The sequence below is a fragment of the Williamsia sp. 1135 genome (assembly GCF_002095395.1).
GTDB lineage: Bacteria > Actinomycetota > Actinomycetes > Mycobacteriales > Mycobacteriaceae > Williamsia.
Genome location: NZ_MJEI01000105.1, coordinates 1 through 230,686, shown reverse-complemented (window position 1 = coordinate 230,686; position 230,686 = coordinate 1). Strand labels below are relative to the sequence as shown.

General features: G+C 65.3%; 193 protein-coding genes, 3 pseudogenes and 3 riboswitches (1 of these 199 cut by a window edge). Of the genes and pseudogenes, 82 read left to right on the top strand and 114 right to left on the bottom strand.

Annotated features, from left to right (window positions below; translation table 11 throughout):
* On the bottom strand, positions 1 to 801 hold the 5' portion of the coding sequence (locus BFL43_RS24270; protein ID WP_084895738.1) for a glycosyltransferase family 2 protein. Its footprint begins 138 nt before the window's first position; the window shows 801 of its 939 coding nt (coding positions 1–801); it begins with the start codon at positions 799 to 801; its stop codon lies beyond the left edge, outside the window.
* Positions 802 to 880: 79 nt separating this feature from the next.
* Entirely contained in the window at positions 881 to 1,828 is a 948-nt protein-coding gene (gene rfbD, locus BFL43_RS24265; protein ID WP_084895736.1) for a dTDP-4-dehydrorhamnose reductase, read from the bottom strand.
* Positions 1,829 to 2,012: 184 nt separating this feature from the next.
* On the opposite strand from rfbD, the gene BFL43_RS28715 reads away from it, so the two are divergent.
* The 3 genes from BFL43_RS28715 to BFL43_RS24255 are packed head-to-tail and all read left to right on the top strand — an operon-like array spanning position 2,013 to position 4,608.
* Complete coding sequence (locus BFL43_RS28715; protein ID WP_143695521.1) at positions 2,013 to 2,483, top strand: hypothetical protein; 471 nt, start codon at positions 2,013 to 2,015, stop codon at positions 2,481 to 2,483.
* A 26-nt stretch (positions 2,484 to 2,509) separates the two neighbouring features.
* Positions 2,510 to 3,904 (top strand): LCP family protein, encoded by a 1,395-nt coding sequence (locus BFL43_RS24260; RefSeq protein ID WP_240498449.1) that lies wholly within the window; start codon positions 2,510 to 2,512, stop codon positions 3,902 to 3,904.
* Positions 3,901 to 4,608 (top strand): TIGR03089 family protein, encoded by a 708-nt coding sequence (locus BFL43_RS24255; RefSeq protein ID WP_084895553.1) that lies wholly within the window; start codon positions 3,901 to 3,903, stop codon positions 4,606 to 4,608. Before BFL43_RS24260 ends, BFL43_RS24255 begins: the two co-directional genes overlap by 4 nt.
* 65 nt (positions 4,609 to 4,673) lie before the next feature.
* On the opposite strand, the gene BFL43_RS24250 is transcribed toward BFL43_RS24255, so the two are convergent.
* From BFL43_RS24250 to BFL43_RS24225, 6 genes are all read right to left on the bottom strand, one after another.
* Positions 4,674 to 5,717, bottom strand: a complete 1,044-nt coding sequence (locus BFL43_RS24250) for an Rv2578c family radical SAM protein (RefSeq protein ID WP_084895551.1) — start codon at positions 5,715 to 5,717, stop codon at positions 4,674 to 4,676.
* A gap of 61 nt (positions 5,718 to 5,778) precedes the next feature.
* A complete protein-coding gene (locus BFL43_RS24245; protein ID WP_084895549.1) occupies positions 5,779 to 8,235 on the bottom strand; it encodes an ABC transporter permease in 2,457 nt (818 codons plus the stop codon).
* The gene (locus BFL43_RS24240; protein WP_084895547.1) at positions 8,232 to 9,062 is read right to left on the bottom strand and encodes an ABC transporter ATP-binding protein; all 831 of its coding nucleotides are present in this window, start codon (positions 9,060 to 9,062) and stop codon (positions 8,232 to 8,234) included. Before BFL43_RS24240 ends, BFL43_RS24245 begins: the two co-directional genes overlap by 4 nt.
* Positions 9,063 to 9,203: 141 nt before the next feature.
* The gene (locus BFL43_RS24235) at positions 9,204 to 9,896 is read right to left on the bottom strand and encodes a response regulator transcription factor (protein ID WP_084895734.1); all 693 of its coding nucleotides are present in this window, start codon (positions 9,894 to 9,896) and stop codon (positions 9,204 to 9,206) included.
* Between the two features lie 5 nt (positions 9,897 to 9,901).
* A complete protein-coding gene (locus BFL43_RS24230) occupies positions 9,902 to 11,113 on the bottom strand; it encodes a histidine kinase (RefSeq protein ID WP_084895545.1) in 1,212 nt (403 codons plus the stop codon).
* 166 nt (positions 11,114 to 11,279) lie between these two features.
* On the bottom strand, positions 11,280 to 12,440 hold the full coding sequence (locus BFL43_RS24225; protein WP_084895544.1) for an acyl-CoA dehydrogenase: 1,161 nt from the start codon (positions 12,438 to 12,440) through the stop codon (positions 11,280 to 11,282).
* A 208-nt stretch (positions 12,441 to 12,648) separates the two neighbouring features.
* Here BFL43_RS24225 and BFL43_RS24220 point away from each other — a divergent pair, with 208 nt between their 5' ends.
* A complete protein-coding gene (locus tag BFL43_RS24220; protein WP_084895542.1) occupies positions 12,649 to 13,476 on the top strand; it encodes a dienelactone hydrolase family protein in 828 nt (275 codons plus the stop codon).
* A 16-nt stretch (positions 13,477 to 13,492) separates the two neighbouring features.
* On the opposite strand, the gene purE is transcribed toward BFL43_RS24220, so the two are convergent.
* Both purE and BFL43_RS24210 read right to left on the bottom strand, forming a co-directional pair.
* The gene (gene purE, locus BFL43_RS24215; protein ID WP_084895539.1) at positions 13,493 to 14,017 is read right to left on the bottom strand and encodes a 5-(carboxyamino)imidazole ribonucleotide mutase; all 525 of its coding nucleotides are present in this window, start codon (positions 14,015 to 14,017) and stop codon (positions 13,493 to 13,495) included.
* The gene (locus BFL43_RS24210; RefSeq protein WP_276206120.1) at positions 14,001 to 15,263 is read right to left on the bottom strand and encodes a 5-(carboxyamino)imidazole ribonucleotide synthase; all 1,263 of its coding nucleotides are present in this window, start codon (positions 15,261 to 15,263) and stop codon (positions 14,001 to 14,003) included. The genes purE and BFL43_RS24210 overlap by 17 nt, the downstream gene beginning before the upstream one ends.
* A gap of 149 nt (positions 15,264 to 15,412) precedes the next feature.
* Between BFL43_RS24210 and BFL43_RS24205 the strand changes: the two genes are divergently transcribed.
* The gene (locus tag BFL43_RS24205; protein WP_143695517.1) at positions 15,413 to 15,973 is read left to right on the top strand and encodes a GtrA family protein; all 561 of its coding nucleotides are present in this window, start codon (positions 15,413 to 15,415) and stop codon (positions 15,971 to 15,973) included.
* A gap of 82 nt (positions 15,974 to 16,055) precedes the next feature.
* Here the strand turns inward: BFL43_RS24205 and BFL43_RS24200 are convergent, their stop codons facing one another.
* The 5 genes from BFL43_RS24200 to BFL43_RS24180 form a co-directional block, all read right to left on the bottom strand.
* Positions 16,056 to 17,348 carry a HAMP domain-containing sensor histidine kinase gene (locus BFL43_RS24200; protein WP_240498448.1) on the bottom strand — a complete coding sequence of 431 codons (1,293 nt, stop codon included), beginning with the start codon at positions 17,346 to 17,348 and terminating at the stop codon, positions 16,056 to 16,058.
* 26 nt (positions 17,349 to 17,374) lie between these two features.
* Positions 17,375 to 18,052, bottom strand: a complete 678-nt coding sequence (locus BFL43_RS24195; RefSeq protein WP_084838235.1) for a response regulator transcription factor — start codon at positions 18,050 to 18,052, stop codon at positions 17,375 to 17,377.
* A 78-nt stretch (positions 18,053 to 18,130) separates the two neighbouring features.
* On the bottom strand, positions 18,131 to 19,225 hold the full coding sequence (locus tag BFL43_RS29600) for a hypothetical protein (protein WP_240498447.1): 1,095 nt from the start codon (positions 19,223 to 19,225) through the stop codon (positions 18,131 to 18,133).
* A gap of 219 nt (positions 19,226 to 19,444) precedes the next feature.
* The gene (locus tag BFL43_RS24185) at positions 19,445 to 21,118 is read right to left on the bottom strand and encodes a nucleobase:cation symporter-2 family protein (protein ID WP_084895533.1); all 1,674 of its coding nucleotides are present in this window, start codon (positions 21,116 to 21,118) and stop codon (positions 19,445 to 19,447) included.
* A gap of 126 nt (positions 21,119 to 21,244) precedes the next feature.
* Positions 21,245 to 21,763: a PH domain-containing protein gene (locus BFL43_RS24180; protein WP_084895531.1), complete on the bottom strand. Its 519-nt coding sequence runs from the start codon at positions 21,761 to 21,763 to the stop codon at positions 21,245 to 21,247.
* Between the two features lie 161 nt (positions 21,764 to 21,924).
* Here BFL43_RS24180 and BFL43_RS24175 point away from each other — a divergent pair, with 161 nt between their 5' ends.
* Positions 21,925 to 22,515 (top strand): hypothetical protein, encoded by a 591-nt coding sequence (locus BFL43_RS24175; RefSeq protein WP_084895529.1) that lies wholly within the window; start codon positions 21,925 to 21,927, stop codon positions 22,513 to 22,515.
* Between the two features lie 9 nt (positions 22,516 to 22,524).
* Here the strand turns inward: BFL43_RS24175 and BFL43_RS24170 are convergent, their stop codons facing one another.
* A complete protein-coding gene (locus tag BFL43_RS24170; RefSeq protein ID WP_084895527.1) occupies positions 22,525 to 23,337 on the bottom strand; it encodes a biotin--[acetyl-CoA-carboxylase] ligase in 813 nt (270 codons plus the stop codon).
* 126 nt (positions 23,338 to 23,463) lie between these two features.
* On the opposite strand from BFL43_RS24170, the gene BFL43_RS24165 reads away from it, so the two are divergent.
* From BFL43_RS24165 to BFL43_RS24155, 3 genes are read left to right on the top strand one after another with little or no spacing between them, the layout of a single operon-like run.
* Positions 23,464 to 25,092: an acyl-CoA carboxylase subunit beta gene (locus BFL43_RS24165; protein WP_084895525.1), complete on the top strand. Its 1,629-nt coding sequence runs from the start codon at positions 23,464 to 23,466 to the stop codon at positions 25,090 to 25,092.
* Positions 25,089 to 25,334: an acyl-CoA carboxylase subunit epsilon gene (locus tag BFL43_RS24160; RefSeq protein WP_084895523.1), complete on the top strand. Its 246-nt coding sequence runs from the start codon at positions 25,089 to 25,091 to the stop codon at positions 25,332 to 25,334. Before BFL43_RS24165 ends, BFL43_RS24160 begins: the two co-directional genes overlap by 4 nt.
* 29 nt (positions 25,335 to 25,363) lie before the next feature.
* Positions 25,364 to 25,990, top strand: a complete 627-nt coding sequence (locus tag BFL43_RS24155; protein WP_084895521.1) for a nucleoside triphosphate pyrophosphatase — start codon at positions 25,364 to 25,366, stop codon at positions 25,988 to 25,990.
* A gap of 39 nt (positions 25,991 to 26,029) precedes the next feature.
* On the opposite strand, the gene BFL43_RS24150 is transcribed toward BFL43_RS24155, so the two are convergent.
* The 3 genes from BFL43_RS24150 to BFL43_RS24140 are packed head-to-tail and all read right to left on the bottom strand — an operon-like array spanning position 26,030 to position 30,022.
* The gene (locus BFL43_RS24150; RefSeq protein WP_084895519.1) at positions 26,030 to 27,385 is read right to left on the bottom strand and encodes a hypothetical protein; all 1,356 of its coding nucleotides are present in this window, start codon (positions 27,383 to 27,385) and stop codon (positions 26,030 to 26,032) included.
* A 25-nt stretch (positions 27,386 to 27,410) separates the two neighbouring features.
* Positions 27,411 to 28,727, bottom strand: a complete 1,317-nt coding sequence (locus BFL43_RS24145; protein WP_084895516.1) for a hypothetical protein — start codon at positions 28,725 to 28,727, stop codon at positions 27,411 to 27,413.
* Between the two features lie 2 nt (positions 28,728 to 28,729).
* Positions 28,730 to 30,022, bottom strand: a complete 1,293-nt coding sequence (locus BFL43_RS24140) for a glycosyltransferase (protein ID WP_084895514.1) — start codon at positions 30,020 to 30,022, stop codon at positions 28,730 to 28,732.
* A 128-nt stretch (positions 30,023 to 30,150) separates the two neighbouring features.
* On the opposite strand from BFL43_RS24140, the gene BFL43_RS24135 reads away from it, so the two are divergent.
* Positions 30,151 to 31,419: a glycosyltransferase gene (locus BFL43_RS24135; RefSeq protein ID WP_084895511.1), complete on the top strand. Its 1,269-nt coding sequence runs from the start codon at positions 30,151 to 30,153 to the stop codon at positions 31,417 to 31,419.
* Positions 31,420 to 31,466: 47 nt separating this feature from the next.
* Here BFL43_RS24135 and BFL43_RS24130 read toward each other — a convergent pair whose 3' ends face one another.
* Genes BFL43_RS24130 through BFL43_RS24120 form a run of 3 tightly spaced genes read right to left on the bottom strand, consistent with a single transcriptional unit; the run spans position 31,467 to position 34,230 of the window.
* A complete protein-coding gene (locus tag BFL43_RS24130) occupies positions 31,467 to 32,366 on the bottom strand; it encodes a glycosyltransferase family 2 protein (RefSeq protein WP_084895509.1) in 900 nt (299 codons plus the stop codon).
* Between the two features lie 56 nt (positions 32,367 to 32,422).
* Positions 32,423 to 33,259 carry an ABC transporter permease gene (locus BFL43_RS24125; protein WP_084895507.1) on the bottom strand — a complete coding sequence of 279 codons (837 nt, stop codon included), beginning with the start codon at positions 33,257 to 33,259 and terminating at the stop codon, positions 32,423 to 32,425.
* A complete protein-coding gene (locus BFL43_RS24120; protein WP_084895505.1) occupies positions 33,256 to 34,230 on the bottom strand; it encodes an ATP-binding cassette domain-containing protein in 975 nt (324 codons plus the stop codon). Before BFL43_RS24120 ends, BFL43_RS24125 begins: the two co-directional genes overlap by 4 nt.
* An 825-nt stretch (positions 34,231 to 35,055) precedes the next feature.
* Here BFL43_RS24120 and BFL43_RS24115 point away from each other — a divergent pair.
* The 8 genes from BFL43_RS24115 to BFL43_RS24080 all read left to right on the top strand — a co-directional run bounded on the left by BFL43_RS24115 (position 35,056) and on the right by BFL43_RS24080 (position 44,284).
* On the top strand, positions 35,056 to 36,255 hold the full coding sequence (locus BFL43_RS24115) for a condensation domain-containing protein (RefSeq protein ID WP_168176712.1): 1,200 nt from the start codon (positions 35,056 to 35,058) through the stop codon (positions 36,253 to 36,255).
* A 39-nt stretch (positions 36,256 to 36,294) separates the two neighbouring features.
* Positions 36,295 to 37,758, top strand: a complete 1,464-nt coding sequence (locus tag BFL43_RS24110) for a condensation domain-containing protein (protein ID WP_084895501.1) — start codon at positions 36,295 to 36,297, stop codon at positions 37,756 to 37,758.
* A 23-nt stretch (positions 37,759 to 37,781) separates the two neighbouring features.
* Entirely contained in the window at positions 37,782 to 39,125 is a 1,344-nt protein-coding gene (locus BFL43_RS24105) for a condensation domain-containing protein (protein WP_143695515.1), read from the top strand.
* 76 nt (positions 39,126 to 39,201) lie between these two features.
* Positions 39,202 to 40,098, top strand: a complete 897-nt coding sequence (locus BFL43_RS24100) for a sulfurtransferase (RefSeq protein ID WP_084895499.1) — start codon at positions 39,202 to 39,204, stop codon at positions 40,096 to 40,098.
* On the top strand, positions 40,095 to 40,511 hold the full coding sequence (locus BFL43_RS24095) for a SufE family protein (RefSeq protein ID WP_240498446.1): 417 nt from the start codon (positions 40,095 to 40,097) through the stop codon (positions 40,509 to 40,511). Before BFL43_RS24100 ends, BFL43_RS24095 begins: the two co-directional genes overlap by 4 nt.
* The gene (locus BFL43_RS24090; protein WP_084895496.1) at positions 40,508 to 41,962 is read left to right on the top strand and encodes a condensation domain-containing protein; all 1,455 of its coding nucleotides are present in this window, start codon (positions 40,508 to 40,510) and stop codon (positions 41,960 to 41,962) included. Before BFL43_RS24095 ends, BFL43_RS24090 begins: the two co-directional genes overlap by 4 nt.
* 177 nt (positions 41,963 to 42,139) lie before the next feature.
* On the top strand, positions 42,140 to 43,930 hold the full coding sequence (locus BFL43_RS24085; RefSeq protein WP_084895728.1) for an acetyl/propionyl/methylcrotonyl-CoA carboxylase subunit alpha: 1,791 nt from the start codon (positions 42,140 to 42,142) through the stop codon (positions 43,928 to 43,930).
* A 9-nt stretch (positions 43,931 to 43,939) separates the two neighbouring features.
* Positions 43,940 to 44,284: a hypothetical protein gene (locus BFL43_RS24080; protein WP_084895494.1), complete on the top strand. Its 345-nt coding sequence runs from the start codon at positions 43,940 to 43,942 to the stop codon at positions 44,282 to 44,284.
* On the opposite strand, the gene BFL43_RS24075 is transcribed toward BFL43_RS24080, so the two are convergent.
* The gene (locus BFL43_RS24075) at positions 44,281 to 44,877 is read right to left on the bottom strand and encodes an NTP transferase domain-containing protein (RefSeq protein WP_276206119.1); all 597 of its coding nucleotides are present in this window, start codon (positions 44,875 to 44,877) and stop codon (positions 44,281 to 44,283) included. The genes BFL43_RS24080 and BFL43_RS24075 overlap by 4 nt on opposite strands.
* A 203-nt stretch (positions 44,878 to 45,080) precedes the next feature.
* Here BFL43_RS24075 and BFL43_RS24070 point away from each other — a divergent pair, with 203 nt between their 5' ends.
* Genes BFL43_RS24070 through pucL form a run of 4 tightly spaced genes read left to right on the top strand, consistent with a single transcriptional unit; the run spans position 45,081 to position 48,899 of the window.
* Complete coding sequence (locus BFL43_RS24070; RefSeq protein ID WP_084895491.1) at positions 45,081 to 47,081, top strand: solute carrier family 23 protein; 2,001 nt, start codon at positions 45,081 to 45,083, stop codon at positions 47,079 to 47,081.
* Positions 47,082 to 47,101: 20 nt separating this feature from the next.
* A complete protein-coding gene (gene uraD, locus BFL43_RS24065) occupies positions 47,102 to 47,641 on the top strand; it encodes a 2-oxo-4-hydroxy-4-carboxy-5-ureidoimidazoline decarboxylase (protein ID WP_084895724.1) in 540 nt (179 codons plus the stop codon).
* The gene (gene uraH / locus BFL43_RS24060; protein ID WP_084895489.1) at positions 47,638 to 47,964 is read left to right on the top strand and encodes a hydroxyisourate hydrolase; all 327 of its coding nucleotides are present in this window, start codon (positions 47,638 to 47,640) and stop codon (positions 47,962 to 47,964) included. Before uraD ends, uraH begins: the two co-directional genes overlap by 4 nt.
* A gap of 26 nt (positions 47,965 to 47,990) precedes the next feature.
* Positions 47,991 to 48,899 carry a factor-independent urate hydroxylase gene (gene pucL, locus BFL43_RS24055; protein WP_084895487.1) on the top strand — a complete coding sequence of 303 codons (909 nt, stop codon included), beginning with the start codon at positions 47,991 to 47,993 and terminating at the stop codon, positions 48,897 to 48,899.
* A gap of 65 nt (positions 48,900 to 48,964) precedes the next feature.
* Here pucL and BFL43_RS24050 read toward each other — a convergent pair whose 3' ends face one another.
* The 5 genes from BFL43_RS24050 to BFL43_RS24030 all read right to left on the bottom strand — a co-directional run bounded on the left by BFL43_RS24050 (position 48,965) and on the right by BFL43_RS24030 (position 55,552).
* The gene (locus BFL43_RS24050; protein ID WP_084895486.1) at positions 48,965 to 49,588 is read right to left on the bottom strand and encodes an isochorismatase family protein; all 624 of its coding nucleotides are present in this window, start codon (positions 49,586 to 49,588) and stop codon (positions 48,965 to 48,967) included.
* Positions 49,585 to 51,474 (bottom strand): hydantoinase B/oxoprolinase family protein, encoded by a 1,890-nt coding sequence (locus BFL43_RS24045; RefSeq protein ID WP_084895484.1) that lies wholly within the window; start codon positions 51,472 to 51,474, stop codon positions 49,585 to 49,587. Before BFL43_RS24045 ends, BFL43_RS24050 begins: the two co-directional genes overlap by 4 nt.
* Before the next feature lie 63 nt (positions 51,475 to 51,537).
* Complete coding sequence (locus BFL43_RS24040) at positions 51,538 to 53,592, bottom strand: hydantoinase/oxoprolinase family protein (protein ID WP_084895482.1); 2,055 nt, start codon at positions 53,590 to 53,592, stop codon at positions 51,538 to 51,540.
* Between the two features lie 59 nt (positions 53,593 to 53,651).
* Complete coding sequence (locus BFL43_RS24035) at positions 53,652 to 54,863, bottom strand: CoA transferase (RefSeq protein ID WP_084895480.1); 1,212 nt, start codon at positions 54,861 to 54,863, stop codon at positions 53,652 to 53,654.
* Between the two features lie 59 nt (positions 54,864 to 54,922).
* A complete protein-coding gene (locus tag BFL43_RS24030; RefSeq protein ID WP_084895478.1) occupies positions 54,923 to 55,552 on the bottom strand; it encodes a GntR family transcriptional regulator in 630 nt (209 codons plus the stop codon).
* A 129-nt stretch (positions 55,553 to 55,681) separates the two neighbouring features.
* Between BFL43_RS24030 and BFL43_RS24025 the strand changes: the two genes are divergently transcribed.
* Together BFL43_RS24025 and metE are read left to right on the top strand one after the other, a co-directional pair.
* The gene (locus BFL43_RS24025) at positions 55,682 to 56,578 is read left to right on the top strand and encodes a hydroxymethylglutaryl-CoA lyase (protein WP_084895476.1); all 897 of its coding nucleotides are present in this window, start codon (positions 55,682 to 55,684) and stop codon (positions 56,576 to 56,578) included.
* 89 nt (positions 56,579 to 56,667) lie between these two features.
* Positions 56,668 to 56,872, top strand: a riboswitch (cobalamin riboswitch).
* A gap of 153 nt (positions 56,873 to 57,025) precedes the next feature.
* Positions 57,026 to 59,298: pseudogene (gene metE / locus BFL43_RS24020) on the top strand (5-methyltetrahydropteroyltriglutamate--homocysteine S-methyltransferase).
* Between the two features lie 80 nt (positions 59,299 to 59,378).
* On the opposite strand, the gene BFL43_RS24015 reads toward metE, so the two are convergent.
* From BFL43_RS24015 to BFL43_RS24005, 3 genes are read right to left on the bottom strand one after another with little or no spacing between them, the layout of a single operon-like run.
* Positions 59,379 to 59,981: a TetR/AcrR family transcriptional regulator gene (locus BFL43_RS24015; RefSeq protein WP_143695534.1), complete on the bottom strand. Its 603-nt coding sequence runs from the start codon at positions 59,979 to 59,981 to the stop codon at positions 59,379 to 59,381.
* Between the two features lie 44 nt (positions 59,982 to 60,025).
* Positions 60,026 to 61,609: an AMP-binding protein gene (locus BFL43_RS24010; protein WP_084895474.1), complete on the bottom strand. Its 1,584-nt coding sequence runs from the start codon at positions 61,607 to 61,609 to the stop codon at positions 60,026 to 60,028.
* Positions 61,610 to 61,665: 56 nt separating this feature from the next.
* Positions 61,666 to 62,304, bottom strand: coding sequence for a nitroreductase family protein (locus BFL43_RS24005; RefSeq protein WP_084895472.1), 639 nt, complete (start codon positions 62,302 to 62,304; stop codon positions 61,666 to 61,668).
* A gap of 232 nt (positions 62,305 to 62,536) precedes the next feature.
* Here BFL43_RS24005 and BFL43_RS24000 point away from each other — a divergent pair, with 232 nt between their 5' ends.
* Positions 62,537 to 64,444 (top strand): NAD(P)/FAD-dependent oxidoreductase, encoded by a 1,908-nt coding sequence (locus tag BFL43_RS24000; RefSeq protein WP_143695532.1) that lies wholly within the window; start codon positions 62,537 to 62,539, stop codon positions 64,442 to 64,444.
* A 15-nt stretch (positions 64,445 to 64,459) separates the two neighbouring features.
* On the opposite strand, the gene BFL43_RS23995 is transcribed toward BFL43_RS24000, so the two are convergent.
* From BFL43_RS23995 to BFL43_RS23980, 4 genes and pseudogenes are all read right to left on the bottom strand, one after another.
* The gene (locus tag BFL43_RS23995; protein WP_084895718.1) at positions 64,460 to 67,843 is read right to left on the bottom strand and encodes a pyruvate carboxylase; all 3,384 of its coding nucleotides are present in this window, start codon (positions 67,841 to 67,843) and stop codon (positions 64,460 to 64,462) included.
* Between the two features lie 167 nt (positions 67,844 to 68,010).
* The gene (locus tag BFL43_RS23990; RefSeq protein ID WP_084895470.1) at positions 68,011 to 69,135 is read right to left on the bottom strand and encodes a bifunctional 2-methylcitrate synthase/citrate synthase; all 1,125 of its coding nucleotides are present in this window, start codon (positions 69,133 to 69,135) and stop codon (positions 68,011 to 68,013) included.
* Positions 69,126 to 70,058, bottom strand: a complete 933-nt coding sequence (gene prpB, locus BFL43_RS23985; RefSeq protein WP_084895716.1) for a methylisocitrate lyase — start codon at positions 70,056 to 70,058, stop codon at positions 69,126 to 69,128. Before prpB ends, BFL43_RS23990 begins: the two co-directional genes overlap by 10 nt.
* An 11-nt stretch (positions 70,059 to 70,069) precedes the next feature.
* A pseudogene (locus BFL43_RS23980) lies at positions 70,070 to 71,576 on the bottom strand (MmgE/PrpD family protein).
* Between the two features lie 113 nt (positions 71,577 to 71,689).
* Here BFL43_RS23980 and BFL43_RS23975 point away from each other — a divergent pair.
* Positions 71,690 to 73,129 (top strand): short-chain fatty acyl-CoA regulator family protein, encoded by a 1,440-nt coding sequence (locus BFL43_RS23975; protein ID WP_206186742.1) that lies wholly within the window; start codon positions 71,690 to 71,692, stop codon positions 73,127 to 73,129.
* Positions 73,130 to 73,149: 20 nt separating this feature from the next.
* On the opposite strand, the gene BFL43_RS23970 is transcribed toward BFL43_RS23975, so the two are convergent.
* Positions 73,150 to 74,631, bottom strand: coding sequence for an APC family permease (locus BFL43_RS23970; RefSeq protein ID WP_084895712.1), 1,482 nt, complete (start codon positions 74,629 to 74,631; stop codon positions 73,150 to 73,152).
* 139 nt (positions 74,632 to 74,770) lie between these two features.
* Here BFL43_RS23970 and BFL43_RS23965 point away from each other — a divergent pair, with 139 nt between their 5' ends.
* From BFL43_RS23965 to BFL43_RS23955, 3 genes are read left to right on the top strand one after another with little or no spacing between them, the layout of a single operon-like run.
* A complete protein-coding gene (locus BFL43_RS23965) occupies positions 74,771 to 76,126 on the top strand; it encodes an 8-oxoguanine deaminase (RefSeq protein WP_084895468.1) in 1,356 nt (451 codons plus the stop codon).
* Positions 76,126 to 76,950 (top strand): FAD binding domain-containing protein, encoded by an 825-nt coding sequence (locus BFL43_RS23960; protein ID WP_084895466.1) that lies wholly within the window; start codon positions 76,126 to 76,128, stop codon positions 76,948 to 76,950. Before BFL43_RS23965 ends, BFL43_RS23960 begins: the two co-directional genes overlap by 1 nt.
* A gap of 13 nt (positions 76,951 to 76,963) precedes the next feature.
* Positions 76,964 to 79,696 (top strand): molybdopterin cofactor-binding domain-containing protein, encoded by a 2,733-nt coding sequence (locus BFL43_RS23955; RefSeq protein ID WP_084895464.1) that lies wholly within the window; start codon positions 76,964 to 76,966, stop codon positions 79,694 to 79,696.
* Between the two features lie 16 nt (positions 79,697 to 79,712).
* On the opposite strand, the gene BFL43_RS23950 is transcribed toward BFL43_RS23955, so the two are convergent.
* From BFL43_RS23950 to BFL43_RS23915, 8 genes are all read right to left on the bottom strand, one after another.
* Positions 79,713 to 80,381, bottom strand: coding sequence for a hypothetical protein (locus BFL43_RS23950; RefSeq protein ID WP_084895462.1), 669 nt, complete (start codon positions 80,379 to 80,381; stop codon positions 79,713 to 79,715).
* On the bottom strand, positions 80,381 to 82,093 hold the full coding sequence (locus BFL43_RS23945; protein WP_084895460.1) for a GMC family oxidoreductase: 1,713 nt from the start codon (positions 82,091 to 82,093) through the stop codon (positions 80,381 to 80,383). Before BFL43_RS23945 ends, BFL43_RS23950 begins: the two co-directional genes overlap by 1 nt.
* A complete protein-coding gene (locus tag BFL43_RS23940) occupies positions 82,090 to 83,649 on the bottom strand; it encodes an NAD(P)/FAD-dependent oxidoreductase (protein WP_084895710.1) in 1,560 nt (519 codons plus the stop codon). Before BFL43_RS23940 ends, BFL43_RS23945 begins: the two co-directional genes overlap by 4 nt.
* Positions 83,646 to 84,173 carry a TetR/AcrR family transcriptional regulator gene (locus BFL43_RS23935; protein WP_084895708.1) on the bottom strand — a complete coding sequence of 176 codons (528 nt, stop codon included), beginning with the start codon at positions 84,171 to 84,173 and terminating at the stop codon, positions 83,646 to 83,648. The genes BFL43_RS23940 and BFL43_RS23935 overlap by 4 nt, the downstream gene beginning before the upstream one ends.
* Positions 84,174 to 84,401: 228 nt before the next feature.
* A complete protein-coding gene (locus BFL43_RS23930) occupies positions 84,402 to 85,637 on the bottom strand; it encodes an acyl-CoA dehydrogenase family protein (RefSeq protein ID WP_084895458.1) in 1,236 nt (411 codons plus the stop codon).
* Positions 85,638 to 85,710: 73 nt separating this feature from the next.
* On the bottom strand, positions 85,711 to 86,202 hold the full coding sequence (locus BFL43_RS23925) for a histidine phosphatase family protein (RefSeq protein WP_168176711.1): 492 nt from the start codon (positions 86,200 to 86,202) through the stop codon (positions 85,711 to 85,713).
* A 38-nt stretch (positions 86,203 to 86,240) separates the two neighbouring features.
* Positions 86,241 to 87,059, bottom strand: coding sequence for a CbtA family protein (locus BFL43_RS23920; RefSeq protein ID WP_084895454.1), 819 nt, complete (start codon positions 87,057 to 87,059; stop codon positions 86,241 to 86,243).
* A gap of 29 nt (positions 87,060 to 87,088) precedes the next feature.
* On the bottom strand, positions 87,089 to 87,325 hold the full coding sequence (locus tag BFL43_RS23915) for a CbtB-domain containing protein (RefSeq protein WP_240498445.1): 237 nt from the start codon (positions 87,323 to 87,325) through the stop codon (positions 87,089 to 87,091).
* Positions 87,326 to 87,364: 39 nt separating this feature from the next.
* Positions 87,365 to 87,506, bottom strand: a riboswitch (cobalamin riboswitch).
* A gap of 65 nt (positions 87,507 to 87,571) precedes the next feature.
* Here BFL43_RS23915 and BFL43_RS23910 point away from each other — a divergent pair.
* The 4 genes from BFL43_RS23910 to BFL43_RS23895 all read left to right on the top strand — a co-directional run bounded on the left by BFL43_RS23910 (position 87,572) and on the right by BFL43_RS23895 (position 94,571).
* Positions 87,572 to 92,152 (top strand): ATP-dependent helicase, encoded by a 4,581-nt coding sequence (locus tag BFL43_RS23910; RefSeq protein ID WP_084895452.1) that lies wholly within the window; start codon positions 87,572 to 87,574, stop codon positions 92,150 to 92,152.
* A 104-nt stretch (positions 92,153 to 92,256) separates the two neighbouring features.
* Positions 92,257 to 92,871, top strand: coding sequence for a TetR/AcrR family transcriptional regulator (locus BFL43_RS23905; protein ID WP_084895450.1), 615 nt, complete (start codon positions 92,257 to 92,259; stop codon positions 92,869 to 92,871).
* Positions 92,872 to 92,934: 63 nt separating this feature from the next.
* A complete protein-coding gene (locus BFL43_RS23900) occupies positions 92,935 to 94,146 on the top strand; it encodes a thiolase family protein (protein WP_084895448.1) in 1,212 nt (403 codons plus the stop codon).
* A gap of 14 nt (positions 94,147 to 94,160) precedes the next feature.
* Positions 94,161 to 94,571 (top strand): OB-fold domain-containing protein, encoded by a 411-nt coding sequence (locus BFL43_RS23895; RefSeq protein WP_084895707.1) that lies wholly within the window; start codon positions 94,161 to 94,163, stop codon positions 94,569 to 94,571.
* A 9-nt stretch (positions 94,572 to 94,580) separates the two neighbouring features.
* Here the strand turns inward: BFL43_RS23895 and glpD are convergent, their stop codons facing one another.
* On the bottom strand, positions 94,581 to 96,326 hold the full coding sequence (glpD, locus tag BFL43_RS23890) for a glycerol-3-phosphate dehydrogenase (protein WP_084895446.1): 1,746 nt from the start codon (positions 96,324 to 96,326) through the stop codon (positions 94,581 to 94,583).
* Between the two features lie 158 nt (positions 96,327 to 96,484).
* Here glpD and glpK point away from each other — a divergent pair, with 158 nt between their 5' ends.
* The gene (glpK, locus tag BFL43_RS23885; protein ID WP_084895705.1) at positions 96,485 to 97,972 is read left to right on the top strand and encodes a glycerol kinase GlpK; all 1,488 of its coding nucleotides are present in this window, start codon (positions 96,485 to 96,487) and stop codon (positions 97,970 to 97,972) included.
* 13 nt (positions 97,973 to 97,985) lie between these two features.
* Here the strand turns inward: glpK and BFL43_RS23880 are convergent, their stop codons facing one another.
* From BFL43_RS23880 to BFL43_RS23860, 5 genes are all read right to left on the bottom strand, one after another.
* Positions 97,986 to 99,278, bottom strand: a complete 1,293-nt coding sequence (locus tag BFL43_RS23880) for a hypothetical protein (RefSeq protein ID WP_084895444.1) — start codon at positions 99,276 to 99,278, stop codon at positions 97,986 to 97,988.
* Between the two features lie 755 nt (positions 99,279 to 100,033).
* Entirely contained in the window at positions 100,034 to 100,357 is a 324-nt protein-coding gene (locus tag BFL43_RS29085) for a hypothetical protein (RefSeq protein WP_168176709.1), read from the bottom strand.
* Between the two features lie 160 nt (positions 100,358 to 100,517).
* Positions 100,518 to 102,074, bottom strand: a complete 1,557-nt coding sequence (locus BFL43_RS23870) for an HNH endonuclease signature motif containing protein (protein ID WP_084895440.1) — start codon at positions 102,072 to 102,074, stop codon at positions 100,518 to 100,520.
* A gap of 166 nt (positions 102,075 to 102,240) precedes the next feature.
* Positions 102,241 to 103,428 carry a PLP-dependent aminotransferase family protein gene (locus BFL43_RS23865; RefSeq protein WP_084895438.1) on the bottom strand — a complete coding sequence of 396 codons (1,188 nt, stop codon included), beginning with the start codon at positions 103,426 to 103,428 and terminating at the stop codon, positions 102,241 to 102,243.
* Between the two features lie 249 nt (positions 103,429 to 103,677).
* The gene (locus BFL43_RS23860; RefSeq protein ID WP_084895435.1) at positions 103,678 to 105,099 is read right to left on the bottom strand and encodes an NAD(P)H-quinone dehydrogenase; all 1,422 of its coding nucleotides are present in this window, start codon (positions 105,097 to 105,099) and stop codon (positions 103,678 to 103,680) included.
* Between the two features lie 128 nt (positions 105,100 to 105,227).
* On the opposite strand from BFL43_RS23860, the gene BFL43_RS23855 reads away from it, so the two are divergent.
* Positions 105,228 to 105,716 (top strand): gamma-glutamylcyclotransferase, encoded by a 489-nt coding sequence (locus tag BFL43_RS23855; RefSeq protein ID WP_084838296.1) that lies wholly within the window; start codon positions 105,228 to 105,230, stop codon positions 105,714 to 105,716.
* A 1-nt stretch (position 105,717) separates the two neighbouring features.
* Here BFL43_RS23855 and BFL43_RS23850 read toward each other — a convergent pair whose 3' ends face one another.
* Genes BFL43_RS23850 through BFL43_RS23840 form a run of 3 tightly spaced genes read right to left on the bottom strand, consistent with a single transcriptional unit; the run spans position 105,718 to position 108,877 of the window.
* Positions 105,718 to 106,914, bottom strand: a complete 1,197-nt coding sequence (locus BFL43_RS23850; protein WP_084895703.1) for a M20 family metallopeptidase — start codon at positions 106,912 to 106,914, stop codon at positions 105,718 to 105,720.
* A 13-nt stretch (positions 106,915 to 106,927) separates the two neighbouring features.
* Complete coding sequence (locus BFL43_RS23845) at positions 106,928 to 108,133, bottom strand: M20 family metallopeptidase (RefSeq protein ID WP_084895433.1); 1,206 nt, start codon at positions 108,131 to 108,133, stop codon at positions 106,928 to 106,930.
* A gap of 42 nt (positions 108,134 to 108,175) precedes the next feature.
* Positions 108,176 to 108,877 (bottom strand): enoyl-CoA hydratase/isomerase family protein, encoded by a 702-nt coding sequence (locus BFL43_RS23840; RefSeq protein ID WP_084895431.1) that lies wholly within the window; start codon positions 108,875 to 108,877, stop codon positions 108,176 to 108,178.
* A 31-nt stretch (positions 108,878 to 108,908) separates the two neighbouring features.
* On the opposite strand from BFL43_RS23840, the gene BFL43_RS23835 reads away from it, so the two are divergent.
* From BFL43_RS23835 to BFL43_RS23820, 4 genes are read left to right on the top strand one after another with little or no spacing between them, the layout of a single operon-like run.
* Complete coding sequence (locus BFL43_RS23835) at positions 108,909 to 109,733, top strand: purine-nucleoside phosphorylase (RefSeq protein WP_084895429.1); 825 nt, start codon at positions 108,909 to 108,911, stop codon at positions 109,731 to 109,733.
* 7 nt (positions 109,734 to 109,740) lie between these two features.
* On the top strand, positions 109,741 to 111,369 hold the full coding sequence (locus tag BFL43_RS23830; RefSeq protein ID WP_084895427.1) for a phospho-sugar mutase: 1,629 nt from the start codon (positions 109,741 to 109,743) through the stop codon (positions 111,367 to 111,369).
* A gap of 24 nt (positions 111,370 to 111,393) precedes the next feature.
* The gene (locus BFL43_RS23825; protein ID WP_084895424.1) at positions 111,394 to 111,987 is read left to right on the top strand and encodes a hypothetical protein; all 594 of its coding nucleotides are present in this window, start codon (positions 111,394 to 111,396) and stop codon (positions 111,985 to 111,987) included.
* A gap of 3 nt (positions 111,988 to 111,990) precedes the next feature.
* The gene (locus tag BFL43_RS23820) at positions 111,991 to 112,818 is read left to right on the top strand and encodes an ATP-binding cassette domain-containing protein (RefSeq protein ID WP_084895422.1); all 828 of its coding nucleotides are present in this window, start codon (positions 111,991 to 111,993) and stop codon (positions 112,816 to 112,818) included.
* On the opposite strand, the gene upp is transcribed toward BFL43_RS23820, so the two are convergent.
* Positions 112,811 to 113,434, bottom strand: a complete 624-nt coding sequence (gene upp, locus BFL43_RS23815) for a uracil phosphoribosyltransferase (RefSeq protein WP_084895421.1) — start codon at positions 113,432 to 113,434, stop codon at positions 112,811 to 112,813. The genes BFL43_RS23820 and upp overlap by 8 nt on opposite strands.
* Positions 113,435 to 113,485: 51 nt before the next feature.
* On the opposite strand from upp, the gene BFL43_RS23810 reads away from it, so the two are divergent.
* The 3 genes from BFL43_RS23810 to BFL43_RS23800 all read left to right on the top strand — a co-directional run bounded on the left by BFL43_RS23810 (position 113,486) and on the right by BFL43_RS23800 (position 116,299).
* Positions 113,486 to 113,794, top strand: a complete 309-nt coding sequence (locus BFL43_RS23810; RefSeq protein ID WP_168176708.1) for a type VII secretion target — start codon at positions 113,486 to 113,488, stop codon at positions 113,792 to 113,794.
* On the top strand, positions 113,791 to 114,867 hold the full coding sequence (locus tag BFL43_RS23805) for a C40 family peptidase (protein ID WP_084895419.1): 1,077 nt from the start codon (positions 113,791 to 113,793) through the stop codon (positions 114,865 to 114,867). The genes BFL43_RS23810 and BFL43_RS23805 overlap by 4 nt, the downstream gene beginning before the upstream one ends.
* Before the next feature lie 142 nt (positions 114,868 to 115,009).
* Positions 115,010 to 116,299, top strand: coding sequence for a primosomal protein (locus BFL43_RS23800; RefSeq protein ID WP_084895417.1), 1,290 nt, complete (start codon positions 115,010 to 115,012; stop codon positions 116,297 to 116,299).
* A 57-nt stretch (positions 116,300 to 116,356) separates the two neighbouring features.
* On the opposite strand, the gene BFL43_RS23795 is transcribed toward BFL43_RS23800, so the two are convergent.
* From BFL43_RS23795 to BFL43_RS23785, 3 genes are read right to left on the bottom strand one after another with little or no spacing between them, the layout of a single operon-like run.
* The gene (locus BFL43_RS23795; RefSeq protein ID WP_084895415.1) at positions 116,357 to 117,472 is read right to left on the bottom strand and encodes an adenosine deaminase; all 1,116 of its coding nucleotides are present in this window, start codon (positions 117,470 to 117,472) and stop codon (positions 116,357 to 116,359) included.
* Complete coding sequence (locus BFL43_RS23790) at positions 117,469 to 118,776, bottom strand: thymidine phosphorylase (protein ID WP_240498444.1); 1,308 nt, start codon at positions 118,774 to 118,776, stop codon at positions 117,469 to 117,471. Before BFL43_RS23790 ends, BFL43_RS23795 begins: the two co-directional genes overlap by 4 nt.
* Positions 118,769 to 119,212, bottom strand: coding sequence for a cytidine deaminase (locus tag BFL43_RS23785; protein ID WP_084895412.1), 444 nt, complete (start codon positions 119,210 to 119,212; stop codon positions 118,769 to 118,771). Before BFL43_RS23785 ends, BFL43_RS23790 begins: the two co-directional genes overlap by 8 nt.
* 224 nt (positions 119,213 to 119,436) lie before the next feature.
* Here BFL43_RS23785 and sdhC point away from each other — a divergent pair, with 224 nt between their 5' ends.
* The 5 genes from sdhC to BFL43_RS23760 all read left to right on the top strand — a co-directional run bounded on the left by sdhC (position 119,437) and on the right by BFL43_RS23760 (position 123,810).
* The gene (gene sdhC / locus BFL43_RS23780; protein ID WP_084838438.1) at positions 119,437 to 119,841 is read left to right on the top strand and encodes a succinate dehydrogenase, cytochrome b556 subunit; all 405 of its coding nucleotides are present in this window, start codon (positions 119,437 to 119,439) and stop codon (positions 119,839 to 119,841) included.
* 12 nt (positions 119,842 to 119,853) lie between these two features.
* A complete protein-coding gene (locus BFL43_RS23775; RefSeq protein ID WP_084838309.1) occupies positions 119,854 to 120,306 on the top strand; it encodes a succinate dehydrogenase hydrophobic membrane anchor subunit in 453 nt (150 codons plus the stop codon).
* A gap of 28 nt (positions 120,307 to 120,334) precedes the next feature.
* Positions 120,335 to 122,089 (top strand): succinate dehydrogenase flavoprotein subunit, encoded by a 1,755-nt coding sequence (gene sdhA, locus BFL43_RS23770; protein ID WP_084895410.1) that lies wholly within the window; start codon positions 120,335 to 120,337, stop codon positions 122,087 to 122,089.
* Positions 122,089 to 122,877 (top strand): succinate dehydrogenase iron-sulfur subunit, encoded by a 789-nt coding sequence (locus BFL43_RS23765; RefSeq protein ID WP_084895408.1) that lies wholly within the window; start codon positions 122,089 to 122,091, stop codon positions 122,875 to 122,877. The genes sdhA and BFL43_RS23765 overlap by 1 nt, the downstream gene beginning before the upstream one ends.
* 111 nt (positions 122,878 to 122,988) lie before the next feature.
* Positions 122,989 to 123,810: a hypothetical protein gene (locus tag BFL43_RS23760; protein WP_143695513.1), complete on the top strand. Its 822-nt coding sequence runs from the start codon at positions 122,989 to 122,991 to the stop codon at positions 123,808 to 123,810.
* 84 nt (positions 123,811 to 123,894) lie between these two features.
* Here the strand turns inward: BFL43_RS23760 and BFL43_RS23755 are convergent, their stop codons facing one another.
* A complete protein-coding gene (locus BFL43_RS23755) occupies positions 123,895 to 124,815 on the bottom strand; it encodes a CoA ester lyase (RefSeq protein ID WP_084895404.1) in 921 nt (306 codons plus the stop codon).
* A gap of 98 nt (positions 124,816 to 124,913) precedes the next feature.
* Here BFL43_RS23755 and BFL43_RS23750 point away from each other — a divergent pair, with 98 nt between their 5' ends.
* The 3 genes from BFL43_RS23750 to BFL43_RS23740 all read left to right on the top strand — a co-directional run bounded on the left by BFL43_RS23750 (position 124,914) and on the right by BFL43_RS23740 (position 128,234).
* Positions 124,914 to 125,453 carry a DoxX family protein gene (locus BFL43_RS23750; protein ID WP_084895700.1) on the top strand — a complete coding sequence of 180 codons (540 nt, stop codon included), beginning with the start codon at positions 124,914 to 124,916 and terminating at the stop codon, positions 125,451 to 125,453.
* Between the two features lie 351 nt (positions 125,454 to 125,804).
* A complete protein-coding gene (locus tag BFL43_RS23745; RefSeq protein ID WP_084895402.1) occupies positions 125,805 to 127,313 on the top strand; it encodes an APC family permease in 1,509 nt (502 codons plus the stop codon).
* Between the two features lie 54 nt (positions 127,314 to 127,367).
* Complete coding sequence (locus tag BFL43_RS23740) at positions 127,368 to 128,234, top strand: universal stress protein (RefSeq protein ID WP_084895400.1); 867 nt, start codon at positions 127,368 to 127,370, stop codon at positions 128,232 to 128,234.
* Between the two features lie 77 nt (positions 128,235 to 128,311).
* Here the strand turns inward: BFL43_RS23740 and BFL43_RS23735 are convergent, their stop codons facing one another.
* Positions 128,312 to 129,769, bottom strand: coding sequence for an FAD-dependent oxidoreductase (locus BFL43_RS23735; protein WP_084895398.1), 1,458 nt, complete (start codon positions 129,767 to 129,769; stop codon positions 128,312 to 128,314).
* Positions 129,736 to 131,226, bottom strand: coding sequence for a gamma-aminobutyraldehyde dehydrogenase (locus BFL43_RS23730; protein WP_084895396.1), 1,491 nt, complete (start codon positions 131,224 to 131,226; stop codon positions 129,736 to 129,738). The genes BFL43_RS23735 and BFL43_RS23730 overlap by 34 nt, the downstream gene beginning before the upstream one ends.
* Positions 131,227 to 131,427: 201 nt before the next feature.
* Between BFL43_RS23730 and BFL43_RS23725 the strand changes: the two genes are divergently transcribed.
* The 11 genes from BFL43_RS23725 to BFL43_RS23675 all read left to right on the top strand — a co-directional run bounded on the left by BFL43_RS23725 (position 131,428) and on the right by BFL43_RS23675 (position 145,087).
* Positions 131,428 to 131,892 carry an Lrp/AsnC family transcriptional regulator gene (locus BFL43_RS23725; protein WP_084895395.1) on the top strand — a complete coding sequence of 155 codons (465 nt, stop codon included), beginning with the start codon at positions 131,428 to 131,430 and terminating at the stop codon, positions 131,890 to 131,892.
* On the top strand, positions 131,889 to 133,262 hold the full coding sequence (locus tag BFL43_RS23720; protein ID WP_084895393.1) for an aspartate aminotransferase family protein: 1,374 nt from the start codon (positions 131,889 to 131,891) through the stop codon (positions 133,260 to 133,262). Before BFL43_RS23725 ends, BFL43_RS23720 begins: the two co-directional genes overlap by 4 nt.
* A 301-nt stretch (positions 133,263 to 133,563) precedes the next feature.
* Positions 133,564 to 134,211, top strand: a complete 648-nt coding sequence (locus BFL43_RS23715; RefSeq protein WP_084838439.1) for an ABC transporter permease — start codon at positions 133,564 to 133,566, stop codon at positions 134,209 to 134,211.
* A complete protein-coding gene (locus BFL43_RS23710) occupies positions 134,208 to 135,431 on the top strand; it encodes a betaine/proline/choline family ABC transporter ATP-binding protein (protein WP_240498443.1) in 1,224 nt (407 codons plus the stop codon). The genes BFL43_RS23715 and BFL43_RS23710 overlap by 4 nt, the downstream gene beginning before the upstream one ends.
* Entirely contained in the window at positions 135,428 to 136,198 is a 771-nt protein-coding gene (locus tag BFL43_RS23705) for an ABC transporter permease (RefSeq protein ID WP_084895391.1), read from the top strand. Before BFL43_RS23710 ends, BFL43_RS23705 begins: the two co-directional genes overlap by 4 nt.
* Positions 136,195 to 137,187, top strand: coding sequence for a glycine betaine ABC transporter substrate-binding protein (locus BFL43_RS23700; RefSeq protein WP_084895389.1), 993 nt, complete (start codon positions 136,195 to 136,197; stop codon positions 137,185 to 137,187). The genes BFL43_RS23705 and BFL43_RS23700 overlap by 4 nt, the downstream gene beginning before the upstream one ends.
* A gap of 79 nt (positions 137,188 to 137,266) precedes the next feature.
* Positions 137,267 to 138,274, top strand: a complete 1,008-nt coding sequence (locus BFL43_RS23695; RefSeq protein ID WP_084895387.1) for a TauD/TfdA family dioxygenase — start codon at positions 137,267 to 137,269, stop codon at positions 138,272 to 138,274.
* Positions 138,275 to 138,388: 114 nt separating this feature from the next.
* Positions 138,389 to 140,359 (top strand): hypothetical protein, encoded by a 1,971-nt coding sequence (locus tag BFL43_RS23690; protein ID WP_084895696.1) that lies wholly within the window; start codon positions 138,389 to 138,391, stop codon positions 140,357 to 140,359.
* Between the two features lie 6 nt (positions 140,360 to 140,365).
* Positions 140,366 to 141,853: a hypothetical protein gene (locus tag BFL43_RS23685; RefSeq protein WP_084895385.1), complete on the top strand. Its 1,488-nt coding sequence runs from the start codon at positions 140,366 to 140,368 to the stop codon at positions 141,851 to 141,853.
* Positions 141,854 to 141,906: 53 nt separating this feature from the next.
* A complete protein-coding gene (locus tag BFL43_RS23680) occupies positions 141,907 to 143,400 on the top strand; it encodes a glycosyltransferase (protein ID WP_084895694.1) in 1,494 nt (497 codons plus the stop codon).
* Positions 143,393 to 145,087 carry a glycosyltransferase family 39 protein gene (locus tag BFL43_RS23675; RefSeq protein WP_084895383.1) on the top strand — a complete coding sequence of 565 codons (1,695 nt, stop codon included), beginning with the start codon at positions 143,393 to 143,395 and terminating at the stop codon, positions 145,085 to 145,087. Before BFL43_RS23680 ends, BFL43_RS23675 begins: the two co-directional genes overlap by 8 nt.
* 27 nt (positions 145,088 to 145,114) lie before the next feature.
* Here BFL43_RS23675 and BFL43_RS29940 read toward each other — a convergent pair whose 3' ends face one another.
* Positions 145,115 to 145,756, bottom strand: a complete 642-nt coding sequence (locus tag BFL43_RS29940) for a hypothetical protein (protein WP_346425993.1) — start codon at positions 145,754 to 145,756, stop codon at positions 145,115 to 145,117.
* Positions 145,653 to 146,258 carry a hypothetical protein gene (locus tag BFL43_RS29935; protein ID WP_346425992.1) on the bottom strand — a complete coding sequence of 202 codons (606 nt, stop codon included), beginning with the start codon at positions 146,256 to 146,258 and terminating at the stop codon, positions 145,653 to 145,655. Before BFL43_RS29935 ends, BFL43_RS29940 begins: the two co-directional genes overlap by 104 nt.
* 126 nt (positions 146,259 to 146,384) lie before the next feature.
* Between BFL43_RS29935 and BFL43_RS23665 the strand changes: the two genes are divergently transcribed.
* Complete coding sequence (locus tag BFL43_RS23665; protein ID WP_084895381.1) at positions 146,385 to 147,716, top strand: D-alanyl-D-alanine carboxypeptidase family protein; 1,332 nt, start codon at positions 146,385 to 146,387, stop codon at positions 147,714 to 147,716.
* Positions 147,717 to 147,743: 27 nt separating this feature from the next.
* On the opposite strand, the gene yhjD is transcribed toward BFL43_RS23665, so the two are convergent.
* From yhjD to BFL43_RS23635, 6 genes are all read right to left on the bottom strand, one after another.
* Complete coding sequence (gene yhjD / locus BFL43_RS23660; RefSeq protein WP_084895379.1) at positions 147,744 to 148,859, bottom strand: inner membrane protein YhjD; 1,116 nt, start codon at positions 148,857 to 148,859, stop codon at positions 147,744 to 147,746.
* 30 nt (positions 148,860 to 148,889) lie between these two features.
* Positions 148,890 to 149,930 carry a tryptophan--tRNA ligase gene (trpS, locus tag BFL43_RS23655; RefSeq protein WP_084895377.1) on the bottom strand — a complete coding sequence of 347 codons (1,041 nt, stop codon included), beginning with the start codon at positions 149,928 to 149,930 and terminating at the stop codon, positions 148,890 to 148,892.
* Between the two features lie 32 nt (positions 149,931 to 149,962).
* Positions 149,963 to 150,769 (bottom strand): exodeoxyribonuclease III, encoded by an 807-nt coding sequence (locus BFL43_RS23650; protein ID WP_084895692.1) that lies wholly within the window; start codon positions 150,767 to 150,769, stop codon positions 149,963 to 149,965.
* Positions 150,770 to 150,871: 102 nt separating this feature from the next.
* Positions 150,872 to 152,122: an MFS transporter gene (locus tag BFL43_RS23645; protein ID WP_084895376.1), complete on the bottom strand. Its 1,251-nt coding sequence runs from the start codon at positions 152,120 to 152,122 to the stop codon at positions 150,872 to 150,874.
* A gap of 167 nt (positions 152,123 to 152,289) precedes the next feature.
* Positions 152,290 to 153,513: an NADP-dependent isocitrate dehydrogenase gene (locus tag BFL43_RS23640; RefSeq protein WP_084895375.1), complete on the bottom strand. Its 1,224-nt coding sequence runs from the start codon at positions 153,511 to 153,513 to the stop codon at positions 152,290 to 152,292.
* Between the two features lie 304 nt (positions 153,514 to 153,817).
* Positions 153,818 to 155,305 (bottom strand): PE-PPE domain-containing protein, encoded by a 1,488-nt coding sequence (locus BFL43_RS23635; protein ID WP_084895374.1) that lies wholly within the window; start codon positions 155,303 to 155,305, stop codon positions 153,818 to 153,820.
* 264 nt (positions 155,306 to 155,569) lie between these two features.
* Positions 155,570 to 155,679: riboswitch (SAM riboswitch) on the top strand.
* A 58-nt stretch (positions 155,680 to 155,737) separates the two neighbouring features.
* Between BFL43_RS23635 and BFL43_RS23630 the strand changes: the two genes are divergently transcribed.
* Positions 155,738 to 157,054, top strand: a complete 1,317-nt coding sequence (locus BFL43_RS23630) for a bifunctional o-acetylhomoserine/o-acetylserine sulfhydrylase (RefSeq protein WP_084895373.1) — start codon at positions 155,738 to 155,740, stop codon at positions 157,052 to 157,054.
* Position 157,055: 1 nt separating this feature from the next.
* Positions 157,056 to 158,198, top strand: a complete 1,143-nt coding sequence (locus tag BFL43_RS23625) for a homoserine O-acetyltransferase (protein WP_084895372.1) — start codon at positions 157,056 to 157,058, stop codon at positions 158,196 to 158,198.
* Between the two features lie 35 nt (positions 158,199 to 158,233).
* Here BFL43_RS23625 and BFL43_RS23620 read toward each other — a convergent pair whose 3' ends face one another.
* From BFL43_RS23620 to BFL43_RS23595, 6 genes are all read right to left on the bottom strand, one after another.
* Positions 158,234 to 159,721 (bottom strand): Hsp70 family protein, encoded by a 1,488-nt coding sequence (locus tag BFL43_RS23620; RefSeq protein ID WP_084895370.1) that lies wholly within the window; start codon positions 159,719 to 159,721, stop codon positions 158,234 to 158,236.
* Between the two features lie 181 nt (positions 159,722 to 159,902).
* Positions 159,903 to 160,256, bottom strand: a complete 354-nt coding sequence (locus tag BFL43_RS23615) for a DUF3017 domain-containing protein (RefSeq protein ID WP_084895368.1) — start codon at positions 160,254 to 160,256, stop codon at positions 159,903 to 159,905.
* Between the two features lie 5 nt (positions 160,257 to 160,261).
* A complete protein-coding gene (locus BFL43_RS23610) occupies positions 160,262 to 161,131 on the bottom strand; it encodes a bifunctional methylenetetrahydrofolate dehydrogenase/methenyltetrahydrofolate cyclohydrolase (RefSeq protein WP_084895366.1) in 870 nt (289 codons plus the stop codon).
* Positions 161,132 to 161,179: 48 nt separating this feature from the next.
* On the bottom strand, positions 161,180 to 162,214 hold the full coding sequence (locus BFL43_RS23605; RefSeq protein WP_084895364.1) for a hypothetical protein: 1,035 nt from the start codon (positions 162,212 to 162,214) through the stop codon (positions 161,180 to 161,182).
* The gene (locus tag BFL43_RS23600) at positions 162,211 to 162,816 is read right to left on the bottom strand and encodes a pentapeptide repeat-containing protein (RefSeq protein WP_084895362.1); all 606 of its coding nucleotides are present in this window, start codon (positions 162,814 to 162,816) and stop codon (positions 162,211 to 162,213) included. The genes BFL43_RS23605 and BFL43_RS23600 overlap by 4 nt, the downstream gene beginning before the upstream one ends.
* A 31-nt stretch (positions 162,817 to 162,847) precedes the next feature.
* Positions 162,848 to 163,255 (bottom strand): RidA family protein, encoded by a 408-nt coding sequence (locus BFL43_RS23595; RefSeq protein ID WP_084895360.1) that lies wholly within the window; start codon positions 163,253 to 163,255, stop codon positions 162,848 to 162,850.
* Positions 163,256 to 163,333: 78 nt separating this feature from the next.
* Between BFL43_RS23595 and BFL43_RS23590 the strand changes: the two genes are divergently transcribed.
* Positions 163,334 to 163,945, top strand: coding sequence for a TetR/AcrR family transcriptional regulator (locus tag BFL43_RS23590; protein ID WP_084895358.1), 612 nt, complete (start codon positions 163,334 to 163,336; stop codon positions 163,943 to 163,945).
* Positions 163,946 to 163,988: 43 nt separating this feature from the next.
* The gene (locus BFL43_RS23585) at positions 163,989 to 164,453 is read left to right on the top strand and encodes a tRNA (cytidine(34)-2'-O)-methyltransferase (RefSeq protein WP_084895356.1); all 465 of its coding nucleotides are present in this window, start codon (positions 163,989 to 163,991) and stop codon (positions 164,451 to 164,453) included.
* A 12-nt stretch (positions 164,454 to 164,465) separates the two neighbouring features.
* Here BFL43_RS23585 and BFL43_RS23580 read toward each other — a convergent pair whose 3' ends face one another.
* From BFL43_RS23580 to BFL43_RS23560, 5 genes are all read right to left on the bottom strand, one after another.
* Positions 164,466 to 164,885 carry a hypothetical protein gene (locus BFL43_RS23580; protein ID WP_084895354.1) on the bottom strand — a complete coding sequence of 140 codons (420 nt, stop codon included), beginning with the start codon at positions 164,883 to 164,885 and terminating at the stop codon, positions 164,466 to 164,468.
* Positions 164,886 to 164,943: 58 nt separating this feature from the next.
* On the bottom strand, positions 164,944 to 165,933 hold the full coding sequence (locus BFL43_RS23575; RefSeq protein ID WP_084895352.1) for a reverse transcriptase family protein: 990 nt from the start codon (positions 165,931 to 165,933) through the stop codon (positions 164,944 to 164,946).
* A gap of 47 nt (positions 165,934 to 165,980) precedes the next feature.
* Positions 165,981 to 166,220, bottom strand: coding sequence for a hypothetical protein (locus tag BFL43_RS23570; protein WP_143695510.1), 240 nt, complete (start codon positions 166,218 to 166,220; stop codon positions 165,981 to 165,983).
* A gap of 200 nt (positions 166,221 to 166,420) precedes the next feature.
* Positions 166,421 to 166,648 (bottom strand): DUF167 family protein, encoded by a 228-nt coding sequence (locus BFL43_RS23565; protein WP_084895690.1) that lies wholly within the window; start codon positions 166,646 to 166,648, stop codon positions 166,421 to 166,423.
* A 232-nt stretch (positions 166,649 to 166,880) separates the two neighbouring features.
* Complete coding sequence (locus BFL43_RS23560) at positions 166,881 to 170,168, bottom strand: error-prone DNA polymerase (RefSeq protein ID WP_084895348.1); 3,288 nt, start codon at positions 170,166 to 170,168, stop codon at positions 166,881 to 166,883.
* A gap of 124 nt (positions 170,169 to 170,292) precedes the next feature.
* Between BFL43_RS23560 and BFL43_RS23555 the strand changes: the two genes are divergently transcribed.
* The 3 genes from BFL43_RS23555 to BFL43_RS23545 are packed head-to-tail and all read left to right on the top strand — an operon-like array spanning position 170,293 to position 174,796.
* Positions 170,293 to 172,419, top strand: a complete 2,127-nt coding sequence (locus BFL43_RS23555) for an SDR family oxidoreductase (RefSeq protein WP_084895346.1) — start codon at positions 170,293 to 170,295, stop codon at positions 172,417 to 172,419.
* A gap of 53 nt (positions 172,420 to 172,472) precedes the next feature.
* Positions 172,473 to 173,540: an alanine racemase gene (locus BFL43_RS23550; protein ID WP_276206118.1), complete on the top strand. Its 1,068-nt coding sequence runs from the start codon at positions 172,473 to 172,475 to the stop codon at positions 173,538 to 173,540.
* Entirely contained in the window at positions 173,507 to 174,796 is a 1,290-nt protein-coding gene (locus tag BFL43_RS23545; protein WP_168176707.1) for a serpin family protein, read from the top strand. Before BFL43_RS23550 ends, BFL43_RS23545 begins: the two co-directional genes overlap by 34 nt.
* A gap of 59 nt (positions 174,797 to 174,855) precedes the next feature.
* Here BFL43_RS23545 and BFL43_RS23540 read toward each other — a convergent pair.
* The 3 genes and pseudogenes from BFL43_RS23540 to BFL43_RS23530 all read right to left on the bottom strand — a co-directional run bounded on the left by BFL43_RS23540 (position 174,856) and on the right by BFL43_RS23530 (position 178,768).
* Positions 174,856 to 176,224: pseudogene (locus BFL43_RS23540) on the bottom strand (LLM class flavin-dependent oxidoreductase).
* A 169-nt stretch (positions 176,225 to 176,393) separates the two neighbouring features.
* The gene (locus tag BFL43_RS23535; RefSeq protein WP_084895342.1) at positions 176,394 to 177,974 is read right to left on the bottom strand and encodes a DNA polymerase Y family protein; all 1,581 of its coding nucleotides are present in this window, start codon (positions 177,972 to 177,974) and stop codon (positions 176,394 to 176,396) included.
* Positions 177,971 to 178,768 (bottom strand): hypothetical protein, encoded by a 798-nt coding sequence (locus tag BFL43_RS23530; protein WP_240498456.1) that lies wholly within the window; start codon positions 178,766 to 178,768, stop codon positions 177,971 to 177,973. Before BFL43_RS23530 ends, BFL43_RS23535 begins: the two co-directional genes overlap by 4 nt.
* 217 nt (positions 178,769 to 178,985) lie before the next feature.
* On the opposite strand from BFL43_RS23530, the gene BFL43_RS23525 reads away from it, so the two are divergent.
* Positions 178,986 to 180,173 (top strand): serine/threonine-protein kinase, encoded by a 1,188-nt coding sequence (locus BFL43_RS23525; RefSeq protein ID WP_240498442.1) that lies wholly within the window; start codon positions 178,986 to 178,988, stop codon positions 180,171 to 180,173.
* 86 nt (positions 180,174 to 180,259) lie between these two features.
* Here BFL43_RS23525 and BFL43_RS23520 read toward each other — a convergent pair whose 3' ends face one another.
* Both BFL43_RS23520 and BFL43_RS23515 read right to left on the bottom strand, forming a co-directional pair.
* Complete coding sequence (locus BFL43_RS23520) at positions 180,260 to 180,931, bottom strand: response regulator transcription factor (protein WP_084895340.1); 672 nt, start codon at positions 180,929 to 180,931, stop codon at positions 180,260 to 180,262.
* Positions 180,928 to 182,181 (bottom strand): ATP-binding protein, encoded by a 1,254-nt coding sequence (locus tag BFL43_RS23515; RefSeq protein WP_084895684.1) that lies wholly within the window; start codon positions 182,179 to 182,181, stop codon positions 180,928 to 180,930. Before BFL43_RS23515 ends, BFL43_RS23520 begins: the two co-directional genes overlap by 4 nt.
* 176 nt (positions 182,182 to 182,357) lie before the next feature.
* On the opposite strand from BFL43_RS23515, the gene BFL43_RS23510 reads away from it, so the two are divergent.
* Positions 182,358 to 183,707 (top strand): PspC domain-containing protein, encoded by a 1,350-nt coding sequence (locus BFL43_RS23510; RefSeq protein ID WP_084895682.1) that lies wholly within the window; start codon positions 182,358 to 182,360, stop codon positions 183,705 to 183,707.
* Complete coding sequence (locus BFL43_RS23505) at positions 183,700 to 183,921, top strand: hypothetical protein (RefSeq protein WP_084895337.1); 222 nt, start codon at positions 183,700 to 183,702, stop codon at positions 183,919 to 183,921. The genes BFL43_RS23510 and BFL43_RS23505 overlap by 8 nt, the downstream gene beginning before the upstream one ends.
* A gap of 4 nt (positions 183,922 to 183,925) precedes the next feature.
* On the opposite strand, the gene guaA is transcribed toward BFL43_RS23505, so the two are convergent.
* The 4 genes from guaA to guaB all read right to left on the bottom strand — a co-directional run bounded on the left by guaA (position 183,926) and on the right by guaB (position 190,159).
* Positions 183,926 to 185,521 carry a glutamine-hydrolyzing GMP synthase gene (gene guaA, locus BFL43_RS23500; RefSeq protein ID WP_206186741.1) on the bottom strand — a complete coding sequence of 532 codons (1,596 nt, stop codon included), beginning with the start codon at positions 185,519 to 185,521 and terminating at the stop codon, positions 183,926 to 183,928.
* Between the two features lie 24 nt (positions 185,522 to 185,545).
* The gene (locus BFL43_RS23495) at positions 185,546 to 187,345 is read right to left on the bottom strand and encodes a GMC family oxidoreductase (RefSeq protein WP_143695506.1); all 1,800 of its coding nucleotides are present in this window, start codon (positions 187,343 to 187,345) and stop codon (positions 185,546 to 185,548) included.
* 77 nt (positions 187,346 to 187,422) lie between these two features.
* A complete protein-coding gene (locus BFL43_RS23490; RefSeq protein ID WP_084895335.1) occupies positions 187,423 to 188,565 on the bottom strand; it encodes a GuaB3 family IMP dehydrogenase-related protein in 1,143 nt (380 codons plus the stop codon).
* A gap of 49 nt (positions 188,566 to 188,614) precedes the next feature.
* A complete protein-coding gene (guaB, locus tag BFL43_RS23485; RefSeq protein WP_084838447.1) occupies positions 188,615 to 190,159 on the bottom strand; it encodes an IMP dehydrogenase in 1,545 nt (514 codons plus the stop codon).
* Positions 190,160 to 190,372: 213 nt separating this feature from the next.
* Between guaB and BFL43_RS23480 the strand changes: the two genes are divergently transcribed.
* Complete coding sequence (locus BFL43_RS23480; protein ID WP_084838448.1) at positions 190,373 to 190,765, top strand: DUF5319 domain-containing protein; 393 nt, start codon at positions 190,373 to 190,375, stop codon at positions 190,763 to 190,765.
* Positions 190,766 to 190,841: 76 nt separating this feature from the next.
* Here BFL43_RS23480 and BFL43_RS23475 read toward each other — a convergent pair whose 3' ends face one another.
* The 3 genes from BFL43_RS23475 to BFL43_RS23465 all read right to left on the bottom strand — a co-directional run bounded on the left by BFL43_RS23475 (position 190,842) and on the right by BFL43_RS23465 (position 193,288).
* A complete protein-coding gene (locus tag BFL43_RS23475; RefSeq protein WP_084895333.1) occupies positions 190,842 to 191,759 on the bottom strand; it encodes an anti-sigma-D factor RsdA in 918 nt (305 codons plus the stop codon).
* Positions 191,743 to 192,330 carry a sigma-70 family RNA polymerase sigma factor gene (locus tag BFL43_RS23470; RefSeq protein ID WP_084895330.1) on the bottom strand — a complete coding sequence of 196 codons (588 nt, stop codon included), beginning with the start codon at positions 192,328 to 192,330 and terminating at the stop codon, positions 191,743 to 191,745. The genes BFL43_RS23475 and BFL43_RS23470 overlap by 17 nt, the downstream gene beginning before the upstream one ends.
* Positions 192,331 to 192,457: 127 nt before the next feature.
* Entirely contained in the window at positions 192,458 to 193,288 is an 831-nt protein-coding gene (locus BFL43_RS23465) for a hypothetical protein (RefSeq protein ID WP_084895328.1), read from the bottom strand.
* A gap of 445 nt (positions 193,289 to 193,733) precedes the next feature.
* Between BFL43_RS23465 and BFL43_RS23460 the strand changes: the two genes are divergently transcribed.
* The gene (locus tag BFL43_RS23460) at positions 193,734 to 194,030 is read left to right on the top strand and encodes a WhiB family transcriptional regulator (RefSeq protein WP_084838361.1); all 297 of its coding nucleotides are present in this window, start codon (positions 193,734 to 193,736) and stop codon (positions 194,028 to 194,030) included.
* Between the two features lie 97 nt (positions 194,031 to 194,127).
* On the opposite strand, the gene groL is transcribed toward BFL43_RS23460, so the two are convergent.
* The 3 genes from groL to BFL43_RS23445 form a co-directional block, all read right to left on the bottom strand.
* Positions 194,128 to 195,756: a chaperonin GroEL gene (gene groL / locus BFL43_RS23455; RefSeq protein ID WP_084895326.1), complete on the bottom strand. Its 1,629-nt coding sequence runs from the start codon at positions 195,754 to 195,756 to the stop codon at positions 194,128 to 194,130.
* Positions 195,757 to 195,879: 123 nt separating this feature from the next.
* On the bottom strand, positions 195,880 to 196,179 hold the full coding sequence (groES, locus tag BFL43_RS23450; RefSeq protein WP_030171070.1) for a co-chaperone GroES: 300 nt from the start codon (positions 196,177 to 196,179) through the stop codon (positions 195,880 to 195,882).
* Positions 196,180 to 196,359: 180 nt separating this feature from the next.
* Positions 196,360 to 197,856, bottom strand: coding sequence for an MFS transporter (locus BFL43_RS23445; RefSeq protein ID WP_240498441.1), 1,497 nt, complete (start codon positions 197,854 to 197,856; stop codon positions 196,360 to 196,362).
* 85 nt (positions 197,857 to 197,941) lie between these two features.
* Between BFL43_RS23445 and BFL43_RS23440 the strand changes: the two genes are divergently transcribed.
* Positions 197,942 to 198,388: a MarR family transcriptional regulator gene (locus BFL43_RS23440; RefSeq protein ID WP_084895322.1), complete on the top strand. Its 447-nt coding sequence runs from the start codon at positions 197,942 to 197,944 to the stop codon at positions 198,386 to 198,388.
* Positions 198,389 to 198,404: 16 nt separating this feature from the next.
* On the opposite strand, the gene BFL43_RS23435 is transcribed toward BFL43_RS23440, so the two are convergent.
* The 9 genes from BFL43_RS23435 to glmS all read right to left on the bottom strand — a co-directional run bounded on the left by BFL43_RS23435 (position 198,405) and on the right by glmS (position 207,649).
* Positions 198,405 to 199,262: a methyltransferase domain-containing protein gene (locus tag BFL43_RS23435; protein ID WP_168176706.1), complete on the bottom strand. Its 858-nt coding sequence runs from the start codon at positions 199,260 to 199,262 to the stop codon at positions 198,405 to 198,407.
* Between the two features lie 81 nt (positions 199,263 to 199,343).
* Positions 199,344 to 200,375 carry a tRNA (adenosine(37)-N6)-threonylcarbamoyltransferase complex transferase subunit TsaD gene (gene tsaD / locus BFL43_RS23430; RefSeq protein WP_084895317.1) on the bottom strand — a complete coding sequence of 344 codons (1,032 nt, stop codon included), beginning with the start codon at positions 200,373 to 200,375 and terminating at the stop codon, positions 199,344 to 199,346.
* Entirely contained in the window at positions 200,372 to 200,851 is a 480-nt protein-coding gene (gene rimI, locus BFL43_RS23425; protein ID WP_084895315.1) for a ribosomal protein S18-alanine N-acetyltransferase, read from the bottom strand. Before rimI ends, tsaD begins: the two co-directional genes overlap by 4 nt.
* A complete protein-coding gene (gene tsaB / locus BFL43_RS23420) occupies positions 200,848 to 201,507 on the bottom strand; it encodes a tRNA (adenosine(37)-N6)-threonylcarbamoyltransferase complex dimerization subunit type 1 TsaB (protein WP_084895313.1) in 660 nt (219 codons plus the stop codon). The genes rimI and tsaB overlap by 4 nt, the downstream gene beginning before the upstream one ends.
* A gap of 91 nt (positions 201,508 to 201,598) precedes the next feature.
* Entirely contained in the window at positions 201,599 to 202,066 is a 468-nt protein-coding gene (gene tsaE / locus BFL43_RS23415; RefSeq protein ID WP_168176705.1) for a tRNA (adenosine(37)-N6)-threonylcarbamoyltransferase complex ATPase subunit type 1 TsaE, read from the bottom strand.
* Positions 202,063 to 202,845 (bottom strand): alpha/beta hydrolase, encoded by a 783-nt coding sequence (locus BFL43_RS23410; protein WP_240498455.1) that lies wholly within the window; start codon positions 202,843 to 202,845, stop codon positions 202,063 to 202,065. Before BFL43_RS23410 ends, tsaE begins: the two co-directional genes overlap by 4 nt.
* 267 nt (positions 202,846 to 203,112) lie before the next feature.
* Entirely contained in the window at positions 203,113 to 204,291 is a 1,179-nt protein-coding gene (gene alr / locus BFL43_RS23405; RefSeq protein ID WP_084895310.1) for an alanine racemase, read from the bottom strand.
* A complete protein-coding gene (locus tag BFL43_RS23400; RefSeq protein WP_084895308.1) occupies positions 204,288 to 205,769 on the bottom strand; it encodes an NAD(P)H-hydrate dehydratase in 1,482 nt (493 codons plus the stop codon). Before BFL43_RS23400 ends, alr begins: the two co-directional genes overlap by 4 nt.
* 17 nt (positions 205,770 to 205,786) lie before the next feature.
* The gene (gene glmS / locus BFL43_RS23395; RefSeq protein ID WP_084895306.1) at positions 205,787 to 207,649 is read right to left on the bottom strand and encodes a glutamine--fructose-6-phosphate transaminase (isomerizing); all 1,863 of its coding nucleotides are present in this window, start codon (positions 207,647 to 207,649) and stop codon (positions 205,787 to 205,789) included.
* A 397-nt stretch (positions 207,650 to 208,046) separates the two neighbouring features.
* Here glmS and BFL43_RS23390 point away from each other — a divergent pair, with 397 nt between their 5' ends.
* The 3 genes from BFL43_RS23390 to BFL43_RS23380 all read left to right on the top strand — a co-directional run bounded on the left by BFL43_RS23390 (position 208,047) and on the right by BFL43_RS23380 (position 212,957).
* Positions 208,047 to 209,333 carry an alpha/beta hydrolase-fold protein gene (locus BFL43_RS23390; RefSeq protein WP_084895304.1) on the top strand — a complete coding sequence of 429 codons (1,287 nt, stop codon included), beginning with the start codon at positions 208,047 to 208,049 and terminating at the stop codon, positions 209,331 to 209,333.
* Between the two features lie 106 nt (positions 209,334 to 209,439).
* Complete coding sequence (locus BFL43_RS23385; RefSeq protein ID WP_084895301.1) at positions 209,440 to 211,575, top strand: DUF2156 domain-containing protein; 2,136 nt, start codon at positions 209,440 to 209,442, stop codon at positions 211,573 to 211,575.
* 8 nt (positions 211,576 to 211,583) lie between these two features.
* The gene (locus tag BFL43_RS23380) at positions 211,584 to 212,957 is read left to right on the top strand and encodes a DUF2254 family protein (protein ID WP_084895299.1); all 1,374 of its coding nucleotides are present in this window, start codon (positions 211,584 to 211,586) and stop codon (positions 212,955 to 212,957) included.
* Here BFL43_RS23380 and BFL43_RS23375 read toward each other — a convergent pair.
* A complete protein-coding gene (locus BFL43_RS23375; protein WP_084895297.1) occupies positions 212,928 to 214,340 on the bottom strand; it encodes an alanine--tRNA ligase-related protein in 1,413 nt (470 codons plus the stop codon). The two genes, BFL43_RS23380 and BFL43_RS23375, sit on opposite strands and share 30 nt — an antisense overlap.
* A gap of 120 nt (positions 214,341 to 214,460) precedes the next feature.
* On the opposite strand from BFL43_RS23375, the gene BFL43_RS23370 reads away from it, so the two are divergent.
* Complete coding sequence (locus tag BFL43_RS23370; RefSeq protein WP_084895295.1) at positions 214,461 to 215,315, top strand: hypothetical protein; 855 nt, start codon at positions 214,461 to 214,463, stop codon at positions 215,313 to 215,315.
* Between the two features lie 13 nt (positions 215,316 to 215,328).
* Here BFL43_RS23370 and BFL43_RS23365 read toward each other — a convergent pair whose 3' ends face one another.
* The 9 genes from BFL43_RS23365 to eccCa form a co-directional block, all read right to left on the bottom strand.
* Entirely contained in the window at positions 215,329 to 215,709 is a 381-nt protein-coding gene (locus tag BFL43_RS23365) for a hypothetical protein (RefSeq protein ID WP_084895293.1), read from the bottom strand.
* Complete coding sequence (locus BFL43_RS23360) at positions 215,706 to 217,241, bottom strand: hypothetical protein (RefSeq protein ID WP_143695503.1); 1,536 nt, start codon at positions 217,239 to 217,241, stop codon at positions 215,706 to 215,708. Before BFL43_RS23360 ends, BFL43_RS23365 begins: the two co-directional genes overlap by 4 nt.
* Positions 217,234 to 217,560, bottom strand: coding sequence for a type VII secretion target (locus BFL43_RS23355; protein ID WP_084895289.1), 327 nt, complete (start codon positions 217,558 to 217,560; stop codon positions 217,234 to 217,236). The genes BFL43_RS23360 and BFL43_RS23355 overlap by 8 nt, the downstream gene beginning before the upstream one ends.
* An 84-nt stretch (positions 217,561 to 217,644) precedes the next feature.
* On the bottom strand, positions 217,645 to 218,310 hold the full coding sequence (locus BFL43_RS23350) for an HAD-IA family hydrolase (RefSeq protein ID WP_240498440.1): 666 nt from the start codon (positions 218,308 to 218,310) through the stop codon (positions 217,645 to 217,647).
* 31 nt (positions 218,311 to 218,341) lie between these two features.
* Positions 218,342 to 219,679, bottom strand: coding sequence for a phosphoglucosamine mutase (gene glmM, locus BFL43_RS23345; protein ID WP_084895285.1), 1,338 nt, complete (start codon positions 219,677 to 219,679; stop codon positions 218,342 to 218,344).
* Between the two features lie 151 nt (positions 219,680 to 219,830).
* Positions 219,831 to 220,376 (bottom strand): 30S ribosomal protein S9, encoded by a 546-nt coding sequence (rpsI, locus tag BFL43_RS23340; protein ID WP_084895283.1) that lies wholly within the window; start codon positions 220,374 to 220,376, stop codon positions 219,831 to 219,833.
* Positions 220,373 to 220,816 carry a 50S ribosomal protein L13 gene (gene rplM, locus BFL43_RS23335; RefSeq protein WP_084838382.1) on the bottom strand — a complete coding sequence of 148 codons (444 nt, stop codon included), beginning with the start codon at positions 220,814 to 220,816 and terminating at the stop codon, positions 220,373 to 220,375. The genes rpsI and rplM overlap by 4 nt, the downstream gene beginning before the upstream one ends.
* Positions 220,817 to 221,001: 185 nt before the next feature.
* Complete coding sequence (locus BFL43_RS23330; protein WP_143695500.1) at positions 221,002 to 222,213, bottom strand: type VII secretion-associated protein; 1,212 nt, start codon at positions 222,211 to 222,213, stop codon at positions 221,002 to 221,004.
* Positions 222,210 to 226,223, bottom strand: coding sequence for a type VII secretion protein EccCa (gene eccCa, locus BFL43_RS23325; protein WP_240498439.1), 4,014 nt, complete (start codon positions 226,221 to 226,223; stop codon positions 222,210 to 222,212). Before eccCa ends, BFL43_RS23330 begins: the two co-directional genes overlap by 4 nt.
* Positions 226,224 to 226,480: 257 nt before the next feature.
* On the opposite strand from eccCa, the gene eccD reads away from it, so the two are divergent.
* Together eccD and mycP are read left to right on the top strand one after the other, a co-directional pair.
* Entirely contained in the window at positions 226,481 to 227,965 is a 1,485-nt protein-coding gene (gene eccD / locus BFL43_RS23320; protein WP_084895280.1) for a type VII secretion integral membrane protein EccD, read from the top strand.
* Between the two features lie 35 nt (positions 227,966 to 228,000).
* Positions 228,001 to 229,407 carry a type VII secretion-associated serine protease mycosin gene (gene mycP / locus BFL43_RS23315; RefSeq protein ID WP_084895671.1) on the top strand — a complete coding sequence of 469 codons (1,407 nt, stop codon included), beginning with the start codon at positions 228,001 to 228,003 and terminating at the stop codon, positions 229,405 to 229,407.
* 24 nt (positions 229,408 to 229,431) lie between these two features.
* Here mycP and BFL43_RS23310 read toward each other — a convergent pair whose 3' ends face one another.
* A complete protein-coding gene (locus BFL43_RS23310) occupies positions 229,432 to 229,845 on the bottom strand; it encodes a TIGR03667 family PPOX class F420-dependent oxidoreductase (RefSeq protein WP_084895669.1) in 414 nt (137 codons plus the stop codon).
* Positions 229,846 to 229,983: 138 nt separating this feature from the next.
* Between BFL43_RS23310 and BFL43_RS23305 the strand changes: the two genes are divergently transcribed.
* Positions 229,984 to 230,460 carry a hypothetical protein gene (locus tag BFL43_RS23305; RefSeq protein ID WP_084889796.1) on the top strand — a complete coding sequence of 159 codons (477 nt, stop codon included), beginning with the start codon at positions 229,984 to 229,986 and terminating at the stop codon, positions 230,458 to 230,460.
* The last annotated feature ends 226 nt before the right edge of the window (positions 230,461 to 230,686 follow it).

Here is a 230,686-nt window from a genome sequence, read left to right as displayed (position 1 = left end):
ATGTGGGTGGCGATCGGCCTGGAACCGATAGGCGCTGCGATGATGAGCCGGCAGCATCGCGCCCGGATCACGGCCTGCCGCATGGCCTTTCGCGTGCAGGATCTGAGCTTGTGGCACGTAGACGTTCAGCCACCCGGCCTTGCCGAGCCGGTCACCGAGATCCACGTCCTCCATGTACATGAAGTAACGCGAGTCGAAGCCGTCGATCGAATCGAACGCGGCGCGGCGCAACAGCAGACACGAGCCCGACAACCAGCCAACCGGTCGCTCGGAGATGTCCTCGTCATGTTGCCGGTAGGCCGCCGTCCACGGATTCGACTTCCAGACCGTGCCCAACACCGCGTGACCCGTACCGGATACGAGGTCGGGAACACGTCGGGCAGACGGGTAGACGGTGCCGTCGGGTTCGTGGATGAGCGGACCCAGCGAGCCTGCCCGTGGCCAGCGGTCCGCTGCCTCGAAGAGCTCGTCGATCGAGCCGGGCCCCCACTCCACGTCGGGGTTGGCGACCACCACGAACTCCGCCGTCGGATCGACCTCGGCGACTGCCCGGTTGATTGCGCCGCCGTAGCCGATGTTGCCACCGGTGCGCAGCAAGGAGACGTTGTCGTACTTCTCGGCCGCCGCCTCGGGAGCCCCGTCGACCGATCCGTTGTCGGCCAGGATCACCGTCGCGCTCGCCGCGGTCGCGTGCTCCAGCGTCTGGATGAACCTCGTCAGGTACTCCCCCGGCGAGTACGTCACCGTCACCACCGCCACACGCTTCGGGACCGGACTTTTCGGGGTGGGCTCAGCAGTCACGGGCTCAGGGTAACCGGCCACCCCGGGTCGCCCGGACAGGACAGCATCCGCGGCCGCGCCGCTCACCCCGACGGATGAATCACCCACCGTTATGCACCGCTGCCGTCAAGGCCGCGCGCCAGTCCCGTAGCGGTGTGAGCGCGGCGTCCTGCCACGCCCGTCCGGAGAGAACGGAGTACGCCGGGCGCGGGGCCGGCCGAGGAAACTCCGCCGACGTCGTGGGCAGGACCCGCGACGGATCGGCACCGACTTCGACGAACACCGCTTGAGCCAGGTCGAACCAACTGCAACTGCCCGCGTTGGTCGCGTGCAGGATCTGCCCGGACGCCACCGATTCCGGACCGCTCACCTCCCCGGCCAGCTCGAGCAGTCCGTCGGCGAGATCACCCGAATAGGTCGGCGACCCGACCTGATCGGTGACCACCGACACCGTGTCGCGCTCCTTTTCGAGCCGCCGCATGGTGCCCACGAAGTCGGCCGAGTTCGCGGCGCCGGTGTAGACCCACGCCGTCCGGACGATGGTCGCCGCCGGATCGCCGGCGCGGACAGCCTGTTCGCCCGCGAGCTTCGTCGCGCCGTACACCGAGTCGGGCCCCGTCGGATCCCCCGGTTCCAGGGGACGCGATGACGAACCCGTGAACACGTAGTCGGTGGAGATGTGGATCAGATGTGCTCCGGTCCGCGCGGTGTGTTCAGCCAGATATCCCGGGCCATCCGCGTTCACGGCGGCAGCCGTGCTGCGATCCGATTCGGCGTTGTCGACCGCGGTATAGGCCGCGCAGTTGATCACCACATCACCGGGTCCCAGCTTCCCCAGCGCCTGGTAGACGGACACCGGATCGGTGATGTCGAGCTGCGCGGAGGTCAGCCCCCGCACCCGTGAACCCCCGCGGGTGCGAAGTTGCGTGCCCAGTTGCCCTGCGACCCCGGTCACGACAATCGACCCTGATCCCGCCGAACTCTGCCCCGCTCCGTCTCCGCTGATGGTCGAGCTCCGCTCCGCTCCGTCTCCGCCGATGGTCTGCATGGGCACAATCATGTCCGCTTTCGCTTCGACTTGGCCACTCGGACGCCTGCTCCCACATCACTCGACGATGTGAGGGACACGGGACATCCGGCTGCGTCAGGTGGCGAAGTTTCGCAAGTAGGATTGCGGTCAGTTCGACGACGGGCGCGCTCACCAGAGTGTGAACTCGACGAGCACAACACCGATGAGTACGGCCGGAGTCACCCGCACAGAGAAGGAGCGCACCCCGCAGTGGATCGTCCATCGTCGGATCGACCGCCGGGCGAGCGCCGTACGGGATCATCAGGGCAGCGCTCCGCAGGCGGCGGCCGCCACCAGCGATCTGGCAGTGACGAACCACAGCGCCCGCCGGCAGCTCGCCGGCGCGAGCGGGACCAGCCCACCGAGCCACCACCCCGCCGGACAACGTCCCCGAGACCGCGCAGGCCGCTGCCGGGCGAAGACTCCGGCGCGGAGCGTCCTCCCCGGGCATCGACCGAGCGTGCGGGTCGGCGTGATCGAGGCACTCGCCCGCAGGACGCGGAATCCTCGCGCCGGCGCGGTGGACGCGGTGAGCGATCTCGGTCGAGCCGGAACGCACCACCTCCCCCACCTCCTGCGACCCCACCGCCTACCGGTGAATCCTCCCCGGGAGGCCGGTCGGGACGCTCGCTGACGCGAGCCGCCGTCGCACTGGTGTCGGTGGCGGTACTGGTCGCGACCGGCTTCGCCTGGAATCAGATGACCCGCCTGGAGAACAGCATCACCAAGCTCGACGGGCTCTCGCTCGGTTCCGGCAAGGACGGCGCGGTCGACATACTCATGGTGGGGACCGACTCCCGCACCGACGCCCAGGGCAATCCCCTGTCCGAAAAGGAGCTGGCGCAACTTCATTCGGGTGACGACGTCGGCACCAACACCGACACGATCCTGTTGATCCGCATCCCGAACGACGGGTCTTCTGCCACCGCGATCTCGATCCCCCGCGATTCCTACGTCGACGTCCCGGGCATCGGGAAGACCAAGATCAACTCGGCGTACGGATCATCCAAAGAGGAACGCCGCGAACAACTCGTGAACGACGGTATGGATCTCGAACAGGCCGACAGAGAATCGGTACAGGCGGGACGCGACGCGCTGATCACCACGGTCGCGAATCTGACCGGAGTCGAGGTGGACCACTACGCAGAGGTCGGATTGCTCGGATTCGTGCTGTTGACCAATGCCGTGGGCGGTGTCGAGGTCTGCCTTAGAGAGCCCGTGTCAGAGCCGTTTTCGGGTGCCGACTTCCCGGCGGGACGGCAGACGCTCGACGGTGCGGAAGCCCTGAGCTTCGTGCGCCAGCGCCACGACCTCCCGCGAGGCGATCTCGATCGGATCGTCCGCCAGCAGGTCTTCATGGCCTCGCTTGCCCAGAAGGTGCTCTCCGCGGGAACCCTCTCGAGCCCGGGCAAGCTCGGTGACCTCGAGAACGCGGTGTCGCGGTCGGTGGTGATCGACAAGAGCTGGGACATCCTCAACTTCGTGGAGCAACTCAAGGACCTGTCCGGCGGTCGGGTGCAGTTCGCCACCATTCCCGTTGTGACCGAACAGGGGTGGAGCGACGACGGCACCCAGAGTGTGGTCGAGATCGATCCGGAGGCGGTCAAAGCGTTCACTGCAGGTCTGCTCGGAGAGAAGGACTCTTCGGGCCAGACCAAGTTCCGCGCCGGCGACTACACCGTCGACGTCGTCAACACCGGCACCGTCGACGGGCTGGCCACCAACGTGTCCAAGATCGTCTCCACCAAGGGTTATCTGACCGGCGAGACCGGCAACGAGACCAACTCCACCACGGACAGTCAGGTGCAGACCGCGAGCACCGACAACCCCGGAGCCAAGGCAGTCGCCGAGCAGCTCGGCGGTCTGCCCATCACAGAGGACAAGACTTTGGCCCCCAACACCATCAGAGTGGTACTCACCGACAGTTACCAGGGTCCGGGTTCGATCGACGACCAGGGTTCGCAGGACAGCCAGGACGCGCCGACCTCCGATCCGGCCGCCCCGCCGGCCAAGACCATCACCGCCGGTGGCACCGGACCGGAGTGTGTCAATTGACCACGGTGACCGATGCCGCGCTGAATCCCGCGCTGGGCACCGACGGATCGCAGCCGCTGCTGACCTACTACGACGACGCCACCGGTGAACGCACCGAGCTTTCCGGGATCACCACAGCCAACTGGGCCGCCAAGACAGCCAACATGATCCGCGACGAATTCGGCCTGATGGCCGGTGACGTGGTGTCGGTCGATCTTCCCACGCACTGGCAGAGTGCTGCGGTTCTGCTCGGCGCGTGGTGGGCGGGGGTTCATGTCCGCCTCGGATACTCCGACGATGCCGCACTGGCTTTCTGTTCCATGGCGACCCTGGAACGGGTCGACGCTGCGCCGGAGATCGCAGTCGTATCCCTCGACCCGTTCGGCATGCCCATGCGCGACCTGCCGATCGGACTCACCGATTACGCCGCATCGGTGCGCGTCCACGGCGACCAGTTCCACCCGACCGGGCCGGGCGGCCCGGCGCTCGACGACCGATCGGTCGACGAAGTCATCGCCGAGGCACGGGAATTCGCAGTCGGGGCGGGGATCGTCGCCGGTTCGCGAATCATGACCACCCGCCCATGGGACGACCCCGGAAATGTCATCGCCAATCTCCTTGCCACCCTCGTCAGCGGCGGCTCGCTGGTGCAGGTGGCCAACCCGGACATCGCCAAGCTGCCTGCGCGGGCCGAGTCCGAAAAGGTCACCGCGACCCTGACCTGAACAACCTGGGCCGCCGAGAAGTCGGGCTGTGGGCGATCCGCGAAAGGCGACCTGATGGCGGCGAGCTAGAAGAGCGTCGGCTGAACCGGGGGTTGCGCGGTCGCGACCTGGTTCCGCGGAACGTGGATCTCGTCGTAACCCATGCCGTTGAGGCCGTGCTTTTCCAGCAGCGGAGTGATGCGCTCGCGCAGCCACTGCCGATACTCCGGGGCGGGGTGCGAACCCCGTCCGTAGATCCGCCGATAGGTACGCAGCAACGCGGGGTGGTTGTCGCCGAGCCAGGTGAGATACCAGTTGCGGGTCGGTCCCCGGAGAAACAGTTCCGAGGCGGTGACCGAGGTGGCACCTGCCGCGGCCAGGGCGCCGAACAGTTCATCGAGTTCGGCCCGGGAATCCTTGAGTGCAGGCAGGATCGGCGATGCCATCACGTGGCAATCGAAACCTGCCTCACGCACAGCTGTGATCAGATCGAGGCGGGCCCTGGCCGAGGGAGCACCCGGCTCGACCTGCCGACGCAGCTCTTCGTCCAGCAACGCCAAAGAGATCCCGATGGTCACCGGGACCGATTGTGCTGCCACCGACAACAACGGCAGATCGCGCCGCAGCAGAGTTCCCTTGGTCAGGATCGACATCGGGGTCCCGTGGTCGGCGAGGGCGCCGATGATGCCCGGCATCAACCGATACCGGCCCTCCGCGCGATGGTAGGGGTCGGTGTTTGTGCCCAGAGCCACCGTTTCGCGCTTCCAGCTCCTGCGTCCCAGCTCTTTCCGCAACACCGCCGCGATGTTCACCTTCACCACGATCTGGGTGTCGAAGTCGCGGCCCGCATCGAGGTCCAGGTATTCGTGGCTTCCCCGGGCAAAACAGTAGACGCACTGGTGCAGGCAACCCCTGGTCGGATTGATGGTCCAGCGCATCGGCACCCGTGAGCCCTCGGGAACCTTGTTCAGAGCACTCTTGCAGAGCACTTCGTGAAAGGTCACCCCCGAGAACTCCGGGGTCTGCACAGACCGGACCAGGCCGGCTCGCTCCAATCCTGGAAGAGCCGGCCTGGCGAAGTCCTCTCCCGAATCCTTCTCGGACTCGAGCAACTGTGCGTCCCATCGCATGACGCCCAGTCGAACATCCGTTCTATTCCCTGTCAAGTCCGCGAAACGGTCTGCCCGAAACTCACAGCGCCGCAGCCGGATCTGCCTTCAGCGCCCGGCGGGCCGGAATGGCCGAGCTGAGCAATCCTGCCATCCCCCCGACCACGACGATCCCCACCAGTGCGACAAGTGGGAGATTCGGCAGCGACACCCGGTCGACGCCGACCACGGCGGCAGCTCCAGCTATCCCGTATCCGGTCCCGAGCAGTACACCGACGACGGATCCGACCACCGCGATCAGGGTCGCTTCTGCCAGCAGCATCCCCTGCACACCGCGCGAACTCAGACCGATCACCCGCAGCATCGCGTTCTCTCGGGATCGATCGATGACCGAGAGCGCCATCGTGTTGCCCACCCCGATCAGCGCGACGACCACCGCAACGGCCAGCAGTGCCAGCACGATTCGCAGGAGCAGCGTGAGGATCTGATCGAGTTGCTGGGCTATCTCGACACCGCCCCCGAAGGTGGCGTCGGGGGCCGAGTTCGCCACGAGCTCGCGGATTGCGGTCATCACCCCCGAACTCCCGGCACCGCCCGCCTCCAGCCGGACCACGAGACCGGTGGGTGTGGGCGCCGCGGCAACGAGGCCGCGATCGACAAACGCACCCGAGGCGCCGTCGACGACGGTCACGGTGCGAACCGCACCCCCGGAGACCAGTCGCACTCGCTCACCCGGTCCGACCCCCGCGAGGGTCTGATCTTCTGGCGCCAGGGCGATCTCATCAGCGGCGGGTGCGCGGCCTGATCGCATCACCTGCGGCAGACGAGCGGTGTCGAGGGCACCTACACTCAGCGGCTTCCCGTTCACCGACACCTCGGTACGCGTGATGGGTATCGAAGCCTCGACCCCCGCTGTACTCGCCACCGCGTCGACGAGCGACGGATCCAGCGGTGCACTCGACGAGATGACCACATCGACCGGGTGCATCTCACCGATGACCCCCGAAACGCTCGACCGCACGACCTGCGCCCCCACCACCATCATCGTCGTCAGGGTGATGCCGACGATGAGCGCCGAAGCCGTCGCGGCAGTGCGTCGTGGGTGGCGCGTCGCGTTCGCGGCGGCCAGTTCGGCGACGGGCCCGGCCGCGGTTCCCCGCAACAGGCGCGCGGCAACGACCCCGATCACCCTGACCAACGGGGGCACCAGCACTGTAGCGGCGAGCATGAAGCCGAGGAAGCTCAACGCGCCGCCGAACCCGGCTGCGGGCACGGACTTCCCGCCCATCCCCACGATCATCACGATGGTCCCACCGCCCGCAAGTGCCCCGGCGACGACCAACCTGGCGACCCCGCGACGCCCGGTGGACGCCGGAACAACCGCACGGAACGCCGCCAGCGGAGATACAGCGGTCGCGAGTCGGGCAGGAACGGTCGCCGCGATCAGCGTCATCACCACGCCGAGCACCAGGGCGACCACCGGTGCGACCAGCGGCACCGTCAGTTCGGTCAGCGGAAAGTTCGAACCCACCCCGCGCACCGCCGCCGATGCCGCAGCCACGCCGCCGATCCCGAACACCACCCCGACGACCGACGCCACCACACCCAAGAGCAGAGCCTCGAATCGCATCCCTGATCGCACCTGCCCCTTATCGGCCCCGATACACCGGAGCAGTGCGAGTTCCTGCGTTCGCGAGGCGATCAGGACCGCGAAGGTGTTCGCGATCACGAGGCACGACACCAACGCGGTGATGGCGGCGAAGACGAGCAGTACGGTCGCCAGCACGTCGGTTTCACCGACATACCGCTTCATCACCTCGTCGGTGGCCTGGCCACCGGTCATGGCCTGGCCACCGGGCACCGTGCTGACGAGTCCGCTGATCGCCGACATGACTGCGACCGGGTCCGCGCCCGGGCGCAGCGCCATCCGGATGACAACGCTCTCGGCCTGATCGACCGCCCGTCCCGGCCCGATGGCGGCAACACCCGCGTTGGTGCCGAACAACTGGGGCGCACTGGTGGTCATCGAGCCACGATCCAGCAGCCCCACCACGGTCATCTCCCGGGCCACCCTGTCGGTGGCGGTGTCGACGTCGGGACGGACGTAGAAGTGCTGGCCGACAGCAAAATTCGACCCAGCGAAGGCTACGACCTCGTTGTCTGCCCGGGGCAGCTGTCCCACCGAGAGGGTCTGCCAGCGCAACGACTCGTCGGGCGCGATGGCGGTCAGCTGGACCTGACCGTACGACTTCGTCCCGCTGGTCACACTCACCCACCGGGTGGTGTCGATCGCGGCCGCAGCAACCCCCGGCGTGTCGGCCAGTGCCGCACCCGTCCGCTCAGCGAACTCACCGGGCACGAAGGCTGCGGCGTCCGTGTTCGCGAACTGCCCGGCCACCGATGCGCGCATCGATGCGCTCGAGGTCGCCGACAGGGTGAGGGTGGCGGCGACGAAGGCGACGGCGATGGCAACGGCCAAGCCCGACGCGAGGTAGCGGCCCTTGTATGCCCGGAGCTGGGCGAGCGCAACACTTCTCATCGGACGACCCCCGCCGCGCCAACCACCGATCCGTGGCGCAACATCGCCGCGGCCACCGAATCTGTTGTTGGTGAATCGATCTGGTCCACCAGCAGACCATCGGCCATCACCAGTACCTGATCGCAATAACTGGCCGCCACCGGGTCATGAGTGACCATCACGATGGTCTGTCCGGCCCGGCGACTACTCGCCTGCAACAGCGAGAGCACCTGCGCTCCCGCGTGGCTGTCGAGATTGCCTGTCGGTTCATCGGCAAGGATCAGACGTGGCCGAGGGAGCAACGCACGCGCGATCGCGACACGCTGTTGTTGACCGCCCGACAGCTCGGATGGTTTGTGGTCGAGACGATCAGCGATACCCAGCACGTCTGCCAATTCATCGAACCATGCCCCGTCCGGGCGCCGGCGATCCAGCGTGAGCGGCAGCAAGATGTTCGCCCTCGCCGAGAGCACCGGCAGCAGATTGAACGACTGGAAGACGAATCCCAGTTCGCGTCGCCTGATCCGGGTCCGCTGCGTGTCATCGCACCGGGACAGATCGGTGTCCCCGATCATCACGGTGCCGGCCGTGGGGGTGTCCAGCCCGGCGAGGCAGTGCATGAGTGTCGATTTCCCAGAGCCGGACGGACCCATGATCGCGGTGAACCTCCCTGCAGGGATCGCCAGGCTCACATTGCTTAACGCGTGAACCTCGGCGTCCTTCTCGCCGTACGTCTTCTGCAACCCGATGGCCCGAGCCGCCACTGTGCCACTGGAAGCGTGGCCCGGCCGCACCCCACCAGCGCCGGCTGTGTCAGCAGCGTTCACCTGGGTCCTCGTAGTCGACATCGCTGTACTCCTTGTCCGTGTCAATGAATGTCATTGCCGCACAAGCGTATTTCTAGCGGGTGAAGGAAATCGTCGGAGTCAGGGCCGATCATTGCGTGCACCGGCGTCCACCCACGCGGTGATCGCGGTACGACCGCGGTACTACTCGTGGTGGCCGAGGATGTCCGCCACAGCCACCATTCCTGTCCTGAAGGCGAACAGCACGACCTGCACTCGGTCTCGCGAACCGGTCTTGGTCAACACCCGACCTACGTGGGTCTTGACTGTCGCTGTCGACAGATGAAAGCTTGCGGCGATCTCACCGTTGGTCATCCCGATCGCTATGGCCCGCAGCACTTCACTCTCGCGCGGGGTCAGCGGGTCGACGAGGTCGAACCTCTCTGGGGTGACCGACTCGGCACCCGCACCCACCCCCGCGGCCACGTGGGTCAGCAACCGTCGGGTAGACCGCGGCGCAATCACCGCATCCCCGGCGAAAACAGTGCGGATGGCCGCCAGCAGCTCTTCGGGACGCGCGTCCTTCAGGAGAAACCCGCTCGCGCCGGCCGCGATGGCCGCGAGCAGATACTCGTCGGTGTCGAAGGTCGTGAGCACCACGATCTTCGGCGCATCGTCCTGGCCGTCCAGCAACCGGCGAGTTGCCGCGATACCGTCAAGACCCGGCATCTGGACGTCCATCAGGACCACATCGACCTTCGTCGCGCGGATCTGTTCGATGGCCTCGTTGCCGTCGCCGCCTTCGAGGACCACCTCCATGTCGGCCTGGGAGTTGATGACCATCCCGAACCCGGCCCGCACCAGCGCCTGATCGTCGATGAGCCCTACCCGAATCACTTCGCTCACAACGCTTCCCCTGTCGGCAATATGGCCTCTACCTGATATCCGCGGCGACCCGGGCGCGCTCCGGCGGTCAGCGTCCCACCGTGCAATTCCGCCCGCTCGCGCATGCCCAACACCCCTTTACCGCCCACGGGAGCGGCCCAGTCGCCCTCCACCGCGTCGGCGCGGCCGTCGTCGACGATCGTGATGCGCAACTGCGCCGGCTCCCAACGCAATCGGACCTCGGCATCCACGCCGGGTCCGGCGTGCTTCAGAACGTTCGTCAGCGATTCCTGGATGATCCGGTACGTGGTGAGTCCACACCCCACCGAGACCACTCGCTCGGGACCGGAGGACGAGCAGGTCACCGGCAGGCCGCCGGCCCGCACCACGGCCAACAGGTCCGGCACATCGGCGATGCCCGGCACGGCTCGCACCTCGCGCGGCCCGTCCTCACGTAACACGCCGAGCAGGGATCGCATGTCGGCCAAGGCTTGTCGCCCGTTCTCCGCGATGGTCTCGAGCGCACGCGCAGCTGCCTGCGGATCCTGCTCAGCGGCGTACCGGCCACCGTCGGCCTGCGCGATCACCACCGTCAGGGTGTGGGCGATGATGTCGTGCATCTCGCGGGCGATACGGGTGCGTTCACCGACCGCGGCGAGCTCGGCCTCCTGCGCTCGTTCGAGTTCGAGCAGCCGAGCCCGCTCGCGTAGTGAGGAGACCTCGCGCATTCGCGATCGCCGCAACATTCCGGTGGCCCAGATCCCGACCGTCAGGGCCGCCAGAAAGGAGGCACCGATGGCGTTGTACTCGAACGAACGCGACTCGGGAGCCTCCGAATAAAACCGCCCCGACGAGCCGACACCACCGAGGACCCCGAGCACCAGGGCTACGCGAGTACCCCACATCGAGCCGTACGCCGCCATCGAGTAGAGCCCGATGACGGCGGTGATGGTGACTGCCGGACTGAGCTGCTCGTCGACGACGATGTGCACGAACGCGACCAGCGCGATCACAGATCCGGCCAGGTCCGGCCGGGTTCGACGAAATGCCAGTGCGACGCAGCACACGGCGCCGAGCAGCATCCGCCACCAGACGTTCGGACCCATCTGTTCCCACAGCTCCGGCAGCACCGTCACCGTGGCGATGGCGAGCGCGAGAAGCGCATCGAGCAGCAATGTCCGCGGCTCCGCGAACCGATTCCAGCGCTCGATGATCCGCTGGGTGTTCATTGCGCCCAATCTAGTGGCACCGAATGCGGTCGCACATCAGACCTGGGGTGGATCTGGATCCCCGGAATTGGTGGGTTTTGGCGACACCGACCTGCTGACCGGGAAACGTCGAACTCCGCTGCGCTTCGTCCGGGGCGAATGCTCGCCAGAACCCACCAAAATCGGGCTAGCGCAGGAGTGCTCGTGACATCACGACGCGCTGGATCTGGTTGGTGCCTTCGTAGATCTGGGTGATCTTGGCATCACGCATCATCCGCTCCACCGGGAAATCGCGGGTGTAGCCGGCGCCGCCGAACAACTGCACCGCATCGGTGGTCACCTCCATCGCCACATCCGAGGCAAAACATTTCGCCGCCGCCGAGATGAACCCGAGGTTCTTCTCACCCCGCTCGGCGCGCGCAGCCGAGGTGTAGACCATCAACCGAGCGGCCTCGATCTTCATCGCCATGTCGGCGATCATGAACTCCACACCCTGGAACGTGCTGATCGACTTCCCGAACTGCTTACGGTCCTTGACGTACGCGATCGTCTGATCCAGGGCGCCCTGGGCGATACCGATCGCCTGGGCACCGATCGTCGGACGCGTGTGATCGAGCGTCTCGAGCGCGGTCTTGAACCCCGTGCCCGGTGCGCCGATGATCCGATCACCCGGGATGGTGCAGTTCTCGAAGTACAGTTCCGCAGTCGGCGAACCCTTGATTCCCAGCTTCTTCTCCAGCGGCCCGACCGTGAACCCCGGATCATCCTTGTGGACCATGAACGACGAGATCCCGTTGGCACCCTTCTCCGGATCGGTCACCGCCATCACCGTGTACCAGGACGACTTGCCACCATTGGTGATCCAGCACTTACTGCCGTTGAGCACCCAGGTGTCACCGTCCTCCTTCGCGCGGGTCTTCATCGACGCCGCGTCCGAACCGGCCTCACGCTCGGACAACGCATACGAGGCCATCGCCTCACCCGAGGCAATCGAGGGCAGCACCTGCTGCTTCAGCTCCTGCGAACCCTTCAGGATCAAACCCATCGTGCCCAGCTTGTTCACCGCCGGGATCAGCGACGCCGACGCATCCACCCGCGCGACCTCCTCGATCACGATGCACGCCGCGACCGAGTCACCACCCTGCCCGTCGAACTCCTCGGGCACATGGATCGCGTTGAACCCCGACGCGGTCAGCGCAGCGAGGGCCTCGTCGGGGAACCGGGAATTCTCGTCGACATCAGCCGCGTGCGGCTCGATCTCCTTCTCCGAGAGCGCCCGAATCGCCGCACGCAACTCATCGTGCTCCTCACCGAGCTTGAACAGATCGAAATCGGGGTTGCCGGCCATCAGAACACTCCTCATATGCGCCAGTGAAAATCGGACTCTTCGCCCGAGTGGAAAGTCGGGCTCTACGCCCACAATCGTAATACCGCGTCCAAACTTAGTTACTGGCGGGTAACTGAAGTTCGTGTACCTCCCCACCGCCCCAAATGCGGAAGTCGGTGGCACTAGCCTTGGCCGCAGACATCCCATTCTGCCCGAAAGGTGACCGCCCATGAGCCCGAAGACGTCCCCGGCCGAAGCACTTGCCGACTTCGAGAAATCAGACTTCACCCACTACGGCCAGACGCGCACGATCTACCGGCTCGGCAGTGGCCCCGCGGTGATCATCATCGCCGAGATACCCGGGATCACCCCCAAGGTCCTCCGCTTCGCCCGCAAGGTCGCCGACATCGGCTGCACTGCGGTGCTGCCGAGCCTGTTCGGCGTCGACGGCCTCGATCCGTTGCACGCCGGTGCAGCAGACGCCCGCAGGATGGCGTCGTCGTTGGTGCCGCGGTGTATCAGTAGCGATTTCACGGTGCTCGCGACCGGGAAATCGTCACCGGTCGTCAACTGGTTGCGGGCGCTGGCTGCCGCCGAACACGAGCGGTGCGGCGGCCCGGGGGTCGGGGCGATCGGAATGTGCTTCACCGGAGGTTTCGCACTGGCCATGGCGACCGACGAGCGCCTCCTCGCACCGGTCGTAGCCCAACCGTCGCTGCCGTTCCGGCCGCTGAACGCGCTCGCGGGCAACATCGACATCTCCGCGGAGGAGCTCGAGACGGTGAAGGGCCGGTGCGCCAAGGGCCTGCAGGTGCTCGGGGTCCGGTTCAAGGGAGACAAACTGTCCCCGCCGAAGCGCTTCGAGTTCCTGCGCGAACAGCTCGGTGAGGCCTTCGTGGCCATCGAACTCGACGACAGCGACGCGGCGCCGTCTCCGCTGCCACCCCACTCCGCACTGACCGAACACCTCGTCGACGAACCCGGGACCCCCACCAGGCAGGCGCTCGACGACGTGCTCGATCTGTTCCGGCGCAGGCTGCTGACCGAACCGGCCTGACCTCACGCAGATCCGATCAGCCTCCGAGCAGCTTGTCTTGCAGCGCTTGATCTTTGGCGAGAACCATATCGGACAGATCGGCCTGGAACCGTTCCATCCGGGTGCGCAGCGCAGGGTCCGAGGCGGCCAGGATGCGGACGGCGAGCAGACCGGCGTTGCGGGCCCCGCCGATCGACACCGTTGCCACGGGAACCCCGGCGGGCATCTGGACGATCGACAGCAGCGAGTCCATTCCGTCGAGGTACTTCAGTGGCACCGGTACCCCGATCACCGGCAGCGGCGTCGCCGATGCCACCATCCCGGGCAGATGCGCGGCGCCACCAGCGCCGGCGATGATCACCGAGAGGCCGCGGCCGGCGGCATCTGCGGCGTAGTCGAGCATGCGTTGCGGAGTACGGTGCGCCGAGACGACCCCCACCTCGAAACGAACCCCGAACTCGGCCAGCGCCACTGCGGCGGCCTCCATCGTCGGCCAATCCGAATCGCTGCCCATGATCAGTCCGACGAGCGGACCGTTCGTGTTCTCACCCACCGTGCACATCCCATCCGTCGGTCCAGACCCCGTGCGACATCCAGTGTGCGGCCCGTTCCGCGACTTCCCGCAGCTGCGCGACGTAGTCCGGGTCGTCGACGTCGCCACCCGGCGCACCCACGATGTTGACGTGGCCGATCTTGCGGTCGGGCCGTTCGCCCTTCCCGTACAGGTGCACCTTCGCGCGCGGGATTCTCGCGAACAGGTGGTGCAGGCGTTCGTCCATGGACATCGACGGCGCCTGCTCGGCCCCGAGGATGTTGGCCATCACGGTGGCGGGTGCCAGCACCGAGGTGTCGCCGAGCGGATAGTCGAGCACGGCCCGCAGATGCTGCTCGAACTGGCCCGTGACCGAGCCGTCCATGCTCCAGTGCCCACTGTTGTGCGGACGCATTGCCAGCTCGTTGACGAGCAGACCACCGTCTGTCGTCTCGAACAGTTCGACAGCCATGACGCCCACCACGCCGAGTTCGCCGGCCAGGAACAACGCGAGTCGCTGGGCACTCTCGGCGAGTTCAGCGTCCAGCCCCGGGGCGGGCGCGATCACCACCGCGCACTGCCCTTTACGCTGAACCGTCTCGACCACCGGCCAGACAGCACCCTGCCCGAACGGCGAGCGGCCGACCATCGCCGACAACTCTCGTCGCAACGCGACCTTCTCCTCGGCCATCAGAGCTGCGCCGGCCGGCGCCTCGTCGAGCACCGCCAGCGCCTGCTCCCGGTCGTCGATCAGCCACACACCGCGCCCGTCGTAGCCGCCGGTGACCGTTTTCAGGACGATGTCCCAGTGATGTCGCTCACCGAACTCGATGAGCGCCTCGCGCGGTGAGGTGGACCCCAACTCCACGTATTCGGGGATCGGGGCGCCCAGCTCGGCGAGCTTGCGACGCATCCGGAGCTTGTCCTGTGCGTAGATCAGCGCGGTCGGCGGCGGGAGCACCTTCACGCCCTCGGCGACCAGTGCCTCGAGGTGCCCGACCGGAACGTGCTCGTGGTCGAAGGTCAAGGCGTGGGCGCCCCGGGCGGCCGCGCGGAGGTCCTCGAGGTCGGTGTGCGAACCGAACACCACGTCCGGAGTGACTTGAGCTGCAGGTTCGTCGGCCGACGCGGCGAGAACCCGAAGACGCTGGCCCATGGCGATGGCCGCCTGATGCGTCATCCGGGCGAGCTGACCCCCACCGATCATCGTCACCACGGGCATACCTGATGTTGCGGCATCGCGGCTGCCCTCCGGCGAATCGGGTGCCGGTGGCACCGTCGTCGCGGTCGGCGCGGGTACCGCGGTCGAATCACTCGTCACGGCTATCCATGTTGTCACGATCTGAGGTGTTCGAATGACACGGGACCGGCCGAGAACGCGCCGGATTAGTTGACCGGCGATATTTTTTCGTAGACTGCATCCTTGTGTCATTCATCGACGGGCTGATGGCCCGTACCCCGGCGCCCATCAGGGGCGTGGCGATGAAACACCACGAGCTCATCAAGTTCGCCATCATCGGTGGTTCGATGATGCTTTTCGACATGGCGATCTTCTATTCGCTGAGTCTGACGATCCTCGAGAACAAGCCCGTGGTCGCCAAGATCATCTCGGGTGTTCTCGCCACGATCGTCAGTTACATCCTCAACCGTGAGTGGGCGTTCAAGAATCGCGGTGGACGCGAGACGCACCACGAGGCCCTGCTGTTCTTCGCGATCAGCGGCGTCGGTGTGATCTTGCAGGCCGCGCCCCTGTTCGTGGCCAACAACATCTTCGACATCCGCAGTTCCGTCGACGTCACCAAACTCGTCGTCATCGACTTCGTCCTCGGTTACATCATCGGCAACCTACTGCAGATGGCCTTTCGGTTCTGGGCCCTGCGGCGCTTCGCGTTCCCGGAGTCCGACCTTCGCGGTGCCGCGGCCGGTTCCACGGATCCACACCCCGCCGGCGAAGAGCTCGCGGACGAGGAACTCGGCCACAGCTGAACCCCCGCCCTGGCGGTAATGGGTCGTTGTGGCGAACAAAAGCGCAGGTCGACCTCGCCAGAACAACCCATCATCGGTCTGACTAACGGGGTTCGGGCCCCCTGGGGAGTACCTGATCGGCATCGGTATCGACTTCGTGCCGCGGCACCACGATCGCAAAAGTCGGCGGACGACGCTGCAGCAGGTCGAGCCGTCCCCCGTCGGCCTCGATCAGCGCTCGCGCCAGCGGCAGACCCACACCGCTGGACCCGCCCTCGGAGTACCCCCGCTGGAAGACGTGCGGGGCGCTCTTGTCGCTGACCCCCGCGCCCTGGTCCGACACCGAGATCCGGATCATGCCGCTCCCGGGCAGCTCGCGGGTCTCGATCAGGCAGTCACCCTCGCCATGGCGCAATGCGTTGTCCACGAGCACGCTCAGGGCCTCGCGCAGGCGCGTCGGGGTGACGCGCGCGGCGCACTCTCCCGACGCGACGGCGGAGAGCGTGCGGTTCTGCACGGCGAACGCCTGCCTATAGTCGGCCACGACCTGATCCACCTGCCCGGGTATGGCCACCGGGTCGAGGCGCGCCACCTGCTCGCCGCGCGCGGCGGTGATCAGTTCATCGAGCTCGCTGGTGAGCCGCTCGACCTGGGCGAGCGCTGCGTCGGCCTCGTCCACCACGTCCTGATCGGGATGGATGGACAACTCGTCGAGTCGCAATCTGATGGCGGTCAGTCTGCTCCGCAGCTGATGGGAGACCTCGCCCACGATCCGGCCCTCACGCTCGAGACGGACGGTGATCTCGCGATTCGCCGTATCGAGCGCCGACGACACCCGGTCGAGTTCCTCGATGTCGTAGTGCCTGCCCTCGGTCCCGAAGTCCCCCTGGGCCATGCGTGCCGCTCGCGCGGCGACGTCCTCCAACGGGTCCGCCAGGCGGCCGGCGGTCACCGCGGCCACGACGAGGCCGGCGATGACCGAGGTCGTGACCACGAGCGAGACCACCCCGACCGCTCCCCACTGTCTGCTGCGGACCTGCGAGTAGGGCACCGACAGCGTCACCGAGCCGGCCTCACCGAGGGTCAGCGATTCCGTCACGGGTTCTTCGTCGAACGACGCCCCTATGTCGAGTCTTCCCTGATCTATGCCGTCTTCGGATACCACCGGAAAATAGATTTCCAGGCGTCCACCTTCGGGCACGAGCAGCCGGAACTTGTCGCGATCCAGATCGCCGCTCACAGAACCGTCCGGCCCCTCCTGGTCGAGGAGCTCGGCCGACACGCGTTTGAGTCGATCGTCGAGATCTTGGTGTGCGGTGTCGTCGACCCACCACCAGGCCGTGAACATGAGCGGCACACCCAGCAGCAGTCCGATGCCCATGACCATGGCCATCATCGACCGGAGAATTCGGCGGCGCATGTCTAGTCGGGATCGAAGCGGAAGCCGACCCCGCGCACGGTGACGATCCGCTTCTTGCGTCCTGGCCGGTCGTCACCGATCTTGCGGCGCAGCCAGGAGATGTGCATGTCAAGGGTTTTGGAGGAGAGCAGGTCGGGAGTGCCCCACACCTCGGTCAGTATCTCTTCGCGACTGACCACCTCGCCGCCGCGTTCCATCAGATACCGCAGCAGATCGAACTCGCGATTGGCCAGTGTCGCGTCTTCCCCCGCGACCAGGACACGACGCCCGCGGGCATCGAGATGGATGTCACCGGCCTCGATCACCACGTCGGCGCTTTGTTTGCGACGCAACAGCGCCCGCACCCGGGCGAGCAACTCGGCCAGCCGGAACGGCTTACCGACGTAGTCGTCAGCTCCGGCGTCCAGTCCGACCACGAAGTCCACCTCGTCGGTGCGCGCAGTGAGCATCAACACCGCGAGTTGGGGACGCACGGCCCGGATCCGGCGGCACACCTCCAGCCCGTCCATCTCGGGCAGCCCGAGGTCGAGGACGAGCAGTTCGAATCGGCCGCTACGGGCCATCTCGAGGGCTTCGGTGCCGGTGGTGACGACCTCGCAGCCGTATCCCTCCCGGCTCAGGGCACGGGCGAGCGGCGCGGCAATGGCTTCGTCATCTTCGGCCAGCAGAACTTCGGTCACTCTGCCAACTTAGGCGCATTCGGGCCGCAGGTTCGCAGCGAGCCGATTCCAGCGGGTTGTCCCGTCCCCGCATTCCGGCTATCCCGTCGGCATGTTCGCGAGTTCAACGGCCCGACTCAGCGTCTCCCGGTCGACCACGTCGGCAGCATTCATCGGTTGGGTCAGGACACCTGACTCGCTCGCGATGTCGATCATGAACGTCACGCTGGCGTCGGAGAGCCCGCCGTCATCGGTCCAGAACGGATACTTCTGGATGAGGCCGAACAGCTCTCTGAGGGATTCTTCCGAGGGCGGTTCTTCGACGCATTCGTCGACCGCGGCCCGAAAGAGGGCGAAGTCGCTTTTCAGAGTCTTCATCGCACGCAGCGTGGTGGCGCAGTACCTGGCGGCGAGTTCGCGGTTCTCGACGAGCCATTCCGCCGGGGCGGCCTGAGCCACCTTGATGAATCCGGGGGCGTTCTCGTAGAGGGTGGCGATGAGCACCGGTAGGTTCACCGTCTCCTGGGCACTGTCGTACTGGGTGTCGTGAATCACCGTTGCGTCCAGCTGCCCCGCGGCCCACGCTTCCGTTCGGGCGCTTGAGCTTTCGATGATCTGCTGATTCGGGATCTCGTCGATGTCACGGGGCTCGCCGATACCGCTCAAGAGCGCGTTGAGGACGATGGCTCCGGCGCCACCCGGGCTGTCGATGCCCACCCGGGTCGACGGTTCGAACAGCTGACCGGCGGTGTTCACGCCGTTGGCGCCGGCCAGGACGAAGTCGTCCATGCTCACGTACGGGCAGAACATCTTGACGTCCTCGCCCTGCTCACGCGCATCCAGGATCGCGGAGACCGACGTCGCCATGACCTCGGCTTCGCCATCGAGCAAGGTCTTCAGGGGGTCGATGTGGTCGTCGAAGATCGTGATGTTCTGCTCGACACTGATGTCGAGCCCGAAGTCATCCGCGTTGTGCCCCACGCCGTAGACCAGCGGGACCTGCGACGCCTGTGGTTTCGAACCCAACACGATCCGCAGCGACTCCCCCGTGTTCGGTTCGGCTGACTCCGTGCTGGATTCGGCCTGCCCGGTGCTCGGTTCGGCTGACTCGCCGCAGCCGGCGAGTACCAGAGCGCTGATGGTGCCGGCGGCGATCAAACACGTCACCCGGCTCCGACGACTTCTGCTGGACATCTGATCTCCTCATTCGCACTGTTCGATCGCCTGAGCAGATGAGCGGTTGCTGCGGACTCGCACGTGCGGAGACCGGAACCCTCGGCCTCGGGTCCAGCTGACCGTACGTCAGTTGAGCAGGCGATTTAGGGAAATCATGGGAAGGCGCCGAACGGCCGTCCGCCGCGTGCGCAATCGACCGCGCGGTAGGCCTGCCGAGACGGTGTCGGAGCGCTTCGATCAGGTGCGTCCGCGCTTGGAGAACTCCCCGTGGGTGTGTCCGTCCCACTTCTCGTACACCTGCTTGACCTTGGGGTTGTCCTGGTCCCGGATCCAATCGCACAGGTCGGCCTCGGCGTTCGGATTCGTGACGATGATGGTGTGGAGATCTTCGTGCTTCTCGGCCAGTGCTCGAAGTTTCTCGCTGCTGGTCGACGGGTCGGCGGCCTCCAGCGCATCCCGCGGGTCGAGAAACGGACCGCGCGGGGCGTCGAACCCGCCTCCTCCGACCTCGTCCTCATCGATCGTGTCCTTGCGCATGGCTGCGGAATTGAACAGCAGGTTCAAGACGATTGCCGTGAGCGCACCCGCCGAGATACCTGAATGGAAGATCGTCTGGAACCAGTCCGGGAACTGGTCGTAGAGGTCCAGAGCGACGTCCACCGGCGCGGCGCCCAGGTTGCGATCGCTGTAGTACAGCTTGGCTTCGGTCAGCATCGCGACGCCGACGGAGATCGCGACGACCAGGATGTTGGAGTTGTTGAACTTCACCTTCGACAGGGTTCGCACGCCACTGGCGGCAACCATGCCGAACAGCGCCACACCCGCGCCGCCGAGAACCGGCATCGGGATGCCCTCGACGATCGCGGCCATCTTGGGCAGCAGTCCGAGAATCACCAGGATGATGCCGGCACAGGTCGCGACGTGACGGGTCTTGACGCCGGTGATGGCAACCAGACCGACGTTCTGGGCGAATGCCGTGTACGGGAACGTGTTGAAGATGCCGCCCAGGACCGTCCCCAGCCCGTCTGCGCGCAGGCCATCCGCGAGTTTCTGTGGGGTGATCTTCTTGCCGACGATCTCGCCGACCGCCACGGTGTCGCCGGTGGTCTCGGTCATGATCACGATGGCGACGATCATGAGCGCGAGAATCGAACTGATCTGGAACGTCGGTGCGCCGAACTGGAACGGCTGCACGAAGCCCACCCAGTCGTAGTGACTCACGTTGTCCCAGGTGGGCATTCCGAACGGAATCGAGATCAATGTGCCGATGACCAGACCGAGCAGCACCGACACCCGGCGGAACGCGTCCGGAGCGAATCGCTCGATCAACAGGATGATCAACAGGGTCAAAAATCCCATACCGATGGCACTCGGGGCGCCGAAATCAGGTCCCTTCGCAGTGCCGCCGCCGAACCAGCCTGCTGCGACCCGCATCAGCGACACCCCGATGATCAAGATGATCGTTCCGGTGACCAGCGGAGGGAAGAATCGGATGAGCTTTCCGAACACCGGCGCCATGAGGATCATGAACAATCCGGAGGCGATGACCGCACCGTAGATCGCCGTGATGCCGTGTTCGACACCAATCGTGATCATCGGGGCGACCGCGGCGAAAGTGACGCCCTGCATCAAGGGCAGTCTCACGCCGAAACGCCAGAAGCCGACTGCCTGAAGGATTGTCGCGATACCCGCGACGAACAGATCAGCCATGATCAGGTGCACGATGTCCGACGATTCCAGTTCGCCGGCGCTCACCATGGCGCCACCGACGATCAGCGGGACAGCGACCGCTCCGGCGTACATGGCGAGCACGTGCTGGAGGCCGAGCGGGAGGAGTCGGACGAGCGGAGGGATCTCGTCCACGGGGTGTTCGGCGGTGCGACCGCGGGCGATCACGGAGAGGAACGACATGGGCGTCCTAACGGTGCGATGGAGCGTTGACGAGGTGATCGTCGGACTCGCACATTTCGGACTTTTACCCAGAAGGTTTCACCGATGTTTCGGCTGGAATATATCGGGCGCCGAGGTGGCGGCGGATCAACGGCGGAAGTCGTCACCGTCGCGGGTGTCGAACACCTCGTGGTAGAGCAGGGAGTGCACCCGCTCGACGTGCGGGATGTCGTTGAACTCCAATGGATCCTCGGACGCCGATTCGATGATCAGGGTGCCGGTGCGCAGCACTCGGTCGACCAGTCCGTGCCGGAACTCGACCGAGTTGATGCGCTGCACCGGGATGTCGATGCCCGAACGGGTGATGATCCCGTTCCGGTAGGTCACCCTTCGATCGGTCAGCACGAAATGAGTTGTGCGCCAGCTGATGAATGGACGGATGAAGAACCAGATGACGATCACCAGCCACACCACGGCGATGATTATCCCCGCCACGAGCTTCGCGGTGGAGTTGATATCGGAGGTGGACAGGTACCCACCGGCGACACCGGCGAGGGCCGTACCGACGATGAACACGAAGGTCGGGAGCAGCAGACACTTCCAATGCGGATGGTGATGCAGCACCACCCGCTCGCCCTGGGCCAGGATGCTCTCGGGATACCCCATCGACAAACCCCTCCGACTCGCGCCACGCCTCCCGCGACCGGTGCGCGCGGTTCCACTGCATCGCAATCAAACCAGATGCCGGTGTCCCGGTGGGCTTCGGCGAGGATTCGCGCGCAACGGCGCCGCTGGTCAGTAGACTCAGACGCATAGGGAGGTGCGAGATGTATCCGAACGACCCGAACAAACCGCGTACCGCGCGTTACGACCGGGGCTATGACCCGGAACCACAGGCGTACAGCCAGTCGTACCCACAGCAGGGCCAACAGCCCGCGGACCAGTACTACGAGGCGGCACCTGCGGGGCAGCCACCGCGCCGCCCCAAGTCGAACCGGCCGCAGGTCAACCCGACCATGTTCATCGGCGGCGTCCTGGCCACTGCGATCGTCACCGGTCTTGCGGCCTGGCTGGTCGCCTGGTTGATCCGATTGGTCATCGAGCGCGTGAACGAGACCGGCAAGCTGGGTGTGTGGAACCCGATGGCCAACGACGAGTACTGGTTCGCCGTCGTGGCCTTTCTGTGTGCGCTCTTCGCAGGAGCTCTCTGGTACGTCCTGCAGTTGGCGACACCCTCACCCAACCAGTTCTTCTCGTGGATCGTCGGCTTGCTGATCATTGCGGCAGTGCTGATCCCACTGCTGCTCTCGCGCGATTGGACCACGGGTATCTCGACCGCGATCATCCACGCGGTGATCGGCCTGCCGATCATGTTCCTCGTTCCCGCGATGGGCACGAAGAGCATGGAACGGCGCTAGCGCAGGCCCTCAGTCCACCAGTCGTAGGTGGGTGACGTCGCCGGCCGCGACGGCGACCTGCTCACCCCCGGCAACATCGACCACCACTCGCCCGGTGCTGTCGATCGCGGTGGCCACACCGACGAGCTCGTCCCCGACCGGCAGTTGCACCCTGACCCGATGCCCGAGGGTCGCGGACGCGGCGCGGTAGTCCTCGGCGACGACCCCGAGGTCGGCGGGCCACTGATCGAGCCTGCGCGAGAGTGCGATGAGCAGGGCCGCGGCCAGCTCGGCTCTGTCGACCTCGGCGCCGGCCAAGCTCAGTGACGTCGCGGTCGGCACGGGCAGTTCGTCCTCCGACAGGCTGACGTTGATGCCGATCCCGATCACGACGACCGGCCCCGCAGGTCCATGCGTCAATTCCGCCAGGATGCCGGCGACCTTGCGGCTGTCGCCGTCGCCCGGCAGCAGGACGTCGTTGGGCCACTTGAGTTCCGGTTTCAGGTCACTCACCGCCTCGATCGCTTCGACGACCGCCAGCCCGGTCAGCAGGGGAAGCCAACCCAGGGCACTCGGCTGATCCGAGGTGTCGGCCGCTGCGGCCACCGAAAGGGCGACTTGCGAGCGGGGCGGGCTCGTCCACGACCGCGAGTGTCTGCCGCGGCCTGCACTTTGGTATTCGGCGACGAGGACCGAACCCGTGCCGTCACCCGAACCCGACAGCGCAACGAGGTCGGCGTTGGTCGAACCGGTGTCCTCCACCACCCGGATCGACCGCCATCTGGTGCCCGCCACCTTGGCGATGAGGACGTCGGGATCCAGCGGTGCGCGCGTGTCGGTCATGAGGTCACAGCCTAGAGCTGTGAGGGCGATTTTATGTGTGTCGAAGAGTACCGGATCAAACATGAGAGAAACCTCAGGTTAGCCCGGTCTGCACCCCCACCGAGGGCAGTGGATAGCATCAAGGCCATGACGAGTGCCCCCCAGGACGCGGAACCGACCCCGGACATCCACACGACCGCAGGAAAGCTCGCTGACCTGCACAATCGCCTATCGGAGGCGAAGCACCCGGTCGGTGAGGCAGCGGTCGAGAAGACCCACGAAAAAGGCAAGCTCACCGCACGCGAGCGAATCACCCACCTGCTCGACGATGGCTCGTTCGTCGAACTCGATGCCCTTGCGCGTCATCGCAGCACCAACTTCGGGCTCGCCGAACGACGGCCACTCGGAGACGGTGTCGTCACCGGATACGGCACCATCGACGGCCGCGAGGTCTGCGTCTTCAGCCAGGACGTCACGGTCTTCGGTGGCAGCCTCGGTGAGGTCTACGGCGAGAAGATCGTCAAGGTGATGGATCTGGCCATCAAGACCGGCCGGCCCCTGGTCGGGATCAACGAGGGCGCAGGCGCCCGCATCCAGGAGGGCGTCGTCTCCCTGGGTCTCTACGGCGAGATCTTCCACCGCAACGTCCGCGCCTCCGGTGTCATCCCGCAGATCTCCCTGATCATGGGCGCTGCGGCCGGCGGGCACGTCTACTCCCCCGCACTCACCGACTTCGTCGTCATGGTCGACAAGACCAGCCAGATGTTCGTCACCGGCCCCGACGTGATCAAGACAGTCACCGGTGAGGACGTGACGATGGAAGACCTCGGTGGCGCCCAGACGCACATGGCGAAATCCGGTGTGGCGCACTACGTCGCCAGCGACGAGGAAGACGCCCTGGATTACGTCAAGGAGCTGCTGGGCTACCTGCCGAGCAACAACCGGGCTGATCCGCCGCGACTGCCCGTCGCCGAGCCGGCCGCAGGATCGATCGAGGACACCCTCACCGAGGAAGATCTCGAACTCGACACCCTCATCCCGGACTCGCCGAACCAGCCGTACGACATGCACGAGGTGATCCGCCGCATCCTCGACGACGACGAGTTCCTCGAGGTCCAGGCCGGGCGTGCGACGAACATCATCATCGGTTTCGGTCGCGTCGACGGTCGCAGTGTCGGTCTGGTGGCCAACCAGCCGACCCAGTTCGCCGGTTGCCTCGACATCAACGCCTCCGAAAAAGCGGCGCGATTCGTCCGCACCTGCGATGCGTTCAACATCCCGATCATCACGCTCGTCGACGTGCCCGGCTTCCTGCCCGGCACCGACCAGGAGTTCAACGGCATCATCCGACGCGGCGCAAAACTGCTCTACGCATACGGCGAGGCAACCGTCGGCAAGATCACCGTCATCACGCGCAAGGCGTACGGCGGTGCCTATGACGTCATGGGGTCCAAGCACATGGGCGCCGACGTCAACCTGGCATGGCCGACAGCGCAGATCGCGGTCATGGGCGCCTCGGGTGCCGTCGGGTTCGTCTACCGCGGCAAGCTCAAGGATGCCGCAGCAAACGGCGAGGACGTCGATGCCCTGCGCCTGCAGCTGCAGCAGGAGTACGAGGACACCCTCGTCAATCCATACGTCGCCGCGGAGCGCGGGTATGTCGACGCGGTCATCCCGCCCTCGCACACGCGCGGCCAGATCGCCACCGCACTCAAGCTGCTCGAGCGCAAGCTCGTCAACATGCCGCCGAAGAAGCACGGGAACATCCCCCTATGAGCGACGACACGGTGGCAGAGGCCACGGATACCGCACCGGCGAAGCCATTTCTCACGGTCGTGAGAGGCAACCCGTCTGACGCCGAGGTCGCAGCGCTCGTAGGCGTTTTCGCGTCCGCCGGCGTTTCGGGTGGACCGGTCGACAGCGGCCCGCGGAACCTGTGGGGCACTCCGTCCGATCGCCTGCGGGCGGCAACCGGCCTGGCTCCGAGCGTGTTCCCGAACCTCGCGTTCGGCTACTGACACCCGGTGGACGCGCCGGTGAGGTCTCGATGACCCGTTTCATACTGGCATCGGCCTCACCGGCGCGGCTTCGGATCCTGCAGGCAGCCGGACTCGATCCGGTGGTTCACGTGTCCGACGTCGACGAGGAAGCTCTCATCGCCGAGATCGGTTCGAGCGCACCACCCGCGGACGTCGTTGCCACTCTCGCCCGTGCGAAGGCGGAGAGCGTGGTGGCCTCGCTCGATCCCCGCCTCCGAGAAGACGTGGTACTCGTAGGGTGCGATTCAATGCTCCATCACGGCGGTGCACTCACGGGCAAACCGCATACCGCTGCCGCCGCCCGAGCCCAGTGGCACGCGATGCGCGGCACGCAGGCCGAGTTGTTGACGGGCCATTGCGTGGTGCGACTGATCGCGGGTGAGATCGTGGCCTCCGAGAGCCGAACCGTCGCGACCACAATACGTTTCAGTAGTCCGACGGACGCACAGATCGAAGCTTATGTGGCCACCGAAGAGCCGCTGGCCGTGGCCGGGGCATTCACGCTCGACGGCCGCGGCGGCTGGTTCGTCGACGGGATCGACGGCGATCCGTCATCGGTGATCGGCATCAGCCTCCCGCTGGTACGCAGTTTGCTCGACAATGTCGGAGTGAGCGTCACCGACCTCTGGGTGTGACAACCACCGCTCGTCAGGTTCCGCCGCCGCTCGGGCTCGTCACCACATCCGGTGATCGAGACCCCACGCCGTCAACTCCTCCCCGATCTGCTTGCGCATCAGATCGGCATCTCCGAAGTGGTCCGGGTGGATCCCGAAGAACGTGATCGTCACCTTGTCCCCGTACTCGACTGCCCAGGCCGCCACCGCAGGTCCCAGCGTCCTGCGATGCTCTGGAGGGCGGCCCTGCATGATCGCTCTGATCCCGAACGACGTCGCCGTCTCGCCGCCCAGCTCGAGCGCGGTCTGCGGCACGACTCCCAGATTCGACACCGTGGTGTCCGGGCCCGGTATCGACTGCATCATCTTCCCGATCAATCGTTTCGGTAGCAGACGCACAACCGGTTGCAGGTTGTCGGCCACCGCGGCCGCACCGTTGTTCGCGTAGTCGATGAAGGCCTGCTTGCTCAGCGCCCTGATCTCGCCGAGCCCACGGTCGGGTGTGATCTCCCCTGGCACTCGAATCCACACGCCACCAGATGCATTCGCACGTTCGTCGCCGTCGCTGCGCCTGCTGACGGCGATACACAACCGCATCGCCGGCGCCGGAACGGGATACCCCGAGCGTTGCACCAAGCCGCCGAGTAGCGCCGTGAACAAACTGTTCGACGTGCCACCGTGTTCGGCCGCCCGGGCAATCCACTGCTCCTTGTCCACATCCGCCGTGGCGAGCGTTGTCTCGGGACCACCACGATCCGGTGACACCGCCGCCTTCGGGGCGTTCGGGTCCTTCGGGACGCTGTCCACCTCACTGCGCTGCTTCCACAGCGCCGCGGCAAGGAGTGCACCCGACCGGACAGCCGCTGCGACCTGCCCCCTGGCATCGGTGAGATCGTCCCGTATCCCGGGCCAACCGCGCGTCTGATCGAATGTGGGCAACGTGTTGGTCGACGCTCCTGCGTGAGCGGCGGCGAGTGCCCCATAGACACCCTGTCCGTCGGAGACCATGTGCGAGACCAGGAGTGACAGTGCGTACCCACCCGAATCGGTCGGTGCACCGTCCAGCTGCCACCCCTGACCGTCCGCCGGTCGCAGGGCCGAACCCCGAACACGTTCGTCCATCCACGCCCCGATCTCGTCGTCGGCGATCGGTGAATGCGCAAGTCTGAGATCGGGGACCTCGTCGTGACGGATCCACCGATCGCGGGCGAGTGGTACCCGGGTCCGGCGTACCCTCCGGTTCAGCGACCCGGCTGCCAGCTCATCCCGCAGTCGGACCAGCGCCGCCTCACCGGGGTGTCGGTCGAAGACCCACAGGAACTGGATGGGCGCACCGAGGCCGAAAAGATCCTCGGCCAACAGATAGGATTCATCCGCACCGGTGACCCGATCTGCTTGCTTTCCTTGCTCAGACATATGTGTTCGTCCTCCGGTCAGCGCATCACCAGATGCGGTGCGGTAGTCCCCAGGCGTCGAGTTCTGCAGTGAGCAGGCGATGAAGCTCCGGCCGGTCGCCGAACCGGGATTCGTCGAATGCCGCCACCGAGAACGTGAGCTGATCGCCCACCTCGAGGAGCCAGGACTGGACACCCTCGCCGAACCGGTAGGGCTGCGACGGATTGACCCCCTGCGCGATTCCGCGGAAGGCGACACCAGAGGCGGGTACCCCGCCCAGCTCTGAGAGTTCCGAGGCGAAGGCGCCGAGATTGGACGCGACCGCGTCGGGCATCCCGCTGCCCGAGCTGACCGCCTTGACGATCAGAGATGTCGGGAGCAACCACATCAGCGGTAGCAGATGGATCATGGCAGGCCTGCGGCCTTCTGCGAGCACGGTGAAGGCGGCCTTGCACTTTCGCCGGATCGGGCCCAGGTCGCCGCCGGCGGCCGGCTCGTCGGTCAGGTGGACCGAGACCCCCGCGGTGGCGTTGCCTCCCTCGTCGTCGGCCGTTCTGTTGCTGACGGGGACCCCCACCTTGATCGGTTCTCCGAGTGGTGCGTAGCCGCTGCTTCGCAACAACCCTGAGATCACCGCAACAAAAAGGCTGTTCGCGGTGCCGCCGTGCTCCTCGGCGACCTTGCGCCACGCGTCGACGTCCACACTGACGATCGCCCACGGTCCGGCGGCAGCGGGCGCTCTCACATTCATCGGCGGACGGGGTGGCCGCGTCGGGGGTGGTGGCGTCGAGTCGCGGCGCAGCGTAGTGATCGCCGCGCGCACGACGCCGTACGCCGCGGCGACGATCTGACGGATCGAATCACCTGCATCCGCCGCGCCGGCATGAATCCGAGGACGCAGGGACAGGGCGTCCACCCCCTTACCTCCGAGCGCGTCTGCCGCGGCCGACACCGTCGCCTTACCGTCTGCGATCAGATGCAGCGTGGTCAGGGACAGCACGAAGCCGCCATCGACGGTGGCCGTGCCCCGCAGCCGCCACGGCGGTCCACTCTCGGGTTCCAAAGGCGCGGAATACATCTCCTGCGCCGCCCATACCTCGACCGCGCGGCTCTCGATCGCTGTCTCGTCCAGGAGGAGTTCCGGTTCGATCTCGGCGTGGACCCAGCGCGGGCGCGAGAAGGGAAACGTCGACGTAATCAGTTGTCGATTCAAGGGGCTGGCCGCCAGGTGCGCGTTGACGGCCATGAGCGCATCGCGCGAGGGCGGACGATCGAACGTCCACAAGACCTGCAACACCACCGACCACCCGAAGGCACGGTGTACGAACCAATAGGTGAAGTCTTCCGGCTCCAATCGCGTCACGATCAGGCCGACAATCGAATCGAGCGCCTCTGCCGGGCGGCGTTCTCGATCAGGTCGACCGCGCCTGCGGCGGCCTGCTCGGCGGGGATGAGGCAGGACGCCACCTCCGTTGCGCGCTCGGCGTACGCCATACCGAGAATCAACTCGAGATTCTTCGTCAGAACGTCGGCATTCAGGGTTTTGAGCGGTATCGATGCTCCCGCGCCCATTCGCTCGAGTTGCCGTCCCCAGAAGGGCTGGTCCGAACCGAGCCAGCACACCAGTGCCGGCTTGCCCGCCCGGACAGCGGCGGACGTGGTGCCCGCCCCGCCGTGATGGACCACCGCCCGGCATCGCGCGAACACGCGTCCGTGGTCGACCGCACCGACCACGCGCACGCGTTCGGTCGAGGTCTGGCCGAAGTCGTTCCATCCCGCGCACACCAGGGCGCGCTGCCCCAACGCTCGGCAGGCCTCGTCGATCGCGCTCAACAGAGCTTCCGGATCGGGTACGGGCATACTGCCGAACCCGAAATAGATGGGAGGATCCCCGCTCTCGATCCAGGCTTCGGTCTCTGGGTCCACAGGGTCGGAGCCGATCCGGCGTCGCAGGCCCGCCGGGAGATCGATGAAGCCGACGAGTGGGCGACGGGCACCCCACACCCGGGTGAGTTCGGGGCAGAAGACAGGGTCGTATGCCTGGACCTCGACAGCTCCGTAGGCCTGCATTCGCGGTGACAGGGGTTGCTTGGCCGGGCCGAGCCCGAGCAGGTGCCGGAGCCGGTTCTCCCGTCCCCTGGTCAGCATCCAGAACGCCGCGGTGACGGCAGCCCAACTGACTGCGTTCACGCGAGCAGGAAGCGTCAGGGGTGCCCCGGGGAACGGCGAGACGAAAGGATTCTCCGCCACGGGTGCATGATGCAGAACGAAGAACGGAACGTCGTCTCGTTGTGCGAATGCGAAAACTATTTGAGCCGTGGTGAATCCGGTCACGATCGCGTCGGCACCCACTGCGAGCCCAAACATCTCGTCGACCATCTGGCTCCAACCGTGATCGCGGATTTCGGCAAGCGCGCGGACGCGTTTGAGAGGCCCACCGGTACGCACGCCCTCCCGGATGACGGCCGAGTTGATGTGCGCCCTGGTGTCGTAGCCGAATGGGCGTGCATCGAGTCCGGCCCCGGCCGCGAACTCGACCAGGTTGGGCGGCGCCCCGAACACCACCTCGTGTCCACGTCGCAGCAGTTCTGCACCGAGCACAACCGCGGGCTGGATATCACCACGCGTTCCGTTGAACGCGAGGACAAAACGCATCATCGCCTCCCCGCACTGTCTCGGCCCCGACCGCCGTCATTCACATCATCCTAGGTGAGACGTTAGGGTCGTGCAGGGTCAGCGAAACCGCTACCGCAAGATCGAGCCCGCTTTGGCCGAAACGAGGGGCGATGAAATTTGTACTGGCGTTCAACGGAAGTCGCGGCGACGTGCAGCCCGCCATCGCACTCGGCAGTGAATTGGCCGTGCGCGGTCATGAAGTCGTGCTCGCGGTCCCACCGAACCTCACCGATTTCGCCGGGGGCTCCGGGCTGGCGGTACACAGCTACGGACTCGACACTCGAGAACTTCTTCGCTCCGAGGTCGTCTCACGGGACCTCAAGTCCAACAATCCGGTCACCAAACTGCGTGCGGTGTCAGAGATCACGCTCAGGGGCGGGCGGACGATGCAGCAAGAACTGCTCGACCTCACCGCCGGCGCGGACGCCATCATCGGCGGAAGCGCAGGCCAGGAACGTGCACTCAACGTCGCGCTGGTACGCGGGATCCCCTACATCCCCATCCATCTGTGTCCGATTCGCCGCAACGGTGAGGTCTCACTGCTCACGCAGTTCGGTATCAATCCTCCGCCACCGGTGGCACGCGCGAGCTGGACCGTACTCGAACAAATCCTCTGGCGGGCAACCCGATCGGCCGAGAACACGCTCGGATCCGAGTTGGGACTGCCCGCGGCCGACGCACCCGCGGCCACCCGTATCGGAAGGCAAGGAGTGCCGGAGATCCAGGCCTACGACGCCGCGTTGTTCTCCGGCCTGACGTCGGAGTGGGGTGCGCGCAGACCTTTGGTGGGATTCTTCAACCTCACGACTCAGACCCGAAAACGGATGGGCGACGGGCACTCCGACCACGAGCTGCAGAGGTGGCTCGATGACGGACCACCACCGCTCTACGTCGGATTCGGGAGCATGGCCGTGGCAGACCCCGACCGCCTGGCGAGGGTGATCGCGACCGCCACCGAGGCCGCGGGACTGCGGGTTCTACTCGCCACCGGATGGGGTGGCTTGACGTTCGATGCGCCCGGTGACCGGATTCACGCGGTTCCCGCCGTCGACCACGACGCGATCCTGCCCCAGTGCGTCGCGGCCGTCCATCACGGTGGCGCGGGTTCCATCGCCGCGTCGCTGCGGGCAGGACTGCCGACACTCGTCTACTGGCTGGGCGCTGACCAGCCTTTGTGGGGCAGGCAGATTCGGCGCAGCGGCGCCGGGTTGAGTGCTCCACTCGCCAAGATTGACGAGAGCGGATTCCGCAGCGCGCTCGCGGAGTTGCTGACGCCTGTTCACACCCGCGCGGCGCGGGGGCTGTCCGAGCAGTTGGTCACGCCTGCCGCAGCGGTCACCGCGGCAGCAGAGCTTGTCGAGCAGGCCGTGCGATCGTGATGTCCGCGCGGTCGCGGCTCAGCTGTCCCAGGGCAGCGGATGTGGTGTCACGGCATGATCCGATCGTGGGTCGGCCGCAGCATGTTCTTGGCCGCGAACTCCCCGGTTTCTTTGTCGTAGGCCCGGATCACGACCAGTCGAACGGCATGGAGTGCGGTGACCATCGGCAGGTACACCAGGGCAGCCAGTGCTGCCCATCCGAACCGTCTGTGTACCAACAGGGTTCGCGGCAGGCAGATCATGTAGGTCAGGAACGCCGGCACGCTCGTCTCCATCCGCCGGGGTGAGACACCCACCGTGATGTCCGGCAGAAACGCATTTCGTCCGCCCGATTCCTGTACGCAGAGTCCGGTGTCGACGTCTTCGAACAGGTCACGTCGCAGGCTGACCCGCTCGCGAATCTGTAACCACGTCTCGCGGCGTAGCACCATGTTGGAGCCGTACAGGACCGGAACGTCCTTGACTTCGATCGGCGTGGGGATGCCCGCGCGTGTTGTGTTGACTCGTCGCGCACGCAACGGACTGATCCGTTCCTTCACACCCTTCAAGGCCTCTCCATAGGGCAGTCCATACGCCTCGCCCCGGCCGCACAGCGCCGCCCATCGGTGTTCTGTGTCGCTCTGCAGGAACTCGACGATCGTCCGAGCCCAGTGTGGCGGCACAAGTGTGTCGGAATCGATCCTCGCCACTGCTGGGCCGCCGCTGGCGTCGAGACCGGCATTGCGGGCGAAGACGAGTCCCTGCCGGGTCTCGGAGATCATCCTGATCTCAGGATGCCGCTCGGTGAACGTGGCGACGATGTCTGCTGTCTTGTCGGTCGAGTTGTTGTCGACGACCACGATTTCGAGGATGTAGTCGAGCTGGCGGCTCAAGCGTTCAAGACATTCGCCGATCACCTCCTCTTCGTTGAAGGTGGGGACCACCACCGACAAACACTTCGAATCCATCACGCTCCTTCGATGTCAGAAGTTCGCACAGGTCGATCCGCCGGCTGACAGATCGGTCAGGTCTTGCGCATGTACACCCGCAGGGTCAGGGGTGCAAAAATGGCGAGCACCACGAGTGCTCCGATCAGCGACCACGCGATCTGCGGACCGAAATGTCCGTCGACGGCCAGTTCTCTCACCGCGGACACGAGATGCGAGACGGGATTGACCGACGCGAAAGACTGCATCCATCCGGGCAACGTGGTGACGGGCACCAACGCGTTGGACACAAAGGTCAGCGGCATCAGGATCAGCATCGAGACCCCCTGCACCGTGGATGCCTTGTTCATCAGGACACCCATCAGCGCGAATATCCAGCTCAACGCGAATGCCACGACGATGACGAGAAGACAGCCGGCAAAGAGCCCGGCGATGCTTCCGGGCCGGTACCCCATCGCGAATCCGACAAGAACTGTCACCCCGGTCGCCACGACATAGCGCACCACATCTGCCAGCAGCGAACCGGCGAGGGGTGAGATCCTGGCGATGGGAAGGGATTTGAAACGATCGAAGACGCCCTTGTCGAGATCCTCGCGCAGTTGCACACCGGTGGTCACCGACGCGGCGACGGCGACCTGGACGAGCACACCCGGGATCAGGAGCGGAAGATACGCGTTGACGTTGCCGGCGATGGCTCCGCCGAAGATGCTCGAGAACAACACCGTGAACACGATCGGCAGGATGACCACGTCGAACAGCTGTTGCGGATTGTGTTTGATCTTGAGCAACCCGCGCTCGGCCATGGTCAGTGCCTGCGAGACCGATCTGCCCATCGAGACGTGCTTCGGGATGTGCCGGTCGGCAAGCAGCGCAGCGACTTCGGGATCGAACGGGATCTCGGTTCCGGCGGTCATGCGGCGTCCTCCCGGATCTCGGGTACCTCGGTGGGCTGCCCGGTGATCGTGAAGAACACCTCGTCGAGGCTGGGCTTCTGCACATTGATCTCCCGAAGCTCGATGCCCGCCGCTCGCAAGGCGAACAACAGCTCCGGCATGAGCGAGAGATCGTCCAATGGTGCGGCGACCCCTCCGTTGCCGGACACGGTGACCTCCGTGCGCGTGTAGCCGGCGACAATGCCCGCCGCCTCCCCGGCTGCCGCGGGATCACCCAGGGCCAAGATGAGGGTCGAGGACCCGACGGCCGCCTTCAGGTCGTCCGCGGTTCCGTCCGCGACAAGCCGGCCGTTGTCGATCACCGCGATGCGATCGGCCAGCTGATCGGCTTCCTCGAGATACTGCGTGGTCAGCAAAACAGTCGAGCCTGCTGCGACCAGCGCTCGGATCGTGGTCCACATCTGCGCGCGCGTTCGCGGATCGAGTCCGGTGGTCGGTTCGTCGAGAAAGAGCAACGGCGGGCGCGAGATCAAGCTCGCCGCGAGGTCGAGGCGACGGCGCATACCGCCGGAGAAGTGCCGGAGAGACCTGCCGGCCGCGGCTTCGAGGCCGAACTCCTCGAGTAGTTCAGCCGCTTTGGATTTCGCCGCGGTCCGCGACAAGCCGAGGAGCTTGCCGAAGATCATCAGGTTCTCGGCCGCTGTCAGATCTTCGTCCACGGATGCATATTGACCCGTCACCCCGATCAGGGAACGCACGGCCGTGGCATCGCGGACGACGTCGTAACCGAACACCGCAGCATGTCCGGCATCGGGCCGAAGCAGCGTGGCGAGCATACGCACGGTGGTGGTCTTGCCTGCCCCGTTGGGTCCGAGCACGGCGTAGACGATGCCCGCAGGTACCGCGAGGTCTATGCCGTCAACGGCGCGAAAAGTACCGTAGGTCTTCACGAGTCCGGTCGCCTCGATCGCCAGCGGTGATCGGTTGCCCATCGCGTTTCTCCTCCTATTGGACACCGATTCTGGTCGCCCTGTTGGATCACATTTGGCTACGCGGCCACGGCGCCAACAGATAACGCACAAGAAATACCGAACGACGCCTGTATTCCGCCAAGCGTTTACCCCACAGCCGAAGGTTAGTCCCTGCCAACGAATCCCCGCAAGAGTGGCACATGGTCCGGCCGGATTTCACGTCCTGTCAAAGTGACTGTAAGCCAACTTATTTCACATCGATGTCACATGCCCGACACCAACTCGCAAAAACTGCGCGACAATGCCGCACAGACGCTTGCCCACCACACTCACCGCGTCCGGCAAAATGCCTGTTAGAAGATTGTTTTCAGCGTTTCGACAACCTTCTCGCACTCTTTCGAAGAACTGTGTTGTCCGACTGTTTGCAACGCTAAAAGTGATGAACAACACTTTATCCTCGTGACGAAATCGCGAGAGTCCGGCCATACGATTGGGAAGCGCAGTCAGAACCTCTCCGACGATTAGCGATCGCAATTACACGTCATCACCGGAACCGGATGCGGGACTATGGAATTCACTGAACTTGTATATTATCCGCTGCCCTCGGGCAGCCTCACCGAGTGGATACCCACCACCGGAGCCGACGGCGCGTGCTGGTCTGTGGACTCCCGTCCTCTCACCTACGACCACGAAGACCACTACACGCGCGGGATGTCGGGCGAACCATCGAACGGTCAATCTGCTTGGCTTGGAGCAGCTTTCGAGATTCACCTACCGTTTGATGCCGATGCCGTCAGGCGAACGCTCCGGGCCTGGATGCTCCGACACGAGGCCTTCCGAACCACGGTGACCAAGACTGTTGACGCCCAAGGCAGTACCTGCCTCACCCGGCTCACCAGTTCGGGCGAGGTGCTCGACATGGCTCCCCATCCCGTCGGTCGCCTCAGGAACGGGGCTCACGTACGCGCACACCTTGTCGACCTGTTCGACACCCAGATCTCACCGCTGACGTGGCCACACTGCCTGGTGGCAACCGTCTCGGACCCCGACGCACCGATTGCCGGCAACGGCTTCCTCGTGGTCTTCGGCGCCGACCACTCGGTGATGGACGCGTATTCGATGCTGCTGGGCATCAGCGAGATCCAGCGCTTGTACGCGTACGAGCTCAACGGAATCGATCCGGCTCTGTCCGAGATCGGCAGTCACGTCGACTTCAGCGCGAACGATCGCGTCATCGGCGGCGGACTCACCCCTGAGCATCACGCGGTCGAGAAGTGGCAGCGATTTCTCGACGCGGGCGGCGGGCAGTTCCCCCGTTTCGGACTTCCGGTCAAACCCGAAGGCATCAACCCGCATGCGGGCCGGCAGCAGAACGGGATGTCCACGTGGCTGCTGTCGTCCGAGCAGGTCGCCCAGGTCAACGCCAACTGCCACGAACTCGGGCACAACATGCAGTCGGCCGTACTCGCGTCGCTCGCACTGGTGCAACGCGAACTCGTGGGCGAATCCACGCTGCGATTCGTGATGCCGATGCACACCCGCCACGAGTCACAGTACGTCGAATCCGTCGGTTGGTACGTCGGCATCATCCCGGTCGAAGTGGACATCACGGCCGCCGAGACCTTCGGTGACTGCATGAGGGCGGGCGCAGAGGCGGTGGCCGCCACCAAGAGTTTCGCCCGCTTTCCCTACCCTCGCATCGCCCAATTGCTCGGAAGACACGCAGTCCCACAGTTCGTGGTCTCCTACCTCGACGTGAGATTCGTGCCCGGCGCAGCGGAATGGGAGCGGTGGCGCGGACGCACCCTGCGCAGCGGCACATTCTCGGACGACGAGGTGTATCTGTGGATCGCCCGGACCCCGGTCGGCATGACGGTGTCAGCTCGCTTCCCTGCAACCGAGGTCGCCGAGGCAGGAGTACGACGCTTCATCGATGCCCTCGGCGAACTACTGCTCGGGTTCGCCCGCGCCGGTGATCATCCCACCGCCGGCCGTTCACTGACCTCGCTCACGATCCCTTACTCGCAAGACAAGTTCCCGGCCTAGACCAGCGGGACGACTCCCCGGTACAGAGAGGCGCTCAACGTGATCATCACCGCGATGGATTGGTGGACCCCGGCCGGTGGCACCCTGCTCGAGTGGCATCCGACGCCGACGGCGCGGGAACGCGCGGCAGCGGCAGCCCAGGACGCGGGCCCCCTGTCATTCCTGCAGGAGAACCACATCAGGGCATGCCATGTCGCTCGGCAAGGCGGCGGTGACCACAAGGCCTATCTCGGCTCGGGCACCGACATCGACGGTGATCTCGATCGCAGTGCCCTGACCCGGGCATTGCGCAGCTTCGTACTACGCCATGAAGGTCTGCGGACCTGGTTCGACACTGACGGGGTCGCGATCACCCGACACCTCCTCGATCCCGAGGCCGTCGACTTCGAGGTCGGGGTGGCCGGAGAGTTCACCGAATCCGAACAATTCCGGGAGTACCTCCACAACCGCTTCGGGAATGAAGCGGTGGCAATGAGCTGGCCGGGTTTCGCATTCGGGGCGATCAGCCGCCCCGGCAGCTTCACCCTCTACTACGGGTGTGACCACGCGCTGAGCGACGGAGCCTCCCAGGCTCTGGCGCTCGCGGAGATCGCCGAGTTGTACGACGCCGAGATCACCGGAAGCGCACCGGCTCACTTCGCGAGCGCACCCACCGGCAGTTTCGTCGAGTACGCGCGGCTGGAAAATCAACTCGCCGCCGGTTTCGACGCCGACTCCGCCGAGATCGTCGAGTGGCGCGACATCTTCGATTCACATGGCGGATCCATGCCGGGATTCCCCCTGGACATGGGCCTGGCGCCAGGCGAGACGGCCCCGGTCCGCCCGGTCGAACTGAACCTGCTCGACGCCGACGGCATCGCCCGGTTCGAGCGCATCTGCGCAGAGGCCGGCGGCAGTTTTTTGTCGGGGATCTACGCCGCGGTTGCACTCACGGAGTACGAACTCGCCGCCCGCGCCGACTATTTCGGTATCTCGGTACTCGCGACGCGGTTGCTCGCCGACTTCGGGATGTCCCAGGGCTGGTTCTGCAACTTCGCCCCGGTCGCCTTCAAGGTCGAAGGCGCACGATCGTTCACCGATCTGGTGCCGGCCGCGTTTGCCGGCTACACCAGGGCGAAACGTCTCGCCGCCGTTCCCGCACAAAGCGTCATCGCCGCGCTGCTGGGTTCGGGCGCCTCGCCCGCCGACGTCGCGGCAAGTCCCAACCTCCTGTCTTACATCGATTTTCGCCGGTTCCCCGGATACGGAGGCCAGGCCTATGACCGCGGCGTGCTCTTCACCGGAGAAGGCCGGACCGCAAATGCCTCGATGTGGTTCAACCGCGACGACGATCGTCTCTACCTCGGCAGCCAGACCCCGGACACCACTCTGGCGCAGCTCCAGGTCAAGCGGTACCACGAACACCTGTGGTCGGTATTCGATCGAGTCGTCAGCAGCGGCGACTACGCTGTACCCAGTCCGGGACCCACGGTATTTGCGACGGAAGAGATGCGCCTGCCATGAACATCGGATCGAGGTAACCGCGCTTGCACGTCACCACCATTGACCACTACCTGCCCGATCCCGGCGACCTGATGCAGTGGACGGTCGATTCCGGAGCCGTTCGACCGGTGGCTTCGCCGGTACCGCCCTCGTTCAACCAGGGTTTCCACCTGAGCGGATCCGAAGGCGAAAGCGTCTGGCTCGCAGCAGCATTCGATATCGAGGGGCGGGTCGACGGCAAGGCACTCGAGCGCGCCTACCGCCTGTTGATCGCACGCCACGGCACGTTGCACAGTGCATTCGTGCGACGCGACGGCGAGATCGAAAGGGAACTCTACGACCCCGCCGAGCTGATCCTGAAACAGGAGCCGATGGCCCGAACGGACTCACCTGAGGGATTGCGGGATCTGCTGTGGAGCACGTTGAACACGGCGTGCCACCCGTTCGGTTTTCCCGCCTACCTGTTGGCAGCGATCGATCGGGCCGAGCGCTCTACCGTCTTCTGCGGCTTCGACCACGCGCACGTGGACGCGTACTCGATGTCGATCATCATCGACGACCTCTATCAGCTCTATCGCGGTTGCCTCGAAGAACCCGGCGGATTCTTCGCCGACACGATGCCGATGGCCGGCAGCTTCGTCGATTACTGCGCCGCTGAAGCAGAGGCCGCGATCGTCGGCCCCCGGGACCCGCGGATGCGCGCCTGGCTGAAGTTCTTCGACGAGCACGACAACACCCCTCCGGGTTTCCCACTCGATCTGGGACTCCCTCCCGGTCAGGCGGCACCTCAGGCCGTGGACCTGCGCGACCTGCTGGACGCGGACACCACCACCGCCTTCGAGGTGTTCTGCCGGCGCAATGGTGCATCCGTGTTCGCGGGCATGCTCGCCGCGATGGCACGGTGCGTCCGGGTTCTCGGGGGCGGCCCACAGATGTCACTACTGTTCCCACTGCACACACGCCGCTCGGAACAGTGGCGCGGTGCGGTCGGCTGGTTCACGACCAACGCACCGATCAAGGTGGCCGCGACCGAGGACTTCAGCGAATCCGTTCAGCGTGCCGGTCCGGCACTGCGCACGGCGGTATCCCTCGGCGAGGTGCCCGTCCCACACGTACTCGCCGCGATGGGAGGCCTCAACCATCAGCGAAGTGACATCTTCATGGTCTCGTTCGTCGACTACCGCGGACTCCCCGGCGCGGCCGCGCACGAGGACATCGGGGCGCACCACGTGTCCAACGTGACCACAGCCGACGACGCGCAATTCTGGATATCGCGGACCGAGCGCGGGCTCGCCCTGCGCACCCGGTATCCGGGCACCGAGGCCGCCGAGCCGGTCATCACATCCTTCCTCGATGAACTCTCCCGGTTCCTGCGGCAACCCTGGTAGCTCCACGAGCACCTCCCGCGCACTACGCTCGTGAGGTATTCGCCCCCGTAACGCCCAGCCGATTTGGAGCAAACCCGTGACCGTGGAGATCGACAACAACCCCGGCTTTGCCGAGTACGTTCACCCCGAGCGCCTGGTCAGTACCGAGTGGCTCAGCGCCCACCTCGGCACCGACGGTCTCAAGATCGTCGAATCCGACGAGGATGTGCTCCTGTTCGACATCGGGCACATCCCGACCGCGCAGAAGGTCGATTGGCATCTGCACCTCAACGACCCGGTGACCCGCGACTACATCTCCGGCGAACAGTTCGCAGAGCTGATGCGCAGCAAAGGAATCCGCCGCGATGACACCGTGGTCATCTATGGCGACAAGAGCAACTGGTGGGCCGCCTACGCCCTGTGGGTGTTCACCCTGTTCGGCCATGAAGACGTCCGCCTGCTCGACGGCGGCCGTGACGCCTGGTTCTCCGAGGACCGCGACATCACCTTCGATGTCCCCGATTACCCCGAATCCGACTATCCGGTCGTGCAGCGCGATGACTCGCAGATCAGAGCCTTCGCCGACGAGGTGAGGGCCGGCATCGGCACCGAACCACTCATCGATGTCCGATCCCCGCAGGAATACACCGGTGAGCGCACCCACATGCCGGAGTATCCACAGGAAGGTGCCCTGCGCGGCGGCCACATCCCCACCGCGGTGTCGATCCCGTGGGCAAAGGCCGCGGCCCCGGACGGGCGGTTCAAACCGGCCGCAGACCTGCGCGAGCTGTACTCGGACTTCGCCCCCGACCAGTCGACCATCGTCTACTGCCGCATCGGGGAGCGCTCGTCGCACACCTGGTTCGTGCTCACGCATCTGCTCGGTTTCGACAAGGTCCGCAACTACGACGGCTCCTGGACCGAATGGGGCAACGCGGTGCGGGCGCCGATCGTCACCGGCGACGAACCGGGCACCGCGAGTGGCACACGGTGACCGCGGCGCTCGACGAGATCATCGAGGACTTCGCCGCCCTCTCTGACTCGGAGAAGATCCAGCTGCTACTCGAGTTCTCCGACGAACTCCCCGAATTGCCGGATGACCTCGCCGAGGCGGCGATGGAACCGGTGCCCGAGTGCCAGTCACCGTTGTTCCTCTCGGTGGACGACACCGACCCCGACTCGATCCAGCTCTTCTTCAGCGCTCCACCACAGGCGCCGACCACCCGCGGATTCGCATCCATCCTGCATCAGGGCCTCAACGGGGCCAGCGCGGCGGAGATACTGGCCGTGCCCGGCGACTTCTACACCAGCCTCGGCCTGGACTCCGCGATCAGCCCGTTGCGACTTCGCGGGATGGCGGCCATGCTCGCCCGCATCAAAGCGCACCTGGGCCCGACGGGTCGATGAAGTTCATCCAGATGCTGGACCAGCCCGTCGAGCCGGGCGGGCTGGTCGAGTGGTCGCCGTACACCGATGGCGGATTGGCACACTGGAAGGCCGATTCCCGGCCCACGTCCCACAATCACGAGCAGCACCTGCGCTCGGCATTCGAGTACCGGCTTCGCCATCGCCGTGAAGGCGGACGCGAATCCTGGCTCGGGCTGGCCATCGATTTCGACGAGCCCCTGTCCATCCCTGCCATCCGCTCCACCTTCTCGATGTGGATCGACCGGCACGAGGTGCTGCGCAGTCATGTGGTCATCTGGGCCGACCGTCTGGCCCGGATGACGACGCCCCCCGGCTCGGTGAAACTGAGGATGGGCAAGGTCGGTTGGTACGGCGAACCGGGACCGCTCCTCGACCAACTCAGCGGCACCTTCGACCGCGCGACCGCACCATTGCAGTGGCCCGCATACCTTTTCGCGACGGTCGCCCGCGAACGTTCATTCACCCTGCTGTTCGCGGCCGACCATTCGCTTGTCGACGGTTACTCGCTGATCATGGCCCAGCACGAATTGGTGTCGCTGTACGCGGCGAGCCGACGCAAGGTCCAACCCGACCTGCCCGCCGTGGGTTCGTACGTCGATTTCAGCGCGTATCAGCGCCGTGAGGCGGACGCGGCAGGCAGCGATCACGAGGCGATCGCCGTGTGGTCGGACTTCCTGCGCGACACCGGCGGGAAGCTACCGGGCTTCGAGCTCGGCGGTGACGCCGACCCTGCCGAGCCCGAACTCGGCCACGAGCCCGGGACACACGAGCACGCCGAACTCACCCCGCAAGGGTCGATCACCGCCGAGCTGCTCGACGACGAACAGACCAACAGATTCACCGCTGTGTGTTCGGCGGCGGGCGGCTCACTCTTCGCCGGTGTCATGGCGGCGCTCGGCGCGGTGTACGCGGATCTCGGCGGTGGCCCGGTGATGCGGTGCGTCATCCCCCGCCACACCCGGGGCGACCAGCAGTGGTTCGGGGCCCTCGGCTGGTTCGTGGCGACCGTCCCGTTCCGGCTCGACAGCTCCCAGCCGGCCGACTTCGGCCAGGCGATCGGACGTGCCACCGAGGAACTGCGGCGGGTCCGAAAAGCATCGAGTCTGCCGTTCCTTCGCGTCGGGCAGATCCTCGGAAAAGAGTTCGACTTCCCGGAGCCGAAGTTCGTGGTGTCGTTCATCGATCTGCGTTTCGCGCCGGGTAACGCCGAGGCCGACGCCGGCCGGGCACGGGTTCTGCGCAGCCACAACTATTCGGCAGACGAGGTGTACATCTGGGTCAACCGCACGGCGTCGGGTCTGCGCATCTCGGCCCGCTTCCCGTCACACGGACGAACCCACAATCAGGTCGGCCGTTTCCTCGGCGCATTCGGGGATTTCCTCACCGCGATCGGCGACCAGAGCACCTACGGAAAAGTTACCCGCGAGTAGGAAAACCGCACCGAGCGAGCGATCTGTGGGTTGGGGTCGAGCCCGGAGAACGAGGTGCTTAGACTCCATTGAGTGCTGCCGACCACGACCCGTGGCCGCGGCGGCCGACGTACCGAGACATCGATACCCGAGACAATGTCGCCGACGCTCATCCACCAGCGCCCAACAGGAGATCAAGTGCCAAGTCACGCCAGCACAGCACTCACGAAAGTCCTCATCGCCAACCGCGGAGAAATCGCGGTTCGAGTGATCCGGGCCGCCAAGGACGCCGGCCTGTCCAGTGTCGCGGTGTACGCAGAACCCGATTCGGACGCCCTCTTCGTGAAGCTGGCCGACGAGGCCTTCGCCCTGGGTGGCCAGACCTCGGCCGAGTCGTACCTCGTCTTCGACAAGATCCTGGATGCCGCCGCCAAGTCCGGCGCCGACGCCATCCACCCCGGTTACGGCTTCCTGTCCGAGAACGCCGAGTTCGCCCAGGCCGTCATCGACGCCGGGCTCACCTGGATCGGGCCGTCCCCGCAATCGATCCGAGATCTCGGCGACAAGGTCACCGCGCGCCACATCGCCCTCAAGGCGAACGCCCCCATGGCACCCGGCACCAAGGACCCCGCCAAGGACGCCAGTGAGGTCGTCGCGTTCGCAGAGGAGCACGGTGTGCCCGTCGCGATCAAGGCAGCATTCGGTGGTGGTGGTCGCGGTATGAAGGTGGCGTACACGATCGAAGAGATTCCGGAGCTGTTCGACTCGGCGACCCGTGAGGCCGTCTCCGCGTTCGGCCGCGGCGAGTGCTTCGTCGAGCGTTACCTCGACAAGGCCCGCCATGTCGAGGCCCAGGTCATCGCGGACCAGCACGGCAATGTCATCGTCGCGGGCACCCGCGACTGCTCGTTGCAGCGGCGTTTCCAGAAGCTGGTCGAAGAGGCACCCGCCCCCTTCCTCACGGTTGAACAGCGGGAGAGAATCCACTCCTCGGCGAAGGCCATCTGCAAGGAAGCCGGGTACTACGGTGCCGGCACCGTCGAGTTCCTCGTCGGCGCCGACGGACTGGTCTCGTTCCTCGAGGTCAACACCCGCCTGCAGGTCGAGCACCCGGTCACGGAAGAGACCGCGGGCATCGACCTCGTGCGTCAGCAGTTCCGGATCGCCGCCGGCGAGAAGCTCGAGTTCACCGAGGATCCGACCCCCCGCGGCCACTCCTTCGAGTTCCGGATCAACGGCGAGGACGCCGGTCGTGGCTTCCTGCCCGCCCCCGGACCCATCAGTGTCTACAAGGAACCGACGGGCCCCGGTGTCCGCGTCGATTCCGGCGTCGTCGAGGGTGACGTCATCGGCGGTCAGTTCGACTCGATGCTGGCGAAGCTGATCGTCACCGGCGAGAACCGCGAGCAGGCGCTCGAGCGTTCACGTCGTGCTCTGGCCGAGTTCCAGGTCGAGGGCCTGGCCACCGTGCTCCCGTTCCACCGCCACATCGTCTCGAATCCCGCGTTCATCGGCGACGGCCAAGGCTTCGACATCTACACCAAGTGGATCGAGACCGATTGGGAGAACCCGATCGAGCCTTACACCGGCGCGCAGCCCATCGAGGAAGACGACGCCGAGCCACGCAAGACCGTCGTGGTCGAGGTCGGCGGACGTCGCCTCGAGGTCTCGCTCCCCGGCGATCTCGCTCTCGGTGGGGGCGGCGGTTCGAACGGCGCCGTCAAGAAGAAGCCGAAGTCTCGTACCCGCGCCAAGGGCGGCGCCGCCGCGGCATCGGGTGATGCCGTGAGCGCACCCATGCAGGGCACCGTCGTCAAGGTGGCCGTCACCGAGGGCCAAGAGGTCACCGCGGGCGAACTCGTCGTGGTTCTCGAGGCCATGAAGATGGAGAACCCGGTCACCGCCCACAAAGACGGCGTCGTGAAGGGACTGTCCATCGAAGCCGGTGCCGCGGTCACCCAGGGCACTGTCCTGTTCGAGCTCAAGTAGGACCGCACCATCGAGGCTGTCGAGATCAACGCAGGCGCATGGTATCTGCGCGCCCTGCGTGATGACGACCGGGTGACCGACCGGCCGGCGCTCGCGCTGGCCGGTGTCACCGACCCCGATTACGTGCGCGCCTGCGAACGCGGGTGGGATGACGAGACCCGATTCACCTGGGCCGTCTGTGAACCCACCACCGGCGAGATGCTCGCCGAGATCGCGATCGAACCGCTGGGCGACGAAGGCGAGGCCTGCCTGACCGGTTACGCACGCGAGGGCTACGACGAACCCCTCGCCGCTGCACGCCCGGTGGTCCGTAGATTCGCCGAGGGCGCACTGGGTTACACGATCGTCGGTTAGGGACGGGGCCTCGGATGGTCGTGATCGAGGCCGGTGCCGAGGTCGCCGCACTCGACGTCGATGACGTCGCCCCGGCCGGCGAAGAAGGGCCCCGCGCCGCGATCACCGCTCAGTGAATCGAGTACGGCGCCAAGGTGATCGGCACCGATGTATGCCGGATGGCCGATTTGCCCGAAGTGGGTCGCGCGGGCCAGTGCCCGGGGCGAAGGGCCTGCCGCGGCGAGCAGTCTCTCGACCTGAGGTGCCGAGACATCCGGAATGTCAACAACGTGTAAAACAACCCCGACCACACCCTGGCGGCCGCGGGCGCGAACAAGCCCCGCGCGCACCGACTCACTCAGTCCTTCACGCCACGTCGGTACCTGCACCGCCTCGGCCCCCTGAGGCATCGCCACCGCTGCCGCACCCACCGTGACGAACACCTTGCAGCAGCCTCCTGCCAACAGTGCAGCAACGCACAGTCGCAGCCAATCACCTTGTTCTGCAAGGATCTTCGGCATTCCATACCTGGTTCCCCCACCCGCGGCGAGCAGCACCCCCACGACCGTCGGAGCGCCGTCGAGCGAGACACCTTCCTCGGGCGAACCCTTCACAGCCACCTCCCAGACACCATGCGGCCGACGAGTGACAATCGCGAATTCATCGCATCGCACAGCCTGTCGGCGACGATATATTCGTTTTTCTCATCCTGCGGACAAGTCGAGTTGGGGTGATCCTTTCTCTGAGCAATGCGGCCGATCCGTGAAGTGTCGACCGCAGTGCGCCCTGAACGACCCTTCATCCAAGAGGTATCACGATGAGCAGCGAACCCGAGGCCGACTCCACAGCCACTCCCCCCGTTCTGCCTATGCGGAAGAAGCGGGTTCATCCTGTCGACGAGGTCCCGCCGGTCGGCAAACTCGCGGTTCTGGGCTTCCAGCACGTCATCGCGTTCTACGCGGGCGCAGTGCTGGTCCCGCTCATCATCGCCGGTGCCATCGGCCTCGACGGCGACGCACTCACGATGCTCATCACCGCCGACCTCTTCACCTGTGGTATCGCTTCCATCCTGCAGGCGGTCGGCATCTGGAAGATCGGTGTCCGGCTCCCGCTGCTACAGGGCATCACGTTCGCCGCACTCGCGCCGGTCATCAAGATCGCCAACGACAACGGCGGAGAACGCGTCGGGCTGCTGACCGTCTACGGGGCCGTCATCTGCGCGGGCATCTTCACCTTCCTGATCGCGCCGTTCTTCGCCAAACTGATCCGGTTCTTCCCTCCTGTCGTGACCGGAACCATCATCACCATCATCGGTATCGCGCTGCTGCCTGTCGGCATCGGTGACGCAACCACCGATCCCGCCACCCACACCTCGGACGCCGGCAACGGCCGCTGGCTGCTGTACGCGGTGGGCACCATCTTCCTGATCGTTCTCATGCAGCGCTTCTTCCGTGGCTTCTGGGCGACCATCGCGGTGCTGCTCGGCCTGGTGGTCGGGACCATCGTCGCCTGGATCCTCGGCGACACGAACTTCAGCGCTGTCGGCGAGGCCGACTGGGTCGGATTCACCCCGCCCTTCGCGTTCGGTGCACCACGCTTCGATCTCATCGCCATCGTGATGATGATCGTGGTCATGATGATCATCGCCGTGGAATCCACCGGGTCGGTGTTCGCAACCGGTGAGATCGTCGGCAAACGCATCAAAAAGGAAGACATCGCGGCCACCGTGCGCGCGGACGGCCTGGCCACCGTGATCGGCGGCATCTTCAACTCGTTCCCCTACACCGCGTTCTCCGAAAACGTGGGGCTTGTCCGTCTCACCGGAGTCAAGAGTCGCTGGGTGGTCGCCGCGGCCGGCGGCATCATGATCCTGCTGGGCCTGCTGCCCAAGACCGCCAAGATCGTCGAAGCCATCCCGGCCCCGGTGCTCGGCGGTGCCGCCATGACCCTGTTCGCCACGGTCGCCGTGGTCGGCATTCACACCCTCGGGAAAGTCGACTTCGCCGACCACCGGAACCTGATCATCGTCAGCACGTCACTCGCCATGGGTCTGTACGTGGAGTTCAGCCAGTCCTCGACGCCGTCGGAGGTCATCGTCGACGGCAACGTGGTCGAGGTACCGGGTATGTCCGGTGTCGACCAGGCCGTGCCCGGTGTGCTGCTGCAGATCCCGTTCGGCGCCGGAATCACGATGGGCGCCATCACCGCTCTACTGCTGAATCTGCTGTTCTTCCACACCGGCAGTCGTGGCGTGGCGATCGCGGGAGGCGGTTCGATCCGGCTTGCCGAGATCAACAAGATGTCGCTGGAGAAGTTCCGAGAGACCTTCGGCGGCCTCGTGCAGAACGTGACGTGGGTTGTCGACGCCGCGTACGAGCAACGACCGTTCGAGAACGCGCATGACCTGCGGGCTTCCTTCCAGGACGCGCTGCTCACAGGTAGCGACGAGCAACAGCTCGAACTGATCAGGGCGTTCCCGGATCTCGACGCCGAAGACGAGGTCGGCGACATGATCGCCTCAGATCACACCGCGTTGTCCAATCTCGAAGAGGAAGAGCACGATAACATCGTCGAGATGGCAAAAGCCTATCGTCAGCAGTTCGGTTTCCCGCTGGTGATCTGCGCCAGAGAGACCGAGCGATACGAGCGCGTACTCCGAAATGGCTGGACTCGCATGGACAATGCAGCAGGCAGCGAGAAGTCGTTTGCGCTGATCGAGATAGCGAAGATCGCCAACTACCGGTTCGACGATCTCGTGGCGGACGCCAATCCCATAGTCTCGGCGCGGTTCAACCGTTTCCAAGACGTAATGGGTTGATACGAAAGGCAGGAGAATCCGTGCGACGAGTCGACTGGCGCGGTGTCGAGAGCTTCAACGAACTGAGCGACCGCCAAGCCATCCACGCCCTCTACGAGTGCTGCACCTCCCGGATCTGGGCGATCCGGGTTGCGGCGGGGCGTCCGTTCACCGACGACGAAGCACTGTTCGAGCGTGCGGATCTGATCTTGGCCGAGCTCACCGAATCCGATCTCGACGAGGCCCTCGACGGGCACCCACGCATCGGCGACCGCGCCGACAACCCGTCGTCGGCCAGCGAGCAATCAGGGGTCGCCGGTGCCGATGCCGCGATCATCGACGAGCTCAAGAAGTGCAACGCCGAGTACGAGAGCAAGTTCGGTCACGTCTATCTGGTGTTCGCCAACGGCAGGCCGGCAGCGGAGTTGCTGGCCATTCTCAAGGAACGGATGGGCAATGACCCGCAGACCGAACGACGGGTCATGCGAATGGAACTGGGGAAGATCAACCGTCGGCGGTTGCGAGTGATGCTCGAGCCGGCCGTCCACTACGTCGACGAGGAGGAAGGTGCTCACCCGTGACCGGATTGAGCACCCACGTCCTCGATGCCGTCACCGGACTTCCCGCGCCCGGGTTGACGGTCTCATTACATGACGACGCCGGAGTCGAATTGGCCTCGGCGATCACCGATTCCGACGGCCGCATCGCTTCGGTGACCGGCGGCGACCTCGGCGAAGGCACCTATCGCCTCACGTTCGACACCGGTTCATGGTTCAGCGCGAGGGAGATCGAGAACTTCTACCCAGAGGTGACCATCGCGTTCGCCGTCGTGGACACCACACGGCATCATCATGTACCGCTGCTGCTCAGCCCCTTTGCATACTCCACCTATCGCGGCAGCTGACCGAAGAGAAAGAGACTAGAAGCACAATGGGCATCATCCTGGGCGAGAACCAGTACGGCAAAGCGGAGAACCGCGTGGTCCGGATCTATCGCGACACCCCGCGACACGAGATCAAGGACATCAACGTCGGTAGTGCGCTGCGCGGTGACTTCTCGGCCGCTCACACCGATGGCGACCAGCGTAAGGTGCTGCCGACCGACACCCAGAAGCAGACCGCGTACGCCTACGCCAAGGAAAAGGGTATCTCGAGCATCGAGCAGTACGGGCTCGACCTCGCCCACCATTTCGTCGATGACAACGACCCCGTCGACGGGGCACGTATCGAGATCGAGGAGTACGCCTGGGAACGCGCGGTCATCGACGGCAAGGAACACGACCACACCTGGGTTCGCAAAGGCCAGGAGATCCGCACCGCCGACATCACCGTCGAAGGCAAGGGTGATGCCCAAAACACCTGGGTCATCGGAGGTCTGAAGGATCTGGTTGTGCTGAAGTCGACGGGATCGGAATTCCATGACTTCCTCGAAGACGAGTACACCATCCTGCAACCGACCACCGACCGGGTGATGTCGACATCCCTGGTCGCGAAGTGGCGCTTCACCACCACCGACGTCGATTGGGAAGCGGTTTATCCCGCCATCAAGCAGATCATCGTCGAGACGTTCGCGACGGTCCAGTCATTGGCGTTGCAGCAGACGCTGTATCAGATGGGCAAGACCATCCTGGAGACCTACGACCACATCGCCGAGGTCAAGTTGTCCGCTCCGAACATCCACCACTTCGTCTACGACCTCTCCCCCTTCGGCGTGGAGAACAACAAAGAGGTGTTCAACGCCGACGACCGTCCCTACGGTTTGATCCAGGCCACCGTCACCCGAGACGATGCTCCCGACGCCGGTCCGTCATGGACGCAGCAGATGGCCTGGCTCGGTTAGCCCCATCCCGATGATGGGTCGTTTTGGGGAACAAAACCGCAGGTCGGGTTCGCCAAAACAACCCATTATCGGGGATTCAGCTGGGTCAGTGCGTCGGCGAGGGTGAGCACATCGGCGTACTTCGCCTGTAGGTCGAGCAGATTCGCCTCGTGCAACGATTGTTCGCGATCGCCGCAGGCATCCGAGACCACCAACGGGCGAAAACCGTGTTGCAGGGCGTCCGTCGCGCTGGCCCGGATGCAGCCGCTGGTGCTCAGTCCACAGATGTAGAGCGTGTCGATGCCGCGCGCGGTGAGGGTGGCGGCCAGCGAGGTCCCGAAAAAGGCGCTGGCATACTGCTTCGTGACCACCGTCTCTCCCGGCTCGGGACGAGGATCGGGCACGAAGTCCGCGAGCGGCGAGCCCTCCTCGAACACCTTGAGAGCCGGTATCTTCCGCACGAACAGACCACCGTCGATCCCACCGCGCTGATAGCTGACGCGGGTGAAGATCACCGGAATCCCCGCCGCGCGGGCCGCACCCACCAGTGCCGCCGACGCCGCGACAGCATCGGCGACCGGCGCCCGCAACGGCGAGGAGTCGGCCAGATAGGCCATCGCCAGATCGATGGCCAACACCGCCGGGCTCCGGCCCGGCCCGAGGCTTCCTGCGAAGCCCGACTCCAGGTACGACGAGAGCGTATCGCTCACGCCCGCACCGCCTTCCGCACGTTCACCGGTGGCCTCGGGGCCGGCAATCCGGTCTCGGCCTCACACCGCTCGAGGATCTCGGGGATCGACGGGCCCATGTCGAAGGTCTGGAGTTCACCGCGCTCGGAGCGAATGGCCTCCCGGCGGGCCTCGGTCGCCGCGCCATCGACATCTCCCTGCGCGGTGCACACGACGCCGTAGCCCTCGGCCGCCCCCTCGACACTGACCAGACCGCGCCGCACCTCGAGAGCCACGATCTCGGGATCCCGGTCGAGCGGATCACCCCAGCCACCACCGCCCCAGGTGATGAAGTGCAGTACGTCGCCGCGCGCGACCTCGACATCGTGGATCTTGCTCGGCAGCACCTCGGTCTCACCGGAGACACGTTTGATCCATTTCGCCCCGCGCGCACCGGGTTTGCCCCCGTTGACGCCCCACGGATAGGTGAGCCAGCGATCGTCGTGTATCGCAATGGTTCCCGGCTCCTCGAAGTAATACGCGACGTCGACACCGTTGCCACCACGATGCAATCCGGCGCCGCCGGTGTCGGCGATCGTCTCCCAGCGCTCGACCCGCAGGGGGTAATACGACTCGAGGTACTCGCACGGGATGTTCACGAACGAGGGCCACAGCGAGTGGCCATCCGGTCCGTCTCCGATCGGGCGGCCCGGAATCCCTCCGAAACCGATGGAGTAGAGCTGGAACCATTCGCCATCCCGCGAACCGCCGTCGTAGTGACCGGAATACATGAAGTGTGGCGACGACGAGAACCCCGCGGCATTGAGGATCTCCGGGTTTCCCTGGCCCAGCAGTCCGCCGAACAGGTCGAAGACCCGGCCGATTCCGTGGTTGCGACCGTTGAGCGCGGCCGGGAATCGCGGTTTCCAGAACGAGTCCTCGGGAATGGTCACGTCGATGAGCGGATAAAAGCCGTCGTTCCAGAGGATCTGGGGATCAGCGATGGTGATCACGTAGATGCCGAAGAACATCCGTACGAGATTCTCGTTGATGAAGTAGTTGATCGGCCCGACCGCCTGCGCCGCGTCGGCACTGAAGTCGAGATGGATCTTCTCGCCGTGCCGGGTCAATTTGATCGTCAGCTTGTAGGGGCCGTAACCACATCCGTCGTCGCAGATGTAGTCACTGAACTCAATGGTCTCGCCGTCGACGAACAGCGTCGCGAGAAGCACCTTCATGGCCTGGTAGTTCCTGTCGAGCAACGCGTCGAGCGCGGACAGATAGACATCGACACCGAAACGATCGCACAATTCGACGATCCGCCGGGAGGCGGTGGTGCACGCTGCGACCAGGCCGTTGAGGTCGGCGCGGTTCCAGTCGGGCATCCGCACCTGGTTCAGGATGATGTCGAGCGCGGTGTCGTTGAGTTCGCCCTTGTCGTAGAGCTTGAACGGCGGGATGATCACGCCCTCTTCGTAGATCGTGTGGGCGTCGGCGGGCATCGACGACGGGGTGCTGCCGCCGACGTCCGACATGTGTCCGAACATCGACGACCACCCGACCACCCGCCCGCTGTGGAAGATGGGAAGCACGATGAGCCAGTCGTTGGCATGGCTGATCGCGGCGCCGCAGGCGTAGGGATCAGAGGTCAGCAGGATGTCACCTTCGCCGACAGTGCCGTTGAAGTTGTCGAGAAAGTCGGGGACGGAGAGCCCGAACTGACCCACGACCATTTTCCCGCTCGGATCGGCGATCAACGGGAACTCGTCGTGCTGCTCCCGGATGCCCGGAGACAGCGCCGTTCGGAACAGCACCTCGTCCATCTCGTACCGGGCGTTGCGTAATGCGTTCTCGATGATGTCGAGGGTGACCGGATCAACCGGCACCTTGTTCACTCCGGTGGTGCTGGTTTCGATGATGGTGGCCATCAGATCTCCTACGAAGGTGGTGTATCTCGATCAGTTCGGGGGTTGAATCGGGCCTGCGTCAGATCAGACCGGGCGGATCAGCAGGCTTGCGCTGGTGTGGACGGTGGCGGCGTGCCCGGGCAGGACCAGGGTCGTCGAGTCCATCTCGGTGATCACGGCAGGTCCGGTGACCACGTTGCCTGCCAGGAGCTTCGAACGGTCATAGATCCCGGCGGAGACATGCGCGCCGTCCATCCAGACCTCACTCGTCCGGGCGAGCGCAGCGGACGCGTCGGCGTCGCCTTCCGGCAACGCTTTCCACGCCACCTCGGGTCGCGGACCACTCACCGTGACGCGCAGATTGATCACCTCACGCTCATTCTTCAGCAGGAACGAGAACAGCCGCTGGTGCTCGGCGTCGAAGGCCTCACCGAGGCCGGCGAGGACCTCGCCCCCTGCCAGTACCTCCGGGTCCAGATCGACGGGAATCTCGAATCCCTGGCCGTGGTAGCGCAGATCCACCTGATACTTGGCGGTCTGCTGGTCGGCGGGCACCCCTTCGGCCGCAAGCCTGGCGGCGGCGGACTCGGCCAACTCCGCCAGCGCCGAACGCAATTCGTCGTCGGTGGTCTCGGAGAAGGCGCGGATCAGCGTGCGGGCACTCTCGTCGCGCAGACAGGTCGTGGCGTCACCGTAGGCGCACAGCACCCCCGGCGAGGGTGGCACGATGACCGGCCACGATCCGGTGAGCCTGCCCAGCGCATTGACGTGTAGCGGGCCGGCGCCACCGAACGACACCAGCGCGAAGTCCCTGGGGTCGAAACCCTGCTGGACACTGACCAATCGCAGCGCACCGAACATGTTCTCGTTGACGATATCGACGATGCCCGCCGCGGCGACCTCGGGACTCTCCAGCCCCATCGCGTCGGCGACGCCTGCGACCGCAGTGCGCGCGGCGTCGACGTCGAGGGATACCTCACCGCCGGCCAATCCGCTGGGCAGATAACCCAATACGACGTTGGCGTCGGTGACGGTCGGTTCCGTGCCACCGCTGCCGTAGGCCGCAGGTCCGGGATCGGCACCAGCGGACTGCGGACCCACCCTCAGGGCCTTGGTCAGCTCGGGGACATGGGCGATCGAGCCCCCGCCGGCTCCCACGGTGCGGACGTCCACGCTGGTGGCCCTCACCGCGAGATCACCGACCTTGGTCTCTCGGCCGATGCGGGGCTCCCCTTTGAGCACGAGTGCCACATCGGTGGAGGTGCCACCCATGTCGAAGGTCAGGAAATCGGTGAATCCTGCCTGCTCGGCGAACCAGACAGCGCCTGTCACGCCGCCCGCAGGCCCCGAGAGCAGCAGGGAGACGGGATCCTCCGCGGCCTTGGCCGACTGCACGAGCCCACCGTCGCTGCGCAGGATCGACAGCGGGGCCTCGATCCCCTTGTCGCGCAGGGTTGCGTCGAGGTTGCGGACGTATCGCGACACCTCTGGCTGTACGTAGCTGTTCGCGACAGTGGTCAGGGTGCGCTCGTATTCGCGCATCTCGGGCAGCACGTGGCTGGAGATCGACACCGGGATGCCGGGCAACTCTTCGGCGGCCCACGCCGCGACCTGCTTCTCGTGAGCATCGTTGGCGTACGAGTTGATCAACGAGATCGTGAGCGCCTCGATCCCCGCCCCCGACAGTGAGCTCAGTGCCGCACGGGCCTGACCCTCGTCGAGCGCCGTCACCTCCGATCCGTCGGCGGCGAGTCGGCCGACCACCTCGACCGTGTCCTCGAGCTTGGCCAATGGTTCAGGTTTGGGCCAGATGATCCAGCCGGCCAGACCGCCCGGCACGAATGACCTGGCGATCTGCAGCACCTGCCGGAATCCGTCGGTGGTCACCAGCCCTACCTTGGCGCCCTTGTGCTGCAGGATCGCGTTGGTGGCGACCGTGGTGCCGTGGAGTACCTGCCCGACTTCAGAAAAGTCGATAGCCGCTTCGGCGCACACCTTGGTGACGCCGTTCATCACGCCGATCGACTGATCGGCAGGGGTCGAGGGGGTCTTGGCCCGGAACGTGGTTCCGGAGGTCTCGTCGAGCAGCAGCACATCGGTGAATGTGCCGCCGACGTCAACTCCGAGCCGATATCGCATGCGGATCTCCAGTGATGGTTGGGTGTGGCCAATGATGGTTGGGGTGTGAAGGGCTGGTGTCAGATAGTGCCGCGCCCGGCGAGCGCGGCCTGGTCGGAGTCGGTGAGTCCGAGCAGCGCGCCGTAGATGTCAGCGTTGTGCTCACCGAGTGCGGGGCCGGCGTGCCTGACGGCGCCGGGGGTCTTGCTCAGCTTCGGGAACACCCCGTGCATGGGGAACTCCCCGAAGTCCGGGTGGGCCAGCTTCACGATCGCCTCACGCGCCGCGAAGTGCGGATCGGCGAACATGTCGCTCGCGGTGTAGATCCGGCCGGCCGGGACCCCCGCCTCGTGGAGCAACTCCAGCAGTTCGTCGGTGCCGCGCTCGGCGGTCCAGGACGCGATCAACTCGTCCAATTCGTCCATGTTGACCCCGCGGGAGGCGTGGTCACGGTACCGCGGGTCGTCGATCAGATCGGTCCGGTCCATGGCGGTCGCCAAACGCCCGAACACGCTGTCCTGGTTGGCCGCGACCAGGATCATGCTGTCCTCCTTGGTCGGATAGACGTTGCTCGGTGCGATGTTCGGCAGGACCGAACCCGTCCGCTCGCGCTGATAGCCGCCGATGGCCCATTCGGGCAGAAGCGACTCCATCATGGCGAGCACGGCCTCGTAGATGGCCGAGTCGACGACCTGCCCGACACCTGTCTTCTCTCGATGGTGAAGGGCGGCCAGGACACCGATCGTCGCGAAGACCGCTGCCAGGGAATCACCGAGTGAGATCCCGGCGCGGGACGGTGCGTTCGTCGGATCGCCCGTCACATAACGGATCCCACCCATCGCCTCGCCGATCGAACCGAACCCGGCCCGGGCGGAATACGGACCACTCTGGCCATAACCGCTGACCCTGGCGACGATCAGCCCCGGATTGATCTCGTGCAGTTCTTCGACACCGAGGCCCCATCGTTCGAGTGTCCCCGGCCGGAAGTTCTCGACGACCACGTCGGCCTCGGCAATGATCCGACGGGCCAGATCCTGGCCTTCGGGACTTCGGAGGTTGCAGGTGACCGACTTCTTGCCGCGGGCGACGACCGGCCACCACAGCGACTTGCCGTGTGCCTTCTCGCGGCCCCACTGTCTCATCGGGTCGCCCACCCCCGGTGATTCGAGTTTGATCACCTCCGCACCGAAGTCGGCCAGCAGCTGACCACAAAACGGCCCGGCCAACAGCTGACCCATCTCGACGACCCTGAGGTCGGTCAACGGTCCGGCGGGTGCGTCTGCAGTTGTCATCGCATGAACTCCTCACTCGGCCGGGCATCGACGACCGGCTCGGTATCTACTGTGAGCGCTTATAACAGCACGGATTTGGCGGCCCGTACGTGTGCTCGCATAACTGACTCGGCCCACACCTCGTCGCGATTGCGCAACGCCGCCACCAGATCCCGGTGGTGAGCACAGCTGCGGGTGAGATCTTCGGGGGCATACCGGTGGAACGTGCGCATGACCAGCGGCAGCTGGATGACGGCACCGAGCATGGTGGTGAGCCGGTTGCTGGCCGCGGCGGACCGCACGATGGCGTGGAACTCGTCGTTCAGCTGCGCGACGAGGTCGAGACGTTGCCGGGGTCCGGGAACCGCGGCGACCTCCATCAGGTCACACAGTTCGGTCATGCGATCGAGGTCCTTACCGTCGATACGGCTCGCGGCGCGGACCGCGGCCATGGCCTCCAGCGTCATCCGGAGGTCGTAGATCTCCTCCAGGTCATCGGCCGTCCACTCGTAGACCCTTGCCCCGCGATGGGGCAAGACCTCGACCAATCCCTCCATCTCCAGGCGGCGTAGAGCCTCACGCACCGGCGTCCGGCTCGCATCGGTCAGCTCTGCGATCTCGACCTCACCGAGGCGCGCGCCGGGCTGGTAACGGCCATCGACGATGGCATCCCGGATGTGCGCGTACACCCGGTCGACAGCACGAGTCATTGATACCTCCGCATCTTCGTATTGTTCACAATCTAGGTAGCGAAACTGATTCTGTCCCGCATTTGAGTGTTAATTCTTTATTTCGCCGGGGCTATTGCATACAACTAGGGTCGTAGGCAAAATGGACCAATGACTGCGACAACGCTGGTGGAGGTCAGCCCCCGCGACGGGCTGCAGAATGAGCAGACCCTGCTCTCGGTCGACGAGAAGGTCGAGCTGATCGCTCGCAGCGTCGCCGCGGGCGTGAAGCGCATCGAGGCAGTCAGTTTCGTCAACCCCAAGAGGGTGCCGCAGATGGCAGGCGCCGAAGAGGTGATGGCGCAGGTACCCCGATCGGCCGACGTGTCGTACATCGGGCTCGTCCTGAACCGCCGGGGACTCGAGCGCGCGCTGGCAGCGGGGGTCGATGAGGTCAACGCTGTGGTGGTTGCCACCGACGAGTTCAGTACCCGGAATCAGGGTTGCACTGTGGCGGAGGGTATTTCGGCCTGGGAGGACATCGCAGCCGAAGCGAGGGCAGCGGGGGTTCGCACGACGGTGACGATTGCGGCATCGTTCGGATGTCCGTTCTCCGGTGAGGTCGACCCCGCGTGGGTGATCGAACTCGCCGGCAGACTGGCCCAGGCCGGTCCCGACGAGATCGCGTTGGCAGACACCATCGGTGTGGGGGTGCCCGCACAGGTCCGCACCCTGGCGACAGGTCTCGCGCGCGTCGCGCCGGATGTGCCGCAGCGCTGGCATTTCCACAACACCCGCAACACCGGCTATGCCAATGCCCTCACTGCGCTCGAGACCGGTGCGGCCGCCCTCGATGCCAGTATCGGTGGCTTCGGCGGCTGCCCCTTCGCGCCTGCGGCGACAGGCAACATCGCCTCCGAGGACCTCATCTATGCGCTGAACCGGTCCGCGGTCAGCACGGGTGTCACTCTTGACACACTCACCGACGCCGCCACCTGGCTGGGCGCACGGCTCGACAAGGACGTGCCCGCTCTGCTGGGCCGAGCAGGCAACTTCCCAGACGCCTGAACCGCCCAGAAGCCGGTAGGGTTAGACTCGCCGGTGCAGTTGGTTTGACTGCAGCCTGGTCCGGTGCGGAGCCCCGCGGTGACCGGCTGACGTCAGAGAAGCGTCGCAGCGTCGACGTGAGAGGGAACCCGGTGAGATTCCGGGACTGTCCCGCAGCGGTATACGGAAGCGACCGCCGTCAGAGCACTGGAGAACTCCTGGGAAGCGACGGCCACTAGGTTCGGCAGCTGTGCCTTCCGGCACACCCGCCGGGTGCCGTGAGTCCGAAGACCTGCCGGCTGTGCCGGACACGCCGTGTCCGGCGGCACGCCGCCTCGTGGAATGGGTGGGTTGCCGAGGAACGCCGCATGGCGGAGCGCTGTCTTCTGCCACGGCAGCTTTTTGGGCTTCTTCGGCGTCCGTCTTCAGGTGGCGACCATCCGTCGCAAATTTTGGAGGACGTCCATCGTGACTGCCGATTTCTTCACCACCACCATCACCGGTGCCGCCCGGATCGGGCCGAACCGGGAACTCAAACGCGCCACCGAGTCCTACTGGGCCGACCGGATAGATCGAGCCGAGCTCGAGAGGGTTGCCGCCGGCCTGCGCCGCGACACCTGGACGGCACTGACCAAAGCCGGCCTGGACTCCGTTCCGGTCAACACCTTCTCGTATTACGACCAGATCCTCGACACCGCGGTGATGCTCGGTGCGCTACCGGCGCGATATGCCCGCATCGAGGACGACCTCGACCGCTACTTCGCCGCCGCCCGCGGCAACACAACAGTGACCCCGCTGGAAATGACCAAGTGGTTCGACACCAACTACCACTACCTGGTCCCGGAGATCAGCGATGACATCACCTTCTCGCTACATCCGGAGAAGGTGCTCGGCGAACTCGAAGAAGCTCGTGCACAACATGTTCCGGCCCGGCCGGTCATCGTCGGGCCGATCACGTTCCTGTTGCTGAGCAAGGCTGTGGATGGCGGAGTCCCACCCATCAACCGGGTGGATGAGTTGACGCCGCTGTACGTCGATCTCCTCGGTCGGCTCGAGGACGCCGGCGCCTCCTGGGTTCAGATCGACGAGCCCGCTCTGTGCACCGACCTGAGTCCCGAGGTCCTGGCCGCCGTCAGCCGCGTGTACAAGGCGATCGCCGCCGACTACAGCCGGCCCGCGATCAGTGTCACCAGCTACTTCGGCGACCTGCGGGAGGCCCTTCCGGCGCTCGCCAAGACCAGCATCGAGGGTCTCGGTATCGACCTCGTCAGCGCGGATCCCGATGCCATCGCGGCGGTTCCGGAACTTCGGAGCAAGCACGTCGTCGCCGGTGTGGTGGACGGCCGCAACATCTGGCGCACCGATCTCGACAAGGCGCTCGCCACCCTGGGCACGCTTCTCGGCTCCGTCGGTTCGCTCGCCGTCTCGACATCGTGCTCGACCCTGCACGTGCCCTACAGCCTCGACCCCGAGGACGAACTCGACGACGAGTTGCGGAGCCGGCTCGCCTTCGCTGCGGAGAAGGTCTCCGAGGTGGTGACGCTGTCGCGGGCGTTGCGACACGGACGCGACACCGTGCGTGAGGAGTTCGCCGCTTCGGCCGCGGCACAGGCCTCACGTGAGGCCGATCCCCGTTTGCGCAACAACGACATCCGCGCGCGGCTGTCGTCGGTGCTCTCCGGTGGCGTCACCCGCGGACCGGCCGCGGAGCGTCTGGTCGAACAAACCGAGCGTCTGGGTCTGCCCCCGCTCCCGACCACGACCATCGGTTCCTACCCGCAGACCTCGGCCATTCGGGTCGCGCGTGCGCAGCGCCGTTCCGGCGAGATCGACAACGCCGAATACGTGCGGCGCATGCAGTCGGAGATCGCCGATGTCATCGCGTTGCAGGAAGAGCTCGGACTGGACGTGCTGGTCCACGGTGAACCCGAACGCAACGACATGGTGCAGTATTTCGCCGAGCAACTGGACGGGTTCTTCGCCACAGCGAACGGGTGGGTGCAGTCGTACGGAACCCGTTGCGTGCGACCACCGATTCTCTACGGCGACGTGGCGCGCCCGGCGCCGATGACCGTCGACTGGATCACCTACGCGCAGTCACTGACCAGCAAGCCCGTCAAGGGCATGCTGACCGGTCCTGTGACCATTCTCGCGTGGTCATTCGTTCGCGACGATCAGCCCTGGCCGACACCGCGAATCAGATCGCCCTGGCGATCCGCGACGAGACGGTGGATCTGCAATCGGCCGGTGTCGCCATCATCCAGGTCGACGAGCCCGCATTGCGAGAGTTGTTGCCACTGCGATCATCCGACAAACCCGGCTACCTGCAGTGGGCGGTCGGTGCATTCCGGCTGTCGACATCCGGGGTTGCGGACTCGACGCAGATCCACACCCACCTGTGCTACTCGGAGTTCGGTGAGGTCATCGGTGCGATCGCAGATCTCGACGCCGACGTGACCTCGATCGAGGCCGCCCGGTCACACATGGAGGTGCTCGACGACCTCAACGGCATCGGGTTCTCGAACAGCGTCGGTCCGGGCGTCTACGACATTCACTCGCCGCGCGTCCCGTCGACCGACGAGATCACCGAATCACTGCGCCGCGCACTCGAGGCCGTTCCCGCCCAGCGGCTCTGGGTCAATCCCGACTGCGGCCTCAAGACCCGCGGGCCGATCGAGGTCAAGGAATCTCTCCGAAATCTCGTGGCTGCCACCGCAGCGGCCCGAGCCGAACTCGCCTGACCGATGATGTGCCCTTCTGGCGGACGCGACCTGGGGTTTTGTTCGCCAGAAGGGCACAGTTTCGGAGTCGGTGGATCCGTTCAGGATCCGCTCTGGAGGACTCCGTCCAGCGCGTACGAGGTATAGGTGTCGGCGAGAGCGGCGACGTTCTCGCCGTCATGCAACCACCAGCTGATCCCGTTCATCATGTCCAGGATCGCCACCGCGGCCTGGTGCGGATTGCCGGTGTGGAACTCGCCCGCAGCGACGCCGGCGGCGATCACGTCGCGCACTCGCCGTTGGTAGTACTTGCGGATGTCGGTGATCTCGGCGAGGTGCTTCGGGGTCAGCGCGGTTTGCTCACGAAGACTGACGAGGTGCTCGGTCTGGTGTTCGGCCAGGCTGAGGATGTGGGCCCGCATGAGATTCGCGAGCCGTTCCCGTGGCGTCCCCGCTGCATCGAGAAGGGGCATGTGTTGATCCTGCAGTTCCCGGGTCATCCGCAGCGCGATCGCGTACATGATCTCTTCTTTGCTGGAGAAGTGGTTGTACAGACTTGCACCCCGGATACCCACGGCTCGGGCGATGTCCCGCATACCGACCGTGTGATAGCCCTGCTCGGCGAAGAAATCCGCAGCGGCCGAGACAATCTCGCCGCGACGCCCTTCACCTGCGCCACGCGGGCGCGCCCGACCACCCGGCAATGGGACGACGGTGGCGTCGTCACCCGACTTCGGAGACACCGGCACTACGCGCTCACCTGACCGTGGAGTCTGCGTAGTTCACGCTTGAGCAGTTTTCCCTGCGGGTCGACCGGTAGATCGGTCACCAGGTGGATCTTCTTGGGGGTCTTGAAACTCGCGATCGACTGTTTGCAGTGATCTATGAGCGCAGCCGCATCAGCTTCCGAACCCTCGCGGACGATCACGAACCCCGTCACCACTTCGGACCAGTAGTCGTCCGGGAGACCGACGACCGCGGCACGGATCACGTCCGGATGACTCTGCAGCGCTCGCTCGACTTCCTGCGAAGAGACATTCATGCCACCGGTTTTTATCATGTCTTTGCTGCGGTCGAGGAAGAACAGGTTGCCATCGTCGTCGCGGCGCACGATGTCGCCGGTGTGCACCCAGCCGTCCCGAAGAACCTGTGCGGTGCGCTCGGGGTCTCGAAAGTACCCCGACATCACCGACGGCGACCGACAGATGAGCTCACCGCTATCAGCCGGCTGTCCGTCGGCGTCGATGATCTCGATCTCCAGATGTGAGACCGGCTTCCCGATCCAGGTGGGGTCCCCGTCCGGGATGTCCTCGAGATGCCGGAACCAGCCGACGCTACCCAGCTGCGACAGTTCGGACTGGCCCCAGTACGTCCCCCAGGTGATGCCCGGGGCCGAGTCGGCCCAGGCCTTGATCGCGTGGGGTGACACCTGACCTCCATAGGTCATGCACCGCTGGACGGTTCCGACCGATTCGGGGCCGAAGTCGGGATGGTTCGACAGGCCGATGTAGAACGTCGGGGTCTGCGCGAGAACCGAGATCTTCTCATCACGGATCATCCTCAGCGATGCCCCCGCCTCCGTCGTGGCCGGAAGGACCAGCGTCGCCCCCATCATCGTCAATGTCGTCATCGACCCGATGCCGGCGATCGTGTGAAAAGGCATGACGTACAACCAGATGTCGTCGGGTTGGGTACGCAGACCCCAACTCCACGCCGGACCCGTGGAGATCAGGTAGTTGCGATGGGTGATCATCACGCCCTTGGGAGCCGCTTCGGTACCGCTCGTATAGACGATCATCGCGAGATCGTGTTCATCGACCTCACAGTCGGGCTCGACCGGGTCCGCGTTGCGGAGTTGCTCGTCGAACGACATCCAGCCGTCGACCCCCTCGCCGCCGAAGACGAGGTGGTGGTCGATGGCGAGATCGCCCCGCACGGCATCGACCACCGCGGTGAACTCGGCACCGGCCAGCACCACCGTGGGTTCGAGGTGCGAGAGCTGTTGGTGCACCTCGGTCGCACCGAACATGACGTTGATCCCGGAATAGGCCGCACCGATCTTGAGCGCTCCGTAATAGGCGACAACGGTGTCCACGTGGTTGCGGGCGATGACTGCGACCCGATCTCCCCGACCGACACCCAGCGCCAGCAGGGCGTTGGCGCATCGGTTGGCGCGCTGGTCGAGCTCGGCATAGGTGCACACATCACGGACACCGGAGGTGTCATAGCTGATGAAAGCCGGCTTCGTGGGCAACGTCCTGGCATGCCGGCGAAGCTGATCGCCGAGCGTGGCACGCCCCAGCGCGGTGGTGTGAATTGCGTTCAAAGACATACGTTTCAGATCTCCGAGGTGAGGAAGCCGACGAGATGAGGTTGTTGCCGCCGTGGCTACCGAAACATCGGTGCGTCGAACTCGTCGATCGAGACGATGTCCTCGACCGGGCTCCGGGTCAGCTTGGTCGGGAAGTGATCGCGCGGGTAACCCACGGCGATGTGTGCGGCGGTCAAGTACCCCTCCGGAATCCCCAGCAGTTCGTTGACGGCCGGCTCCTCGTGGCAGAGAAGGGTCGTCACGGCGCTCGCGACGCCTTGCTCGCGCAGCGCCAGACACAGGTTCTGCATCGTCGGATAGATCGACGCCCCACCGACGACGCTGAGTCTGTCGAGTTCGGCGTCGGTCGGATGCAGGCCGGCGAGTTCGGCGACCACCACGATCAACACCGGCACGGAGGCCAGATTGTGAGCGAACTCGTTGGCGCTGCGGATGGTCTTGGGCACCGCTCCGACGTCTTTGGTGCCGTCGCTGATCGCGGCGTAGTACGCCTCCCAGTACGGGAGGTAGAGATCGGCGAGCGCCTTCTTCTTTGCCTCGTCCCGAACCACGATCCACCGGACCGGCTGGCGGTTGCCACCCTGCGGCCCGAAGCGTGCGACGTCGAAGGCGTCGTACAGGACTTTGTCGGGTACCGGCTCGTCGGAATAGTGCCGACAGGTGCCGGTGGTCCGCATCGCCTCGGAAAGCTCCATCAAAACTCCTTGATAACCAGGGCGGCATGATTCAGTCATGCTTATCTGACTGACAGCCGTTAGCGTGATCGCAGTCACAGCATCCCTGCCGGTAAACGTCTCTGTCAAGCCTCCCGGCCGAATCCGGCCCCATCCGACAGCTACTGAGAATTGGGCTTGCGCAATCTGGACTATCCGTGGTTAGTCTTTTGAGGTGAACCATCAGCCCATCGCGTCCGCACCCTCGGATGACGTGGACCCAGCTCGGTTGAGTCGGGCCGTCGACGCCGCGAACATCCCGACCCTCGTCGCGGTGCTCTACCAGTTGACCGCCGACCGGCGCTGGCTCACCGAGCGCTACCGCCCCACCCGTAGCCGCGGCATGGACGACAACATGACCGGAGGGCTCCCGGACGAGGTCCAAGACGAGATCCGCGCAGCGACTGTCGACGCGGTCCTCGAATGGATCCGGGGCGCCGCGCCGGCCAACGAGACCCTCGACCTCGACGAGCTGATGGAGGTCATGGAGTTCACGATGGGTGAACCCGTTCCCCACGAGTTCGGCCCCATGATGAGTGAGGTCCTGGGCTTCGACGACACCCCCGCACCCCGTCCGCGCCGCGAGGTGCCCAGCGATTTCTCCGTGGTCGTCATCGGGGCCGGTATCGCCGGGATGCTCTCGTCGGTGCGCCTGACCCAGGCGGGCATCACCCACGTCGTGCTGGAGAAGAACGCCAACGTCGGTGGATCCTGGTGGGAGAACACTTATCCCGGCGCCGGTGTGGACACACCCAGCTACCTGTACTCACTCTCGTTCTTTCAGCATCCCTGGTCGACGCACTTCGGTAAACGGGACGAGGTGCAGCACTACCTCGAGAAGTTCGCCGACGCCTACGATCTGCGATCGAAGATCCGGTTCGGCACCGAGGTCGAGAGTGCGATCTACAACGAGGCCGAGCAGAGCTGGACCATCACCGCACGTGACGCCGAGGGCTCCCCGATCACCCTGTGCGCCAACGCAGTCATCAGTGCTGTCGGTCTGCTCAACCGCCCGAAGACACCGGCGCTTCCCGGCATCGAATCGTTCACCGGCGAACTCTTCCACTCGGCGCGGTGGCCATCGGATATCGACCTCCGCGGCAAGCGCGTGGCGATCGTCGGCGCCGGCGCGAGCGCCATGCAGATCGGCCCCGCGATTGCAGATGCCGTTGACGACCTGACGATCTTCCAGCGTTCACCGCAGTGGATCGCGCCCAACGACGTCTACTTCTCCGAAGTAGGCGACGATGTCCACTGGTTGATGGATCACGTGCCCTACTACCACGAGTGGTATCGCGTCCGACTGTCCTGGATTTTCAACGACAAAGTCCATCCGACACTGACTGTCGATCCGGAGTGGTCTGAGCCGAGGCTGTCGATCAACGCGACCAACCACGCACACCGCGGTTTCTACACCCGCTACCTCGAAGACGAACTCGAGGGCAGACCCGATCTCGTCGACAAGTGCCTACCCGACTACCCACCTTTCGGTAAGCGAATGCTGCTGGACAACGGTTGGTACCGGATGTTGAAACGTCCTGGGGTCCAGCTGATCACAGAAGGCGTCGCCGAGATCACCCCTACCGGACTCAAGGACGCCGACGGCCAAGAGTACGAATTCGACGTCATCATCATGGCGACCGGCTTCCACACCGACCGGTTGCTGTATCCGATGGACGTGATCGGCCGGTCCGGCGAGACTACGCGGGAGGCGTGGGCCGAACACGATGCCCGCGCGTATCTCGGTGTCACCGTGCCCGATTTTCCGAACCTGTTCATCATGACCGGCCCCAACACAGCATTGGGCCACGGCGGTAGTTTCATCACGATGCTCGAGTGCCAGGTCCGCTACATCATGGATGCCCTGGAGCAGATGATCGATGGCGACCTGGGCGTGATCGAGTGCCGCAGAGACGTTTACGACGACTACAACCGTGCCGTCGACAATGCACACAGCACTATGGTGTGGACTCACCCAGGGATGAGCAACTGGTATCGCAACGCCGACGGCCGCGTGGTCGCGGTGCTGCCTTGGCGGATCATCGACTACTGGACGATGACCCGCCACGCAGATCTCGCGGATTACGTGACCGAGACCGCATCGACCGCGACACAGCACTGACCAGATTCGTGCGGTCTACTCGAGTTCGATGAGGAGGTCGCCGCCTTCGACGCTGGTGACCGAGGAGATGGCAACACGTTTGACGGTGCCACCGGCCGGTGCGGTGATCGCGGCTTCCATCTTCATCGCTTCGATGGACCCGATGGCGGCGCCGGCCGCGAGTTTCTCGCCGGGTTCGACGACGATGGTCACCACGCCTCCGAAAGGTGCGGCAATGTGTTTGGGGTTACCCGCCACAGCTTTTTCGGCAGCGGTGTCGGTCACATCCAAGGACCGGTCACGGACCTGGACCGGGCGGAGTTGTCCGTTGAGGATGCACATGACCGTCCGCATCCCCCGCTTGTCGGGTTCACTGATCGCCTCCAACCCGATCAACAACTCCACACCGGGTTCGAGTTCCACGCGGTGCTCGTCGCCGTAGCGCAGGCCGTAGAAGAACTGGTTCGCCGACAACCTCGAGGTGTCGCCGTAGGCCTTCTGGTGCTCCTCGTACTCGCGGGTGGGTCCCGGGAACAGCAACCGGTTGAGCGCCGCCCGCCGCACCTTCTCCTCGGCGGACCCCAACTGCTCGGTGTCCTCATCCGACAAAGCGACAACCGGTTTGGGTTCCGCTCTTCCCTCCAACGCACGGGTGCGCAGTGGTTCGGGCCAACCACCGGCCGGGTCGCCGAGTTCCCCGCGCAGGAACCCGATCACCGAATCAGGAATGTCATAGGCGGTGGGGTCTTCGGCGAACTCGGCCGCGGAAATGCCTCGCCCGACCAACGTCAACGCCAAATCCCCGACGACCTTCGAGGAGGGGGTGACCTTGATCAACCGGCCCAGCATGTGGTCGGCGTCGGCGTACGCGCCTTCGACATCTTCGAACCGATCCCCCAACCCCAACCCGATGGCCTGCTGACGCAGGTTCGACAGCTGCCCACCGGGGATTTCGTGGGTGTACACCCGCCCCGTCGGGGCGGGGAGCCCGGACTCGAACGGCGCGTACACCTTGCGCAGTGCTTCCCAGTACGGCTCGATATCACACACCGCCGCCAGATCCAGGCCGGTGTCGTAGTCGGTGTGCGCCGTCGCCGCCACGATCGCCGACAACGCCGGTTGCGATGTGGTCCCGGCCATCGCCGCCGAGGCACCGTCGACAGCATCAGCACCGGCAGTCCACGCCGCCAAATACGTCGCCAACTGCCCGCCGGGAGTGTCGTGGGTGTGCACATGCACCGGCAGATCAAAGTTTTTCCGCAGTGCACTGACCAAAGTGGCAGCCGCTTGCGGCCGCAACAACCCGGCCATGTCTTTGATCGCCAGAATATGCGCGCCCGCCTCCACGATCTGCTCAGCCAACCGCAGGTAGTAATCCAGCGTGTAGAGATCCTCAGCCGGATTCGACAGATCCCCCGTATAGGACAGGGCGACTTCGGCGATGGTGGTGCCGGTCTCGCGGACGGCGTCGATCGCCGGCCGCATCTGATCGACGTTGTTCAGCGCGTCGAAGATCCGGAAAATATCGATGCCCGTCGCGGCAGCTTCCTTGACGAACGCGGTCGTCACCGACTCTGGATAGGGGGTGTAGCCGACGGTGTTACGGCCCCGCAGCAGCATCTGCAGGTTGATGTTCGGCATCGCCTCGCGCAACTCCGCCAGGCGCTCCCACGGGTCTTCTTTGAGGAACCGCAGCGCCACATCGTAGGTCGCGCCTCCCCAGCACTCGACGGACAACAACTGCGGCGTCAGCGCCGCCACATACGGCGCCACCGCGACCAGGCCGCTGGTCCGCACCCGCGTCGCCAGCAACGACTGATGAGCATCACGGAACGTGGTGTCGGTGACCCCCAACGCTGTTGATGCCCGCAGATCCGCCGCAAACCCGGCGGGGCCGAGCTTCAACAAACGTTGCCGAGAGCCATCGGGCGGCGTCGAGATGTCGACATCAGGGAGCTTGTCGCGGGGGTAGACCGTCGCCGGGCGGTCGCCGTGGGGCTTGTTGACCGTCACATCAGCGAGGTAGTTGAGGATGCGGGTGCCGCGGTCCGCCGACACCCGCGAGGTCAGCAGTTGGGGTCGTTCTTCGATGAACGAGGTCGTGACCCGGCCCTCGCGGAAATCGGGATCATCCAAGACCGCTTGCAGGAACGGGATATTGGTGGCGACCCCGCGGATCCGGAACTCGGCCACCGCCCGCCTCGCCCGCGCCACCGCCGTCTCGAAATCGCGGCCACGACAGGTCAGCTTGACCAACATCGAATCGAAATGCGCACTGACCTCAGCACCCAGAGTGGCGCCACCATCAAGGCGCACCCCGGCACCGCCCGGGGTGCGATAGGCAGTGATCCGCCCCGTATCGGGGCGGAAACCGTTCGTGGGGTCTTCGGTGGTGATGCGGCACTGCAACGCCGCACCCCGAATCTGCACCGTGTCCTGCGAGAGCCCTAAGTCTTCGAGTGATTCTCCGGAGGCGATCCGCATCTGTGACTGCACCAAATCCACATCGGTGATCTCTTCGGTGACGGTGTGCTCGACCTGGATCCGCGGGTTCATCTCGATGAACACATGCCGGCCCTCCCGGTCGACCAAAAACTCGACCGTCCCCGCACACGTGTAGCCGATCTTCTCCGCGAACGCGACGGCATCAGCGCAGATCTTCTCCCGCAACCCCGGCGGCAGATTCGGGGCCGGCGCCAACTCGATGACCTTCTGATGACGGCGCTGCACCGAACAATCACGTTCGAACAGATGCATCACATTGCCATGCTGGTCGGCCAGGATCTGCACTTCGATGTGCCGGGGTTCGATGACCGCTTGTTCGAGGAACACCGACGGATCACCGAACGCCGAATCGGCCTCCCGCGCGGCGGCCTCGATCGCCTCCCGCAGACCCTCGATGGTCTCCACCCGCCGCATACCCCGGCCGCCGCCACCGGCGATCGCCTTGACGAACACCGGGAACGTCATCGACTCGGCCGCAGCCATCAACGCATCCACATCGGCCGAGGCCTCCGACGACGCCAGTACCGGCAGACCGGCGTCGCGGGCCGCGGCGATCGCCCGCGCCTTGTTGCCCGTCAACTCCAAGATGTCTGAGCTGGGCCCGACGAACGTGATCCCGGCGTCGGCGCACGCTGCCGCCAGATCCGGGTTCTCCGACAGGAAGCCGTAGCCCGGGTAGATCGCGTCCGCGCCCGCGCGCTGGGCGGCGGCGATGATCTCGGGCACCGACAGATACGCCCGCACCGGATGTCCCGGCTCACCGATCTGATATGCCTCATCAGCTTTCAACCGGTGAACAGAATTACGGTCCTCATACGGAAACACCGCGACCGTGCCCGCACCCAGCTCATACGCCGCACGAAACGCCCGGATCGCGATCTCGCCACGATTGGCCACCAACACCTTGCGAAACATCAACGCTCCTCCACGCTCACGGACACTGAACAACCTCACCACGACTTCACCCGGCGCGGTGCAGCGAATCGCAGATTGCGACCACAACCTCAGGCGGTCGAGGTCGTCTCCGCTGGTTCCCTGCACGGCCTGACAACTCTACGACCGGACGTAGAACTCACAGAGGGTCAGGCACTGAGTGTGCGTTGCACGGGGCCGCTGTAGTCGCTCAGTGGGCGGATCAGCGCATTGGCTCCTTCCTGCTCGATGATGTGTGCGGTCCACCCCGTGATGCGGCTCATCACGAAGATCGGGGTGAACGACTCGATCGCGAAACCCATCAGGTGATATGCCGGGCCGGTCGGGAAGTCCAGGTTCGGTTTGATACCGGTCGCGGCCACCATGAGCTGTTCCAACTCATCCGAGATGGCCAGCCAACGGCCTCCGTCGGATGTTGTAGTCGCACTGGCGACGTCGGCAAGAGCCGCCTTCATGGTGGGAACGCGCGAGTCGCCGTGCTTGTAGACACGATGGCCGAAGCCCATGATCTTCTCGTTGTTCGCGAGCTTGGTCTCCAGCCATTCTCGCGCCCGCTCCGGCCTGTCGATCTCGATCAGGTCATGCATGACGGCCTCGTTCGCACCACCGTGCAAAGACCCCTTGAGTGCCCCGATGGCCGCCGTGACCGCGCTGTAGATATCCGACCGGGTCGAGGTGACGACGCGGGCGGCGAAGGTCGAGGCATTGAATCCGTGCTCTGCGTAGAGGACCATCGACTTCTCGAAGGCGCGGACGATGACGGGATCAGGCACCTCACCGAAACACATGTTGAGGAAGTTCTCGCTGTAGCCGAGGTGCACGTCGGGCGGGATCTGATCGAACCCCCGCCTGCGCCGCATGTCGGCCGCGACGATCGTCGGGAGCACCGCCATCATGCGCAGCGACTTGTCGAGGTTCTGCGCGGCGTTGTCCTCTTCCGGGTCCTCGGCGCCGAGGAAGCTGATCGCCGTACGCACGACGTCCATCGGGTGGCAGTTGTCAGGGATCCGGTTCAGCAGACTCAGCAACGAGCGGTCGGCACGTCGATAGGACCGCTCGCGCTCGGTGAACATTTCCAGCTGGCTGTCGTTCGGGAGCTCGCCATGCCACAGCAGATATGCGACCTCTTCGAAGCTGCAGCGCGCGGCGAGGTCCTGCACCGGGTATCCGCGGTAGGTCAGCGAGTTGGTCTCCTGCACCACTTTGGAAATCGCCGTGGTGTCGACCACCACACCGGCCAACCCCTTGTGAATCGTGGGTGTGCTCATCGGGATCCTCCCGGGATCGTGAAATCGAAGATGTTCTGGTCGAACTCGTTGTAGTCGGGGTAGCGAAGGAGCTCGTACAGCCTGCTGCGGTGTTGCATGGTGTCGAGGATCCCCGATTGCGTTCCCGCGGAATCGATCTCGCGCAGTCCCTGCTCGATGGCGAACATCGCCAGCCGCAGCGTTGTCACCGGGTAGATCACGGCGTTGAAACCGAGATCCTCGAGTTGTTTGGCGGAGAGCAGCGTGCTCTTGCCGAACTCGGTCATGTTCGCCAGCAGCGGGACGTCCACGGCCTCACGGAATGCCTCGAACTCGTCGGGAGCGGTGAGCGCCTCGGCAAAGATCAGATCAGCACCTGCGTCGGCATAGGACTTCGCACGCTCGATGGCCGCGTCCAACCCCTCGATGGCGCGGGCATCCGTACGGGCGCAGATGACGAAGTTCTCATCCCGCCGCGCCGAGACAGCCGCTTTCACCCGACCCAGCATCTGTTCTGCGGGGACCACAGCTTTTCCGTCGAGGTGTCCGCAGCGCTTCGGGTTGACTTGATCTTCGAGGTGGCAGCCTGCCAGGCCTGCGTCCTCGAGCATCGTGATGCTGCGAGCAGCGCTCATCGGCTCACCAAATCCGGTATCGGCGTCGATCAAGGTCGGCAGATCGGTCGCGGCTGCGATCTGCCTGCCGCGGTCGGTGACCTCTGTCAGGGTGGTCAGACCGATGTCCGGCAGACCGAGGTCGGCAGAGAGAGCAGCTCCGGAGACGTACACACCCTCGAAGCCGACGTCCGCGACCAGCTTGGCCACCAGGGGCGAGAACGCACCCGGCATACGCACGATCGAGCCACTGCTCAGGCCGCGACGCAGAGCGATCCGACGATCCGTGGCGCTCACAGTGGAGCCGAGGAGATGGCCCGCGCTCGAACTGCTCAAATGGCCCGCCATCAGAAGATCCCGTTCGGGATGACCGGAGCCGTCGCCAGCACCTCCGGACGCACCAGGACATTGAGTTCGCCGAGCTTGCCCGCGGGCAGTTCGGCGACGCCCGCGACGGCGGCAAGGAACCGATCCCGCTCCGCGGAGTCGATGACATGCGCTGCCAAGTCGGTGACCTTGCCCTCGTACTGCTTGCGGGCGAATGGTCGGGCACCCTGCGGATGCGCGTCGGCCACTGCGAGTTCATCGGTGATGACCTCACCGTTCGTCAACGTGACCACCGCACGGGCACCGAACGCCCGCTTCTCCGGATCCGGATCGTGATAGCACGCAGTCCATTCGACATCCTCGACCGTGGAGATCTTGTTCCGGAGTTCAACGGTGTCGGGCCGGCAGGCACGCTCGGGGGCGTAGGAGGTCTCGTGATGCCAGACGCCGTCCTGCAGAGCGACCGCGAAGATGTACATCACCGAGTGGTCGAGGGTCTCACGAGAAGCCTTGGGGTCGAACTTCTGCGGATCATTCGAGCCGGTACCGATGACGACGTGGGTGTGATTGCTGGTGTGCAGCACGATGGATTCGATCTGGGTGGTGTCACCGACGCGATCACGGAGCCGCCGGGGCCAGATCGATGGGAGCCTGGCTCTGGTACTCGGCCGAATGTTCCTTGGTGTAGCTGTCGAGGATCGCCCGTTTCGCCTCGCCGGCCTCGGGCAGCGGAACCTCGTACGCGCCGTCTGGTCCGTCGAGCAGCCAGGCGATCACACCGTCTTCCCCTTCCCAGATCGGCGACGGGGCCCCTTCACCGCGCATGGTGCGGTCAACGGCTTCGACGGCGATCTTGCCCGCATGAGCGGGAGCAAAGGCCTTCCAGCTGGAGATTGCGCCCTTGCGTGATTGCCGGGTCGCGGTGGTCAGGTGCACGGCCTGACCAACAGCTTGGTAGATCGACTCCTCGTCCAGACGCAGCATGGTGCCGAGACCGGCCGCGGCCGAGGCTCCGAGGTGCGCGACGTGGTCGATCTTGTGCTTGTGCAGGGAGATTCCGCGCACGAGGTCGATCTGGATCTCGTAGGCGGTGGCCAGACCACGGATGAGGTCGGCGCCGCTGACGCCGAGATGCTGTCCGACCGCGACCAATGCGGGGATGTTGTCTCCGGGATGCGAGTACTCGGCTGCGAGGAAGGTGTCGTGGTAGTCGAGTTCACGTACCGCAACACCGTTCGCCCACGCGGCCCACTCCGGCGAACAGCCGCCGGCAACACCGAACACACCGGCGCCACCAGAGCTGACCGGGTGCGCGAGCGCCTGCGCACGGGCGACCGTCACCGGACGGCGGACCACCGATGCTGCACTGACCGCTGCGTTGTCGATGATGCGATTGCGCACCATCTCGGCCGTCTCTTCCGGGACCGCGACCGGATCTGCGGCAACCTCGGCGATCTTCTGCGCCAGGTGCTCAGAGCGCGGGAACTCGTCGGTGCTACGACGGGTCCGAACGATGTGTTTGATCATGATTCGCACAGTACGCAGAGCCTCTACCGCCACAAAAGGCCTTGCTGAGGCGTATTTTTGCGTATTTCGAGCAACGCTTTTGCGAACTTTGCAAACACCGACCCGCTACTGTGATGGCCGTGGCCAAGATGTTTGTCGGCACCAAGTTGCGTCGTCTGCGCGAAGAGCGAGCATTGACCCAGGCGGCGCTGGCACAGGGACTCGGGTTGTCGACCAGTTACGTCAATCAACTCGAGAACGACCAGCGGCCGCTGACCGTCGCGGTGTTGCTCCGGCTCACCGACACCTACGACCTGCTGGCACACTTTTTCTCCGCTGACACCGACGCCCGATTGATCGCCGACCTCGGGGAGGTCCTCGGTGAATACTCCGAGGCCGCCGACATCGGACAGGCCGAACTCGACGAACTGGTCGCGCGAATGCCCACAGTCGGACGCACATTGATCGGCCTGCATCGCCGACTCCACGCGGCCCAGACCGAGCTCGAGACCTACCAGGCGGGGGCGGCACCCGACCAGACGGAGAACTCGGGAGTCGTGTTCCCGGCCATGCCCTTCGAAGAGGTCCGCGACTTCTTCTACGACCGTCGCAATCACATACCCGAACTGGACCGGGCCGCCGAGAGGACATTCGAGGCCCAGGGGTTGCGAGTCGGCGAACTGGACTCCCAACTGGCGGATCTCCTCCTTCGCGAACACGACGTGCGGGTCGTCATCGACAACGACGACGGCGAGATCGGCTCTCGTAAAAGGGTGTTCGACTCGGAAACACAGGTGTTGCGCATCGCGCGACGACTCGATGCCGGGCAGCGCGCATTCCAGATGGCCACCCAATTGGCGTTTCTGGAGCATGCCGACCGCATCGACTCGATCCTGGCGCACGACAACACGCTCAGCGAACAATCGCAGCCGGTGGCCAGGATCGGGCTCGCCAACTACTTCGCCGGCGCCCTGTTGCTGCCCTACGAGAAGTTCCGGTCGGCGGCCGAGACGGAGCGCTACGACGTCGACAGACTGGCACTGCGCTTCCAGGTCGGATTCGAGACGGTCTGCCACAGGCTCTCCACCCTGCAGCGTCAACGTCAGCGCGGCGTTCCCTTCATCTTCGTCCGGATCGACCGTGCCGGGAACATCTCGAAGCGGCAGTCGGCCACAGCATTTCACTTCTCACGGGTGGGCGGCAGTTGTCCGTTGTGGGTCGCGCACGAAGCTTTCGCGCAGCCGGACAAGGTGCTGACACAGGTGGCCCAGATGCCCGACGGCAGGACCTATCTCTGGATTGCGCGGACAGTGCGATCGGCGTCTGCGGGCTACCTGGCGCCAGAGAAGATGTTCGTCGTCGCCCTCGGTTGCGACATCGCCTACGCCGACAGGCTGGTCTACTCCACGGGTATCGCGATCGACGACCCCACCATCACCGTGCCGATCGGGGCCGGTTGCAAGGTGTGCGATCGTCCATCGTGTCCACAGCGCGCATTCCCTCAGCTCGACCGACCGGTGCTGGTCGACGAACGCCAGAGCAGCGACCTGCCGTACCCGGCGACCATCCGCTGATCAGATACCCGGGGCTCGGCTCACCTCGCCGGGGTGTCGTCGTTCTCGAGTGCTGCAGCGTCCTCGAAGCCGGTCCCCCGGTCTTCCATCCGGTTGACCACGTACGTCACGCCCCACAGGACCACGCCCAGCAGCAGCATGACTCCCGCGATCTTGTACTGGATCATCTGGGTGTCGGTGCGGGCCCAGGGACCGGCGAGGAACAGACAGAGCACCGCGCCGAGCACCGGAATCCAGACCGGGGCCCGGAAGAACGTCTTGTCCTGGCCCCGCTTGAGGACCAGGCACGCCACATTGACGACCGCGAACACACACAGCAGCAGCAAGCCTGTGGTACCCGACAGCGCCGCAACGACGTCGTTGTCGGACAACTGGTTCACGACGATGATGAGCGCGAACGAGAGGACCGTCGTGAAGATGATCGCGGTCCACGGCGAACGGCGATTCGGCAAGACCTTGCCGAGGGACCTCGGCAGGACCCGTTGTTTGGACATTCCGTAGATCAGCCGGCTGGCCATCAGCATGTTGATCAGGGCCGTGTTCGCAACGGCGAACACGGTCAGGTACGGGAAGATCTCATCGATCGGGACCGAGGGTGCACCGATCCGCACCACGTGCAAGAGGATGCCTTCGTCGCCCGAGTCGTAGTCCAGGGGCAGCACCGCGATCACCGCGACGACGACGAGAACGTAGATCAGGCAGGCAGCGCCCAGACCGGTCAGCATCGTCTTGGGAAAGATCTTCTGCGGTTCCTTCACCTCCTCGACCATGTTCACCGAGTCTTCGAACCCGACCATGGCGAAGAAGGCAATGGTGGTCGCGATGGTGGTTGCCAGAAACCAGCCCTTGTCGTTGGCGTCCTCGAAGACCACGAGGTTTCCGATGTCGCCTTCACCGGTGCCGCGACCGGCAGCCACGAAGCCGATCACGATCACGATCATGAGCGCGAGCATCTCGACGAGGGTGAGAACCACGTTGAAGCGGACCGATTCCCCGACCCCGCGCAGATTGATCACGGCCAGGAAGACCATGAACGCCAAAGCCACGAACAGTTGCGCGCCGGTGCCGGTCGGAACGTTGAACCAGCCGAGCCCGTCGGCGTCGCTGAATGATTCGTGCAGGCCCTCGAGGAGGTTGCCCGCAACGACATTCGATGACGTGGAGGCGCTCGTGATGCCCGAACACACCACGGCGAACGCCACCAGGAACGTGACGAAGTGAATGCCGAAAGCCTTCTGCGTATAGAGGGCTGCACCTGCGCACTGGGGGAACTTGGTCACCAGTTCCAGGTAGGAGAAGGCCGTCAACGTCGCTACAGCGAAGGCGAGGATGAACGGCAACCACGCCATGCCACCGACGTTGTCGATCATCTGGCCGGTCACGGCGTACACACCGGCGCCGAGGATGTCACCGACGATGAACAGCAGGAGCAGGCGTGGACCCATCACCCGCTTGAGTTCGGGTTCGGCCTTGGGTGGCGGATTGACTGTCGCTTGCGTCATTTCGGATCCTTCCATTGCCTGGAACAGATTCCAGCTAGCCTGTACCCGAATTGCCCGACTCGCAAATGGTAGGACTCCGAGGTGGTCCGCCGTGGCCAGTTGTCATTTTTCTGTAACTCCGTCGTCGTACGGTGGCGCCATGAGCACAATCATCGAGAACGCCTTCATCGTGACGATGGATGCGGGGCGACGTGAGCTGCGCGGCGGATCGGTGGTCATCGTCGGCAACACGATCTCGGCGGTGGTCGACGGCGCTGTCGACGATGAGCTCCGAGACGCCGGTGAGGTGATCGACGGCACCGGATGCGTCCTGACCCCGGGGCTGATCAACACCCATCACCACCTGTACCAGTGGATCACCCGTGGCCTGGCGGCCGATCACACCCTGTTCCAGTGGTTGACCACCCTCTACCCCATCTGGGCGGGCATCGACGAGGAGGCCGTGAATGTCGCTGCCACAGGCGCACTCGGTTGGCTCGCTCTATCGGGTTGCACCACCAGCACTGACCACCACTACGTCTTTCCCAAGGAAGGCGGTGACCTGCTGGCGGCAGAGATCCTCGCCGCGCAGGCAGTCGGTGTGCGGTTTCACCCGACACGCGGGTCGATGGACCTCAGCGAGAAGGACGGTGGCCTGCCACCGGACAGCGTCGTAGAGACGATCGATCAGATCATGACCGCGAGTTCGGACGCCATCTCGCGGTGGCACGACCCGTCCCCCGACGCGATGATCAAGATCGCCCTCGCGCCCTGCTCCCCATTTTCCGTGACGGCCGACCTGCTGCGCGCGTCCGCTGAACTCGCCCGGGAGCGCAACGTCCGACTGCATACGCACCTCGCCGAGACGGTCGACGAATCCGACTACACGGCAGAGCACTTCGGTTGCACTCCGCTCGAGTACATGGAGAGCGTCGGCTGGGTCGGTCCCGATGTCTGGTTTGCGCATGGTGTGCACTTCGACGACAGGTCCATCGCCACCCTTGCGGCAACCCATAGCGCAATCGCGCACTGCCCCACCTCCAATGCCCGCCTCGGCGCCGGGATAGCTCGTACCGGGGATCTGCTCGCAGCGGGGGTCCCGGTCGGCCTCGGCGTAGACGGCTCGGCATCCAACGAGTCGTGCCGACTAGTGGAAGAGGCGCACCAGGCCGTCATGATGGCGCGGGCGATCGGCGGTCCGACCGCGATGACCACGAGAACCGCTCTCGAGCTGGCGACGCTCGGCGGCGCCGAGGTGCTGGGCTACAGCAACCTCGGATCCATTGAACCCGGCAAGCTCGCCGACCTGGTGCTCTGGCGTCTGGACGGTCTCGGCCACAGTGGAATCGCAGATCCGGTGGCGGCGCTGGTCTTGGGTGATGTACCACCTATCGAGCGGTCCTGGGTCAACGGCGAGGTCGTCGTCAGCGGAGGTCGACTGACGCGCGTCGATGCCGAGGTGGTCGCGGCGAGGGTGGCAGCAGCGCACTCGGCTCTGATCGCGAAGGCCGGCTGATGGACCTGCACACCATCGACTCGGTCACGATGCCGCGGACCCGCGCAGATCTCGCCGACCTTTGCGCGACCGACGGATTGATGGCGGGCGGAACGTGGTTGATGAGCGAACCGCAGCTGCATCTACGCCGGATTGTGGACCTGAGCGGAATGGACTGGCCCGAGCTGACCATCACCGACGCCGGACTCGAGATCGCTGCGACCTGCAGCATCTCCTCGCTCGTGGCGGCCACCTATCCAGCGGAGTGGGCTGCCTCCAGCGTGTTCCGGCAGGCCGCGCAGGCGTTGCTCGCGTCGTTCAAGATCTGGCAGAGCGCCACCGTCGGCGGCAACATCTGCCTCGGTTTCCCGGCCGGAGCGATGATCTCCATGGCGTCCGCGCTCGATGCCGAGCTGCTGATCTGGAAAGCCGATGGGACCGACCTACGCTGTTCGACAAACGAATTCGTCACCGGGATGGCTCACACCATTCTGCGGCCGGGAGACGTCCTGCGGTCGATCCAGCTACCCGCTGCGGCGCTACGGCAGCGGACGGTCCTGCGCAAGATGGCGATGTCGCCGCTCGGCCGGTCAGGGGCCGTGGTGATCGGCCGAGCGACACCGACCGGGATCCTCGTGTCGGTCACCGCCGCAACAGATGTCCCCTATGTGATCGCGACCGACTCGACAGAACCCACGAAGGTGCTCGAGCAGGTCTATTCGGCGATTCCCACCGACGCCTACTACTCCGACCCGCACGGCGAGGCCGGCTGGCGCCGGCAGGTGACCGGGGTACTGACGAGAGCGGTGGTCATGGAATTGGCCGAGCCACGAGTGAATGCATGAAGGGCGGTCGATCATGAAGATCAACGGTCAGTTCGTCGACGCTGTTCCGGCACCCGGGCAATGTCTACGCACGTTCTTGCGTGAACAGGGCCAGGACGATGTCAAAAAGGGCTGCGACGCGGGCGATTGCGGAGCCTGTTCTGTCCTCGTCGATGGCAAGGCGCAACACTCCTGCATCGTCCCCGCACACCGGGTCGCGGACGCCGATATCACGACTGTGGCCGGCCTCGGGACGCCGGAGAACCTGCATCCGATGCAGCAGAGATTCGTTGATGCTGCCGGCTTCCAATGCGGATTCTGCACGGCCGGAATGGTTGTCACCGCGAGTGCCCTCGATGAGGATCAGCTTTCAGACCTGCCGAACAGTCTCAAGGGGAACCTGTGCCGCTGCACCGGTTACCGCTCCATCCGGGATGCACTCGACGAAGTGGTGGGCACGGAGAAGGTTGCACCGGGTGACCCCGGTGTGTCGGTGGGCAAGTCCGTCCAGGCACCCGCCGCGCCGCGCATCGTGACCGGCACAGAGCCGTACACGATGGATCGCCTGCCCACGGATCTCGGTCACGTCGCAGTGATCGGTAGCCCGCACCCCCACGCCCGCATCGTCGCCATCGACACCACTGCAGCGGAACAGGTTCCGGGGGTGCGTGCGGTGCTGACCCATCGCGACGATCCCGGCGTGCTCTTCTCGACCGCCCGCCACGACAACCGACTCGACGACCCGGACGACGGACGGGTCTTCGATGTCACCCTGCGCTTCGTGGGTCAGCGGGTCGCCGCAGTGGTCGCCGACTCGATGACCATCGCGCGCAGGGCGAGTTCCCTGATCACCACCGAGTACGAGGTGCTCCCGGCCAATTTCGACCCCGCCCTTGCCACCGAGCCGGGCACACCACTCGTACACGGTGACAAGGGTCCCGAGGCACGGATCGCCGACCCCGGGACAAACCTGGTCGCCGCACTGGACGGCACGGTGGGCGACATCGACGCCGGCGTCGCGCTCGCGCGCGACACCGGCGGTGCGGTGGTCTCCGGCAGCTGGCAGACCGCACGGGTCCAGCACACGCACCTCGAGACCCACGGCGCGGTCGGCTGGCGCGACGATAAGGGTCGCATCGTGGTGCGCTCGAGCACTCAGGTGCCGTTTCTCGTCCGCGACGAGTTGTGCCACATCTTCGATCTGCCGCCAGATCAGGTCCGGGTGTACGCGGCACGGGTCGGCGGCGGATTCGGCGGAAAGCAGGAATTGCTCACCGAAGACCTGGTCGTGCTGGCGATGCTGAAGACCGGCCGGCCGGTGGTCTACGAGTTCACCAGGACCGATCAGTTCACCATCGCACCGTGTCGTCACCCGATGCGGGTCGACGTCACGGCCGCGGCGGGCGCGGACGGCGTGCTGACGGCGCTGTCGGTGTCGGTGCTCTCCGATGCCGGGGCTTACGGAAACCACAGCGGCGGTGTGATGTTCCACGGGTGTAGCGAATCCGTTGCGCTCTATCGAAGTCCGAACAAACATGTCGACGCACGCGCGGTGTACACCAACAACATTCCCTCGGGCGCCTTCCGTGGGTACGGACTCGGTCAGGTGGCCTTCGGGATCGAGGGAGCGATCGATGAACTGGCGGCGCGCCTGGGCATCGACCCGTTCGAGATGCGCAGAATCAATGTCGTTGTACCCGGCGATGATTTCGTGTCCTGGGAGATCGAGGAGGGAGATCTCGAGTTCGGCAGCTATGGGCTCGACCAATGCATCGATCTCGCCCAGCAAGCGCTGCTCGCGGGTAGAACCGACCCGGTACGTGGAGGCGTCGAACTCCAGCAACTGCCTGATTGGGAGATCGGGGAAGGTATGGCGGCTGCGATGATCGCCACCATCCCTCCGCGAGGACACTTCGCCGAGGCCGCGATGACCCTGACCACCGACGGAGAGTACGTCGCCGCGGTGGGTACCGCCGAGTTCGGCAACGGGACCACCACCGTGCTGACCCAGATCGCCGCCTCCGCACTGGGGTGCCCCCCGGGCCAGATCACGATTCGGCAGGCAGACACCGACGAGATCGGCTACGACACCGGCGCGTTCGGATCTGCCGGCACCGTCGTCGCGGGCAAAGCCCTACGTTGTGCGTGCGATCGATTGCGCACCAGCATGATCGAGGTCGCAGCCCGCGCCCTCGACGCGGACCCGGCGGCGTGCGTACTGGGACCACAGGGCGTTCAGGCCGGTTCGGACTTCATCGACCTGGCCGGAATCGCCGCGGCATACGGCGGACCGGTGGCGTCGGAAGGCAAGCACGACGGCAGCCCGCGGTCGACCGCGTTCAATGTGCACGCGTTCCGGGTGGGGGTGAACACCTCTACCGGCGAAGTGCGGATCCTGCATTCGCTGCAGTCCGCGGACGCCGGAGTGGTGATGAATCCTCAACAGTGCCGCGGCCAGGTCGAAGGCGGTGCGGCACAGGCGATCGGCAGTTCTCTCTACGAAGAGATGATCCTGGAGAACGGGCACGTCATCACCCAGGTACTGCGCAATTACCACATCCCGCAGATCGCCGACGTCCCCGACACCGAGGTCTACTTTGCCGACACCTACGATGCCATCGGACCGCTGGGTGCCAAGTCGATGAGCGAGTCACCCTACAACCCGGTAGCACCTGCACTCGAGAGTGCCATCCGGAACGCGATCGGCGTACGGGTGTACGAGCTACCGATGAACCCACCGAGGGTCTGGCACGCCATCAACCGGTGACCGTGCGGGCGAGGCGTCACTCCGTCGAGATCGTTGTTCCCAGACCGGTTTCCATCCGCCCGGAGACGATCTGCAGGCCGTGGTGAGTGCCCGCTGTGAGCCAGGATGTCAACGTCGGGCCGTCCGAGAGAACCGTCACCCGGGCATATCGAGCCTTCCCGGTGAGTTTCGATCCCGCGATGGCCAGCCCACCGGCAGCCGGCTGCGCGAAGCCGATCCCGCCCTTGATCGGAAACGCGGGACCGCGACCGTCGGACTGCGTCTGGACTGCCCATTCCGGACCGCTCGCGCCGGCGCCTGCGAGAACGTCACCGGTGAACGTGGCCATCACTTTGGGCAGTTGCCAGTGCTCACGGCCACCGTGCACCGAGGCAGCAGAGTCGACGGCGATGAACGGTACCGAGATCCGCGGAAGCGCACCCAGTCCGCCACCGGGCCGCCGCAGCACCGGGCTGGCGAGAATCTCCCGGTACGGGCCGACCGGTGAATCGAGGTAGTCGACGACCATACCCAGCGTGATACCGATCGTGGACTCGGAGTCCCCGGCGGACTGGGCCCCGATGTCTTTCGCGGCCTGGGTGCTGCGGTGCCACCAGATGGTGGCACGTACATTCGCGGGCCAGGGTGGCGGCGCGCTCACCGGCACCTCGCCGGGGTCGATGTCGGACTCGGCCACACTCCACATCAGCAGGCTCCCTTCACGGATTCGGACTCACGATCTCGAACGAACAGAGGGAGCCGCAGGGCTCCCGGGGCACGCTCGGGCACAACAGGTGACACCGGCTGGACCGGCGAGATCCGCTGGTACTCGGTACCCAGTTCGGGACGTTCGTCGATCTCACCCTTGTTGGGCCAGAAAGCGATGGCACGTTCAGCCTGCGCGGTGATCGTCAGAGACGGGTTCACGCCGAGGTTGGCACTGACCGCGGACCCATCGACCACGTGCAGCCCGGGATGACCGAACATCCGGTGGTAGGGATCGACGACGCCTTCGCCCGGATCAGCACCGATCACGCAGCCACCGATGAAGTGTGCGGTCATCGGGATGTTCACGATTTCCGCCATCGATCCACCGGGGTCTCCCCCGATCTTGTCGGCCAGCAACCGGATCGCCTCGTGCCCCTGCGGTATCCATTCCGGTGGTGGATCGCCTGCGCCCGCGCGGCTGGTCAGTTGCCTGCCGAAAATACCGCGCTTGGAACCCAGTTCGAGAGAGTTGTCGTCGGTCTGCATCACCAGGGCGATCACGGTCTTCTCCGACCAGTGCCGTACCGACAGACTCCGGGCGAAGGCTCCAGGATGGCGTAGTGCCACACCCGCGGTCTTCAGGATGCGCGGAACCTTGCCGCCACCGTCGGACAACACGGTCTGCAGCAGCCCGATGGCGTTGCTGCCCTTGCCGTATCGGACCGGTTCGATGTGCGTGTGATCGTCGGGATGGAAGGACGAGGTGATCGCCACCCCTTCGGTGTAGTCCGTCTTGCGGTCGCGAGCCGTCGCGGCCAGGACCGCCTCGGAATTGGTGCGCACCACCGAACCCAGCTGGTCGGACAGATGCGGGAGTTGTTCGGTCTCCTTCATCGCGAGCAGCAGCTTCTGCGTGCCGTATGTGCCTGCGGCGAAGACGACCTGTCCCGCGAAGATGCTCTTCTCGCGGCGCCGAACCTTCGCGCCCGTGCGCCGGATGACGATCTCATAATCGTCGCCCGCGGGACGTACCGCTGTCACCGTCGTCAGCGGCAGCACCGTGACCCCGGCCTCTTCTGCCAGATGAAGGTAGTTCTTGACCAGGGTGTTCTTTGCTCCCACCCGGCATCCGGTCATGCACGATCCACATTCGGTACACGCGGTACGCTCCGGTCCGGCTCCCCCGAAGAACGGATCCGGTACCTGCTCACCGGGATTGCCGAACAGGACCCCGACCGGCGTCGTGGTGAATGTCGAGCCGACCCCCATGTCGTCGGCGACTGCACGCATCACCTTGTCCGCCGGTGTCACGCTTGGATTGTCCACCACACCGAGCATTCGCCGGGCCTGGTCGTAGTACGGCGTGAGTTCGTCCTGCCAGTCGGTGATGTGCCCCCACTGCGGATCCTCGAAGAATCTGGTGGGCGGCTTGTACAGCGTGTTGGCGTAGTTCAGGGAACCGCCTCCGACGCCCGCGCCGGCCATCACCAGCACATCGGGGAGCAGGTGTATCCGTTGCACACCATAGCAACCCATCCAGGGCGCCCAGAGGTATTTACGCAGCCGCCAACTCGTCTTCGGGAGTTCGTCATCTGCGAATCGGCGGCCCGCCTCCAGTACCGCGACCTTGTAACCCTTCTCGGCCAGTCGCAGTGCGGCCACCGATCCACCGAACCCCGAGCCGACGATCACCACGTCATAGTCGTTCATGCGGACTCGCTTTCCTGTGACCGGCGCGCAGGCAGATCTGCACCACCGGGTGTGTCGTTCTTGTCGAGTTCGTAGTCACCGAGATCGGCGGAGCGCAGCAACTGCCGGAATCCCCAGGTGAACGTCGGCCACATCACCGAGTTTCTGCCGTTCTTGTCGAAGTACCAGCTCGAGCAACCACCGGAGTTCCAGACCGTACCGTCGAGACCCTCGTCGATCGCCGAGTTGTAGAAGTCCTGGGAACGCTGATTCACGTTGATGCTGACCAAGTTCCGATCAGCCATCTGTTCGAGAGCGGAGCTGATGTAGTTGGCCTGCGACTCGAGCATGTACACGATCGAGCTGTGTCCGAGGTTGGTGTTCGGACCGTACATCAGGAAGAGGTTCGGAAACCCGTGGACCGTGGTTCCGCGATACGCGTTGGGGCTACCGTCCCAGATCTCCGCGAGGCTGCGTCCATCGGTGCCGTGGAGCACCTTCGCGACCGGTGGTTCCGTGGCGGTGAAACCGGTTCCGAAGATCACCGCGTCCACCTTGTGCTCGACGCCCGAGGAGTCGACCACACCGTCGGCGGTCACGGCGGACACCCCGTGGTCGACGAGGTTCACGTCCGGACGCGCCAGTGTGGGTAACCAGGTGTTGCTGAGCAGCATCCGCTTGCAGCCGATGGTGAACTTCGGCGTCAACTTCTTGCGGAGCACAGGGTCTTTCACTTGCTTACGCAACTGAGTCGTCGCCAGCAACTTGAACAACGGAAGCAAGAACGTGAACTTCGCCAACGCGACGACATACGCTTCGCGGTACAGGTACAGACCTCCGCGAGCGATCTTCTGCGAAGGGGGCAATGTTCGGTAGAGAGCGCGCTCCAGCTTGCCGACCGGGCGATCGAGCCTGGGGATGATCCATGCGGGTGTGCGCTGGAGTACCGTCAGATGTGCTGCGGGATCGGCTAATTCGGGGACGAACTGGATCGCCGAGGCGCCGGTGCCGACAACGGCGATGCGCTTTCCGGTCGGATCGAAACTGTGATCCCAGGTGGCGCTGTGGAACATCGTGCCGGTGAAGTCGCCGATGCCGGGTACATTCGGCAGGCTTGGATTCGACAGCGTTCCGGTGGCGGCGACGAGCACCTTCGCGGAGACCATTCCGCGCGACGTCTCCACTACCCAACGCGCGAGCTGCGGATCCCAGCGTCCGCCCAGCAGCTCGCAATCGAACAGTGTGCGCTCGCGAAACCCGAAGTCGTCGGCGACCGAACGCAGGTAGCTGAAGATCTCCGGTTGCCGCGCATAGTTGTTCGACCAGTCCGGACTCGGCGCGAACGAGAACGAGTAGAGGTTGCTCGGCACGTCGCAGGCCGCACCGGGGTAGGTGTTGTCGCGCCAGGTGCCACCGACGTCGCCTGCCCGTTCGATGAGGATCACGTCGGCGTTGCGGTTACCTTTCAAGATCCTGTGCGCGGCAGCCAGACCGGCAAAGCCGGTACCGACGATCAGGGTGTCGACGTGCGTGGGCAACGCTGCGAGCGGCGCCTTGTCGGTCTTGATAGTGGTCATCTGGTTGTCACCATGGCCTCCCATATCGGGACCAGGCGTTTGCGTAGCTCCTGGTCGGACTTGTCGTTGCGGAACAGCGCCGAGACGGCGAGTCCGCGCGCCAGTTCGACGCTGATCTCTATTGCTTCTGGTGTCATCCGGTCGCCGAAGATCACGGCACCACCGGTGTTGATCGCCTCGTTGACCCGCGCCTCGAGGGGCAGAACCGCCGCATGCAGCGCAGGGTCGGTGCGAGCGGCAATCCACAGTTCGAGTGCGGCGTAGAACAGGGGCCCCGAGAACGCGTCGAGGAAGACCTCCACGCTCGCTCGTTGTCCGGCCGCGTGCGCTTCGAGCAATTCCGCCAACCGTTGCTCGACAAGGTGCTCGACGGCCGCGACCACCAGTGACTCTTTCGTCGGGAAGTGATGGAGTTGTGCACCCCGGGACACACCGGCACGCCGCGAGATCTCCTGCGTGCTGGTACCGGAATACCCCTTGTCGATGAGGCACGAGATGGCCGCATCGAGCAGGCGCGCACGCATCTGCGCGGTGCGCTCGGCCTGCGTGCGGGTCGGCGCTCTGTCCCCATCCGTCTCATGGGTCGTTGCTGTGTTGGTCGCCACACTCAGGAGGTTAGCGGAGAACTTAGAAACAGTCCAGTCTGTTTGTAAGTTGGTCCTGCGTTGCCGGTGAAGACCCAGCACAAGCAGGAAGACCCAGCAGCTGCAGCTCCTGGGTCTTCCTGCTTCGCCTGGATTTGTGCCGGGAAACTACCTGGCCAGGACGCCTTTGGCCACGTGGGTGGTCTGGATTTCGTTGCTGCCGGCGTAGATCATCAGCGACTTCGCGTCGCGGGCAAGTTGCTCGACCCGATACTCGGTCATGTACCCGTTGCCGCCGAACAACTGGATCGCCTCCATGGCGACATCGGTGGCCGCCCGGGAGGAATAGAGCTTCATCGCCGAGGCCTCCGCGAGGTCCAGAGGCTTGCCCGACTGCGCCCGCTCGAGCGCGTGGAACACCATGTTCTGGACGTTGAAGCGGGCCACCTCCATCTCCGCCAACTTGAGCTGGATCAGCTGAAGTTCGGAGATCGGCTTGCCCCACAGCGTGCGCTGCTTGGCGTAGTCGACGCACAAGCGCTGACATTCGTTGATGATGCCCAGCGAGAGCGAGGCGATGCCTACGCGCTCGAGCACGAATCCGGCTTTCGCGCCGTCACCGCCGCCCTTCGCACCGACCTCTTCCGTCTCACCGAGGAGACGGTCCTTGTCGAGTTTGACGTTGTCGAAGAAGAGCTCTCCGGTCGGCGAGGACATGATGCCCATCTTCTTGAACGGCTTGCCCTGCGCCAATCCCTCCATGCCCTTGTCGAGCACGAACGTGAGCACCTTGCGACGGCGCCGGTCGACACTCGCATCACCGTCGTCGAGCTTCGCGAAAACGACGATCGTATCGGCGAACGGCCCGTTGGTGATGAAGGTCTTCTGCCCGTTGAGGATGTAGTTCTCACCGTCTCGCTTGACGGTCGTCTTCATGCCACCCAGCGCATCTGAGCCCGAATCGGGTTCAGTGATGGCCCAGGCGCCCACCTTGTTCATGGTGACCAGGTCCGGGAGCCAACGCTTCTTCTGCGCCAAGGTGCCCTTGGACCGGATCGTCGAGGGCGTCAGCCCCAGACTCACGCCCATCGAGGCGACGATGCCCAAGCTCACGCCCGCCAGTTCGATGTTGAGGATCGAGCCCATCGATGTCATACCCGCCCCGGGCGAGGGCTTCTTGGGCTCGGCCTCGCCGCGGGCCACGGCCTCGTCGTGGGCGAACTCCTTCTCCAGGGAATCGGTCGCCATGGCGTCGACACCGAAGGTCTTGAGCAGATTCCGGACGATGTCGTACGGCGGCAGCGCGCCGGTCTCGAGCTCATCGATGTGCGGACGGATCTCTTTGTCGATGAACCCGCGTACCGCGTCGCGCACCATCAGGTCTTCTTCGGACCACTCGAACATGCAATTTCCCCTAGCGTCAGCAATCGTTCTTTCTGCCAATACTAGAATCTGAAATCATTTTCAGGAACAGGTTTCAGAAATCGGTCGAGCCCAACTGCAGCCGCCATCGCCCACCTCGGCGTTCGAGATCGACCACCCCGGCAGGCGCCACCTCGACGCCCCAGAAGCTCACCCCGGTGGCCGCGGCGACGAGGCCCTGCGCGGTCCCGCACCCGACCACCGCACCGACATCGACTGTCCACGCGGTGTCGAGCCAGTCGGTCAGGCGCGCAAGAAATGCCGTGATGCTCTCGCCGCCATGAGGATTCGCGCCGGGATCGCCGAACCACTCCCCGAGGTCCATGGGATCGACCTGGTCCGGCGTGAGGCCTTCCCATCGCCCCAGATCCAGTGCTTTCAGCGCGTTGTCGACGACCCCGTCCGCCCCGATCTCTGCGGCTGTTTCGATCGCCGATCGATCCGGCGCGATGCGGACCGTGTCCGGATACGACAAACGCAGCCGCGCGCAATCGGCGCGACCGCGTTTGTCGAGTGGATCGTCGTGCGCACCGAACCGCAGTGCCACGTTGGGCCCGGTCCGGGCCGCGGTGATCAGTCGTAGTCTCAGCGAACGCTTCTCTGAGGTGTTGCGACGCCCGCCTCGCGGCCGGCGCGCTTGCCGATCCAGGTGAGCGACAACGCGAATCCGAGCCCCAGGACGCCCCACAGAATCACCTGGTTGACGATCGAGTAGTACCGGAAATCGCCGACGACATCAGCCGGGAATCCCGGGAACACGATGGTGTTGCCGTCCAGCAGTGGTCCGGGCACCTCGTCGAAGCTCGGTAGCAGCGCGATACTGATACCGACCGCGATGAAGTAGGCAACCACACCGGCGACTGCCGAGAGCAGACCACCGATGCGCGGCGCGAGCCAGAAGGCCAGCACGGTCGCCGCGATGAGGAATGCCACGGACAGCAGCAGGATCGTGAGGTAAGCGCCGCTGCGCGCACCGATGGTGTCGTCGCTGCCGACGGCGGGAGGATTGGCCGGGTATGCACTGAACGGGATCAGGTACACCGCCATGAATCCCCCGACGGCGAGAAGCCCGGCGACGACGCGAGGATCGACCAGCGGGTAGCGACGGCCGACGTACGACCAGACAACGGTGAACGCGACCGCGAAGAACGCACCGATGATCAGGCCGAAGACAACCGTGCCCGTACTGGCGCCCCAGTTCTGCTGGACGGCCCGGCTGAAGACCTCGCCGTGCTCATGACCGGCGTCGCCCCCAGCCAATTCGAGTTCCGCATGTCCGCGGCCCTCTTCGTAGCCGATGGCCCGCTCCACGAGCGGTTCGATGTAGATACGAGCGAAAACGAACGCGAGTAATCCGGCGACCAGGCCTGAGAGCAGGCCGGCGCCAATGAACTTCTTTTCCATGAATTCAGTTCCTCAGTGGCTTCGGTGGCTCAGTGGCAGGGGAAGCCGAGGAAGTGGCGGGCGTCGTGAATGTACTCGTGAACGTGGGTGTCACTGCCGAAAACGGACACCGCCCCTTGATCGAAACCGAGGAAATAGTAGGCGAGAGCAGCGACCAGCGTGGTGGCGGTCAGCCACAGCGCGGCGTTGATCGCGGACACGTCGGGCACCGCTATCGCCAGGGCCGGCTTTGCCGAAAGGGACTGCGCCATTGACGAACTGGACATTGGTATCTCCTCTCGCGGGATTACGCGTCCCGCGTCATGCGTGTGTTTGTCACCAAGTGCCGGAGCCCTGACTCGCCCACCAGGCGAAGCCCGACGGAACTCACAGTGGCGCGACCGTTCCGGATTCACACCGGATTTCCCGTTCACCTGGTCCGCAGTGACTGTATTCCGCTGCGTTTTACCCGGTCAACTGCAGGGAAGATCTAGACCACCGACGATGTCCGACCTCTCGTGGATCATGGAGCAATGGCCGCCCGCAAGTCCTCCCCCTCAGCCCCCGCCGGGCTAGACCCGCAGCAGGTCATGGGCCGCTTTGCCGCGCCCACCCGCGCGTGGTTCACCTCGGCGTTCCCCGAACCGACCTCGGCGCAGCTCGGAGCCTGGAACGCCATCTCCGCCGGCGAGAACACGCTGGTGGTCGCGCCCACCGGCTCGGGTAAGACGTTGTCGGCATTCCTGTGGGCACTCGATCAGCTGTCGCGGCCGGAGTCCGAGGTGGCGACCACCGGCACCCGGGTTCTCTATGTCTCACCGCTCAAGGCACTGGCCGTGGATGTCGAGCGGAACCTACGGGCCCCGCTGATCGGCCTCACGCGCGCAGCGCAGCGGATCGACCAGCCGATCGCGGACATCACCGTCGGGGTGCGTTCCGGCGACACCCCGGCCGCGCAGCGCAGACAACTCCTGCGCAAGCCGCCCGACATCCTGATCACCACGCCCGAGTCGCTGTTCCTGATGCTCACCTCGGCAGCACGGGAGACGCTGGAGAACGTCGAGACGGTGATCGTCGACGAAGTGCATGCCGTGGCCGGCACCAAGCGCGGCACCCACCTGGCGTTGTCCCTCGAGCGTCTCGACACCCTGCTCGAAAAACCGGCTCAGCGCATCGGACTGTCGGCAACCGTGCGCCCGCCCGAGCGCATCGCCGGCTTCCTCTCGGGGAGCAGGCCATGCACCGTGGTCCAGCCACCCGCCGCCAAGACCTTCGACCTGTCGGTCAACGTGCCGGTCGCCGACATGACCAACATCCCGGTGATCGCGAGCAGCGAAGAGATCGACGACGAGGCATCGGCGCCCGCGGCCGGCTCCCTGTGGCCGTACGTCGAGAGCTCGATCGTCGATCTCATCGAGAAGAACCGGTCGACCATCGTGTTCACCAACTCGCGACGGCTGTCTGAACAGCTGACGGCCCGCCTCAACGAGGTGCACGCCACCCGCCTCGGCGAGCCCACCGAATCTGCGCCCAACCCGGCGGTTCCCGGCGGGGCCCCGGCACAGATGCTCGGTAGTGGCATCAGCTCCGGGGCCGAACCGCTGCTGGCCCGCGCCCACCACGGCTCGGTGAGCAAAGAGGTCCGGGGGCAGATCGAGGACGAACTCAAGTCCGGCCGCCTGCGCTGCGTGGTGGCCACCAGCAGCCTCGAGCTCGGTATCGACATGGGCGCGGTCGATCTGGTTATCCAGGTCGAGGCGCCCCCCTCGGTGGCCAGCGGCCTGCAGCGGATCGGGCGCGCCGGTCACCAGGTCGGTGAGATCAGTCAGGGCGTGCTGTTTCCCAAGCACCGCGGAGATCTGCTGCGGTGCGCGGTACTCGTCGAGCGGATGACGGACGGACTGATCGAAGAACTCACCGTTCCCGCCAACCCACTCGACGTACTCGCGCAGCAGACCGTCGCCGCGTGCGCCACCGGCACGATCGACGTCGACGACTGGTACCAGACCGTCCGCCGCAGCGCGCCGTACGCCACGTTGGCGCGACCGGTCTTCGACGCAACTCTCGACCTGTTGTCCGGGCGTTATCCGTCCGACGAGTTCGCCGAGCTCCGACCACGCATCGTCTGGGACCGCGCGCAGGGCACGCTCACCGGTAGGCCGGGCGCACAGCGACTTGCGGTCACCTCCGGTGGCGCAATTCCCGACCGAGGCCTCTTCGCGGTGTACATGGTCGGCGAAAAACAGACGCGGGTGGGCGAACTCGACGAGGAGATGGTCTACGAGTCCCGTGTCGGAGATGTCTTCGCGCTCGGCGCCACCAGCTGGCGTATCGAGGACATCACCCACGACCGGGTGCTCGTGACACCGGCGTTCGGGCAGGCCGGGCGACTTCCCTTCTGGCACGGTGACAGCATCGGCCGGCCTGCCGAACTCGGTGAGGCCATCGGGAAGTTCGTCGGCGAATTGTCCAAGCCCGGCAAGCTCGGTGCACACGCGGAGCGGCTGGGGCTCAACGAGTTCGCCCGCGACAACCTCGCTCAACTGGTCTCCGAGCAACAGGCCGCCACCGGCCACCTCCCCACCGACCGCACTCTTCTCGTCGAGAGGTTCCGCGACGAACTCGGCGACTGGCGGGTGATCCTGCACTCCCCCTACGGTTTACGTGTTCACGCACCATGGGCCAGTGCGGTCGCCGCTCGCCTGCAGCAGGACTATGGCATCGACGGCGCCGTCTCGGCTGCGGACGACGGCATCATCGTGCGTCTCCCCGACACCGACGATCAACCACCCGGAGCTGCGCTCTTCCACTTCGACCCGGACGAGATCGAGCAGATCGTCACCGAGCAGCTCGGCGGCTCGGCGATGTTTGCCTCGCGCTTCCGTGAATGCGCCGCCCGCGCACTGCTGCTGCCGCGCCGCAATCCCGGCAAACGCGCCCCGCTGTGGCAACAGCGTCAGCGCAGCGCCCAATTGCTCGACGTGGCAAGGAAGTTTCCGCAGTTCCCGATCATCCTCGAGGCCTTCCGCGAGTGTCTGCAGGATGTCTACGATCTCCCCGCGCTCGTCGGCATGCTCACGAAAGTCGCCGATCGGCGCCTGCGGGTCATCGAGATCGAGACCGAGACACCGTCGCCGATGGCCTCGTCGCTGCTGTTCGGCTACGTCGGCGCGTTCATGTACGCCGACGACGCCCCACTCGCCGAACGCCGCGCCGCGACCCTTTCGCTCGACACGGCGTTGCTCGCACAACTGCTGGGTCGAGTGGATCTGCGAGAATTACTCGACCAGAACGTCATCGCCGACACCGAGGCCAAACTCCAGCGCCTTCACCCCGACCGCCAGGCCCGCGACATCGAGGGCATCGCGGATCTGTTGCGGTGGCTCGGTCCGCTCAGTGAATCCGACGTCGCCGCGCGATTCACCGGCGATGAACCCCTCCCGTTGCTCGCCCAACTCGTGTCGGCCGGCCGAGCGATCGAGGTGCCCCGTGGGGGCTCTCTGCTGTTCGCCGCCGCCGAGGATGCGGGCAGACTCCGTGACGGGCTCGGCATCCCTCCCCCGCAGGGGCTTCCGATGGCGTTCCTCGAACCCGTCGACGATCCGCTCGGCGATCTGATCGGACGTTACGCCCGGACGCACGGACCGTTCGTCGCCGCCGATGCGGCCACCGCGCTCGGCCTCGGTGTCGCTGTCGTACGCGACACCCTCGTTCGACTGGCGAGTTCGCGGCGGGTCGTCGAAGGAGACTTCCGGCCCGAACCGGAGGGCACCCTGCGCAGCAGTGAACAGTGGTGCAACACAGAGGTTCTCTCAGGGCTTCGGCGAGCGTCACTGGCGGCGAGCCGCGCCGAGGTCGCACCCGTCAGCCATGAGACGTACGCGCGGTTCGTCACCGGCTGGCAACACGTCACCCGGCAGTCGCGGTTGCGCGGTATCGACGGCGTGTCGGCGGTCATCGATCAGCTCGCCGGTGTACCCATCCCGGCGTCTGCGTGGGAGTCCCTGGTCCTGCCTGCTCGCGTCGCCGATTATCGACCCGACATGCTCGACGAATTGACCGCCGGCGGCGAAGTCCTGTGGGCCGGGCACGGCCGGCTGTCCGGTTCCGACGGGTGGATCAGCCTGCATCCGGCCGATCTCGCCGAGGACAGTCTGCCGACCCCCGCCGAGATCGACATGGGTGAGCTGCATCAGCGGGTCCTCGACCATCTGGCCCCGGGCGGTGCGTTCTTCTTCCGGCAGTTGAGCGAGTCGATGGCCGTCGGCGGTGTCACCCCGCTCGGTTCAGAACTCGAGATGGTGCTGTGGGATCTCGCGTGGGCGGGCCTGATCAGCAACGACACGTTCACCCCCGTGCGTTCACTGCTGGGTCCGGGCCGTAAACCCGGTGCAGTCCGAAGTGCGCCGGCGCACCGTGGGCGGCGACGGTTCGCCCGGACCCCTCGCACGGCGCCGCAGTCGATGACCGGACGGTGGTTCGTGTTGCCGGCCCCGATCTCAGATCCCACCCTCGCCGTCGCCGCGCAGTGCACAGCACTACTCGACCGGTACGGCGTCGTCACCAAGGGCGCGGTGATGACGGAGGGCATCGTCGGCGGTTTCTCGCGGGTGTACAAGGCCCTCACCGGGTTCGAGGACAGTGGCAAAGTACGGCGTGGTTACTACATCGACGGATTGGGCGGCGCGCAATTCGCCGCGACCACCACCGTGGACAGACTCCGCGACGAGGTCGAGCCGATAGGGCAGACGGCCATCGCGCTGGCGGCGACCGATCCCGCCAACCCGTACGGTTCCGCCCTCGCGTGGCCGCAGCAGTCGGAGGGGCATCGCCCCGGCCGCAAACCTGGCGCGCTGGTGGTGCTGGTGGACGGTCATCTCGTGCTGTTCGTCGAGCGAGGCGGTAAGACGGTGCTGACCTTCAGTACCGATTCCGAGCAACTCGCGGCGGCCACCGCGGCGCTTGCTCGAGTGGTTACCCGGGGTCAGGTGGACCGGTTGTATGTCGAGCGCGTCGACGGTGAACCCGTCCTGACCGGCGCGTTGGCCGAGCACCTACGAGACAGCGGTTTCGACCCGACGCCCCGCGGTTTGCGGTTACGCAGAACCGGATGAGCATCGCTTCATCCCGGAGACAAGCCAGCCATGTGGCTTCGGCCCGAGCCGTGGCGTCCTAGGCTGTACCCGGGCCCGGGGTTCAATTACGCAAAGGAACATTCATGACGCAACAGGCATCGACTACTGCGGCGGCGACGCTCAGTTCGGAGTTGCCCGCCTGGCAGCAGGCACGCCGATTGCGAATCATCAAGGCTGCCAACGCTGCTCTCAAGGAGCAGGAGTACGAGCAGATCCAGATCCGCGATGTTGCGCAGGATGCCGGCGTGGCGCTCGGCACCCTCTACCGGTACTTCTCGTCGAAAGAGCATCTCTACGCTGCGGTATTGCTCGACTGGGCGGCACCGGCCTACGCACGTTCCGGCGAAGACCTGTCCGAGCATCAGATCCGCGCGAAGATGAACGCGGTCATCTCCTCGTTCGAGCGCAGGCAGCACTTCTTCCAGGTGCACGTGATCCTGCAGTCGAGCGCAGACACCAACGCGAAGGCTTTGCTCGGCCAATTCTTCACGGTGTGCCAGAACACGCTTGCCGATGACTTCGCCCGACTCGGCCCCGGCGCGGCAGAAGACGCGGCCATCATGCTGTGGTCGATCATCAACACCGCACTGACCGCTGCGGTCTATCACGACGGCACGATGAAGGACGTCCACCGGCTCTGCAACCGCTTCATGGACTTCATCTTCGGACCTGCAGAACTGGCACCGGTTGAAAACTAGATCTCGGTTCTAGTATGTTTGCGGACGTCCTTCTTATCCGGTAGTTGACGCGCAGGAGTATCCATGGGCTTTCGGGGCGATGCAGCAATCGTGGGGTACACCGAGCTGCCACCACAGAAGGTATCGACCCGGACGCCTCGGTTCACCCTGGAACAGTGGGCCACGCTGTCGGCCTCGGCCATCGCCGATGCAGGGCTGACCGGGATCGAGATCGACGGCATCGTCACCTCGACGCTGCTCGAATCAGAGATGTTCGTGCCCTCGACCATCGCCGAATACCTTGGGGCCCGAGTCAATTTCGCGGAGGTGGTCGATCTCGGCGGCGCCTCGGCGGCAGCAATGGTGTGGCGGGCGGCGGCCGCCGTCGAACTCGGGATCTGTCAGGCCGTGTTGTGCGTGCTCCCGGCCGACTACGGCGTCCCCCATTCACCCAAGAAGCCGCTCCCCGACAGCCTCACCGACATCCTGCTCTACGGATCGTCGTCCAACCGGTTCGGTTCTCCGCAGGCCGAGTTCGACATCCCCTTCGGCAACCTCGGCCAGAACGGTCCCTACGGCCAGATCGCGCAGCTCTACGGTTCGGTCTACGGCTATGACGAGCGCGCGCTCGCGAAGATCGTGGTCGACCAACGAGTCAACGCGAACCACACGCCCGACGCCATCTTCTATGACAAGCCGCTGACCATCGAGGACGTCCTCGCCAGTCCGGTGATCGCCGACCCGCTGCACCGGCTCGAGATCGTCATGCCCTGCTCGGGTGGGGCGGCGGTGCTGGTCACGTCCTCAGACGTCGCGCGGCGTTCCAAGAATCGGCCGGTCTGGATTAAAGGTTTCGGCGAGCACGTCGCGTACAAGACTCCCACCTACGCCCAGGATCTGCTGCAGACCCCCATCACCCATGCCGCCGACTCCGCCTTCGACATGAGCCAGCTCGACCGTTCCGACATGGACATGGTGTCGATCTACGACTGTTACACCATCACCGTGCTGATGAGCCTCGAAGACGCCGGGTTTTGCGAGAAGGGCAAGGGGATGGAGTTCGTCAACTCCCATGACCTGACGTTCCGCGGCGACTTCCCACTCAACACTGCGGGCGGTCAGCTCGGATTCGGCCAGGCGGGACTCGCCGGCGGCATGCACCACGTCTGCGACGCCACCCGTCAGATCATGGGACGGTCCGGCGAAGCTCAAGTGCCCGACTGCAATCGGGCCTTCGTGTCCGGCAACGGCGGCGTGATGGGCGAGCAAACCACCCTGGTCCTGCAGGGCGACTAGAAAGCGTGAACGCCATGACATTCACCCCACCCATGCCGGTGAAGACACCGGTGAGTGCGCCCTTCTGGGATGCGTTGCTCGAGCACCGGATTCGCATCCAGTACTCGCCGTCACTCGAGAAGTACGTCTTCTATCCGCGAATCCTGGCGCCCGGGACACTCGCCGACGACCTCGAATGGCGCGAGATCTCCGGCGAGGGAACGTTGTACACCTTCACCATCGCCCGCAAGCCGGTGTCGCCACACTTCGCGAACTCGGTGCCGCAGCTGCTGGCCGTCGTGCAGTGGGACGAGGGTCCGCGGTTGTCGACGGAGATCGTCAACGTAGAGCCCGCCGAGCTACGCATCGGCATGCGGGTTCGGCCGGTGTTCTTCGACCATCCCGAGGACGAGGTCACCCTGCTCCGATATGAGCCCGCGCGCTAGTCGGGGGCCTCAGTCCGGAACCGGAACCGGCTCGAGGAGTTCAGACCGGGACTCCGGCGCAGCCGCGCGGAGGGCGTCGGCAGACTCGTCGTCCGGCTGGCGTTGCGACGAGACCTCGGCGTCCACGCGCGCCAGGTAGGTCTCGATCTCGAACTCTTTCTTCTCGTTGTCCCAGTCGAGCAGCGGCGCAACGAGTTCGGCCACCTCCCTGGCCGATTTCACACCGCGATCGGGATACTCGATGGCGATGCGGGTCCGGCGGGCGAGCACGTCTTCGAGGTGCAGCGCCGCCTCGCTGACCACAGCGTAAACGACCTCGACCCGGAGGTACTGCGGCGCGGCGGCCAGCGGTTGGAGCAGACTCTCGTCCTTCTTCGCGTACGCGAGTACCTCGTCGATCAACGAGCCGTAACGATTGAGAAGTCGGCGGATCCGGTACGGGTGCAACCCGAATCGCTGTCCGAGCTGATCGCATTGGTTGATGAGGGCGTGATAGCCCTCGGCTCCTGCCAACGGCACCTTGTCGGTGACGGACGGCGCCACCCGGACGGGGATGAAGTCGGTGATGGCGTCGACCGCGTCGGCGGCCATCACCCGGTACGTCGTGTACTTGCCGCCCGCGATGGCCACCAGCCCCGGTGCGACCTCGGCGACCGCATGCTCGCGGGACAGCTTCGACGTCTCATCGTTCTCACCGGCGAGCAGCGGCCGGAGTCCCGCATAGACACCTTCGATGTCGTCATGGCCGAGCGGCGTCACCAACACCTCGTTGACCCGCTCGAGGATGTAGTCGATGTCGGCGCGGGTGGCAGCCGGGTGCGCAAGGTCGAGGTTCCAGTCGGTGTCGGTGGTGCCGATGATCCAGTGTGTCTCCCAGGGGATCACGAACAGCACCGATTTCGGGGTACGCAGGATGATCGCTGATTCGCTCATGATCCGGTCGCGCGGGACGACGATGTGCACGCCCTTCGACGCACGGACCCGAAAGCGGCCACGCTGCTTCGACAGTGCCTGGATCTCATCTGTCCAGACGCCCGAGGCATTGATGACGCAGTGGCCGCGAACTTCCGCGGTGTCGCCGGTCTCGGTGTCGCGGACACGCACCCCGCTGACACGGTCGGCCTCGCGCAGGAAAGCGGTGACCTGCGTCGACGTACGAATGACCGCACCGTAATGCGACGCGGTGCGGGCGACCGTCAAGGTGTGGCGGGCATCGTCGACGACGGTGTCGTAGTAGGTGATTCCACCCGAGAGGGAGTTGCGTTTGAGGGCTGGAGCGATACGGAGGGCGCCCGAGCGGGTCACGTGCCGTTGACCCGGAACCGATTTGGCGCCACCCAGAGAGTCGTAGAGGAACAGTCCGGCAGCGACGTACGGCCGCTCCCACACCCGGTGGGTCAGCGGGTAGAGGAAGGGCAGCGGCTTGACCAGGTGAGGTGCCAGCGTGCTCAATGACAACTCGCGCTCGTGCAGGGCTTCGCGAACCAGCCCGAACTCGAGTTGCTCGAGGTACCGCAGACCACCGTGGAACATCTTCGACGAGCGACTCGACGTGCCGGAGGCGATGTCGCGGGCTTCGACCAGCGCGACGCGGAGACCGCGTGTTGCGGCGTCCAGCGCAGTACCCACGCCGACGATGCCACCACCGACCACGACCACGTCGAACTGCTCTGTCGACAACCGCTGCCAGGCGTTGTCCCGATACCGGGGCCCGAGGTCAGCTGGTCGGTCCGGGTCGAATGCAGACGCAGTCATCGCAATCTCCTCTGGTCACAGGTGATGTGCCGTGCCGCGACCCACGTTACCCGCTGGTAACTAGTCGGTCAGGGTGAGCGCATCCCGCATGCCCGGTTCCGCCGGATTGGCGACGAGGTCGTGGGAAACTCGACTACGTGACCAACAGCACCGGCTACATCGCCGCCATCGATCAGGGAACCACGTCGACGCGCTGCATGATCTTCGACCATTCCGGCAACGTCGTCAGTTCGGAACAGGTGGAACACGAGCAGATCTTCCCGAAGGCCGGGTGGGTCGAGCACGACGGCGTCGAGATCTGGCGCAACACCCGACGTGTCGTCGCGGCCGCGCTGGCGTCGCAGGACCTGCAGACCGCTGACATCAAGGCGCTGGGCATCACGAACCAGCGTGAGACGACTCTGGTGTGGGACAGATCCACCGGCGAGCCGATCCACAACGCCATCGTCTGGCAGGACACCAGGACCGCCAAATTGTGCGAAGAGTTGGCAGGCGACGAGGGCGCAGGACGCTATCAGCAGCGCACCGGGCTGCCGCTGTCGACGTACTTCGCGGGACCGAAGATCCGGTGGCTGCTCGACAATGTCGAGGGTGCCCGCGACCGCGCCGAAGCCGGTGAATTGTGCTTCGGGACAATGGACAGCTGGCTGGTGTGGAACATGACTGGCGGCCCCGATGGCGGTCGGCACCTCACCGACGTCACCAATGCCTCGCGGACGATGCTGATGGATCTGGAGACGCTCGAATGGGACGAGGACATTTGCCGGGAGATGCAGATCCCGACCAGTCTGCTCCCTGAGATCTGCAGTTCGTCGCAGGTATACGGGAAGGTGCGCGAGCGCGGGCGGCTCGCGGACGTACCGATCGCGGGGATCCTGGGCGATCAGCAGGCCGCGACGTTCGGGCAGGCGTGCCTGGAACCGGGCGAAGCCAAGAACACCTACGGCACAGGTAATTTCCTCCTGCTCAACACAGGCGAAGAGGTGGTGCACAGCAGCCACGGTTTGTTGACGACGGTCTGCTACAAGATCGGCGAGCGGAAACCGATCTACGCGCTGGAGGGGTCGATTGCCGTCACCGGTTCACTCATCCAGTGGTTGCGCGACAATCTCGGTCTGATCAATTCCTCCAGCGACATCGAGGAGACCGCCAAACTCGTCGACGACAACGGTGGCGTGTACTTCGTGCCGGCGTTTTCGGGTTTGTTCGCGCCCCGATGGCGTCCGGACGCCCGCGGAGTGATCGTCGGGCTGACGAGGTTCGTGACCAAGGGACACATCGCCCGAGCTGCGCTGGAGGCCACTGCTTTTCAGACGCGGGAAGTCATCGAAGCGATGCAGGCGGACTCAGGCGTGGAGTTGTCGACGTTGAAGGTCGACGGCGGCATGGTGGTCAACGAGATGCTCATGCAGTTCCAGTCGGACATCCTGGGCGTGCCGGTGGTGCGGCCCGTCGTGAACGAGACCACGGCCCTCGGAGCCGCGTACGCGGCCGGTCTCGCCGTTGGATACTGGGAGAGCGAACAAGAGATCCGCGACAACTGGGCGCAGGACAAGCAGTGGGATCCGGCGATGGACGCCGACAACCGCGATGCCCGGTTCGCCGAATGGAACACAGCAGTCGAGCGCAGCTACAACTTGGCCTGATCCCTGCGGCCGGTCATGTCCGGTTGGGGGTGTCGTTGTTGTCAGGGCTGTTGTCATCACGGTTGTTGTTGTCGGGATTGCTGTTGTCGCGGTTGTCGGTCGGCGCGTCGAGGTTCATCGGCGTCACGTCCGCGGCGCTGGTGTCGACGGGTCGGGCCCAATCGCCGAGGACCGGAGGACCGACCAACGGCAAAGGCCCGATCATCTCTTCCGCATTCTCTCTGGTGTGCAGATAGGACGCCGCTCGGTGTTCGCCGTTGGCGTCGCGCCCGCCTCGACCGGCTCCGCCGGGCGGGACCATCGGAGAACCGCCGCGCGTCGTTGTTGCCGGGCCGGATCCCGGCACTGCGCCGTTACCGGCCGACGGCGTCGCGAGCGGAGTGATCGGTCGTCGGGCAAGTGGATTGGGCTCTGATCCGGCGCCGCCGATACCGCCCGCGCCGCCGGCCCGGCCGCCACCTCCACCAGCTGAGCCGCTGCCTCCGCCGGCCCCGGCTCGGCTGCCGAGACCGCTCCCCGACTGGCCGCGGGCGGAGTTCAGCGCCGCATTGGTGGTACTTGCACCTGTTCCGCCGGCAGGGATCGGACTTCCGAATGCACCGTTCAGGGGCCCGGATCCCGGGCCTCCGGCGTCCGCGGCAGTCGTTTGCCCCGCGCTGCCCAGGGACAGCGGAACGTCTGCTGCCGGGTCACCGCCGTACGAGACCTGCCCGGCGCCTGGACCACCGGGGCCGCCCGGACCGCCCGGCCCGTTTGGGCCACCGCCACCCGCCAATCCGCCGACGAGTCCCGAGTTGTCACCCGAGCCACTGCCGCCCGTTCCGCTACCTGCGGTCGAGGTGTTGATCGGCTGGAAATCACCGCCCAGCTGCGGGAGGGGCGGTGCCGAGTACTCCGGCATCGCGCTGTTCGCGCCGATCACCGGGTTGCTGTAGACGTCCGTCATGGTCTTGGCCAGTTGTTGCTGTTGCTGAAAGCGCTCGGCCGCGCTCTGGCTGGTGCCGAACTCGGCATCCAGATCAGCGACGCTCCCCTGAGTCGACGACAGGATGGACGAAATCGCACTGATCTGATCGGCGATCTTGATCCCTACAGCCGCCGAGTCATCCATGTGCCTGATGCCGGCGATCGTCGCATGCCGCGACCCGGTGACAGACTCACCATGGAAATCACCCTCGGGGTACAGCGCAGCAAGCTTGGCGTAGTACATGTCTGCGGCAAGGGTGATTCGCGATGCAATCAGCCGAATAGCCTCAGCATCTGCGCTTGCCGAGCTCGGGTCCATTCCGGCGCAGATGCGCTTCATCTCATCGATGGCATGGCTGATCCAGTCCGTTTGACCTATGCCCTTTGGCGCCACGCTGTCCCCCAAGTACTCGCCGGCAGTGCCTCCCCCAGCACTTCGCTGCGCAGAAGTCTATGACACTTGCCGCCTGGAGGTCTGGCTGACATCACTCAGGAATTTTGTCTATGTAAGCGCGCGTGAAATCTATAGCTAATTTGCATGTGTCGACAGATTTTCCCTGCGCCGAGGTTGACGGGACCACGTTCGTGACAACCGCCGCCGAGTACGACTGGACATAAGTCGAACAGTCCGTGGAACCGCCATGCGATATCGAGAAAAGGCCGACCACACGTCCTTCTACATGTAGGTCTGGGTGCCAGGTATATTCGACCATCCCTCTCTTGTAGACCTCCAGGGAGCTTGAATTGGTCACTAGGTTACTTAGCGAAAACCAATTTTCCATACTCCAACTGCAGCCACGGACTCCTTGACCGTTCACTATCGCCGCATCTTCGATTTCTGCTGAATCGATCCCAAATCGATCCAATTCATCGTGCGAGTACGCAACGCAGGGTTCGAAAGCAGTCCCATCATTGGAACTATTCCAACGGTCGGGGAACGGATTATCAAAAGGCAGAGGAACGGGCGTCGCCAACTTAGGGAGCGATGGTAATGATGTCGAATCACTTGCAGCGGGAACTGCAACAGGATTGCTCTCGTCAACTACGCACGCCGAAATCAAAAGCGTCGACAAACTCACCAACGCAAGGACTAGCCTACGATGCATTGCCGAGATCGCCAGCATTACCGAGGTCGACACCGCTGAGGTTGTTTTTGGCAGATCGACAAGTGTTCGCAATTCCCCGTAGGTAAGCAGACTCAGACTCAATCGCGCCAGCAAAGGAGTCCTGCCCGAGTCCATTTAGTAGGAATCTCAAGTTGTTAATGGTTCCACGACCCTCCTCGCACTCACCTGCCCAGTTTTTCAGGAGCACGTTTGAGAGCTTTTCACGCTCAGTCACGAGTGTCTCCGCAAACACCTCAGCCGCCTCAGCCAGCGCGTCCCACTGCTCGTTGGTGAACTTCACTTCATCCGTCACGACCCCTCCTCCGCTTGACCCTCGTTTGACCGGCGACCGGCCTCAAACCAGACCCCTCGCCAGGGATAGGACGTTAGCGGATCGCGATCGGTTCCAACAGACAGCACTGAGCCCGACACCAGAAACGTTCTGATGCCGTGCTCAGTGCTGGTGGGCTTTATCAGCCCTGGTCAGGCGGGTCGGCGGCCTTGCCACCATCGTTGCCGCCGTCGTCAGGCGGGGTGGGCGGTGGTGGGAGTTGGAGTTGGTCTTCGCGTTCTTCGAGTGCCGCTTGGCGCTGGGCGAGGATCTCGAGCCAGGTCGCTTCGATGGTTTCGTTGACGTGATGGGCCCGGTTGACCCGGGGTTTTTGCTCCGGATCGACGTAGACCGGTGGTATCCACGCCACCCGGCCTGTGTCCGGACCCTCGGTGATCATCACTGTCGCCCATTTGCCGGGCCCGATCATCCGGTGATGCGGCACGCAGGCCGGGGTCAGGGAGTCGATATCGGTCAGGCCACCGTCGATCCACGCCAGCACGTGATGGAACTCGGCCCACGTCGCGGGCATCCGGCAGCCCGAAAAGCTACATCCCCGATCGCGGGCGATGATCGCCAACCTCTGCTCGAGTTGCGCGACCCGTTTGGCCCGCGCGAAGTACAGCACCGCCGCCGAATGGTTCTCGAACACCGCCAACGACTTGTCCGATCGCGCCGCCAGATCCAGCAGATCCTTGACGGGGATGTCGACCCCGGACGCCGTGGTCGCGACCCCCGCCGCCTCCTCGAGTTGCTGCTTGGTGAGGTTGACGATGATCCGCACCGGCAACCCTCGATGGGATTTTCCGAGCAGGTTGCATTCGAGAATGGTCTTCAGGATCGCTTTGAGTGCGTCGTGGCGCCGCTGCCCGAGGCTGCGGGTGTCGCGTTGGGCGGCGGCCTCGATCAACTGCCCGTCCTGGGCGGGGTCATCTATCGCACCCGATGGGCTGTCCGGGTCGGCCGGATTGTTCATCCCCGGCGCCGCCCACACATCCATCACCGTCTCGAGCATCGCGTACGTCTGCGGATCAAGCCGACCGGTGACGGTGGCCATGAAGTCCACACCTTGCGACCCTTTGGTGAACGTGCGTTTGCGGGCGCGATCGGCATCATCGGTCAACGACCCATCTGGATCGACCCGCGCGAGGATGTCGCGGCCCGACTCTTTGAGCTCGGTCGGGTCTTTGTCCCTGGCATCGTCAGACATCCACTGGTCGACCACATCGAACACATCCGGACCGGCTTTCGATGGGATCTCCTTGCGCACATCCAAAATCACCCCGACATGGGCAAACCCGATCGCACCCTCCGCCCACGCGCGGGCCGTCGCTGGGCACTTCGCCGGCAACTGCTCACCCTGCAAGGTATGGAACTTCGCGACCGCTTCCATCGCCCTCGTCCGCTCACCGGTCGCGCCCTTGCTCAGCCGCAACTCCTTGCGCGCGAACCCGAACAACGACGGATACCCCGCCTTGACGAACGACGACCGATCCGAGACCTCCAACAGCCGATCAAGCCCAACGAACTCCAACTTCCGGGAAATTCGTTCATGCACCCGCACAAGCTCATTGACTTCTACGTCATCAAGATCAGACGAGCCGGCATCGGCAATCTCCGCCAGCAGCACCTCCAGCTCGAGATACTTACCGACCAGGACAGGAACAACCGGTGAATCAGTAGACGAAGAGTCAGCCATCCGAAGTCCCCCCAGACCCTCGATCGAACGCTTCCTCCTATCATACCAACACTTTTCGGTTCTGTCGAATGTTTGTTCGGGTCATTCCGTTCACATAGTTCGCGCCACCTACACACATACGCGCCACCTACAACCGGCGCGAACGTACGCAGGTGGCGCGAATTTGTCAGTGCGACAAATCCTCTCGGTTCGAAGCCGCGACGGCGACCGCCAGCCGACGCACACCCTCGACGAGCTCTTCCGGCGTCAGCGTTGCGAAGCTCAACCGTAGGCAGTCGCCGAAATCAGCCTCCACACCAAACGCAGCGCCGGGCACGTAAGCCACTCCGGCATCGACCGCCTTTGGTAGCAACTCAGTCGTGTCGACCCCAGGCATGCGCACCCAACAGAACATCCCGCCTTCCGGCTCGGCGAACGACACCCGTTCGCCGAATGTGCCTCGCAGCACTGACGTCAAAGCCGCTGCCCGCGAACCGTACTCCTGCCGAATGACACCGACGTGTTCAGCGAACCACGTCTGGTCACCCAGCAATTCCGCGACAACCAACTGACTGAAGGTGGAGCCACACAGATCGGCACCTTGCCGCAGGCGTTCCACCAACCCGATCACGTCGGGCGGGCCGCTCATCCATCCCACCCGCAGCGCAGGTGCCAACACCTTCGAGGCGCTACCCAGCAACACCACCCGATCACTGTGCGCAGCAATAGGTTCAATGCCCTGGCCCCTGAACCTGAGTCGGCCGTACGGGTCGTCCTCGATGATCAGGAAGCCGTACTCATCCGCCAGACGCGCCAACTCGATTCGCGCCGGTCCGGAGGCCGACACACCCGCTGGGTTGTGAAAGTTGCTCACCGTATGGATGATCCGCGGCCGTTCGCCGGCTTCGAGCCATTGGCGCAACAACTCGACGTCGATACCGTGCGCGGTGATCGGTAATGCGCGTATCCGAGCGCGCACCGACTGGAAGACCTGCAACGCGCCGACGTACACAGGGTCATCGACCACAACCAGGTCGCCAGGATTCACCAGGGCGTGCGCCAGTAGGAACAACGCCTGCTGCGATCCATGCGTCAGCAGCACCCGCTCCACATCTGACGATCCGACGTAGTCGGCCACAACCTCACGACACGACAGCACGCCGGCGCTCACCGTGTACTGCAATGCAGCCGGATCGGCGCTCACGCGCGCCGCGGTCTCAGAGATCCGCTGCGCCGGAATCAGTTCGGTCGCAGGCAGACCGCCGGCCAGACTGAGGACATCCGGCTGCTCGGTCAGTTTCAGCAGATCACGGATGGCCGAGCCGCGGACGTTGGTCAATGCGTGAGACGGCGCATATGCAGAATCGAGCTTCATCACAACCACACTCCAGAAGAAGACGACAGATGTACGACAGGAGGTGATGAGTGTGGTCACCGAACAACGGCTCAGGTGTACGCCGCTACTACACGCAGGCTAACCCCGGCTGTTCGAAATATGAAATGGGTATCCCACTAGTTGGGACTACAGAGCCGACCGAGAAATTCGCGCCACCTGCATGCGTACGCGCCGGTTGCACCCGGCGCGAACGCCAGCAGGTGGCGCGAATTTGTAGTCGGCCCGAGGTCAGTCCAGGTCGTCGTGCCGGACCAGTTGCCGGGCCGCCTCGGTCACCGATCCGGACAGGGATGGGTACACCGAGAACGTCTGCGCCAGGTCGCTCACCATCAGCTTGTTCTGCACGGACAACGCGATGGGCAGAATCAGTTCGGACGCGTTGGGCGCGACCACGACTCCGCCGATGACGACACCTGTCGCAGGCCGGCAGAAGATCTTGACGAATCCCCGTCGCAGACCACTCATCTTGGCGCGTGGGTTGGTCGCCAACGGCAACATCACGGTCCGCGCCGGATACGCGCCGGAGTCGATGGCCGCCTGGGTCACTCCGACGGTCGCGATCTCTGGCCGGGTGAAGATCGCGGACGCGACTGTCTTGAGCTTGATCGGGGTCACGCCCTCACCGAGCGAGTGGTACATCGCGATACGTCCCTGCATCGCGGCAACCGACGCCAGCGGCAGCAAGCCCGTGCAGTCACCGGCTGCGTAGATCCCGGGGATCGATGTCCGCGACACCCGGTCCACCTGCAGGTATCCACCGCGCGCCAATTCGATGCCCACGGCTTCCAGGCCGAGTCCATTGGTGTTCGGCACAGAGCCGACCGTCATCAGACAGTGCGAGCCCTCGACCGTCCGCCCGTCGGCAAGATGCACGATCACACCGTCGGTGGTCCGCTCGACCCGGTCGGCACGGGCATGTTTGACGAGCTTGACCCCACGCTCGGCGAGCACGTCCTCGAGAACCAAGGCCGCATCCTCGTCTTCGCCGGGCAGTACCCGGTCGCGACTGGACACCATCGTCACCTGCACACCCAGCTCGGTGTACGCGTGCACGAATTCGGCACCCGTCACGCCGGAGCCGACGACGACGAGATGCTCGGGGAAATCACTCAGGTCGTACATCTGACGCCAGTTCAGAATCCGCTCGCCGTCCGGCTCGGCACCGGGGACGACACGCGGCGACGCGCCGGTGGCGACCAACGCCACATCCGCCTCGAGAATCTCCTCCGGGCCATCGGTGCCGTCCGGCTCGAACGGGGTGGCCACCACGCGGTGTCTGGCAGCGAAACCGACCTCGGGTTCGGTCAGCCGACCGCGCCCGTGAATGATCCGGACGCCTTCGGTGAGGAGCCTGGACCGGATGTCCGAGGACTGCGCAAAAGCAAGGTCCCGGACGCGTTCGTGAATCTGCGGCAGCGACACCAGCGCGCCGTCGTATTTCAGGTTGATCCCCAGGTCAACAGCTCTGCGCACCTCGGTGCGGATCCCTGCCGACGCGATGAACGTCTTCGAGGGGACGCAGTCCCACAGCACACAGGCGCCGCCCATGCCGTCGCTGTCGACCACTGTGATGTCAGCGCCGTAACTGGCCGCGGCGAGGGCCGCTTCGTAGCCGGCCGGTCCTCCGCCGATGATCACGATTTTTGTCATTTCAGGTCAACTCCCTGGGGTGTCGGATGGGCCTGATGGGCTGTCGGCGGGGGTGTCGCCACGTGTCGAATCTAGTCGATCGCCCTTCCCACTTTCCCGATGGGGAGCAGACCATCTAGGCTCCTCCCGTGCCGATTTATGCCGCGTACGGATCAAACATGCACCCCGAGCAGATGCTCGAGCGGGCTCCACACTCTCCGATGGCGGGAACAGGGTGGCTGTACGGATGGCGACTGACCTTCGGCGGCGGCGATATCGGCTGGGAAGGTGCGCTTGCCACGGTCACCGAAGACCGAGACGATCCCGACGCCCGCGTCTTCGTGGTGCTCTACGACGTCACCGAGGACGACGAGGGCAGCTTGGACCGCTGGGAGGGATCCGAGCTCGAGATCCACCGCAAGATCCGTGCGCGCATCCACACCGCGAACGGCCCGGTCCTGGCCTGGCTGTACGTGCTCGACGCATTCGAGGGCGGTCTGCCCTCGGCCCGGTATCTCGGAGTGATGGCCGAGGCAGCGGAAATCGCTGGAGCCCCGGACGACTACGTGCACCAACTTCGCCTCCGCGAATCCCGGAACGTCGGCCCCGGCCCGGAATCTCCCTCTGCGGAATCCTGAGCTATCGGGCGTGTAGGCCCGCCTGCAAGACGACCCCGGCGAGGGTCCTCACCCCTACGGCCAACGCCCGTTCGTCGAGGTCGAAGTTCGGTTGGTGCAGATCGACCTGCGGACCGTGTCCGCTCCACACGCCCAACCGCGCCATCGCTCCCGGGACGTTTTCGAGGTACCAGGAGAAGTCCTCACCCCCACCGGATTGTGGGGTGTCCGCCAGCGCGTTCGGTCCCACGGAAGCGATTGCCTGACTGAGTAGTTCGGTCGACACCGCATCGTTGACCACCGGCGGCACACCGCGCTTGTAGATGAGGTCGTAGCGAACGCTCAGCGGCGCGAGCAACCCCGCGATGATCTCGCGCACCAGCGGTTCCAGCAACGCCCACGTCGCGTGGTCCCCGGTGCGGACGGTGCCGCGCAGACGGCCCTCTTGCGGGATCGCGTTGGGTGCATCACCGGCGTTCGCCGCGCCCCACACCATCACAGTGCTGGTCCGCGGATCGATCCGGCGGGACAAGACACCGGGCAGCCCGGTGATCACCGTGCCCATGGCGTAGACCAGATCAGCAGTCAGATGTGGCCGCGAGGTGTGCCCACCAGGCGAATGCAGAACCACCTCGACGTGGTCGGCGGCAGAGGTGATCGGGCCTGCGCGCAGTCCGACCTTGCCCACCTCGAGCTTCGGGTCGCAGTGCAGCGCATAGAACTGCGAGACACCCCTGGTGACACCCGCTGTCACCGCATCGAGCGCCCCACCGGGCATCACTTCCTCGGCCGCCTGGAACACCAATCGCACACCGATGGGCAGGTCTCCCATGGACGCCAGTGCCTTGGCGACGCCGAGGAGGATGGCGGTGTGCCCGTCATGCCCACAGGCGTGCGAGACACCCTCCACGGTGGACGAGAACGGAAGCCCCGTCAGCTCGGCGATCGGTAGCGCATCCATGTCTGCGCGGAGGCCGACGAGCGGACCTGCCGGCCCGATGTCGCATACGACGCCGACACCTTGCGGGAGAACCCGCGGCGACAATCCGGCCTTGTGCAGCTCTTCGACCACCACCTGAGTGGTCCGCAGTTCACCCCTAGACAGCTCCGGGTGCACATGGAAATCACGGCGCCAGGCCACCAACTGCGCGCTGTTCTCGCCGATCCAGTTGTCCAGATCTTTCAGAAAGCGTTCCGAATCCACTACTTGCCCACTCATCTTCTGCACACATTCATCGTCTTCTACCCGCGGTCTGCGGCTGTCCACCCGTTCGTTGTTCGTGCGCCTGCAGCAACTCGTCTCGCAACACCGGATCGAGCGCGGCGTGCACCGCAGTCGCGGTCAGCGCCACCGCCCCGTCGACGACGGCCCGATCCGCCGACCCCGACGCCGCGGCAGTCGCGAACTCGATCTCGTGCGTTCCGGCCCCACCGCTGTCGATCCCGATCAGCGGGTGGATCACGGGCATCACATGACTGACGTTGCCCATGTCGGTACTCCCGAGGGGCCGAACCCCTTCGAGTCCGGTCGGAACCACGGGCCGGCCGAGTTCGACGATTGCTTCGCGATAGGCGGACAGGAGTCGAGGATCCTGCCGCAGTTCGAGATAGGTCGGTGACACCGTCGCAACTTCGTAGGAGCACCCGGTCGCCATCGCACCGGCCGCGAAGCATCCCTCCGCGCGTTCACGCAGATCATCGAGCGACAGCTGGTCACGTGCTCTGAGGTAATAGAGCAGTTCACTGTGCCCGGCAACGATATTCGGGGCACGACCACCATCGCTGACGATGCCGTGCAGTTGCTGACCGGATTTCAGGTGCTGACGCAACAGTCCCAGCGACACCTGCGCGACCGTCAAGGCATCTGCCGCGTTGCGGCCGCGCTCAGGAGCGGCCGCCGCATGCGATTCGAGGCCGGTGTAGCGGATCGCCAGATCGGCGAGTGCGAGTGAACTGGCGGCGATCTCATCGGCGCGGCCGGGATGAACCATCATCGCCATGGCCACCGGATCGAACACTCCGGCCTCGGTCATCACGATCTTGCCGCCCCCGGTCTCCTCGGCGGGCGTACCCAGCACGAGCACCGTGATGCCCAACTCGTCGGCGATCTCGGCCAGACCGCGGGCGGCACCCACGGTCGTCGCGGCGATCATGTTGTGCCCGCATGCGTGACCCATCCCCGGGAGGGCGTCGTACTCCGCGCACAGACCGACGACCAGGTCTCCGGAGCCGTACGAGGCCGTGAACGCGGTGGGCAGATCGGCCACCGCCGGCGTCACCTCGAATCCGTACCCGGCGAGCAGCTCGGACACTTTCGCTACGCTGCGATGCTCTTCGAACGCCAACTCGGGTTCGGAATGCAGTGAATGCGACAACTCGACCAGGTCGCCGGCGACCGCGCGCACCGCACGTTCGCCTCGCCGCCCGATGTCAGTCATCAGGTCATTCTCCCACTCCGCGTCACGCGTGGTCGGTTCGAGTCAGGCAAGCAACGACGGCGGCGTCGGCCGCTCGAGATCGGCCAGCAGCGGTGCTCGCAGACCCTTCTTGATCAGCGCGAGAGTCGGACCCGCGACGGCGGCGCGACCTGCGACGATGTCGGAGGCAGCCGGCAGCAGCTCTTCGATGTCCACAGCTTGCTCGACGATCCCGGCCTGGGCGGCGTCCGCGCCGCCATAGCGCCGACCGGTGGTCATCGCCTCGGTCACCGTCGAATCAGGCAGCCGGACCCGCAGCAGCGAGGCCATGCCCGTCGTGAAAGGCATCCCGAGCAGGATCTCGGGAAGGGACCAGAACCCGCGCTCGGTGCGCATGATCCGATGATCGGCGCACAGGGCCAGCATGGCCCCGGCACCGAAGGCGTGTCCGTTGATGGCCGCGACCGTGGGGATGGGCAGGGTCAGGACGCGCACGTAAAGCGCGTGGACGCGGTCGAGGTAGGCGGACAGCTTGTCCCCGTTGGCCGCGATGTAGTCGACGTCGAGCCCGTTCGAGAAGAACTTCCCGGTGGCGGTGATCACGAGCGCACCCGGCGCACTCTCGACGACCCGATCGAGCTGGGCGTTCACGTTGTCGAGCCAATCGATCCCGAACCTGTTCTCCGGGTTCGTCTCATCGAGTTCGGCGCCCTCTGCACCGAGATACAGGGTGTGTACAGCGTCATTGGTGGTCACGTACGGCATGGAGCGACCATATCGTCTTAAGGTTGTGACCATGCCAGAGCAAGGTTCAAACGTAGATCCGACAACCGACCCCGCGCATGCCGCCCAGGCGGCTGCCGATGCCATCGCCGCAGCAACGGGTACAGCGAGCCACGACGTGGCCGTGGTCCTCGGCTCGGGGTGGGCTCCGGCGGCCGCAGCCCTGGGAACGCCTGCTGCCAGTGTTCCGATGGCCGAGTTGCCCGGATTCACTCCCCCGAGCGCCGAGGGGCACTCGGGGACAGTTCATTCCCTGCGGATCGGTGGCCAGTCGGTACTCGTCCTCCTCGGCAGAACTCATGCCTACGAAGGACATCCGCTCGCGAGCGTGGTGCACGCGGTCCGCACCGCCGCCGCCTCCGGTGTCGGCACACTGGTCTTGACCAATGCTGCCGGCGGCCTGCGCGATGACATGACCGTCGGGCAACCGGTACTGATCAGCGATCACCTCAACCTGACGGCACGATCCCCCTTGGCCGGTGCACAATTCGTCGATCTGGTCGACGCGTACTCACCACGCCTGCGCCAGATCGCACAGAGCGTCGACCCGTCGTTGGCCGAGGGGGTCTACGCGGGCCTCCCGGGACCGCACTACGAGACCCCGGCCGAGATCAAGATGCTGCGAGTGCTCGGAGCGGATCTCGTCGGGATGTCGACGGTCCACGAGACAATCGCCGCCAGAGCGGAAAAGCTTGACGTACTGGGCATTTCGCTGGTCACCAATCTGGCGGCGGGCATCACCGGCGAACCGCTCGATCATGAGGAAGTGCTCGCCGTGGGCCGCTCGTCGGCGACCCGGATGGGCCATCTGCTCGCCCAGGTCATCGAACAGATCTGAGCCGGCGATGACCGATGAGCAGGTAGAGGCATGGATCGCCGCGGACCCCGACCCACGGACGCGGACCGAGTTGCAAGAACTCGACCCCGAATCGTTGGCTGAACGGTTCTCGGACACCCTGCATTTCGGTACCGCAGGCCTGCGGGGTCCGGTGCGGGCCGGACCGGCGGGCATGAACGTCGCAGTGGTCAGCGGCGCCACCGCGGGTGTCGGGCAATGGCTGATCGATCACGGCCACCGTGGCAGCTCGGTCGTCGTCGGCCGCGACGCCAGGCATGGGTCTGAGGACTTCTTCGCTGCGACCACTCAAGTTCTTGCGGCGCAAGGATTCGACGTGATCGCGCTTCCCGAACCCGGCCCCACACCGCTCGTCGCCTTCGCTGTCCGCGACCTCGGCGCCGCCGCGGGCATCCAGATCACGGCGTCGCACAATCCACCCGCGGACAACGGCTACAAGGTCTACCTGGGAGAGGGTGCTCAGCTCGTCCCGCCCGCAGACGCCGAGATCGAGCAACTCATCACCATGGTGGGGCCCGCGAAGGACATCCCCCGGGTCGCGGTCGGCGCAGACAGCCGAGCCCGCGCCAACGTCGACCGCTACCTCGCGCGCCTGGTCACCAGGTTCGGGAGCCGGGAGCGGCGTCGTATCCGCGTCGCACTGACGGCCATGCACGGCGTCGGCGGGGACATCGCCGTACAGGCGTTGCGGGAGTGCGGGTTTCACGATGTCACCGTCGTCGGCCTGCAACACAGCCCCGATCCCGACTTCCCCACGGCGGCGTTTCCGAACCCCGAGGAGCCGGGCGCGTCCGATCTCCTACTCGATCTCGCCAGGGACTCGGGTGCCGACCTCGCGATCGCGCTCGACCCCGATGCCGACCGGTGTGCTGTCGGCGCCTATGTGGACGGTGCCTGGCGGATGCTGACCGGTGACGAGACCGGCGCGTTGCTCGGCGCAGAAATCCTGGACGAGCACCGCGGCGAGAACGCCTTGGTTGCCAGCACGATCGTGTCGGGAACATTGCTCGGCAAGATCGCGGCGGCGTCAGGGGCACGCCACGCCACCACGTTGACGGGTTTCAAATGGCTGGTCCGTGCCGGTGACGGACTGGTCTACGCGTACGAGGAAGCGATCGGACACTGTGTGGACCCGGAGGCGGTCCGGGACAAAGACGGCATCAGCGCTGCCATCGCACTCTGTGTGCTCGCGGAGCGGCTGGCCGGGCAGGAGAAAGGTCTGGGCGACCGTCTCGACGACCTGTTCACGCAGTTCGGAGTACACGCAACCGGCCAGTACTCCCTACGGGTCGACGATCTGAGCCGCATCACCGACGTCATGGATGCGCTGCGCACCCATCCGCCCGCGGACATGGCCGGCAGCGCCGTGACCGCGGAGGACTTCTTGGATCGGCCCGGCCCGCGGGCCACCGACGCGGTGCAGTTCACCGGCTCGACGGAACACGAACAGCTCCGGGTCATCGCACGCCCGTCCGGCACCGAACCCAAGTTGAAGTTCTATCTGGAGGTCGCCGTCGCACCCGGCGCACCGCTGGAACAGGCGAAGGCGACGGCGCACGCACGGCTGAAGCAACTCACCGCACAGGTGGCCGAGTTCAGCACATCCGTAGGTCGCTGAGTGGGTCATCGGTAGGGTGAGCCCGTGAGTGGCACCTATCCCCCGACACCGCCGCCGAGATCGCCATGGTCGTCTCCGGTGGTCATCGGCGCGATCGTCGCCGGCGCGGTGGTCCTGGCCATCGCCGTCCTGTTGGGCTTTCTCCTGATCCCATCGGACGAGGACAACGCCGCGGGCACGAGTACCACTGCCACGCAGCCGACGTCCACCGTCACCCTGACACCCTCCACCGGAGTCCCGACCAGCCCGCTCACCTCGAAGACAACAACGACGACGACCACCCCGAATCTGCCCAGCCCGGATGTCCCCGGCGCCGACGGTCAGGGATTTGTGAGTGGGCCGCGCTGCAACGCTGCCGGCGATCCGGCGGTGATGGTCGGACAGACCAACCGGTCGAAAGTCGTTGTCTGCCAGGTCGGCAACCAGACCGGTCGTTACTATTACAAGGGTCTCGCCGACGGCGGCGCCATCGAAATCCAGTACCCGACCCGGTCGGGCAACCGATTCACCGCGGTGAACATCGACACCACTTACCTCGTCGACGGCTCCTCGCTCACCATCACCCGAGACGGTTCGGTGCTCGCCGCCGAACCGATGATCTACTACTGGACCAACTGAACCTTGAACACCACTGCCGGCGAACGGTCGAGCACCGCGTCGCGTCGTCCTGCTGAAGAGGTCCTTCACGCGGCCCACATCGACGTGGTGCGCGGAGGACGGTACCTGTTGCGCGACATCAGTTTCACCGTGAAGGCGGGCGAACACTGGGCGCTGCTCGGGCCCAACGGCGCCGGAAAATCAACCCTGCTGAACATCCTCGGCGCATTCGGGCACCCGACCCGCGGCACCGTTGACGTACTGGGGCGCCGGTTGGGCCGTGTCGATATGCGCGAGTTGCGCACCCATATCGGACACGTCGATCCGAGGCATCGCCTCGACCTGCCTTTGACGGCTCACGACGTGGTACTCACCGGACTGACGAACACCCCAGAGCTGGACCATCGACGCGACTACGTCGACGTCGAACATCGGCACGCCGATGAACTTCTCGACTTGCTGGGCATGACCGACAGGCGAACCTCCGTCTGGACCACCATGAGTCAGGGTGAACGCGGACGAACACTCATCGCCAGGGCGTTGATGGCCAGGCCATCGCTGATCCTTCTCGACGAACCCGCCACGGGTCTGGATCTGGCCGCACGCGAACAACTGCTGACCAGCGTCGATCAACTGCGCCGCGAGGTTCCTGACCTGGCGAGTGTGCTGGTCACCCACCACCTCGAGGACCTTCCCACCAGCACCAGTAACGCGCTGTTGCTCCGCGACGGCGAAACAGTGGTCCAGGGCCACGTCGACGACGCCCTGACGTCGGCGACCATCACGAAGTGCTTCGATCACCCCGTGCAGGTGCGGCGCGATGGCGGCCGCTGGGCCGCGCGCTCTACCTAGGACCGAACTGGCGATCTCCCGCATCACCGAGACCCGGCGTGATGTAGGCGACCTCATTGAGACCATCGTCGATGGCCGCGGTCACGAGTCGGACCGGATATCCGGAGTTCTCCAGCGCAGCAACGCCTTCGGGCGCCGCGACGACGCATACCGCGGTGATGTCGGTGGCTTTGCGCAAGACCAGCAACTCGATCGTGTGCAGCATCGAACCGCCGGTCGCCAGCATCGGATCGAGGACGAACACCGGCTGGCCGGTCAGATCGTCCGGCAGGGACTCCAGGTAGGGCACCGGCTCCCGGGTCTCTTCGTTCCGCGCGATCCCCACGAATCCGACATTCGCCTCCGGAACCATCGCGTGTGCCTGCTCGACCATCCCCAATCCGGCCCTCAGCACCGGGACGAGCAGGGGCGGCGACGCAAGCTTCACTCCGGTCGTCGCGACCACGGGTGTTGTGATCGGCACCTCGGTCACCGGCGCGCCGATCAACGCCTCGTAGATCAGCATCTGGGTGAGATCGGAGAGTGCGCCGCGAAAAGCCGCATTACCGGTGGTCTCGTCGCGGAGGGTGGTCAGCCTGGCGGCGGCCAGTGGATGATCAACTGCTCGGATCTGCATGGACTCACCTTACGAGGGAACCGACACCCCCGACCACCGCGTCGTATGCACATGAGTTCGGTCTCCGTTGATCCCGCCGCCCTGACCACCGCTGCAGCCGGCACCCGCTCGGTCGCAGCCGACATCGCCGCCCAGGCCCTCGCCGGCCGCGTCGACGCGGCGGTGCTGGCACCGACGTTCGGCCTCATCGGAGCCGAGTTCACCGCGGCCGCGGTGATGGTCACCGACCGGCACTGCCGGGAGATCGACGATCTCGCCACGAGGATGGCAGCGCTCGGCCAAGGTCTGACGCATGCCGTCGACATCTACACCGGCGCAGACGACACCAACTCCGCACAGATCGCGGCGATCCAGCGATGATCCCGATCGAGTTGCTCATCATCCCGCTGCGGGCCCTTCTTGCCGCATTGGGCACCGGGGAGTTGCCCGCAGGCGTCCCCGCGGTCCAGTTGCGCTCTACTGCAACTGTTCTCGATGACGCCCGCAATCGGCAGGTTCGCATCAACAGCGAACTCGAACCCGCCTGGTCGGGGGTGGGCGCTGCCCGCGCGACCTCAGTTCTGGATCGCGCGGTCGTCGATGCAGCAGACTTCTCCGACGACAGCACCGAGATCGCCGACGTCATCGAGTCTGCGGGCGAAAAGATTCGCCGGGCCGCAGGCGAACTGCAGGCAATTCTCGACTCGTTCGTCGCCGTCGCCGCAGCCATGGGTCCGGCCCTCTACACACCGGCGGGTCTCGGGGCCATCATCCCGGTCGCCATGGCACATCTGCAGCGCGGCATCGACGTCGTCGAGCGCACCCGTACCGAGCTCAAAGCTGACACCGACCGGCTTCTGGCCATCGGCCGCACCACCACACCGGCGGAGTCGAACTCTGTCGACGCCCAGCTCGCCCGTGTCGGTACCGAACTGGGCAATCTGGGCAACGCCGCGTTCGGTCCGGTACAGACCGCCGCCGGAACCACCGGACCCGACGCCGGTGGGGACCCGGCGCCCACCGTGCCCGCCGGACTGAGTCCGACCAACCCGGGCGGCACCGGGGTCGCGATCACCCTGCCGGACGGTTCGGTCGCGTACGCACCCAATGAGCGCGCAGCCAAAGCAGTCCGGGCTGCGCTCAGCCAGCAGGGTGTGCCCTACGTCTGGGGAGGTACATCACCCGGACAGGGGCTCGATTGCAGCGGGCTCACGCAGTGGGCCTATCGGGAAGCCGGAGTCGAGCTGCCCCGGTTGGCGCAGGATCAGGACACCGCCGGGGTGCAGGTGGCGCAGGCCGATCTGCAGCCTGGCGATCTCGCCGTGTGGTCCGGACACGTCGCGATGTACGTCGGCAACGGACAGATGGTCGAGGCGGGAGATCCGGTTCAGGTCAACCCGGTACGGACGTCGAACCTGGACCAGACCTTCGAAGGCTTCTACCGCCCGAACTGAGCTGCCTGCCCGATCCGCGCGGCGCTGACCTCGCAGTGAAGTCGCCGGGTCGCGACCAGATCAGGAAATCTCGGCAAACCTTGTGCACTTCGGGCGAGGCGAGGTGGCCGACGCTCGGGGTCGGTGACTAGGCTCTGTCCCCATGGCCGGAGACATTGTCCCAATCGAACTCGGAATCACCGAGGGCAACACGTTCACCTTGTGGGCTCCGCGCTGGCGCGAGGGCGACGACGAGTGGGAGGCCTTCCTCGGTCTCGAAGAGGATCTATACGGGTTCAGCTCCGTCGCTGAACTCGTCGCGTTCATCCGCTCGGGTACCGACAACGATCTCGTCGAGCATCCCGCCTGGAACACCGTGGTCGGCCTCAAGGCGGACGAGCTCGAGCCGGCCGAGGGCAATTCCTACGACTTGATCTCGGTTCCTGAACTGGCCTCCGAAGATCCGACCCCCGAGGTGATCGCGAAGCTCGAGGATGTCCTGGAGATCGTCAGGATCATCGGCGAGGTCTGCGAACTGACCGCAATCACCAAATTCTTCAACGGGAACCCCATCCTCGGCGCGGTCACCACTGGTACCCGCAACTTCGTCGGTAAAGATGGCGCGGAACTGTGGGAGCGCATCGGAACTCTCATCGACAAGCGCTGGGACGACGTCATCGACGCCATAGACGCCGTCATCACGACCCCCGAGGTCGACGCGGAGGCCGTCTCCGTCGCCGAAGCCGAGATACTCGCTGCAGCGAGTGCCGAGGACGAGGACGAGCCGGACGACGACGTCGAATTGGTCGAGGGTGACGACACCGACGATGACGATGACGACGACGACACCCCCGAAGAAGATGACGATTTCGACGAGGAAGATGACGAGATCGACGAAGACGACTTCTGGGGTTCGGTCGGGATCGATCCGATTCAGATCATCACCAGCGCCGGCGAGTTCTTCTCACTGCGTTGCTATTTGGACGACGATCCGGTGTTCCTGGGCAAGAACGGCAAGATCTTCGCCTTCGGGTCGAAGCGTGCTCTCGAGCGTTTCCTGGCCGACGACAACGAGCACGACCTGTCGGCCGTCAGCACGTTCGAGGAGATCCAGATCGCCGCGACCGACGGATCGCTCGAGATCGACGTCTACGACGACAACGTGTACGTGCTGCCGGGTCTGACCGACGACATCGCCGACGGCCCGCGCCGCATCGACCGGCGTCAGCTCGAACTCGCGGTCGAATTGCTCACGGACGCTGCTGATTTCGCCGACGACGATTCGGTCGCCGAGGCGCTGGGCTCGACCACGCCGCTGGGGTGGTTCGTGAACTACGCGCTCAACCCCGACCCGAAGCGGATGGCTCCGAGCCCGCCGTTCGACAACGAGTCCGAGGCCTGGCGCGCGTTGGAGCACGAATTCGAGACGCGGCTCGAAAAGAAACGCGACTAGGGCACGCTCGGCGGCGTTATCGGCACGCTCGGCGGCGATTTCGGCACGCTCGGCGGGTCAGCCGATGAGCACCGCGTAACCGGGCTTGATGACGTCATCGATGATCGCGAGTCTCTCGTCGAAGTGGATGAAGGCAGACTTCATCGCGTTCACCGTGAACCGCTCGAGGTCTGACCATCCGTACCCGAACTGGTCGACTAGCACCTTGCACTCACGGCTCATGGTCGTGTCGCTCATCAGTCGATTGTCGGTGTTGACCGTGACGCGAAAGCGCAGTCGGGCCAGCACGTTGAACGGATGCTCGGCCAGACTCGCGACCGCTCCGGTCTGCACATTCGAGCTCGGGCACAGTTCCAACGGGATCCGCTTGTCCCGCACGTAGTTCGCCACATCGCCGAGCTTCGCGTCCGGGAATGATGCCGCCGCAGGATCAGCGCCGCCGGGTAGCGTGATGTCCTCGATGACCCGAACACCGTGACCGAGCCGATCCGTCCCACAGAAGCTGATCGCCTCGTGGATCGACGGCAACCCGAATGCCTCCCCCGCGTGGATCGTGAACGGCGCGTTGTTCGCCCGCATGTACTCGAAGGCGTCGAGGTGTCGGCTGGGCGGATACCCGGCTTCGGCGCCCGCGATGTCGAACCCGACGACCCCGCGGTGGCGGAACCGCACCGCCAGTTCGGCGATTTCGCGCGAGCGGGCCGCGTGCCGCATCGCGGTCACCAGCGTGCGCACCTGAATCTGGCGTCCCCGGCCCGCAGCCTGCGCGGTACCGTCCTCGAAGCCCCGCAGGACTGCCTCGACGACTTCGTCGAGGGTCAGCCCGTCTTCGAGATGCTGCTCGGGAGCGAAGCGCACCTCGGCGTACACGACACCGTCGTCGGCGAGATCTTCGGCGCACTCACGGGCCACCCGCTCGAGGGAGGAGGCCGTCTGCATTACAGCCACCGTGTGTTTGAACGTCTCCAGGTATCGGACGAGAGAACCGCTGTCGGCTGCCTCCCGGAACCAGGCGCCCACGGCGGCAACGTCATCGGCTGGTAGCTCGTCGTACCCGATCGCCTCGGCCAGTTCGAGCACGGTCTGTGGACGTAAACCGCCGTCGAGGTGGTCGTGGAGCAGCACCTTGGGAGCGAGTGCGATGGACGGAAGATCCAGCGGCGACGTTGTCATGCCTCGACCGTAACGCGATCGATCACCCTCGACAGGGTCTGCGGCGGTGTCGACCCGATCACGGTCGAACCCGCGAGGGCGGCCCTTCCCGAGTCAAATCTCTCGGGCGTGGCGGTGTACATCGTGAACAGCGGATCACCCGCCTTCACGCGGTCGCCCGACCGCACGTGCATCCGGACGCCGGCCTCGGCCTGAACCGACTCGCCCTGCCGAGCCCGCCCCGCACCGAGACGCCAGGCCGCACGGCCCACCGACATCGCGTCGATCGACTCGATGACGCCTGCCGACTCGGCAGAGATCGTCTCGGAGTGGTCGGCCTGGGGCAGTGCCGCCTTCGGATCGCCGCCCTGGCCCCGGACCATCGCCTCCCACACATCCATCGCCTTACCGTTGCGTAGGTTGTCGGCCACGTCGATGCCGGTCATCCCGGCAGCAGCCAGCATCTCCGTTGCCAATGACACGGTCAGCTCCACCACATCGGCGGGACCGCCGCCGGCGAGCACTTCCAGCGACTCGGCGACCTCGAGCGCATTGCCGGCGGTCATACCGAGCGGCTCCCACATCGCCGTCAGGAGAGCGGACGTCCGGACTCCCGCCTCGTTGCCGAGCTCGACCATGATCTGCGCCAGCTCGCCCGCGTCGGCCTCGGACTTCATGAAGGCACCGGCTCCGACCTTGACGTCGAGGACCAGTGCCTGCGTGCCCTCGGCGATCTTCTTGCTCATGATGGAACTCGCGATCAACGGGATCGATTCGACGGTTCCCGTCACATCGCGCAGGGCGTACAGCTTCTTGTCCGCGGGTGCCAGAGACGCTCCCGCCGCACACACGACCGCACCCACGGATTCCAGCAGCGCAACGATCTCGTCATAGCTCAGGTCGCTGCGCCAGCCGGGTATCGCCTCCAGTTTGTCCAGAGTGCCTCCAGTGTGACCCAGGCCACGTCCGGACAACTGCGGCACCGCGACCCCGTACGAAGCGACCAGCGGAGCGAGCGGAAGGGTGATCTTGTCCCCCACTCCACCCGTCGAGTGTTTGTCGACGGTCACCAGTGGTTTGCCGGCGCGTCTGAGGCCGCTGAAGTCCATCCGCTGCCCCGAGTTGGTCATCGCGGCGGTCCACCGCGAGATCTCCCGACGGTCCATGCCTCGCAACAGGATCGCCATCGCGAGAGCCGACATCTGCTCATCGTGGATCTCGCCCGCGGTGAACCCGTCGATCACCCAGTCGATCTGGGCATCGCTGAGGGCGCCGCCGTCACGCTTGGTCGCGATCACCGACACGGTGTCGAAGGTGTCATCCACGGCCCGGCTCCCCTGCCGTCGATCCGCCGGTCGCCGTCCTGCCCGCCTCGAGATCTGCGGGCCCGAACGAGTCGGGCAACAATTGCCCCAGAGGCCTCGGACCCGCGGCATGATCGATCAACATCTCGGTACCTCCGTGCTCGAGAAGTACCTGCCGACAGCGCCCGCAGGGCATCAGGATCTCGCCGCGACTGTCGGTGCACGAGAGCGCGAGCAGGCGTCCACCACCGGAGACGTGCAGGTTGCCTGCCAGCGTGCACTCCGCGCAGAGCCCTAAACCATATGAGACATTTTCCACATTGCAACCTGTCACAAAACGACCATCGTCGACTATTGCGGCCGCACCGACCGGAAAGTTCGAGTACGGTGCATAGGCGCCCCTCACTGCCTCTAAAGCTTTGGTGCGCAACAGTTTCCAGTTGATGTCCGGGTGCATGAAACGACCCTACCGGCCCACGACGCGGTCCGCACGCGGACCATGACCAGCACAGGAACAATGGTAAGGCAACCCTAAATCGAGATGCCTTGCAGCTCAGTTCGACTCGGGCAGGATTCCACGCTGGTTCAGCTTGGGTTTATGGTTTGTTTCGTGGGTCCACGATCGAGCAGCCGGAACCGCGCTCGACGCATCCATCAACGATGTTGGAGGCCAATTTCTCGATGAGCATTCCTACAGAGACCGCGCCCGCGCCGGTGCGCAAACGTTCCCTGTATCGGGGTGACCCAGGCATGTGGTCCTGGGTACTGCACCGGATCACCGGTGTCTCGATTTTCTTCTTCCTCTTTGTACACGTGCTCGACACGGCCGTGATCCGCATCGATCCGGACAAGTACTCGGAGATCATCGAGACGTACAAGAACCCGATCATCGGCCTGATGGAAATCGGCCTGGTCGCGTGTGTTCTGTACCACGCACTCAATGGTGTTCGGATCATCCTGGTCGACTTCTGGTCCAAGGGACCCAAGTACCAGCGTCAGATGCTGTGGACCATCCTGACCCTGTTCGCGATCCTCTTCGGCGCGGCAGCGATACGCCTGCTGCAACTTATCGTGGAACACCTTTAGGAGGCGCCGCAGATGACCACTCCGAACAGCCCCATCCTCGCGAAGGTCGTGGGCACCGACCACGACCGTCCGGCCAGCCTCGACAACCCCCGTTCACCACGGCGGGCCAAGGGCGGCAACTTCGAGAAGAACGCCTGGCTCTTCATGCGCTTCTCGGGTCTCGCACTGATCATCCTCACCATCGGCCACATGTTCATCATGTTGGCCTGGGACGACGGCGTGCACCGGATCGACGCATCCTTCGTGGCCGCACGATGGAAAGACCCCTTCTGGCAGGTCTGGGACATCAGCATGCTCTGGCTTGCCCAGCTGCACGGTGGCAACGGTGTGCGCACCGTGATCGCCGATTACTCCCGTAAGGACTCGACGCGTTTCTGGCTGAACGTGCTCCTGGCACTGTCGATGATCCTGGTGCTGCTCACCGGCACCTACGCCCTGCTCACCTTCGACGTCAACAGCGTCTGATCCGGCCCTGGAAACGGAGCAAGTACACATGCAGGAACATCGTTACGACGTGGTGATCATCGGCGCAGGCGGCGCCGGGATGCGAGCGGCCATCGAAGCAGGCCCCCGGACCCGTACCGCGGTGCTGACCAAGCTCTACCCCACGCGTAGCCACACCGGTGCTGCGCAGGGCGGTATGTGCGCCGCACTCGCGAATGTCGAAGAAGACAACTGGGAATGGCACACCTTCGACACGGTCAAGGGTGGCGACTACCTCGCCGACCAGGACGCCGTGGAGATCATGGCGAAAGAGGCCATCGACGCCGTACTCGACCTCGAGAAGATGGGGCTGCCGTTCAACCGCACCCCCGAGGGCAAGATCGACCAGCGGCGCTTCGGTGGCCACACGCGTGACCACGGCAAGAGCCCGGTCCGTCGCGCCTGCTACGCCGCAGACCGCACCGGCCACATGATCCTGCAGACGCTCTACCAGAACTGCGTCAAGCACGACGTCGAGTTCTTCAACGAGTTCTACGCGCTCGACATCTGCCTCACAGAGAACTCCGAAGGCGAGAAGGTTGCCACCGGAGTGGTGGCCTACGAGCTGGCCACCGGTGAGATCCACGTCTTCCACGCCAAGTCGATCGTCTTCGCGACCGGCGGCTCGGGCCGTATGTACAAGACCACCTCCAACGCCCACACCCTCACCGGTGACGGCATGGGAATCGTCTTCCGCAAGGGTCTCCCCCTCGAGGACATGGAGTTCCACCAATTTCACCCGACAGGCCTTGCCGGCCTCGGCATCCTCATCTCCGAAGCGGTACGTGGTGAGGGCGGAATCCTCCGCAACGCGGACGGCGAACGGTTCATGGAGCGCTACGCCCCGACCATCAAGGACCTCGCGCCTCGCGACATCGTCGCGCGGTCCATGGTCCTCGAGGTGCTCGAGGGTCGCGGCGCAGGTCCGAACAAGGATTACGTCTACATCGACGTGACGCACCTCGGCGAAGAAGTTCTCAACGAGAAGCTTCCCGACATCACCGAGTTCGCTCGTACCTACCTCGGCGTCGACCCGGTGACCGAATACGTGCCGGTGTTCCCGACCTGCCACTACGTCATGGGCGGCATCCCCACCAAGATCAACGGTGAGGTCCTGGCCAACAATGACGAGGTCGTCCACGGCCTGTACGCCGCGGGTGAGTGCGCGTGCGTCTCGGTGCACGGCGCCAACCGACTCGGCACCAACTCGCTGCTCGACATCAACGTGTTCGGGCGTCGGGCAGGTATCGCCGCCGCCGAGTACGCGCTGGCCAACGAGTTCACCGAGCTCCCGGAGACGCCGACCAAGATGGTCGACGAATGGCTCGAGCTGGTCCTGTCCGAGCACGGACACGAGCGGGTCGCGGACATCCGCACCGAGCTGCAGGCCTCGATGGACGCGAACGCCTCGGTGTTCCGTACCGAAGAGACGCTCAAGCAGGCCCTGACCGACATCCACGGATTCAAAGAGCGGTACAGCTCCATCCGCGTGCACGACAAAGGCAAACGCTTCAACAGCGACCTCCTCGAGGCAATCGAGCTGGGCTTCCTGCTCGAGATGGCCGAGGTGACCGTGGTCGGCGCGCTGAACCGCAAGGAATCGCGCGGCGGACACGCACGCGAGGACTACCCGGACCGCGACGACACCAATTACATGCGGCACACGATGGCCTACAAGAAGGGCGACTCCCTCCTGTCGGACATCGAATTGGACTACAAGCCCGTGGTCCAGACCCGCTACGAGCCGATGGAGCGGAAGTACTGATGACTGCCACCACCGATATCGCCGACGCTCGGCACGATGATCCGCCGTTGCCCCCGGTCCCCGACGAGGCGACCATGGTCACGCTCAAGATCAGCCGGTTCAACCCCGAAGATCCCGACGCCCAGGGCTTCGAGAGCTTCCGCGTGCCTGCCTTGCAGACCGACCGGCTGCTCAACCTGCTGCTGTACGTGAAGGGTTACCTCGACGGCACGCTGACGTTCCGCCGCTCGTGCGCCCACGGCGTATGCGGCTCGGATGCCATGCGTATCAACGGCGTCAACCGGCTCGCCTGCAAGCTGCTGATGAAGGACCTGCTCCCCAAGGACAAGTCCAAAGAGATCACCATCACCATCGAGCCGATCAAGGGCTTGCCGGTGGAGAAGGATCTCGTCGTGGACATGGAGCCGTTCTTCGACGCGTACCGCGCGGTCAAGCCATTCCTGATGACCAGCGGCAACGAGCCGACCCGCGAGCGGATCCAGAGCCAGACGGACCGTGCGCGTTTCGACGACACCACCAAGTGCATTCTGTGCGCGTGCTGCACCACGAGCTGCCCGGTGTACTGGAACGAGGGCAGCTACTTCGGACCGGCCGCCATCGTGAACGCTCATCGCTTCATCTTCGACAGCCGTGACGAAGGTGCCGCCGAGCGACTGGACATCCTCAACGAGGTCGACGGTGTCTGGCGCTGCCGCACCACGTTCAACTGCACCGACGCCTGCCCCCGCGGCATCCAGGTCACGCAGGCAATCCAAGAAGTCAAGCGCGCGTTGATGTTTGCTCGCTGACCACTGTTCTTTAGGTTCCAGCACATGGCCGTCGCCCTCACCGGCGACGGCCATTGTGCGCTCGGGGTCCGGCGACCCACCGCGGGACCGATCCGCGCTAGCCTCTGGCACATGGGAATCGGCAGAAACCGCGCGGTGTGCGGGCTGGTGCTCGCGGCCGTTCTGGCCGGATGCAGTTCGACTTCGCCGGGCGCTCCGACCGCCGAACCTGCCCCATTGCCCGCCGATCAGATCGTTTTCGCGGTGAGCTCTGGACCGGGTTACAGCCCCACGATCATGTTCGCTCTCCAGTCGCCTGCGATCGCGATCTATGGCGACGGTCGCATCCTGGTGCGGAACCCGCCCGAGAACTACGACCTTCCCGGCAGTTACTCCGTGTCGCGGGTCGAACCCGCCGAGGTGGCCGGGTTCGTCGCCGCGACCGAAGCGGGCGGGCTCATCTCCCCCTTGACCGACGCCGGCGATCCGCAGGTCACCGACCTGGGGAACACCACATTCACCCTGCATGCCGACACCGCTCCCGCGACCTTGAGCGTGTACGCCTACGGATCCCGCTTCACCGAAGGGCTCAGCGCCGACGAGAAGGCGGTACGCGCCCGACTCGCCGACCTCGTCGACACCGCGCGGGGTCTCTCGGACGGTCGGCCAACCGAAGACCTTGTCCCCGACGAGGTCACCGTCTTCGAACTCGAGGCCGCAGAGAACCCGGCTGCAACGATTCCGTGGCCGGGCCCCGACCCCGACGAGTTCCTGACAGGACGGTCCCCGGTGTACGGAGTCGAGCGGTGCGGAGTCCTGCGTGGGCCGGCTGCCGCGACGGTCCATTCAGCCTCTCTGGACAACCGGGGTGCGGCGTGGCTGGTCGACGGCGCGAACCGGGTGCTGGTGGTGAACCCGCTCCCCTTCGGCGGCGTGTCGTGCGAATCGGGTTGAGCACTCGCCCTCGATGGGTGCGGGGTCGACGCCGGCCCACCCAAGATCTGCGGCGCAGTGTCCTGCGAACCGGAGGGCTGACCGTCAGTAGTGGTAGGTGTCCGACGGCGCAGGCATGTGGTCGGGGTCGTCGTACTCCTCGTTGAATTCGATGCCGTAGGCACGGGCAAGGTCGAGAATCTTGGTGCCGCGGGCGATCCTGGGCAGGTCGGATCCATTTCGGATCTGTCCACCGTCGCGTTCGTACTCGGCGAAGAACTCCAGCGCCCACGCGATTTCCTCGTGCGAGGGTGAGAGACCCTCGTTCACGGCCGCGCACTGATCCGGAGTGAGGCAGATCTTGCCCGTCATCCCGAACTCGGCACTCACCGCGGTGGCCTCACTCAGCTTGAGGGCCGAAGAACCCACCGTCGGACCGTCGATCGCGCTGGGTAAGTGTGCTGCCTTGGCGGCGATGGTGAACCGGGAGCGGGCGTAGGCGAGGGTGGCGGGCTGATCGCCGAAGCCGGTGTCCCGGCGGAAGTCACCGATACCGAAGGCCAGCCGGAAAGTTCCCTTCGCGGAGGCGATTTCGCTGATCCGCTCGAGACCGCGTGCGGTCTCGACGAGGGCAACGATCGGCACCCCCGGCAGCCGCTTCGCAGTCTCGGTGACGTGATCGACCGATTCGACCATCGCCAGCATCACACCGCCCGGCGTGACCTGGCTCAGTGCCGTCAGGTCGTCGGCCCACCACTGCGTTCCGAATCCGTTGACGCGCACCCAATCACGATTTCCGGCAGCGATCCAACGGATGACGTTGTCGCGGGCGACGAGCTTGTCCTTGGGCGCCACCGCGTCTTCGATGTCGAGGACGACGATATCTGCGCGCGAATTCGCCGCGCCCTGGAAACGGTCGTACTGCAGTCCGTTGACGAGTAGCCAACTCCGCGCGAGCACCGGGTCGATTCGAGATCCGATGTCGTCCGGGTCGAGCGCGCTGACTGGATTCTGCGAAGGATTCACAACAGAGCATGATCCTCTATCAGCGATCGCCGGGGCAAAGTGCATCATTAAACGGACCGGAGTACTGTTTAGAGCGACTCGTTAGGAGAATGAACCAGATGACCAATACACGTAGCCGCTCCACCCTCGACGTCGGACTTCTCGCACTTCGCGTGGGCGTCGGCGGCACCCTGTTCGCTCACGGCACCCAGAAGCTGTTCGGCTGGTTCGGTGGCCACGGCCTCGATGCCACTGCAGGCGCTTTCGACGGAATGGGCTTCAAGCCCGCCAAGCCGTCCGCAGCACTGGCCGGCATCAGCGAGGCCGGCGGTGCCCTTCTGGTCGCAGGCGCCGGCACACCGTTCGCGGCCGCAGGCGCAGTCGGCGCCATGGTGGGCGCCGCTTCGGTGCACAAGCCCGCAGGATTCTTCGCCACCTCAGGTGGCTACGAGTACCCCGCGATACTCGGACTCGCTTCCGCCGCCCTGGCCCTGACCGGTCCGGGCAAGTACTCCGTGGACGCGGCCCTCGGTCACCGCTTCACCGGTAGCAAGGCGGCCGTGGGTGCGCTTGCCGCCGCAGGCGCAGGTGCCGGCTTCGTCGTCGCGCGTCGCCAGAAAGCCGTCGCCGCGGCAGCAGCTGCCGCACCGGCCGAGTAGGCACTCGCACTCTTCTCGACATCCGCTCCGCTTCCGGTGGTCTTTCCCGTTTTCAGGGGCCCGGGAGCGGAGCGGATCGTCGTATGTGGACTGGTTGGGCGCCGCGCCGAGGTCAGTGGCGAGAATCGACTAGCGAGGGCGTCCCGCGGGTGGGACTGTATTAGTTGCGCGACCTCAGCAGTCCGAAGGCGCGTAGGCCAGCCGCCGGCCGACCACGGCGTCCACCGGCATGCGCACGACTAATTCAGTCGTTGTGTTACTGAATTGGAAACAAATCCGTCGTTATTGAGCGCCTACACTGGCGAAAACGTACGGTGAGCTAGTTGATCCCCTCACCGTCCGGAGACACCCATGGCCATTTCGGATCCGCCAGTTTTTGAAGTTCCCGACAAAGGCCTGCGCTCAGGCTCCCTCGGACTCGTCGGCAACGTCGTCATCGGCCTCTCGGCCGTCGCACCTGCCTACAGCCTCGCCGCCACCCTCGGTTTCGTCGTCGCCGCCGTGCACGAAAAAGCCCCGGCGATGTTCATCCTCGCGTTCATTCCCATGCTCCTCATCGCCTTTGCCTACCGCGAACTCGGCGAGGACACCCCCGACTGCGGCACTACGTTCACCTGGGGCACCAAGGCGTTCGGCCCCTGGATCGGGTGGATCGGCGGCTGGGGACTCGCCGTATCCGCCATCATCGTGCTCGCCAACGTCGCCGAGGTTGCCGGTGTCTATCTGCTGCGGTTCCTGCACCTGGACTCATGGGCGGAGAACATCTGGATCAAGGTCGGCCTCGGTTGCGTCCTCATCGTGATGATGACCTGGGTCAGCATTCGCGGCATCCTGATCAGCGAGCGCATGCAGAACGTGCTGATCGTCATCCAGTTCGGTGTCCTGATAGTCGCCAGCGTGATCGCGTTGTTCAAAGTCGGCCTCGACAAAGCGGGCCCCCAGGCCATCAACCCGAGCCTGAGCTGGATCTGGCCGAGTGGACTGAGTGCGTCGTCCATCGCCGAGGCGGTGATCCTGTGCATCTTCATCTACTGGGGCTGGGACGCCTGTCTCGCCGTCGGAGAAGAGACCAAGGATTCGGCCAAAACACCCGGCCGCGCGGCGGTTCTCACGACATTGATCCTGGTCTGCACCTACGTTCTCGTCGCCTACGCCATCCAGTCGTTCGCCGGATTCGGTGAGACCGGAATCGGTTTGAACAACCCCGACAACGCGAGCGATGTCCTGACGATCCTCGGAGATCCCGTGGCCGGTTCGATCATGGCATCGCTTCTGCTGCTGACGGTCTCGGTGTCGGCACTCTCTTCCACACAGTCGACGATCCTGCCCACCGCTCGTGGGACGCTGTCGATGGCCGTCTACGGCGCCATCCCCAAGCGGTTCGCCAAGGTTCATCCGCGGTACATGACCCCGGCATTCGGTACGGCGGTCATGGGCGCCTCGGCACTCCTCTTCTATCTGGTCCTGTCACTCGTCAGCGATGACACCCTCGCCGACTCGATCTCCTCCCTCGGCCTCGCTGTCGCGTTCTACTACGGCATCACGGCCTACGCCTGCGTCTGGTACTTCCGCCGATCGCTGTTCACGTCGGCCCGGAATCTGTTCTTCCGCGGCATCTTCCCGCTGATCGGCGCACTGGCCATGACCTGGGCATTCATCCAGAGCGCCATCGACATGTACGCGACGGACTACGGGTCCACCTCGATCGCCGGCGTCGGCGGCGTGTTCATCATGGGTGTCGGCATGCTGGTCCTCGGTATCCCGCTGATGCTCCTGTGCTTCGCCTTCGGCCCCAAGGACTTCTGGAAGGGTAAGACCCTCAACGCCAATACCGAGGTCAAGGTGCCCGATGTCTACTGATTTCGCCCCGAGACCGCTCATCACCAGGGCTTCGACGAAAGCGAGCACCAACTCATGAGGCTGACCGTGGGTTATCTCTACACAGACACCGGCGACGACGGGGTGAACCTGGCCATCGCGATCGCGAAGGCGACGGGGGCCGCCATCGACCTGGTGTGTGTCGTCCGCGCAACCGAACCCGACGGCTCCCCGGGCCGGGCCGGCTACGAGGCGGCATTGGTGAACAAGGCCGAACAGTGGCTTGACGAGGTTGCCGCCGACATCCCCGACGGCATCGAGGTTGCACTGCACACCCCGGTCGCGGAATCGTTCCCCCAGTGCCTGATCGACTTCGCTGTCTCGAGCAAGGCGGCCATGATCGTGGTGGGCGGCACCAGCGATGGGATCCTCGGCAAACACACCCTGGGCACCATTTCCTCTGCGCTCACCCATGCCTCTCCGGTACCCGTTGCACTGGCACCACGTGGCTACAGCCGCGCCGACATCCCGACCATCACCACGCTGACCATCGCGGTACCGACCGCGGAGTCCAAAGACAACCCCCTTCCGTTCGCGCTGAAGCTGGCGGGCGACGGAGGTCTGAATCTTCGTCTGTTGTCCCTGGTCTCACATGACGACCTCCCGGCCGACGACGAGGAATCACTGGAAATTCGTAAACGCCACATCGCCGAGGCCCAGGCGAACCTGGCAGTGGCCGCGAAAGACTGCGGTAGCACCGAAGGGATCGAATCACTCGTCGCCGACGGCAACACCCTCGAAGAAGCACTCGACGAGCTGCACTGGGGCCCAGGAGATGTCGTGGTGATCGGGTCGGGCCGGCTCGCGCCCCCACGCCGGGCCTTCCTCGGTTCGACGTCCGCTCGCATCCTCAAGAACACCGATGCCCCGATCATCGTCGTCCCCAAGGACTACAAGCCCTGACCCGACCCCGATCTTGGTGGGTTCTGGCGACCGCGACCTGCGGAAACGCTCACCGGAACCCACCAAGATCGGGGGCGTCAGGAATCGAAGCCGATGCCCGCGGCGTCCATGGCCTTGAGCCAGAGGCCACGTTTGCCCTTGTTGCGGTCGGCACGGGCGAACTGGTGCCGGGTGACGGTGATACCGAACCACCGCAGCGGCTCGGGCGGGAACGGAATCGGCTTGGACTGCACCATCTTGAGCCGGGTGCGTTCGGTGTCGAGGCCGTCGACGAGATCGAGGGCCGTCCGGGCCCCGAAATGCGAAGCACCGACACCGAGTCCAGTGAAGCCCAGCACCGACACCACCTTGCCGCCCATGCTCACGTCCCAGAAGTTGTTGAACCGCGAGCACGTGTCGATGATCCCGCCCCAGGTGTGCGATGCCTTGATGCCCTCGAGTTGTGGAAACACCTGCAGCAGGTGCTCCGCGAGCAACCCGAACTCGCTCGGGCGTTGTGCCCGGCGCGGGTCGGTGTCGCCGCCGTAGTGGTACACCGCGTCCCATCCGCCGAACAGGATGCGATCGTCGGCCGTGAGGCGGAAGTAGTGGAATCGATTGCCGGAGTCTGCGAGGCCCTGTCGACCTGACCAGCCGATGGACGCCAACTGCTTCTCCGTCAGCGGCTCGGTCATGAGCGCGTAGTCCCAGACCGGCACCATCAGGTATCGAAGTTTGCGGCGCAGGGGTTTCGACGCCGCTGTCGCGATGACGACCTTCGCGGTGTCGACGCTTCCGAATCCAGTGGTCAGGTGAACCCGGTCGCCGACGGACGCGATCGCCGTCACCTGGCTGTGCTCGTGCACGCGCACCCCGAGCCGCTCCGCCGCCGCGGCAAGACCCCAAGCGAGTTTCGCGGGGTCGATCATCAACACGTCGGGGTCGTACACGGCGCCGTGGGCCATCGGGCTCGAGACATGTTGGGCTACTTCGGCCGCATCCAGGAAACGGAGCGGCTGATCGAAACGCTTGCCCTCCGCGACAGCCTCTTCGAGGTCTGGCACCTGCCACTCGAAGCTCGCCAGATCGAGTTCTCCGGTCCGCTCCACGTCGGCGTCGATTCCGAGGCGGGTGATGGCCGCATAGATCTCCTCGAGCGTGGCCACTCCCATGCGAAGCAGTTCGGGAAGTTCGTCGGCGTAGCGGTCGATTCCGTTCGACAGACCGTGGGTCAGACTCGCAGAACAGAATCCGCCGTTCCGGCCGGAGGCGCCCTCGGCGATGCGATCGCCCTCGAGCAGCATCACCGAACGCGTCGGGTCGGCTTCGGCCGCCTGTACCGCGGTCCACAAACCGGTGAAGCCGCCGCCGACGACAACGAGGTCGGCACTCGCCTGGCCCGCCAACCGCGGTCTGGGCGCGGGGCGCTCCGGCCGGTCAAGCCAATACGGTGCCGGCGTGGCGCCTGAGACCATCGCCGTGCCGCGGGCGGTGGGCGCCTCGGCCCACGCATCGGATCTGTCTAACGAGGCAGCGTGAAAATTGTTCGGTGCCATGGCTTGTGAGGAACTCCTGTGATGTCACTCATCACGTGTTTGATGGTGAGGTACTCGTCGAGCGAATAGGTGGACATGTCCTTGCCGAAACCGGATGCGCCGACACCGCCGTGCGGCATCTCGCTGATGATCGGGATGTGATCGTTGATCCACACGCAGCCGGCGTGGATCTCCCGGCTCGCTCGCTGCGCCCGGTACAGATCCCTGGTCCAGGCCGAGGCAGCCAGTCCGTAGACGGTGTCGTTCGCCCGGCGCACGCCGTCGTCGTCGTCATCGAACGGGCTGACGGTGAGCACCGGACCGAAGATCTCGTCGCGATACACCTCGGCGTCCTCGGGCACGTCAGCGAGCAGCGTCGGCAGGTAGTACGCGCCGGGGCCTTCGGGCACAGCACCGCCTGTCACCACGCGGATTCCCGCGTCGCGGGCGCGGTCGACCATCGCGGACACCTTGTCGCGGTGCGGGAAAGAGATGAGCGGTCCCATGTCTGTGGCCGGGTCGGTCGGGTCTCCCACCACGACCTTGCTCATCAACTCACCGACACCGGCGACGAAGTCGTCGTAGAGCGGCCTGGCCACGATCGCCCTGGTGGCCGCTGTGCAGTCCTGGCCGGAGTTGATGAGCGCTCCGGCCACCGCACCGTGGATCGCTGCTTCCAGATCAGCGTCGTCGAACACCAGAAACGGTGCCTTGCCACCCAATTCGAGCTGAACGCGAGTGCCGTTGACGGCTGCCTGGGTCATCACCCGCCGTCCGACACCGGTGGATCCGGTGAACGTCACGACGTCGACGCCGCGGTGTCCCGCGATCGCGGCGCCGACCTCGGCGCCCGTCCCGGTCAGCACGTTGAACACCCCGTCCGGCAGACCCGCTTCGGTGGCCAGTCGGGCCAGGGTCAGCGTGGTGAGCGGTGTCAGTTCAGCGGGCTTGAGCACCACGCTGCAACCGGCGGCCAAGGCAGGCATGACTTTCCACACCGCCATTTGCAGCGGGTAGTTCCATGGCGTGATCGATCCGACGACCCCCACGGGTTCACGTCTGATGGACGAGGTGTGGTCGCCGGAGTACTCAGCGCTGGCCTTGCCGTCGAGATTGCGTGCCAGGCCGGCGAAGAACTCTGTGTTGTCGACACACCCCGGCACATCGAACTCGTTTGCCAGCCGGATCGGCTTACCGGTCTGGCTCACCTCTTCGTCGGCCAGTTGCGCTGAGGCAGCGGCCATCCCCGCTGCAAGTTTCGCGAGCACAGCGCTGCGTTCGGCCGGGGTCGCGCCTGCCCATTCGCCCAGCGCGGCGCGGGCCGTCGTCACCGCGGTGTCGACGTCTACCGCAGTCGCGAGCGCCGTGGTCGCGACGACACCGCCGGTGGCAGGGTTGATCACCTGGTGGTCAGGACCGGTACCGATGTGGTCGCCACCGCCGACCCATCCAGCGGCGAATGTCGAGTTGTTACTCATGCTCTGTCCTCGTGGGCCTCGTCGAACGGGTGGCGGTCATCGTCTGAACTATCGGCCAGAGTACGCAGTGACTGCTGATTCCGCGAGCTAAACCACTCAGAAGCGACCAAATCGTCAGTATGTGTTGCGGAAATGTGCGGAATCCGTAACGATGGCAGTGCAACGATCGAACCTGACCGCGCATCGACAAGAATCGGGGCCATGACCGATCAGCAACCGATAGTCCTTGACGACATCTCCAAGCAGATCATCGAGGAGCTGCAGGCCGACGGCCGGCGCTCGTACGCCTCGGTGGGCAAGGCCGTGGGCCTGTCGGAAGCAGCGGTGCGCAACCGGGTTCAACGACTCAGCGATGCAGGCGTCATGCAGATCGTGGCGGTGACCGATCCGCTGCAGGTGGGCTTCGCCCGCCAGGCGATGATCGGCATCCGCTGCACCGGCGACACCGGCGAATTGGCGGAGGCCCTCGCACAGGTCAAGGAGATCGACTACGTGGTGCTCACCGCCGGCTCGTTCGACGTGGTGATCGAGGTGGTCTGTGAAAACGACGAGCATCTGCTCGAGGTGTTGAACAAGAAGGTTCGATCGCAGCCCGGAGTGACCGGAACCGAAACCCTGGTCTATCTGAAATTGGTCAAACAACAATACAATTGGGGAACCCGATGACCGCTCTCGAATCCGAGACCACCAGCCTTGGCGCCCGCTCGACGCGTCACCTGTGGGGACATTTCTCGCGACACGGCGACCAGACCACACCGCCGGTGATCACCCGCGGCGAAGGCGCCAGGATCTTCGACGACCGCGGTCGCAGTTATCTCGACGGATTGTCGGGCCTGTTCGTCGTCCAGGCCGGGCACGGGCGCGACGAACTCGCCGAGGCCGCCGCCAAGCAGGCCAAAGAGCTTGCGTTCTTTCCCTTGTGGTCCTACGCGACGCCGCCCGCAATCGAACTCGCCGAACGCCTCGCGGCCTACGCTCCCGGCGATCTGAACCGGGTCTTCTTCACCACCGGCGGTGGTGAAGCCGTCGAGAGTGCCTGGAAGCTCGCCAAGCAGTACTTCAAGCTGACCGGCAAACCAGGCAAGCACAAGGTGATCTCGCGGTCCATCGCCTACCACGGCACCCCACAGGGCGCCCTCGCCATCACCGGCATCCCCGCGCTGAAGGAGGCTTTCGAGCCGCTGACGCCGGGCGCCTTCCGCGTTCCCAACACCAACATCTACCGCGCCACCGAATACGCCGACGACCCCAAGGCCTACGGACGCTGGGCCGCGGACCGGATCGCCGAAGCCATCGAGTTCGAAGGTCCCGACACCGTCGCCGCAGTGTTCCTCGAGCCCGTCCAGAACGCCGGCGGCTGCTTCCCGCCGCCGCCCGGCTACTTCGAACGCGTACGCGAGATCTGTGACCAGTACAACGTCCTGCTCGTCTCCGACGAGGTGATCTGTGCGTTCGGTCGGATCGGCTCGATGTTCGCGTGCGACGACTTCGACTACATTCCCGACATCATCACCTGCGCCAAAGGTATGACCTCGGGCTACTCGCCGATCGGCGCGATGATCGCCTCCGACCGCCTGTTCGAGCCGTTCAACGACAACACCACCTCCTTCGCCCACGGCTACACCTTCGGCGGGCATCCGGTGTCGGCTGCGGTGGCACTGGCCAACCTCGACATCTTCGAACGCGAAGGACTGACCAGCCGGGTCAAGGAGCTCGCTCCGGACTTCCGGGCGACCCTGGAACGACTGAACGATCTACCGATCGTCGGTGATGTGCGCGGCGAAGGTTACTTCTACGGGATCGAATTGGTGAAGGACAAGGCCACCAAGGAGACCTTCTCCCCCGACGAGTCCGAGCGGGTGCTGCGCGGATTCCTCTCGACGGCACTGTTCGACGCGGGCCTCTACTGCCGCGCCGACGACCGCGGAGACCCCGTCGTCCAGCTCGCTCCACCCCTCATCTGCGGCCAGACCGAGTTCGACGAGATCGAGCAGATCCTGCGATCGGTTCTGACAGAGGCGTACACCAAGATCTGACCCCCGTTGGGCCGAGCGAGCCCTCCCGGACGCCGACTGGGCCCTACCGGGCCCGGTCGGCGAACCGTTGTGCCACGGCTTTTCAACCGCGCTGATTTAAACCCTGGGAGCCCCTCGGGGCGCGCTCTCGAACAGGGCCTGACACCCCCACTGGATGCCCCGGGCCCTGACGAGTCGACCGTTTCCTGACCACACCAATGTTTGATCGTGGTTTATTTGGTCGACACGACAGTGCGGTACGTCGACACAGCGGCGTCGCCATACGTGGGTGTCGCAAGACGAGGGGAAGCGGGGACATCGCTTGAACGCGTTGTGGGACTACATCACGTCGCACCAATCCCAGTTGGTTTTCGACTCTTACCAGCACGTCAGTGCGGTTATCCAGAGCGTCATCATCGCCACGGTCATCGGGGTCGTGATCGGCCTGCTCACCTACAGCAACGACATCGCGTCGAACTTGGCGACCTCGATCTCCAGCGCCGTCCTCACCGTTCCGTCGTTCGCGCTGTTGGGCCTGCTCATCCCCCTCGTCGGGCTCGGCGTGATCCCCAGCATCACGGCATTGGTGCTGTATTCGTTGCTGCCGATCATCCGAAACACGATCGTGGGCATGAACAACATCGAACCCGCGCTCATCGACGCCGCCAGAGGCATCGGCATGGGCCGGGTGATCACGCTCGTGCGTGTCGAGCTCCCGCTCGTCTGGCCGGCGATTCTCGCCGGTATGCGGCTGAGCACCCAGATGGCGATGGGTGTCCTCGCGATCGCCGCCTACGTCAAGGGCCCCGGACTGGGCAACCTGATCTTCGCCGGGCTCGCACGTGTCGGTAGTCCGACCGCAGTGCCGATGGCGCTGAGCGGCACCCTGCTCATCGTCATCCTCGCCCTCGTTCTCGACGCTCTCTACGTACTTCTCGGACGGCTCACAACGTCGAAAGGCATCCGGTGACAGAACAGTCAGCCGCAGTATCCAAGAGTCTGCGCACCGAAAACCCCACCGGCGTGCAGATCACGCTCGATCACGTGTCGAAGACGTACCCCGGGTCGAAAACACCTGCTGTGGATGACGTCTCACTGCACATCCCCGCCGGCGACGTCGTCGTGTTCGTGGGACCCTCCGGTTGCGGCAAGACCACGACCATGCGGATGATCAATCGTCTCAGCGAACCGACGTCGGGCAAGATAACGATCGGCGACAAGGACGCGCTGTCCATCAAGCCCACCGAACTACGCCGCTCGATCGGCTACTCGATCCAGCAGGCCGGCCTCTTCCCCCACATGACGATTCGCCAGAACATCGGGCTGGTCCCGGGATTGCTCAAGTGGGACAAGAAGAAGATCGCCGACCGCGTCGACGAACTCCTCGATCTCGTCGGGCTGGATCCGGCCCAATATGCGGGCCGGTACCCGCGGCAGTTGTCCGGTGGTCAGCAGCAGCGTGTGGGTGTCGCGCGGGCCCTGGCGGCAGATCCGCCGGTCCTGCTCATGGATGAGCCCTTCGGCGCCGTCGACCCGATCACCCGCAGCTCCCTGCAGGACGAATTGCTGCGACTGCAGAGCGAACTGGGCAAGACGATCGTGTTCGTCACCCACGACTTCAGCGAAGCCGTGAAACTCGGCGACCGCATCGCCGTGCTGGGTCAGCAGTCGAAGATCCTGCAGTACGACACGCCACAGGCGATCCTCGCCAACCCCGCGGACGACACGGTCGCCGGATTCGTGGGCACCGGCGCCTCGCTCCGTCAGCTCGGACTCGTCCGCGTCAAGGACATCGACCTCGAGACCCGGCCCACGGCCCACCTCGGTGACAGTGTCGACGTGTTGCGCACGGAATTGGCCACCAGCGAACACGATTGGGCCGTCGTCCTGGACGACCGCGAGCGCCCGGTGAGCTGGGTGCGGGAAGGTCGGCTGCGGCAGGCGAACACCGTCGACGACGTCGCCGAACCGCTCAACGAACTGATCAGCATCCAGGCCACCCTGCAGGATGCACTCGAAGCGATGCTGGCCGAGGACCACGCGTCCGCCGTCGTCGCGGGTGCGGGCAACCGTTACCAGGGTGTGGTCACCCTGGAGACACTGATCTCGACCATCACCCATCTCCGGAACACCCCCACCGCCGACCCGCCGGCCACCGAGATCACCGACGCCCCGGACCTCGAGAAATGACCACCGCAGTCGAGGCACCGACACCCTCGATCAGCACGGCGGACAAACTCCGTCTCATCATTCAGCCCATCCTCGTGGTCATCGCGGCCGCCGCGGTCATCTTCTGGGCTTTCAGCCAGGATCTGACGGCGACACAGAAGGTGAACGTCAGCGTCGGAAACGTGAGCACGCTGGTGTGGCAGCACCTGCTGATCACGATCACGGTGACGGCGATCGTGGTCCTTGTCGGCGTCCCGGCAGGGATCCTGGTCACCCGTGGTCGCGCCAGGTTTCTGCGACCGCCGTTCATCGGCGTGGCGAACATCGGCCAAGCAGCGCCCGCCGTCGGTCTGCTCGTGCTGCTCTTTCTCTGGACCGGTGAGACCGGCTTCTGGATCGGCGTCCTCCCCATCGCGGTGTACTCGCTGCTCCCCGTCTTCAGCAGCACGATCCTGGGCATCAATCAGGTCAACAAGTCCCTGATCGACGCCGGCCAGGGCCAAGGTATGTCGCCGTCGTCGATCCTGTTCCGGGTCGAACTCCCGCTCGCCGTGCCGTACATCCTCGCCGGGTTACGCACCTCCCTCGTATTGGCCGTCGGTACCGCGACCCTGTGCTTCCTCGTCAATGCGGGTGGACTCGGTGTTCTCATCGACACGGGGTACAAACTGCGCGACAACGTCACCCTGATCCTCGGCAGTGTGCTGGCCGTGTGCCTGGCACTGCTCGTGGACTGGGTCGGCGCGCTCGCCGAGTACTACCTCGGACCGAAAGGAGTGCGCGCATGACGCATTCCTCACCACGTCGCCGGCTGGTCCCGGTCGTCTTCGCCCTCATCTGCGCAGTGGTCCTCGCCGGGTGCGGTCTGTCGTCCGGAGGCGCAGTGCCGTTGAAAGTCGGCCCCGGGTCGATCACCGAGAACGAAGGCCTCAAGGGCGTCAAGATCACCGTGGGATCCAAGGAATACACCGAGCAGGTCATCCTCGGATACATCCTCGAGTTCACCCTGGTCGCCGCAGGAGCCGACGTCCGCGACATGACCGGAATCGTGGGTTCGCGCAGTACCCGAGACGCACAGATCGCCGGACAGGTCGACGTCGCCTACGAATTCACCGGCAATGCGTGGATCAATTACCTCGGGCACGAAAAGCCCATCGCCGACACCAGGGAACAATTCGAGGCCGTACGCGATGAGGATCTGGCCAAGAACGACATGATCTGGCTCGAACCTGGTCCCATGGACGACACCTACGCCCTCGCGGCGAGCCAAAAGGTCATCGACGAAACCGGCGTGACAAATCTTTCGGAGTACGCCGAACTCGTCAAAAGCAACCCGGCCGCGGCAGCCACCTGCGTCGACACCGAATTCCGGGCCCGACAAGACGGTTTCCCGGGAATGGCGGCCGCATACGGATTCGATCCGGCTCAGGCCCAGACACCGATTCTTCAAGTGGGAATCATCTATCAGGCGACCTCCACCGGTAATCAATGCAAATTCGGCGAGGTGTTCACCACCGACGGCCGTATCGCCGGGCTCGGACTCACCGTCCTCACCGACGACAAACAGTTCTTCCCGCATTACAATCCGTCGGTCACGATGAAGGCGAGTTTCTTCGAGAAGCACCCTGAGATCGCACCGGTCACCGCACCGGTGACCGCAGCCCTCACCAACGAGGTCATCACCGAACTCAACAAGCAGGTCGATGTCGACGGCCGCGACCCCGCCATCGTGGCCCGGGACTGGATGGTCGCGCAGGGGTTCATCACCGAGGGGTAGATCCTTACCGCTGCGACCTAATTCCGATCAGCGTGAATCTAAGGTGTCGAGGATCTGCGGTCAGACGCAAACTGGAGTCATGACCGCTCTTGCCGAATCCCCTGTCGTCACCCCCGATTCGCACTCGCGTCCGGCAGATCTGCTGACGGTGACCAAGCTCGGCGAACACCTCGGGGCCAGGGTCGACGGCGTCCGGCTCTCCGCCGATCTCGATGCCGACACCGTGGAGGCCATCCGCACGGTGATCGCCACCCACAAGGCGGTCATCTTCACCGGTCAGCAGCATCTCGACGACCTCGCGCAGTACGCCTTCGCCGCCTTGCTCGGGACCCCTACCAAGGCCCATCCGACGGTGCTCTCCCGCGGCGAAGACCTGCTGCCGCTCGAGGGAGCCGCGAACTCGTGGCACACCGACGTCACCTTCGTCGACCGCATCCCGAAGATCTCCGTGCTGCGGCCCACCGTTCGTCCGAGTTACGGCGGCGCCACGATGTGGGCGTCCACGGTGGCGGCCTACGCGGCACTGCCGCTTCCGTTGCGAGCCCTGGCCGATCAACTGCGCGCCGTCCACTCGAATGACTACGACTACGCAGAGCACCTCACCGTCGGAGACAGCTCCGATGCCGCCTACCGCGCCGAGTTCTCGAAGACGGTGTTTCGTACCGAACATCCAGTCGTGAGGGTCCATCCGGAAACCGGCGAGCGTGCATTGACCCTCGGGCATTTCGTGCAATCGTTCTCGGGATTCAAGACTTCGGAGACCGCAGACCTGCTGCGGTTACTGCAGGCGCGGATCGAACGACCTGACAACACATTCCGGTGGAATTGGAATGACGGCGACGTGGCCATCTGGGACAATCGGTCCACTCAGCATTACGGTGTCGCCGATTTCGGAAATCAATTTCGCCGAGTGAATCGCGTCACACTCGCGGGAGACGTACCTGTCGGGGTCAATCGGTTGCGTTCGACATCGCTGGAAGGCGACGCATCGGGATACTCGATCGTCGAAACGCCGCGCTCGCTCGTCGGATGGGAACCGGCCAGCGAAGCCAGCGTGACCGGATTTCTTGCCGGCGGCGGTCTCTGAGCCGAGCTCCCCCACAACTGAAACCAGGGTTTGCGAACCAATTAGATAACCGAGGCGCGCCTGAAGCGCGGTTCGACCGCAAAAACATTCTGTTTGCTGCTTACTATGACCGTGATGACTCCGGCATATCAGCGGTCCCTTCGCATATTCACCGCGATCACCACAACTGTAATTGTGGTTATCCCGGCCTTTCTGCTTCCTTCGGCCGCGGCTGCGCCCGGCGACGGTGGATCACCCTCGCAATCACCCGTTTTGGCGCTGCCCGCGCTCGGTGCGGGTGACACCCTGTCCTTTTTCGGACAGCAAGGCACCCAGACGGTCACCATCCCGGTGCCGTCCGGTCTCGCTCCGTCCGAGCTGAGAGCTACCGTCGAATTGCCCCCGAACCTGCAAAGCGGCAGCATCTCGGCCGTCCAGCAGGATCGCACGCTCTCCCGGGTCGACATTCCCACCGCTGACCGGGCAGCCGTCACGATTCCCTTGCGTGGGGCGACCGTCGTCGAGAACTCGGTCGCGATCACACTGCAGTCGTTCCTGGTGCCGGCCAGCGGGATCTGTGTATTCGACAAGGCGGACCCGTTGCGCCTCACCGACGCCTCGGTGGCGTTCACCGGAACCGAAACAGCGCCCACTTCCGTGGCAGAGTTCTTACCGCCCGTTCTGGAGAAGCTCACGGTATCCGTTCCCGCGACGCCCAGCCAGAGTGAGTCCAATGCTGCCGTCGCACTGTCGTCGGCTGTGGTCGCGCACTACGGGGCTCAGCCGGTCGAAGTTGTGGTGCAGGCACTCCCGGCCGGACGGAACGTACCCGACGTCCCCTCCGCGCCACTCGAGCGCCAGATCACGATCATCGAACAGCCGACCAATGGGGTCACCCTGCTCGAGGGCCCCGGCGTGCCGGCGTTGGTGATCAGTGGACCCGCAGCCGAACTGAGCAACCAGACCCTCCTGCTGACCAGTGACATCTCCCGACTCGCGGTCAGCTCCAGAGCCGTGGCCGGACCGCTGCGCGTCAGCCCACAATTGCCTCCCGACTCGACCACCCTGCGCGACCTCGGCGAACCCGGCGTCAGCGCAACGGCTTTGACCGACCCCCAGGTCTCGATCGGCATCGACCAGACCCGTCTCGGGCGGCCGGCCGGGAACATCCGGGTGAACCTCAAGGGTTCGTATACGCCGTTGCCGCCCAACTACGGAGGGCAGGTGGTCGTTTCTGTCGGCGATCAAGTGGTCTCCCGGTGGGCCGCCGACGCGAACGGAACCATCGACAAGTGGGTCGACATCCCCGACCGGCTGCTGCAGCGCTTCACCGACCTCAATGTCGCAGTGGACGCGGCCGGTGACACCGGCGGATGCGGCCAGAGCTCGCCCATCACACTCACCATCGACGGCGACAGCCCGGTACAGAGCACCCCCGCAGATCCACCCGTTCCTCCCGGCTTTCAGTCGATTCCGCAGGCATTCATGCCATCGGTCCAGGTCGGTCTGACCGTAGGATCGCTGGACGACACCGCGCGTGCGTCCAGCATTCTCACCGGTCTGCAGCGGCTGAGCTCCGTGCCGATCGAGACCACCGTGGTTCCTCTCGCAGAGGCTGTCGCATCGAGCAATCCGGCGATCCTGATCTCAGCCGACGGCTGGAATGAGCCGGGCATCGATCTGCCGGTGAGTACCACCGCAGGGGGCCCGATCGACATCGAAGGAGTCGACAGCTCCGGAGACAAGACCACGCTGACGCTCGACCCGGCTGTGGCCTTCGGATCGCTGCAGACGGTGCGGGACGGCGATCGGACGGTACTGGTGGCCTCCTCGACGGGCGCTGCGGGACAACTCGACTCGCTGCTGGCCTGGCTCGAGGCCGACGAAGAGCGCTGGATCACCTTGAACGGAAGCGCGTTGATCGCGGTACCCGACCAGGATCCGATCGCGATGATCACTGATGTCGCCGACTCAGAGCAGTCCACATCCGGAGACGATGACAACAAGCAGCTGATCCGTTACATCGGGGTCGGCGTGCTGGTGGCCATCGCACTTGGCGTCGGATTCCTGATCCTGCGCAGCCGGCGCCGCGAACCAGGTAGCTGATCTCAGGTGGCGGCCGCTGAATTTCCGCTCTTCTCGTCGTTGCACCCGGTCTACCGGATCATCTTCCGCTGGGCGCTGATCGCCGTCCTCACTGTGGTGGCGTTCTGGACCTCTCTGGCGAGCCTGCTCGAGGAGTCGTACTCGGGCAGCCTCATCGGTTATGTCCTGGCCATCCCCTGGCTCGCGCTGCTCGCAGCGCAGGGCGTGGCCAGACGTCGGTCGGGCGAGCTCCCCATTCATGACCGGCAAACCGACTTCATCATCGGTTTCATGGGTTTGGTACTGGCCCTGTTGATCAAAGGGGTCCTGGTAGGCAGGTACGCCGACCAATACCACCTCATTCGACTCGACCTACTTGCGATGTGGTTGTTCGTGGTCAGTGCCGCAGTGGTGTTGTTCGGGCTGCGCCCGGTGTCCCGCTTCGCGCTGGTATGGCTCCTCTTGCTCACCGTCTTCCCGCTCGCGTTTCGGATCATTGTCATCACTCTGGGTGGCACACGTTATGCGGCAGCCGGAGTCATGGTCGTCCTGGCCGCAGGCGCGACCGCCTTGGCGGTGGGCCGCACCCGCAGACGTGGGCTGATCGGAGCGACCGGCACCGTGGTCGTCGGGATGGGCATCCTGCTCGTCATGTACGTCTACTTCCCGACGGCTCCGGTCATGGCGTACACCCAGATCCCCCCACTGCTGGCCACCGCACTCGTCGCCGAGGCCATGTATCTCTATTCCAGACGCGGGACGGCGAAAACGCCGATGGACCGCCCCATCAACCCACTCTCGGCGAAGACCATCCTGCTGGCCGTCACCATGGTGACCGCATTCGCTGTGGCGCTGTCGCTGGTCAGTCTGCCGCGGTCGACGGCGCCTCCCGTGCTGCGGGACAACGCACTCGAGTTCGGCACCCCCCTCATCGCCCCACCGGGGTGGCAGACCACCGATGTCACCGAGTACGACTTCGTCAAGCGCTTCTTCGGTCGCACGTCCACACTGATCCGCCAACGCCTGCTCGCCGAGGAAGGGAACCCCGCCTGGGACAAGCTGTCCCGCCCGCGGACCGTCATCGTCGACAGCGTCACCACCCTCCGTCCGGTGGCCTTCTCCGTGTACCCCGACAACGTCATCTACAACATGACCGCCACCCGAACCAGCAACGGCCGCACCATCGATCTCGGTAACGACGTCATCGGCGAGATCTTCACCGTCGTCGACGACACACTGCTGGTGACCTGGACCAAACTGACATGGACCTGGCGCAACAGGTCCTCCGCCCAACGGGTCACGCTGCTCACCGTCGACAACCATGACGCGGACGCCCCGTTCCCCGAACCCGAGGATGCCTTGGTCGACAATCTGAACACCCTGTTCACCGTCCTCATTCGCGGCAACTCGGTGGTGGACAACAACAATCCGAACTTCAAGGACGCCGGGATGCTCACCGTGCTGGGTCGGGAATTGGTCGCCGCACAACTCGAACCCGCAAGGCAGGCCTCATGACCGGACCCTCCGAACCCGGGGGCCCGCGACGCGGTACCCCGTTGTCGAACGGCATGAGCACCGACGGGATGGACCCGGAATCCGACGAGTTCAAGACCACCGCTCTGTTCGACGCGATCGAAGGATTACGCGCGGTCGACCCGCTACGATCGGCCTCCACGGCGGTGGTGGGTTGGCAAAAGGTCGTGCTGATCGGGTTCTGCGTCGTCGTCATCGGTCTTGCCATCTGGCAGCCCGTTGCCACGGCGACCACCCTGATCGGACTCTGCACCCTGTTCTACGTCGGGTCACTCGGCGACCGGCTCCTGATCTTCCGGCGCGGGCTCGCGTCCGGCCCCATCTCCATCAGTGATGAACGCGCCCGGGCTGTCCCGGACTGTGACCTCCCGATGTACACGATTCTCGTGCCGGCCTACAACGAGCCCGAGGTGGTGGCCGACCTCATCGGAGCGATGGCCGCGATCGAGTACCCTACCGAGAAGATGCAGGTACTGCTGCTGCTCGAAGCGGACGATGACGTGACGATCAACGCGGCGGAGGCGTGCAAGGGCGTCGAGATGATCACCATCGTGTTGGTACCGCCCGCCGAACCGAGAACCAAACCCAAGGCCTGCAATTACGGCCTCCACCTCGCCACCGGCGAGATCGTCACCATCTACGACGCGGAAGATCTCCCGGATCCGCTCCAATTGCGGCGTGCGGTCCTCGCTTTCGCCGACGGCGACGACTCGATCGCGTGCGTCCAGGCGAAACTCGCGTTCCACAACGGCAGGCAGAACCTGCTGACCGGTTGGTTCACCAACGACTACGGATTGTGGTTCGGCTATCTGCTCCCCGGGCTGATGCGCAGTCGCGCACCCATCCCGCTCGGCGGCACATCGAATCATCTGCGGCGTTCTGTACTGAGCGAGATCGGCGCGTGGGATCCGTTCAACGTCACCGAAGACGCCGACCTCGGGGTGCGGATCGCTGAAACCGGCTACCGCACAGCGGTGATCGATTCAGTGACCCTCGAGGAGGCGAACAGCGACCCGATCAACTGGATCCGCCAGCGATCACGCTGGTATAAGGGCTATCTGCAGACCTGGCTGGTACATGTGCGGCGGCCGGTCACTCTGTGGAAGGCCATCGGTGCCGTCAGCTTCATCCGATTCACCCTGCTGCTGGCGGGTACTCCAGTCATCGCCTGCCTGAACCTGGTCTTCTGGCTCATCACGGTGATGTGGTTTCTCGGTCAGCCGGCCTTCATCGGGGAGGTGTTCCCCTGGTACATCTACTTTCCGGCCCTGGTCTCGCTCATCTTCGGCAATGGCGCCACGATCTACATGAACCTGATCGCCATCCGTGAAGACGACCGTCCCGACCTCCTGATACCAGCGCTGACCGTCCCCATCTACTGGGTGATGATGAGTATCGCGTCTGCGAAGGGGTGCTATCAGCTGATCCGCAACCCGTCTTACTGGGAGAAGACCTTTCACGGTCTCTCGGTCAAAACCGACGTGAATCCGGGCGACGCGCCGACCGGTGCGGAGGGCGGCAATGGGTAGCAGACGCCTCAGTACGATCGTCTACGCCGTCTGCGCCGCGGTGTATCTGGTGGTGGGGTACTACCTGTGTGTGCGTCACGGCTTCATCATCGGCGACGCCTTGTCCAGGGTCTCGTCAGCGCAGACTGTGCTCTTCAGCCGCGATCCCCATGTCGCCGCAATCGGTTTCATCTTCACGCCGTTGACCGCACTCGTGCAATTACCGGCCGTGGGGTTCAGCGAGATCTGGCAGCCGATGACCGAACTCGCCTACTCGGGAGTGATCATGTCGGCCCTTTTCATGGCCGGCGCCGCGGTACAGGTGCTCGGTATCGGCGTGGATCGTGGTCTCCCGCGCCCGTTCACCCTGCTGATCACCGTTCTCTTCGCCTTCAACCCGATGATCGTCTTCTACGGCTCAAACGGGATGAGCGAAGCCCCCTTCGTCTTCTTCACCTGCTGGGCCGTCCGCCGACTGATCGCCTGGGCGACGGATGACGATGTCCACCACCTCGCTGCTGCCGGCGTGGCACTCGGCTTGGGCTACCTGACCCGATACGACGCCGTGGCAGCCATCGGCGCAGCCGCCATCTTCGTCGCCTCGGTCACGGCATTTCGTAGCACCCCGCACCTGCGCTGGCGTCGCGCTGCCCTCGACGGCGGACTGGTCGCGGCTCCTGGCTTCTTCGCGTTTCTCGGCTGGGCGGCCACCAGCTGGCTGATCACCGGACAGGCGTTCGCCCAATTCAGCTCCCAGTACGGCAATTCCTCGATCATGCAGCAATCGGGGGCCGACACCCCTGGCCAGTTCCTGCCCGGTCTCGAATTTTCGTTCACCTCGACTTTGCTCCTCGCTCCGACCTTGATCCCACTGTTGGTGCTGGCCGGGGTGGCCGGCTGGTGGCGCCGCGACTGGATACCCTTACTCGTGCCGGTGTTGATCTTCGGGGCGGTGCTGGCCTTTCAGGCCTACAGCTACGCCAGCGGGTCCACGTTCGGCTTTCTGCGCTTCTACATTCTCGCGGTACCGCTGGCGGCGACGACGGCAATCCTGCTCCTGCCCGCCCGTGCATGCACGATCACCAAACGGCGCGGCAAATATGCACCGGCGCAAACGCTCTCACCATCGCGCCATCCGGCGCCCCGGCACCGGATCAGTCACGCCCCGAAGTGGCCGGCTTTCGTCGCCGCGGCTTTGTTGCTGGCAGTCACCGTGCCCAGTTCCGCGTGGGGAATGAGCAAGCCGCACTATGCCCCCCAGGAGTATGCGCTCGGGGCCGTGCTCGCGCCGGAACCCGACAACGTCACCGCCCGCAAGGCAACCGAACATCGTATCGCGGCCACCTTCTCGACCGAGCGCGAAATGGCGCAGTACCTCGACGGACTCGATCTGCCCGAGGGATCGATCCTGACCGACACCGTCTACGGATTCGCCGTCGTTGTCGCCTCCACGAAACCCAAGACCTTCGTCGTCCCGTCCGATCAGGATTTCACCACCATCCTCAACGATCCTGCGGCCAACAACGTGAAGTATCTGCTCTCGGTGCCCAACACCGGCCGAGGTGAATCAGATGCGCTCAACCTCCGTTACCCGACGCTCTACGAGACCGGCGCCGACATCGCGGCGCTGGCCCTCGAAGTGCCCAACGATGGTGAGAGTCAACCGGTCTGGCGAATCTACCGCGTGCTCGAGTCCGTCGACGACTGATCGTGGCGGTCGGCGCGACGGCTGCGACTAGGCCGCGAGCTTGCGAATGACCCCGAAAATGGGATCGCCGGGTCCGATGTCCAAGGTGCACTCACCGAGTCGGGGATCTGGCACAAACGCCCAGAACAGTGCACCCGCCGTACCTGCCTCGTTCTGCGCCGATACCTTGCGCAGGAGCGTGTCCGCGCGGTCCTGCAAACTGACGCAGCCGCCCGCAGGCTGCCCGATCTCCGCCACGACCAGCGGTTTGCCCACTGCCTGCGCCTGTGTCAGCCGCATCGCCAGTCCATCGTGATGGTTGCCCGGTATCAGCTCTTGCGGACTGTAGTCGTGGTAGTCGAGAACATCGATGCCCGCCGATGCGGCGACGTCGCCGTACTCGGTGAACTGCGCTCCGCACTGCCCGCCGCCGGCCAGCCCGGCCCACACCGGGGTGTCGGGATCGAGCGACTTCAGACGCGCGCCGGCGTCGTCGAAGAACGAACGCAACACGCGGGCGGCGTCGGCCGGGCAGGTTCGGGCCTGCCAGGTGCAGGCCGCGTCGCCACAGTTGCTCGCCTCCGGCTCACCCATCAGTTCCCAACCGGCCAGCGACGATGACGAGCCCCAGCGGGCCACTGCGGTGTCGAGCCAGCGGGCGTACGGCATCGGAGCGGTCTCCGGTGGCATGTCGTCCCATCCGGAGGAGTACCACTGGGTGATCTTTGAATTTCGCGTCCTCACAGGCACCTTCACCCGAGGCCAGCACCGGTACCAGCAGCTGATCGTGCCGGCCCGCGGCATCGAAGATCGAATCCAACCGGGAGAAGTCGGTCTCGTGGGTGTCCTTGTCGACCGCCATCGAGGCGAAGAGGTTGAACCGGGTGACCGAATCCTCCGGCAACGCACCGAAGTACGAATCGAGGTCGACCTGCGCCCCGCAGCCGTTGTTCACTGTCCAATCGGTGCCGAGTTGGTAGGCGTTCAACCCGATCGGCCACCAGGGTCGACCGTCCAGGAGTAGTCCGTCGGCGGTCGTCGACACGCGGGAAGAGCCACGTACGTCCCCCGAACTGCCCTCGCCGCATCCGGCGACAATGGCAACCAGCGCCAAGATCACCGCCGCGGCCGCCAGCCGCGGCGACCCATGACGCTCTGTAGGGCGCCGCTCGGCACAGGCTCCGCGGCTCATCGCCCTATCGTATGCCCCTCCAGCCGGGTGGTCGGGCGCTCACCTGAGCGAACCCATGCACCGAACGGTCGAATTCCGCCGTTTGACGACACCCGAAGTGCATTGTGACCGGTACTGTCGCAGGCGATGATTCGACCGCTACAGCGTGCTTCGGTCCTGGTGGCCTCGCTGATACTCCTGCTATCGCTCAGTGGACCTGTCGTGGTCGGCGCCGCGCCCGTCACGCTGACGCCACCGATCGGCGTACCGGCGCCCGAGACGATCACCGATGGCTGCCCGTACCAGACCACCCCGGTCTCGCCCGTCGACGAGTCGGAGGTCGTACCGGCCGGGATGCCGTCCCCGACACCCTTGCCGGTACCCGAACCCCCGGTCGGCGGTGACCTACTCGGAGGTTGCGGGGTCGTCCTCGCCCCCGGGGCCGCACCCGCGCCTGAAGGACTGACCGCCGCAGGGTGGCTGATCGCCGATCTGACCGCCGGCAAGGTCCTCGCAGCCAAGGATCCGCATGGTCGCTACCGCCCGGCCAGCACCATCAAGGTGTTGCTCGCCCTGGTGGTCCTCGACGAACTGGATCTGGACGCGACGATCGCCGGTACCCAAGAAGACGACGAGATCGAGGGCGACGCCGCCGGAGTCGGTCCCGGCGGCACCTACACCGTCCGCGACCTGCTCGCCGGACTCATGCTCGTGTCGGGTAACGACTGCGCGCACGCCCTGGCCCGTGAACTCGGCGGTCAGGACGCTGCCGTCGAGAAGATGAACGAGAAAGCGGCAGAACTCGGGGCAACCGACACCCGCGCCGCCTCCGCGTCCGGTCTCGACGGACCCGGCATGAGCAGCTCACCCTACGACGAGGCACTGATCTTCCGTGCGGCCCTGCAGTTCCCCGAGTTCGTGGAGATCTCGAGACACGACGAACTCCGTTTTCCCGGTTATCCCGGCATGCCCACCGACACCACCGTCACCGACGCCGACGGGAATGACTCGTCGACCGAGACCACCGCGGAGACCACCCCATCCGGCGACCCTGGTATCGACCTCTACAACATGAACCAGTTGCTCTACAGCTATCCAGGGATGATCGCCGGAAAGACCGGATACACAGACGATGCCCGCAAGACATTCGTCGGCGCGGCAGAGCGTGACGGGCGCCAGATCCTCATCGTGCAGATGTACGGACTCAACGACGGGCCCGGCTCGTACTGGCGCCAGGCCGAGGCCATGCTCGACTACGGTTTCGCCCAGGCCGCCGAGCAGAACATCGGCACCCTGATCGAGGAGCCGGGTCAGACGACCGAATCCGCAGGTGCCGAGCCCCGAGACGGCAACCGGGTCGCTGCCCCCGAATCCGACGCCGACACCGACTGGACCGTTCGACTCTTCATCGGGCTGATCGGTGCACTCGTCGTAGTCGGACTCGTGTACGCCGGCCTGCGCATGAACAAACGCCACTGACCGGACAGCAGGCCAGATCGGACGCGGCTAGCGACTGCGCCGGGTTACCGCCGAGATACCGACGGCAGCGACCACACCGGTACCGATGGCGGCGGCGACACCGCGCGGACCGAGACCCTCGCGTACCTGCACACGCGGATCGATGACCACGGGCTCGGGAACCGAGGTCGGTTCGTATTTACGATTTCGTGGATCCGTCGCGGCCCAGGCGGTGGCGAACAAGATGATGCGGGTGGTGACGAACGCGAACACCATGATGCCCAGAATGGGGCCGAACGTGGCGCCTGCGGGGCCGGTGATCACCGACTGCAAGTAGAAGCTCGCGACGAACTTGAAGATCTCGAACACGACGGCCGTGAGCAGACCCGCCTTCGCTGCGTTGCGCAGGGGCAACGCGATGCGCGGCAACTTCGCGATCACCCAGGTGAAGAGAAACCACGAGGCGAAGATCGAAAGAAGGATGGACACAGCCCTGATCGCGATGAACACCCCCGGTAGCTCGTCGAGCTGCAGCCATTCGAGGATCTTCGCGGTCAGACCGCTGCTGGAGAGGGCAGACAGCGCGAAAGTGACCACCATGGCCGCGAACAGCCCGAGCAGCGCAGCGAGATCGGCCAGCTTGGTCTTCACCACGCCGTCGGACTCGGGCTCGTCACCCCACTGCACCGTCAGCGCCATACGGAGGTTCGCCATCCAGCCCAGTCCGGCGTACAGCGCCACCACCAAACCGATGACACCGATCGTCGTCCGGGAGTCGATCGCCTGATTCATCAGATCGGTCAACTGGTCCCCCATGCTGCCGTCCACCGACTCCGCGATCTTCTCCTTGGCGCGGTCGAGGAGATCAGGGTTGTTGACGAAGACGAAGCCCGCCACGGCGAACCCGATCATCAGCAGCGGGAACAGGGCGAAGATGCTGAAATACGTTGTCCCGGCCGCGAAGTAGTCACCCTTGCTGGCCTGATAGCGCTGACCTGCCTCGACGAGGTGGTCCAACCAGGGACGAGCCAGGCGCTGCTTGTCGAGGAAGGACGGTTTACCGGCCTTCTCCTCCGTCGCGGAGGTGTACTTCTGCTCCGGTGCCTTGGCTTCGACGTTCGTGGAGTCGCGACCCCCACTTCGCGGGTGGCGCGCTGGTGACATCGGATTCCCCGTTCGGTTGGTCAGTCCATCTCAGCTGGGTGCTACGAACCCAACTTTGTCATAAACCATCTGCAATGTTCGGGAGGCAACCTCTCGGGCCCGCTCGGCACCCGCGGCGAGCACCCGATCGATTTCGGCGGTGTCGCTGAGCAACTCGTCGAAACGCTCGCGCAGCGGCGTGACGAACGCCGTCAGCGCATCCGCGGTGTCGACCTTGAGCTGGCCGTAACCTTGGCCGTCGTACCCGGCGACCAGGTCGTCCACGGAGGTGCCCGTCAACGCCGACTGAATGGTCAGCAGGTTGCTGACGCCAGGCTTTTCCGCCCGGTCGAAGACGATTTCGCGGCCGTTGTCGGTGACGGCGGAGCGCAGCTTCTTCGCCGACCGCTTGGGATCGTCGAGCAGGTTGATCAGTCCCGAATCCGACTCAGCGGACTTGCTCATCTTGGCGGACGGGTTCTGCAGGTCGTAGATCTTCGCGGTCTCCTTCACGATGAACACCTCCGGCACCACAAAGGTCTTACCGAACCGGGAGTTGAAGCGCTGCGCAAGGTTTCGGGTCAGCTCCAGATGCTGGCGCTGATCTTCGCCCACCGGCACCGAGTCGACCTGAAACGTGAGGATGTCGGCGGCCATCAGGATCGGATAGGTGAACAGTCCGACGCTCGCGTGATCGACGCCGGCCTTGGCCGACTTGTCCTTGAACTGCGTCATCCTGCTCGCCTCACCGAAACCGGTGAGACACGAGAGCACCCAGGTGAGCTGCGCAATCTGCGGGACGTGCGACTGCAGGTAGATGGTCGCGCGCCCGGGGTCGACACCGAGCGCGAGGAGCTGGGCGACGCTGCGCCTGGACCGATCTCGTAGGGCCTTCGGATCATGCGCAGTGGTGATGGCGTGCATGTCCGGGATGAAGTAGAACGCTTCGTCGAACTCGTCCTGCAACTTCACCCACTGCTGCACGGCACCGAGATAGTTCCCGAGGTGGAACGAATCGCTGGTCGGCTGGATCCCCGACAAGACGCGTTTGCGCCGCTGCGGTGGGCTGGTCTCGGTTGTCACGTCACTCACCGGTGAATTCTCTCATTCGACCGCGACCGGTTTTACGAGTACTCCACCGTGACCGGCGCATGGTCGGACCACCGCAGGTCGTACGCATCGGCGCGGTGCACATACGACTTCGTCGCCTTGGCGGCCAGTCGCTTGTTCGCCAGCTGGTAATCGATCCGCCAGCCCGCATCGTTGTCGAAAGCCTTGCCGCGCCAGCTCCACCAGGAATACGGACCGGCGACGTTCCCGGCAAGCTCCCGCGCGACATCGTTCCAGCCGCTCTCGAGGAGCCCGGCCACCCATGCACGCTCCTCCGGCAGGAAGCCCGGGTTCTTCACGTTCCCCTTGGCGTTCTTCAGATCGAGTTCGGTGGGCGCGATGTTCCAGTCACCACCGACGACGATGTCGCGGCGCTTACGTGCGGCCTTGCCGAGATGTGCGGTGAACTCGTCGAGGAACCGGAACTTCTCCTCCCTCTTCGGCCCGTCACTGGCACCCTTCGGGAGGTACAGGCTCGCGACCGTCAGGTCACCGAAGTCGGCCTCGAGATAGCGGCCGGTGGAGTCGAACTCGTCGCTGCCGAAGCCCCGCCGAATCTTGTCCGGTTCGGTTCGGGACAGGATCGCGACCCCGGAGTGCCCTTTGATGGCGGCTTCGCTCATACACAGATGCCACCCGTCCGCCAAGGCCGGCGCCAGCGCCTCGAACGCCTGCTCCTCGGTGGCCCGAGTCTCTTGCAGCAGAACATAATCCGTGTCGGTGTCGCGCAGCCAGGGCAGCAATCCGAGATTGCGCTCCGACCGCTCCTTCACTGCCGCGCGAATGCCGTTTGCGTTTATCGTGGTCACGATTGTCGTCACGTCAGCCGAGCCTACGTGCGGGTACCGACACGAGAGCGGGCGGGACGTGGTCGACCTGATCTTCTTCACCTCGGCCACCGGGTTCGGAATTCGCCGGCGACATCACCGCGCGTCTACGGTGACCAGCGGTTCGGGGGCAGGGGTCGCGAGCCGCCTGGTGCGCCGCGCGTAGAGCATCGCGAGTCCCAGCACTGCCAGCCCCGCGACCGCAAGACCTGCGCCCAGTACAGACGGCGCCCGGTAGCCGTAACCTGCCGCGATCACCAGACCGCCGAGCCACGCTCCGCCGGCATTGGCGATGTTGAGCGCGGAGTGGTTGAGTGCTGCCGCGAGGGTCTGAGCGTCATCGGCGACGTCCATCAACCGGATCTGCAACGCAGGCGTCAGTGCTGTGCCGCTCAGTCCGATCAGGAAGGTCAAGGCGAGGGCAGCCCAGGGGTTGCTTGCCACCAGCGTGAACAGCAGCAGCATGGCCATGATCGCGACGAGCCCGATGGCGATGGCGCGCACCACGCCACGATCCGCGAGTACCCCACCGACGATGTTGCCGGCCACCATGCCCAGCCCGAACAACATGAGCGCGAACGGGATCAAGGACTCGGCGACGCCGGAAACAGTCGTCAATGTGGTGTTGATGTAGGTGTAGAACGCGAACATGCCGCCGAATCCGACGATCCCGATGAACAGGGTGAACCAGACCTGCGGTCGCACCAGTGCACCCAGTTCGGTCATCGGATTGGTGATTTTCATGTCGGTGAGCGAGGGCAGGTACCAGCAGAGCGCTGCAATGGTCAGCAGTCCGATCACCGCGACGACCACAAAAGCCGCCCGCCATCCGAGCGTGCTGCCCAGCCAGGTGGCAGCGGGTACCCCGACAACGTTCGCGACACTCAGGCCGAGCATGACCTGCCCGACCGCCTTCGCTCGCGAGGCCGGGCCTGCGAGGTGGGCCGCGACGAGGGATGCCACACCGAAGTAGGCACCGTGGGGCAGACCCGCAATGAAGCGGGCGAACATCAGCATCCCGTAGGACTGCGCGAAGACGGTGGCGGCATTGCCGACCGTGAAGGCGATCATCAGCGCGATCAGCAGGGTGCGCCGCGACATCCGGGCGGTCAGGGCCGCGATCAGCGGCGCACCGACGACCACGCCGAGCGCGTAGGCGGAGATCACATGGCCGGCCGTCGGTTCGCTGGTTCCCAGCGACTCGGCGATCGAGGGCAGCAGGCCCATGGCGACGAACTCTGTCGTGCCGATACCGAAGGCACCGAGCGCCAACGCGAGGACGACGGTCCGTCTGCTGCCACGCATACCCCCCGTTGGAGCTGGGGTGGTGGCACTGACTGCAGACATGGATCAATCCTCTCGGGACGTTCGGGGAGACGGCTCCGTTGCCGGGGTAACTAAGGTGCACACCGTTGCAGGAGTCGCAGCATTCCGCAATTGCACGTGAACTGCCACACAGTGGCCCACCCCGGCGGCCGGGGGTGGATGGCGGTGAATCGCCGTCGAGTCGGTTGTCAGCCCGCCTTGATGGCCGCTTCGAGATTTTCGTCGAGGGCACCGAGGAACTCCTCGGTGGTGAGGTAGGCCTGATCGCCGCCGACCAGCTGCGCGAGGTCCTTGGTCATCTTGCCGCCCTCCACGGTTTCGATGACCACGTCTTCGAGCTTCTGCGCGAACTCCCGCACCTGCGGGGTGCTGTCGAGCTTGCCCCGATGATCGAGGCCCCGGGTCCACGCGAAGATCGACGCGATCGGATTGGTCGAGGTCGGTTTGCCCTGCTGGTGCTGGCGGTAGTGCCGCGTGACTGTGCCATGGGCGGCCTCGGCTTCGCAGACGCTGCCGTCGGGGGTCAACAGGACCGAGGTCATCAGACCGAGCGATCCATACCCCTGCGCGACGGTGTCCGACTGGACGTCACCGTCGTAGTTCTTGCACGCCCAGACGTAACCACCCTCCCACTTGAGGCTGGAGGCAACCATGTCGTCGATGAGGCGGTGCTCGTAATGGATTCCGGCAGCATCGAACTCGGTCTTGAACTCAGTGTCGAAGACATGTTGGAAGATGTCCTTGAAGGCGCCGTCATAGGCCTTGAGGATCGTGTTCTTCGTCGACAGGTAGACCGGGTAATTGCGCTGCAGACCATAGTTCAGCGATGCCCGCGCGAAGTCCTCGATGGACTTGTTGAAGTTGTACATTCCCATCACGACGCCGCCCTCGGCGGGCATCTGGACGATCTCGTGCTCGATTGGCTCCGAACCGTCGTCCGGCGTGTAGGTGATGGTGACCTTGCCGCCCGAGGGGACCTTGAAATCCGTTGCGCGGTACTGGTCACCGAAGGCATGGCGCCCGACGATGACCGGTTTCGTCCACCCGGGGACCAGTCGCGGCACGTTCGAGATGATGATCGGGGCACGAAAGATTGTGCCGCCCAAAATGTTCCGTATGGTGCCGTTGGGAGAACGCCACATCTTCTTGAGGCCGAACTCCTCGACGCGGGCTTCGTCGGGTGTGATCGTCGCACACTTCACCCCGACGCCGTGCTCGAGGATGGCGTTCGCGGAATCGATGGTCACCTGATCGTCGGTGCGGTCGCGCTCCTCGATTCCGAGGTCGTAGTAGTCGAGGTCGATGTCCAGGTAGGGGTGGATCAGCTTCTCTTTGATGAACTGCCAGATGATTCGTGTCATCTCGTCGCCGTCCAGATCTACAACTGTTCCTTCGACCTTGATCTTGCCCATATGGCTACGCGCCCTCCTGCGATGTGCTGCCCTGCGAAACGGGGCTTGTCTCGGAGCGACCTCGTGAGTCGCGCGCACGTCCGACGCATCCAACCTGACACGGCGCGAACGAACCGGCCGTATCATCCAAGAAAATATGACGGGCGTACTGCTAAATCAGCATACCCGTCCCCCGAGCGCCGAGCGCGCCGGTTCTCGTACTGTTCCGCGTAGACCACACCGGCCACACAGACCCATGTACCTCAGGCAAACCCACGTGCTGCCACCGCTGGGTTTGCCTGAGGTAGCTGGGTTTGCGATTCCGTCAGGACGCGGCCGCCGGTTCCAGCTCCTTGTCGACAGCGCCGGCACCGGACCCATCGACCGATGCGACGTCACCCGAGGGAGTCGCAGAACGCACGGGTTCCGGCGACGGAGCCGGCGTGCTGACCGGAGACCTCTCCGGCGCGGCGGACTCATCAGTTGGCTCGGCGGCCGCAGGTTCCGCCACAGCCGGCCCGGAAGCGACTGGCTCGGTCGCATGCGGCGGGGTCGACACGCTTGCAGGCCCAGGTGCCACTGCCGGCGGTAGATCTTGCGGTTCGATCCAGACCTGGTCCTCCCGCGGTGCCTCCACCGTCCGCTGCGCCGCAGGAGCGGGCGTGGTCGGGCCGGACTTGGGAGCGACACCGAGCCTGGCGCCGTCGAGCCGGTCGAGCTGCCGGTCGATCTCGGCGATCCAGTCGCGGACGAAGTTCTCCGGGTAACGCAGGATGCTGATGGCGCTGTCGCCGATGGCCTGCAATGCAGTAGGACTCCCAGAGAGGGCGTCCCGGAGAACCCAGAGGTCCGGCAGGTACGCGCCGTGCCCAAGGTTCGGCAGCGCAGGCAGGAACTGGTCCACCGCATGGAACAGCGGACGAAGCACCGCGAGATCCGGGTACTGCAACGGATTCTCGACCGCTATGTGGTGGTATGGCAATCCGAGACTTCTCAGGATCACCCCGAACGCGGGGTCCGACGGGATGAGCACATCACTGGGCGAATTCTCACTGACATCGGGGCCCGTGGTGATGTCGTCGTCATAGGTCACGTGTTTGACGAAGTAGCCGAGCAATCCGTCCACTGCCCGCAGCGGGTAGTGGAGTGGGTCCTGGAGGTCGCAGATCGGATCCCCTTCGACGCAGAACTGGGTGACCCTGACTTGGCCGAACCCTTCCCGCGGACCGCTCATGGTGATGCCGGGGAGTACTCCTGGGAGGATCAACTCGATGCCGCGGCCCTGGGCGTCTCCGGTGCGACGCGGGTCGGAGTACAGCTCACCCGATACCTGCGCCGGATCGATGTCCACCGAGCTCTGCCCGCGGCCGATCTCTGACAACACGTCCCCGGCGATACGGGCACCCTGGGAGTACCCGACGATCACGACCGGCCGCTCCGGACACGCTGCGTGATACGCCGCCACCGCGGTCTCGAGGTTCGCGATCCCCTCGTCGACACTCTGATCGTAGGACGTCGCACCGAGGGGCCACAGCACACCCGGATACTCGACGACCTCGATCCGATAGTCCTTGCCCTGCGTTCCGTAGCGCGTCTCCAAGCCGGCTGTGTGCAAGGAGTTCGGATCGGCGGTTCCGGGCACGACGAACACACGACCTTGCGCGCAATCGACCGGATCATCGGCCGCGGTTGCCGGCTGAGCCAGGAACCCGACGACCGGCAGGGTCACCGCGACGGTCGCCGTGGCCGCCATCGTCCGACGCCGGGTGGCCGAACGCTTCCGGGCATGCGCCCGCTTGCTATGCGAACCCATTCCGGCCCCTTGATTGTTGTGACTGCGAGCGGTCGAGGTATCGCAGAAGAACGATGGCTACTCCCGAAGAAACAATCATAAAAGTCCACACCCGTTCCCTGATATCCACTGAACGTATGAACCACTCAGGGCCATAGGGCATTAGGCCGGCGTCTGCGGGGCAAGAAACAGTACGGGATTTCGGGACCTCGAAACGGAGAGGAATTGAGGTGCGCGAGAGGGTTCTCAGCCACTTCCCCGCGTGTTATATCCTCTACTGCGAAAGGTCATGAGTGTCAGCAACAAGCCCCGGCTCGCTGACCGGCAACCCTCCAACCGCGGTGGGGTGCTCCGGGTGATGACCTGGTTGCGGTTCGCCGCAGCAAGCGCGGGTCCGCAGGTCGGACCCAATTTCAATTGGATGCTTCACCGACCGAGAAAGAGAACTCTTGCATGTCTGACAATGACGTCAATCCGGCTGACAACTGGAGCTTCGAGACCAAGCAGGTCCATGTCGGCCAGGCCCCCGACTCGCAGACCTCTGCGCGGGCCCTTCCCATCTATCAGACGACCTCTTACACGTTCCGCGACACCGAGCATGCCGCGAATCTCTTCGGCCTCGCGGAACCGGGCAACATCTACACGCGCATCATGAACCCCACCCAGGACGCGGTCGAGCAGCGCATCGCCGCTCTCGAAGGCGGCGTCGCCGCGCTGCTCGTGGCTTCGGGTCAGGCCGCGGAGACGTACGCGATCCTCAACGTCGTCGAGAACGGTGGGCACGTCGTCTCGAGCCCGCGTCTCTATGGCGGCACCTACAACCTCTTCCACTACACGCTGCCGAAGCTCGGCATCCAGGTCAGTTTCGTCGAGGATCCCGAAGACCTCGACAGCTGGCGCGCAGCAATCCAGCCCAACACCCGCGCGCTGTTCGGTGAGACCATCTCGAACCCGAACAACGAGATCCTCGATCTCGTCGGAATCTCGGGCGTCGCGCACGAGGCGGGCCTTCCCCTCATCGTCGACAACACAGTCGCGACGCCGTATCTGATCAACCCGCTTGCCCACGGTGCGGACATCGTCGTCCACTCCGCCACCAAGTACCTCGGTGGACACGGCACATCGGTCGGTGGCGTCATCGTCGACGGAGGCACGTTCGATTGGCGCGGCCAGCGCGACGGCCAGGACTTGTTCCCCGGCTTCACCACGCCGGACCCGAGCTACCACGGCGCGATCTTCGCCGACCTCGGTGCGCCGGCGTTCGCGCTCAAGGCTCGGGTGCAGTGGCTCCGCGACACCGGTGCCGCCATCTCGCCGTTCAACGCGTTCCTCATCGCGCAGGGCATCGAGACGCTGAGCCTTCGCATCGAGCGTCACGTGTCGAACGCGCAGGCCGTAGCCGAGTACCTGTCCAAGCACGCGCAGGTCGAGTCCGTTGCTTACGCGGGCCTCGAATCCTCTCGCTGGTACAAGCGGGGCCAGGAACTGGCGCCACGCGGTCAGGGCGCGATCATCGGTTTCGAGATCGCCGGCGGTGTGGACGCGGGCAAGAGGTTCGTGGACGCACTCACCCTGCACAGCCACGTCGCCAACATCGGCGACGTGCGCTCGCTGGTGATCCATCCCGCGTCGACCACCCACTCGCAGCTGATCCCGGAGGAGCAGATCGCCGCAGGCGTCTCCCCCGGCCTCGTGCGCCTGGCGGTCGGCATCGAGAACATCGCCGACATCCTGGCCGACCTCGACACCGGCTTCGCCGCGGCCAAGTGAGGTGAGTATCGACCCGCACACGCCACCGCGCACTCATCCGGACTGGGAATCCCTTCCGGATGGGCAGTTGACCAGTGTGTCGGTCGGTCCTCTCGAGTTGGACAACGGTCAGCGCATCGACAACGTGACCCTGGCCTTCCAACGGTGGGGCACATTGTCGCCGACCCGCGACAACGTCGTCCTTGCTCTTCATGCTCTCACCGGTGACTCCCACGTCACCGGACCCGCCGGACCCGATCAGCCCTCCCCCGGTTGGTGGGATGGGCTGATCGGGCCCGGCGGTCCCGTCGACACCGACGAGTGGTGTGTGATTTCGGCAAATGTCCTCGGCGGTTGCCGTGGCTCGACAGGGCCTGCATCACTGGATTCCGATGGGCGCGTGTGGGGTTCACGATTTCCGCACATCACCGTGCTCGACCAGGTGCGCGCCGAGGTCGCGCTGATGGACGCCTTGCAGATCGACTCGGTCGCGTCGGTACTCGGCGGTTCGATGGGCGGTGCACGTTCACTCGAGTGGGTGATCGGCTACCCCGAACGAGTCCGCAGCGCACTGATCCTCGCGGTCGGAGCCCGCGCGTCGGCCGACCAGATCGGCACACAGACAACCCAGATCGCGGCCATCACCTCGGACGCGAATTGGCAGAACGGCGACTATCACGGCTCCGGACGCACCCCCACCGCCGGACTCGGCATCGCTCGCCGCATCGCCCACATGTACTACCGGCACGAGCTGGAACTGGACGAGCGTTTCGCGAATTCGCCCCAGGGCGAGGAAGATCCACTCAACGGAGGCCGCTACGCGGTGCAGAGCTACCTCGAGCACCAAGCCGACAAGCTGGTGCATCGGTTCGACCCCGGTAGCTATGTGGTGCTGTCCGAGGTGCTCAACCACCACGATGTGGGTCGCGGACGCGGCGGTGTCGAGGCGGCGCTGCGGAACTGCCACGTTCCCGTCGTCATCGGTGGCATCGATTCAGACCGGCTCTACCCGTTGCGTCAGCAGGTCGAGCTGGCCGAACTCATGCCCGGCTGCGTCGGCGGGCTGCACGTGGTGCATTCGGACAATGGCCACGACGGGTTCCTGACCGAGTTCGACGCCATTTCAGAGCTCTTGAAGAAGACCGTGGACCTGGCGCGCCGCTAGGCATACATCTGGTGTCGGGCGCCGAGGCGCTCGGATCAGCCTGCAGGCTGCGTCGTGGGTACCGACTGCTGTGGTGGCGCCGGCGATGCGGGAGCACCCTCTGCCGGCGGCGCCGGCGTTGGCGGTAACGATGTCACCGGCGGCGGCACGATCGCAGTCGATTCCGGTGCTGTCGGCGGAAGCTGTCCCAGCGGCGGCCACGTGATCGACGGGATCGGGAAAGGCCACAACGACGTACTCAACGTCGACGTCAACGGCTGCTCGGTCGGGCCACTCGGCGCAGGCAACTCTGTTGTCGCCCAACCCGGATCCTGATTACCACCCCCGGTTCCGGTCGAGGTGCCGGTGCCGCCGCTGTTGCCGACCGTCGCCGGAGGTGGCGCGGCGGTAACCGAAATCTGCTGCTGCGGCGAGGTGACCGTGGGGATGACACGCGACTCACCGGTGTCCGGTGGCGGCGGCGATGTCGTCGTCGCCTCGGCCTCGACCGTGACCGACGACGACGGCGTCGAGGGAGTCGACGGATTTCCCGCCAGCGAGGAGCCCACGGCGTACACCGTCATCAACGCTCCCGCGAGCAGTGCACCGAACACCGCCAGCGGTGCTGCCGACAACCAGTCGCGACTGCGTCGTCCACCGATGAAGGCCAGCGTGGACGCCTTGGCCCCGGCGGCGGCCAGGTTTGCGGCTCCGAGTGCTGCTACCGACTCCGGCGCGTGGGGCAAGACCGGTTCGAGACCGCTGCGCTCGGTGATGAGGTCGCGCAGCAGCGGTACGTTGGCCAGTCCACCGACGAGAACCACGGCCTCCGGTCGGGTCGCACGCTCGACTCCCACGTACGCGGCAACCTCGTCGGCGGCAGCAGATACCATGGGACGAGCGAGCCGCTCGAGCACAGTTCTCGTGACCGGCACCGGGACAGCGGGATTCCCCATCATCATCGACGTCGCGTCCCTGACGGAGAGTTCTTCTTTCGCGGTCCGGCAAGCGCTCAGGACACTGGACTTTCGACGGCCGCGAACCTTTCCCGTACTGCTGAGTTCAGCGGCGAGCAGCGCGTCGAGGCCGTCGCCCGAGACAGCAGTACTACGCCGGTGATCACTGATGCGCCTGGTTGCGGGATCGATCGTGTACAAACTCATCCCGGTGTCGCCGAGGTCCACCACCACGACTGATGTGAACCGATTGATCTCTCCCGCGGAGATCAGGTGGTGCGCGATCGCCTCGGTCTCTGCCACCAGATGGATTTGGCGTTTTGCACCGGTGCCGCGCGACGCGATCTCACGGGCCTGCTCGTCGGTTCGGTACGCCACCCCGATCGTGCCCACGCTCGCGTTGTTGTCGCGCGCCGTACCCAGCATGAGGTCGATGCCGGAGTTGATGCGGCCGGCGCGGGTCAACCCGTCCGTGGGGTCGACGTCGATGACACGGTTGACCGTGTGAGTACGGCCGGCCTCATCGGTGGTCAGCAGGACGCAGTGGATCATTCCACTGCCTGCGGACAAACCCAGTGAGGTGGTCATGACTCTCTTCCGGCTCGATGATGATCTCGGTCGTCCGGGTTCTGCAGTTGCTGCCATCCCCCGGCGGGGCCGCTCTCACCACCCCAACACTGCCCTCTGAAAACTGCATCGCCCGTAAGGATGAAAGTGTTCCATCTTTACTGGCTGCAAGTTCAAGATGCAGTACCACGAACCATTGTAATCAATCTGTGCCCAAAGGGTCGATCGAGGTCGCCAGCCAGAGGATTGCCACGCCGGCAAGAGTCGTTGCGACCACGTCTGCGAAGCGGCCGCGGACCTCGAGCAGTCCGACTCGTGACGACGGTATGAGGGCACGCAGGAGAGCCGCGAGCAGCGCCGCGGATCCGAAGACGAACGCCCCACGCCGCCAGCGATCGACGATCAGGAAGATGGCAGCCACGATGACGACCGTCATCACTGCCAAGAACGGCAATTGGACCACTACCCAGCGCAGTTGCCGGACACGGTGCAGTCGCCGCGCGCGAGCGCGGCCACTGCCCGGGGTCGTCGGCTCGGTTGCCGAGGTCCTGGACATCGCGATCAGGCGCGAGCCGACGCGGCTTCGGCGCGTTCTACGACGTTCGCCAACAGGAAGGCCCGTGTGAGCGGACCCACTCCTCCCGGATTGGGTGAGACATGCCCGGCCACATCCCAGACGTCCTGCGCGACGTCGCCGACGAGTCCGTCCGCCGTTCGACTGACGCCGACATCGATCACTGCGGCGCCGGGTTTGACCATGGCCGCCGTGATGAGTCCGGGGACCCCTGCTGCCGCGATCACGATGTCTGCCCGAGAGACCTCGGCAGCGAGGTCGCGGGTGCCGGTATGACACAGCGTCACGGTGGCATTCTCGGTGCGGCGGGTCAGCAACAGCCCGATCGGACGGCCGACGGTGACCCCGCGGCCCACGACCACCACATGTGCACCCTTGACCGGCACGTCATATCTGCGCAACAGATGCAGGATGCCGCGTGGCGTGCACGGCAACGCGCTCTTCGATGTCCCGGCGCCGTCGAGGACCAGTCGGCCGAGATTGATCGGATGCAGGCCGTCGGCATCCTTCTCGGGGTCGATGCGCTCGAGGGCCGCATTCTCGTCGAGATGTTTGGGCAACGGCAGCTGCACGATGTAGCCGGTGCACCCCGGATCCGCGTTGAGCTCATCGATCGCCGCGTTGAGCTGCTCGGTGGTGATGTCGGCTGGAAGATCTTTGCGAATGGATGCGATACCGACCTTGGCGCAATCGTTGTGCTTTCCGCGCACATAGGCCTGCGATCCCGGGTCGTCCCCGACCAGGATCGTGCCGAGACCCGGCGTGATGCCGGATTCCCGTAGCTTCTCCACCCGCTCCTTGAGGTCGACGAAGACCTCATCGCGGGTGGCTTTTCCGTCAAGTACAGCTGCGCTCACGACGCCATTGTTTCAGGTTCTGTGCGTTGCCCGCCGCTGCCCCGCCAACTACCCGACATCGAACCACGCAACGCGCGACGATCCGATGCCGCCGACCCACACTCTCCCGTCTCGTTCGATCACTCCGGTGCTCTGACCGAACCCCGGGAGATCGACCCGATTGTCGGCGACAACCCGCCCGCTCAACAGGTGGATCTTGAGCACCCACAACGGCGCCACCGGCTCGGGCAACAGTCGCTCCGGGATTCTCCATACGAGCCGCCGACACCGCGGATAGGCGGCCAGGACTTCCAGCGGGCGGATGCGCAGGCCCGCCATCGCCAGCCACAGATGCTCACCGTCCGGAGACAGTGAACAGTTGTCGGGATAGCCCGGCAGTCCGCCGCGCAGCACCTCACTCGTGCCTGTCGTCGGCCCCCAGGAGCGCAGACTGCAGTTCCCCGTCTCGGCGATGACCAGCCGGCCGTCGTGGCTGACCAGACCGTTCGCGAACTGCAGTCCGGTCAGTACAACCGTCGCCCGCGGCGGTCTCGACTCGTCACTGAGGTCCACCCGGATCAGTCGTCCCGATCCGCCGTGCTCAATGATGTCGGCCTTGTAGTCGTCCAGGGAGAATCGGGTCGTCGACTGCGTCAGGTGCAGTTCCAGAGGTCGCGGTGTCGATCCACCCGAGTGGCGGGTGACGATCACGTTGGAGCAGAACGTCAACGGCTCACCGTCGACCTGATCGAGGACGACCTCGATGTCGCCACTGCTCATGTCCATCGAGAGGAGCCCGCGCTTACTGTCGCAGATCAGCAGGGTCTCGCCGATCACCTCGAGCCCCAGAGGCTGACCGCCGGTGTTCGCGACCACATCCCACCGACCGGTGCCTGCGTCGATGGCGATGATGTTCCCGTCGACCGTCCCTGTCCAGATCCGGCCGTGATCGTCGGCGACGACGTCCTCGGGCGAGGACGACCCGACGTCGACCACGGTGATCTCCGGGGTGAGCTGCGTAGGCCAGCCGGCGGTGTCCACCGGAGTCGGCGTCCACTTGACCGGTGCGATCGTCGGCTTGCGCCCTCTCGGTCGACCGGTCACCCCTGCCCTCCGATTCGCAGCCCGTGAGCTGCTGCGAACTCCAGGGCCTGGCCGGCATCCACCAGGGCATCGACCACGGATGCCTGCAGCCAGAGCACCGGGTCCACCCTCGCGCCGCGCAGATCCGCCTTGTCGAGTTTTGTCCCGATGGCGCGCACTCCGGTGAGGTCGGCCCCGGACAGATCCGCGCCGATCAGAGTCGAATCCGACAGGTTGGCCTCTCGCAGCCGGCAACCCCGCAGCACCACACCTGACAGATCGACCCCTCCGATCGATGTCAGCGACAGGTCGCAGTCGATCAACGTCAGCGGCCTGACCCGGGAGTTGGAGATCACGGTGCCCAGCAGACTGCAGTCGGTCATCTCGGCCTTGTTCAGATGCGTGCGTTCGAAATGGCAGTTCCGAAAGGCGCTCGCGCTGTGACTCGAACGGGAGAGGTTCGCGCCACTGAAATCACAGTTGGTGAATGTGACACCGCGCGTTCGGATTTCACTCAGATCGGATTCGATGAAACTGCAGTCGACATACTCACGATCAGACCAGTTCTCGTTCGAGAAGTCGGCGAAATCGAACCGTTCGTCCTGCGAAACGTCAACACTCATGTGCACATGTCTACACGGTCATCCGAGGTGATCAGTCGAGCACTGCGGTCGCCTCGACCTCGACCATGAGGTCGGGTTCACCGAGTGATGCGACGCCGAGCAGGGTGATCGGCTTCACCGGATCGACACCGAGCTTCGCCGCCGCCCTCGCGACGCCCTCACCGAGCAACGGGTACTTGTCCTCGGACCAATCCACCACGTAGATGGTCAGCTTCGCGACGTCGTCGAACGAGCCGCCGATCTCCGCCAGCGCAGTTCCGATGTTGAGGTATGCCTGCTCGACCTGCGCGGCGAAGTCTCCCGCGCCGACCTGGTTGCCCTCCGCATCCCTCGCCACCTGCCCGGCCAGAAACACCAGTCTGGATCCCGTCGCGATCGAGAGTTGGCGATACACATCGGGTTTCGGCAGTCCCTCCGGGTTGATCAGCTCGATTGCCATGGGGTTCCCCTCTCGGTCGTCGGCGTCGCCCGCGCGTCGCCATGCTGTTAACATAGCATTGTTATGTAATGTGGTGCCATGGTTCGTACCAAGAATCCTCAAATACGGTCGATGCTGATCGAACGCGCGGCGCAGATGCTGCGTGCGCGAGAAACGGTGACGTTGCGTTCCCTGGTGTCCGGGTCGTCGGTGTCGACAATGGCCGTGTACACCTACTTTGACGGTATGGACGGGCTCTGGAAGGCACTGCGCCAAGAAGGTTTCACCCGCCTCGCCGCCAGACTTTCCGACCTGGAGATGTCCGACGATCCGGTCCGCGATCAGACCATGATGGGCGTCGCGTATCTGTCGAACGCATTGCAGAACCCCGATCTCTATCGGGTCATGTTCGACACCAGCGCGGATCTGGAGGATGCGGCCGCAGCCGAAGCAAGCCTGCACCATCTCGTCATCGGCGCCGAACGCTGTTCGAGCGCAGGACGATTCCGCTCCGATATCGATCCGACCGCGTTGGCGACCCAGCAGTGGATGATCGGGCACGGGCTGGCATCCCTGGTAGCAGGGGGTCCCCTACCCGTATCTGCACTCGCCCACGCCGTGCCCATGCTGACAGCGCTGTTCGTCTCCGCGGGAGACGAGCCGAGCCGGTGCGCGAGGTCCGTGGAGTCAGGATGGGCACTACTGGGCTGACACCGGTTTGTCGACGATGCGACTTATGCGGCAAGCTCGGGGGGTGTTTCGACTGCTGTTCCATGAACCTCGCATCCCACCGAACACGGGAAATGCGATCCGGCTCGCCGCCAACACCGGGTGTGAATTACACCTGGTAGAACCGCTCGGCTTCGACCTGTCCGAACCAAAGGTCAAGCGAGCCGGGCTCGATTACCACGACATGGCATCGGTGACCGTCCACCCCGACCTGTTCGCCGCCTGGAAAGAACTTGCCCCGCAACGGGTATACGCGTTCACCGCTCACGCGGACACGTTCTACACAGACATCAGCTACCAACCGGGCGACGTGCTGCTGTTCGGTCCCGAACCGACCGGGCTGTCCGAGACCGTGCTGGCGGACCCTCACGTGACCGAGCGGGTCCGCATTCCCATGCTGCCAGGGCGGCGATCACTCAATCTGGCGAACGCCGCCAGCATTGTGATGTACGAGGCCTGGCGGCAGCACGGGTTCCCTGGCGCGGTGTAGTCGGTCGGCGAATCAATCGATCGGCAGTCCCCGCATGATGAATTTGCGCAGCATTGCGGTGGTCGGTTTCTCGATACGTAGCTCGGCGTTGTCGGTCGCAGTTGGGGCGACCACGTTCAGCACCAGCTGACCGCCGGCGAGGATATCCGCGGAATAGACGCTGTTGTCGCGACTCCATTCCATGTGCAGGCCGCCCTCAGGGGTCGCGGTAGGCGTTGATTCCGCCCAGTATGAACTCTGCAGTCCGTCGAAATATCTCTCGAAGAATTCTTTTGCGGCCGAGGTCGGGGCCAGTGAGTCGGCACCCTGCCAGCCGTCCTCGAGTCCGAGTACATGCTGGAGTTGGGCGTCGAGGTTCTGCTTGGTGTCGCTGGGGTCCGCAGCACCGGGAGTTTGGCGGTCGAGATTGCTCGAATAATTGCTCAGGCTCATTTACCGATGTTAGGCGCCTTCCGCTCGGAGGTATAGGGCGGTCGGGGGGTGTTCATCTCTAGCGATCCCAGTCCACCTGCTCCGCCAACGCCAGCAAGGTGCTTCGTCGTCGCGGGCTGGTCGCCCCTACCCAGGCGATCTTGCCGAGCACATGCGCGCGGAAATTTGGGTGCGCCGACCTGTTCTGCGCCTGCGCACCGGTACGAATCGCGTTGTGCAGCAATGCTCGATGGTTGTCGTAGTCACGTCGGGCGACTCGCGGTTGATCGTTGACCACCAGCCCGGCCAACTGCTGGCGTTGATGCGCACGCATGGTCTTCGTCTTGTCCGGGTGCACGGTGAAACCTTCATCCGCGATGATGCGCAACACCACCCACAGCACTGCTTCCGGGTTCATGTGGTCGCCTGAGATCGCCAGGTCGTCGCCATACCGGCTGTAATGCAATCTGTTTCGTTGGGCGTATCCCCAGATCCGGCGATCCATGCCACGCATAACGAGATTCGCCAACGCCGGAGAAGTCGGTGCGCCCTGCGGTAGATGCCGCTGCCTCAGCAGTGTCGCCTGCCGCTGGTCGATGTCCCGAAGATGGGCAATGGGCGTGGTTGTCGTGCACAGTTCTGCCAGGACTCGCGCGATCCTCTCGTAGCCCACCGCCGCGAAAATGGCCCGCACCCTGGCTGTTCCGATCGAAGAGAAGCAGTCTCGCAGGTCCAATCGGACCACCACCGGGCGATCGGTGTGCGGCCAGGCGAAGCTTGCGGTCGAGGTGCCGGGAACGAACCCCTGGGCGGCCCGGTGCGGTGGGATGTGGTCGAGAATTGTGCGCAGGATGCGTCGTTGGATTTCCCGCAGGTGGGGTTTGGGCGCCTCGATCATCCGGGCGCCATGACGTTTCGGCACCTGCCAGTACCGATAATGCTGTAGCGGGCCATCCTTCGTCCGCAGCCAGTGACCACGATCGGCGAACCACTCCAGTTCACCGACAGTCAGGTTGAGCCAGCGCGCCACGTCCGAATAGTCCTGTAACCGCGGCAGGTCGAACCGCATGACCAGTTCCGCCGGATCCTCGAACTCCCGGCGCCGCGGCTCGCCGATCAGCGGCGCGAGAAACGTCCGAACATCACCCAGATCGGTGGGTCGCTCAGGAATCGATCGAGCAGCATTCCGAGTAGCTCCGTGACCACGGCCTGTTCCATCGTCGCCACGAGCATCTCGACGAGCGCCGAGACCGTCCAGCGCGGATCGACCTCGAGCCTCGTCAGCAAGTGCTCGACCGAGTCCGCGGTCAGGCGCATACGTGGCCCCAGACCACCCAGGGAATAGCTGTCGTTCATGAAGGTTGGCCCGTCACGAATCAGATGCGCGGCGGGGAGGTGACCACGAGCTTGTGTCGGCGGCGCCGGCTGGCACGCGGAGCGTGCGGAGCGGCGTCGGACGCTGATACCAACTGTGAGATGTACCCAGGGGTTGCCCCTGAGACGGGTTCCAAGAACCCACTCTCACCTCCCCACCGCGCACAGGTCCATCGTATCGACTATCGGTCGATACGAAACCTCTTCGTGCGAGCGGTCGCACCACCGGTGAGGATGACACGAGACTTGGCCACGCCGAAGTGCTTCGCCAGGACGTGCGCAACAGCGGCGTTGGCCTTGCCCTCGGTGGCTGGTTCACGCACGAAGATCGTCAGAGCGCCGTCGCCTGCAACCTCGACCAGTGGCCCCTTGCGACTGTTCGGCTTGACGGTCACCACGATGTCGTCCACGGAGACGATTATGGGCCCGATCGATGCGAACAAGGGCACGGTCGGCGGGAGTTTCGGCACGGTCGACGGAACCACGCACGAGGGTCTGAGCGAGCGCAGCGGTAGGAGGACCCGGGAGGGGTGGCCGCGGTTGTTCTGGACTGCCGACGAACGAGCGCCAGCGAGGTGAGGAGAAGGGAAGAACGACCGCCTGATGGCCACACCGACAAGCGAGCGGAGCGAGCAGACAAACTTAAGCCCAGTCTCTGGAGCGGGTTCCTACTCTCAAGTCCATGCGTTGGAGGCGTTCTGCCACCACGGTCACGGCTCCTTCAGCGTTTTGCACCCGGCCGCGGATCAGCAGGGCCGGGGCCGTCTGGGCGAGTTTGCGGTACTTGGCCCACAACCCCACCGAGCAGACCACGTTGATCATCCCGGTCTCGTCTTCGAGGTTCACGAAGGTCACCCCTGACGCGGTGGCGGGCCGCTGTCTGTGGGTGACCGCTCCCCCGACGAGCACCCGCGAGCCGTCGGGTACCGACAGCAGATCGACGGCCGCGATCACGCCCAGCGCATCGAGTTGGGGCCTGATGAACTCGGTCGGGTAGTTATCTGGGCTGACCCCGGTGGCCCAGACGTCCGAGGCGGCCATCTCGACATCGCTCATCCCCGGCAGCGTGGGCGAGGTGTTGATCTCGTGCAGCGGGAGCCGATCGGACTTCTCCTGCGCTGCCGCACCCGCATCCCAGAGAGCTTGGCGCCGACTGGTCCCGAAGCACTCGAGTGCACCCGCGGTCGCAAGCGCCTCGAGCTGCCGGGTGTTGACGTCGCAGCGCCGGGAGAGGTCGGCGGCATTGGTGAACGCCCCACCTGATTCGCGTTCGGCGACGATCGCCTCGGCCAGGTCGATACCTATGTGTTTCACCGAGCCCAGGCCGAGCCGGACGTCCAAGCCCGCGTTCTCCAGGTCCGCGTGCGGTTGCGACAAGTTGACGTCCGGCCCGTGCACCTTGACGCCGTGCCTTCGGGCATCGGCGACCAGTGACTGTGGTGAGTAGAAACCCATGGGCTGCGCCTTGATCAGGGCGGCGCAGAACGCGGCGGGATGATGGAGTTTGAGCCAGGACGAATAGAACACGAGCGAGGCGAAACTCTGCGAATGACTTTCCGGGAAACCGAAATTGGCAAATGCAGCCATCTTCTCGAAGACGCGGTCGGCCACCTCGCCAGTGATGCCGTGCAGCTCTTTCATCCCCTGATAAAACCGTGCCCGCAGTCGCTCCATCTTCTCCGGGGAACGCTTCGACCCCATCGCCCGTCGCAGCTGGTCGGCTTCAGCGGAACTGAATCCGGCGACGTCCACTGCCAGTTGCATCAGCTGTTCCTGGAAGAGTGGCACCCCGAGCGTCCTGCGCAATGCCGGTTCCATCGAGGGGTGTTCGCAGGTGGGCTCTTCCAGGCCGTTGCGGCGCCGGATGTACGGGTGCACCGAACCGCCCTGGATCGGGCCCGGCCGGATCAGCGCGACCTCGACGACGAGGTCGTAGAACTCGCGGGGCTTGAGCCGGGGCAGGGTCGCCATCTGCGCCCGCGACTCCACCTGGAACACCCCTACGGTGTCTGCCTTGCAGAGCATGTCGTAGACCGCCGGCTCGGTGAGGTCGATCTTCGCCAGGTCGACGTGGATGCCGCGGTGCTCGGCGAGAAAGTCGATGGCGTAGTGGATGGCCGAGAGCATGCCGAGACCCAGCAGGTCGAACTTCACCAATCCGATTGCAGCACAATCATCTTTGTCCCATTGCAGCACGCTGCGATTGGGCATCCGGGCCCATTCGGTGGGGCACACATCGGCGATGGGCCGGTCGCAGATCACCATGCCACCGGAGTGGATCCCCAGATGTCTCGGCATGCCGTTGATCTGACCGGCCAGATCGAGCACATCATCGGGGATGTCACTGTCGGTCGGCTGGGCCTTGTCGTACCGCTGCACCTGTTTGCTCCAGGCATCCTGCTGTCCCACCGAATAGCCGAGCGCACGGGCCATGTCGCGGACCGACGACTTGCCGCGGTACGTGATCACGTTGGCCACCTGCGCGGCGTTCTGCCTGCCGTACCGCTGATACACGTACTGGATCGCTTCTTCACGGCGGTCCGATTCGATGTCGACATCGATGTCCGGCGGGCCGTCCCTGGCCGGGGACAGGAATCGTTCGAACAACAGACTGTTCCCCACCGGATCGATCGCGGTGACCCCGAGGGAGTAGCAGACCGCCGAGTTCGCCGCACTGCCACGACCCTGACAAAGGATGTCGTGGGTACGACAGAACGAGACGATGTCGTGTACCACCAGGAAATAGCCAGGGAATCCCAGTGAATCGATCACGTTCAACTCGTGTTCGATCTGCTGATATGCCTTGGGATGACTCTGAGGTGGGCCATACCTCTCCAGCGCTCCCCTGGCCGTCAGTTCGCGTAGCCACGAACTCTCGGTGTGACCCTCGGGCACATCGAACGGCGGCAACTTGGGCGCGATCAGATGCAGCCCGAACACCAGGTCCCGGGCCAGCATCGCGGCGTTGTCGATGGCGTCGGGATGCGCACTGAGCAATCGCATCATCTCATCGCCACTGCGCAGATGTGCCCCGCCCAGCGGGCCGAGCCAGCCGTCCATGTCGTCGAGGCTGCGTCTGGCGCGGACCGCAGCCATCGCCATCGCCAGCCGCCGACGATGTGGCGCCGAGAAGTGGGCACCGGTGGTGGCCACCGTGGCAACGCGGTTGCGCCGGGCCACCCACGCGAGTGCGGCATTGCGCTCGTCGTCATCGGCTGCGCCCTGCGCCGTCAACTCCATCACCACGTTGTCGCGACCGAACTTCTCGATCAGGTCACGCAATGCCGCTTCCGCAGCCGACGGTCCGCCGGTCGACAAAGCTTGTCGCACTGTTCCTTTACGACAACCGCTGAGGATCAGCCAGTGCCCGGCCGCGGCCTGCGCCAGAGTGTCGATGTCGAATCTGAGCAACCCCTTCTCGCCCGCCGCCATGTGCCCGTCCGCGAGTTGCCGGGACAATCTCCGGTAGCCCTCCTGGCCGCGGGCCAACACCAGCAGATGCGCACCATCCGGGTCGGCCACCCCCGTCCGGGCCGAGTCGTGTTCCAGCGAGAGTTCGGACCCGAAGACCGTCGGCAGTTCCCATTCCAGGGCTGCCTCGGCGAAGCGCACCACCCCGTAGAAACCGTTGTGATCGGTGATCGCCAGCGCTTCCAGCCCGAGCCGGTAAGCCTCTTCGGCCATCTCTTCCGGACTGCTGGAGCCATCGAGAAAACTGTAGGAGGTGTGGGCGTGCAATTCGGCGTACCGAGTGTCAGAAACCCCACGATGAAGGGCACCTGCCTCATACGGCCCCCGCTTGCGCGACCAGGCCGGGCTGTCACCACCGTCACCGGCGAAGGTCTCACCCGGCCGCCCACCAGCAGTCGGGCGTCCGGAAAGAACTCGCTCCATCTCCGACCAGGTCGGAGGGCCATTGTGCCAGCCCATACCTCAGTCTATCGAACACATATTCGATAAACAAGTTACCTGTTACCCTCGTAACATCAATGTCGGTTCGCGGGTGGGGACAGCGCCTCTGGCGGGGCTTCACCTTTCAAGGAGGAGCGCATCAATGCCCGACTACTTCATCACCGGTGGCACCGGTTTCATCGGCCGCCGGGTTCTGCCCCTACTACTCGCCGCTCTCGAGGCCGAAGGGGCAAACGGGGCCGACTCGACGGTGTTCATGTTGGTCCGGCCGGGCTCTGTGAAGCGATTGACCACTGCGAGGGCCGACTGGCCGGGCGGCGATCGCATCACGGCCGTCGAGGGTGACCTGACCGCGGCAGATCTCGGCGTCGACACCACCGCACACGACCTGTCGAACATCGAACACGTCCTGCACCTGGGTGCGATCTACGACATGGCCGCGAGCGCTGCCGATCAGCAATCCGCCAATGTCGACGGCACGGCCCGGGTCATCGCATTCGCACGCGAACGCGGCGCGATGCTGCATCACGTGTCCTCGATCGCGGTCGCAGGTGACCATGTCGGCGAGTTCACCGAAGCCGATTTCGATCTGGGACAACAGTTCCCATCTCCCTATCACCGCACCAAGTTCGAATCCGAGAGACTGGTCCGCGATGCCGAAGACCTGCGCTGGCGGGTATATCGGCCTGCGATCGTGGTGGGCGATTCTGTCACCGGCGAAATGGACAAGGTCGACGGGCCGTACTACTTCTTCGGCTATCTGCGCGAACTCGGCCGCCTCCCCTCTCGATGGACCATCCCCATGCCCGACATGGGTCTGACCAACATGGTGCCCGTCGATTTCGTCGCCGAAGCACTGGTGACCCTCATGCGTCACGATCTGGCCGAGGCACCGCCCGGAACTCCAGATCCCGGCGGCGAGGTGTTCCATCTCGTCAGTCCGCACCCCCAGACGATCACCGAGATGTACAACGCGATCGCGCCAGCATTCGCCGGACCGCACGGCCGCGACCTGGTGCCCCACCGATTCGTTGCGCCGGTCGTCGACCGCAGCTCGCACGGGATGATCCGGACCGGACGGGATCTCATCGCCCGGCAGCAGGGCATCCCGCCCGCCATCCTCGACACCCTCTCGATCCCCACGACCTTCAAGGCCGACAAGACCTTCGGAGTCCTGGCCGGTTACGGGGTGGCCCTACCCGATCTCGCCGACTACGGACCGAACCTCTGGCGGTACTGGCATGAGCACCTCGACCCCAATCGACACCGCCGGCGCAATCCGGCAGGCCCGCTCGCCGACTTGCACATACTGATCACCGGGGGTTCGACGGGTATCGGCAAGGAGACCGCTCGGCAATGCGTACGCAAGGGCGCCGTGGTCTTCCTGCTGGCGCGTGGCGCCGACGAACTCGCGGCGGCAGTCGATGAGCTGCGATCCGAACAGACTGAACAAAACGGACACCGCGGCGAGGCATACGCCTACCCCTGCGACATCACAGACAGCGAGGCGGTAAACCTCACGATCAAGGCAATACTGACCGAACACGACCACGTCGACGTCCTCGTGAACAACGCCGGGCGCTCGATTCGGCGGGCGACCATCGACGCGGTGGACCGCAGTCATGATTACGAACGAACAATGGCTGTCAATTACTTCGGCGCGGTGCACCTGACTCTGGCATTGTTGCCTCATATGAAGGAGCGCAACGTCGGGCACATCGTGAATGTGTCGAGTATCGGTGTGCAGGCGCGCGGACCGCGCTTTGCCGCGTACGTGGCGTCGAAAGCTGCCCTGGAGGCGTTCAGCGATGTCACCGCCACGGAAACGCTCTCCGACCACATCACGTTCACCAACATCCACATGCCGCTCACGCGGACAAAGATGATCGCGCCCACCGAGGCGTATGACAATGCGCGGGTCCTCAGTCCACACACCGCGGCGGCGATCGTGGTGCGCGGCATCGTCGAGAAGCCACGCCGTATCGACACCCCACTCGGCACGCTCGCACAGATCGGTCAGTTCCTCACTCCGAAGCTGACCGGCCGACTGCACCATCAGGGTTATCTGCTCTTCCCTGATTCCGCGGCCGCCCAAGGCAAAGACGAAGCCTCCGAATCAAATCGGGAAACAGACGTGATCACACGGGCGCACGGCGTACGCGACCGCGCCCATGCACTCGCCCGACCGGCCCGGGTGGCGATGGTCGAAAGTGGCGCCCGCCGGATGACCCGTAAGACGTTGAACCGAATACCAGGGATTTCGTGGTAGCTCCTTCAGAAGATTCCCCCAGCGGCACCGACATCGGCCGCATCTCCAGAGTCCTGGCCGCAACCGCAGGACTCGACACCCCATTGGCCGTGGTGGACGAAGTGGTGCTGGACGCCAACCTCGACCGGATGGCCGAGTTCGCATCAGCCGCCGGTTTCGCGCTCCGACCACACGGAAAAACCCACAAGAGCCCGGAACTGGCGGCCCGTCAGATCTCCCGCAGCGCAATCGGTTTGACGGTGGCCACCATTGGTGAGGCCGAGATCTTCGCAGCATCAGGGGTCACCGACCTGTTCATCGCCTATCCCCTGTGGCTCACCGAGGGCAAGGCCCGCAGGCTCCGCGCGATCATGGAGCACGCCGAGGTCCTGCTCGCGGTCGATTCCACTGCCGGCGCCGCCCGTCTGGCGCATTACCTGCCACACGCACGAGTCGTCGTCGAGGTCGACAGTGGCCAGCACCGCACCGGCGTCCACCCACAGCGGGCGGGCGACATCGGGCACAGCGCCGCGGCGGCCGGTCTGCAGGTCCTCGGCATCTTCACGTTCCCAGGACACAGCTACTTTCCGGGCAGGCCGGCGGCGGTCGGAATCCAGGAGGCCAATGCGCTGGCCATGGCTGCCCAATCTCTGCGGGCGGTCGGCATCGACCCGGTGATCAGGAGTGGCGGATCGACGCCGTCGGTTGCCCACGCCGATCCCACCGTGCTCACGGAGATCCGACCCGGCGTCTATCCCTTCAACGATGCCCAGCAGGTGGAGCTGGGTGTGTGCTCGTTGCCAGACGTGGCACTGACCGTCGTGACGACCGTTGTACATCTGGACGGCAACAAAGCCGTCCTCGACGCAGGCAGCAAGGCCGTCGGAGCCGATCACCCGGCCTGGACCACCGGGGGCGGTCGATTGCCGGAGTTCGGCGACGCCCGCGTCACGTCGTTGTCTGAGCACCACGCGACCGTCGATTTCACCGATTCTGCTGAGCGGCCCCGGTTGGGCGACCGGGTGCGACTGGCTCCCAATCACGTATGTACAGCAGTCAATCTGACCGACGAATTGGTGATCGTCGACCATCACGGCACACTGACCAGATGGCCGGTGACCGCCCGCGGGGCGAACGCATGAAACCGCTGTGGACGGTGGTCGTCGCCGCCGCACTGACGGTCACCGCGTGCGCGCAGGGCGCGGAGGCAACCTCCACTGCGCAACTGACCAAAGCCTCCGGAGTGCGCTTCGACGAAATCGGCATCGACGAGGTACGCAGCGCCGCAAACGAACTGGTCGAGGACACCACCGGGTTCGGTGTCGACATGCTGCGGCAGACCGGACTGGACGCCAACAAGGTGGTTTCACCGTGGGGTGCGATGCTCGCGCTGCAGATGCTGCGCGCAGGCGCAGGGGGCACCACCGCTGCCGAACTCGATGCGGCGCTCGGCGTGACCGACGACGACGCCATCGCGGCGATGATCGGTCAACTCGACCGGGTCGACGGCAATCCCGGTGACGTCGACAAGGAGAACCCTCCGACGCCACCGGTGTTCCACGAGGCCACCGGAATCTTCATCGACGAGTCACTCGAGGTCGGTCAGGACTACCTCGCGACTCTGGGGCGCGTCTTCGACAGTGGGGTCTACCCGGTTGATTTCGCCGCGTCGCAGACGGAGGCGGCCATCAACAAGTGGTTGTCGATCAACACCGGTGGCCAGATCTCCGAAACCCCGACGACCTACGATCCCGAGACCGTGATCAGCCTGCTGTCCACCGTATTCCTCGCCGCCGCATGGCAGCAGCCGTTCTCCCCCGCATCCACCGCTCCCGCTGACTTCACCCCCGCAAACGGCGCTGTCGGCGACGTCGAGATGATGAACGCAGTTGTCGACGTGCCGTTCGGTCGTGGAGCTGGCTGGACTGGTGTGCAATTGCCGTACTCGGCCGGCCTGGCGATGCAGGTGTTCCTTCCGGAGACGGGCGTGGACACCTTCTTCGCCGATGGGGCACTCACAGACGCCTCGAATGCCCTTCGGTCGGCGCCGGAGACGTCGGTCGCGGTGAGCTTGCCGAAATGGGACATCACGACCGCCGTGGACCTGAAGGCCACCCTGGAACAGCTCGGTGTGCGCGATCTGTTCGGTGACAAAGCCGATCTGACTGCGATCAGTCCGCAACTCACGGTCACGGCAGCAGCACAGAACAGCACCATCACCGTGGGAGAGAAGGGAACTCTCGCGGCATCGGTCACCCAGATCGACGTCGGCGTCACCGCGTTGCCGCCGCAGGAACCCGCTGAGTTCTTTGTCGCGAACCGGCCTTTAGTCTTCCAGATCATCGACACCGCAACAGGTTTGCCACTCTTCCTCGGCACGATGACCAAGCCCCGGTAGCGGCCCCCGCACCCGGACATGGGTGTTGTCTTCCACAGGGACCGACGCGAGGTGAGTGATCAGACTGCGGCAAGTCCCTGTTCACGCACGTCGGCGGGGAGGTCGTCGTTCGGATGGCCCAGGCCGAGATGGTCACGCAGGGTGAATCCGGTGTACTCGGTGCGGAACAGACCGCGGCGCTGCAGCTCGGGCACCACATAGTCGACGAAGTCGTTGAATGTGCCCGGTGTCTGCGCCGTGGAGACTATGTAGCCATCGGCCTCACCACCGGTGAAACCGGCCTCGATCTCGTCGGCCACATCCGATGCGGTTCCGACGAACTGCGGGAGCATCACGCCCTGGGCATACAGTTTGCCGATGTCGCGGACGGTGAGTTTGTCGCGTTGGCTGAGCCTGCGGGCCACGTCGAAGAGGCCCTGCGAACCGGCCACAGTGAGATCCTCGTGAGGTGCGTCGAGGTCGTACTGCGAGAAGTCGTGATCAGTGTGCACCGATAGCGTGATCAGACCCGAGATCGGATCAGCGAGTTCATTGTGGAATGCCTGTTTCTCGCGGGCAATCGACTCGGTCTCACCGATGAACGGGATGAACGACGGCAGGATCTTGACGTGGTCGGGATTGCGGCCGACGTTGACCACGCGCGACTTGACGTCGTCGTAGTAGGCGCGACGACCCTCCGGGGGTGGGATCGATCTCGAAGATCGCCTCCGCCCAGCGGGCAGCGAAATCTCTTCCGGTGGAGGATGATCCGGCCTGGATCAACACCGGCCGATGTTGCGGCGATCGCGGCTGGTTCAGCGGACCGCGGGTACGGTAGAACTCACCCTCGTGGTCGACGGTGCGCACTCTGTCGGGGTCGGCCCACACTCCGGAGGTCTTGTCCGCTACGACTGCGTCCTCGTCCCATGCCGACCACAGTTTGATGGCGGCCTGCACGAATTCTTCCGCCTTGAGGTACCTCTCGCCATGGGCGACATGCTCGTCGAAGCCGAAATTGAACGCTTCTGCCTGGGTGAGCGACGTGACGATGTTCCACGCCACGCGGCCGCGGGAGAGGTGGTCAAGCAAACCGAAGACCCGTGCCAGCTCGTAGGGGTGGAAGTACGTTGTCGACTTGGTGATCGCGATGCCCAGATGCGTTGTGACTGCCGCGATGCTGGCGGCGACGATGCTGGGATCGAGGGTGGCGGCGGCCTGCGTTCCCCGGCGCAACGGTTCGGACTGATCGTCACCGAATCGCAGTGGCGCAGCCAGTAGATCGGCGAAGAACGCGAAGTCGAATTTGCCCCGCTCGAGGATCCGCCCCACGCGGTGATAGTGCTCGGGCGAGAAGAACTCCGTGGTCGATCCGGGATGTCGCCACGCAGCATGGGAGTGGGTGACGGGCGAGGCGATCAGAAATCCGCCCAGATGAAGTTCACGGCTCATGGTGTACGTCCTTCGAGTTGTCAGCGCCGTTCGGAGGCGGTTTCGCGGGCCCTGATTCGAGCACTCGACCAGGAAAGACCCGATCGGTCAGGCAACCAAGGATTGGCACCATCATGAGCAAAACTAAGCATCCGAGCGTTGATCACGCGTATCGTCCCTGCTCAAAGCCCTACTCATACACTCCTTCCACCGTCCACTGCCCCTGCTGATAGTGCAGTAGCAGCGCCCGCGAATCTTCGAGCAGCACCTGAGCTCTGGCATACGAGCCACCGTGTGAGCCCGCTTCTGACTCGGACCACCATCTCTCGTCGGTGGCCCAGGGACCGGCCCACCAGTTCAGCCGCCAGGTCCGGCTGCCCCAGGTGAGACTGGCCGGTTCCCGGGTGAAACCACCGCGTCCGGTGACCTCCACCGGATGATCCTCGGCATCTCGCACACTCACCGGCGCCATCGGCAGTATCGACGGGGACGGTCCCGGTACCCGTCCCGGCCACGGTGCCTGCGGGTCTGCCGCGGGCACGAGTTCGTCACCCAACGGCACCAGGGTGATCTGTTGTCCGGGACCACGGCCCCCACTGCGAAGGGGTATCTGCACCCGATCTCCACCGAGCAGCCCTTGCACCCGCACCAGAGCCCGACGCACCCGTTCGGCCACTTCCCCGTCCCCTCCTGTCAGTCCACCACCCGTGAAACCCAATTGCAGTGCACCCGAACTGATCACCTCCACCGGATCGAGACGCAGCAACACCACCGGCCCATCCGGCCGGTCCGCGGCATTGCGCCCGGACAGCCAGCCCTCCAGTTGCCAGCGGATCCTGTCGGCCGTCGCATCGGGAGTGAGCGGATTGGCACAGCGCCAGGTTCGGGAGTACTCGCGACCGCTGTCGGTGACCGCCTGCACGGTGAGCCTGGTGCAGGCAACCGACGCCGCCGCGAGCACATCGTGTAGTTGCGCCGACAGTCGGCGGCCGATGAACGCCGCGGCGTCGACTCGATCCACGGGCGGGTCGCACTGGTGCTCCACCACCAGGTCTGGCGGGGGCGCCTGACCGGACGGCGGACGCTGCGGCATGGCCCGCGCCGTGCGGTGGGCGTATATGGCGTCGGCCCCGAATCGGGTGGCCACGTCCGCGGCCGACAGACCGGCCAAGTCGCCGATCGTCCGAAGTCCCATCCGCCACAACAGGTCGACCAGCGCGAGTCGATCATCTGCACACATGCTGGGCTCCACCGCCAATTCGGAGATGCGCAGCGGGGCAAGGAAATCGGCGCCTGCGCCCACCGGGATGACCATGCCGCGCCGGGCGGCGATGATCGCGGTGAAGAGCTCGTCGGCGATCCCGACCTGGGATTCGATACCGCATGCGGAGACGATGTCCGTCAGTTTCTCTGCGGCGATCTCCTCACTGCCGAAATACCGTGCGACACCGCGCGCAGGCAATACCAGCAGACCGGGTCGCAGGACCTCCACGAGAGGAATCAGCTCGGCCACCGCCGCCACCACCGGCTCGAACAACCGGGCATCACGGCACTGATCGTTGTCGGCCACCGTCAACTGCGGACACCTGGCCTGGGCATCACGTTTACGCATGTCCCGGCGCACCCCCAACGCCCGCGCCGATGCCGAGCACGCGATCACCCGCCCCGCACCCAGCACCGCGACCGGCTGATCAGGAGAGAGATCGATGTCCGACGCCGCGGCCACCGCCGGCCAATCCGGACACCAGAGACCGAACACCCGACCGCTCACAGCGCCACCTTCATGGTGGCCGATTCTTGCGACGCAGAAACCGAATCATGTTGCTCAGCAACGGCGTCCAGCAACTGGACCCGTCCCCCACTGTCGACCACATCGAGTCGGGTGCTGGCACCGGCAAAACCACGCCCCACCGAGCGCACCGTCAACGACACCCCACCGAGGCGGCCGTAACCACGCCGCCGCGCAACAGGCTGATGGCGGTAGTCACAGACCCTGGATTGCAGCTTCACATGTGCCCCCGACCAGGTACCGTCGGTGACCACCAGGACCGCGCCTTTACTGCGCGCACGAGCCATCACCACGCGACTGCGGGACGGCGGCACCGAGATGCCGCCGAGTCCGGCCACCACCAGATCGAGCCCGTCGAGCAACACCGCGGCGATCTCGACGGGGTCAGGGCCAGGGTCTGGTATCACCGCGATCCGGGATAGATCACCGCCCATCTCCACCACCCCCAGCAAGCACAGTTGCGGCTGTCCGATCACCGCAACATGTCCGCCGTCAGCACTCACCTGAGCGATCAATGAAAGCAGCAGTGAACGCGCTCCTTCCAGCGCCACCACCGTGCCCCTCACCAACCCCTGCGCAGGCAACAACTGTTCGAGCACAGGCGGAACAGCAAGCCGATCCCGATCCGAGTACTTCTCCTGCGGCGTCGTCACCGCCGACATCTGACGTTGTGGCACAATTGATTCCGATCGTGCCCTGGTGGTTGCCGAAGCCAGGGTCTGCCGCAACATCGCCAGCTTCGCAGCCTTGTCCGGGACTGTCTCCATCGCCCGCATCGCACCCTCCAGATCACTCCTCACCGAGATGAGGAAGCGGCTCAGGGAAGGTGGCCACCGTCAGAACTCGAACACATTTTCGAACTTTCTTGAGCGTAGGACAGCCCTCCGACAAGCGTCAACATCGTCCGGCGCGTCGGCCCGATTTGTACGGGCGAGTCGCACACACCAGGCACAGGGTCCACTTGAGCCTCACCAGTCCACTAAGGTCGGACACGTGAGCGCCTCCGAATACCGCGTTCCCGGCCCGGACTATCTGGTCGCCGGGCGCTACCGGCTGCGCTCGATGATCGGCGGCGGTGGCATGGGCGCCGTGTGGCTGGCACACGACACCTTGCTCGACCGCGAGGTCGCCGTGAAACAGGTCCTCTCGGTGGCAGGCATGACCGAGGACTCAGCCGCCCAGATGCGTCAGCGAGCGATGCGGGAGGGCCGGATCGCCGCCAGGCTCAGTCACCGCAATGCCATCGCCATGCACGATGTGGCCCTGGAGTCGGGTGAGCCATGGCTGGTGATGGAGTACCTGCCCTCGCGCAGCGTCGCCGAGATCCTTCATCAGACCGGCACCCTGCCCGTCCACCAGGTCGCGCAGATCGGAGCCCAGATCGCGGATGCGATGACCGAGGCACACGCCGCCGGGATCCTGCATCGCGACATCAAGCCGGGCAACATCCTGATCGCCGAAGGCCGCAACGCCGGCCTGGTCAAACTCACAGACTTCGGCATCTCCCGATCGAAGGACGATGTCCAACTCACCCAGACAGGGGTCATCACCGGCACCCCGGCATATTTTGCGCCGGAGGTCGCCCGCGGAGAAGATCCCTCCGAGGCATCCGACGTCTACTCGCTCGGCTCCACGCTCTTCACCGCCACCGAAGGTGAGCCGCCCTTCGGCATCGATGACAATTCGCTGGTCCTCCTGCACCGGGTGGCAAGGGGCGAGATCAACCCACCGAGGCGGTCGGGTCACCTCGAAGGCGCACTGCTCGCCATGCTCGAACCCAGCCCCGCCCGGCGCCCGACCATGGCCGAGGTTCGCGACCGACTCGCGCAGGTGGCCGCGGGCGACAACGGCAACACGGCGATGATCCTGACGAGTCCACTCGATCGCACCTCATCGAACCGGCCGCAACGCCCCCCGACCCGGCGCATCCCCACCACCACCGAGTCCGGCCTCCCCGCGGTCACGTCATCCGGTGCAGCACGGAAGGATGCCCCACACCCCTATGCACCCGTCGCCCCCGACCCCTGGCAGGTCACTCAGCACTCGCAACCGTCGTATCCCGTCTTCGGACAGCAACCACCACAACAGCAGTCACGGCACCTCGGCCTCGCCGCCGCGGTGTTCCTGGTCTTCGTGGTGCTCGCGGCGATCGCCATCACCTTGATCGCAGTCATCCGCTGAACAAACCCAGCCGTTCCAGGCACACCCAGGTGTTGCAACACCTGAACCTGCCTGAAGCGACTGGGTTTGCCTGAGATCTGCGGGTATCAACTGATATGGCGGTTGGCAGCCCATCGGGTCAGTGCATTTCGGTTGGACTGCTGAGTCTTTCGCAGCACATTCGACGCATGTGTCTCGACCGTCTTGATCGAGATCACCAGATCCTCGGCGATCTCACGGTAGGTGAACCCGCGGGCGAGCAGTCGCAAGACCTCCATCTCCCTGGGTGTCAGGGAGTCGAGCTCTGGGTCGAGATGTGGTTCGGGCAGCGGAGAACGCCCTGTGAAGGAATCGAGCACGAACCCGGCGAGCCGCGGGCTGAACACAGCATCCCCGTCGGCGACGCGTCGCACCGAATCCGCGAGCTCCGGTCCACCGATCGTCTTGGTCACATAGCCGCGCGCACCGGCCCGAATCGTCGCGATCACGTCTTCAGCGGCATCAGACACGCTGAGCGCCAGGAACACCGGGGCCTTCTCCGGGGCTGCGTCGGCAATCCCCCGGAGCACCGCGATGCCACCACCGGCGGGCATGTGCACGTCGAGCAGCACCACGTCCGGACTCGACTGCAGGATTCCTGTGACGGCATCGGCCACCGCGCCGGCCTCCCCGACCACCTGCATGTCGTTCTCCGAGGCAAGTTCGGCTCGCACCCCCGAACGGAACACACCGTGGTCGTCCACCAAGAACACCCGATACGGCTCGCTTCGCCCGCTCATCTCTCCCGCTCTCGATTCACCGTTTCCCGGATGGATTCGGTGTCCTCACCGCCGTCGGGGGCGCCCGAGGGCTCGCTCCCGCGCGGCATGGCCATCCGCACGTCGACCCCGCGACCCGGCGTCGACTTGATGTCAACGGTACCGCCGTGTCGCTGTACCCGGCCCTTGATGGAGCCCGACACCCCGCGCCGATCCTCCGGGACCTGGTCTGGATCGAAACCGACGCCGCGGTCGCGGACGAACACCTCCACCAGATCGCCATCGACCTCGGCGTAGACGTCGACCGATCGTTCCCCGGAATGCTTGGCGGCGTTGACGAGGGCTTCCCGCGAGGCCGCGATGAGGGCGGCCCATCGGCGTTGTTCGGTACTCCAGGACGGGTCGTCGGCAGTGACATCCCCGACGGTCACCACCTCGACCTCGACGCCGTAGTGGTCCTCGACTTCGGCTGCCACCGACTTCAACGCGGCTGTCAGCGATTCGCTCTGCGGACCGACACCCCCGAACAGATAGTTGCGCAACTCCCGCTCCTGGCTGCGCGCCAGACGCTGCACCTCGTCTCCGTGGGCAGAACGTTTCTGGATCAGCGCGAGCGTCTGCAGAACCGAATCATGAAGGTGTGCAGCAATTTCTTCTCGCTCCGCGGTGCGAATCCGGGCGGCCCGCTCGGCGCCGAGCATCCGTGCCATGCGTAACCACAACGGGATGGTCAGCAGCAACACACCCAGGACCGTCGCCGCGACCGCGAGCAACGTTGCGCTCAGCCCACCGATCCGGTTGTTGCCGGCGAGGACGACGACGACGAGACCCACCACCACAAGTGTTGCGCCACCGGCGATCCGGGTCCAGGTCAACGCCCGCGCCGATCCTGATCGCGGACGCCAACTGGAGTCGAGTTCGCGCCAGACCAGCGAGGCCCCGACGGCGACGACGACCAGCGGGATGAGGAACTGCGCCGGTGTTCCGGATGCCACAAAACCGACCGACACCACGGCGACGACACCGACGATGGCCAGACCGACGCCTTGCCTGCGTTCGGAACTGCTCGGCGGTTCGGTATCGGTGCCGGGCGGGCACATGAACCAGAGCAGCCCATACGCACATACGCCCGCCCCGGCCAGCGCGCTCAGGATCACGAAGACGACCCGCACCCGAAATGCATCCATGCCAAGGTGATCGGCCACGCCACCGGCGACACCGCCGATGACACGGCCACCATCGCGGCGGTGCACGCGTTCGACTGTGGGCATCACTCGATACTTGCACGCGAGGACCGCTGTGCACATCAGGGTTGTTACCCAGATCGAAGTCCAGGGGGCAGATCAGGGTGAATCCCGATGGTCAGGCCGCCGCGCAATGCCCAGAATTGAGGCATGAACTTCAGGCCGGCCCGACCATGAAGACGGAGACGAAGCGGAGCTCGACGATGACGAATACCGAGAATCAACGCACCAAGAGTGGTTCGCCGTTCAATTCGGACGAGCTTCACAACATCTGGCGTACCCGACCTGCCCGTGCGGCGGCCGGCTCGTCCATCGCGGGTGTCGCCACCGGGATCGGCCTGCGATACAAGGTCGACCCGACCCTGGTCAAGGTCGCTTTAATCGTCTCGGCCCTTTTCGGCGGCGCAGGCATCCTGATCTACATCGCTGCGTGGATCCTGTTGCCCGAGGGGTCTGCGTCCGCCGGAGCTCCTGCTCAGGACACTCATGCCAACCGCCTGTTCCACGGATTCCGGCATGCATCGTCACATCCCCCGACCATCGTCGGCATCGTCATCGTCGTGGTCGTGGCGTTGGTCGCCGGGCCTCATCTGGCCTGGAGCGGCGGCGGGGTTGCCGGACTCGCTCTGATGGCGCTGGGGTGGTGGCTGCTGTACCAACGAACCCCGGTCGCGGAACCGGGCACCAGTGCCGACACGGTCGGTCAGCGACCCGTCGCACACTCCGCTGCGCCCGGGTCCTGGTGGCAGGAGACGACCGGCGGGATCGATGAGGCCGGACAAGCGTTCCAGCGCTGGACTCCACGGGCGTGGCTGAAGGACGCGCCGGCGAGTGATGGAACCGTCGCTTCCGAGGGTGCGACAGAAGATTCACCCGGCAGCGCGCAGGACCCGCTCGTCCCGACACCGCCGGCGTGGGATCCGTTGGGAGCAGCTCCGTTTGCATGGGATCTACCCGAACCGACGCAGCCGCCCGAGACCGACGCCCGCCCTCACTCCAGGTTCACCCCGATTGTGCTCGGTCTCACCGTCATCGCCACCGGTGTGGCTACCGCGATTTCAGTCGGCACCGAGTGGCTCGACCCGGTCAAGGTGGCCTCGATCGGACTGGCGGTGGTCGCTGCGGGACTCCTGGTCGGCGCCTTCCTCCGACGCGGCGCGGGGTTGATCCCGGTGGCGATCGCGATGGCCGGCTTCGTCGTGGTGGCCTCGCTGATCGACGGAATGCCGTCCGGCCCGGTCGGTGACCGCGATTGGAAGCCATTGACGAGCGCCGACATCCGGGACGGGTACACGCTGATGATGGGGTCCGGCCAGCTCGATCTGACTGCCGTCGACCTCACAGCGGACAAGAAGGTGGTCATCGACCTGGGCGTCGGTGAGTTCAAGGTCATCGCGCCGAAGGACATGAATCTGCGCACCACGTGCGATGCGGCGATCGGCGAGGCGAAGTGCCCCGACGGCCTCGACGGCGGCACGGACGGGACGGCCGGTCCGGTGCTGACCATCGATGCCGACACAACCATCGGCAACGTGGAGGTCATCCGTGAGTAAGTTCTCGCCCACCCAGGCCCTGGTCGGCATCGGCGTCGCGCTCGTCGCCGTCTGGGGACTGCTCGGCGGGCCCGACATCGACGGGTCAGGGGCCGGTCCGTGGGTCATCCTCGGTATCACGGTCATCGTCGGACTCACCCTGATCTTCAGCGGTGGCCGCGGCAGGGGTTCCGATGCGAAGAAGTCGACGCCCGCCTCGCCGACGGAGAGTTAGTCGATCACTCCCACTCGATCGTGCCCGGCGGCTTGCTGGTCACATCGAGCACCACCCGGTTCACCTCAGGCACCTCGTTGGTGATCCGGGTCGAGATGATCTCCAGAACTTCATAGGGAATCCGCGTCCAGTCCGCGGTCATCGCATCCTCGCTCGACACCGGCCGCAGGACGATCGGGTGACCGTAGGTCCGCCCGTCGCCCTGGACGCCCACACTGCGCACATCGGCCAGCAGAACCACCGGGCACTGCCAGATCTGGTTGTCGAGTCCGGCGGTCGTCAGTTCCTCGCGAGCGATCAGATCGGCCTTGCGCAGCAACGCCAATCGTTCGCCGGTGACCTCGCCGACGATCCTGATCGCCAGACCAGGCCCCGGGAAAGGTTGCCGCCCAACGATGTCCTCGGGCAGACCCAGTTCCCGGCCGACCGCCCTGACCTCGTCCTTGAACAACAGGCGCAACGGTTCGACGAGACTGAATTCGAGATCTTCCGGCAACCCACCGACGTTGTGGTGGCTCTTGATGTTGGCCGTCCCGCTGCCTCCACCGGACTCCACGACGTCCGGGTACAGGGTCCCCTGCACGAGGAAGTCGACCTTGTCGCCGTGCGCCGCCCGATCGCCGAGGACATCGGTGATCGCGCCTTCGAAGGACCGGATGAACTCGCGGCCGATGATCTTGCGTTTGGCCTCCGGATCGCTCACCCCCGCCAATTCCCGCAAGAAGGTCTCCTCGGCGTCCACGGTGACCAGACGCGCGCCGGTGGCAGCGACGAAGTCCTGCTGGACCTGCTCGCGCTCTCCCGCCCGCAGCAGACCGTGGTCGACGAAGACGCAGGTCAATCGATCTCCGATGGCGCGCTGGACCAGGGCCGCCGCCACCGCGGAGTCGACACCACCGGACAGACCGCAGATGGCCAGGCCGTCCCCGATCTGGGACCGGACCTGTTCCACGAGCGCGTCGGCGATATTTGCCGCCGTCCAGGTGGGTGCGAGGTCCGCGACCTCGTAGAGGAACCTGGTCAGGATCTGCTGTCCGTGTGGCGTGTGCATCACCTCTGGGTGGTACTGGACGCCGGCCATCCGCCGTTCCAGTGACTCGAACGCGGCGACCGGTGCACCCGGGGTCGAGGCGGTGACGGTGAACCCAGGCGGCGGCTCCTGCACGGCGTCGTTGTGACTCATCCAAACCGGTTGCTGCTCGGGGGTTCCCGAGTGCAGCACTCCGTCGCCTGCGGTGGTCAGCGTCGTCCGCCCGAACTCACGGCCGCCGGTGTTGGCCACGACTCCGCCCAGGGCATTGGCCATGGCCTGGTACCCGTAACAGATCCCCATCACCGGGAGACCCAGCTCGAAGAGGTCGTTGTCGATCTCCGGCGCACCTTCGGAGTACACCGATGCCGGACCGCCCGAAAGAACCAGCGCCACAGGGTTCTTCGCTTTGATCTCTTCGATGGACGCGGTATGCGGGATCACTTCGGAGAAGATCCTCGCCTCGCGTACCCGTCGGGCGATCAACTGGGCGTATTGAGCACCGAAGTCGACCACCAGCACCGGTCGCGGGGCCACTGCTTCCACACCTGAATCTGCGCTGTCCGTCACCGGACCAGTCTAAACGCGCCGCGGCTATGCACTGACCTCGGTGGGCTTCTGCACGACCGTCAGCGGCAGGTGCAGGGCACCCGGTGCATCTTCCGGGACGACCGGCGCATTGGGTCGGGTCGGCGCGATCCGGAGATACGGAGCACCCTGCTGCGGGCGTTTGTCGTCTTCCCCCTGGTTGGGCCACAGAGCGATTGCCCGCTCCGCCTGCGCGCAGATCGACAACGACGGGTTGACACCCAGGTTGGCCGAGATCGCCGCACCGTCGGTGATGTGCAGGGTCGGGTAGTTCCACACCCGGTGGTACGGATCCACGACCCCGGTGTCCGGGTTGTCGGAGATCACACAACCACCGAGATAGTGTGCGGTCAGCGGCATGTTGAACACATCGCCCCACGTCCCGCCGGCCAGTCCGTCGAACTGCGCCGCCGCCCGCTCGGTGGCCTCGTTGCCCGCCGGGATCCACGTCGGATTGGGCTCACCGTGCCCCTGCTTGCTGTTCACGAACTTCCATGGCCCGAACTTCTGCACGAAGGTCGTCAACGAGTTGTTCCGGTTCTGCATCACCAGGAGGATGACCGTGCGCTGGCTCCACTTACGGAGTTTGAACAACAGCAGCAGACTGCCCAGTCCCTCTTCGCGAGCCTTGTCGAGAAACTTCAGCCGCCGCGATCGACCCGGCTCACCATCGGTCAGCAACGTCTGCAACAGCGCAATCGCGTTGGAGCCCTTGCCATACCGGACCGGCTCGATATGCGTGTCGGGAGCCGGATGGAAGGAAGAGGTGATGGCGATGCCTTCGGAGAAGTCCTGCGCCGGGTCGTACTCTCGGCGCATCGCTCCCAGAATCGACTCGGAGTTGGTGCGTGTCAGCAGACCCAAAGTGTCGGAGACGTTCCGGAGTGATCCGCTCTCCTTGCCCAGATGCATGATCTTCTGAGTATTGAACGTACCCGCGGCGACGACCACCTGAGCTGCGGTGATCGTTCTCTTGCGTGCCCCGAGCCGTCCCCACGCAGCAGACCTCGACGTACGCACCCGCCAGCTGCCGTCGGACTGGGGCTCGAGGCCGGTGACCGTGGTGCGGTCGATGATCGTCGCGCCTGCGGATTCGGCCAGTCCGAGATAGTTCTTGAGCAGAGTGTTCTTCGCGCCGACGCGGCAGCCCGTCATGCACGAACCGCACTCTGTGCAGACCGTGCGGTCCGGACCGGCCCCACCGAAGTAGGGGTCGGCCACTCTCTCACCGGGCGCACCGGTTCCGCCCGACTTTGCTCCGAAGAACACCCCCACCGGGGTCGGACCGAACGTGTCCCCGACGCCCATGTCGTCGGCGACCTTGCGCATGACGCGGTCAGCGTGGGTCTCGATCGGGGTGGTCACCACACCGAGCATGCGACGGGCCTGGTCATAGTAGGGCGAGAGCTCGCCCTCCCAGTCCGTGATGTGCGCCCACTGCGGATCCTGGAAGAAGGGCGTCGGCGGTTTGTACAGGGTGTTCGCGTAGTTCAGCGATCCCCCGCCGACCCCGGATCCGGCCAGGATCATCACGTCTTTGAGGAGGTGGATGCGCTGGATGCCGAACATCCCGAACTTGGGTGCCCACAGCCATTTGTGCAGTCGCCAGCTCGTCTTGGCGAACTGTTCGTCGGTAAAACGTCGACCTGCTTCGACGACACCGACCCTGTAGCCCTTCTCGACCAGCCGCAACGCACTGACGCTCCCGCCGAACCCCGATCCGATGACCAGCACATCGAAATCGTGATCCGCGCCGGGAACGGTTTGCTCGGGCTGTGAGTAACCGTTACCGCGTGATACAGACATCTTGCCATCGTACCTTGTCACATACGTGCGATGTAATGCCTGTCACTCGCGACGATTCGACGGCTCCGAGCAGGGCGTCAGTTACAGGCGGAGAGCCCGACCTTCTGGAACTCCTTGAGGTCGGAGTAGCCCGCCTTGGCCATCGAACGGCGCAGCGCACCAACAATGTTCAGGTGCCCGAACGGGTCATCGGTGGGCCCGTGCAGGACCGTCTCCAGCGAGGGACGACCGGCATCCGTCGACACCGGGAGGAGCGCGCCTCTCGGCATGGATGGGTGGGCGGCAGCGGCGGGCCAGTAGTAACCACGGCCGGGTGCCTCCGCGGCCGCGGCCAGCGGCGAGCCCAGCACCGCCGCATCGGCGCCGCAGGCAATCGCCTTGGCGAGCTCACCGGAGGTGTGGATGTCACCGTCGGCGATGACGTGCACGTACCGGCCACCTGTCTCGTCGAGGTACTCACGCCGGGCGGCGGCGGCGTCGGCGATCGCCGTGGCCATCGGCACCCCGATACCGAGCACCTCGCCGGTGGTGGTCGACCCGGCCGTCGACCCGTAGCCGACGATCACGGCCGCAGCTCCGGTGCGCATCAGATGCAGGGCGGTGCGATGGTCGTGGACACCACCGGCGATCACCGGCACGTCGAGGTCAGCGATGAACGTCTTGAGGTTCAGCGGCTCGGAACCGTCGTTCGAGACATGTTCGGCCGAGATGATCGTGCCGTGGATGACGAGCAGCTCGACACCTGCCGCGACCAGGACCGGGGTCAACTCGGCAGCCTTCTGTGGACTGACCCGCACAGCGGTGGTGACGCCTGCATCGCGAATCGTCGAGACGGCCGCGGACAGCAGATCACGATCGATCGGCGCGGCATGCAGTTCCTGGAGTTTGCGAACTGCCGCGGAGGGGTCGACATCGTTCTCCGCGATCTCGACAACCTGCGCGATCTTGTCCTCGACGTCGTGGTGCCGGGCCCACAGCCCCTCACCGTTGAGCACCCCGAGCCCGCCGAGCCGACCCAGCTCGATGGCCGACTGCGGAGAGATCAGCGCATCGGTCGGGTGGGCCAGGATCGGGGTGTCGAAGCGATAGGCGTCGAGCTGCCACGTGGTCGAGACCTCACTGGACGAGCGCGTCCGGCGAGACGGAACGATGTTGATGTCACCGAGCTCGAATGTCTGCCGGGCTGTTCTGCCCATGCCGATATCGACGTGATCACGCACTTGGAGTGCCTTTCGTTGCTACTGGTCGGTCAGAGACGGGACGACGGACTCAGCGGGAAGTGTAGTTCGGTGCCTCGACTGTCATGGTGATGTCGTGCGGATGGCTCTCCTTGAGTCCGGCCGCGGTGATCTGCACGAACTGTGCGTTCTGCAGATCTGCGATGGAACTCGAGCCGGTGTAACCCATGGCAGCCCGCAGGCCGCCACCGAGCTGGTGGATCACCTGCGACAGCGGACCCCGGAACGGCACCCGGCCTTCGATACCTTCGGGCACCAGCTTCTCCTCGGACAGCACGTCGTCCTGGAAATAGCGGTCCTTCGAATACGACTTCGCCTGACCACGACCCTGCATCGCGCCGAGCGACCCCATCCCGCGGTAGCTCTTGAACTGTTTGCCCGCCACCAGGATCAGCTCACCCGGGGCCTCTGCGGTACCTGCGAGCAACGAGCCGAGCATCGCAGTGGAAGCACCTGCGGCCAACGCCTTGGCGATATCGCCGGAGAACTGCAGACCACCATCGGCGATGACGGGAACACCGGCGGGCTTGCAGACCGCCACCGCCTCCATCACCGCGGTGATCTGCGGAGCACCCACGCCCGCGACCACGCGAGTGGTGCAGATCGAGCCGGGACCGACCCCGACCTTGACCGCGTCCGCGCCTGCATCGACCAGCGCCTGCGCGGCCGCCCTGGTCGCGACATTGCCGCCGACGATCTGTACCTTCGACCCGATCTCGGCCTTGAGCTTGCTGACCATCTCGAGGACCAGCCGGTTGTGGGCATGCGCGGTGTCGACGATGATCACGTCGACACCTGCGTCGGCCAGCGCCATCGCGCGATCCCATTGGTCGCCGCCGGTACCGACAGCGGCGCCGACGAGCAGCCGTCCGTCGGCATCCTTGGTCGCCAGCGGATGCTGTTCGGTCTTCACGAAATCCTTGACCGTGATCAGCCCGGTCAACTTGCCGTGCCCGTCGACGATGGGGAGTTTCTCGATCTTGTGCCTGCGCAGCAGTCCCAGAGCCGCCTCTGCGGACACACCCTCCTGCGCGGTGATCAGTGGTGCCTTGGTCATCACCTCGGCGACCGGACGATCCTGGTCGACCTCGAAGCGCATGTCGCGGTTGGTGATGATGCCGACGAGTTCGCCCGCGTCATCGGTCACCGGCAGTCCGGAGATCCGGAATCGGGCGCACATCGCGTCGACCTCGGCCAGGGTGGCCGACGGACTGCAGGTGACCGGATCGGTGACCATACCGGCCTCGGATCGCTTGACCGTCTCGACCTGCCCGGCCTGGGCCTCGATGGACAGGTTGCGGTGCAGCACGCCCATGCCGCCGGCACGCGCCATCGCGATGGCCATCCGGGACTCGGTCACCGTGTCCATCGCCGAGCTCACCAGCGGGACCCGCAGGGTGATCTCTCTGGTGAGTTGAGACGAGGTGTCGACGTCGCTGGGGATGACATCGGAGGCGGCGGGCAGCAAGAGCACGTCGTCGAACGTGAGGCCGAGCATGGCCACCTTGTTGGGGTCGTCACCGCCGGTCCACACCGGTCCACGCGCCGGGGATGTGCCGACAGTCGGGTTGTTCATTCCGGGCACACTCATTCCGGCCGGGCCTTTCGCATGTTTTGATCGGGGCGAGTTCGTTTCGATTTGTCCATCCTATCTGCTCGGCGGCAGCCGCCCGGACGGCCTGCGACCTGGGGTGAACGAGACGACCGGTGCCGACAGGCGCGCGGCGCCGGTCATTCACCCAGCGCACAGAGTGGCGCCGGTGGGGTGAGGCTGACTACCGTGGTCAGCGTGCGAGATCATCTGCCTCCGGGACTGCCACCGGACCCCTTCGCCGACGATCCCGGCGGGGATCCGTCTGCAGCGCTCGACGCCGCCCCGCCTGGTGAGCCCTTGGACGCCAACGAGCGCATGGCGATCGAAGAAGACCTCGCCGATCTCGCGGTCTATGAGGCATTGCTCCACCGCCGCGGAATCCGCGGGCTGGTGGTGGTCTGCGACGATTGTCAACTCGATCACTATCACGACTGGGACATGCTCCGCGCCAATCTGCTGCAGCTTCTCGTCGAGGGCACGGTACGGCCACATGAGCCCGCCGTCGATCCCTGCCCCGAGGCCTATGTCACGTGGGACTACTGCCGCGGGTACGCCGACGCGATGATGCACGCCAGAGACGACGACTGAGCTCTTCGTTCAACACAAATCGTTCAACATAAAAGCAGCGCCGCGATCGTTCGCGGCGCTGCTTTTGTGTCGGGACTCAGTTCGGAGCGGGAGGCGGCAGCGGAACGCTACTGCTGCTACTGGACGGGTTCGGTTCCGTCGGCGGCTCACTGACGATGGTCGGACCGGACGGCGACGTCGAGACGGGGGGCTCGGACGTCGAGGTCTCGGGAGGCGTGATGGTCACGGTCTCCTGCGGGACCGTCACCGTCACCGTCGGCTCTTCTGCTACCGACGTCTGAGGTGGAGGGGTCGAAGTGCTGGTCGACTTCTCGGGGGTCGTGGTGGTGCTCGCCGGGACCGCAAGCTTGCCCCGAACGTCGTCGATCCTGCCCTGCAGTGCTTTTCGCTCGTCTTCGGCACGGACATCGCCGAGCTGCGACTGGGCGCGATCGAGGAACGTCGTCGCGGCCGGCTTGTCACCGGCGGCCAACGACTGCTCTGCGCGATCGATGTTCGCCTGCACATCGGCGACCGCCTGGGTGGCCGAGGCATCGGCACCGAACATCACCTCTTTGACGCCCCACAAGGCGTCGCCGGGTGCCGCGTTGTGGGCGACCACGCTGACCCCGCCGAACAGGATCGCGAAACCCGCGGCCGCGCCGGCGGTGAATCGCACGAGCCGAAGAGATCTGCGACGCGAGTCGGCTCGGCGCCGCGACTCGATCCCGGCCTCGACCTCTTCCAGCGTCGGACCTGTCGGCAGCGGCTGCGCCATGATGTCGCTGCGCCAGTCGGATAGCAACGACGCCAGTTCGTAGTCGACAGGAGTCTGTGCGGGAACGATCGGCTTGGACAGCAGCGCGTCGATGAACTCGTCGTCGGCACGCACTGCTCCCAGGTTCACCGGGATCGAGTCCTCGTCGATCGAGTCGGTACTGGGCGAGGGCACAGCCGCCACTCGCCTGTCGTCCCGTCGATCGCGGTCTCCGCGTCGATCACGTCCAATGCCCATTGCCCTCACCACCTTTCGAAAACTCGTTTTTCAACTTGCCCAATGCCCGGTGCTGGGCAACCCTGACCGCGCCGGCCGTACTTCCGACAGCTGCGGCCGTCTCTTCCGCCGACAGCCCCACCACCAGTCGCAGCACGAGCACCTCGCGCTGCTTCTCGGGGAGCTTGGCCAGCAGTTCGTCCATCCGCCTGCCGGCGTCCGAATCGAGTGCCCGCTGTTCCGGACCGTCGCCGGTGTCCATTCGTTCGGGCATATCTTCCACCGGCTCGGACTTGTTACGTCCGGCCGCGCGGTGGGCATCTGCCACCTTGTGCGCCGCGATGCCATACACGAACGCCATGAACGGTCTGCCCTGGTCCTGATACCGGGGCAGCGCGGTCATGACCGCCATGCAGACCTCCTGCGCCACATCGTCGGCGGAGAGCGAATGCCGCTCACCACCTCCGACCCTGGCCCTGCAATAACGCACCACCAGTGGTCGGACACTCTCGAGAACATCGGAGAGAGCTGACCGGTCGCCCTGCGCTGCCGCAGTCACCGCTCGGTCCAACTCGTCACCTGTAAAAATCATCGCTCGCTGATGTCTCCGCGTTACCTTCGCCAACTGGTGCAGGCCACGCAGGGGCGTTTTCCCCCGCGGTACGTCGCTAGTAGCTTATCCAGCAAGCCACTGGCGGCTCGCGTGGTGGCTCACGCCACTAGTCCATTGCAGCGCCTTGTAGCTTCAGCTGCGCCCCGAGTTGCTGCGCTCTCCCCGACCACTGTTCCCCGGCCCCGATCCCGTCCAGCAGTTTGGCCGCCGCCCACTCCAACGGAAGTTGACCGAACTCGATCGCCTGGTCGGTCACCCGCGACGCCCGCGCGCCCGCCTGCCGGACATCTCCGGCGGTGGCGGCGGCCGCCGCTGCGATGAGATCGGTCTTGATGACGTGCCGGATCGACGGACAGGCGGCACTCATGGCCTCCGCCGCCCGGGCATGTCGTCCGGCTTCGGCCGCGTCGCCGGTGAACATCGCCAACTCCGCCCGGACCCAGTGCGACCTGAGCTCCGTTCGCCCACCCCAGATCCAGTTGCGGTCGGACTCCCGGCCCTGTGCGTCCAGGATCTGATCCACCCTGTCCAGCAGCCGACCGGACGCCCCGAACATGCCGCGACCCAGGTTGTCGGCAGCCAGACCGGTCAGGGCGTCACACAAGGCCGCGGTGCGGCGCTCCTCTACTACGGGTGTCGGATCAGCCCGGCGTCGCCCGGCGGCCAGGAGCAATGCTTGCGCGTCGTCGGCGACGGCGTGGTGATGGCGGCCCGCCTGCCTGCGGTGTGCCGCCCTCGTGGAGAGCGCGAACGATCTCAGGACGTCGTCCGCACCCGCCACGTCGAGTCGGCCGAGTTCTCCCGCCGCCGCGGCGTAGCGTCCGGCACCACCGAGCGCCACGGCCCGAAACCAGGTCGCCCAGGGGTCGGGCGCGGCGGGAATCGGGCACGCTCTCGCGCTGCCGCCGAACGCGATCGCGGGTAGTGTGACCTGCATCGCTCTCCTCACATCACACTTCGGTCATCCGAATTAGCCTGAATTTAACTTACCGAAAAGTGCCGAAACGACTCCGTGATGTCAATTCCAGATCAACCAGATATGTCCGCCAGGTAAATTGCGGCCTCTGGGCGAAGTCGCCCTGACTGCCCGTTCCCGGCCTTGAATCCGTGTGCAAATCAGCATGGAAATGTCGTTTGAACTGGACTTTTACTGATCGGTCCGAATCCGATCCCAGCTGATAGCAGTGCCGCAAACGACGCGTCGTCCATTAAACGATTGGTTAACATCGTCCGAAATCGACGTCTTCGAATGGCGAAATGACCGGCTGTTGACTCCATTTCCAGGATTTGCATACGGTAAGTGAGACACCGGAAAACAAAGTTGTTTCCGGTCGCAATTGGTCTCAATTACGCCTCACGGCACGTTATAGAGGAGCACGCAGATGCCTCAGCCAAACCACCTACCCGGACCGAACGCCGACATCTGGGATTGGCAGATGAAGGGCCTGTGCCGTGGCGTCGACTCATCGATGTTCTTCCATCCCGACGGTGAACGCGGCCGAGCCCGTGCGCAGCGTGAGCGCCGCGCCAAGGAACTCTGCCACCAATGTCCGGTGGTCGCAGCCTGCCGGGAGCATGCACTCGCCGTGGCCGAGCCCTACGGCATCTGGGGCGGACTGTCCGAGTCCGAGCGTGGGATCCTGATGAAACGTGGCGTGGGCCGCCGTATCGCCAGCTGACGCCACCTTCTCGACCATAGATCGATCGACGATCGAGCTGAAAAAGCGGCGCCTCGACCGAGTGGTCGAGACGCCGCTTTTCGAGACGTTGCAAACGTCAGTGAGCGTGTCCGTGCCCATGCCCGTGGTCGTGGGCCTCAGGTGCCTCGGCAGGCTTCTCGGTGATGGTGCTCTCCGTGGTGAGAACCATTCGCGCGACAGAAGCAGCATTGACGATTGCCGAACGGGTCACCTTCACCGGGTCGACGATGCCGTCGGCGAGGAGATCCCCGTAGGTCAGCGTGCCGGCGTTGAAACCGTGCCCGCGGGGCAGTTCGGCCACCTTGGACGCCACGACGGCGCCATCGGCGCCGGCATTCGAGGCGATCCAGAACAGGGGCGCCTGTACTGACTGCTTCACGACCCGCACACCCAGTGCCTCGTCGCCGTCGAGGCTGTCGGCCAGATCGTCGAGAACTGCGGCGGCAGCCTGCACGATCGCAGATCCGCCACCGGGGACGATGCCCTCTTCCACTGCAGCCTTGGCCGCAGCGACGGCATCCTCGACGCGGTGCTTGCGCTCCTTGAGTGCTGTCTCGGTCGCCGCACCGACGCGGATCACCGCGACGCCGCCGGCGAGCTTCGCCAGTCGTTCGGCCAACTTCTCGCGATCCCAGTCCGAATCACTCGACTCGATCTCCCGACGCAGGTGCTCTGCGCGCTGAGCGATCGCCTCCGAGGTGCCTGAACCTTCGACGATGGTCGTGGCGTCCTTGGTGACAACGATCCGCCGCGCGCCACCGAGGAGTTCGAGTCCGGCGTCGGCGAGGGTGATACCGATGTCAGCGGTGATGACCGTGCCGTCGGTGACGATGGCGAGGTCTTCGAGGAAAGCCTTCCGGCGATCACCGAAGAACGGCGCCTTGACCGCAACGGCCTTGATGGTCTTGCGGATCGAGTTGACGACGAGCGTCGAAAGCGGTTCGCCCTCGATGTCCTCGGCAATGATCAGGACCGACTTGCCGGACTCTGCGATCTTCTCGAGCAGCGGCAGGAACTCGGGCAGCGAGCTGATCTTGTCGCGATAGATCAGCACCAGCGCGTCTTCGAGGACGGCTTCCTGGCTGTCGATGTCGGTGACGAAGTAGGGCGAGAGGTAGCCCTTGTCGAACTGCACGCCTTCGGTGATCTCGAGGTCGGTGATCAGACCCGAGCTCTCTTCGACTGTCACGACACCGTCGGCGCCCACACGCTCCATGGCTTCGCCGACCAGCTCGCCGACCTCGGGGTCACGCGAGGACACGGTGGCGACCTGGGCGATCGCCGCAGCGCCCTTCACCGGGGTCGCGGCGGCGATCAGCGACTCGGACAGCGCGTCGGCTGCTTTGCCGATGCCGATGCCGAGCGCGATCGGGTTGGCGCCTGCAGCGACGTTGCGCAGGCCGGCCTTGACGATCGCCTGGGCGAGCACCGTAGCAGTGGTGGTGCCGTCGCCTGCGACGTCGTTGGTCTTGGTGGCAACCGACTTCACCAGCTGGGCGCCGAGGTTCTCGAAGGGGTCTTCGAGATCGATCTCGCGAGCGATGGTGACGCCGTCATTGGTGACGCTGGGTCCACCGAATGCCTTGGCCAGCACCACATGCCGACCTCGGGGTCCGAGGGTCACCTTGACCGCGTCGGCGAGGTGATCGACACCGCGCTCGAGCGACTGCCGGGCCTTGTCGTTGTATTCGATCTGCTTGGCCATGGGTTGTTGTGGCTCCTAGAAATTTGGAAAAAGTGAGGGAAAACAGAACCGCCCCGGCAACCCCCGCATGGGGACGCCGGGGCGGTTGTCCAACTCGTGTCTCGATTGCTCGAAGAACCCGAGTTACTTGGAGATGACTGCCAGCACGTCACGCGCCGAGAGAATCAGGTATTCCTCGCCGGAGTACTTGATCTCGGTGCCGCCGTACTTGCTGTAGATGACGGTGTCGCCTTCTTTGACGTCGACCGGGATCCGGTTGCCCTGCTCGTTCACGCGTCCTTCGCCAACGGCGACAACGGTGCCCTCTTGCGGCTTTTCCTTGGCCGTATCGGGGATGACCAGGCCGGACGCAGTCGTCGTCTCGGCCTCATTGGCCTGAACGAGGATCTTGTCCTCAAGCGGCTTGATGTTCACGCTCGCCACGATGTGAGCCCTCCACTTTCGGGGTAGTTCGGGTCCGGTGTCCGGACCCTGTCAGCTGCTGATGCACGTATACGGCGCCTGGATCGGTCCCGTCGTCGCGGGTGCCGGAACCTCACTGGGTGCCAACTAGCACTCTATACATGCGAGTGCCAGCACTCAAGGTCGCAGGGTGCAAACGTCTCATCCTGAGACCGCCGACGCGTTCGGTTTCCTCGTGCTGCGACGACGTTCGAGGGCCAGGACCACGACCGTTCCGAGTAGTGCGACGACGGTGAGGGCCGCGATCACGGTGATCGCCGGGACCATGCCGCCGATCAGCTCCCCCGACCTGCCCGGCTCGGCGCTGCCGAGGATGGCGGTGATCACCGCCATCATGAGTGCGCCGCCGATCTGGATGCTCGTGTTGACCAGTCCCGACGCCAGGCCCTGCTCGTCGTCGGAGACACCGGCTGTCGCCTGCGAGTTGACGGACGGGAAGGTGATGGCGAATCCGAGACCGAGGAAGACGATCGTGGGAAGCAGGAACACCACATAGCTCGCGCCCGGTTCGACCCGCAGGAACCACAGGTACCCGACGAGGAACGCCACGAAGCCGGCTGCGATGAGGATGCGCGTACTCACCCGGTCCAGGATCCGATCCATGAAGAAGGCGCTCGCGACGACCAACAGCCCGGCCGGCAAGAAGCCCAGGGACATCTGGATCGGCGACCATCCCAGCGAATCCTGGAGGTACAGCGTGACCACGAACTGGAACGCGACGTACCCTCCGAACATCGCAGCCGCCGACAGGTTGGCGTGCACAAGGGTGAGTGAACGCAGGATTCCCAAGCGCAGCAAAGGGTGCCGGTGCCGGACCTCGACCGCGATGAACGTGGCGGCCAGTGCCGCTGCGACGAGGAACAGAACGATCGTCGACGAGGCCGCCCACCCGACCTCGGGTGCTTGCACGACCGCGTAGACCAGCGTCAGCAGCGCGGCAGTGCTCGTGATCGCACCGATGGCGTCGAAGTGCGCCCAGCTGAAGGGTTTGCGCGACGACTTCGGGATGACCCGAGCACCGACCACCAGCAGTGCAATGGCGACCGGGCCAGGGAAGATCAGCGTCGCGCGCCAGGACAACTCGGTGAGTAGCCCGCCGAACACGAGCCCCAGCGAGAACCCACTGGCACCGCAGACGGTGTAGATCGACAGCGCCTTGTTGCGTGCCGGACCCTCCGCGAAGGTCGTGGTGATGATGGAGAGTCCGGCCGGGACGGTGAACGCCGCCGCCACGCCCTTGACGAAGCGAAGCGCGATGATCAGGGAATCGATCTCGGTGGCCGCACTGACCACCGACGCGATACCGAATACCGCCAATGCGGACAGGAAGACGGTCCGGCGCCCGAGTAGGTCGCTGGCACGGCCGCCGAGCAGCAGCAATCCCCCGTATCCGAGCACGTAGCCGCTGACGATCCACTGGAGCTGGGTCTGGTCCATTCCGAGGTCGCCGCCCATGGACGGCAGTGCGACACCGACCATCGAGACGTCCAGACCGTCGAGGAATAGGGCGCCGGCCAGCACGACGAGCAACAGCCAGATCTTTCCGCTCCACCCGCCTGGCGAGGTGACGTGTTCGGGCGTCTGCGGGGAGCCGGAGGGCCCGTCGGGAGGTCGCTTTCGATTCAGATCAACAGTCATGGACGGAACTATATGCATACGCATTTAATGTGTCGACATAAAATGCAGACGACATTAATTCGATTGCATCTGATATCATGCCCTCATGTCCGACCCGCAGCGAAGCGACGATGACCTGGCCAAGGCCTGGCACATGCTCTCGGTGCGTTATCACCGCCTCGAGTGCGACCTCGATCGCGCGTTGCAGTCTTCCCACGAGATCTCCAACAGCGAGTTCGAGGTGCTCGAACTCCTGGCCGCTGCCGACAATGCGAAGATGCGTATGAGCGAGCTCGCCGGACTGGTCCACCTGAGCCAGAGTGCACTGTCCCGCCTCGTTGCCGGTCTGGAAAAAGACGGGCTGGTCGAGCGATCGATGTGTGCCGGAGACCGTCGATCGGTGTTCACCGAACTCACCACCGAAGGCCGAAACCGTTACGACTCGGCAAAGCCCGTACAGCGCGCAATCCTGCGCGCAGAGGCCGACGGTTGCACATCGGGATCACTCTGCGGCGCAGCAGAACTGGGCACATCTACCGCCACCTCGCATTGAGGACGGCCCCACGAGCTCAGTCTCGGTGTGCGGAGGCAACCATTGCCAGTCCGGGCAATTCGACGCCGGCATCGGTCTCGTAGGGAGCAACCAGCTCCCGGAGCCGTCCGGTCAGCGACTCTGCCATGTCGGGATTCATCGCTTTCAGCATCGTCGCGAGCGGGCCGGACATCGCCGACACCCGCACCCACCACGATTCGAAGTCAGGGGCGACGAACGGGTCGTAGGCCTCGGTGATGGTGACGTCGAGAAAACCTGCAGCGACGAACAATTCACGCAGACGGCCCGGATCAGACAGCGAGAACGGCTCCGGCAGGCCAGGTGGCGGTACCGCGAACCCCAGCTCTGCGCTGACCGCATCGAACAGCACCCCGAGCCACGGGTTCTTGTCGCGCGCACCCCAGACCGCCACCGACACCCGGCCCCGCGGCATGAGGACGCGACGGATCTCGGCGAGTCCGCGCCCCGGATCGACCGCGAACATCAGCCCCTCTCGGCAGAGAACCGCGTCGAACACGCCGTCGGGCATCTCGATCTGCTCGATGTCGAGCACCGTTGTCGCGACGTTGCCAACACCCAGTTCCGCGGCGCGCTCGGCGGCCACCGCCACCATGTCAGGCGCCACATCCGACACAGTCACCATGCTCCCGGGACCGAACCGACGCGCCGCGGCAAGACCGGTGGCACCGGTTCCGCACGCGAGCTCGAGAATGCGCCGGCCGGGCTCCGGTCCGATGGCGTCGAGCATCAGGTCCGTGACCCCGGCGCCTCGCTGCTCGATGTGATCGATGTTGGCCGCCCAACCCGACGCCACCGAGTTCCACACCTCGTGCAGCTGGGTCCTGAGTTGCTGATCGCCTGGTGTGTTCGTCATCGCCGGCCCTCCGTGGTCTGCCTCGAGCATGCGCCCACCACACCGGCGCTGTCAGGGGTTCACCGAGAACCAACCCGGGGGTCAGTAGCTGCTGACCTGGACCGACAACCCGGGGTCTGTGGCGACGGTGAGTTCGGACGGCTGTGCGCCGCCGGCGATCACGTGGGCTCCGAGGGTTGCGATCATCACACCGTTGTCGGTGCACAACCGCGGCTTCGGAACCCGCAACGTGATGCCTGCGGCCGCACACCGCTCCTGTGCCATCGATCGGATGCGTGAGTTGGCAGTCGCCCCGCCCCCGAGTACCAGGGTGTCCACGCCGACGTCGGCGCAGGCGCGAACCGCCTTCATCGTCAGCACATCGGCGACCGCCTCCTGGAACGACGCAGCGATGTCGGCGACCGGCGGTTCGATCCCGTCGCGCCTGCACTTTTCGACGTGGCGGGCCACCGCGGTCTTGAGCCCGCTGAACGAGAAGTCGTTGCGAGCATCTCGCGGTCCGGTCATACCGCGCGGAAACCTGATCGCATTTCGATCACCATGTCGCGCAGCAGCATCGAGTGCCGGCCCGCCGGGAAAGCCCAGCCCGAGCAGTCTCGCGACCTTGTCGAATGCCTCCCCCGCAGCATCGTCGACCGTGGTCCCGAGTTCGACGATCGGCGCGCCCAGATCGGTGACGTGCAGCAGATGGGTGTGCCCACCGGAGACCAGCAACGCCACACATGGCGGCATCGGCCCGTGTTCGAGTGTGTCGACAGCGACGTGCCCACCGAGGTGGTTGACCGCGTACAGCGGCACATCCCAGGCTGCGGCATAGGCTTTCGCCGCCGCGACGCCGACGAGCAGTGCTCCGGCCAACCCCGGGCCGATGGTCACGGCAATGGCGTCCGGAACCGTGATGTCGGCCGCCGACAATGCCCGGCGCATGGTGGGAACGATGGCCTCGAGATGTGCACGCGACGCCACTTCGGGAACCACTCCGCCATACCGGGCGTGTTCTTCGACGCTGGATGCGACCTCATCGGCGAGCAGCGTCGTCGTGTGATCGGGATTCCACCGGACGATCCCGACTCCGGTCTCGTCGCAGGAGCTCTCCACTCCGAGAACGATCATGCGAGATGCTCCTTTGCCGCAGCGACGGCGACCGCGGGCCGGCGCATCGTGTAGGCGTCGGCACCGCTCGGCTGGTAATACCTTTTACGCACACCGACCTGCTCGAAACCGTTGCGGCGGTACATCTCGATCGCCGTCTCGTTGTCCGTGCGGACCTCCAGGAACACCTCCGCGTGATGCCGGTCTGCGACCTCGAGCAGAGCCAGGAGGAGCTCTCGCCCGTGACCGCGCCCCTGGAAGGTGGGATCGACTGCGATGGTGTGGATTTCGCACTCAGGATGGTCGGTGGGCCCCAAAACCGAGATCCCGGCGTATCCGATGAGCGTCTCGTCGTCGCGAACCGCGAAATAGTGATTGTGCGGGGCAAGCATTTCGCTGCGAAACGCTTCTGCGGGCCAGGGCGAGTCACCGGCGAACAGAATTGCCTCCAGCGCGGCGCAGCGCGCGGCATCGCGGGGCGTCAGGTCACTGATCACTTCGCACGATCCTTGAGTTCAACGGCATCGGGACGGCGCAGATACAGCGGCGTGAGCGGCCCCGGGACCACGCTCGCCACCAGATTGGGCAATGCCACCTGCACCAGGCTCAGAGCCGTGGGCGCACTCGCGGTGCGGACGGGAAGATCGAACAGCGCAACGTGAGCCGGCGAGCCGGCCACCGCGTCGATGCTCTCGCCGGCCAGATCTGCCTTCAGCTCACCGGGCGCCAGCACGTCCGGGCCGTGGGTGCGCACCCCATCGACGAATCGAGCCCAATAGACCTCGCGGCGACGGGCATCGGTGACGACGAGCAGCGACCGGACTGCGGGTTCCTGCAGCGCGATCGCGTCGAGGGAACAGACGCCGTGAACTCCGATACCCAGGGCGTCGCCGAACGCGGCTCCCGTCGCCAGTCCGACCCGCAAGCCGGTGAACGGCCCCGGGCCCTGACCGACGACGACTGCGTCCAGGTCGGCGCGTGTCACCCCGGCCTCGGTGAGACACTCCAGAATCCGGGTGGTCAGGATCTCGGCGTGGCCGCGGGTGGTCAGTTCTCTGCGCTCCGAGCGGACGACCGGACCGATATCGTCGGTCACCTCGACGACCCCCGTGACGACCTCGGGGGTTGCGGTGTCAATGGCGAGCACAAGCACGATCAGCCAGCCTACCCGCGCCTGACCCGGACCCCGATAATGTGCTGTTCTGGCGAACGAAAGCCCAGGTGGGCGCCGCCAGAACGACCCATCATCGAGGAAGCCAGCCGTAGTCGACGGAGCGCTCGTCGGTGTCCAGGTCGCGGATCAGCCGGATGAGCAGGTGCCGTCCGGCGAGCCGCTCCGCGACGCCCTCGCCCCATTCGACGACAACCACCGAATCGGTGAGGTCGGTGTCGAGGTCGAGGGCATCGAGTTCACCGAGATCGCCGAGCCGGTAGGCATCGACGTGGATCATCGCCGGCCGGCCCGGTCCCCCGGACCGATGCTCGCGCGCGATGATGAATGTGGGTGAGGTGATCCGGCCCTGCACCCCGAGGCCTGCCCCGATGCCCCGCGCCATCGCGGTCTTACCCGCACCCAATGGGCCGTCGAGTATCACCAGGTCGCCCGCCGCGAGTTCGGCAGCAAGTTCTCGGCCGAAGGCCTCGGTGTCGTCGACGGTGGGCAACTGCCGACGATGTGGCAGGTCCCCCTGGGGTCGCAGCTCGGAACTCACTGCCCGGCAACCCTCCGGACCAACGCAGCGATCGCAGCGGTGATCACCGCGGGGTTCTCCAACATCACCATGTGCCCGCAGTCGGCCACCCCGACGAGCTCACACTTCTGGCCCAACTTGTTGTGTAGTTCAACCGAGTTCGGCAAGGGCGTCACCTTGTCCTCGTACCCACACGCCACCATCGTGTCGATCCCGGAGAGCACTGCCAGACCGGCCGTCTCGTCGTGCTCTTCGAGAGCACGCAGGAAGTTGACGACGGTGTCGATCCGGGTGCGCTGGATCACCGACTCCAGGAACTCGGCGACCGCCGGAGAATGGAAAGTCGAACCGAAGCTGCCCGCGGTCAGCACCGGCGCCATCAGCAGCCTGGTCAGCCCGCGGCCCGCCTCCACCGCCCGGGGCGCTTGCCGCACGGAGAGCCGGAAAGCATCGACGAGTGGATTCTGCAGTCCGCGACCAAGGCCCGCCTCGGCGATACCGTGCGCCGCGGATGCAACCAGACCCACGCCGATCACCCTGGAACCGAACAACTCCGGACGTCTGCTCGCCAGAGCCATGATGGCCATCCCGCCCATCGAGTGCCCGACCAGGACGACCGGTCCCACGGGCACCACCGACCGCAGGACGGCTTCGAGGTCGGCAGCCATCTGCGTGATGGTGCACGACTTGGGTGAGGCCTGCCCGGACTCACCGTGGCCGCGGTGGTCGAAGAACACCATGCGTACGTCGTCACCCCACTGCGTGGCGAGGTCGCGGCGCTGGAAATGCCATGTCGACATCCGCAGGCAGAATCCGTGGACGAACACGACGGTCAATGGTGCATCCGAGGGTCCGACCTCCCGGACTGCCAGTGGCACACCGTCATCGGCGACGACGATACTCGCGTGGTCGTCGTAGATCAGACCGAAGTCCTCGATGGAGTTCGGATCCACAGACGTCGGTGCGCGCCGGGTGATCGAACGCACCGCAGCACCAACCGCCAGGGCGCCGAGGGTCGCGACACCGGCGGATCCGGCCAAGATCTCGAGCCGTCCAGAACGTTCCATCTATGTTGCCCCGATGTCGTGGGTGCTGCGCGGGCGGGTGTCGGGGGTGCCTACGGGTTCGCTGCTGTACGTGCGGATCGTACGACCCCGGATGCCGGATACGATCTCGTAGTCGATGGAGCCGATGGCCTCGGCCCAGTCCAGCGCGGTCGGTCCACCACCGGCACCCGTCCCGAACAGGATGGCCCGATCGCCTTCGACGACACCGCCACCGTCGGGTCCGACATCGACCACCATCTGGTCCATGCAGACACGGCCGACGCCGGGGAACCCGCGGCCGTTGATGTGGACCCGGAGTTGGTTGGACACCAGCCGTGGCACCCCATCCGCGTAGCCGGCCGGCAGCAACGCGACAGTGGTATCTCGCGGCGCCACCCACGTGTGACTGTATGAAACCCCCTGCCCCGCCTTGATTTTCTTGACAGAGAGAACTTCGGCGGAGAGGGTCATGGCCGGCACCAGCCCGAAGTCGCCGTACTCGGGCGCCGGAGAACGACCGTAGACGGCGATGCCCGGCCGGACCAGGTCACGGGCGAGATCGGGCCTCATCAGTGTCGCCGCCGAGTTCGCGATGTGCTGCACCTGCGGACGCGCACCCACCCGAACCAGGTCGGCCACGGCCTCGTCGAAGCGCCGCGCCTGCAGGTCGTTCTCGGGATGTTGCGGTTCGTCTCCCCGGACCAGGTGGGTCATCGCACCGCGAAGGACGATCGATTGCTCGGCGACCGCTTTCGCCAGCCCGGCGGCGATCTCATCCCATTCCGCAGGCGCGACACCGTTGCGGGCCAGGCCGGTATCGATCTTGACCGTCACCGAGGCCGTCCGACCGACCACCCGGGCCGCGGCGACCACCGCGTCGAGTTGTCTGGGCGAGGAGACGCCGACCTGGACGTCGGCGTCGATCGCTCCGGCGAAGTCGGAGCCTCGACTGTGCAGCCAGGCCAGGATGGGTGCGCTCACCCCGTCGCGGCGTACGGCCAGTGCCTCGTCGATCGTCGCCACGCCGAGTTCGGCCGTGCCCGCCGCGAGAGCGGCTCGCGCCACCTGCGCGGCGCCGTGTCCGTACCCGTCGGCCTTGACGACCGCCATGATCTGCGCAGTCGTGTGCGACCGCAAGATCTCGATGTTGTGGGCCACCGCGGAGAGATCGATGTGTGCCTCGAGCGCCGGAGAGTTCATCGCTTGTCATCTTCCCATCCGGCCGGGCCGGCGTCGCGGGTCCGCTCGGCGAGCAACGTGCGCAGCGTCGGTGATACGGCCCGCACCAGCGCCGATGCCCCGATCGGGGCAGCCCCTGTGTGCGCCGACGCCGATCCCGCGGACGCGGTGATCGCGGCACGGGCATGGACCCGCGCCGCGGCGGCGGCCGCGAGGGGGGCCGCGATACCGGCGGCGAGCAGGCTGCCCGCGATGCCGGAGAGCACGTCGCCCGCGCCGGCACTCGCGGCCCACGAGGATCCTGCGTCGTTGACCAGCACATCTCCGTCCGGTGAGGCGATCAGGGTGGACCGGCCCTTGAGCAACACCGTCACACCCAATTCGGCGGCGAGTCCGCGCACGGCCCCGACCCGGTCCGCACCCACCTCGGCGCCGGTGAGGCGGGCGAACTCCCCCGCATGCGGGGTGAGCAGCGTCGGCGCGCTGCGGCCGATGACGAGCTCGCGATGCTGCGCCAGCAACGTCAGGCCATCGGCGTCGATGAGGACCGGCACATCGGTGTCCAACACGTGGCGTAAGCGCCGCAATCCGGTGTCCTCGGTGCCGGCACCAGGTCCGACCACCCAGGCCTGCACCTTGCCCGTATCTTCCGGTTCTTCGGTCGCGATCACCTCAGGATAGTGCGAAAGGACTTGTGGCCCTGCAGTACCGGCGTACCGAACCATGCCGGAGGTAGCCGAGACCGCTGCGCCGCTACACAACACGCCGGCTCCCGGATACCGAGCCGACCCCGCGACGATGCCGACCACACCCTGGCTGTACTTGTCGTCTGACGGGCCTGGAAGAGGCCACAGCCGCGCGACCTCGTCGTCGGTCAGCTGTCGCAGCGTGGGCTCGTGGGCCTTGATTCCGATGTCGACCAACACCATTCGACCGCATTGCGGCGCCGCGAGGACATGCGCGATCCGGAATGCCCCGAAGGTGACGGTGACCGCAGCGCGGATGGCGGGGGTGATGACCTCACCGGTGTCCGCGTCGACCCCGGACGGCAGGTCGACCGACACGATAGGCGCAGTCACGGACTCGACGATGGCGGCCGCAGCGGGCCGCAGGGGCCCTTTCCCACTCAGGCCGACGATTCCGTCTACCACGAGATCGATTCCGGCAGAGAATGTCTCGACGACACGTCCACCGGCGCGCCGAAAGCTCTTCAGTCCGGCGGCGTGCGTCCGCTCCCCGCCGAGCAGAATCGCCTCGGCCTGGACCCCTCGGCGCCGGAGCAACGCTGCCGCGTACAGCGCGTCGCCACCGTTGTCGCCGGCACCCGCCAGCACGCCGATACGACGACCGTAACAACCGCCGCTGCGCGAACGCAGTTCCGCTGCAACGACATCGGCGACGGCATGCGCGGCCCGACCCATCAGCACACCGCGTTCGAGCAGGTCTCCGGTCGCCTCCTCGGCGGCCCGGATCTGCTCGGCACTGAAGTAACCGATCATGGTCTGTGGTCGCGCCCTTATTCGACGGTGACGGACTTGGCCAGGTTTCGCGGTTTGTCCACGTCGTAACCCCTGGCCTGGGCGACCGCGGCGGCAAAGACCTGAAGTGGCACGGTGGACACCAGAGGCTGCAGCAGGGTGGGCACCTGCGGGATCCGGATCAGGTGGTCAGCGACGTCGAGCACCGTGTCGTCGCCGTCCTCGGCGATGACGATGGTTGTCGCACCACGTGCCTGGATCTCGCGGATGTTGCTGACCATCTTCGAATGCAGCACCGCTCTGCCGGTGGGCGACGGCATGACGATGATGACCGGGAGGTTGTCTTCGATCAGGGCGATGGGACCGTGCTTGAGCTCGCCCGCAGCGAATCCCTCGGCGTGCATGTATGCCAGTTCTTTGAGTTTGAGCGCACCCTCGAGTGCCACCGGGTAACCCACGTGTCGTCCCAGGAAGAGGACTGTGGGGCTGGCGCTCAGAGAGCGAGCCAATTCCCGAACCGGTTCGACCGTCTCGAGCACCTTCTCGACAGCGGCAGGCATTGACTCGAGGGCAGCGAACTCCCGGGCGACCTCGTCCGGGTACTTGGTTCCGCGCGCCTGCGCGAGTGCCAGCCCGACGAGGTATGTCGCGGTGATCTGCGCCAAGAAGCACTTCGTCGAGGCGACGCCGATCTCGGGCCCGGCGTGGGTGTAGAGCACCGCGTCGGACTCGCGCGGGATCTGGGCCCCGTTGGTGTTACAGATCGCCAGGACACGAGCCTTCTGCTCTTTCGCGTGCCGCACCGCCTCCAAGGTGTCCGCAGTCTCACCCGACTGCGAGATGGCGACGACCAGGGTCGAGCGATCGAGAACCGGGTCGCGATACCGGAACTCGCTGGCCAGTTCGACCTCGACGGGAAGCCTCGTCCAGTGCTCGATGGCGTACTTCGACAGTAGTCCGGCGTGATAGGCGGTGCCGCAGGCAACGACGAAGATCTTGTCGATGTCGCGCAGATCCTCATCGGTCAGGCGCTGCTCGTCGAGGATGATCCGCCCGTTCTCGAAGTGCCCGAGCAGGGTGTCGGCGAGCGCCTGCGGCTGCTCGGCGATCTCCTTGAGCATGAAGTAGTCGTAGCCACCCTTCTCGGCGGCGGCGAGGTCCCAGTCGATGTGGAAGGGCCTGCCGGGCTCGACATTGCCCGTGAAGTCCGTGATCTTGTAGGTATCGGCCGTGATCACCACCACCTGGTCTTGACCGAGCTCCACCGCTTCCCGGGTGTGTTCGATGAACGCGGCGACGTCCGACCCGACGAACATCTCGTTCTCCCCGACCCCGACGACCAGCGGTGTCGACCGCCGGGCGGCGACGATCGTGTCCGCGTGATCGGCGTGGGTGAAGACGAGCGTGAATGCGCCTTCGAGCCGGCCCAGCACTGCGTAGGCGCTGCCGACGAAGTCACCCGCGGTAGGGCCCGACGCGTACTGGAGGGCCATCAGATGGACCGCGACTTCTGTGTCGGTGTCGGAGCTGAACTCGATACCGGCCTGCTCGACGTCCCCGCGCAACGCGGCGAAGTTCTCGATGATCCCGTTGTGGACGACCGCGATCTTGCCGTCAATGCTGGTGTGAGGATGGGCATTGCGGTCGGTCGGACGACCGTGGGTGGCCCATCGGGTGTGTCCCATGCCGGTCGTACCGGCGAACGCGTCTCGGCCGAGGGTGGCGAGTTCCTTGTCCAGATTCTCGAGCCGCCCGGCCTTCTTCTCCACCGCGGTGTGTCCGGACCCGTCGAGAATTGCGACGCCGGCCGAGTCGTACCCGCGGTATTCCATCCGTCGCAGTGCCTCGACAACAATCTCGAGAGCATCGCGTTTGCCCACGTATCCGACGATTCCACACATAGTGCTACAGGGTACTTGCCGACTTCGGCAGGACAGAATCTCCAAACGTCTGCACGAAGTTCGTGATTCGAGATGACACGAAATGAAGTTGTGGGCTACAGTGAGCGAACTCTTGGAGTTCACGGGTGAGACCCCGCGGGAGTCGAGGGGGATGCGTCGGTTGGGACGCCATCGATACGTTCGATCCGTATGTCCTCCACCACTGGTGGTCAGTGATCCACCACCGTCGGCGTCAAACGTCCACCGAATTCCGGTGGACGTTTTTTGTGCGTCTCAGCCAGGTCACGGCATCGTCGGCAATTGCGCCATTTCCCTTCTGTAACCAGGTATTCCGCGCTGATAGCCGGTACCTTTTTCCTGCAGGCTCGTCGACGATCAAGGGCACCGAAGGACACCAATGAACTGGCTGTGGGAAACATCGGTGCTCGACGGCTGGGTGCCGTGGGCCATTCTCATCTTGGGAATCCTGGGACTGGCGTGGCTGGTCCTGCTGTTCCAGAAGGTGTACCTCCTGTACGTGGTCCCCCTTGCGGCTGTCGTGTCGATACTGCTGGTGGTCCTGGCCAAGTGGCTCATCGAAGACGTGTGGAAACTGTTCGCCGACCCGATACCGCTCAACTGCTACATCTGGGGCGGACTCGCAGTGTTCGCGATCCTCCTGCTCGTCCCCCGGCTGATCCGGGGTAGCGGCGTCTTCGGCCGGATCATCACGGTGCTGGCCACCGTCTTCGCCGTGACGATGGCTTTTTCGCAGATCAACGAGCATTTCAGCGAGTACCCGACGGTGGGGTCTGTGTTCGGGATCAACAACGTCAAGACGATCTCCCTCGAGGAGGCCCGCAACAACGACATCAAGACCGTCGAACTGAGTCAATGGAAGAAGCCGAGCAGTCTTCCCGCCGAGGGCGCCGTCATCACCGCCCCGATCCCCGGCGCGACCTCGAACTTCAACGCCCGGCCCGCCAAGATCTACCTGCCGCCCGCGTACTTCACCGAACCGCGGCCACTGCTTCCGGTCCTGGTCCTGATGGCCGGGCAGCCCGGCTCGCCAGAGGACTGGCTCGTCGGCGGTCGACTCACCCAGACCATGGATCAATATGCCGGCGCCAACGAGGGACTGTCCCCTATCGTGGTCGTCGCCGACGCCACCGGCGACGAACTCGCCAATCCGCTCTGTATGGACTCGAAACTCGGCAACGTGGCCACGTACCTCGCCAAGGACGTCCCGGACTGGACCAAGGCAAACCTGCAGGTCGACTTCGACCCCAAGGCCTGGGCGATCGGCGGGCTTTCCTACGGCGGCACGTGTTCGCTTCAGATGACCACCAACTACCCCGAGATCTACCCGACGTTCCTCGACATGTCCGGGCAGCTCGAGCCGACGCTCGGTGATCGCAAACGCACCGTCGACCAGGCCTTCGGGGGCGACTCGGCGAAGTTCACCGCCGTCAATCCGATGGACATCATGAAGACGAAGCAGTTCCCCGGAGTCGCAGGCGCGTTCGTCGTCGGTAAGGACGATGCCGAGTACCGGCCGGGCCTGACCCAGGTGTTCCAGGCAGCGCAGGCGGCAGGAATGGACGTTCATTTCGATACCGTTCCGGGCGGGCATTCGTTCGCCGTGTGGTCGGCTGGACTCAAACTCGAGATGCCATGGCTCGGCAAACGCCTGGGTTTGCCGTGAACTAGGCAATAATTCTGTTTACAAGCGACATTCCGCACACCGCTCGCATACTCACCCCGCACAGCGAGTCACGGCTCGCAGGTCCGGCAACGAACGAAAGGCGCCGATGAGCACGACCGACACCCCCAGCGAGGCACCCCCGTCCGAGCCGGCGGCGGCCCCATCGCCTCTCGCGAAGGTGTTCGGTGCCATCAGCTGGACCGCGCGCAAAGTACCGTTCACGACCACCGTCGTCGTGGCGATCATCGTCATCGGCATCGTCACCGGCGCCCTGTGGGAGACGGTCGGCGACAAGAGCTGGTTCAACGACATCGCGTACGGCTACCCACCGCTGACCGAGAGCAAATGGTGGACTCCCCTGTCGGGCATGTTGTTCAAGTCCAGTCCGCTCAGCTACCTCTTCATCACCCTTCTGTTCGCGATCGTCGTGGGCTGGAGTGAATGGCTCCTTGGCACGGTCAGGGTCGCGATCGTCACCATCGCGGGTCAGCTCATCGGTGTGCTCGGTGCCATCGCCTTCATCGCGATCTTCCGCCCGACGAGCTGGGCCTGGGTCGATCACCTCGCTGAGGTGCGCGACGTGGGTGTCACCACCGCCATCGTCGCCGCGATCGCCGCCGCCAGCGCCACCCTGAAGTCGCCTTGGCGCCTACGGGTCCGGGCAGTTCTCCTTGCCTACGTGGCCATCTCGTTCCTGTTCGAAGGCAAGCTGGCGGACGTGACCCACCTGATCGCGGTGGTGGTCATGCTGATCATCGGCGAGCGGTTCTTCAGCAAGAGCGAGTCCGGCGTCATGCCTCGTACGCGCCAGGAAATCCGGATGATCAGCTTCATCGGACTGGTTCTCATCGGAGTCGTCAACATCGCGGTCGCGGTGTTCCCAGGTGACGGGCCGTTCGGGCCGACGGACTCGAACGACAGCCTCAGCTGGGGTTCGATAGTCAGCGTCCTGATCGTATTGCTCATCGCCGACCAACTCCGCCGAGGCCGTAAATGGGCCTGGTGGGTCACCGTTGTCTACGGCCTGCTGTACATCGCCCTGCTGGTCCTGGTCCTCATTGCCGTGATCACCTCGAGTTTCGAAGGCAAGGGCGCCGTCACCGTCGGTACCGGGCTGCTCTGGATCGTCGAGCTGACCCTCTTGTTCGGTGGCCGCTATGCGTTCATGGTCCCGCTGAACAGCCGGAAAGCCATGGCGGGCATGGGTGGTTCGAATCCCGCAGAACAGGTCCGCAGCCTCCTGAAGAAGTACGGCGGCAGCACCATGAGCTGGATGATCACCTGGGAGAACAACCAGTACGCGTTCACCAAGGACGGCGAAGGTGTGATCGGCTACCAGCGTCCCGCCGGCACAGTTCTCGCGTTGGCCGATCCCGTCTGCGCACCCGAGAAACTCGAGGAGACCATTCGGGAGTTCACCGACATGGCCGAGAACAGCGCGCGAATCCCGTGCTGGTTCTCCGTCAGTGAGGCCACCGCCTCCATCGCCCGCGACATGGGCTGGCGAACCCTGCAAATCGCCGAGGACACGATCATCGACCTGCCGACGCTGGCCTTCAAAGGCAAACCCTGGCAAGACATCCGATCGGCTCTCAACCGGGCGAAGAAGGAGGGCATCACCTTCAGACTCACGACCTTGAAAGACGAACCCTTCGCAGTCGTGGCCCAGGTGCGGGCGATCTCCGAAGAGTGGGTGGGTGACAAGGGCCTACCTGAGATGGGCTTCACGCTCGGCAGTGTCGAGGAGGCCCTCGACCCCGAGGTCCGGGTGGCCCTGGCCATCGACGACACCGGGTCGGTGCACGGAGTGTTGTCGTGGCTGCCTGTCTTCGGTAGCGGAGACACCATGCGCGGCTGGACCCTCGACGTGATGCGACGCCGCGACGACGGCTTCCGGTCGTGCATCGAGTTCCTCATCGCCAGTTCCGCTCTCGCGTTCAAAGCCGAGGGCGCCGAGATCCTCTCGTTGTCGGGGGCACCGCTCGCACGGGCCGAGGACGACACCAGCGAGGTGGTGGCGATGGACCGGATGCTCGACATGATGGGTGCGGCAATGGAGCCGTTCTACGGCTTCCGGTCGTTGCACGCGTTCAAGATGAAGTTCCAGCCTCGCTACGAACCGGTGTACATGTGCTTCCGGGACGAGGGTGACCTACCGCGCATCGGAGTCGCGCTCACCCGTGCCTACCTGCCGAACGCCACGCCCGGTCAGATGATCAAACTCGCGACCACCAGGGAATAGCCGCAGCGATGCGGGCGGTCGCCGATCTCGGCAGGCTCATCACCGACTGGGCGCGGTGGCGCCGGACCAAGCGCCGGCTGGGCTCTGTACGGATCTGGCGACTGCCCGTGATGCTGATCTTCCTCGCCGTGGTGATGACCGGTGTCTTCGGCGCCATCGACAACGCGACAGAGTCCGAGACCGTGGACACCGGAACCATGGCCACGCTGCTCAGCGCTATCGCGGGCGGGATGATCACCCTGACCGGTCTCGTCTTCACCGCCACCACCCTGGCGATGCAATTCGGTGCGACCCAGGTCTCGGTGCGGGTGGTCCCTGTCCTGCAGCAGGATCCGATCATGCGATGGTCCAACGGACTCTTCCTGGCGACGTTCGTCTACTCGCTGATCGTCGCCTCCGACATGGCGTCGGAGGACAACCGGGCACCGATCGCGTCGGGTGCGTTCGCGCTCTTCCTCGCGGTGGCGAGCGCGATCATGTTCGTGGTGCTGGTCAGCAAGGTCGGCCGAATCCTCAATTCCACCAGGTTGCTTCGCTGGATCGCTGATGAAGGGCACAGGACGATCAAGCGGACGTTCATCGACGCGTCCTCGGATCCGACCGCCGGAGCCGTCGCGGCGCCGGCCCCCTACGGGACGATCGATCCCGACGCCCCGATGACCCTTGTGCGGCTGCGGCGGCTGCCGAGCAAGGGCCGCGTACTCGTGGCCATCAATTTGCCGCAGTTGCAGCGGCTCGGGACGCGTTGGGGCGTGCAACTCGACGTCTTGCCCCGCATCGGTGACTTCGTCGCCTACGAGGCTCCGTTGTTCGCGGTGTATGGGGACTCGGACGACCTGAGCGAGATCAGGCAGCGGCAGCTCCTGGCGACCATGTGTTTCGGCGACGCCCACCGGCCGGCGGTCAGTCCCTCTGCGGCACTGCAGGCCATCGTGGACGTCGCCCTCAAAGCCCTGTCCCCCGCCATCAACGACCCGGGCCGCGCCGTCCAGGCCATCGACCACCTCGAAGACCTGCTGCTTCTCCTCGCCCCGCGGGTACGCAACGACCGGACCCTGGAGGTGTTGTCGCGGGTGCACGGCTACCGGCGGACCTGGAACGACTACGTGTCCCTCGCCACCGACGAGATCCGGCACTTCAGCACCAATACGACGCAGGTCCAGCGCAGGCTGCGGGCGCTCTTGCTGACGCTTCAGGCCAGCACACCACCGGCGCAGCATCCTCCATTGGTCGAGCGGCTCGCCGCCCTCGACCAGCAGGTCCGGGCGGAGTGGAAGACCGACCTCGACATCCGCCTCGCCAGCGTCGCCGACCCACAGGGCCTGGGGTCGGAGTCGGGCAGCCAGTCGCCGTCAGTCGGCGGTGGCCCCGAGCTTCGTTGAGGCTTGCGAACGAGCACGCTGTGCCTCGATCTCCGCATCGAACTCCGCCCGCCAATTCACGGTCATCGGCAGCCCACGGGTCACGGCCTCCTCGGCAGACAACTCGACCGGGAACCCGAAGGTGTCGGACAATTTGAACAGATCCTTGCCGGTCACCGTCTCACCGGTCTTGCCGAGCCGCTTGAGTTCGCGCAGACCCTTGCCGAGAGTGCGACGGAATGACCGCTCCTCCTTCTCCAGCACCTCGATCACGTTCTCGCGGCGCTCGGCGACCTCCGGGTAGGCGTCGGTGTATAGGTCCGCGACCACCGGCACGAGCTGCGTCAGCAGCTTGTCCTGGACGCCGAGTTGGTGAGCGAACCGGATCGCTCGACGCACCAGCCGACGCATCACGTATCCCTGTTCCTTGTTCGACGGCACCACGCCGTCCACCGCGAGAAAGACCGCGCCACGGATGTGGTCGGCGATGACCCGCATCGCCACGGTGTTGTCGTCGTACCCGACCCCGGACAGTTCCTCGATCTTCTGCACGATCGGCCACAGCAGACTGATCCGGTACACATCAGGACTGTCGATCGACGCGGCCGCGATCCGTTCGAGGCCACCGCCGTAATCGACGTTGAGCTTGGGCAATTCGGCGAAGCCCTCCACCGTCTTGGCGTATTGCATGAAGACCGAGTTGCCGATCTCCATGTACTGCCCACCGTCGGAGTTCTGATGTGGGTACTTCCCGAACGCGGTGTCGTGCTCGACCTGCGGGAAGTAGTAGAAGACCTCGCTGTCGGGTCCGCCGGGATCGCCGACCGGCATCGTCTCCGGTCCACCGGACCGCGACCACCAGTTCTTGTCGCTGTAGTACGCGATCCGCGCGCCCTGATTACCGACCTCGTTGCCGTGTTCTTCGGTCAGCAGCACCACCCGGTCGGCGGAAACCCCCGCCTTGGTGAACAATTCGGTCCAGATGTCGGCACTCTCGTCATCGCGCGGGATCCCGTTCTCGGGGTCACCCGAGAACACGGTCACATAGATGCGATTCGGGTCGAGACCGACGATCTCGGTGAGGAAGTGCCAGAACAGCGGAATCTGCTCACTCTTGAAGTAGTCGCCGAGACTCCAGTTCCCGAGCATCTCGAAGAACGTGGTGTGCCGATTGTCGCCCACCTCTTCGATGTCCTGCGACCTCAGGCACGTCTGCGAGTCCGCAAGTCGCTTCCCCGCGGGATGTTCGGCGCCGAGCAGATACTTGAGCAGTGGCTGCATTCCGCTGCCTGTGAACAGCGTGGTCGGGTCGTCTTTGGGCACAAGCGGTGCGCGGGGAATCACGGTGTGGCCGCGTTCGGTCATCAACGTGAGATAGGCACTGCGGATCTCATTGGCATCCATGCGGTTTACTCTGCCAAGTTCGCGCCCCGAATGCGCGGTGAATGGCGTGGTCCGTCAAAATACCCCTGCAGCGGGCCGGGGGTGCTGCCGGTCGGAGGCACGATCCCCTAGAGTCAGATCGTGGCCAACCCCAAGAAGCTCCTTTCGCAGCTGTCCAAGACCGGACCGCACAAGGTTCTGCGCGGCGACATGGCGATCGTCGGCTTACCCGGCACCCTCTATGCCCCCGCCGAGGGGAAAGACCTCCCGGGAATCGCCTTCGGTCACGGCTGGCTCACCGGTGCCAAGCAGTACTACAAGACCCTGGCGCACCTGGCGTCGTGGGGCATCGTCGCCGCGGCTCCGACCACCGAAAAGGGCATGCTGGCGTCGGATCAGGGGCTGGCTGCCGACCTCGAGACGACGTTGTCGGTGATCAGCGAGGTCCGGCTGGGTGCAGGCGATATCACCGTGCACAAGCATCGACTGGGTCTGGCCGGCCACGGTTTCGGCGCGTCGGCCGCGACTCTCGCGGCCGCCCGGAGCGATCGGGCCAAAGCACTTGCCGCACTCTTTCCGGCCCCGACGAGCAGCGCGGTCCTGCCTGCTGCGCGCGAGGTCACAGTGCCGGCTCTGATCGTCGTCGCGCCAGGCGAACTCGAGTCGATGACGTCCAACGCACTCGCCCTGCGGCGTGCGCTCGGCGCCGATCACACGGTGCTCCGGATGGCACCGCGGACCGAGAACCGGGGTCTGGCCGAAGGTTTCAGTGTGCGGTCCAAGCTCGGCGCCGGCGGCAACGACAGGAAGACCCAGAAGATCAGCAGAGGCGTCCTCACCGGATTCCTGCTCCACCAGCTCACCGAGGACAGCACGTACGCCGCGTTCAGCGACCCGGACGCCGGCCTCGGCAAACTCTTGACCGTCGACCCCGACGCGCTTCCGCCAGGCACAGAAGACCTGATCGATCCACTGACCCGACTGCTCCGGAAGTAGGTTCTCCGAGAGCTCAGCGGTCGGTGAGCCAGCCGCTCGAGAACGAGAAGTCCATCGTCCCGTCCTGCTTACCAACATCGCGGTGAGGCGGCCGCGGTTCCTCGGCAACGGGGACCGCTGTGGGCGACGAGACGGCCGCGGGCACCGGGGCCGCACCCGGCGCACCAGGGGCCGGTGTGTGTGGACTGAGGTCGATGTCGTCGGCAGGCAACAGGATTGCACCCCGCGCCGCCATCGCTGCGCGGGTACTCCCGCGGCGATGGTCGGCGTTTTCGGCTGCGATCCGTAGTCGTTCTTCGAGAGCGCGTTGTTGGTCTCGGTAGGTGCGCACCGCAGACTCGGTCTCTGTCCGTGCGCGTTCGGCGATCGAGTCGAAGAGATCCGCGATACTCATTGGTCACCTGCCAGGGCGAGAAGACCTTCGTCGCCCTGTGCGGGCGGGCCCTGGTCGGTGGCCTGCGGCGCGACCTGGGTGCTCGGCTCCGGTAGTCGCGCCGGGTGTGGAGTCGGGATCGACCCGCCGGGAGCCGTTCCAGGAGTCACCGGCACCGGGCAGGTCTCGGTTCCGGGCTCTGGCGCAAGTGGTGAGTTCTGCCTCTCGCTCGGCTCGTCGGTCGTGCCGCTCTCGGCCGGGCCGACCGCAAGGGGGTGACCGGACTCTTCCGGCTCATCCGCGCACTCTTGATCTGCGTCGTCGGGGGACGTTCCACCGCCACCAACGGTCAGGCTCAAGGAACGGTCATCGTCTCCGAGCTCGAGTTCGAGAGTCTTCTCCCCCGGAGCCGGCGGCGCCCCGTCCGGGAGCCCGGGGACCTGCGGAACTCCAGCGGATCCGGCGCCTGGCTGCTCTGGTTGAGCTTCGGACTGCACTGCAATCAGGGCATCGACGACACCGACCACTGCCCCTGCCACCACCTGGCTGACTGCTCCGACAAGCGGGCCCAGCACCCCGGTGAGCTCGGGGAGCTCGGTGCCACCCGATGGCGCAACCGACGGTGCGGTGAATTGACCTGCGACAGAACCCGACCCCGCCGCGACCACCGTCCCGACACGGGGATCGGCCGCCGGCACAGCGGGAGTCGCCGGCGGCCCGCTCGCCGACTCAGCCGGCGTACCCGTACCCGTACCCGAGCTCGATCCAGCCGACCCTCCAGATCCGCCGGGACTGCCCGGAACCGTAGGGCTGTCTGCACAGACCGGACCGGGGCCGACCGCGGTGCCGGGGGCGGCAGCAGGAGGGCATTGCCTCGGCTGACCGCACGGATATTCGGTGATGTTGATGCCCTGTAGGCCGGTGCAGACTCCGGAAAGGATGGCCTCCACCGCCTGATCGCAGGTGTTGACCGAAGAGGTGAACAGGTTGACCGCCGCGGTGATCGCCGCGCGTAGTTCCTCTCGCGGAGCGGTTGCCAGCGATTCGACGATGCCTGTCCACGCGCTGATCGGCATACCGAGCAGGATCTTCGCGTCAATGGTTCCGATAGCAGTGAACTTGGCAACCCGCGATATGTCGATACAGTCGGCGGCCACGAGTAATCCGGTCGCGAGCTCCCCCAGCGACGTGAGGTCAGCGTCAGCGCGGGGTAGGTGCGCCAAGAGCCGCTGGCGGGCAGCGGTTCCCGACCCGTCGGGCCAGCAGTCGACCAAGGGCGCATCCTGCTCGTGCTGGTAGGCGACCTGGGCGGAGGCAGTGGTGTGTACTTTCTGGAGGATCCGCCCATCTGCACGCAGCCGATGGGTGTTGATGTCCTCCGTCTCGGAGAATCGCGACAAGAACGTGTCGAATGCCGGGAAGGCGTCGATCCCCAGCCGCCCGGCCAGCGGAGCAACGTTGTCGAAGAAGCACACGCTCGCCCTGGCGACCTCGCGCGCGGCCATCAGCTCTTCGTCGAGAGCACTCGCCGCCGGCGCCGGAGGGTTACCCATCGACGCGACCCGGATCGCCACCGACGAACGTGGCCGCGGCCGCGTTCGACGAGTCCTGGCCCGCCAGGGTGTCTGCGGCCGCAGTCAGCGCATCACCGAACGTTCGGGACGAGCCCACGAGTGCGTTCACCGACTGGGTCACCGCGAGAATGCCTGCGGCGTAGTCCATCGCGTGGGTGCCGTACCGATTCCCCATGTGCGCGCCGAAGTCGCAGTCCACGAGCTCCGTCGCGGCGACGTGCACCGACGCCGCTGTTTGCCCGAAAACACTGCCCAGTGTTCGCAACGCCTCTGGGTCCACCCTGGTCTGCTCAGTCATCTCGCCCTCCCGTGGATCAGACGCAGCGCCGGCCGGGCCGGTTCCATACCCCCGCCAGAATGATCCCGAACAGCCTGTTCCACTTCAGTCGAGCAGGTGCGCCACGGCATCGAGCAGGGCGCGGGGACGCTGCGGCACGGGTACCGGCTGGACCAACGTGAAGTCGCATCCCACGCGGCGGGCGCCACCATCCGCCTCTTCGCTGTCCCCCACCATCAGTGCGCCCGGACCCGCAACGCCGAGGCTCCGCAGGGCGGAGGCGAAGATGACCGGGTCCGGTTTGGTGATGCCGACCTCGTACGAGAGTGTGAACGTGTCGACGAGCCCGCCCATGTCATGGACCTCGAAGACGTCTCGGAGATCGAATGCGATGTTGCTGACCACGCCGACACCGATGCCCGCAGACCGCAGCGCGCGCAGACACCGGGCAGTATCGGGATACGGCTCCCACGACTGCGGATCGATGACCCGCTCGTAGAGTGATTCCGCATGCCCGGGCAAGGTGAGGCCCGAGCCCCGCAGGACCGCGAGATAAGCCTGTCGATGCAGCGCAGGGTCGAGGTCCCGGCGCTGCCAGGCGTATCGGCCTTCGTCGTCGAGGTCGACGGGAATCCCCACCGGTGCCGTCATCCGGCGGATCAGCTCGGCCTGCGTGTGCCCCTGTATCGGATTGCCGGACCCATCGCGCAGGTGCGTGAACCACTCGGCGCGTTCAGTGAACCGGAAAAGTGTTCCCGAGAAGTCGAACAAAACGGCAGAATGTGCCGCGGCAGTGGACAATTCAGGCAGCCTCGACGGCCGCAGCGATCCTCGCGGCCACCGACTGCGCCTGCTCTGCGGTCGCGGCCTCGACCATCACCCGCACCAATTGCTCTGTGCCGGAGGGACGGAGCAAGACACGGCCCGTGGCGCCCAGTTCCGTCTCCGCGTCGGCCACGGCCGCTTGTACGGATTCCGCTGCTGCCACCACATTCTTGTCGGCCACACGGACGTTGATCAGCACCTGCGGCAGGGCGTTCATGATCGACGCCAACTCCGCCAACGACTTTCCACTACTTGCCATCCGGCCCATGAGGGCCAGGCCGGTGAGGATACCGTCGCCGGTGGTGCCGTGCGATGGGATGACCACGTGGCCCGATTGTTCTCCGCCCAGGGAGAAGCCACCTTTCCGGAGTTCCTCGAGCACGTAGCGGTCGCCGACCGCGGTGGTGCGCACGGTGATTCCCGCGGCGGTCATCGCCAAGTGCAGGCCCAGGTTGCTCATCACGGTGGCGACCAGGGTGTCGTCCTTGAGGCTGCCCGCATCCTTCATCGCGCTGGCGAGCACGGCCATGATCGCGTCGCCATCGACGACGGCACCGGAAGCATCGACGGCGAGGCACCGGTCGGCGTCACCGTCGTGGGCCAGACCGAGATCGGCTCCGTAGTCGAGCACCGCGGCACGCACGTGATCCAAATGTGTTGAGCCACAGTCGAGGTTGATGTTCTCGCCATCGGGTTCGGCACTGAGTGCGATGACCGTGGCGCCGGCACTGCGGTACGCCCGCGGCGCCGCGGTGTACGCCGCACCGTGGGCACAGTCGACGACCACCGTCACGGGCTTGAGGTTCACGTCGACGATGCCGGACAGGTGATCGAGATAGGCGTCGATGCCGTCGGCGGCGTCGCGAACACGTCCGACGGCGGCACCGGTCGGTCGCACGACCGCAGCCCCCGCGGCCGCCTCGATCGCATCTTCTGCAGCATCGGAGAGTTTGTGACCACCCGCAGCGAAGAACTTGATCCCGTTGTCGGGCATGGGGTTGTGGGACGCAGAGATCATCACACCGAATGCGGCGTCATAGAAATCGGTCAAGTAGGCGACGGCCGGCGTCGGGACGACCCCGACACGTACGGCGTCGACACCGGCAGCGGTCAACCCCGCGCACACTGCGGCGTCCAGCATTTCACCAGACGCCCTCGTGTCGCGGCCGACCACGGCGACCGGCCGCGTGCGGCCATCATGACCGCCCACCGGGAGTACCCGAGCAGCGGCCTCGGCCAGCGACAACGCCAACTCCGGCGTCAGGTCGGCGTTGGCCAAGCCGCGGACTCCATCGGTTCCAAACAGTCGCCCCATCGACCATCCCTTTCTTCGAGATCTTCACGCGTTCGAGCCGGTCGACCCGCACCCTGATATGTCCTTCAACGCAACAGGCAGGCGTCCAGTGAATCCTGAACGCCTGCCTGTGCCCAAGACCGCCTTGGTGCTCGCGGGTCCTGTAGAGAAATCAGCGCTTGCTGTACTGCGAAGCCTTACGGGCCTTCTTCAGGCCGTACTTCTTGCGCTCCACCGCACGCGGGTCACGGGTGAGGAAGCCGGCCTTTTTCAGGGCCGGACGATCGTCGGGAGTGACCTCGATCAACGCGCGGGCGATGGCCAGACGCAGGGCGCCCGCCTGACCCGACGGGCCGCCACCATGCAGTTTGGCAGCGATGTCGAACGTGTCGCTCCGCTCCACCGTGACAAACGGGGCCTTGATCAGCTGCTGGTGCACCTTGTTGGGGAAGTACTCCTCGAGGGTGCGGCCGTTGAGCGTGAACCCGCCGGTACCCGGAGACATCCGGACGCGGACGACAGCCTCTTTACGGCGGCCGACGGTCTGGATCGGGCGATCGAATTCGACCGGTGCGCGGGTGGCGGCAGGCTCTGCGTCGACGCTGTCGTCGACCGAGTAGTCGTCGGCACCGAACTCGGCAACAACTTCTTCGGCCACAACTTCTTCGGCGGCCACGTCAGTCTGATCGGACACGTTCTGCTCCTCCGGCGCCGTCACTGGGCAACCTGGGTGATCTCGAAGGGGACGGGCTGCTGAGCCACGTGGGGATGATTCGGACCGGCGTACACCTTGAGCTTGGATGCCATGGCGTTTCCGAGCTTGGTCTTCGGGAGCATCCCGATGATCGCCTTCTCGACGAGGCGTTCCGGATGCGTCGCGATGGTCTCACCGACAGTGCGGGACTTCAGGCCGCCCGGATGACCGGAGTGACGGTAGAGCAATTTGTCGTCGCGCTTGTTTCCGCTGACGGCAACCTTCTCGGCGTTGATGATGACGACGAAGTCGCCGCCATCCATGTGGGGTGCGTAGGTCGGCTTGTGCTTCCCGCGCAGGAGCGTTGCACTCTGCACGGCGAGGCGGCCGAGCACCACGTCGGTGGCATCGATGACATGCCACGTACGGGTGATGTCACCGGCCTTCGGGGTGTATGTAGGCACAGATAGTCCTCTGTCTGATCGGATGGAGCTGGTCGGGCACGCGGCAGAGGTTGTTCCTGGCGACCAGTGGGGACCCAGGCCTCGACTACACCGATTTCAGGCGGTCGCGTACCAACCGACAACAGTACCGGCCAGGCACACAGCGGGTCAAAACGCCCACGACCTGCAGTGCTGGGGCGCGGAGATCATCGATCGGCGATACGCGCCGAACCGACCGCCATGATGCACTGCTCGTCGATGGTCTCCCCTGCCGATCCGGCCTGACAACCCACGCTGACCTGCAGTCCGGCCGCCACTACGAGATACCAGCGGATGGCTCCGCCGGACACCGGCACCTCGCGATAGCTGATCACCTCCCGGCCCGCGTAACGGGTGCTGGCGGAGAATTCCTGCACCACGTCGTCGCCGCGCTGATCGATGCGGTTGCGCAGGCTGCCGGCCACCGACGACAGCGTCGAGGTGCTGCGGACCGCGTTCTGGAGCAGGATGATGCGCCGATCATCCTCCGGGGCGGCGAAGGTTGTGCGCGATACGACCCCCTCGGCGGCCGGTTCGCTGCTCTGCCGCCAATCCCCTGGCACCGCCAGCGAGACGCGGCCGACCTGCGCCTGCCGATCGACCACGGCTGCCTGCGGCTGGGGTCCGTCTCGCACGACGACGACGGCGATCACCACGGCGACGGCCGCAACGACGGTGAGTGCTGCGGCCACCAACATCGGTCTGCGCCGGGATGCCCCCGCAGGTGACGGTGATCCGACGTCCGTGAGGGGAGCCGGTACCGCGGTGGCGCCCCCGTACCGGTGGACCAGAGCGCGGCGCACGCACGCCACCCGGCCGACCACGGTCTCGTGCTCGATGCGGTTGCGGACGGATTCGACCGCACCGGATTCGGCCCCGTCGACCAGGATCGCCTCGACCCCGTTGTCTGCCAGTTCCGCCACCAGCTCGGCGTAGGTCTGATCGGTGGCAACCGTTGTCGACGCGATCCGCCAGTCACCACCGCCGCGCCGGACCTCGTGGATGTCGATGCGGCCGGCAACCTCGATGACGAGAGCCCGCTGAGCCGTGGCGTCCAGATGCGAGCGCGCGATGACCACGGCACGCGGGACCAACTCCACCTCGCGGCCCGCCACCGTGGCGGCTTGCCGCAACACAGAGATCCGGGTGGTCCCCCACGTACTGGGGTGGGCGACGGTGACGTCATCGATACCGGACAGCGCCCGGTCGAACAGCCGCCTCCACGCCTGCACCGAATGCAATCGTTCACCGTCGACGACGACCGTCGAGGCGTTGATCGCGGCCACCAGCGTGCCCACCTGTTGCTGCGGACGTCCGCCGACCTCCAGATGGTCATAAGCCACGTCGGCCACCGCCGCGCGCATCGGTGGCGCGTTCACAGCGGCGACATGTGGGCGACCTGGATCATCTCCTGCGGACGCGAACGGGACACCAACTCCCCGCGTCCCGGGACCAACTTCTGCAGGCGGACCCTCCCGAGCAGATACCCCTCGTCCCGATCTCCGCTCATCAGGAGACCATCACAGGAGAGATCTTTGAGTCGGCCGATGATCGGGTCGAACAGGGCCCGCCCTGCACCCCCCGAGCGACGCGCGACGATGAGATGCAGGCCGATGTCGCGGGCCTGGGCCAAGAGATCGAGCAACGGCGCCAAAGGATTCCCGCTTCCCGTGGCCACCATGTCGTAGTCGTCGACGACGATGTAGACGTCCGGACCCGACCACCATCTGCGGTCGCGGAGCTGTTGCTGGGTGACGTCCGGGCCCGGCAGGCGCGCAGTGAAATAAGCTGCGAGCTCGGTGACCATCGGCGTCAGGGTCTGAGCGGACGTGGCATATCCCGCCAGGTGATCGGTCTCGATCACACCGAGCATCGTGCGCCGGTAGTCGACGAGGACAACCTTCGTCTCGGCCGGAGAGGAGTTCTCGATCAATCCGGCGACGATGTTTCGGAGCAGGTTCGTCTTGCCGTGCTCCACGTCGGCGAACACCAGGAAGTGCGGCTGGGTCCGGAAGTCGAGGATGACCGGCGCGAGTTCGGCCTCACCGACACCGATCGCGACCTCGCCCGGTGCCAGCGTGATGTCGGCGTCGCGTAGGCGCGTGTGCACCTCGGACCTCTCGAGGTGGGAGGTCAACTTGCGGACGGCCATCGCCGCACGCCCGGGATACAGGGCCGAGATGGCCGCGACCGTGCTCGCCAGCGCGGCACTCAGGGTATCGAGACCGGTTTCCGAGTCGGTTCGGGGCAGTGCGACGAGCATGTGTAGCTGCTGCGCCGTGAGACCACGACCGGGACGGCCTTCGGGTACCAGGCCGGCGACCTTGCGACCCATCTCCGAATCGAGCGGATCCCCCAGTCGCAGTTCGAGTCTGCTGCCGATCAGATCCTTGATTGCCGGGCGGACCTCAGCCCACCGCGCCGCCGTGAGGATGACGTGGACTCCGTACGAAAGCCCCTGCGCCACAATCGTGTTGATCTGGGACTCCAGAAACTCGAACTCGCCACGGATGGCCGCGTACCCGTCGACAACGAGGAAGAGATCGCCGAAAACATCGTCGGAGAGAACGGAATCGCCGGCCCGGCGGCGCGAACGGAAGTCCCGCATGGACTCGATACCGGCATCGGCGAAACGCAACTCGCGCGAGCGGATCAGGGTCGTCACCTCCGCTACGGTCCGCCGCACGGCATCCATGTCCGATCGCCCCGCCACGGATCCGACGTGCGGCAGTCCGGCGATCCCGGCCAGGCTGCCGCCGCCGAAATCGAGGCAGTAGAACTGGACCTGTTCCGGCGTATGGGTGGCTGCGGCACCGAGGATCAGGGTCCGCACCGCGTTCGACTTACCCGATTGAGGTCCGCCGACGATGGCGACGTTGCCCCTCGACCCGGACACGTCCACGGTCAGGATGTCGCGACGCTGGTCGTAGGGTCGGTCGACGATCCCCAACGGGAACTCGAGGCGACCGACCTGCGGACTGCGCCAGTGCGGGACCAGCATGTCGATCGTCGGCGGCTGATCCAGTGGGGGCAACCACACCTCGTGCGCGGCGGGACCTTGCCCGGCCATGCGGTCGAGCACGGTGTCGAGCAGGGTCCGCACCGCGGGTCCCGAGACGGGCTCGGGCACGGGCACGGGCTCAGGCTCGTGCGAGACCGGAATCTCTGGTTCGACAACCGGATCCACGGGTATGCGGTCGGCGGTGAACATCTTCAGCCGGCCGGCCCCCGCCATCGAGGGGAGCAATTCGAGTCCGAGCCCGGTCGGCGGGGTGTAGGGACCCGAGACGTAACACGTGTTGAACCTGATGGGTTCTGCAGAATCACACTTGAGATATCCCGAGCCCGGGACATTCGGCAGGTGGTACGCATCCGGCACACCGAGGACCGAACGGGACTCGTTGGCAGAGAACGTCTTGAGGCCGATTCGATACGACAGGTGACTGTCGAGCCCGCGCATCTTTCCCTCTTCGAGTCGTTGCGAGGCGAGCAGCAGATGAATGTGCAGGGATCGTCCCAGTCGACCGATTGCGACGAAGAGATCGGCGAAGTCCGGCTTTTGCGCCAGCAGTTCGGAGAATTCATCGACGACGATGAACAGCGCCGGCAACGGCTCGAGCGGTGCACCCGACGCACGGGCCCGCTCGTAGTCGCCGACGTTTGCGAAATTCCCGGCCGCTCGCAGGACTTCCTGCCGCCGATTCATCTCGCCGGAGAGCGCGTCGCGCATGCGGTCGACCATCGACAGCTCTTCTTCGAGGTTCGTGATGACCGCCGCCACGTGCGGTGCCGAGTCGAGACCCAGAAAGGTTGCGCCGCCTTTGAAGTCGACCAGCACCAGGTTCAGCGCTTCCGGCGAGTGGGAGGCGAGCATCGACAGCACCAGGGTCCGGAGGAACTCCGACTTACCCGACCCGGTGGCACCGATGCACAGACCGTGCGGCCCCATCCCACCTTCGGCCGCTTCTTTGATGTCGATCTCCACCGGGGTACCGCTGGCCGAATAACCGATGGGTACCCGCAGCCGCATCCGGGCGCTGCGCGGCGCCCACGCGGTATGCGGATCGAGCCGGGTCGCATCGGCGATGCCGAGCAGGTTCATCAAACCTGGATCCGACGGTGCGGCCTCCTGTTCGAGGTTCACCAATTGGGCCGCGGTGGCGAGACGATAGCGGGCCATCGCCCTGGCGAACGCTTCGGCCTCAGCGACCCCGAGCGAGTCCATGTCGGCGAACTCCTCGACCCCGAAAGCGCTGCGCGCCCCGATCTTTCCCTCTCGCACCACCAGCTGCAGTCCTCGGCGCACGGCCAGACCATCGGTGGGCGCGGAGAGATCGAGAATGCACACCGCCTCCATGCCGGCGTCGCCGACGATACGTTCGTCACCGGAGACGAATCCGTCATCGATGACCACGACGAGCTGCGCCCGCGCTGCGCTCGGAGGCGCCGAGCGGGAAAAGCGGCCTCGCTCGAGCAGGTCGACGGCGAGGTCGTCCTCGAGGTCCGCCAGCGACCGGTAGACCATCCGGGCCGAACCCATACCGTCCCGCTCGTACGGATGCTGAAGATGCGGTAACCACTTGCACCAATCCCATGCCTCGGCGCCGGGGTCGGCGGTGACCACGGCGATCAGCAACTGATCGGGCCCGTGGAAAGCGCAGAGCTCCAGCACCATCGACCGGGCGAGCTGCCTGGTTTCTTGGCGTGCCCCTTCGATGTTGATCGCCGGGAATCCCCTCAGGGACACTGCGGTGGGCAACCCGTGGACCACCGAGTGTGTCCGGACGAACCGGCGCAGCGCCACCGCGGACACCGGTTCGATGTCCTCGAGTGGCCCTGTCTCCGGTGGCATCAGGCGCGTCGCGAGCCGCTGCGACCCGACCCCGACGCGGACGTGGCCGAAGTCGCTGTCGCCGCGTCGCCGCTCCCACATGCGCCGTCCGCCCACCACCGCCAGCAACGCGGCCGGTTCGGGGTGACTCCATTCGAGGGCCTCGCGCTGCGCGGCGCCGGTCTCGTGCACCTCGTCACGGACCTGGCACAGGTAGCGGAAGTAGTCTTTGCGCTCTTCGTTCAACTCGGCCGCGCGTTTGCCCCCGCCACGGTTCCCGGCGCCCGCGTACATGCCGAACATCGACATGAGCATCATCATCGGGAACATCATGAACAGCGGATTCGACAGCATGTTGCGTCCGCCGGTCACGAACATCATCGAGATCATGCCGACCACGGCGAACACCATCACCACGGGCATCATCTTCATCAGCAAACTGCCGGGCACCACCCGAGGCACATCCGGCGGCACCTGGATGTTGACCTCGCCGCCGGGCGCACGTGGTACCGGGACCCGCGCTCGCCGCACGAATCCCTCGGTCGTCCCTGTCGTCACCGAAACATCATGGTTGTACGAACCCCACCCCTGAACCGAATAAATCCCCTGGCCGCACATCATCCACCATGGGCCGGTGCGGGGCACCTCGAAGGGTGCCGTTTATCCACAGGAGACGAAGCGGAGCGGAGCTCGACCAGAGGGCAGGAGACGAAGCGGAGCGGAGCTCGACCGGAGAGAAGATCGTCTCTCGTCGCCGGGTGTCCGAGGGATTCGCTATTGTTTCGAAATCTGGTGGGGATCTCTTGGGGGGAATCATGACCGCTGCTGACCTTTTGGCGGAGTTGGACGCCGCTGCCGCTGCCGAACCTGCGCTGGCGCGGGTGTCGGTCATCGGTGGCACGACGCAGTTCGACGTCGGGCTACCCGCCGCGGTGCCGGTGGCCGCCCTGATCCCGGACCTGGTGTCCCTGATCAGTTCGCGGACGCCGAATGTCGAGGACACCGAGGCCCGGCCGATGCCCATTCGCGATCACTGGACGCTGGCGCGGGTCGGCCGCGAGCCCATCGCGCCCGGCCGGACATTGTCCGAGGCGGGGGTGCGGGACGGGGATCTGCTGATCCTGCGCTCGGTTCCCGCGCGTGAGACCGCGGTGCTCTTCGACGATGTGATCGATGCCGTCGCGCGACTCGGCGAGGCCCAGTTCGCCAGTTGGAGTGCGTTCGCCGCCCGGGTGATGGGCTATGTGGTGGCCGTAGCGGCATCCGTCCTGTTCGCTGTGGCGCTGTTGCGCGAGCGAAGCGAACACGAGAGTTGGTGGCCGCTGGCCATCGCAGTGCTCGTGACCCTCGCTTACGTGGTCGCCGGAGCCGTGATCGGTCGGTACTACCTCGATCGCACCACGGCTGCGATCAGCTCACTGTGTGCGGTCCCCTGTGCCCTCGCGACGGGAATGATGCTGCCGCCAGGCCCTTTCGGGGCGCCTCACCTCACGCTGGCGTGCGCGGTCGCCGTGGTCGTCGCCGCGATGTCGTACCGGATCTCGACCGCAGGGCCCCTCGTGCACGCCGCGGTGATCACGGCTGCCCTGTTCGGCGCCGGCGCGGGTGCGGTACAGATGCTGTGGTCGCCGGGCTCCGCCGGAATCGGGGCGCTGTTGTGCGCATTCGCGATTCTCGCCACTTCTTTCGCGTCGCGGATCACCATCCTGTTGGCGCGACTACCGCTGCCGCCGGTGCCCACGGCAGGCGCTGCGATCGATCCGGCGGACTCCGCGCCGCGTCCGGCAATCGAGGGCATCGGGGCCATCGGGGCCATGGCGCTTCCCTCCGCAGCCGCCCTCGAACAGCGCACGCGAACGGCCGGCCGATACCTCACCGGGCTCATCATCGGCACCTCCACGGCCGCCGTGGCCGGGATGGCGCTCGTCGCATACCCGACTCCTGACTTCAGTTGGCGCGGCACGGTGTTCGCGACCATCATTGCGATCGTGCTCTGCCTGCGGGGCCGGTCTCACACTGATCTTGCCCAGGCGTCTGTGCTCATCGGAGCCGGTGCATTCGGGTGGGCGGTGGTCTGCGTCGAGACGGCTTTCGGACCCGGCGAGCACACCGTCCTGGCCGCCGTCGCCCTCGGTGGGACATCGGTGGTCGCGCTGGTGTGCGGCGTCCTTGCACCGCACTCTGACTTTTCACCCGTGATGCGCCGGATGGTCGAGATCTTCGAGTATCTGCTGATCGCGGCGATCGTCCCGCTGTTGTTCTGGATTCTCGGCCTCTATGCAGCGGTCCGCGACCTGTGATGAGCCGGCACCACGCCGGCGGCCGGGCAGGATCGATGCATTCACGCATCGTTCGAGTGACAGTGGTCGTCGCGACAGCCGCGCTGTCGGCACTTCCTGCGCTACCGGCCGCCGCGATCCCGCCACCGGTCGTCGACATCGCGGCACTGGTCCGGGACGCGCCTGTCGCACCGCCTGAGCCCACGGAACAGAAGATGCTGTGTGCCAGGCCCATTCTGGCCCCTGGCACGGACATCACCGAACCATCGGCCGCGCAGACGATGATGCGACTCCCCGAAGCGTGGCGTTTCAGCCGCGGCGGCGGGCAGCGGGTCGCGGTCATCGATACGGGCGTCACGAGGCATCCACGATTGCCACGCATCACCGCGGGCGGCGACTATGTCTCACGTTCCGATGGAACCGACGACTGCGACGGTCACGGCACGCTGGTGGCCGGGATCATCGGCGCCCAGCCCGCGCCGGGCGACGCCTTCGCCGGCGTGGCACCCGAGTCTTCGATCATCGCCATCAGGCAGTCCAGCGCGGCATTCGAACCGAAGGACCGCATGCGCGCCGGGGACCCAGGCGACAATCCCAGCGTGGGAAGCGGTTACGGGACTGTGCAGACACTGGCATACGCGATCGTGCGTGCGGTTGGCCTGGGAGCCACGATCATCAACATCTCCGAGGTGGCCTGCGGACCGTCCGGGTCGAATCTGTTCGACAAGCAACTCGGTGCCGCGGTGAAGTACGCCTTCGACCGCAATGTCGTGGTCGTCGCCGCCGCGGGCAATCTGATCGCCAACTCCCAGTGTTCGCAACAGAATCCATCCCCGAATCCCGCTGATCCGGGTCTGAACGGTTGGGACACGGTCACCACGATCGCGAGCCCGGCCTGGTATGCGCCCTACGTGCTCAGCGTGGCGGCGGTCGAATCCGAAGGCGGTTCGCCCGCAGACTTCAGCCTGGCCGGTCCCTGGGTCGGCGTTGCCGCGCCGGGCACCTCGATCCTGAGTCTCGACAGCACCCGCGGCTCGAACCGGTTGGTGAACGCCCAGGAGGGCGCGCAGGGTCTGGTGAGTGTCGACGGGACCAGCTTCGCCGCCCCGTACGTTGCCGGCGTGGTGGCGCTCGTCCGTGCGAAGTTCCCCGACCTCGACGCGGGAGAGGTCATCGAGCGAATCACCCGTACCGCTCATGCCCCGGGCATCGGAAGGGACAACACGGTGGGCCACGGAGTGATCGACCCGGTGGCTGCCCTCACCTACGAGATCCCCGACACCGAATCCGACTGGACTGTGCCGCAACCTATCTCGGCGCCAGCGGTGCCACCGCCCGCAGACCACCGACCACAGGCCATCGCATTGATCGGCGTCGGGGTGTGCGCGGTGTTGCTTGCGGCAGGATGGGCGGTGTCGATGCCGGCCCGTCGGCTACGCCGTCTCGATCCCGACGAATACTGATCACGGCGAACCTGATTGGATCGCTCACCAACCCCGGACACGTTGAGGGGTGACCCGGATCAACGTCGAGTATTTGGCACGGAACTTTTCCGGGGTGTAGTCCATACCGGACATTGCCTCCCGGTACTTGCTCACATACGCATCCCATTCAGCACCCGTAGGGCCAGTCGGGTCTTCGTCGGCGTCACCGGTGAGCACCGCCACGTCACCACCTCCGCTGGTGCAGTTGAAGTTGACCGTCACCCCGCCGCGCGCGATGTTCGCGAGCTTGGGCGTCCGGGGTTCGCTGAAGATCAGAAACTGCTCTCCAGACCACAGGAACCACACCGGGGTCGGAACCAGTGTCTGCGATGCGTTGATGGTGGTGAGCCAGACGACGTCCTCGGAGTCGAGACGCTCACGTTGTCGCGGGGTCAGTGCCAGAGCTGAAGGTGTCATGTTCGTCACAACACCGCCGAAGCGGGTGATTCTTCCCCGTCGTCCACCCGAATCTGCACCGCCCACCGGTGGTACCCTCCCTGCCACCCTGGTTGTAAGACAGCAGGAGTGGTAGGGGTGGTGGGGATGGAGTGTGACATGGATTTGTTGAGTACCCCGATCGATATCCCGATTGGACGGTCAGCGAAAGGGCGCCGTTCGTTCCCGATTGCGTTCCGGATTGCGTTCTTGCAGCGCTGGGATCTTGCGGTGCAGCGCGGCGCGAAAACCCAGTTGATGCGCGAGTACAACTTGACCAGGGCGACCGTGCGAGAGTGGTTAGAGGCCCGCGAGTCCGGTGCGTTCAGTGACTCGATGGTCGCTGCCGCCGCCAAGACGAGGGACCGCATGGACAGTCAAGACCGCGCTGAGCTGGCCCGGTTGCGCGCCAAAGTCGCCCGGTTGGAGAAGAAGAACGACCAGTCCGAGGCGGCGTTGGAGATCATGGGAAAAGCCTTCGAGCTCTTGGACGGGATCACCAAGAGCTCGACCCAGGACGAGGGTCCGCAGATCCCACCAGCTTTGATGAGCGCCGAGCAGTACCAGGCCTGGCTCAAGCGACATCATCTGTCCTGATCGAGCTGGTCACCGCACTGACCGCCCATACCTGGATTGGGGTCACAGCGGCGTGTGATCTGACCGGCGTGGCCCGCTCGACCTACTACCGGATCACCCGGGGATACAAGCACTACACGCCCGTTGAAGACCCGACCCCGCAGTCTCAGAGGTTTCAGCCGGCGGCGTTGGCCACCGAGGAACAAGAGGCCGTTCTGGAGATTTTGAATCGGGAGGATTACTCGGA

What these genes read in the sequence shown, in the direction of transcription:
- BFL43_RS23840 (WP_084895431.1), bottom strand. Translation starts at nt 108,877, where the DNA reads ATGCCGTACGTGACCACCAATGACGCTGTACACACCCTGTATCTCGGT.
- BFL43_RS23705 (WP_084895391.1), top strand. Translation starts at nt 135,428, where the DNA reads ATGACCACCGCAGTCGAGGCACCGACACCCTCGATCAGCACGGCGGAC.
- BFL43_RS23665 (WP_084895381.1), top strand. Translation starts at nt 146,385, where the DNA reads ATGATTCGACCGCTACAGCGTGCTTCGGTCCTGGTGGCCTCGCTGATA.
- BFL43_RS23305 (WP_084889796.1), top strand. Translation starts at nt 229,984, where the DNA reads ATGGATTTGTTGAGTACCCCGATCGATATCCCGATTGGACGGTCAGCG.
- BFL43_RS23390 (WP_084895304.1), top strand. Translation starts at nt 208,047, where the DNA reads ATGAACTGGCTGTGGGAAACATCGGTGCTCGACGGCTGGGTGCCGTGG.
- BFL43_RS23635 (WP_084895374.1), bottom strand. Translation starts at nt 155,305, where the DNA reads ATGGGTTCGCATAGCAAGCGGGCGCATGCCCGGAAGCGTTCGGCCACC.
- BFL43_RS24170 (WP_084895527.1), bottom strand. Translation starts at nt 23,337, where the DNA reads ATGACCGACACGCGCGCACCGCTGGATCCCGACGTCCTCATCGCCAAG.
- BFL43_RS23935 (WP_084895708.1), bottom strand. Translation starts at nt 84,173, where the DNA reads ATGCGTGCGCGCCTGCTCGATGCGGCCATCTCGTGCCTCATCGACAAG.
- pucL (WP_084895487.1), top strand. Translation starts at nt 47,991, where the DNA reads ATGGGCATCATCCTGGGCGAGAACCAGTACGGCAAAGCGGAGAACCGC.
- BFL43_RS23380 (WP_084895299.1), top strand. Translation starts at nt 211,584, where the DNA reads ATGCGGGCGGTCGCCGATCTCGGCAGGCTCATCACCGACTGGGCGCGG.
- BFL43_RS23570 (WP_143695510.1), bottom strand. Translation starts at nt 166,220, where the DNA reads ATGAACGACAGCTATTCCCTGGGTGGTCTGGGGCCACGTATGCGCCTG.
- BFL43_RS29935 (WP_346425992.1), bottom strand. Translation starts at nt 146,258, where the DNA reads ATGAGCCGCGGAGCCTGTGCCGAGCGGCGCCCTACAGAGCGTCATGGG.
- yhjD (WP_084895379.1), bottom strand. Translation starts at nt 148,859, where the DNA reads ATGTCACCAGCGCGCCACCCGCGAAGTGGGGGTCGCGACTCCACGAAC.
- BFL43_RS23970 (WP_084895712.1), bottom strand. Translation starts at nt 74,631, where the DNA reads ATGACGCAAGCGACAGTCAATCCGCCACCCAAGGCCGAACCCGAACTC.
- BFL43_RS24070 (WP_084895491.1), top strand. Translation starts at nt 45,081, where the DNA reads ATGAGCAGCGAACCCGAGGCCGACTCCACAGCCACTCCCCCCGTTCTG.
- BFL43_RS23680 (WP_084895694.1), top strand. Translation starts at nt 141,907, where the DNA reads ATGAGCACCGACGGGATGGACCCGGAATCCGACGAGTTCAAGACCACC.
- BFL43_RS24185 (WP_084895533.1), bottom strand. Translation starts at nt 21,118, where the DNA reads ATGTCGTTCCTCTCCGTGATCGCCCGCGGTCGCACCGCCGAACACCCC.
- BFL43_RS23870 (WP_084895440.1), bottom strand. Translation starts at nt 102,074, where the DNA reads ATGGCTGACTCTTCGTCTACTGATTCACCGGTTGTTCCTGTCCTGGTC.
- BFL43_RS23915 (WP_240498445.1), bottom strand. Translation starts at nt 87,325, where the DNA reads ATGTCCAGTTCGTCAATGGCGCAGTCCCTTTCGGCAAAGCCGGCCCTG.
- BFL43_RS23575 (WP_084895352.1), bottom strand. Translation starts at nt 165,933, where the DNA reads ATGCGGTTCGACCTGCCGCGGTTACAGGACTATTCGGACGTGGCGCGC.
- BFL43_RS23445 (WP_240498441.1), bottom strand. Translation starts at nt 197,856, where the DNA reads ATGACTGTTGATCTGAATCGAAAGCGACCTCCCGACGGGCCCTCCGGC.
- eccD (WP_084895280.1), top strand. Translation starts at nt 226,481, where the DNA reads ATGACCGCTGCTGACCTTTTGGCGGAGTTGGACGCCGCTGCCGCTGCC.
- BFL43_RS24150 (WP_084895519.1), bottom strand. Translation starts at nt 27,385, where the DNA reads ATGTCTGAGCAAGGAAAGCAAGCAGATCGGGTCACCGGTGCGGATGAA.
- BFL43_RS23865 (WP_084895438.1), bottom strand. Translation starts at nt 103,428, where the DNA reads ATGAAGCTCGATTCTGCATATGCGCCGTCTCACGCATTGACCAACGTC.
- BFL43_RS23580 (WP_084895354.1), bottom strand. Translation starts at nt 164,885, where the DNA reads ATGAGCCTGAGCAATTATTCGAGCAATCTCGACCGCCAAACTCCCGGT.
- BFL43_RS23995 (WP_084895718.1), bottom strand. Translation starts at nt 67,843, where the DNA reads ATGTTTCGCAAGGTGTTGGTGGCCAATCGTGGCGAGATCGCGATCCGG.
- BFL43_RS24155 (WP_084895521.1), top strand. Translation starts at nt 25,364, where the DNA reads ATGACCCGTTTCATACTGGCATCGGCCTCACCGGCGCGGCTTCGGATC.
- BFL43_RS23920 (WP_084895454.1), bottom strand. Translation starts at nt 87,059, where the DNA reads ATGGAAAAGAAGTTCATTGGCGCCGGCCTGCTCTCAGGCCTGGTCGCC.
- BFL43_RS23830 (WP_084895427.1), top strand. Translation starts at nt 109,741, where the DNA reads ATGACCGATGAGCAGGTAGAGGCATGGATCGCCGCGGACCCCGACCCA.
- BFL43_RS23355 (WP_084895289.1), bottom strand. Translation starts at nt 217,560, where the DNA reads ATGACTGAGCAGACCAGGGTGGACCCAGAGGCGTTGCGAACACTGGGC.
- BFL43_RS23975 (WP_206186742.1), top strand. Translation starts at nt 71,690, where the DNA reads ATGGCCGTGGCCAAGATGTTTGTCGGCACCAAGTTGCGTCGTCTGCGC.
- BFL43_RS23760 (WP_143695513.1), top strand. Translation starts at nt 122,989, where the DNA reads ATGGGAATCGGCAGAAACCGCGCGGTGTGCGGGCTGGTGCTCGCGGCC.
- BFL43_RS23515 (WP_084895684.1), bottom strand. Translation starts at nt 182,181, where the DNA reads ATGCCCACAGTCGAACGCGTGCACCGCCGCGATGGTGGCCGTGTCATC.
- BFL43_RS23880 (WP_084895444.1), bottom strand. Translation starts at nt 99,278, where the DNA reads ATGAAGCGCATCTGCGCCGGAATGGACCCGAGCTCGGCAAGCGCAGAT.
- mycP (WP_084895671.1), top strand. Translation starts at nt 228,001, where the DNA reads ATGCATTCACGCATCGTTCGAGTGACAGTGGTCGTCGCGACAGCCGCG.
- BFL43_RS23695 (WP_084895387.1), top strand. Translation starts at nt 137,267, where the DNA reads ATGACCGCTCTTGCCGAATCCCCTGTCGTCACCCCCGATTCGCACTCG.
- sdhC (WP_084838438.1), top strand. Translation starts at nt 119,437, where the DNA reads ATGAGCATTCCTACAGAGACCGCGCCCGCGCCGGTGCGCAAACGTTCC.
- BFL43_RS23640 (WP_084895375.1), bottom strand. Translation starts at nt 153,513, where the DNA reads ATGGGCAAGATCAAGGTCGAAGGAACAGTTGTAGATCTGGACGGCGAC.
- alr (WP_084895310.1), bottom strand. Translation starts at nt 204,291, where the DNA reads ATGAACTCTCCGGCGCTCGAGGCACACATCGATCTCTCCGCGGTGGCC.
- BFL43_RS24200 (WP_240498448.1), bottom strand. Translation starts at nt 17,348, where the DNA reads ATGATGGCCATGGTCATGGGCATCGGACTGCTGCTGGGTGTGCCGCTC.
- BFL43_RS23845 (WP_084895433.1), bottom strand. Translation starts at nt 108,133, where the DNA reads ATGACTGACATCGGGCGGCGAGGCGAACGTGCGGTGCGCGCGGTCGCC.
- BFL43_RS24040 (WP_084895482.1), bottom strand. Translation starts at nt 53,592, where the DNA reads ATGCGATATCGGCTCGGAGTTGACGTCGGCGGCACATTCACCGATGTG.
- BFL43_RS23795 (WP_084895415.1), bottom strand. Translation starts at nt 117,472, where the DNA reads ATGACAACGTCGCCGCTGGATCTTCCGTCCATCGCACTCGCTCCCAAG.
- BFL43_RS23560 (WP_084895348.1), bottom strand. Translation starts at nt 170,168, where the DNA reads ATGGGCTGGCACAATGGCCCTCCGACCTGGTCGGAGATGGAGCGAGTT.
- BFL43_RS23470 (WP_084895330.1), bottom strand. Translation starts at nt 192,330, where the DNA reads ATGATTTTTACAGGTGACGAGTTGGACCGAGCGGTGACTGCGGCAGCG.
- BFL43_RS24160 (WP_084895523.1), top strand. Translation starts at nt 25,089, where the DNA reads ATGAGCGACGACACGGTGGCAGAGGCCACGGATACCGCACCGGCGAAG.
- BFL43_RS24120 (WP_084895505.1), bottom strand. Translation starts at nt 34,230, where the DNA reads ATGGGCAACCGATCACCGCTGGCGATCGAGGCGACCGGACTCGTGAAG.
- rfbD (WP_084895736.1), bottom strand. Translation starts at nt 1,828, where the DNA reads ATGCAGACCATCGGCGGAGACGGAGCGGAGCGGAGCTCGACCATCAGC.
- BFL43_RS23895 (WP_084895707.1), top strand. Translation starts at nt 94,161, where the DNA reads ATGACATTCACCCCACCCATGCCGGTGAAGACACCGGTGAGTGCGCCC.
- BFL43_RS23690 (WP_084895696.1), top strand. Translation starts at nt 138,389, where the DNA reads ATGACTCCGGCATATCAGCGGTCCCTTCGCATATTCACCGCGATCACC.
- BFL43_RS23410 (WP_240498455.1), bottom strand. Translation starts at nt 202,845, where the DNA reads ATGTCGACATGGCATTTCCAGCGCCGCGACCTCGCCACGCAGTGGGGT.
- BFL43_RS23765 (WP_084895408.1), top strand. Translation starts at nt 122,089, where the DNA reads ATGACTGCCACCACCGATATCGCCGACGCTCGGCACGATGATCCGCCG.
- BFL43_RS23375 (WP_084895297.1), bottom strand. Translation starts at nt 214,340, where the DNA reads ATGGATGCCAATGAGATCCGCAGTGCCTATCTCACGTTGATGACCGAA.
- BFL43_RS23590 (WP_084895358.1), top strand. Translation starts at nt 163,334, where the DNA reads ATGGTTCGTACCAAGAATCCTCAAATACGGTCGATGCTGATCGAACGC.
- BFL43_RS23955 (WP_084895464.1), top strand. Translation starts at nt 76,964, where the DNA reads ATGAAGATCAACGGTCAGTTCGTCGACGCTGTTCCGGCACCCGGGCAA.
- sdhA (WP_084895410.1), top strand. Translation starts at nt 120,335, where the DNA reads ATGCAGGAACATCGTTACGACGTGGTGATCATCGGCGCAGGCGGCGCC.
- BFL43_RS23730 (WP_084895396.1), bottom strand. Translation starts at nt 131,226, where the DNA reads ATGAGTAACAACTCGACATTCGCCGCTGGATGGGTCGGCGGTGGCGAC.
- BFL43_RS23785 (WP_084895412.1), bottom strand. Translation starts at nt 119,212, where the DNA reads ATGCACCCGGACATCAACTGGAAACTGTTGCGCACCAAAGCTTTAGAG.
- BFL43_RS24005 (WP_084895472.1), bottom strand. Translation starts at nt 62,304, where the DNA reads ATGGAGCTTTCCGAGGCGATGCGGACCACCGGCACCTGTCGGCACTAT.
- BFL43_RS24130 (WP_084895509.1), bottom strand. Translation starts at nt 32,366, where the DNA reads ATGGATTCGAAGTGTTTGTCGGTGGTGGTCCCCACCTTCAACGAAGAG.
- BFL43_RS23850 (WP_084895703.1), bottom strand. Translation starts at nt 106,914, where the DNA reads ATGAGTGGGCAAGTAGTGGATTCGGAACGCTTTCTGAAAGATCTGGAC.
- BFL43_RS23545 (WP_168176707.1), top strand. Translation starts at nt 173,507, where the DNA reads ATGGCCGGTGACCGCCCGCGGGGCGAACGCATGAAACCGCTGTGGACG.
- BFL43_RS23965 (WP_084895468.1), top strand. Translation starts at nt 74,771, where the DNA reads ATGAGCACAATCATCGAGAACGCCTTCATCGTGACGATGGATGCGGGG.
- groL (WP_084895326.1), bottom strand. Translation starts at nt 195,756, where the DNA reads ATGGCCAAGCAGATCGAATACAACGACAAGGCCCGGCAGTCGCTCGAG.
- BFL43_RS23805 (WP_084895419.1), top strand. Translation starts at nt 113,791, where the DNA reads ATGATCCCGATCGAGTTGCTCATCATCCCGCTGCGGGCCCTTCTTGCC.
- BFL43_RS23910 (WP_084895452.1), top strand. Translation starts at nt 87,572, where the DNA reads ATGGCCGCCCGCAAGTCCTCCCCCTCAGCCCCCGCCGGGCTAGACCCG.
- BFL43_RS23835 (WP_084895429.1), top strand. Translation starts at nt 108,909, where the DNA reads ATGCCAGAGCAAGGTTCAAACGTAGATCCGACAACCGACCCCGCGCAT.
- BFL43_RS23400 (WP_084895308.1), bottom strand. Translation starts at nt 205,769, where the DNA reads ATGATCGGTTACTTCAGTGCCGAGCAGATCCGGGCCGCCGAGGAGGCG.
- BFL43_RS23630 (WP_084895373.1), top strand. Translation starts at nt 155,738, where the DNA reads ATGTCTGACAATGACGTCAATCCGGCTGACAACTGGAGCTTCGAGACC.
- BFL43_RS23595 (WP_084895360.1), bottom strand. Translation starts at nt 163,255, where the DNA reads ATGGCAATCGAGCTGATCAACCCGGAGGGACTGCCGAAACCCGATGTG.
- BFL43_RS23615 (WP_084895368.1), bottom strand. Translation starts at nt 160,256, where the DNA reads ATGTCCAGGACCTCGGCAACCGAGCCGACGACCCCGGGCAGTGGCCGC.
- BFL43_RS23725 (WP_084895395.1), top strand. Translation starts at nt 131,428, where the DNA reads ATGACCGATCAGCAACCGATAGTCCTTGACGACATCTCCAAGCAGATC.
- BFL43_RS23745 (WP_084895402.1), top strand. Translation starts at nt 125,805, where the DNA reads ATGGCCATTTCGGATCCGCCAGTTTTTGAAGTTCCCGACAAAGGCCTG.
- guaB (WP_084838447.1), bottom strand. Translation starts at nt 190,159, where the DNA reads ATGAACAACCCGACTGTCGGCACATCCCCGGCGCGTGGACCGGTGTGG.
- BFL43_RS24225 (WP_084895544.1), bottom strand. Translation starts at nt 12,440, where the DNA reads ATGGCCGGCAACCCCGATTTCGATCTGTTCAAGCTCGGTGAGGAGCAC.
- BFL43_RS23740 (WP_084895400.1), top strand. Translation starts at nt 127,368, where the DNA reads ATGAGGCTGACCGTGGGTTATCTCTACACAGACACCGGCGACGACGGG.
- BFL43_RS23720 (WP_084895393.1), top strand. Translation starts at nt 131,889, where the DNA reads ATGACCGCTCTCGAATCCGAGACCACCAGCCTTGGCGCCCGCTCGACG.
- BFL43_RS29600 (WP_240498447.1), bottom strand. Translation starts at nt 19,225, where the DNA reads ATGTCCAGCAGAAGTCGTCGGAGCCGGGTGACGTGTTTGATCGCCGCC.
- BFL43_RS23675 (WP_084895383.1), top strand. Translation starts at nt 143,393, where the DNA reads ATGGGTAGCAGACGCCTCAGTACGATCGTCTACGCCGTCTGCGCCGCG.
- BFL43_RS23530 (WP_240498456.1), bottom strand. Translation starts at nt 178,768, where the DNA reads ATGCGGGCGATGGAGACAGTCCCGGACAAGGCTGCGAAGCTGGCGATG.
- BFL43_RS23905 (WP_084895450.1), top strand. Translation starts at nt 92,257, where the DNA reads ATGACGCAACAGGCATCGACTACTGCGGCGGCGACGCTCAGTTCGGAG.
- purE (WP_084895539.1), bottom strand. Translation starts at nt 14,017, where the DNA reads ATGTGCACGGTGGGTGAGAACACGAACGGTCCGCTCGTCGGACTGATC.
- BFL43_RS23800 (WP_084895417.1), top strand. Translation starts at nt 115,010, where the DNA reads ATGGCCGGAGACATTGTCCCAATCGAACTCGGAATCACCGAGGGCAAC.
- BFL43_RS23945 (WP_084895460.1), bottom strand. Translation starts at nt 82,093, where the DNA reads ATGAACGACTATGACGTGGTGATCGTCGGCTCGGGGTTCGGTGGATCG.
- BFL43_RS24250 (WP_084895551.1), bottom strand. Translation starts at nt 5,717, where the DNA reads ATGCGATGGGACGCACAGTTGCTCGAGTCCGAGAAGGATTCGGGAGAG.
- BFL43_RS23810 (WP_168176708.1), top strand. Translation starts at nt 113,486, where the DNA reads ATGAGTTCGGTCTCCGTTGATCCCGCCGCCCTGACCACCGCTGCAGCC.
- BFL43_RS24165 (WP_084895525.1), top strand. Translation starts at nt 23,464, where the DNA reads ATGACGAGTGCCCCCCAGGACGCGGAACCGACCCCGGACATCCACACG.
- BFL43_RS23940 (WP_084895710.1), bottom strand. Translation starts at nt 83,649, where the DNA reads ATGACCACTATCAAGACCGACAAGGCGCCGCTCGCAGCGTTGCCCACG.
- BFL43_RS23475 (WP_084895333.1), bottom strand. Translation starts at nt 191,759, where the DNA reads ATGGGCATTGGACGTGATCGACGCGGAGACCGCGATCGACGGGACGAC.
- BFL43_RS23860 (WP_084895435.1), bottom strand. Translation starts at nt 105,099, where the DNA reads ATGACAAAAATCGTGATCATCGGCGGAGGACCGGCCGGCTACGAAGCG.
- BFL43_RS28715 (WP_143695521.1), top strand. Translation starts at nt 2,013, where the DNA reads ATGAGTACGGCCGGAGTCACCCGCACAGAGAAGGAGCGCACCCCGCAG.
- BFL43_RS23620 (WP_084895370.1), bottom strand. Translation starts at nt 159,721, where the DNA reads ATGACCACCTCACTGGGTTTGTCCGCAGGCAGTGGAATGATCCACTGC.
- BFL43_RS23360 (WP_143695503.1), bottom strand. Translation starts at nt 217,241, where the DNA reads ATGGGTAACCCTCCGGCGCCGGCGGCGAGTGCTCTCGACGAAGAGCTG.
- BFL43_RS23775 (WP_084838309.1), top strand. Translation starts at nt 119,854, where the DNA reads ATGACCACTCCGAACAGCCCCATCCTCGCGAAGGTCGTGGGCACCGAC.
- BFL43_RS23435 (WP_168176706.1), bottom strand. Translation starts at nt 199,262, where the DNA reads ATGACGAACACACCAGGCGATCAGCAACTCAGGACCCAGCTGCACGAG.
- BFL43_RS23700 (WP_084895389.1), top strand. Translation starts at nt 136,195, where the DNA reads ATGACGCATTCCTCACCACGTCGCCGGCTGGTCCCGGTCGTCTTCGCC.
- BFL43_RS29940 (WP_346425993.1), bottom strand. Translation starts at nt 145,756, where the DNA reads ATGCCACCGGAGACCGCTCCGATGCCGTACGCCCGCTGGCTCGACACC.
- BFL43_RS23440 (WP_084895322.1), top strand. Translation starts at nt 197,942, where the DNA reads ATGTCCGACCCGCAGCGAAGCGACGATGACCTGGCCAAGGCCTGGCAC.
- BFL43_RS24230 (WP_084895545.1), bottom strand. Translation starts at nt 11,113, where the DNA reads ATGAACACCCAGCGGATCATCGAGCGCTGGAATCGGTTCGCGGAGCCG.
- BFL43_RS24045 (WP_084895484.1), bottom strand. Translation starts at nt 51,474, where the DNA reads ATGGCCACCATCATCGAAACCAGCACCACCGGAGTGAACAAGGTGCCG.
- BFL43_RS23750 (WP_084895700.1), top strand. Translation starts at nt 124,914, where the DNA reads ATGACCAATACACGTAGCCGCTCCACCCTCGACGTCGGACTTCTCGCA.
- BFL43_RS24175 (WP_084895529.1), top strand. Translation starts at nt 21,925, where the DNA reads ATGTATCCGAACGACCCGAACAAACCGCGTACCGCGCGTTACGACCGG.
- glpD (WP_084895446.1), bottom strand. Translation starts at nt 96,326, where the DNA reads ATGACTGCGTCTGCATTCGACCCGGACCGACCAGCTGACCTCGGGCCC.
- BFL43_RS24140 (WP_084895514.1), bottom strand. Translation starts at nt 30,022, where the DNA reads ATGATGCGTTTTGTCCTCGCGTTCAACGGAACGCGTGGTGATATCCAG.
- BFL43_RS24090 (WP_084895496.1), top strand. Translation starts at nt 40,508, where the DNA reads ATGAAGTTCATCCAGATGCTGGACCAGCCCGTCGAGCCGGGCGGGCTG.
- BFL43_RS23950 (WP_084895462.1), bottom strand. Translation starts at nt 80,381, where the DNA reads ATGTGGAGTGTGGCCGAGTCCGACATCGACCCCGGCGAGGTGCCGGTG.
- BFL43_RS23465 (WP_084895328.1), bottom strand. Translation starts at nt 193,288, where the DNA reads ATGCAGGTCACACTACCCGCGATCGCGTTCGGCGGCAGCGCGAGAGCG.
- glmM (WP_084895285.1), bottom strand. Translation starts at nt 219,679, where the DNA reads ATGGGGCGACTGTTTGGAACCGATGGAGTCCGCGGCTTGGCCAACGCC.
- BFL43_RS23495 (WP_143695506.1), bottom strand. Translation starts at nt 187,345, where the DNA reads ATGTCTGTATCACGCGGTAACGGTTACTCACAGCCCGAGCAAACCGTT.
- BFL43_RS23735 (WP_084895398.1), bottom strand. Translation starts at nt 129,769, where the DNA reads ATGGCACCGAACAATTTTCACGCTGCCTCGTTAGACAGATCCGATGCG.
- BFL43_RS24135 (WP_084895511.1), top strand. Translation starts at nt 30,151, where the DNA reads ATGAAATTTGTACTGGCGTTCAACGGAAGTCGCGGCGACGTGCAGCCC.
- BFL43_RS23555 (WP_084895346.1), top strand. Translation starts at nt 170,293, where the DNA reads ATGCCCGACTACTTCATCACCGGTGGCACCGGTTTCATCGGCCGCCGG.
- BFL43_RS23900 (WP_084895448.1), top strand. Translation starts at nt 92,935, where the DNA reads ATGGGCTTTCGGGGCGATGCAGCAATCGTGGGGTACACCGAGCTGCCA.
- BFL43_RS23600 (WP_084895362.1), bottom strand. Translation starts at nt 162,816, where the DNA reads ATGAGTGTTGACGTTTCGCAGGACGAACGGTTCGATTTCGCCGACTTC.
- BFL43_RS24025 (WP_084895476.1), top strand. Translation starts at nt 55,682, where the DNA reads ATGACTGCGACAACGCTGGTGGAGGTCAGCCCCCGCGACGGGCTGCAG.
- glmS (WP_084895306.1), bottom strand. Translation starts at nt 207,649, where the DNA reads ATGTGTGGAATCGTCGGATACGTGGGCAAACGCGATGCTCTCGAGATT.
- BFL43_RS24035 (WP_084895480.1), bottom strand. Translation starts at nt 54,863, where the DNA reads ATGACAACTGCAGACGCACCCGCCGGACCGTTGACCGACCTCAGGGTC.
- BFL43_RS24245 (WP_084895549.1), bottom strand. Translation starts at nt 8,235, where the DNA reads ATGAGAAGTGTTGCGCTCGCCCAGCTCCGGGCATACAAGGGCCGCTAC.
- BFL43_RS24010 (WP_084895474.1), bottom strand. Translation starts at nt 61,609, where the DNA reads ATGTCTTTGAACGCAATTCACACCACCGCGCTGGGGCGTGCCACGCTC.
- BFL43_RS23510 (WP_084895682.1), top strand. Translation starts at nt 182,358, where the DNA reads ATGACGAATACCGAGAATCAACGCACCAAGAGTGGTTCGCCGTTCAAT.
- BFL43_RS23460 (WP_084838361.1), top strand. Translation starts at nt 193,734, where the DNA reads ATGCCTCAGCCAAACCACCTACCCGGACCGAACGCCGACATCTGGGAT.
- BFL43_RS23960 (WP_084895466.1), top strand. Translation starts at nt 76,126, where the DNA reads ATGGACCTGCACACCATCGACTCGGTCACGATGCCGCGGACCCGCGCA.
- BFL43_RS23310 (WP_084895669.1), bottom strand. Translation starts at nt 229,845, where the DNA reads ATGACACCTTCAGCTCTGGCACTGACCCCGCGACAACGTGAGCGTCTC.
- BFL43_RS24180 (WP_084895531.1), bottom strand. Translation starts at nt 21,763, where the DNA reads ATGGGGTATCCCGAGAGCATCCTGGCCCAGGGCGAGCGGGTGGTGCTG.
- BFL43_RS23645 (WP_084895376.1), bottom strand. Translation starts at nt 152,122, where the DNA reads ATGTCTGCAGTCAGTGCCACCACCCCAGCTCCAACGGGGGGTATGCGT.
- upp (WP_084895421.1), bottom strand. Translation starts at nt 113,434, where the DNA reads ATGCAGATCCGAGCAGTTGATCATCCACTGGCCGCCGCCAGGCTGACC.
- BFL43_RS23385 (WP_084895301.1), top strand. Translation starts at nt 209,440, where the DNA reads ATGAGCACGACCGACACCCCCAGCGAGGCACCCCCGTCCGAGCCGGCG.
- BFL43_RS24030 (WP_084895478.1), bottom strand. Translation starts at nt 55,552, where the DNA reads ATGACTCGTGCTGTCGACCGGGTGTACGCGCACATCCGGGATGCCATC.
- BFL43_RS24220 (WP_084895542.1), top strand. Translation starts at nt 12,649, where the DNA reads ATGAGCCCGAAGACGTCCCCGGCCGAAGCACTTGCCGACTTCGAGAAA.
- BFL43_RS23365 (WP_084895293.1), bottom strand. Translation starts at nt 215,709, where the DNA reads ATGAGTATCGCGGATCTCTTCGACTCGATCGCCGAACGCGCACGGACA.
- BFL43_RS23930 (WP_084895458.1), bottom strand. Translation starts at nt 85,637, where the DNA reads ATGTTCGAGTGGTCCGAAGAAGACCTGATGGTGCGCGACGCGGTACGC.
- BFL43_RS24240 (WP_084895547.1), bottom strand. Translation starts at nt 9,062, where the DNA reads ATGTCGACTACGAGGACCCAGGTGAACGCTGCTGACACAGCCGGCGCT.
- tsaD (WP_084895317.1), bottom strand. Translation starts at nt 200,375, where the DNA reads ATGATCGTTCTCGGAGTGGAGAGCTCCTGCGACGAGACCGGAGTCGGG.
- BFL43_RS23520 (WP_084895340.1), bottom strand. Translation starts at nt 180,931, where the DNA reads ATGAGCGGGCGAAGCGAGCCGTATCGGGTGTTCTTGGTGGACGACCAC.
- BFL43_RS24125 (WP_084895507.1), bottom strand. Translation starts at nt 33,259, where the DNA reads ATGACCGCCGGAACCGAGATCCCGTTCGATCCCGAAGTCGCTGCGCTG.